Source organism: Erythrobacter sp. JB1-4 (genome assembly GCF_057365025.1).
Genome location: NZ_CP200292.1, coordinates 631,022 through 856,693 on the forward strand (window position 1 = coordinate 631,022; position 225,672 = coordinate 856,693).

The window sequence follows — 225,672 nt, forward strand, 5'->3', positions numbered from 1 at the left end:
TCCACTTCGTCGGTTTCAAATTTGCCCGCTTCAACTTTGCTGATGGGCATACCATTGGACACCGCAGCAATAGCTGACAAATCCGGTTCAAACTGATGGTTTAGCGCTGTCACTTCCCCAACCCCTTTCGATTGCCCCCTTTGCCGATGCAGCCCAGACGCGGACCACACCTCATCAAAGGCTTTACGGGGATAGACTTAAGACATGGTAAACGGGAAATTAACCAAGCGAGCTGGCGCAAGGTTGGGTCAAATCCGATCTGCCTGCGCCACTGCGTCATTGGCGCGAAGGGCTGATAGAATGCGGGCAAGGTGTGCAACGTCGTTCACTTCAGCATCAATTTCATAAGTGGCAAAGGGCAGGTCGAGATTGGTTTGAGTGAGCTTATTCACATTGACCTTATTTTGCGCAAACACCCCTGCCATTTCGGCAATGGCGCCGGGTCTATCGTAGATAGTGACTGAGAAACGGCCAACCGCGCCGTGCGAGCGCCTTCCCCAATTGAGGTCAAGCCAATCGCTGTCGACGCCGTTCGCTAGCTCAAGGCAATCAATTGTATGGACGATCACGCGCTCACCTTTGCGCCTTAACCCAACGATGCGGTCTCCCGGGACCGGGTGGCAGCATTCGGCAAGCTCGAAGGCGACACCGGGGGTCAGGCCACGGATCGAAATCTGGCGCTCGCGTTTTGCCCAGTCCTCGTCCTCTTCGAACTCAGAAGTACAACCAGGGACAAGCGCTTCCATGACTTCGCGGTCGCTGATCTTGCCTGCGCCAATGGCAAACATCAGATCATCCGGCTCATCCATATCGAGCCGCTCGATGGCTGCACGGATAGCCTTTTTGCCGATCTTGGCAGGCACCCGCGCGGCGATTTCATCGAACAGCTTTGCACCGATTTCGGCAACCTCATCGCGCTCTTTAAGGCGCACTGCACGCTTGATCGCGGCTCGCGCTTTGCCGGTGACGACAAATCCAAGCCAGGAGAGTTGCGGGCCCGCTTCCCCGCCTTTGATAATTTCCAGCACATCGCCATTGGCCAGCTGCGTGCGAAGCGGCATATGTCGGCCGTTGATCTTTACGCCAACAGTGGACAGGCCAAGGTCCGTGTGAACCGCAAAGGCAAAATCCACAGCTGTTGAACCCTTTGGCAGCTGAAAGAGCGCACCCTTTGGCGTAAAGGCAAAGATGCGGTCCTGATAGATCGCCATGCGCGTGTGTTCGAGCAGCTCTTCGGCATCATGGCTGGCATCGACAATTTCAATCAAATCGCGCAGCCACGCGACTTGCCCATCGGCCTTGTCGTCTTGTTTATAAGCCCAATGTGCCGCCAGGCCGAATTCATTGCGATCATGCATCTCACGGGTGCGGATCTGAACCTCCACCCGCATCGAGTTTTCATACATCAATGATGTGTGCAAACTGCGATAGCCATTGGTCTTTGGCGTTGAGATATAGTCTTTGAACTTGCCCGGTAAGAACTGCCACGTGGTGTGCAGGACGCCCATTGCAGCGTAACAATCCGCGATTGTATCGGTGATGACGCGGAAGGCCATGATATCGGTGACTTGCTCAAAGCTGACATGGCGCTCTGACATTTTTTGCCAGATCGAATAGGGGTGCTTTTCGCGGCCTGTGACTTCGACCGTGAGGCCCGCCTCGGCCAATGCCTGTTTGATGGTGAGCGCAATCGCATCAACCTCGCCGCTGTCTTGCCCGCGTAAAACTTCGAGCCGGTCGGTGATCGTCTTGAACGCCTCAGGTTCCAGCTGTTCAAACGCCAGCGCCTGCATCTCGCGCATGTACTCATACATGCCCACGCGTTCTGCCAAGGGCGCGTATATCTCCATGGTCTCGCGCGCGATGCGTTGGCGCTTTTCGGGTTTTTTGATGAAATGGAGCGTGCGCATATTGTGAAGTCGGTCGGCGAGCTTCACCAGAAGGACGCGAATATCCTCTGACATCGCGAGGAGAAATTTGCGCAGGTTTTCGGCGGCCCGCTCGTTTTCGGGCATGGTCTCGATTTTTGAGAGCTTGGTAACGCCATCCACCAGCCGCGCCACATCCGGCCCGAATTTCTCCTCAATATCTTCAATAGTCGCCAGCGTATCTTCGACCGTATCGTGGAGGAGCGCTGTCATGATCGTTTCTTGATCAAGCTGAAGATCGGTCATGAGCCCGGCAACTTCGACCGGGTGCGAGAAATAGGGGTCCCCGCTTGCGCGCTTTTGGCTGCCGTGTTTCTGGACCGTGTAGACATAGGCGCGGTTCAGCGCCGCCTCATCGGCGTCAGGGTCATAATCGAGGACCCGTTCCACAAGTTCATACTGGCGCAGCATTGACACCAATGTGCTTGCGCGCGGGTAAAGCTGCAAGCGTAAAAAGCGCCTCAGCCGATTATTGGGTCCTTTGCATCGGTGCGCAGAGGTGAGCCGCGTCCCACCGCCCCCATCGCCAGCCAAGTTGCCGCTGTGATCGTGCCCACCCGTCCAATGAACATAAGCGCGACAATCACAAGCTGGCCGTCGACTGGAAGATCGCCAGTGATCCCTCGGCTAAGGCCCACCGTCGCGAAAGCAGAGATCGTCTCAAACACAATATCCTCAAAGGCAAAGGCCGTCCTCGCCATAAGGTAGAACGAGGCAAGGACAATCGCACTCAAAGCAAACAATATGACGGTGACCGCTTGGCTTGCGAGGCGGTTGCTGATCTGGCGTCCTTCCATCTCTGCATCGCCGAGCCCGCGCACCTGATAGATCAGGATGACGAACAGGATGGTTATGGTGGTGATCTTGACCCCGCCCGCTGTCCCCGCGCTGCCTCCGCCAATAAACATAAGGATATAGTTGAAAAGCACCGTCTCATCGCGAAAGGCGGCCACATCGAGACTGTTAAAGCCGGCTGTGCGCGGCATGGCGGAATGGGTGAAGGCGTTGAGCAGCTTTGCGCCTATAGACATCGGGCCCAAAGTGTCAGGGTTGGTCATTTCAGCCAAAAGGACCGCAAGGAACCCACCGACCAGCAGAATAATCGTGCCGTACAATGTGATACGCGAATGCAAAGTCCAATTGTTGGTTCTGCGCCCGCATTGGATCATATCCTGGATCACCGGAAAGCCGAGCGAGCCGATGATCACCGCAAGCACAATCGGCATAAGAATCACGGCGTCGGTGTTAAAGCCCATCAAACTGTCCGAGAAGGTCGAAAAGCCCGCATTGTTAAACGCGCTCACCGCTTGAAAAAGGCCATACCAAAAGGCTGTGCCGAGCGGCATTTCATGGAGCGTGTGGAAGCGGTAAGTGAGGATTGCGGTCGTCACTGTCTCAACGATCAGTGTCACAATCAGGATCAACTTGATCGCAGAGCCTGCATCCGAAAGGCGCAGTTGCTCGCGCTCAATATCACGCTCAACCGTACGCCGGAACACAACATTGCGGCCCAGGATCAGCGCAAAGAACGTTGCCGCCGTTTTCGTGCCCAAACCTCCAATTTGAATAAGCAGCAGGATCGAACACTGCCCGAACATGCTCCAATAGGTCGGCGTGTCCTCAACGATCAGCCCGGTGACCGCGATGGCCGAGACTGCCGTGAAAAGCGCGGTCGACAAAGGCGCACCCGCCTCCCCGGATGTCGAAAGCGGCAGCCACAGCAGGATGGTGCCAAAGACAATGGCGATAAGATAAAGGAGCGGCACAAGCCGCACAGGATGACGCATCGCCCAAAGCATGTGTCTTTAAGCCGTTTACCCTTCGATTGTTCCAAAAATTCGCTTGGTGAGATGGGCCAAAAAAACCGGGCCGATCCATCACAGACCGACCCGGTTAGAACGAGCTTAAGCAGGGATAAACGCTTCAGCCCAGAGTTGGGCTCACAGAGATTCGTGTCCAACGCATGAGACGAATCGACAGAAGAGAGCCGACACCTCTGATATTGCGACTTATTCGCATTCGCAAGCTATATCGTGATTAATGGGCCTTTTTACCCAAAGCGCTCACTTTGTCGCAATCACGGCACAACTTCCTCCATTGGGCCACTTCTACAAACGCATAACAGATAATTGATTGATGCAATGCACTTCTGAGTGAATAGTAAAAATGCCTTCCGGAATGGCATTTCAAGTAATGGAGTGTATTCAATGAAAAAACTAAACAAACAAATCGCCGTCACGACTGCTGGTATGCTGGCGCTTTTTTCAGGAAGCGCGGCACATGCACAAGGCAATTCATACTCATACTATGAATGCAATAATGGTGTCTGCACTTTGATCACCTGTGTCATCGTGGAAAACGATGGGCCTCTTGGCACAACCAGCCAAGGGCCAGGCGGCGGTACAACCACCGAAATCTGCATGCCAGATGGGCTTGGCGGCGGTTTGACACCTTAACCCTGATGTGGGGCTGGCAGGCTCTAAAAGTCTGCTCGCCCCGCTTTAGCCAACACTAGCGATAAGCCGCTAGCTCTCCTCGGCTAGCTCCATTCAGCGCGGGGCGGCAGGCTCATCAAGATCGCATCGATGTTGCCGCCGGTCTTAAGCCCAAAGATCGTGCCCCGGTCATAGACGAGGTTAAACTCCGCATAACGCCCGCGATATTCGAGCTGCTGTGTGACTTGCGTCTCGGTGAACTCGCTCCCCATGCGTTTGCGCACAAGCTTGGGATAGATATCGAGAAACGCTTTCCCAACATCCTGTGTAAAGGCGAAATTGCGGTCAAAGCTCGCATCATCCTCGCACGTGAGGTGGTCGTAGAAGATCCCGCCCACGCCCCGGTGCACTTCGCGGTGAGGGATGTAGAAATAATCGTCCGCCCACTTTTTATACTTCTCATAATAGGTCGGGTTATGGGCCGCACAGGCCGCGCGCATGGAGGCGTGGAACTCCTCGGTGTCTTCCTCGTAAGGCAGAGGCGGATTGAGGTCAGCTCCCCCGCCAAACCAAGCCGCCTGCGTGGTCAAAAACCGCGTGTTCATATGGACGGCGGGCACATGCGGGTTGTGCATATGGGCAACCAGGCTGATGCCAGTTGCGGTAAACTCAGGGTGCTCAGCGCTCGCGCCATTCACTTGGTCGGCAAAGGCTTCCGAGAAACTTCCGCGCACTGTCGAAACATTGACGCCGACCTTCTCAAACACCTTCCCCTTCATCAGGCCCTGAACGCCGCCGCCGGGGTCAGCATTACCCTCTTCCTCACGCTCCCACGGCGTGTATTGAAAGCTTGCATCCGAACCGGCCTCACGCTCAATGCTTTCAAAAGCCGCGCAGATTTGGTCGCGCAGGCTCTCAAACCATTCCTTCGCACGCCCCGTGTGACCTGACCAATCGCTCATGTGTGTATCCCTGTCCTTTATCTAAATCGCATGTGCCCCATGACACCTTTTGTGTCCACCCGCTTTGACACTTGTCAAACTGGAGCATGAGGGTCAAAAGGGCGCATGGTTCCCGTTTCGTTCCAATCTGATTCTGCCTCGACCGCAGTCGGTGCTCCGCTAGAGTTTGCGGGCGAGGAAATGGTGCTCACCAAATCGGGCGCGCTCTATTGGCCGCGCGAACAGGCGCTGCTTGTCGCCGACCTCCACCTTGAAAAAGGCAGTTGGTACGCGAAATCGGGCCAGATGCTGCCGCCCTATGACAGCCGCGAGACGTTGGAGCGTTTGGCCGACACGTTGAAAGCCACGGGTGCACGCCGCGTGATCACTCTGGGTGACAACTTCCACGATGATGCAGGCACCAACCGGTTGGAGCCTTATGCAAGTGGTATGCTCGAAGGGCTGATCCGCTCGGTTGAATGGGTGTGGGTCACGGGCAACCACGATGAGCAGATGCACCGCACATTCGGAGCCGACAGCTTTAGTGAGCTTGAGGTTTCGGGCGTTATCCTGCGTCATGAGGCGCGCAGCGGTGAGACACGGCCGGAGCTATCGGGCCACTACCACCCCAAAATGCGAGTGCGGGTGCGGAACCGATACATCGCAAGGGCCTGCGCAGTGGTCAGCCGCTCCAAAAGCAGCGGCGACCGCATGATCGCGCCTGCCTTTGGGGCTTACACCGGCGGCATGGATGCAGGCTCGCCAGAGATCCTCGCCGCGCTTAGCCCAGCGTGCGAAATCAACGCGATTTTGCCTGCAAAGGGTAAATTGGTCACATTCCCGCTTTATCGAGAGGCGGCTTGACGCGAGCACCTAGAAATTTCAGGGCTCTGCGCCTATATTGAAGACTCGAAAATTGGCTACAACAGGAGAACCCACATAGCCCGTCCACCTCGGCGTCAGATGGCCCCGCCAACGAAAAGCGGCCCTCGTTATGATAATTTTATTCAAGTGCCCAAGGTCCGCGTCATCGATGATGAAGGCGAAAACCTTGGCTTGATGTTCACACGCGAAGCGATGGAACAGGCGAATGAGAAGGGCCTGAACCTCGTCGAAGTGTCCCCCAACGCGGACCCGCCCGTGTGCAAATTCCTCGATGTTGGCAAGTATCGTTATGAGGCCCAGAAAAAGGCCAACGCTGCGCGTAAGACCCAGAAAACGCAGGACATCAAAGAGATCAAAATGCGTCCCAACATCGATACGCACGATTATGATGTGAAGATGCGCAACCTGAACAAGTTCATCGACAATGGCGACAAGGTGAAAGTCACCCTTCGTTTTCGCGGCCGCGAAATGGCGCACCAGCATCTGGGCATGGATTTGCTCAAGCGCGTGCAGGAAGACGTCGAAGAGACCGCCAAGGTTGAGGCATTTCCTCGCCTCGAAGGCCGTCAGATGCTGATGGTTCTGGCGCCGAAGTAAAGCCTGAGGCTTGACGATCATGAGACAATTCAGGGCGGGAGCGTTAGGCGCTCTCGCCCTTTTGTTTGGCAACGCTGCCAAAGCTGACAAGCCGATCGAATGGGATGAAGACGCAACAGCGGTTTACACTGCCCGCGTCGTCGCAATGGAATTTGTCGGAAGCCCGCCTTGCCCGCCAGAACACATCTGCATGAATTCGTTTTTCGATCTAACGCTCGACCCAGTTCAGCCCCTTGGCGATTCTCCGAATATCGGCAGGCAGACGTTCAGAGTGATCCAACATGCACAATACATCAAAGACAGTGTCATCGTGGTGTCGGTTCAGCGCGACTTAGCCGGAAAATGGCATCTGGTAGACCGGACCCACATGGAACAGCGCGCGTGTTTTTACGATCCGAGAAAGGAATTGTGGGACAATTTCGAGGATCGCAATGGCGATTGGGATGCTGATTATGAAGAGGATACGGAGCAAACCTGCGTGACCAGCACCGTTAAACTGTAAAGGTCAGTCGGGTTCACGCACCATGGTCCAGAACTTTGGCCCCCTCTCGTTTTTGGGTCCCGGCACCTCCCACTCTTCCAAAATCTCAAAACCAAGCCGGGTGTAAATCGCGACGTTATCTGGCGTCGCGGTTTCCAGCAGCACGCCTGTGCCCTGCTCTGCCGCCCGCGCGATGCCAGCGCGCACTATCGCGCCGCCCCAACCCTTGCCCTGAGCCTCGGGCGCAACGCCGACATAGCGAAGATAAGAATATGGCTGCGGGCTTGGGTGGCGTTTGTACATTTCCTCAGCCACCTTAAGCCCGCGCGGTAAGTCGGACCGGAAACCTGCCAGCATCCGAAGATTGTCATAGAGGCCCGCAAACAGTCCTTCGCGCACCTTGCCCGGTGGATACCACAAGCTTGCAGCGCCCCCATCGGGCGAGGCCAAAATCTCGCCATAGCGGCGCGATTGCTCGGCCATTACTTTGAAGAAACCGGGGAGCATAGCGCGGCGCTTGACGGCATAGGGCACAACATAGCTGAGGCCCGGATCATCCTGAAACGCAGCCGCTAACGTCGCCACTAAGGGGGCAAGCGGGGCGGTCTTGGGCAATAGATCGATCGGGCGCTCTTCTCTCATCGCTTCAATCTAACCGCTTTTGTGCGCACATCAATCAATCGGTCCACAGCCACGCTGGCTAAGTGCTTGCGCTTGCGGGCAAAGCTGGCACTTTAGGCGAAACCCCTAAGGGCCTAGACAAAGCGAGGACGGCAAAGCTCAATATGACTGCCAGACAAATCGGCCTATTTCTGGGGCCAATCGCCCTCGCCATCACTGCCCTCGCTCCCGCCCCTGCCGGGATGGAGCCGCAAGGCTGGCTTGTGGCGGGGCTGGTTGTGTGGATGGCGGCATGGTGGATGACAGAGGCGGTGCCGCTGCCTGTGACTGCGCTGCTTCCCTTTGTGATCCTCCCTCTTGCCGGGGTGATGACCGCGCGTGAGACGGCGAGCGCATATTATGCGCCGATCCTGTTTCTGCTGCTCGGGGGTGCGTTTATTGCGCTGGCGATTGAACGCACTGGATTGCACCGACGGCTGAGCCTTGCGATTCTCAAGACGATTGGCTCGGGCGGTGGGCAAGTGCGGTTACTGTTCGCCTTTATGATCAGCGCGGCGATCCTCTCAGGGCTGATCTCCAACACCTCGACGACGCTTATCATGATGCCCATGGCGCTGGCCGTGCTGGCTGGTGGAGCCTCCTTGCAGAGCGCGGACGGCCCGATTGAAACAGACGGCATTTACGGAGCGCTGCCCATGGGCATCGCCTTTGGAGCGACCATTGGCGGGCTTGGAACTATTGTCGGCTCACCGACCAATGGGATCGCGGTGCAGCTGCTTGACGATATGATCGGTCTCCAGATTGGCTTTGCCGAATGGATGATGTTTGGCCTGCCGATTGTGCTGCTTGGAGTGCCGCTCGCCTGCCTGATCGTGGCGCGGGTGCAAAGGGTCGCGGATCACCCCTTTGATGTGTCCGCTGCGCGCGCGGCGATTGATGATCATTCAGCATGGAGCCCTGCTGAAAAGCGGCTTGTGCCGATTATCGCGATTACCTTCGCCCTTTGGATGACGCGGCGCTGGGTCGCCCCTTACCTACCGGAAGGAAGCTGGACCGATGGGACGATTGCGGTGATCGCGGCGCTTGCCCTGTTCCTCTTACCTGATGGAACCCGCGAGGACGGCAAGACCCGTCCTCTGTTGAGCTGGCGCGAAGCCGACCGCGCACCTTGGGGGTGATCCTCATGTTCGGCGGCGGCTTGGCATTGGCGGCAGGGATGCAAGCCAGCGGGCTTGCGGATTGGCTTGGACAATCGCTCCTACCGCTTGAAACGTTCCCGCTGGTTGTCGTGGCTCTAGCGGCGGTGGCGATGGTTGTTCTGGTCACGGAGTTTGCCAGCAACGTCGCCACAGCAAGCGCGATCATCCCCGTTGTCGCCAGCCTTGCAGCGGGACTAGGCCTAGGAGAGGCGGCGATCCTCATCGCTATGCCAGCAGCGCTTGCGGCAAGCTGGGGCTTTATCCTGCCTGCGGGCACTGGACCCAATGCGATTGCGTGGAGTACCGGGCGGCTTAGGATTGAGAAGCTCGTGCGCGCTGGTCTTGTGCTTGATATTGTGGGAATTTTTATGATCGTTGGCGTTGTTTGGGGCATCGCGGCGCTGGTCTAGAATGCGGCACCTAAAGGGCAGTTTTCCTTAACGCCTTTGCCTTAGGAACAGCCCCAATGCAGCAAAGCTCCAGTCCGCACATGCCCGTATCACGCTCGGGGATGACCCTGATGAATCCGGTTGCACATGAAACCGGTTCGAAATATACTCCAACGCGCACATGGCGGATGGGGAGAGGCGCTTCTGCGGAGGTTAGAAGCGGGCGCCCCTTAGGCCCTCAAATATGTGAAGTCCCTGCCTTCCTAGGGACGCGTACTTAGGAAGGAAATCAGCCTCGTGACTGATGCAATTGACGCAACCGACAAACCAACCCCGCGCCGCAATCCAAAGCCTGAGCGCACCGAAATCGGCGGGCGTCCATTGAAACCATCGACGCTGATGATGGGCCATGGCTATGATCCAACGCTGTCAGAAGGTTCGCTCAAAGCGCCGATTTTCCTAACATCCACCTTCGCCTTCCCGAGCGCCGCCGACGGTAAGCGGCATTTCGAAGGCATCACCGGCAAACGCGAAGGCGGCGCGGAGGGCCTTGTCTATTCGCGCTTCAATGGGCCCAATCAGGAAATCCTCGAGGACCGCCTAGCCATTTGGGACGGGGCAGAAGACGCGCTCACCTTCTCATCCGGTATGACCGCGATCTGCATCCTGATGATGGCTTATGTGAGCCAAGGTGATGTCATCGTGCACTCCGGGCCGCTTTATGCAGCGTCGGAAGGGTTTGTGGCCAAAGTCCTCTCCAAATTCGGCGTCACCTATGTCGATTTCCCTGCGGGCGCTTCGCCCGAGGAAATCGAAGAGGTTATCAGCAAAGCGAAATGTCAGGCCGGCGAAAACGGCGGCAAGGTCGCGATGATCTATCTCGAAAGCCCGGGCAATCCGACCAATGCTCTTGTGGATGTGCAGGCGGTGAAGGCGGCGCGCGACAAGGTGCTTGGCAAACCCTGCCCCATCGCCATCGACAACACGTTCCTCGGGCCACTGTGGCAGCGCCCGCTCGATCACGGTGCGGATATCGTTGCCTACTCGCTCACCAAATATGTCGGCGGGCACTCCGACTTGGTCGCAGGCTCTATTGCGGGGGCGAAGAAGTGGATGGACCCGGTGCGCGCTCTGAGAAACACCATGGGCGGCATTGTTGATCCCAACACGGCTTGGATGCTTCTGCGCTCGCTTGAAACGGTCGAACTGCGCATGGCACGCGCGGGCGAAAACGCGGCGAAGGTGTGCGCGTTTCTCAAAGACCACCCCAAGGTGACGGCGCTTGGCTATCTCGGTATGATCGAGGATGCGAGCCAACAAGATATCTACGATCGCCATTGCCTTGGCGCAGGCTCCACCTTCAGCGTATTTCTGCAAGGCGGCGAGGCAGAATGCTTCCGCTTCCTCGACAATCTGCAAATCGCGAAACTCGCGGTTAGCCTTGGCGGAACCGAGACACTGGCAAGCCACCCCGCCTCAATGACCCACCTGTCCGTGCCTGAAGAACGCCGCGCGGCGCTTGGCATTACGGACAGCCTTGTGCGGATCAGCATCGGGATCGAAGATGCGGATGATCTCATTGCGGACTTTGAGCAGGCGCTTGAGCATGTTTAAATAGCGCTATGGCGCGCATATTCGATATAACATTGGTGGCTGCGGGGCTCGTTTTCTCAAGCGCGTTTTTGAGCGCAACACCCGCAGCCGCACAGTTTGAGTTTGAATTTCCCGACACCCCTCCAGCCGAGGGCCAAACTCTGCTGGAGTGGGCCGATCCGCCGATCCTCAAGCACACTATCCCTGAAGATCAGCGCAGCGATACGGCCATGTGCGGTGTGAGCAGCCAGTATGACCTCGATCAGGCAGCGCTTACCTGCTGGCCGGTCCTGCGCGCGGCGCAAATGTTCTTGCTTGCTGACTACGCCTATCAGGAGCCAAGCGGTGACAGAGCCGAGAACCGGCGCAAGGCGATTGCGCTTGCTGATGAGGGCATCGCCGCCATCGGGACGCCTCAATGGCCGCTGGAAGAATACTTCCTGATCAAATCGCTTGAGCTCAAACTCAACGCGCAGCGTCATTTTGAAGATTGGGCAGGCGCCGCTGCAACAAGTGAGAAGCTCATCACCGTCATCAAGAGTGACCTGTATGAGTTCGACGAATTTCGCCTGTCCTTTGCCTATCACAATCGCGGGCAGGCGCTGATCAAATTGGGTGAATGGGATCAGGCTAAGGCCTTGCTCGAAGAGGCGCGGGAAAATCTGGGTGGCTTTGACGGCGAGAAAAACGCCATGCGTTTCAGCGATCAGAGCGAGGACATGATCGTTGCAGCCATAAATCGCGGCGAGCTTGAGTACGCCAAGGACACGGCAACGCGCTATCTCGATTATATTCGTCACGCGCCACGGGGATTTCGGTTTGGCTTTGACAGCCATATCGACCTGCTGATTTATCAGGCTGCAATTGATGAAGACGAGCAGGCGGCGCTTATTCTCATCCAGGAACGCTTCGCCGATCAGCGTGATTATGCCCGCTGCGATGATGGAATGCTCAATTTTCCGCGCGTGCTAGGCTCTTTGACCAAGAATGACGCGACTGCGGCTGCGCTGCTTGCCGGGGGATGCAGCGAAGAGCAGCTCAAAACGCGGCCCGGCGAACCCATCGATGGGCTGCGGGATTTGACCTTACCTCCCTTAGAGCGTCTGATGGCAAGAACGAGGCCCTAGACCACGTCTGATTTCCAGACTAACCTCTCTTGATACGAGTTGGGAGAGAGGCATGACGGATTGCACCTGCATGGTCCAAGCGGGCCAGATTAGTGCGGCGCAAGGCGAGCATTGGTTTGAACGGCATGAGGCGATGATGGCGGCTGAAAGGGTGTCAGCATGAGCGAGCCTAAAAAGGTCTGCCTTATCCTTGGCGCGGGCGCTGGGATTGGCGGCAATACCGCCAAACGCTTTGCCAATGGGGGCTATCACGCGGTCCTTGCGCGGCGCTCTGACCAAGAGGGCCTTGACCGCCTCGTCTCAGAAATTGAGGCCGAAGGCGGCAGCGCGACCGGGGTGCTGATTGACGCGACAAAGGACGGCACCATCGAAGAGCTCGTTGAAGCAACCGAGCGCGATATCGGACCTATCGAGGTATGCCTTTTCAACCTGGGCGCACAAATCGGCAATCGCCCATTCTTCGACACGCCTCACAAAGCCTTCGAGCTGGGCTGGCGCATGACGTCTTTCGCGCTCTTCCGTCTGGCTCAGGCGATGCTACCCGCGATGATCGAGAGAGGCCGCGGGGCGCTGCTTGTGACCTCAGCCACCTCGGCAATGCGGGGCAATGCAGGGCAACACAGTCACGCCGCCGCGATTGGTGGCAGGCGCATGCTGTGCCAGACGCTCAACGCCGAATTTGCGCCCCAAGGCATTCATATCAGCCACATTGTCGTCGATGGCCCGGTCGATGCGCCTGATACGCTGGGCCGCCTGCTTGGGGATAAATTTGAGGCCTACAAAGCCTCTAAGGGCGAGGATGGTATCCTCGACCCAGCCGCGCTGGCAGAGACTTATTGGCATCTTGCCCACCAACACCGCAGCTGCTGGAGTTTTGAGGTGGATGTGCGCCCTTGGACTGATACGCCGTGGTGGAACGACAATCCGCCGCCTTCAATCAACACAAGCTCAAAGAACCCCAAACGTGCAGCAAGCGAGGATTGAGTTGTGAACGCAGCTGCCAAAAAATTGGGAAAAATCAACCTAACGCGTTAACTATGAGTTGATCAGTTTTTACTAGGTGCAGGCAGTTAACGACCCTAGTTTCGAGCCTATCGTGTAAACGGTTGGGCTCTTAGCAGGGCCTATCTCATGTAGGGATACTGTAATGCGCTTTGACATTCTTATCGCGATAATCAGCTCAGGGCTTTACGCCCCTTTGGGCCTTATGGCGTTTGGTTTGCTGCTTGCGGTTGGCGGTGCAATATTCCTTTTACTGCGGCGCAAAAGCAGGGGAACGGGCAAGGCCGCACCCGCGGTTGCTATCGATGAGGCCGCAGACCTCCCTGTCGAAGTCGAAGAGCCCGCATCAAGTGCGAAAGCTCTCCATGAACCCGCTCCTCAGCCACGGGGACGCCGCCGTTCGCTTGTTGCCGGAGCAGAACGCGATGATGGGACGCCTTCAGGCAAACCCATGGGCGACGAGGACGATGACGAGGACGAGAACGAGGACGCCGAACCGGAGACACAACTGGACGAAAGCTTCGGGCAGTCTGAGGTTGAGGAAGCGGAATTTGAGGAATATCACGAGCTTGAAGGTGAAGATGAGCCCGATGAGGCCGAATTCGAACCCGTCGAGGATGATCTCGATCTTGTAGCCGATGCAGATGCTGAAGACACAGATGCTGTCGATGCAGACGCTGTTGATACAGACTCTGTTGATACAGACTCTGACAATTCTGGGCTCGCTCACGAAGAAGGCCTAACCGACGACGCGGCGGTCAATGCAGAAACCTTCGATGATGACTTTGACCTTGATGAAGACACCCACATCGAGAGCGCAAGCGACGCTACACCCTCAGACGCCCTAGCCGTCGCTGGTGCAGCGGGCGCAGCAGCGATGGGCGCTGTTACAGCCTCCCAGTTGATTGAAGAGAGCGCTGAGGATGACTACGAGGGCCATGAAGAGGGCCCGGATGATGGCCCAAATGACGGCCTCGAAAACGGAGGAGACGCCGAAGACGCAGCAGCCGCTCTCCCACCGCTTTGTACAGAAACAATCGCAGCGCAAAAGCATCCCATCGTGTTTCGCCAATTCATGCCGCAATCCCCTGGCAAAGATGGATTGTCCTTCTTTGGTGGGCAGCCGATTGGTCCAGAGGATTTTCAATGGCCGCGCGAACGCGCAGCTCAGGGCGGTGCCCCGCTGCAATTCGTAATGCAGTGGGACTGCGCGCAATTGTCAGAACAAGACGCAACCGGCCTTTTGCCGACCAACGGCGTGCTCTATTGCTTCATCAACTTCGACCGCGACCCCGATGATGACTTCCTAGCAAGCCATACATTCATGCATTTGCGCGGCCCCGTACAGGGTTGGAAACCAATCGAAGTCCCCAAAGATGCAGGCCCGGCACTTGGCACCAACAGCGCTCATGTGATGACCGGCTGCACCCCCAAAGTCGAGAATGCAGACGACTTTGCACCGCGCATGCTACCCCGGTTCCCATTCGAGCCAGTTGCGTTTGCCTACCCTTCCTCTGGCACTGAAACGGGAACGCACTCTGGACCTGAACTTAGCGCAAGCGACAATCAATTCTGGTCAGATGACGCGGTCAGCGAGGCGCTTCTCGATATTCAAAAAAGCGGCGTGGCTGTAAAAGAACCGCTCACTGACACGGTGAGCGTGTATCACAATATCGGCCGCCCCTTCCCTGCATTCCCTCATGACTTTGGCGCGATCCGGATTATCGCCAGCCGCATGATCGACGCGCTTGAGTCGCCCGATGATTTCCTCGCTGAAACGCTCTACCCCGGCCTCTCGTCTCAAGAGCGCGCAGATCAATTTGATGGTTGGGCGCAGGAAGCCAAAGAGATTTACATGCTCGGCACTCAGCGGTCATGTGGTACAAAGTTGGATCAGTCGATTGCCGATGATATCTGGCAATGGTTTGATGAACGCAAAGGCGTGCTCGATTCCGATTTATCAGCCATCGTCGAGGAAGCGGTCGATCTCAGCCTCAGCGTAAGCAGCGAGGCGCTAAGCAACATTCCTGCGCAGTGGATTGATGAGGCGATGCATGAGCATGCCCTTGCGACGGAATTGGCACAAGATGACCACACATTTGGCGCATCGCGTATCAGAGCAACAACACCAGCGCGCATTTTCGGCCCTGCAACCTACAGCGCCGAAGCCGACGGCGGGGAGCTGCATGATCATTTGCTCTTGTTGGAACTGCCCAGCGGCGCAGGACCGCAACACAACTTTGGCGGACGCGTGTTTCAATATTGGATCACCGCACACGATCTTGCATCTGGCAATTTTGACGAGGTGAAATCTCTTGTCGTTGAACCGGCCGAATAAATCTGGAGACTAGCTTTGGGTCTGGGCATCCAAAAGTTTCGAGACGAGTTTGCGCAGCTCAGCATCCAACGCCTCATCGACAAGCTTGCCTGCGTCTGTGTCAAACGTCTCACCAAAGCTTGGGACAGACAAATGCCCTATCACCTCTCCTCCAAATCGCGGCGCTGCATCGACGGCAAATTCAAGGACGCTCTTGCCGCCCCGGCCACCTGGTGACGTTGCAAGCAGCACCATAGGCTTTCCCTGCCACACTTCGCGCCCCACCCTGCTGCACCAGTCAAACAGGTTCTTGAACGCGGCTGTGTATGCGCTGTTGTGTTCAGCAAAGGAGATGATCAGCGCGTCCGCGCTTGCGATTTTGGCAAGGAAATCATGCGCCAATTGCGGGATGCCGCTCTCCTCTTCGCGGTCATGGCGATAAATTGGCATTTCATAATCATGAATGTCGAGAAATTCGATCTCAGCGCCCTTCGCAAAGGCAGGGGCGAGACTGGCGGCGTATTCGACCAATTGACGGTTGATAGAAACGCTGGAGTTGCTCGCAGCAAAGCTGAGAATACGCATTTAGACTAACCCTTCCATTCGCGGCGCTCTTCGGCCATTCGTAAGACATCATAGGCAAGCTGAAGCTTCTGAAACTCTTCTGCCGCCTCATCATCGCCCGGTTTCACATCGGGGTGAACCAGCTTGGCTTTGGCCCGGTAAGCCTTTTTGATCGCGGCAAAATCCGCGTCAGCCTCAAGTCCCAGCAACTCTAACGCGCGCATCTCATCGGCGCTGCGCGAGCCATCTCCAGAGCCAGTCCAGCCATAGTGCGAGCTTTCCGCGTAGCCTTCAGATTGCTGGCGTTCTTCCTTCGCGCGCGCGGCTTTTTCCGCCTTGTCGAGGCCTTCGAAATAGTCCCATTTGGAATTGTATTCCGCAGCATGGCGCTGGCAGAAATACCACTTATCGGGGCTGTTTGGGGCTTTGGGGGCTGGGCAATCGCCGGGCTCCTCGCAGCCGTGTCGATCGCATAGGCGCACATTGACCGCGTCGCGCGATTCCTCATACCCGCGCCACCTTGGGAAACCCCAATCATTGGATCGGCGCGCTTTAGGCATGATACGCCTCTAACATCACACAAATGTCATTCATCGGAAACATCACGCGCATCATCTAAGCGAGCTAGCTCGTAAATGAAAGGTAAGTAAGTCACTCAGGAACAAGTTGCGAAATGAAATGTTGCATTGCAATAGATCATTCATAGATATCCCATAGAGCGACATACGCTTCGTCACACACCAAAGAGCCTTTCGACCATGAGCCAGCAACTCCAAATCTCCAGCCTCTTCAGCGCCTTCGCGCTGGTTTGCCTGTGTTTGTTTGTGCGCGCTGGCGGTGAAAACGAGCTGCGCCTTGGCACCAGTGAAGGCCCGATTGTGCAGGTGCTCACTCAGGCCGAGTGACGGGCCAAAAAAGTAACGGGCCCAAAAGAAAACGCGCCCGCCCTTTATCAAGAGCGAGCGCGCCAAATTCTCAAATCAATCAGCCTTAATTGATAATGACACTGGCCGCGCGGCGGTTTTGTGCCCAAGCGTTGGCGTTTGACGCAAGCGCCACCGGGCGCTCTTTGCCATAGCTTACCGTGCGAATGCGGTTTGGACTGACACCAAGGCTCACCAGATAATTCTTTGCAGCGTTCGCGCGTCGTTCGCCCAAAGCAAGGTTGTATTCGCGCGTGCCGCGTTCATCGGTGTGGCCCTCTATGGTGAAGGTGATCTGGCTGAACTGAGCGAAATATTGCGCCTGCACCTGAAGTGCGGCGGCATCGGCGGCGTCAATGTTAAACCGGTCGGTGTCAAAATATACGGTTGTCGAAGAGCCAACAGCATTTTCAAAGTGTGCTTGAGAGCCAACGCGTGGACCTGTTTGCGTCGTCGGCGCGGCGGTCGCGGTGGCCGTTGGTGCAGGCGTTGCAGAAGGCACCGGAGGAAGCTCGGGCGGCGCCTTTTTGGAACAGGCCCCTAAAGCCAGAGCAGACGTCATCAGGACAATTGTAGCGGTCTTTGTTGCAGAGAAGGTCATCAATTTACTCTCCGATTTTGGACACTGCGATCATGCGCAGGCCAGTCTAGGGGGTCAACACCTAATGCAGCCCCCAGATTTACGAGGGATTTACACGCGGCTTACGGGGGCGTCCAGCCGCCTTAAGAACACTTAAGGACGAATAGGGCCCCAAGCGGGGTCAGAGGCATCCACCGGGGTGGGAAGTCGCCTTTCATTGCGGCCGGTCAAATCAACCTGCCACAGCGAAGAGCGACCAGAGCCGCGCGCCGTCCGGAAGAACTGGATGATGCGGCCATTAGGGGCCCAGGTGGGTGCCTCATCTTGCCATCCGTCCGTAAGCACCCGGAGGTTACCGCCGCCCGGTGTCATCACAGCAACATTAAAGTCACCAGCGATACGAGTGAACGCGATTTGATCACCGCGCGGGCTCCATTCAGGGGTCGCACAGCGCCCTCCAAAGAAGCTGATCCGGCGTTGGTTTGTGCCATCTGCATCCATCACATAGCATTGCTGCGTGCCGGAACGATCGCTTTCAAACACGATGCGGCGACCATCGGGTGAATAGGACCCGCCAATATCAATTCCCGGCGTGTCGGTCAGGCGCGTCGCTGTGCCGCCGTTGACGGACACCCGGTAAATGTCGGTGTTGCCAGCGACAGCCATGGAATAGAGGATAGAGCGCCCATCAGGTGCCCAACGCGGCGCAAGCGTCGGGTTCTGGTTCTCGGTCACCAGCGTTTGTTTGCCCGTCCCGATGTCATAGACATAGATGCGCGGGTTTCCATCGACATAGGACAGATACATGATCTTCGAATAATCGGGCGAATACCGGGGGTGAGCGCCGTTGCGCTGCCCAGTGTCAGGAACCGGTGGTTTGCGCCGTCCGAATCCATAACCGCCAATCGCTTGACCCGGTTATCCTTGGGACCTGTTTCAGCGATATAAGCGATGCGGCTGTCAAAGAAGGGGTCTTCACCCGTCAGCCGCGCATAGATGAGGTCAGAACACTTGTGCGCAGCGCGCCGCCAGTCGGCAGGGCGCACCACGTATCCTTCGCGGATGAGCTCTTCCTGGAGCGCGACGTCGAACAGATAGCACCCGACAACAAGCCTGCCATCATCGCGTGCCTGGACGTATCCTTGCACAAGCATCTCGCTATCGCGCCTTGTCCAATCGCCCCATCTGGGCGCTTTGATCTGCGCAAAAGATGGACGCGGCAGGCTATCGGGACCCGTCGGGCGGAAAAGGCCATTGTTGCGAAGGTTGGCTGTGATGACGCGGGAAAGCTCCATCCCCAATGCCCGTGTGCCGTTGGCATTGGCAGGCGTTGCAACATCGCGATCAGGCGCAAAGGCGGCAATGGCGATTTCAAGATCGTCTCCATCGAGCGATCCCACAACTGTTTCAGTGCCAACAACCGTATCGTCGTCGGCCTGATCTGTCGCGCCGGGTTCCACTGGATCATCCAAGAAGGCGGAGCCAACAGCGCTGTCAGTAGTGCCAGTCGCCGCCTCATCTTGAGCGTGTAAGCCCGGGGCAACGCCAAGCGCCGCAATTGCTGAAAGGGTAAGAAGAATTCGCATAGCCTGTCTTTTCAACCTATTTCTTCACAAATCTAAATTCACGTTTGCGCCACAAATTGTAGTGCTCTGGCGGGAGCCCTTGAAACGTTCCTACAAGACGCAGCGCTCGCACAGCGCATTCTTTAAACCGTCCGGTTTGCGCCGCATTACTGGCATTTTCGCCCCTTAGGCGCGGCTCACCGATATTGGTGATCTTGCCGCTGCGGTCCATGTTAAAGGGCACTGTGACGCTTAGTTTATCAATGTCCAGACCCGTCACGCGGCACCGGTTCCATTTGGGAGCCACTTGGCCTGCAATGCTGATCTTAATATCCGCCTCAACCGCCTCAGAACTGCCAGCGCCTTCGTCTTCGCCAAACGCATCATCAAAGCCGGTGTTGCGCGTACCGTCGCGTTGTCCTGTTTGCTGTCCACGAGAGCTTGGTTGGGGGGTGCTTTCAGGCCGCGTTGTTGGCCGTGGGTCTGGTCGGCGTGCTTGAGGGGCGGGCTCTTCTTGGGGCACCGGTTCATCTTCCACAGATGGCGTTTGGGCAACCGGTTCTTCGAGCGTATCGAGAGCGTCAGGTATCCCCAGCGCCGCCGAACTGCCCGCAGGCTCCGTTCCATCCTCAATCGTCACAGTGATCGCGCCGTCGCCCCCGAATGTCAGCGGCTTTGCGGTCTGAAATTGCATAACCAGGACCGCTGCCAAAACGGCATGCAAGACGATAGCAACACCAAACCCGATGCCGTCGTCTGTTTGAATGGTCCGCTTGCTCATGCTTCCTCTTGAATACGCCCCGCAGTTATGGCGCCCAAACCTATGGGGTCCAAAACTATCGTGCCCAAAAATATGGTGCCCAGAACTATGGGGCCACGTCTGAACCGTCGGTGACCAATGAAATCGATGTGAAGCCAGCTCGGTTGAGTTCACCCATGACCGCCATGACCCGTCCGTAATCAAGCGCTGTGTCGCCGCGAAGGACGATCACCGGTTGTTCGCCATCATTGCGGCGCACAGAGGCAAGCGCATCGGCAAAGCCGCCTGCGACCACGGGCTCGTTTTCGATATAAATCTGCCCGTCATTGCCAACCGAGATGTTGATCTGGTCGGGCAATTCCTCAACCGGGTTGGCGCGGCTTTCGGGAAGCTCAATCGGCACGCCTACTGCTGGCAGCGTCACGGTCACCATAAAGATGATAAGCAGCACGAGCATCACATCGACCAGCGGCGTGACGTTGATCTCTGCCATAGCCGCGCGGCGGGTGCGCTTGCCCCGCCTGCGACCGGAAGAGGCTACTCCCATCCCCATCACACTTTATCCAATTCGCGGCTCAGCCCTGCGTGCACCTTATCGGCAAAACGCCCAAGCTTGGCCTCGTATTGGTTCACTGAGCCGGAGAAGCGGTTGTAGAAAATCACCGCCGGGATCGCTGCAAACAGGCCGATTGCTGTTGCAAACAAAGCCTCTGCGATACCGGGAGCCACAACGCTCAACGACGCGGATTGCTGCGCGCCGATTTGGAAGAAGCTGTTCATGATGCCCCAAACGGTGCCGAACAGCCCTACGAAAGGCGCAACCGAACCGGTGGTTGCAAGGAAGGTGAGCTTGCCCGCCAAATCGTCGGCTTCTTCCGCGACCTGGCTTTCCATCGCCTGACCGATGCGTTCGCGCGCTGCCGCTTTATCGGGTGCACCGTTCTTGGTGGAACGCTTCCATTCATCAAGCCCAGCGCCCGCAACGCGCGCGGAGGGAATCTTTGATCGCTTACCCTTGGAAAGCATGCCTTCGCGATCATTGGTCGACCAGAAATCGCTTTCATATTCGCGGCTTGCCCCGTTCAATTTGCTCATACGCAGCACAAAGGAGACGATAATCGCCCAGCTCCAGATGCTGGCGATAATGAGCCCCGCCATCACCATCTGGACAATGATATCGGCGTCAAAAAACAGCTCCAGCGGGTCAAGCCGCGTAGGGCCTGCTGCCTGTGCTGCAACTGCGGTTAGAAAGGTCAAAGTCACTCGTTAGTGTCCTTCTGGTCCATGAAGTTCTTAAAGGCGGCGCGCCATGGGGCAGGCTGGCGCTTGGGGCGTCCGTCGAGGGAGATAAAGCCAACGCGCAAAGAGGCCTCGCACAGCACCTCATCGCCCCTTCTGGCAATCTGGTGCATCCGGCACGAGGCCGCACCAAGCTCGGTGCAGGTCGTCTCGATCACCACATCATCGTCAAGCCGCGCAGGGCGCAAGTATTTGAGGTTCACCTCGGAGAGCGCATATGCGCCCCCATCCCCGCCATTGGCCCCGCTTTCAATCGCGGCGCGTTGATCAATCTGAAGCAAGCGCAAAAGGTCCGAGCGCGCGCGCTCAAACCAGCGCAAGTAATTGGCGTGATAGGTTATTCCGGAAAGATCGGTGTCCTCATAATAAACGCGAACGGCGTAGAAATGACGCGGCCCATCAAGGATACCACCGGGAGGATTGGGTTTAACCATACTGATTGTGGGTTAGCGCGAGTGTGTGATCCATGCCAGCACGCAACTGCTCTCACCCACATGAATGACGACAGAATGAATCATCCATACGATGGATTGCGGAGAATTTAGGCGATCATCCGGCCTAGCGGCTGTCCGCCAAAGATATGCACGTGAAGGTGCGGGACTTCTTGCCCTCCATGCGCGCCGATATTGGCCATCAAGCGGTAACCGGGTTCGACCAGCCCTTTGCTGCGCGCAACCGTGCCCACCGCACGCACAAATCCGCCTATCTCAGCATCGGACGCTTTGGCGCTAAAATCGTCCCAGCTCACATATTCGCCTTTGGGGATCACAAGCGTGTGCACCTCGGCTTGAGGGTTGATGTCCTCAAAAGCGTAGGCCCATTCGTCCTCATAGACTTTGTTTGACGGAATTTCCCCGCGCAGGATCTTCGCAAAGATATTGTTCGTGTCATAGGGAAGCGTTGGATCAATGGGCATTCTATTCGCTCCTAGAGGCTTTTTCGTCGAGGCCTGAGAGCCCTTCGCGCGCGCTCAGTTCGGCCAGAACGTCGTCGAGGGTCACCCCTTGCGCTTGAAGCAGGACAAGGAGGTGGAAGATGAGGTCAGCGCTTTCACCAACCAGTTCCTCGTTCACCCCGGTCATCGCCGCGATCACGACCTCGGTCGCCTCTTCGCCGACCTTCTGCGCAATTTTTGCGGTTCCGCGCGAGTATAGCTTGGCGACGTAGGAGGTCTCAGGCGAGGCGGTCATGCGTGTCGCGATGGTGGCTTCAAGGCGCCTAAGAGTGTCTGTGCGTGTGTCCATGGGAGTTGTCCTTGCTCAAACCGAGCGAGCGGGCAAGCCTGCCTCGCGAAGCGCGGCGTGTGCCTCTGCGATGGAATGCGTGCCGAAGTGGAAGATCGACGCAGCAAGAACCGCGCTTGCCCCGCCCTTGGTCACGCCATCGACGAGGTGGTCGAGATTGCCAACACCGCCACTGGCGACAACGGGAATGGAGACTGCGTCTGCGATAGTGCGAGTCAGCTCAAGGTCATAGCCAGCCTTTGTCCCATCGCCGTCCATGGAGGTGACAAGCAATTCGCCTGCGCCAAGGTCCGCGACCTTCTTCGCGTACTCAACCGCGTCAATTCCGGTGGGCTTGCGCCCGCCATGGGTGAAGATTTCCCAATACCCTACTTCCGTTCGTGCTGAGCTTGTCGAAGCACGCTTGCCTTGGCTTGAGACCTGAGCGCGCCCTTCGACAGGCTCAGGGCGAACGGATGTTGGATCTGAGACCCGGCGCGCATCGACACTGGCAACCACGCATTGGCTGCCAAACCGAGCCGCAATCTCGCTCACCAGTTCTGGCCGGGCCACAGCGGCTGAATTGATTGCAACCTTGTCTGCGCCAGCGAGCAAGAGCGCGCGCGCATCTTCAACACTGCGCACCCCGCCGCCAACTGTCAGAGGCATAAAGCACACCTCAGCTGTGCGTTTGACGATATCAAGCAGAGTGCCCCGCCCTTCGTGGCTGGCGGAAATGTCGAGAAAGCACAGCTCATCCGCCCCCGCCGCATCATAAGCGCGCGCTTGCTCCACCGGATCGCCGGCGTCTTTCAGATCGACGAAGTTGACACCCTTCACCACGCGCCCATCGGCGACATCAAGGCAGGGGATGACGCGGATACGGACGGTCATTTTCTCAGTTCCTTGCGAATTTTTTCAACGCCTCCGTCTCGAGTTAGCTGCCGAAGTGCGCCAACACTGATGAAAAGTATCATTAGCCAACCTGGCACAATTTCCATCCAATTGCCGACTACCGCACCTCCGCAGACCAAAAGCAGCATAAAATCTTCGAGACGACGAGACTTCACTCCCGCGCTCCCATTTGGATAGCCGCTGCCAAGTCGAGCTTGCCCTCATAAAGTGCCCGCCCCGTAATCACGCCTTCAATGCCAAGATGCGCTTGGATCGAGAGGATGTGGATGTCGGAAATGCCCTTCACCCCGCCGCTGGCAATCACAGGAATGTCGACGCGCTGGGCAAGCTCCACGGTCGCATCAATGTTGACGCCTTTAAGGAGGCCATCGCGGCCAATGTCGGTGAAGAGCAGCGAGGCAACGCCTGCATCCTCAAACCGGCGCGCTAGGTCCACAACGGGCACGTCGGAGACCTCCGCCCAGCCCTCGGTCGCTACCATACCGTCTTTCGCGTCCACTGCGACAACAATTCCGCCTTCCCATTCGCGGGCCATTTCTTTGACGAATTCAGGGTCTTTAAGCGCCGCCGACCCCATCACAATGCGCGCAACGCCAAGGCTGAACCACGCTTCGACCGCGGCTGCATCGCGGATCCCTCCGCCAAGTTGGACGTATCCGGGGAATTGCTCGATGATGGACTTCACCGCTTCGACATTGCGCGCTTCGCCTGCGAAGCTGCCGTCGAGGTCCACCACGTGCAGGTGCTCGGCGCCGGCCTCTGCAAAGATCATCGCTTGGGCTGCCGGATCATCGCCATAGATGGTCGCGCGGTCCATATCGCCCTCGGCAAGCCGCACAACTTCGCCGCCTTTAAGGTCGATTGCGGGAAATACGATCATATCTGTGAGCTCCTGCGAAAGCAGGAGTCCATCATCACAGGCCTCGCCGATACGCATTCATAGGAGATGGATTCCTGCCTTTGCAGGAAATCACGGATGCTCTTCATGGCCGCCATTTCAAAAACCTCTCCAATGTTGCCAATCCAAAGGCTTGGCTCTTTTCAGGGTGATACTGCACCCCCAGAATATTGTCTTTAGCCACCGCTGCAACCAGAGGTGATCCGTGCGAAGTGAAGGCGGCTATCTCGCCTGCATCCTCAGCTGCAAAGTGATAGGAATGCAGGAAATACGCCTCGCCTGCTTCGACCACCGGATGCGCGGTCGAAACACTCACATCGTTCCAGCCCATATGCGGTACTTTGATCGTGGGCTCGCTCGGCTCAATCAAGCGCACCTCGCCGCCAATCCAGCCAAGCCCTTTGTGGGTGCCATGTTCAAGACCTCTGTCAGCAAGGAGCTGCATTCCCACACAAATGCCAAGGAAAGGCGCACCTGAACGCAAGACCCGCTCTTCCAAAGCCTCAACCATACCCGGAACAGCGCGCAGACCATCTGCACACGCCTTAAACGCGCCCACACCGGGTAGGACAATGCGATCAGCTTTGCGCACGACATCGGCATCGGCAGTGACAGTCACATCTGCGCCCACCGCTTTGAGGGCGTTGTGCACCGAGTGAAGATTGCCTGCCCCATAGTCGACGAGCGCAACCGAATTGGTCATTGTTTGTCTTTCGCACGCCCATCCGGGCGCGCGTCCTCGCTAGACGGGCAGGCAAGCTGCCCCCGCTGCGGGCGGCCGGTCGGCCTTGCGGTCGCTTTGCGACCGATCGGCTCTCTTTTACCCACCAAGTTGCCCTTTCGTGCTTGGGATTGCGCTGCCCTTCCTCGGGTCACGCTCAACCGCGATCCGCATGGCCCTCGCGAACCCCTTGTAGAGGCTTTCACAGATGTGGTGGTTGTTTGTGCCGTAAAGCAGCTCCAAATGGAGCGTGAGCCCAGCCGATTGCGCAACGCTTTCAAACCAGTGCTGGATCAACTCTGTGTCCCATTCGCCCAGCTTTTCTTGGCTAAACTTTGCATTCCACACACAGTATGGCCGCCCGGAAATGTCGAGCGCAACCCGGCTCAGCGTCTCATCCATAGGCGAATACGCGCTACCATAACGGCCAATCCCGGCCTTATCGCCCAGCGCCTCTGTGAGCGCCTGCCCCAAAGCAATCGCTGAATCCTCGGTGGTGTGATGCTGATCGACATGCAGATCGCCTTCGACCTTCATCGTCACATCAATGAGGGAGTGCTTCGAAAACTGCTCAACCATATGATCCAGAAAGCCAATCCCGGTGGAGACGTCATACGAGCCCGTCCCATCCAGATTGACCTCGATTAAAATCTTGGTCTCAGCGGTGTTCCGCTCAACTTTTCCTGTGCGCGCCGCTTGGTTTTGGGGAGTATTCATGGGGCAAAGCCTATAGCCGCGCGCCAAGCTTGTGCAAGCGCTCACACACCGCGTGATAGCCTCAATTACGGGATCGTGAACATGAAACTCGCACGAAACGCTTGACCGCGAGCGCCCACCTCGTCACCACTTGTCAATGAAATGACCGACGAAACACCCGATAGCCTCATCCCTTACGATGAGATCGTTCAAGAAGCGCTGCGCGCTGTGGTTGGGCGTGTGCTCGGTGAAATTGTGGCATCGGGAAGCGAGCTTCCGGGCAATCACCATTTCTACATCACGTTTAAAACGGGCGCAGCGGGCGTTTCCATCCCCGATCACCTGCGCGAACGCTTCCCCGATGAAATGACCATCGTGCTCCAGAACAAATTCTGGGAACTTGAAGTGCGCGATGATGGATTTGGTGTGGGACTGTCGTTCAACCAAATCCCGGCAAAGCTTGAGATACCCTTTGCCGCGATCACGGCGTTCGTGGACCCGGCTGTGGATTTTGGCCTCCAATTCCAGGCCTCTGGCGATGAGCTTGAGCCCGAAGAGCATGACCTTGCCGAAAACGATGGTGAAGGCGAAGGCGGCGCTAAAATGGGTGGGCCCCCGGCCGGTGATCCAGAAGATGATGGCTCCAACGTTGTGACCGTTGATTTTGGGCGCAAGAAATAAGGCACGTGACCTTGAGGAAGAAACGCGGTCAAAGGCAAAAGGGCTCTGGCGTCATCAGAAACCTCCCCCTGCCCCTTCGGCAGGCGCGGCGGTCAATCTGGCTATTGCCGAAGTGATTTTGCGCAGCGTTTCCAACCAGATGCGGGCAAAGATCGACACCGACATTTTTCGCAATGATTTGGAAAAGCGCAAAAGCGGCGCGCGCGATGTCGTCGACGGGCGCACTTTGATCACCTCTATCGGCCTTTACGGAGCCGCGCGATTGGCAGCACGCGGGCGTGGCGGGCTTGGGCTTGTCGCGGGCGGCCTGCTTGCAAAATCACTTTATGAGCGCGGAAAATCGGTACGCAAACGGCGAGCGCACACGAAGACTAAGTGACAGTAACCCTACACAGACACTTGATTTAAACGCGCAACCGTGTGCAACGCTCACCTATGAGCGACGCGCCCACCACCAAAGACACAAAAACCGACAAACTCGCCCGCCGCGGCCTTTTGTTTATCCTGTCGTCGCCCTCTGGCGCTGGCAAAACGACCCTCTCGCGCAAATTGCTGGAACGCGATGAGGATATTCAACTTTCGGTCTCTGCCACCACGAGGCCGCCGCGCCCCGGCGAAGTCGATGGCAAAGACTATTACTTTGTCTGCGACGCTGAATTTGATCGGATGGTGGACGAAGACGACTTCTATGAGTGGGCTCACGTTTTCGACAATCGCTATGGCACACCCAAGGGCGTCATTCGTAAAGGTCTGAAAGAGGGGCAGGATTACCTCTTCGATATCGATTGGCAGGGTACGCAGCAGCTCAAACAAAAGGATGACCAAGACGTCGTCACCGTCTTTGTTCTTCCCCCCAGCCTCAAAGAACTGCGCCGCCGTTTGGAAAGCCGGGGTCAGGACACAGCCGAGGTGATCGATGGCCGGATGGACCGCGCCAAGGATGAAATCAGCCACTGGGCAGAATATGACTATGTTGTCGTCAATGACGATATGGAAGCCTGCTTTGACGAGGTGTGCAAAATCCTTGATGCTGAACGCATGCGCAGGACGCGGCAGACCGGGCTGATCCCGTTTGTGCGCGAATTGATGGGGTAGACAGACGCGATGAAGTGGGCACTTCGCCTTGCATGTATCGGCGTTGTTGTGGCTCTCCTTGCAATTCTGGGTTTCAGCCACCTCGCAACCAGAGCGACCCCATCACAAGTTGGCCCATTGGCCGACACAGAAGAGCGTTTTACAATCTCGACCGATGACGGTGTTGAGATCGCCGCCAGTCTTACCTTTGCCAGCCAAGAGGATGCACCGGTCATTCTTTTGTTCCACGGCAATGGCGCATCGCGCGGGCAGTTTGACGGTCATCTCAACTGGCTGCCTGCCAATGGATTTCACGCGCTTGCGGTGGATTTTCGCGGACATGGGCAATCAGACGAAGAGCCTAAGAGCTTTGGTTACACCGAGGCGCGCGATGCCCAAGCGGCCCTAAAATGGGCACGCAGCGAATTTCCCAAGTCCAAAATAGGCGTCATCGGGATTTCCCTTGGGGGTGCTGCGGCTTTGGTTGGAGAAAACGGACCCTTGCCAGCCGATGCCTTGGTGCTTCAGGCGGTGTACCCCGATTTTGACCGGGCCGTGCGCAACAGGGTGCGTTTGTTTGCCGGTGACGTGGCAGCAAACATCCTCACCCCCTTGCTGACCTATCAAGCCTATCCTCGTTATGGAGTTAGCCATGATGAAATCTCGCCGGTGAACAGTGCCAGCGCTTTTAAAAATCCGGTTCTGGTCATTGCCAGCACTTCGGATGAGTACATCCCGGTTTCCGAAAGCGAAGAACTCACAAACGCTTTTGCCGGGAGGCATTGGCTTTGGTTGATCGATGGACTTTCTCACGCAGCGACCAGCGACCTTGATGATGAGGTGTACCGCGAGCGCGTCCTCACCTTTTTTCGCGAGGAATTGTGATGGACGCGCAAATCATCCTCGAAGGGCTCGAACTGCCGCTCGACCTTGGCACTTATGGCCCCGGTGACCTCGTGCCGGACACGCATCTGCTCGATATGACGCTCACCATCGATCCAGCCCTTGTGTTGATCGATGAGGATGCGATGGCGCGGATTTATGACTATGACCCGCTCATCGCAGCGATTGAAGCGCTTGCAAGCGAGCAGCATTACGAGACACAGGAATATCTCCTCACCCGCATTGCAACAGTGTGCGCGGGCGAAGCGGCAATCCAAGGCGCATGGCTAAAGCTATACAAACGCCCCGTTCGCAAAGCAGCCGATGGCAGCGTGTCAGGGACCCTTGGCGTAACTCTTTCGCTAACCCGCGATGAGTTGGACCGGTTGCTTTAACCTGTCCACATCAAGGCGAGATCGAAAGGACGAGAAAGACCTCGTCCCCGTTTGCTTCGCCAACAACCTCATTGCCTTTGATGCCATTTTCGGACCAAGCCAGCTGGATTTGGTTGATGTCGCGGATCAGGCGATTGTCGTTTTCCGGCCAAACGCTCGTGTAGAAACCAAGCGCATTGCTTGCACGTTCAAGATCATCGAACGCCTCAACGTGACTGACTTTCATGTCATTTCCCCCTTATTCAAACACGGACAGCGCAGACTTGGCGCGCTCCAAATCCTCAGAGACTTGTCTTGGATAAACGTAAGTGGCCGCCTCCTTGCAGGTCTCTTTTCGATTACATGCATCAACGATTGTGATGCCCACCTCGTCTAGCCCTGCTGCTTCCTCGAATTTTGCAATCAAAGATGGCAATTCGCCTTCGTCAGCGGCGTCAATTTTGGTTTTGAGCTCATCCAAAAGGCCGGTGGTCGAAATCGCTTGAAGGCTTCCAGCGGCAAATGCCCTTAAGCCCTCAGAGCCGAGCCCTGCGAGCCCGCGAACTTCAAGATCAGCTTCCGCCTGAGCGATAAGTATCCTCATGCAGCCTTCTGCCACGGTGCCATTCTCATCAGCGAAAACACTTGAAGGATCGCTCAAAAAGCCAAGGCAAAACATCAGCGGTTCGTTGATGAAGGAAAGCTTCGCCAACTGAACCACAGCCGCCGAGACACCAATCGCTCTGTCCTTATCCGCATTGGCCGCAGTCGATCCCTGAATGGTTTGACCTGCGGTCGTGCTTGCGGTGGCTGAGGAAATCAAATCCTTGGCGATTTGCGTAATGTTATCCATCGCCTTTTGCGCTTCGGCTTCTTTCGTTGCAGCGTTAGTCGCCTCCAACTTTAACGCCGTGCATTTGTCCGCATTGGCATCGGCATTGTCCGCATCAGTGGAGCATTCCTTGTCCTTTGCAGCCGCAACGGCCTTATCTGCCTCAACGCGTGCAGCCTTCGCCTTCTGAAGTCTCTCGTCGTAATCGCGCACCAACTTTGCAGCATCTCCGCCATTGATGACGCCTGCAGCTGTGCCGCCCGGAGAAATTATCGTTGAGCTTCCTTTAGCAATGCCAGTCAGTTGTTCGATTGCCAAAATGGTCACCATCGAACGCTGATCGCGCGCGGCCTGCACAACGAATTGTGGCCGCGTGATGGCCCCTGAAAGGTATCTTTCACACGTGCGATAAAACGATTCGCGCAGCATGTTGATCGTTTGCGTACGTTCAATCGTCGCTGCATTTTCAGCCGAACTGATCCCGAGTTGGCCCCCGCTTTTATTGCCTTCTGCAGCAAGGCTTGTCGCAAAAGCGCTGAAGACATCGGGAGCCGCTTCAGCGCACACTCTCATCTGTCCGCCGCCCACCCGCGACATGATAAGGTGACGCTGTTTTGCATCAACAGTAAAGACCTGACCGTCGCCATCTGAAGGAGCAGACTTCAATCGGCTGATGCTATTTATGTTGGCGCAACCTGAAAGAGCCAGACTTGTTGCTGCCACCAATGCGAATTTCGAGTGCCATCTCATGGGCCCATCCCCCCTGTTTCTAAGGCAGCGATCCGATACGGACTGGGCTGCTTTGATGGGGGCAGATATAAGGCGAAAAAACAGTGTGACGCGTGACGGGGATCACGCCCGCTGAGCGCAGTTCAAGCGCTCGTCAAACCGCCCGCTCTAGACTGCTGCGCTTTGCTCCAACCGCTCTAGCAATTCCTTCAATTGCTCTTCCAAAATCCCTGCGCTGTCGCCGCCACCGTAATTGAGTGCACCGCTGGAGAAGGTCGTGCCGAACGTGTCAGCGATGGACTTTGTCTGAAGCACGCCGCTTGCAAAATCGCGGGTGGTGAGGCTGTCGAGCGGGTGGAGGAAGACACCCCACACAAGGCCTTGTCCAATGGCATAGCGCGCATCTAAAGCTGTATCAAAATTGGCCTGCATCAGCCGCTCAAGCGCCTCTTGGGGAAGCGCGCCAGCCTCTGCAATCGGAGTGATAATCCGCATCCGTCCAGCATTTGCATCTGTCACCACGATCAGCATCCGCTCATCCACGGTGAATTGCCAATTGTTGCCATTGCGCTGCGCTTCACCATCAAGCGCCTCGATCACCTCAGCGATCCGTTCAAGCGCTGCCTCGTTTTCTGGGGAAACCTGGGCTGGAGCCTCGGGGACGGGAGCCTCTTCGCTAAAGTCCGGCGGCGCGAGAGCCTCTTGCGCGCTCGATACAGACGATGCCGCAGCAGCGATCCCTAAGACCGCAGGATACAGACTAAGGCGCAGACGACGGGGCTGGGGCAAAGTGCAAATTCCTATGATGGCAAAAGCTCTAGTCTTGCTTTCGATATTTCGGGCCAATTGGTTACACTTTTAAGGTCCTTCGCAAGGTGGACAGATGCGTCCAAGAAATTATGGTGCAGCGGTGTAAAAGCAAAATTGAGGGGCATTTTCATGGCATTGCAGCGGGCAAATCTAAGAGGGGCAGCATTTGCCAGAGGATTGTTGTGCGTTTGCGCTGCTGCGTTATGCACTGTGCTCACCCTTCTTCCTGTGCAGGCCTCAGCCCAAGAACAGGTGCCTTTGAGCGAATACGGAAAGCTGCCTGAGGTTGAACGCGCAGCGCTCTCCCCCTCTGGTCAGCGCGTCGCTTTGATCACGACCATCAAAGGCAGTCGCGTCCTTTTGGGAGTGCAACGCGGCAGCAACAAGCCGCTCAGCATTACCCGCGTTGATGATATGAAGATCCGAAGCATCTCGTGGATCGATGAAAACCGGATCCTGATGGTCTCAAGCTCGACAATCGACCTTCCCGCCAATTTTACAACGGACAAATACGAAACCAGCATCGGGCGCGTCATCCCCATGGATGGCGGTGAGGGCGGCGGCATCGTATTTGCCAATGACAAACGATATTATGACGGCATCATAGGACGCTATGGCATCCGCATGATCAATGGCGAAGCGCACGGCTTTTTCGGCGCTATCGAATATATCCGCAATCGAAACAACAGCGGGCCCAAGTGGGTTTTCAGCCACGGCCGCCCGCATTTAATGAAGGTCAATTTTAGCACCTATAAGGTTGAAAAGGTTGATCCAGCGGCGCGCTTTGGGGTTTCGAAAGATTGGCTGATCGATGCGTCAGGCAATCTTGCCTACACACTCCAAGTCAATGATGAGAGCGGCGAATGGAGGCTGCGCAATGCCCAAGAGAAGGTGATCTTCAAAGGGCGTCAACGCGCCGGCGGGATCAGCCTCATCGGCCTGAACTACGATGGTTCCAAAGCGATTTTTGTCGAGCGCGGAGAGGATCGCACCTATTGGTATGAGATCGGCCAGGATGGCAGCGAACCGACCCCTTTTCTTGCCTCTGTTGATTTTGAACGTCTGTTTTTTGACCCCCAAACGGGCCATTTGATGGGCTATACCGTGGGCTCTGACGAGAATGAGCGTCATGTCTTTGCAAACGAGGCCTATCAAAAGAAGGCTGAAGCTGTGCGCAAGGCTTTTTCGGCGTATGAAAGCTGGATGACGGGTTGGACTTCGGACCTCAACACCGTGATCGTGCGCACCAGTGGTAATGGCGATTCCGGTTCGTATTTTACGGTCGATCTCACAACCAACAGGGCCGCCGCGCTCGCCTATGAACGCGGCAGCATCACCGCTGCGCAAGTCGGGCCAATCTCGACCTTTGAATACACGGCGCGCGATGGTCTGAAGATGGATGGGATTTTGACTGTCCCGCCGGGCAATCTGAAGCCTGAGAACTTGCCCGTTGTCGTGCTGCCCCATGGCGGTCCCCACAGCGCCGACCGGCCCGTTTTTGACTGGTGGGCGCAAGCCTTTGCAAGCCGCGGTTATGCAGTGTTCCAGCCCAATTTCCGCGGATCGACCAATCGCGACCCTGCGTTTCGCCGTGCAGGTTATGGCGAATGGGGCCGCAAGATGCAGACTGACAAAACCGATGGTCTCATGGCCTTAGCCAAGGCTGGCATTGTCGATCCATCACGCGCTTGCATCGTTGGATCGTCCTATGGCGGTTATGCCGCGCTTGCGGGCGTGACGATTGAACAAGGCATCTACAAATGCGCTGTTGCGGTCTCACCGGTGAGCGATATTCGCGCGGTGTACCGTGAGGATTACAGAGCATCGGGCCGCGACCGCACAACCAAGGTGGCTTTGCGAGAGCAGCTTGGTGAGCCTGAGCTTTGGGATGATGTGTCACCGCGCCGCCTTGCTGAAAGGGCCGATGCGCCCGTCATGTTGATCCACGGGGTTGATGATACGGTTGTGCTTTATAACCACTCGACCAAGATGGCAGATAAGCTCAAAGATGCGGGCAAGCCCCATGAGCTGGTGACGTTGCCGGGCGAGGACCACTGGTTGTCGCTTTCCGAAACGCGTCAGCAGATGCTGGAAAACGCGGTGCGCTGGGTGGAGACGCATAATCCGGTGGATTAGGCTTCCGTTAAAGTTGGGAGCCTTTAGAGTTGGGGCGCTTAGGTTTGGGGCCCTCAGGTTTAGATCAGGCAAGATTTTCCTACTTTTGAACCAGCGTCTAGGCAGGTTGAAGCTCTTTGAATTTGTCGATCCATGTCAAAAGCGCTCAAGGACGAGCGAGGTCAAGGTGAAACCCGTTTGCTAAGGTGTCACTTTATTCCAACATAGAAAAAGCCCGGAAAACCGGGCTTTTTCGCATGTTTCGTGTAGGGAAAAGGTGACACATGTGTCACTTTATTCCGCTTTTACTTGCCGCCTGATGCGTCGCCAAACAGGTCCGGGATAGACGCGTTCACAACGCCGCCATCTACGGTCAGCGTCTCGCCTACGACATAGTCGCCAGCGCGGCTGCACAGGTAAATCGCGGCTGCTGCCATGTCTTCCGGGCCACCAATGCGCTTTGCCGGGATGTGCTTTGAGCTTTCATCAGGCGCAAGTTTCGCCGCCTTGTTCATCTCGCTTGCAAATGCGCCTGGCGCGATGGAAGTGACGATGATGTTGTCATGAATGAGCCGCGCAGCCATGCGGCGGGTGAGCTGGATGACGGCTGCTTTGGAGGCCTGATAAGGGTAGGTTTCCCACGGGTTGATCCGCTGCCCATCGATGGAGGACACGTGGATCACTTTGGCCGGGTGATCGCCCTTGCCAGCCGCGACCAGAAGATCGTGGAGCTTTTGCGTCAGGAAGAACGGTGTCTTGACGTTCAAATCCATCGTGCGGTCCCACCCGGCCTCGGTGAACTCGGTATAGGGTTGACCCCATGCAGCGCCCGCATTGTTAATGAGAATGTCGAGCTTCTCTTCCTTGGCTGAGATCGCATCGACCAGGGTTTGGATGCCGTCCATCTGGCTAAGGTCAGCGGGGATGCCTTCGACCTTGTCCGCACCGAACTCTTTGATGGTCTCCTCCATCTGCTCGACCTTGCGCGCCGAGATGTAGACCTTGGAGCAACCCGATTGGAGGAGCCCTTCAACAAACATCTTACCGATGCCGCGTGAGCCACCGGTGACGAGGGCCACTCGCCCGTCGAGGCGGAATACTGAACTGATATCCATGTGAATTCTCTCTTCTTTAGTAGCCGCTAAGCTCAGCCACGCGGTTTGCGTGGAAATACGCATCGCCCAGGAATTCGGCGAGCGCGCGGTCGCGTTTCATGTAAAGGCCGATGTCATACTCATCAGTCATCCCAATCCCGCCGTGCATCTGGACGCCTTCTTTCACGGCAAGACCGCAGGCCTTGGCGACCTTGGACTTGGCAACGCTCGTCATAAGGTCGGCTGATGGTGCGCCTTCGTCGAGCAATTGCTGGGCTTTGATCGTGGCGGCCCGGGCGATTTCGACCTCGGAATAGAGGTGGGCTGCACGGTGCTGGAGCGCTTGGAACTCACCGATCACACGTCCGAATTGCTTGCGCTGTTTGAGGTAGTCGACGGTCATGTCCATCGCGCCCGAAGCAACGCCAACGCCTTCGGCAGCAGCACCGACGCGGCCCGCGGCGAGCATGGCATTGAGGACCTCGCGCCCACCATCGACTTCGCCGATGACGGCATCACCATCGAGCTCCACACCGTCGAATTTGATGTGGCTCGCCATGGAGCTGTCGACCAAACGCACCGGGTTTTGGTGCATGTTCGCCGCATCCTTGGGAACGGCGAAGAGGGTGATGCCGTCCTCGTCATCATCCGACCCGCTGGTGCGCGCGGCGACCACGATCATATCCGAGCTTGCGCCTTGGATGACGAAGCTCTTGGAGCCAGTAAGCTTGAAGCCATTGCCCGACTTCTCAGCGCGGGCAGCGATGCGGCTGGGGCGGTGTTTGGCGGTTTCATCAATGGCGACGGCGAAAACGCTTTCGCCTTCGATAAGCCCCGGAAGGTAGCGGCCTTTGAGGTCGGACGACGCATGGCCAAGCGCGGTTGCGGCCAGAACGCTGGAGGTGAGAAATGGAGATGGCGTCAGATTGCGCCCGATCTCTTCGAGAACGATGCCTGCCTCAACACTGCCCATGCCAAGCCCGCCGTCGTCTTCGGCAACGAGCATCCCGGTAAAGCCCATCTCCGCCATTTGCTTCCACAAAGCATGGCCAAATCCATCGGGGCAATTGCGGTCACGCCAATGGCGCAGTTGTTTGCTGATATTGCCCTCTTCGGCCATAAAGCCAGAGGCACTGTCGGCGAGCATCGCCTGATCTTCGTCGTGAAACAGTGGCATTTCAGTAATCCTTAGTTCGTTGGTTCAGCCTGCCATTGCGGCGGCGCACCATTGGGATATTTTGGAAGGGTCAAGGTCGGCATCGAAGTGCAAATGCGCACCGCCAAATCCATCGCCCGCAAGCTTCAGCTCGAGAAAGGTCGAGGCATCGATCGAGGCCGCAGAAATCGAGCTTGCCTTGATGAAGTGCACAACAGACCGCTTGCTGAAGACACCGGCTTCATTGACGAGGATCAAGCGAAGGCTTGTGAACAATGCACCGCCGCTGTCTCCCTTGGTTGCGAAATCGATTGTTTCCCCTTCGAGAAGCAGCGATTGCAGCTGCTCAACGGTCTCTGCCCCCTTGGCTTCATTGCCGAGGAAAACCCCTTCGATGAAGTTGTTTGGCAAAGTGACTGCGAAAGACACGGCGCTCACCCGCCGGGAAGTTCAAGGATGCGCTTCGAAATGACGTTGAGCATCACTTCCGAAGTGCCGCCTTCAATGGAGTTCGCTTTGGTCCGAAGCCATTCGCGCGAAGGCTTGCCGCCGCGCGTTTCGTCGCTTTCCCATTCGAGACTGCGCGAACCGCCAGCGCTCATCATCAGCTCATGGCGGCGTTTGTTGATCTCGGTGCCTGCGTATTTCATCATATTGGGCTGAGCGGGGTGGCCCTTGCCAGCCTTCATTTCGTCCATGAACTTTTCAGCCATGGCGGTAAACGCCAGAGCATCCACATCGAAGAGCGCCATTTCGCTGCGCAAGATCGGGTCAAGCTCATCGCCCGTTTTGCCAGCGTGACGCTTCATTGCAGTGCCGATGGCCGTGGTGCGGTCGCCGCCACCCATGCCGGAGATCATCTCACGCTCATGGCCCAGCAGGTACTTGGCAACGTCCCAGCCGCGATTGATCTCGCCGACGTAGCCGGGGCAGTCTTCGCCGTAGGACTTGGGCACTTCGACATTGTCGAAGAAAGTCTCACAAAACGGGCTGTTGCCGCTGATGAGGAGGATCGGCTTAGTGGTCACACCCTCACCCGCCATATCGAACAGCATGAAGGTGATGCCTTTGTATTTGTCTTCCTTGTTGGTGCGCACAAGGCAGAAAATCCAGTCGGCCTGGTCGGCGTAGGAGGTCCAGATTTTCTGGCCGTTGACGACCCAGTGATCGCCTTTATCTTCGCCAAAGGTCTGCATTGAGACGAGGTCGGAGCCAGAACCGGGCTCGGAATACCCCTGACACCAGCGGATTTCACCGCGTGCGATTTCGTTCAGGAAACGTTTCTTCTGACCCTCAGTACCGAATTTGAGGAGCGCTGGGCCAAGCATCCAGATGCCGAAGCTTGAAAGCGGTGGACGCGCGCCGATGCGGGCCATTTCCTGACGCAGCACTTTGGCTTCAGGCGCTGAGAGGCCAGCGCCGCCATATTCCTTGGGCCAGCTCGGCACGGTGTAGCCCTTGTCGCGGCACACTTCGAACCATGCCTTTTGCGCATCGTTCTTGAAGGTGGCTTTGCGACCGCCCCAATACACATCGCTATCATCGCGAACGGGTTTGCGCATTTCTTCGGGGCAGTTTGCCTCAAGCCACGCGCGGGTTTCTTGGCGGAAGCTCTCCAGATCGGTCATTCGCCGACTCCTCTCATTGATCCCAAACTTGACGCTTACGTTATGGTCATTTGCACGGTGCCTGCAAGCACTCTTGGCAGCGAATTTTTCGCAATGCCGCTTGCCGTAACGTCATGCCGACGAGCGTTGACGCCCCCTGCCCATGCGTTACGTTGCAAAAGAAAATTTAAGAGAGGGATCAACTCAATGCGATTCTCAGGGAGAACCGTTGTCGTCACCGGAGCTGCATCCGGAATTGGCGCGGAAAGCGCGCGGCTCTTTGCCCGTGAAGGCGCTATCGTTTTTGCAAGCGATATCGATGAGGAAGGCGGCGCAAAGCTGGTTTCTGAAACCGAGGGCGACGTTCGGTTCGTGCACTGTGACGTGAGCGACCCGGCTTCGATTAAGGCGCTCATGGACCAAGCCGCGAGCGAAACGGGCGGCATCGATGTGGTCTTCAACAACGCGGCGGCAGGCGGGGCGCGGCCCGCAATCGATGAGATCGAACCTGACGAGTGGGACATGACGATGGACTTGGTCCTTCGCTCTGTCGCCATGGGTATCCGCTACGCCGTCCCGCATATGAAAGGGCGCAAAGGTGCCTCGATCGTCAATGTGTCGAGCGTTGCGGCGGTTGGCCCAGGCTATTCTCCAACCGCTTATGCCGTTGCAAAGGCTGGCGTCTTGCATCTCACCAAATGCGCCGCCGCTGACCTTGCTCAGCACAATATCCGGGTGAATGCCATCCAGCCCGGTTTCATCAACACCAATATCTTCACAAACTCCATCGAAGTTCCTGAAGAGATGAAAGAGATGGCCAAGGCGGTCATTGCGCAGCAGTCCGCCAACGCTCAGCCTGTTGCGCGCGGCGGCCAGCCCAGCGATATTGCCGAAGCGGTCGCGTATCTTGCAAGCGATGCAGCGAGCTTTGTGACAGGCACCTCGCTGGTTGTTGACGGCGGCATCACCATCGGCCCGCGCAGCGCCTGGGACCCAGCGGAAGGGACCATTTTTGCAGGTCTTGAAAAGATGGAAGAGGAAGCGAAGGCTGCCGCACAAGCAGCTGGGGCGACTGGCAACTAATGCAAACCGCGATCCAAGGCCCCATCCCCACAAAGTTCAAGCTCATCCATGGCTTTGGTGCCGTGGCCTTCGGTGTAAAAGACATCGGCTTTCAGTTCTTCCTGCTGTTCTATTACAGTCAGGTCATGGGCATGGACGCCGGGCTCGTCAGTCTCGCGCTGTTATGCGCGCTTTTGATCGATGCGGTGGTGGACCCCATCCTGGGCAATCTGTCCGATCGAACCTACACCAAATGGGGCAGGCGATTGCCTTGGCTTTATGCAGCGCCCATCCCGCTCGCCTTTGCGTGGGTCATGCTGTGGTCAGCGCCCGGCGGCAGCGTGCCCACCTTCTGGGAACTGCTCGGCATCGCCGTAGTGGTGCGCGTGCTGCTCTCCTGCTGCGAGGTGCCCTCAGCCTCGCTTATCCCAGAGATTACAGCGGATTATGACGAGCGCACAACGCTCTTTCGCTTTCGCTATATCGAGGGGTGGCTTGGCGGGGTGATGATGCTCGCGCTTGCTTACACCGTGTTCCTCGGTGGAGAGAACGGTCAGCTGAACCGCGAAGGGTACACCGATTTTGCCATCTTTGGCGGTATCCTGATGGTAATTTCGGTCATGGGTTCTGCGTTTGGACAGCACAAGGTGCTTGCGCGGCTGCCGGAGGTGAAGCCTGAACCCTTCACCCTAAAGGGATGTTTCGATGAGATTTTCGAGGCCTTCCGCGAGCGGGCCTTTCTCATTTTCGGAGCTGGCGCGCTCACCGCTTATGTCAATCAGGGGATCAGCTTCTCGCTCACCCCTTACGTAACCGCGTATGTTTGGCGGCTCGATACGGTAGCCATTCCCGGCCTTCCCGAAAACGTCACGGCGCTTAGCCTCTATCCAGTCATCTTGGCGCTATCCGCCTTTGCGATGTTCTTTGTCGTAGGGCCAATGCATGCGCGGTTTGGTAAGCCGGCAAGCGCGGCGATCGGTGCGATTGGAACAGCGGCCTTCACTCTGCTGCCCTATATGGCGCTCTATTTCGGCGCTTGGCCTGCGCTTGATACGTTGGCTTCGGCGGCGCTCCTTTATGCATTGTTACTCGTGGGCAATACGCTCTCCATCGTGACACTGATTTCAGCCACCAGCATGCTTGCCGAGATTGTCGAAGCCTATCTGGAGCGCACCGGGCGGCGGGCGGAAGGGGCGTTTTATTCGGGCAATTGGCTCATACAGAAATGCGCAACCGGGCTAGGCATTTTCCTAACAGGCCAAATTTTGAGCGGCATACAATTCGCAACCGATGCAAAGCCGGGCGAAGTGCCTGAGACCGTCATCAGCGATCTGGTGCTGATCTTTGCCCTTGGAACAGCCGCTCTGCTGGTGAACTCAGCCTATTGGCTCTGGCGCTTCCCGATTACCCGTGATGACCACGAGGCGCGGGTTCAGAGGCTCGCCGAGGGCTCAGCATGAAATTTTAGAAAAGACAACCTTGGCGCTTGGTCAAAGCCATGCCACGGTGACACGCAAATCAAACGGATCAAATCAGGACGAGAGGTAACCCAGCAATGGATTTTGAACCCACAGAACGCCAAGTGTACTGGCGCGACCGCGTAAAAGGCTTCATCGAAAAGCACGTGCGCCCTAACATGGACACTTACAAAGCGCAGGACGCAGAAGGCGACCGCTGGAAAGTCATCCAGATCATCGAAGACAAGAAGGCCCTCGCCAAAGAAGAGGGCATTTGGAACCTCTTCATGCCGCCGCGCAATGATGGCCACCACCACGTTGAAGAAACATTTGAGTTCGAAGGCCCCGGCCTCACCAACCTCGAATATGCTCTTTGCGCTGAAGAAATGGGCCGCATTGGCTGGGCATCGGAAGTGTTCAACTGCTCTGCGCCTGACACGGGCAATATGGAAGTGTTCCACCGCTACGGCACGCTGGAGCAAAAGGAGCAGTGGCTGCGCCCGATCATGAACGGCGAAATCCGCTCTGCTTTCCTTATGACAGAGCCGTTCACCGCTTCATCCGATGCAACCAACATCGAAACTCGCATCGAACGCGATGGCGATGAATATGTGATCAATGGCCGCAAATGGTGGTCTTCGGGTCTTGGCGATCCGCGCTGCAAGGTCTCCATTGTGATGGGTAAGACCGACCCGACCGCTGGTCGCCATGCTCAGCAATCCATGCTGCTCATGCCAAACGATGCGCCGGGCGTGAACATCATCCGTCACCTGCCTGTGTTCGGTTATGACGACGCACCGCACGGCCATATGGAAGTCGAGATGAAGGACGTTCGCGTTCCTGTCACCAACATGCTTCTTGGCGAAGGTCGCGGGTTTGAGATTGCGCAAGGGCGCCTTGGCCCGGGCCGTATCCACCACTGCATGCGCACCATTGGCGTTGCGGAAGAGGCGCTGGAGAAGATGTGTAAGCGTCTGCAAGAGCGCGAGGCTTTCGGCAAACCAATCTACAAGCATTCCGTCTGGGAAGAGCGTGTGGCGCGTGCCCGCATCGACATCGACATGACCCGTCTCCTGTGCCTCAAAGCCGCAGACATGATGGACAAGGTCGGCAACAAAGCGGCCAAGCAAGAAATCGCCATGATCAAGGTCCAGGCGCCAAACATGGCTCTCAAAATCATCGACGATGCAATCCAAGCCCACGGTGGCGGCGGTGTGTCGAATGACTATGGCCTTGCCAACGCATACGCGCACCAGCGCACTCTGCGTCTCGCGGATGGTCCTGATGAAGTGCACGCACGTTCCATCGCGCGCATGGAGTTTGGCAAGCACGTGCCCAATGAAGGCCCAACCGCGAACGCTCTTCGCGGCGCAAAGGCAGCTAATGACGCGGGCAACTTCAGCGCCGGTGACATGGGCGCGACGCGCTAATTGTGATGGCCGGGCGCCGCTAGAAATAGTGGCACCCGGCCAACAATTCTGACGGGATTTCGGGGACAATTGATGGCAATCGATTTCGACAAAGAGATGGTCGGCACTGTTGAGGTGTCTGAAAAAGACAAACTCGATATGGAGGCGCTCACCGCTTGGTTTGATGCCAATGTTGAAGGGTTTGAGGGCCCGATCAGCTACACCAAGTTCAAAGGTGGCCAATCAAACCCTACCTATAAGATCGAAACGCCGTCGACCAATTACGTCCTTCGTCGTCAGCCCTTTGGTAAGCTGCTTCCGTCTGCCCACGCTGTGGACCGGGAATATGCGGCGATGACAGGGCTTCACCCGACCGGTTTCCCCGTGCCCAAGACCTATGGCCTTTGCGAAGACCCCGAGGTGCTTGGCTCCAAGTTCTTTGTCATGAGCATGGCGGATGGGCGCTCGCTATGGAATGGTGCTCTTCCCGGCATGGAGCCAGAGGAACGCCGCGCGATTTACAACGCGCTGATCGACACTATGGCGGACCTTCACCTCAATAAGCCCGAGAAAATCGGCCTTGGGAACTATGGCAAGCCCACCGATTATTGCGCCCGCCAAATCGCGCGCTGGTCAAAGCAGTATAAGCTCTCCGAAACAGAAGATATGCCCAAGATGGAGCGGCTGATTGAGTGGCTCCCTCAGACGATCCCGCCTCAGCACGAAAGCTCGGTAGTCCACGGCGACTATCGCCTCGACAATGTGATCTATCATAAGGACGAGGCGCGCATTATCGCTGTGCTCGATTGGGAGCTTTCAACGCTCGGCGACCCGATTGCGGATTTCTCCTACCTGATGCTCAACTGGTTCCAGCCTGCTGAAGGGCGCGCGGGCCTTCTCGGCCTAAACCTTGAAGAGCTTGGCATTCCATCGGTGCAAGAAGCGGTCGAGCGCTACGTGGCGCGCACCGGCTATCCCGTGCCGCCGATGGAGTGGTACTTCTCCTACAACCTCTTCCGTCTCGCTGGCATTATGCAAGGCATCAAAAAACGCGTGATCGACGGCACCGCGTCATCCGCCCACGCCAAGTCGATGAGCGACCGCGTCTCGCCGCTGGTCGATGCAGCTTACAACTTTGCGCTTCAGGCGGGGATGCCAGAATAAGGCACCCTGCCCACCAGCACTAGAAATAAGAACTAAGCGAAATCAGCGCGCCCACGTCATTGGGCGCATCGCGGAAGTGACCGGGTTGATTGCGGTAGTATACGCTGGTCGAAACGGTCCCAATCGGCAAACGCCCGACCCATCCAAGCTCACCGATAAGCTCACGCCCAGATGGGGTCAGCGACAAGGATTGCCGTCCCAAAATCGGGCTTTCGGTGGCGTAGTCATAATCCACCGGCAAATCGAATTGGATTGCCCCACCGCTGACGCGCAAAGGCTGGCTAAAGCGAAGGCCCAGGCTGTCGCTGCCCGAAAACACGCCGTACCGGGTCAGATCAAGCGACCACCCTTGCGTGTTTATCTGCGACTGTGCGCCGATCAGCGCACCACCCTGAGGATGCGTAAAGCCAGCGCGGTAGCTTGCGCCCACTTGCCAGCGGCGATTGATAAAACGCGAGACCCTTCCATCGAGAAAGAGGCTTCGCGCGCCTTGCATTCCCAACACGGGGTTGAAATGCGCGCCAAGCAACGTGTCCTCTTCGAGGAGGATCGCGGCACCGGCGTTAAGGTCAAAACCTGCCCATTTGCGGTCAGCGGCGAACCCGACCCGAGTGGTGGGTCGGCGCTCTGTTCGACCGTTCAAAGCATCACCAGCATCGCGAAAATCCGAAAGCCACGCCCGGCCCCGCTCCGCCGAAACGGTAAAGCCCCATTCGCCAAACGTACGGCGCGAGGCAATCGCGATCTCGCTATCGCCAAGAAACCCGCTATCACCGCCTGCCTCAGGAGCAATCTGAAACGCGCCGCGCTGCGTGCCTTGAAGCTGTGCCACAAGGCCAGAGGCGCTTTGTGAAATGGCAAACCCAACCTGCATATCAGGTGCAATGCTCGCCGCGACCCGGCCAGCAAGAACGCGCGCGCCAAATGCCTCTTCGCTCGTCAATTGCAGGTTCTGCGCCCAGCCGACCCCCGCTGCTCGTTGACCTTCGCCAACGGTGACAGCCACAGAAAGCTGCTCGGTCCCACCTGCACGGGTCCGCACGCCTTGTCCGATCGCTCCTCTAAGCCTTTGGAGTTGAGGGGCGTTGCGAATGTTCTGACCAAGCTGCGCTGTGAAGGCGCGGTCATACCGGTCCGTCACAATTGTGGTGAGCGCGGCAGAATTCAAAGCATCGCCCATTGCAGCTGAGCCAATGGCAAAATTATCAGCCTGCGCCAGCACGTTCTCGGTCCCGGCAATTGTCGTTGCGCCCTGAGGCTGAAACGCGGCGGCGATATCAAGAATACCGGCCCCAAACACATTATCCGTGCCAACCGCTCCTGCTTCACGCGCAGTGTCGAAGAGAATCTCTGCAATCTCTTCGCCGGTTAAATTTGGAAAGGCCTGCGCAAGCAATGCCACCGCGCCTGCGACTTGCGGCGCTGCAAAGCTCGTGCCTGAAAACAAGGTGACGAAATCCGATCCGTCGATGGTCTCAACAAACAGTTCGCCATCGTCGTAAACGCAGCAAATCCGTTCACCGCGCGCGGAGATGTAGTTGCCTGCAAATTGCCCTGCGCGATTGCTGAAATCGGACATCTCGCCGTTGTCATTAACTGAACCGACGATGATCACATTATTGCCACCTGCCGCAATCAAAGTGCGTGAAAATTCATCAACTTCATCAGGGGATAGGCCATCGTTACCTGATGCAGCGACGATGAGGACCCCCGCGTTTGCCGCCCTCGTCACAGCGGCCTGCAATTCTGATGAGGCGGCGCTTCCCCCAAGGCTCAAATTGACGACAGCAGCGCCCGCGGCAACTGCGACGTCAATGCCGCGTGCAATATCGCTGTCCGCAAATACGCAACCAAGGCTTGCATCCTGAGGTGTGTCTTCCCCGCATGAACCGGGCCTATCTGCGCGCAAAGCAAGGACCTGGGCATCAAATGCAATGCCCAGAACACCTATGTCATCGCGGCCGCCCGCGGCAACAAGGGCCACGTTAGTGCCGTGGTCATCCTCTGGATCAACCGTCCTTGAGGCGCCAGTCACGTCTTGCGAATCCGGGTGAATGCGACCTGCGAATTCCGGGCTATCGGTGTCTAATCCGGTATCAATAACAGCAATGATTTCGCCGGCGCCTGTGCTCCCATCAAGCCAAGCAACCTCTGCTCCATGAAAGCCAGGCCCGTCTGAGCGCCGGAATTCCGCCGTATCAAAGGTCGTCGGAGGAGGTGGTGGCGGCGGGGGAGGAGGTGGCGGCGGGGGAGGAGGCGGTGGAGGTGGCGGCGGGGTTGGCGGCACAGAGGCAACACCTGGCCCCCCTGCTCCACCGCCCCCGCAAGCGGTAAGAGCAGCACAGGCAACGGCCGCTGCTGCAACTTTCCATGTCAGTGGCAAAGAATGGTTGCCATGGCTCGGTGACACCTTGCAGATGTTGACCGGAGCCTGACAATCATTGGCATCCAGCGCATTCGACGCGCCATTACGAGCCTCAGAGGTAACAGACATACTTGTTTTCCTTTGCCTTTAGCCCCCTAGGCTTAGGCTTTCATATGCCGATTAACTAACACCGATCAAGCCATTGTCCTTATTCAGTACATCCAAATGGGAGTAAGTATGAGTTGCGCCTTTGACTTGCCGCTCGAGGCTTCAATGGCTAGCAGCGGCCTCAACTTCGGGACGCAGCCTATTGAGAGCTGTCAACCGCCCTCAATTCTTGCGGAGTAGTTATGACTGAGAGCCTAAAAGCCGAGATTGAAAATGCGTGGGAAGCGCGCGACACGATCACGCCGCAAAGCGATGTACGAGGAGCAGTGGAGCAGGCCCTTGCCTTGCTCGACAGCGGAGAGGCGCGCGTGGCTGAACCCACTGATGATGGCGAATGGCACGTTAACCAGTGGCTCAAGAAAGCCGTACTTTTATCCTTCAGACTTAATGAAAACCGTATCATGGACGGTGGTTCGGCAGGCGCTCCTGCTTATGACAAAGTGCCGAGCAAGTTTGAAGGCTGGGACGAGGCGCGGTTCGCCAAAGCTGGCATTCGCGTAGTGCCCGGGGCAATCGCCCGCCACGCGTCTTACATCGCGCCCGGCTGCGTTTTGATGCCAAGTTTCGTCAATATCGGAGCTTATGTTGGTGAAGGCACGATGGTGGACACCTGGGGCTCTATCGGCTCTTGCGCGCAAATTGGCAAAAACTGCCACATCTCTGCGGGGACTGGGATCGGCGGTGTGCTTGAACCGATGCAGGCTAACCCCACGATCATCGGCGACAATTGCTTTATTGGCGCGCGTTCAGAGATCGTGGAAGGCGTGATCGTTGGCGAAGGATGCGTCGTTGCGATGGGCGTGTTCGTCACCCAATCGACCAAGATCGTTTACCGCGACACTGGCAAGATCATCAAGGGGCATATCCCGCCCTATTCGGTTGTAGTCCCTGGCACTCTTCCCGATCCCAATGGCGGACCCTCGCTTGCTTGCGCTGTCATTGTGAAGACAGTGGATGCGCAAACCCGCGCAAAAACAGGGATTAATGAGCTCCTGCGTGACTAAGTTGGAACCAATGTGCTACTGACCGATTGCCTAGGGTAGATACCGTTTACGAGGGATATATGGACGACAAAGACGACGCAATTCACATCGAAGATGATGATGCCCGTGCAGCGAGCACCCCAGGCGTTCTGCGCTATGTTTTGGCGATCAGCCTGCTTCTTGCAGTTGTCGCCATGAGCGTGATCTGGATTGTTCCAGCGCTTTACGGCTAATCCAAAGGTCTATTCATTTGAAGAGATCAGCGTCTCAATCGGGCGCTGATCCCTTACACTTGCAGCATGTTGCTCCGTTTGTCGTAGCACACGCAAAGCGTTGCGGTTGGCGATAAGTTCTAACTCAACCTGGCTGTAGCCCCGGCGCACCAGCTCTGCGAAAAGCTGCGGGTAGCCACTCACATCCTCAAAACCGACGGGCCCGTTGGGGATGCCGTCAAAATCCCCTCCGATACCGATGTATTCGACGCCGATGAGCGCACGGATGTGATCGATATGGTCCGCCATATGGGCAATCGTGGTCTCGGGCTCTGGATTGGCTTCGTCCCAGTTCGACATCGCCGCCTCCACCACATCGGGCTGTCCGCTGAACAACGACTTTTGCCGCGCCTCTTGCGCCACACGCTCAGCAAACCAAATGCGCCGCTCCTCGTTGAGGTAGCCGGGCACAGCATCCACCATCACGACCCCGCCATTGTCAGGCAGGCGAAGCAGCACGCTGTCAGGCACATTGCGCGAATGCCCGTTTACCGCCCGCGCGCCCGAGTGGCTGAATATAACCGGCGCGCGCGCCACATCAAGCGCGTCCATCATTGTCTCTTCGCTCACATGGCTAAGGTCCACGATCATGCCGAGCCGGTTCATCTCGCGCACCACATCCTTACCAAAATCGGAAAGCCCGCCATGCTCAGGATCGTCCGTTGCACTGTCCGCCCAAGGCGTATTCGAGAAGTGCGTGAGCGTCATATAGCGCGCGCCAAGATCATACATTTGCCTGAGCACCGCGAGGCTTGACCCGATGGAGTGTCCACCCTCCATCCCAATGATCGAGGCAAGCCTGCCGTCAGCCATCGCGTTTTCAATCCCGTCGGCGGTGTCCACATAAGCCATTTGATCAGGGTATTGCGCGATCAGCCGCTTGATCACATCGATTTGCTCGATCGTTTGGCGCACCGCTTCGGGTTCGGTTTGCATGACGGAGACAAAGACCGACCAAAACTGTGCACCGACACGGCCTTCCTGAAGGCGATTTAAATCGGTCTGCATCACACGGCCTTGAGGGTGGTTTGCCCCGGTGCCGGTAGTATCTTGAAAATCGAACCCGTCGATCTGGTTCTCATATCGGATACGCAGCTGATAGGGCACATCGTTGTGACCATCAAAAACAGGGGCAATTTCTAGCGCAATGAGCGCTTCTTCCAGTGCTGGATCAGGTGGAGGAGCGGGCGCAGGTTCAGGCACCTCAGGCTTTGCGGCCTCTGCGGCCTCTATTTCAACGCCCTCAACCGTCTCATCCAAAGGCGCTGCCTCACTGTTTTGCGCCATCGCAGGGTTAGCGGTGACAAACGCAATCGCAGCGACGGAGTAAAGAGCATGTTGCATCTGACCGATTTCTCCCGATAGGCTCACTCACGAATAGCGCGCCTAGAACAAACTCACAATCAAGCGATAGCGCCAATCCAGAGGTAGCAATGAACGCAAGGTATCAAAGGTGATCAAAGTTGGCCTTCGGATCCTTCTTGCCGGATTTTATGGCTTTGCAGGCTACATGCATCTCGCCCAGCCAGCACCGTTCCTATCTATTATGCCAGGCAGCATTCCTTACCCCGAAGCGATCGTGTTCTGGACAGGAATTGCTGAATTGCTCGGCGCTGTTGCAATTCTCCAACCGCTTAATCTGCGGCTTAGGCAAGCGGGCGGGATTGGACTTGCGCTTTATGCGCTCTTCGTTTGGCCTGCGAATATAAACCACTTCATTTTGGACATGGCGCGCGAAGATGGCGGGCTTGGCCTTGTGTACCACGTGCCGCGAATGTTCGCGCAGCCTGTCATCATCTGGCTCGCCCTTTGGGTTGGCGATGTTCCTTTGCGACGAAAGAAAGCGGGATGACACAGCCGGTAGATGATCCAGCCACAAACTGCGCGCACACGGTAATTCTCAACCTACTCATCCAAAGGGGAGTAGGAAAGACAATCTGCCCGAGCGAAGCGGCAAGAATTTTGGCAAGGGATGGTGGCGATTGGCGCGCGCAAATGGAAAAGGTCCACTTGCAAGTGGATGCCTTGGTTAAAGCAGGCGCGGTCACCTTATCTTGGAAAGGCAAAAAGCTAAGCCAGCGGCGCGGTGCTTATCGCATCGCGCGCCGCTGGCCTGCTGAATAGACGAAAAGTGTCTTAGCTAAGGTGCTTTGACACCGCAGCAGTCATCTTGAACATGGAAATCTGGTCTTTGCCGATCACCGCGCCAAGCTTGCCGTCTGGATTGATCTGACGCTTATCCTTGGCGTCTTGAAGGTCGTTGGCTTTGATGTACTCCCAAACCTTTGAAGTGACCTGAGCGCGGGTCATCGGACCTTTACCGATCACTGCCTCAAGATCACCCGAAAGCGTGACGGGTTTTTGGAGTGCGTTAGTCTTACCAGCCATGGATTATCTCCCTTGTAAATTTGGCATTGTAATTATGGCGTTTTAATCAAGATCGAAGTCATCATCGAAATCGGCATCCGCTGCCTCAACCCCGGTAAAGGGGGCGTAGAGAACAGCACAGCCGGTCACGAAACCTTTGATCGCTTTCTTGATTTCCTCTTTGCTTGCCCCTGGCATCACAGTCAGCGGCAAATCGGTGGCGAAAATCTGAAACAGGTAATGGCGCGTCTCGCCAATGGGCGGATCAGGCAAAAGCCATTCTGAATTGCCTTTGGCATTCTTACCAGCGCGCGGAGGCACTTCCCCTTCGAGAAGCTTGCCTTTTTGGCCCGGCAGCCCCCAGACCACCCATTGCGCCGCCGGATCATCGCCAGCGCTTGAGGCTTCCTCAACGATAATCACAACTTCTTGCGATCCGGGAGGCGGGGCGGTCCATTCCAATGGGGGCGCAACAGAGTCCTCTTCAACCGCGGTAAAGCACGGGTCGAGCTCTTCGCCGCTTTCAAAAGCGGGGCTCCACATCTTGAAACCCCCTTTGCCAAGGGTTTTTGCATCCCCAAGACTTGCAATCGCAAGGCCGGGATGGCGCGCCGCTTCAGGCAGCGCAGAGCTGAACCAATCGGGCAGGTCAGGCATGATTCTGTCTTTCCATTTCTTATGTGCTAGTCGCTCCTCAGAGGCTTCGCGAGGGAGGAGCCCACGATTTGCCCCGGTTTTCTGAGGAAAACTTGATAAATTTTAAGGGCGAATGCATCCAGAACCGATTAATGTAACAGTTTGAATGGGCCAATGTACAAGCTTGCCCTGCTCACATATCTATGCATGAATGCTTTGCAAGCTAGGGGCATTTAACAAAACCAATAAGCGGGAGCTGCACCCTTCTCATGACAATCGAATTCAAATTTGGCCACCTTAACCTGATGGGGCGCACGGCTCTTTCTGCAACGCTTGCTCTGGCGCTCGCTGCATGTGGCGGAGGGGGAGGCACCTCCGGACCTATCGCTGGCGGCGCTCCGTCGCCCACACCCACGCCTCCGCCCACAAGCGATGCGTGCTCGGTCGGCAACCAGATCAGCTTTGCCGATGACGTGCTCAATGATTGGTATTTGTTTCCCGACCTGCTCGACAACACGGTGAACCCTGCCAACTTTACTACGGTGCAGTCCTTCCTTGACGCACGGGTTGCCCCTGCCCGCGCCCAATCGCGCGATGTGGGCTTTACTTTTGCGACCTCCATCGCTGACGAAAATGCGCTTATCAATTCAGGCTCCAGTGCAGGTTTTGGCATTCGGTTGAGCTTTGATCAGACAAATGATCGCTTGTTTATCCTCGAAGCTTTCGAAAACGCCCCCGCGTTCCAATCGGGCATTGATCGGGGCACCGAAATCCTGGCGATCGGCACGGATACCTCCAATCTTCAGACTGTGAGCGACCTTCTTGCAAGTGGCGGCACAAACGCGGTGTTCGAAGCGCTTGGCCCATCGGACGCTGGTGTCACCCGCGTTATCCGGTTTGCGCAGGCCAATGGCACAGTGCTTGAACAAAGCATTTCCAAAGCAGATTTCTCGCTCGACCCTGTGTCTGACCGATACGGCGCACTTATCATCAACGATGGCGGTCGCAGCGTTGGCTATCTCAACCTTCGCACCTTCATTGTGAGCGATGCCGCTGACCAATTGCGCGATGCCTTCCAAGTGTTTGCCTCCAACAATGTTGACGAGCTCATTATGGACTTTCGCTACAATGGCGGCGGTCTGGTGAGCGTTGCAGAGACGCTGGGCGATCTGATGGGGCGTGATCAGATCAATGAAGTCTTTAGCCAAACGGTTCTTCGCCCCGAACGTTCTGACCGCAATGAAACGCGGCTTTTCCTGAATGAGCTCAACGCGCTTCAGCCCGAAGGCCTTGTTCTTATCGGCACCAGAAGCACAGCGTCTGCATCAGAGCTCGTGACCAACGCGATGCTCCCTTATGTTGCCTCGGGCCGCATTGCTCTGGTCGGTGATGACACATCGGGCAAACCGGTTGGCCAGTTTGCCTTCGACCTTGCCGAATGCGATCTTCGCATCCGCGCTGTCACCTTCCAAACGCTCAACGCCAATGACGAGGGCGAGTATTTTACAGGCCTTGCCAGCGTCATGCCCAACACATGCCGGGCAAGCGATGACTTCACCCGCCCGCTTGGCGACCCGCAAGAGGCCTCTGTTGCCACCGCGCTGGACTTTCTTGCAGGGCGCAGTTGTACTCCGATCAGCGGGGTTCAGGGCCAAAGCGTGCGCAGCGTTGGCGGACCGGAAATTGTGATGCCTGAAAAGCCAAGCGCCGCTCAGCTTCAAATCCCCGGCCTGTTCTAAGACACCTGTTCTAAGACGCCTGTTCTAAGACACCTGTTCTAAGACACCTGTTCTAAACGAAAACTTGAGGTCGTTCCTGCTTATGGAGCGACCTCAGGGTTCTCAATCGGCTCATCGCTGGTGTGCGCACATCCAAAGAGCGTCACCTCATCAAGTTGCAGCGTTGCGGTGTAGGGATATATGCTATCGCTCATCGCGTCGCTGCACCGGCCGGGGGTAAGCGTCAGGTTGACGGGCGCCCCGGCCCACTCACCTGAAAACCCAAGCCCATTGTTCCCGGCAAAGCGTGTGACGGTGAATGTCTCGCCGTCGGGCAGCTCGGGTGAGGAATAGCGGGCGCTGTATGCGTCACCCTGTGGCGCAATGCTAAGCCCCCAAAAAGGCTCTGTGCCGCCAACTTTAATGGTTGCGCTTGGGGAAATGCCGTCAAAAGGTGTGCTGTCACGGCTGATATCGCCGGGGGCGTCGTTGCATGCTGCAACTAAAAGAAGGGTGGGCAGCAGAAGCAGGCTTTGTTTCATGCCCGGCCCAATAGCATTGTCCGCAGGCCGTAGGAAACAGCCCGCGGACAATTCATCAATTTAGCCCGGCATAAGGACTGTATCGATCACGTGGATAAGGCCATTTGATGCCGCAACATCGGTCGCCGTAACAGTGGAAGTGCCACCTGCTGCATCGGTGAGCACAACTGCGCCATCAACCAGCGCCGCGGTCAAAGTGCCACCGCCAACAGTGGTCACGGTGTAGCCTTCTTCGCCTGCTTCCCCGATGGCTGCAATCAGCGTTTCTGCGTTAACCGAGCCTTCTACAACGTGATACGTCAGGATACCGGTAAGCGTCTCGGTGTCTTCGGTGGTCAGCTTCTCAACCGTGCCTTCGGGAAGCTTGGCAAATGCATCATTGGTTGGCGCAAACACGGTGAAAGGACCTTCGCCTGAAAGCGTCTCACCCAGCTCAGCAGCAGTGACAGCAGCAACGAGGGTCGAGAACGTCTCATCGCCTGATGCGACATCGACGATGGTGCCAGCTTGCGCAGGCGCTTCTTCAGCCATCATGCTGTCAGCTGCATCGTCGGATGGCGCCTCTGCGCCGCATGCAGCCAGCGCAAGAGCGCTTGCGGTGGCGAATGTTGCGAGGGTCGTTTTCTTCAGCATTTTCATAGTGGGATCCTTGTTTGGGGCAGTTGTTAGGAAACTGCCCACGGGAACTTAGCAAAGCCGCAAGGGTTAATCGGGCTTCACTCATACATACGCAAAGCTCCTCAAAAAGGATGCCTCTGGCCTTTCAGGATACCGCTCATGACTTTCGTCCCAACCCGTTCCGCAGGCCTTGCGCGCTTGGGAGAGTTCGCACCCTTGGCTGGCACGCATTATGCCCGTGGCCGCAACTTTGATGATGGCACGCCGGAAAGCGGGATGCGGGGCAATGTCTCGCAGCTTTCCCCATGGCTTCACGCCGGGCTGTTGAGCGAGGCGGAAGTGGTGGGCGCGAGCCTTTCGCAGCACAGTCCCACAGATGCTGAAAGCTTTGTCTCTGAGGTGTTTTGGCGGGTCTATTTCAAAGGTTACCTCGAACAACGGCCCAGCGTTTGGGCAAGCTATATCGAGGGGCGCGACGCGGCGCTCGCGGCTGTTGATGCAAACGCCGGGCTTGCAAAAGCCTACGCCGAGGCGACCGAGGGGCGCACCGGTATTGAGGCGTTTGATCATTGGGCACGCGAACTTGTTCAAACAGGGTATCTCCACAATCACGCTCGTATGTGGTTTGCGAGCATTTGGATCTTCACTCTCAAACTCAACTGGCAGCTTGGCGCTGATTTTTTCTTGCGCCACCTTATCGATGGCGATGCGGCCTCGAACACGCTTTCTTGGCGCTGGGTCGGCGGGCTTCACACACAAGGCAAAACCTATCTTGCAAGCGCCGACAACGTCGCCAGCTACACCAAGCGCCGCCCCGATGGCCCACTTGCGGCACACGGTTTGGCGAGCGAGGCTGTGCCTCTTACCGAACCCACCGAGCACACCCGCGCCATGCCCGATCTGCCTGACGCAAAGCTTCCCGATGGGCCGTACGCTCTCCTCCTCCACGATGAAGCAGCAAGCCATGTCCCGCTGGACCTACCCCGCGCGCCATCGCTTGTGATCGCCGCCGCAAGGCCGCAGGCTCGTTCGCCAATCGGGGCAAGCCCGCAAGTGGCCGACTTTGCCCAAAACGCCGTGGATGGCGGCGCCAAAACCGCTGCCGAGGCGTTCGGCTGCGCACTCGCTAAATGGAGCACCGCAGGCGAGCTTACCGCGATCCTTGCCAATGCTCAGATCGAGAATATCGCGGTGCCCTACCTTCCAACCGGGTGGACCAAAGACGCACTCTGGCCCGAACTTGCCACGCTAGAACAGCACGGCGAGCTCACCCAATTGGTCAGCGACCTTGACCGCGTCACCTGGCCCCATGCAAGAGCCGGGTTCTTCCGGGTCAAGAAAGCCATTCCCGGCATTCTTGCCGAACTTGGCATCACCGGCGGGTGATCACATCACCCCAGATCACATCGCATTGGAGTGATCACATCACCTTATCAGGCCGCGCGTCGTGCTTGTGGCGCTCTTCCTTGCCGAACAACCGCTCCAGCCGCTGAGCCAGAGTGTTGGCCGCACGCCTTGCAGCATCATCGACCTTATCCGCTTTACCGGTCACGCCAATCGGGCGGCCACCGCGTGGGCGCGCCTCAATCGTGCAGTGTTTGTCGTCCGCCCCGTGTTTGGAGCCATTGACATCGCTCACATGCACCTCGACCCGGGTTAGTCGCTCATCAAAGCGGGAAAGCTTCTCTCGCACCATCTCTTCAATCCGCTCTGCCACGTTTTCTGTACCCATGACTGAACTGTCGGAATTGAACTGAAACTGCATCACGCGCTTCTCCTTTTGCTTTGCTCTTATCTGTGCACTGTTGTGCACTATGAATGTGGCGATTGATGGGCGGTAATTGTAGTCTTGTATCCTCGTGATTGATCCTTAGGTCGAAGAGGGTGCACTTAAGAAAATAGCCAAAAAAACGCGCCAATCACAGCGGGCACCTAAACCGCGATAAAGTGACACATGTGTCACCTTTTCCCTACAAGCATTACCCGATAAACGGCAGAATTCTGGGATTTTCACCTGTTGGAAAAAGGTGACACATTGCAAAATGAAAACGGTTTTTCGGGGTAGAAAAATGGGGGAGGCCTTGGCGGCTTTCACCGGACTTAATACCCACCCTCGTCCCACCGCTCAGGTCCGCGCTCCACCCGCTTGACAAGCTCACTAAACTCGCTGCCCGTCCCATCTGCGCGATAGGCAAAGGCGGGGTGGGTTGATGGCATATAACTGGGGCGTCTTTTCTCTCTTAAGGAGAGCAGTGCGATGGTGAGCTTCTCGTCGAATTTTCGCGATGTGTGGATCAACTCACCTTTGTAAAAGTGAGGGACCTCAACCCCGTTTATCGCGCGCTCCAACGCGGTATCGGCAAGGGTGTCCATGGTGCACAAAAGCGCTGCATCCCAGGCCATATCAAAAGGCTGTCCTTTAAGCTTGGCGCGCAATCGATAGGCCGATTGGCGGGTCATGCCAACAACTCGCGCCGCTTTGGCGACGCAGTGACAACTGGCAAGCGCGCTTAGAAAAGCCGCCTGCTTGTCCGGTGTCCAATGCGGGCTTTTTGCCTCAACAATATCGTGGGCGGGCTTCGGCGCTTCCAAGGGAGGGGCAGAAAGGTCGGTCGATGGTTTTCGTGCGTGTTCCATCCACAAGATAAGCGCAGATTTGGCGCGTGTAGGAAAGTTTGGGCGATCTTATCCCTTCACCCCAAACGCCTCGTGATCGATCACATCAAGGCTCGCCAGCCGCTCTGCTGCGATGTTCACCATGGCCGACGGCTGCCCCTCTGCTTCCTGCGCAATTGCGCGCAGCGAAGTATCAAGCGCCTGCGACATCGGTGATGGAATACGCACGGTTCCAAGGATCGCATTGATCTCAGCGCCGCTGATGCTAGCGGCCTCATTGAGGGTTGCGCGCATCTCAATAAGAGGATTGATAAGGTCGCGCACCGGCTCTTCGGGATCAACACGGTGCGTGTCAAAATCCTTGCCAAACCTTGCGTTGATCTCCTTCAACGCGCCGCCAAGCTCGCCCACGAAATGCTGTTTGGCGCTCTGAACGTGGTAAAGGTCGCGCAAGTGCAATTCGGTCCAGCTTTTGTCTCGCGCCTTAGCCGAAGCGCGCGCATGGTCGATGATATCGGTCTCGGCGGTTGAAAGCCGCTCAATCTCGGCAACGCTCTGCATGAAGGTGACAACAGGCGGCGGGAGGTCTGCGGACAATGCGAGCTTGCGCGTGGGGACGGCTGGCACGTGTTTCTTATAATCGCTGATCTTGGGGTCGATCCCGCCGATGACGGTTGCCCCGCCTGCGCCCATCAGGATCGCGCCCCCGCCGGCAAGAAACGCGCCCACCACTGCTACAGCCACACCAACAGGCGCGCCGGTCATAGTGGCTGGCAAGCTGGCCACAACCGCCAATGCACCCACAATCGCCGCCACAATAACCACAATACCTGCAACCATAAGAGCTGTGCCGACCGCAATTTTGTTCCAGTCCACCCCCAGTGACCCGTCATCAGGGAGCGCGAAATCGGGCAGATTGGCTTTACCGCCCTCACCTGAGTCGCCATTATCCAAATTGCCGCGTCCATCGTTGTCAGCATCGCACGCAAGCCAGGGATTATCCGGGCCCGGTAAGCTTCCTAATGGGTCACCGCCAAGCGGTCCTCTCCAAGGCATGTTCGCTCCTTAAGCGTCTGGTGCAGCGCGTCTTTTTCAAAGAGGGGTGCGCGCATAAATTGTCTTTGGGAAGGGACCACCTTACCGGCCGTAGCAATCTTACCAGAGTGCAACCATGCCAAGACAAGGCGAGGTATCACAACGCTCACCAGTCATCCCGTTCCAAGTGGCGTTAAGATTTATTGTGCAACTGCGAACAATACTGTGCAGTTGGTCACACTATTGTGTGGCTGAACCTGACAATTGAAACCGTTTACGAGGCTTTACAACTAGCTTCACAAATAGGGCTCAACACGAGGTCGACGTTGGATTTCCCATGCACAAAGCGCGGTTGTAACGGTTCCAATTGTCGATATCGCGCGAACTGCTCCCAAACGGCGTAATCGGCGTTCGGCTCGACGGATTATAGGCATAGCCCTGCTGGCTGAGTTGATAGCGATGGGTGCGCCCGCGCGCAGTAGCAGCCGCCAGACGCTCTTGCATCTCGATCTCGCGCTCGCGCTTGGCTGCCACATAATCGAGCCGTCGCTTTATCCGCCGTGCATCCGGGCAGCTATCCGCAAGCCCGCGTTCACATGCGAATTTGTGAAACCTGTAAGCGCGGCCATAATCCCAATAGGCTTCTGAATATTCGGCAAAGACACGGCACGCAGAACCGGACATATACCGCTCACACAAGGCGCGTGAGAGGTCTCCCGTGACCTCGTTATAAAGCCCTTCTTTGTGACGAAAATGCGCAAGCGCTGTGTAGCACGTGTTGGGCTTTGCCCCCTGCAAACACACATCTGCCATCACCAAAGCGCGCGCGTTTTCATCCGTGGTCTCAAAATCATCCCACGGGCGGCACAGATCATGGATCCCGCCATAGCACGACGCACGTGCAAAACTGTGTGAGATGGGTCGTTCATCGCCTTCAAAGCTGGTGGTGCGAAACCGCCTGTATCCGATTTCACACCGGTCCGTGTCGCCTGCCATGCACGCTTTCATCCAGGTGATCGCGACATTGCGGTCGGTGCGCTCGAACAGGTCTTTGGCCATGGAGACCGCCCTGTCACAGGCCGCGCGGTTGGAGGTGTCACACGCCTCGACCTGGGCGTACCACTGCGTCCTGATATCGGTCACGGCATCCGCTTCGGCGACGTCTTGCGCAGCAGCCGGGACCGGCAAAACGAACCCAATTGCTGCGCCGATACCAATCGCCAAAACAACCGCTAGAAACCGCATTGCCTACCCCCCTACACTGGATCAGCTGTTTTCGTTTTCGCAGGCATCCATCGCAGTGTAGACCGCGCCTTTTCCGCTCCAAGTGAAGGGACCAAAGCTGTTCCCGTCCATGGCGATTGTAAAGGCGCTTGCCTCCTTCAATTGCGCATAGGTCGCATCAGATGCAGCGCCTGCGCCCCAACCACCCCAAACATATTCGCGAAAGCCCCCTGTGTCATATCCGCCAGAGCGCGAGGGTGCGCTGTTGCCGGTGTCGAACTTGACGGTCACAGAGTGGTTTTCATTGGCGTCACGCCCGCGAAATTCATTGATGAACCGCCCGCTGAGTTGCAGCGCCAGATTGCCATCGCGAAGCCTGCGCGAGAACTGCGCGCGGATTTCATCGCCGTTTTTGTCTGTGCCAAACACTGTGATCCGGCACACCCCGCTCCCATATTCAGCTGCCATGCCGCTCGCATCAGCCTTTGGCGGTTCGACCAGTGTGATACCCTGAAGAGATAGGGGCAGTGCCACCAGACTTGCAGCAGTTAGAAGAATGCTCATGATTTCGTTCCCCGTTGGATTGGTTGGGGGCAAGCATAAAGGCGCAGCCGGCCCCGGCTCAATTTACAAACACTGTTAGATTTCTAACGTGTGCGGATGGGAGACTTTGGCGCGCGTTCACGCTATCGATGGACCATGACATCCGCCCCCTCTCCCATCACCATATTGATCGACGCCGATGCATGCCCTGTAAAAGAGGAGATTTACCGCGTCGCCTCACGGTTCAAAGCGCAGGTGCGCGTGGTCAGCAATTCCCCTTTTCGCGTGCCCGACAATCCGCGCATAAAGCGCATTGTTGTCAGCGACAGCTTCGATGCAGCCGATGATTGGATCGCTGAGGCCGCAGACGCGCTCCCCAAAAATGGGTGCCTTGTGATCACAGGCGACATCCCCTTGGCCGACCGATGCCTCAAAGCAGGCGCGCGCGTTCTCAAACACAATGGCGATGAATTCACCAACGCTAGCATCGGCAGCGCATTGGCCACACGCGCGATTATGGAGGACTTGAGGGCGGGCATGGCCGGGATGGATGGTAGCATTGGGGGAGGCCCTCCCCCTTTAGCAAAGCCGATAGATCGCGCTTCCTCCAGTCAATGGACCGCGTGATGAACGCAATGGCGCGCGCGTAAAGCTATCGAAGGATACAACGCATGAAACACCCCATTCTCACAATCGCTCTCTTAGCCCTCACCAGCCTCACCAGCGCCTGTGCCGGATCGCCGGGACCAGTTGGCAACCTCGCTGTGCCAGAGCCTGCAAAGCCGGTGGAGCTTTCCGCCTACCTTGGCACATGGCACGAATACGCCCGCTATGAAGCGCCTTTCCAAAAGGGCTGCGAGGGGGTGACGGCGGTCTATTCCCTGCGCGAGACGTCCAACGCCTCCAACATCCGCGTGGTGAATGCCTGCTATAAAGACGGGCTTGATGGCGAATACAGCGAGGCGCAGGGCCGCGCCAGGATCGTCGAAGGGTCCAAGGGTGCAAAGCTCAAGGTCAGTTTCTTTGGCCCCTTCTTTGGCGATTATTGGGTGCTCGACCGGTCAGAGCCCGGCTCCGATGGCCAATACCAATGGTCCATCGTTGGCGAGCCAAGCGGGCGATACCTCTGGATGCTCACAAGGGAGCCGCGCCCTGATGAAGAGCTGCGCGCTCTTATGGAAACACGGGTCCGCGAGCTTGGCTATGACTGGGAACTGGTGCGCTTCACCCAGCAAAAATGAGCAGGCCTTAGCCCCCGCTCCTACGGTGCCGCGCTAGCTGGGATTAGAGGCGATGCACGCGATTTCGATTTTGCGCGCCAGCAGCAAGGTCCTTCACCGCCATGATTGATCTGGTGGGATAGAGATCGGGTTTGGGAGAACTCGGCGATAACCTGCTTGAAGGCCCCAAAGTCTCCCCAATCCGCTGCCTCAAAGACTTAATAGGCCCGCCGCGTTTCGGCCTCGATGCCGTTTGTTGGCTTGGTGTCGGTGGGGCGCGCAAGGCCGAGTTGTCCTGCGAGGTAGAGCGTGTCGCCGACCTGCACAGCCCGCGAGAACGGCGCAGAGGAGGCCGTGTTTGGGAGGAACTCGGGGGTGGTGGCTGGCAGGCTTTGCGGGAAAGTTGGCGTTGCGGCGAGCGCTAGGGTGAGGAGTGCGGTTAGGGTGGTGGTTGGGTGGGGCATATCAGTTATTCGCAGGCTCAGTGGCTCGTTAGCTGCCGAAGGAGAGCCTCGAATGCACTCAGGGTATCATCTTTAAGGACCGCTTTTATCGACTTAATCTTAGTCTTAGGAAGTAAGTTTAATGCTCTGAGAATCGCCAAGAACTCTTTTTTTGAAACTCTTGGGTTTGCTTCGCCGAGAGCTATCTCACTTAGAGCAGTTTTTTCCTCACTACTGAACATATCTTCAATCTCAGTATTTTTACCCGGCAAGTGTACGATGTGCTGATCGGTCAACCCAAGCGTCTTCTTGTATTTCTTCGCAGCCTCAACTCCGTCCTTGTCGTTATCCAAAAGGACTTTGAACCTCGTGTTCCATCCAGTGTTTAACGATATCAAGGTCGCTAGATCATGTGCCGAACTCCCCGGATAAATAGCGTGCGTCTTCTCTAAGTCTAACACCTCGTGTATCAACTCAAGTGCCAGCGCATCGGACGGTCCTTCCGTTATGATCGCCTCCTGCCAAGGCACATCAAAGTTATTGGGAACAATATCTAAACAGTCCTGCAAAGGTTGATAGTAACTTGTCTTGGCATTCTTACCTTTGATGTACTCACCCCACTTTCTGCACTGGACCAGCCCCTTGTCACGGCTGACAACATATGTGTTTTTTACGTTCCCCGGTGCGATCAGGTACCTGCTATGGGTTGTGTAAATTAGCGTTGTATCTTCGACGAGTGACGCAAAATCTGCGACCATTTTCTGCTGTGCAGTGGAATGAAGATTGGATGCAGGTTCATCGATCAAGTAGACTGGCTTTCCCGAACCCTCCCTTAGTTTCTTTCTTCGAAACTCGGTTTTCATGAGGAACGCTAAATACCATACCGCACCCTTGCTGCGCTCGTGGACAGAGAAGGTCGTGCCGTCGCTTTCTGATATCTTGATCTGGAAGCACTTCTTAGCGGGATCGTACGTTATCTCCGCATCATCGATTTCTCTGACTCCAGAGAGGTTTTCCCACTTCTCCGTAAATGTCCGCTGCAATGTCTTGTTAACACGTTTCAACACCGAACGTGCGTCATCTTCCCTAGGGTTCTTCTTATTGAAGTAACTCTCAAATTTCTTGATCGAGTATTTAGGATCGGTGTTATAGAATAGGCCGTCTACAATCTCATACCATGATGGATTGAATGCATGACTTCTTTTTGAAGTGTATACCTTGTCCGGGATTGAGTCTTGGAAATCCTCAAAATACAATATGAATGGACAACGGCTGACAATAGTTTGAGCAATGATCCTCTCAAGCTTTGGATCGCTCAAAGGGGCTTGACCCTCAATTCGATAGTAGCTTTGGCCGGGCGCACCGTTATTGAACGGGATAACCCTGCTAATCTGAACGACACGCGTTTCATTTAGACCAGCTAGAAATGCTTCGACTTCGCTTTTCACCGAAACATCAAATCCCGCAGCTTTCAGTGTTTTTCGAAATGTCGCGTAAGAAAGTGGTTCAGAAAAATTTATATCTGCAGTCAAAACGCAAGGAGTTGCACTCTCCACATCTTGCTTGTTCCTCATTGAGGTGAAATAGCGTTTAAGTTGAGTGTGATCGGGGTCGTTGTTGAAGTCGAACGACTCGATTGCCTTCAATATGCTCGTCTTCCCCGACTCATTAAGCCCGAGAAGAAGCAAAAGATCGTTCTTAGAGAAATCAAGGTTTACGTCTTTGAGTCCACGAAAGTCCCGTAAACGAAAACCCGCGTAAGAGAAAAAGTTCTCCGGCTCCTTTTCTTCGTCAAAAAATACGGGCAGTGGGTCACTGTAGTAGTCGAACCAAACTTCTAATATTGCTCTTAAGATCATTGAGGTCACCTTCCGAATAAGAAGGGTGCGCGCTCATAGCGGTTCCGTCAAGCAAACCGGGGATTAGTTCTATTTTGACCACTGTGAATAAGCAATCTACTCCACCATCTTCACATACAAATCCCCGCCATCGGGTATTTATCGCTGACCTCTTCAAGTTCGTTCAACCCCAGCCCCGTTCGTGCTGAGCTTGTCGAAGTACGATTGGCAAGCGCAGTGCGTGCCCTTCGACAGGCTCAGGGCGAACGGGTTCTTGCTCGCATGAACAGAGTGGATGGGTTGGTAGCGTCCCTTACTCCGCCGCATCCTCCGGCAAATACAGCTCGCGGCCTTTCTCGTCATAGAGCTTGGACATCTCCTCCATCCCCTTGATCGCGGCCTGTCTGCTGGCCTCGGCGGTTTCTGCGCCCAGTTTCTCGGCGGCAAGGAAGCTTTCGGGGCTTTCGTTTTGCTTGGCGGCGAAATCGCGGACCTCTTGGCTGATCTGCATCGAGCAGAACTTGGGACCGCACATGGAGCAGAAGTGGGCGGTCTTTGCGCCCTCGGCGGGGAGCGTTTGGTCGTGGAATTCCTCGGCCGTTTCGGGGTCGAGGGACAGGTTAAACTGGTCGCGCCAGCGGAACTCGAAGCGCGCTTTTGACAAGGCATCGTCGCGCACTTTTGCCGCCGGGTGGCCCTTGGCGATGTCGGCTGCGTGGGCGGCGAGTTTGTAGGTCACCACGCCCACTTTTACGTCGTCGCGGTCAGGTAGCCCTAAGTGCTCTTTGGGCGTCACGTAGCAAAGCATGGCGGTGCCGTACCAACCGATTTGGGCCGCGCCTATGCCGCTGGTGATGTGGTCATACCCGGGCGCAATGTCGGTGACGAGCGGGCCCAAGGTGTAGAAAGGCGCCTCACCGCAGACTTGCAGCTGCTTTTCCATATTCTCTTTGATCTTGTGCATGGGGACGTGGCCCGGCCCCTCGATCATGACCTGAACGTCCTGCTCCCACGCGCGGTGGGTGAGCTCTCCCAATGTGTAGAGTTCGGAGAATTGCGCCTCGTCATTGGCATCCGCGATGGAGCCCGGACGCAGGCCATCGCCCAGCGAATAGGCGATGTCATAGGCTTTCATGATTTCGGTGATGTCGTCGAAATGCTCGTAGAGGAAGCTCTCTTTGTGGTGCGCGAGGCACCATTTCGCCATGATCGATCCGCCGCGTGAGACGATGCCGGTAACGCGCTTTGCGGCCATGGGCACATAGGCGAGGCGCACGCCTGCGTGGATGGTGAAATAGTCGACGCCTTGCTCGGCCTGTTCGATGAGAGTGTCGCGGAAAATCTCCCAGGTGAGGTCTTCGGCAACCCCGCCCACTTTTTCTAGCGCTTGGTAAATCGGCACGGTTCCCACCGGCACGGCAGAGTTACGGATGATCCATTCGCGGGTGTCGTGGATGTTGCGACCGGTGGAGAGGTCCATAATAGTGTCCGCGCCCCAGCGGGTGGCCCAGACCATCTTGTCGACTTCGGTCGCGACGTCAGAGGCCACGGCGGAATTGCCGATATTGGCGTTGATCTTCACAAGGAAATTGCGCCCGATTGCCATGGGCTCTGATTCCGGGTGGTTGATGTTGTTGGGGATGATCGCGCGGCCACGTGCCACTTCGTCCCGCACAAATTCCGGCGTGATCACATCGGGGATCTCCGCGCCCCAGCTTTCGCCATCACGCTTAAAATCAGCGGCAAGTTCGCGGCCAAGGTTCTCGCGCTCGGCGACATATTCCATCTCCGGGGTGATGATGCCTTTGCGGGCGTAGTGCATTTGGCTGACGTTGTGGCCAGCTTTTGCTCTGAGAGGCCGCTTCACAACATTGGGGAATTGCGGGACGCCGCCTGAGCGGTCGGGGCCGAGCTGGCCGTTATCCTCTGGCTTTACCTCGCGCGCGTCATATTCCTCGACATCGCCGCGTGCGTTGATCCAATCGGAGCGAAGGCCCGGAAGCCCCGCGTTAATGTCGATATTGGCCTCTGTGTCGGTGTAGGGGCCGCTGGTGTCGTAGACGCGCACCGATGGCTCATCGCCCTCAAGGTCGATCTCACGCATAGCGACGCGAATGCCAGAGCCCGTGCGCGCACCGACATAGACCTTGCGGCTGCCACGAATGGGTCCGGTGGTTACGCCAATCTCTACGGGTGAATTGATGTCGGCCATGTTTGCTCGCTCCTAAAGGCGGAATGCGAGCGTGTGGTCCAAGCCAAGCCCGCTCCCTCCGCCTGTGTTAACAGGTTCAGGTTCAACGGGTCGGACGGTGCTTAATCGTCCCTCTCAGCGCAATAGCTACGCTCCCCGGGGATGGGGGAGGTGTTACGCCTCATGCAAGCGTTAGTCCATAGCGATCAGGTGCAGTTCTCGCCTTTGCTTGCACCTTTCCTCGAGGGATGAGCCACTGGCGGTTTGGCAAAACAAGAGGCCGTGCCCGGTATTGAAATGCCGCTTTGCGCCAACTTTTGATGGATGCAGATGGGCTAAAAACTCTCCGCGAATGGGATCGACGCGGACACCGTCACCAAAAAAACCGGGAAGGCGCAATTGCACCTCCCCGGCTTCCCAACGCACTCTATGAGAATGCGATTAGGGGGCTACGTTTTGGCTTACTGTCGCAACGTTATTGCTGCCCGTCTGGGTAACGCTGGACACATCGCCAAATCCGCCCTGAGTGACTGTTGCAAGGTTTGAAAGCCCGTCCTGGAACATCGTCGAGATGTTGTCTTCGCCCCCTTGCGTCAAAAACGCTGTGTTGGTGGTGCCCGATTGGGTGATCGTGGACTGACCGTTTAGCCCCTCTTGAACCACCGTCAGCGTGTTGCCCTCGCCGCCCGCCGTCTGCACGGTGATCGAGCTGTTTTCATTGCCGATCTGCGTGATGAACGCCATATCGTCATTGCCCGATTGAGTGGCATTTACCGAGTTGAAGTCACCGATCTGCTGGATATCGAGCGGCACGATGAAGAAACCTCCATCCGCAGCCGTTCCCGTAAGGTCGCCGGTTGAACCATCGCGCAGGAAGACCGCATCATTGTTGTTGCCGGTCTGCTGGATGAAGCCTGCATTCAGCGCTTCATTGTTCACCGTGGAGACGGCAAGACCTGTGTTGTTGTTACCGAACTGAAAAATCGCAGGTCCCGAATTTTCGCCAGCCTGGATGACTGTGGATTGGTTTTCGTCACCCACCTGAAGCACTGCCGTGGTGGGATCAATGCCGCCTTGCGACACGAACGAGCTGTTACCCACGCCCGCTTGATTGACGACAAGGGTTGGAGACGCCGCTGGAATGCGATTGCCGTTCAAGGACGTTGGCATGGAAAAGTCATCATGCGTGCCCGTTTGTTCAGCAATCGATACATTGTCCGCGCCTGTTTGGATGACATCGATACCGGCAAAGATTGCAGGATCGGTTGCGACTGTTGATTGCGTGATGGTCGATGAGTTGTTCGTCCCATCCTGATCGATAAAGACGATGCCCACCGTGCCTGACTGAGTGACGTCTGATGCGTTGCCTGTACCGATTTGCGTAACGGTCGCAGCGTTATCATCGCCCGTTTGCGTAACGGTGCTATCGTTGGATTGTGCCATCGCTGGCGCTGTGATCGACAAGGATACGATGCCTGCACTCAGTAGCATCGTGGAACGAAGTTTGATTGAACCGTAGGTCATGTATTGCCCCCATTTGTTGGTTGAGGAGGCCTTGGCTAATTTCGCTTGGTCGATCTGTCCTGATCGGGGTCTGATTAAAGTCTGATCTTTTTGTGACTTGAAAGAATGTCTCTTAAAATCAGTTTTCTATGCATCCGAAAATACGGAACGATGCACCGGCAACATAGCAGATTATCCGCGCATTCAAGGTGCCTCATAGGGCTTTATTGGAGATATCGGGAGGTTTTGCACATGCCCGCGTGCCCGGCGGACCTCGATCACGCTCTTTAGTCCGGGACGATTGAAAAAGGCATGGTAGCGAGGGTCTGCGCGCACTTTTTTAGGCCACAGCTTATCATCGGTATCAAGGATATACATCACCACGCCAGCAGTGGGCCTGTCGAAAGGGTACGTCTCAAGCCTTTCTAGCGCCAGTTCATAGTCCCCGCTCGCCGCTATGAAGGGAATGGCGTTCACATCGGTGGTGATATAAAGATCGTCCCACCCCTCGGGCAGTGTCCGCCGTTCTCGAACCGCTGCACGAACTGCCGAATATATGCCGCCGGGATCGGGAAACCCCATATCCTCACCGCGTTCGACCAGCAGCTTCCGGTCGACTTCATACATCGTATCGTTGGTCAGCCACATCAATCCACGGTCCCACCAGAACATTTCATAGGCGCAGCCCGAACAGCTCGACGCAAGCCGGCGAAGCTCAAAATAGTCACCTGTCGCAAGCAGGGAATGCGAGCGCATATTCTTGAATTCAAAATCAACCGGATCAATCCGCAAAGCTTGGCGGTAATGGGTCAAGGCATGCTCGTGCTCTCCCACTTCGGCGAGCATTGTGCCAAGCGTGTATTGGCCCAGAGCATAATCGGGATGGTCGCTAACGATTGCCTGCAACGCTTCGATAGAGGCCTCAACATCGCCGCCATAGCGCAAAGAGAGCGACTGTTTGGCAACCCGTGCGAGGAGATTATCAGGAGCAAGCTCAAGCGCACGCTTGGCCGAGTTTTCTGCGACGGTTTTTTGTTCAGCGAAGGACCCAGCAAGCAACCGATTGGACTGCGCCACAATCGCCAAGGCGGCATGGGCGGGCGCAAAATCAGGCTCAAGCCGGACAACCTGCGTCAACTCGAGATAGGCGTTTTGCCGATTATCAGCCATGCTCCTGCCAGCGAAATACTGCATTCCGCGTAAATACGCCTCGGAGGCTTCCGGATCGTCTATCCCCGCCCCTTCAAATGCGAGGCCGCCAATGCCGAACCTTGAGTTCAGAACCGCGGCCAGCTCGGATGAGAAGTTGTTGACCAGCAGATAGGTAAAGCGCCTTTTGCCGCGCCGCGTGCTGCTCCAGATTTTGCGCGAGGTGGCCGCTTCGACCAATGCCATGGTCATCACAACATCGTCGCCGCTGTAGCGCAAATTGCCTTCGACCACGTGCTTGATGTCCAACCGGTCTGCGATCTGAGAAGGGTCAAGTCCCATCTGGACGAGACTTGCAACCGAACGATCAGAAGCAAGGCCAAGACCGGAAAGACCGTTGAGATTGGCGTTCATAGTGGCCGCAATCCCGCCTCCCAACCGCTGACCATCCTCATCGGGGGCATCGATTACTTCAATTGGCAAGATAGCAAGACCGACGGCTTCGGCAGGCTTAGCTTGACTGCTTTGGAACAATGCCCCCGAGGACCACAGCAAAGCGCCAGCAATCACAATTGTGAGCGCGATGGCTCCGAGCAAAACCTTTGAGGGGAAACCTTTAAACGCGCTCGCCTCTTGTGCAGTGCCGCTATCAGTGTGCTGCTGATCTGTTGAATGGCCCGATTGATCCGGGCCCGATTTACCCGTGTCGCCCGCCTCATCCAAGATTGCATCCAACGCGTAGCCGACCTTGGGGACGGTCCGTATTGAAAAAATGTCTCTGCCTGCCTCCTTGGCAAGGTCCTTGGAGAGCTTTCTGAGCTGTGAGATTATGCGCGTGATCGCGTCATCACTGATGGCTGCACCGTCCCAACAGTGGAGGATCAATTCCTCTTTTGTGGCGACCTTGCCCTTCAATGAGTGGAGCAAAACCAAGACTTGCATCACACGAGGTTGGACCCGGAACGCGTGTTCCTTGTGCCGGATTTCACATCTGGCAGGACAAACAATCGCCTCACTAAGCGAGAAGTCTGCCGTCTCCGCAAGATTAACGCCAATATTGTTTTGGACTGACTGGTCCAAACCCCACCCCCTGCCAGTTACAGCAGCCTGAGTGTTAGACAGTGAAACGCACGAGCACCACTAGAATGTAACAAGAATGCGCGTGGCACCTTGTTATTTAAGCCGGCAACTATGCCCGGGCTTTCGGCTTTGCTGCCTGCACGTCAAATTCCCTGTGGATGCTGGGCTGAGCTTGGCTGGGCTGGGCGGCTGATGTCTGCTTTGGGAGGGCAAAGTTTCGCTTATCGCATATTGATACAGCGCCGGGTGCGGCTGTTTACCGCCTCAACTCTCATCCTTAGCCATCCCAAACAAGCACACCGCCAGTAGGATCGTCGCCAGCACGCCCGAACCACCTGCAAGCGGCAACTCGCCTGACCAATCGCGGCCCATGGCCATTGAGAGGATGTTGGTTACGAACGCGATCGCGCCAACAACAGCGGTCAGCCCTCCAATCGCCTTTGCACCTTGCGCCAATTTCGCCATGCCAAAGATGATCGCGGCAAACGCCAGCATCGCCTTGGCAGCGTTATAGACCATGAAGGAATAGGCGACGACCGATGCTGCGGCAGGCTCCATGCCTTCGACCGCGCCCGCTGCCTCGAAGAAGGGGCCGAATTGCGTGAGGCCTACGCCCACTTGGATGATGTTAAGGATCGCTGCAAATCCGATTGCGACAAAGCCAATGTGGTGGCTTTTTGCCTGAACCATGGCGGTGCCTGCGAACAACGCGGTCATCACGAAAAGCGCTGCCTCAGAGCCCCAGAGCAGCTGGCGCGGGACATCGGCCTCAGCCACATATAGCGCGGTGTAAACGGCCTGTGTGACCGCTGCGATAAGCAGCAGGATGGCCGTCAATTTGACGTTGCGATTGAATGTGAAGTCCATGGAATTTCGTCCCCTATTTGAAAGCTTTCTCCCTGCTTTTCGGTGCCCATGCAAGGTCGGTTACAAAGCTGGGCTAAGTTTCAGCTGATCTTTGTGGGATGACATCTTTGTGGGATGACATCTTTGTGGGATGACATCTTTGTGCGATGACAGGGCCCCCGCCTGCGTGCACACTGTGCCCCAAGACATAAGAGAGGACCCGTACACCATGGCAAGAACTCTAAGTTCAGGTAAGGCCCCCACCGACAAAGCCATCGCCCCCTTTGATGTGAGCGATGAGACGCGTTTTGTGGATGACAGTTGGCGCAACGTGTTCGCTCAGCTTCGCCGCGATATGCCGGTGAGCTACTGCCCGGAAAGCGTGTTTGGACCCTATTGGTCGGTGGTGACGCATGATCTGGTGAGCAAGGTGGAGTTGGATCACAAGACCTATTCCTCCTCACATGAGCTGGGCAATATCGTCATCGCTGACCCTGAGCCTGAGAACAATCTTCAGAACTTTATCGCAGCCGACCCGCCGACCCACACACAGCAGCGCAAGGTCATCGCGCCCGCCTTTAGCCCCAGCCAGATGAAAATCCGCGACGAGCAAGTGCGCGCGCGGTGCAAAGAGCTGCTTGATGAGCTTCCGATCGGGGAGACATTCGACTGGGTAGAGCGGGTCTCTATTCCGCAAGCCATTGGGATGCTCTGCATTATCTTTGATATGCCGATTTCGGATATGGAGGATTTGCGGCGCTGGTCGGACTATGCCAGCGGCGTTTCGGCGGAGAATATGAACGATGAATGGCGTCAGGCCTTTATGGTTCAAATGATGCAGATGCTCGGCCGGTTTGACGAACTGCTCGAAGCGCGCAGGGGCGAGGAGCCTGCCGATGACCTTATCAGCCGGATGGTCCATTCAGAGGCGATGGGCAATATGACCCCGATGGAGCGCCTGTCGAATATCGCTCTGTTGATCGTGGGCGGAAACGACACGACGCGCAATTCAATGAGCGGGCTGGTGCTCGCTTTGAATGAGTTTCCCGATCAGTTGGACGCTCTGCACGCAGACCCCTCGCTCATCCCCAATGCAGCCCAAGAGATTATCCGCTGGCAGTCCCCCGTGCTCCATATGCGCCGCACAACGACTTGCGATACCGAGCTTGGCGGGCAGCATATCGCCAAGGGGGAGAAGGTGGTCATGTGGTATATCTCGGCCAACCGTGATGAGGCGCTTTTTCCCGATGCGGACCGGTTCGATGTGGCGCGCGATAATGCGCGGCGGCACCTTGGCTTTGGCCACGGTATTCACCGATGCGTGGGCGCGCGGCTTGCTGAGATTCAGATCGGCACTCTGATAAGCGAGATTGTCGAGCGCGGCTGGCGCGTGGTGCCGCAAGAGGCTCCGACGCGGCTTTCAAGCCCGTTCCTTCGCGGTATTGCTCAGCTGCCGGTGAAGATCGAGAAACGCGGCTAACGTTTCAAAAGGCGGATTTCGCCCTCGACGCTCAGCGCTTTGACTTCGCCATTTTCGCCGCGTTCAAGTTCGAAATTGAGGCCTTGGCTCACGAACAAATGCTCAGGCGAGCGGGGGTAAATACGGGTGCGATCAAGGATCACTCCGTCGAGCCACAAGTCCCCACCTTCGTTCGAAATGGTGACGGCGGCATTTTGATCGCCTTCGCCAAAGACATATTCGCCAGCGATTGCGCCCAGCTCGCCCTTGCTCAAATCTGCAAGCGCCCGCTCTTCATAGGCGTCCTGCCTCCAGCCATAGACATGGCCTAGGCCGCTGAGCATTTCACGGATAAGCGCGCCGCCGCTGTCAGAATTGGTGAGGATCGCAACGCTCGCCCGGCCATCGGCATAATTGATCCAGCGCGCGCTGTAGCCGGGGTTGTGGCCGCTATGGACAAAGGCCACGCCGTCGCCCGCATTATTCAGGCCAAACCCAAGGCCGTGCGCCTCGGCGCTGTCTGGCACCAACTGGCGGGCTAGACCCTCTTCAAGGATAAAATTGCCCGACGCGCGCGCCTTTGCGACCAAGGAGCCCAGCTTCACAAGCTCGCTCGGCGTGGTCCACATGCCAGCGGCCGCGAGCTCTGGATAGGCGAGCATTGCGCCCTGCATCGAAGCCGCGTCATCGCCCCTATGGCCAATGGCGATATTGGGATCTTTGGCAGGGTAATCGAAATTGCTGCGCTTCATGCCGGAAGGGGTGAACAAGCGGCCCTCGACCACATCGGCAAAGGGTTGCCCGATGGCGTCCTCGATTGCGAGTTGCAGGATCGTGAAACCGCCACCCGAATAACGATAGGCCTCTCCGGGAAGCTTGCTCACCACCACGGCATCGGTGTTGGCGGGATCAGCGCCATCAAGGATTTGCGGCAGTGTTGGGACCGCCTCTCCGATCGCATAGCCCCTAAACCCATGCACATTGGTACCGGCACGGTGCGACATTAGGTGGCGCAGTGTCACCGGCTGCGCGCGGGTGAACTCGTTTTCGGGCACCTGCCAACTGGTAAGCTGCGCATTCACCGGCTCGTCCAGCGATAGGAGCCCATCTTGCACCAGCGCCAACCCTGCAAGGCTTGCGACCGGTTTGGAGAGCGAGGCGGCTTGGAACAGCGTCTGCGTATCAACACTGCGCTCGTCCGATTTATCCGCGACACCGTACGCCTTCGCCCACACAAGCTCGCCATCAATCGCCACTGCGATGCTCACGCCGGGCACATTGTGGTGCGCCATGCGCTCTTCGAGGGTCCATACTGTCTCAGCTTCCCCTTTGACCCCATATGTTGGGCGAAGTCCCTTTTCGAACAGTGCGATTTTTTCGCTGTGGTCTGACGCCTCTATCTCTGGCTCGGCGACCTGCGCTGCAACCGGGAAGCCTGCGAAAGCCGGGGCGAGCAGTGACAATAAAAGCGAGGGGAAAATGGGCCTGCGCATAATCAAGCGTTCCTGATGCAAGAAGGACTGCATCAGACATTGACTACAGATGTAGTCGACGTCAAGTGTCGTCTAATCTCGCCCTGCCTCAGGCAAAGCGCGCAGGGATCTCCGGATTGCTCGTATCGAGGAGCGGAATCTCGCCATCACCAAGCCCCGCGTACGCCTGCGCCCAATGCTGGACCCATTGGGGGTCGTCCACTTTGCTGGGGTGATAACCAGGGATAAGCGCCCGCAGCATTGCAGGCCCTGCGTTCCAGAAGAAACGCCCGACCATGGCGTAAAGCGTAAGTCTGCTGGAGAGTTTGCCCCAACGGCCATCACGCTCAAGCATACATTTATAAGCCTTTCGGCTCATCCAAGCGACATGCGAAGCGCCCACAATGAGCCCCCATTGCTGTGCAAAGTAATCTTTACCAAACAGGTGTTTGTAGAGGTCATAGGCGACATTCTTATGCTCGGTCTCTTCGACGAAATGCCACAGAACGAGGCTGGCGACATTGGCATCAGAGCCCGCAAACAACGCCTTTCGGTTCTCAATCAGCCACTCAGAGATACCGATGGTCATGGTCTCAAACCCGGCGGTGTAGGCAAGACGCCATTTGAGGCTGCGTTTCTGGAACTTGGCGTAGTCCTGAACCATCATCGCCTCGACCTCGGCGAGTTCAGGATAGTGCGCTTTCAAGATATCGTTGTAGCGGCGGTGATTGCGATAATGCGCGCCTTCCTGCCCCATAAACCCTTCGACTTCGGCCTTGAGCTTTGGATCATCGACAAGGGTAAGAGCCTCACGCACGGTCTTGATCAGGAACGGTTCGAGGTATGGCATGGTGAGCGATGCGCCGTTGACCATATGGCTCCATTCGGGCTTGTCAGAATTCCACACTGGATCAATGTCTTCGTCAAAGCGGAAAGGGATGCGGCGAACTAGGATTTGCGGATCACTCATGATGCGTTCCTAATGTGAGAATACTGCTGCCACGCGCCCCAAAGAAGCAGCGCAAAGCCGACATGCACGCCGATCATGGCGGGCCAGCCGGACACAAAGATAATGTTGTTGGTGAGGACATCGCCCGGAAACGGCCCTCCCCCAAATTCCAGCCCGCGTGTGCCTAACAACGCGTTCGCAATCGCCGGCAGTGTAAACATCCATCCGAACGCCAAGCACGACCAGAACAATACGCTTTGCGCCCTCTCGCCCAGCCGGATGTAAGCGCCCGCAGCCCCAATCGCGATGAGCATGGTGCCGTTGGTGATGCCTTCAAGGTGCGCCATATTCCACGCACGCCGGTCTCCGGGAATATCGGCCGGGACATCCTGCACAAACGGCCACAGATCAATCGCACCCAGCGTGTAGAAGAAATAGAGCCAACCCGAAAAGACCGCCGAAATCAGCAGCCCCACACCGTTGATCACCAAAAGCGACCGGCGGCGGTCGGTCAAGATATTCGTCCCATCCATCGCACTTCTCCCCGGTGCATGTTTGCACCCTTGTTGACCAGTTTTGCAGCTTAGGCAAACCTGAGCTGTCTGCACGCCCGGAGGGATAAGAATACTATGCCGTTTAAAATGACCGAGATGGTGGGATGTGAATTCCCGCTTTTCGCCTTTAGCCATTGCCGCGACGTTGTGGTGGCCGCGAGCCGGGCAGGCGGTTTTGGGGTGCTGGGTGCGGTGTCCTATACGCCCGAAGAGCTTGAGCAGGCGCTTTGCTGGATCGATGATCATGTCGATGGCAAGCCATACGGCATCGATGTTTTGATCCCCGAGGTGCAGGCGGTCGACAATTCGGTGAACATGGATGCAATTATGGCTCAGATCCCGAGCCAATATCACGATTTCACCGCTCAGATTATGGAAGAATGCGGGATTGGTGAGAAGGCGCAATCGCCATATGGGGGCACAAACAAGCCCAACACTTCGCTTGGCCAAGAACTGCTTGAGGTGAGCTTCAACCACCCGGTGCGCCTGATCGCCAATGCGCTTGGCACGGCTCCCCCTGAAATGATTGCGGCGGGCAAGAAACACGGCATCCCCGTGGCGGCTCTGGTTGGGGCGAAGGAACATGCGCTCAAGCAAGTCGATGCGGGCGTTGACATTATCGTTGCCCAAGGCGGCGAAGGCGGCGGGCATTGCGGCGATGTGTCGACCGTGGTGCTGATCCCGGAGGTTGTGCGCGCGATTGCCGACGTGGGCGCCGATATCCCCGTGCTGGCCGCTGGTGGCATCATGACCGGCGAACAGATGGCAGGCATGATGGCCATGGGGGCGGCTGGCGCATGGTGCGGGAGCGTGTGGCTCGCCTCGCCTGAGGCAGAGACGACGCAAGTTTTCAGGGAGAAAATGGTCGCGGCTGGCTCACGCGACACCATCCGCTCCAAACACCGCACCGGCAAATTCTCACGCCAATTAAAGAGCGAATGGCATGAGCGCTGGGAGGCAGCAGGCCTTCCCGCCCTCCCCATGCCGCTTATGAGTGTTTTGACAGAACCCGTCCTTCGCGCGCTCGATCAAGCAGCGGTAAGCGGGAACACAAAAGCGCAAGAGCTCTCCAGCTATTGGGTGGGCCAGGGTCTTGGCCTTGTCCAAGATCAACGCGGCGTTGGCACCATTGTGCAGGACTTTAAAGCAGGCTTTGCGCGCGGGTTTGAAGGACTTGCCCAAGCCGTGGAATAGCGTCACAAGCCAAGATCGGCAGAAAGGCGCACGATATGCTCTCATCGATCAGAATTCTCATCCTCGCAGCTCTTGCATTTTTGCATGGCGCTGTTCTTGCCCAAGACACAAATGATGAGGACGCGCACAAGGCGCTTGCCCTTGCGTTCTCGTCCGAGAAAATCGCGCTGCTTCGCTTTGAGCAGGACATGAAGGTCAGCTTCTCAAGCGGTATGAAGCAAGTGCCCGAAATGGCGCAGATGGAGCGTGAGTGCCCCGGCTATATTACCGGGCTTGGCAAAACCATGCGACCGATGATGCGCGAGGGGCATCTGGAGGACAATCTTTGGTATCGCGGCCAATTGATCAAACTGTTTCGCGCCCGTCTTCCTAAGGATGACGCCGCCAATGCAGCGCAATTCTATGGGTCAGAGCAGGGGCAAAACCTGCTAGCGCAAGCGATTTTGAGCCAGACCGGGGAAAACGCGCTTGCGGAGATATCGGAAAATTTCGGCGAAGACACTGCGCTTTCAGCAGAGGCCTATGCCGCAGACCAAAAGGCCACAACCGACCGTTTGGTGCAAAGGATGGGTCCCGAAGAGCTAGCGGCGCTCGGGACTGTACTTGCCAAAGCAGAATGGTTTCCAAAATTCATGGCATTAATGCCCGAAATTCAAAGCCTTGGGCTACAAATGTTCAACCGGGAATATTCGCCCCCGCTAACGGCCCAGATCAACACCGCTGTTGAGAGCTTTACGACGGCGCATTTGAAGGCTTGCGGGTTACCTGAATAATAAGCGCTAAAGGCCCCGCCTATTCGACAACCCGCCCCCGCACCATCACGAAACCGACATCCTCAAGCACGCTCACATCCTCAAGCGGATTGCCACTCACTGCGATGATATCGGCTGAGAAACCCGCCTTGATCTGACCGATTTCGTCTTCAAGGCCAAGCACGCCCGCGGCAACTGTCGTGGCGCTTGCCAAGGCCTGCCGGTTGGTGAGGCCACCCTTCACCATCAGAGCAAATTCGCCCGCATTCTCGCCGTGGGGAAAGACGCCTGCGTCGGTGCCAAAGGCAATTGGGACGCCATATTCAATCGCGCGTTCAACAATGGTGTCAGCATAGGCGGCGACGACGCGGATTTTCTCTTCGACAATCGGGGTGTAGACACCTTTACCAAGGCCCTTTTTGATGCCTTCAAACGCCATGAGAGTGGGAACCAGATAGGTCCCGCTATCCTTCATGGCTTGGGCTGCGTCTTCATCGATGTAAGTGCCATGCTCGATGGTTTGGACGCCTGCAGCAGCCGCCGCTTCAATCCCGCGTGCGCCGTGAGCGTGAGCGGCAACGTTAAGGCCAAGGCTCTTTGCGGTTTCAACGATTGCGACCATCTCAGGGTTGGTAAAATGCGCCTCAAGCCCGCGCCCTTGCTGAGACAGCACGCCGCCGGTGGCCGTGATCTTGATCAAGTCCGCGCCATATTGCGAGGCTTGGCGCACTTTTTCGGCGCATTGAACAGGTCCGGTGCACGCAAAGCCGCTGGCAAGCACATCGTTCACGTCCTTTGTGAAGCCGCTGATATCGCCATGCCCACCCACAATGGAGATGGTGCGCGCGGCCGTCACAACACGGGGGCCGGGCACAAGGCCCTCTGCGGTTGCTTGGCGAAGCGACTGGGTGACTTGATCGGTGCGGCTTCCCAGATCACGAATGGTGGTAAACCCTGCAAGCGCAGTGATGCGCGCGTTCTTGGCAGCGATCAGGGTCGAGTACTCAGGCGGCGTGGTGGCCGAGCGCCAGAATTCGCCGGAAGGATCGCCAGACAGGTGCGTGTGAAGGTCGATGAGGCCGGGAAGAACGGTTTTGTCGGAGAGGTCAATCTGCTCCGTGCCCCGCGCCTCCCATTCGGCGACGGGTGCCGCTTCGGGATCATAAATGGACTGGATTTTGCCATCCACCACCACGATCACTTTGGGACCCGTGGGCTCACTATCGGCATCGGTGATAACGCTGCCTGCATAGATCAGCGTATCTGCTGATGCGGGCGATGCGATAAGTCCAGCGGCGATTGCTGCCAGACAGATGCGCAAATGCTTTGCAAATTTCATGGATCAGAGCCCTCTCAATTGTCTTTGAGTGACCTGATGCAGCGGCGAACGCTGTCTGGCAAGAGCGACCGAACTTTAAAAGGTGTAGGCCACCCCTATACCGCCAAACAGCTGGTTTGCGCTGCCCCTCACGCTCGTAAATGGTGTGTCCGCCGCATCTCCAACAAGGCGCGAATAGCCTGCGATACCGTAGAGGCTAAAGCCGCCGTTGAGCGCGTTGCCATCCAGATCATAGGTCCCGATTGCGGTGAGCCCAACCGATTCAAGCCCGCCATCGGCTGTGAACTGCGCAAGACCCGTGGCCGCGCTTTGTGCAGGGGTGACCGAGTAATAATAGTCCGCGTAACTATCATCGACGATTGCAGCGCTGGCGCTGAGTTGCAGGCTGGCCGCGCGGCCAAGAGGCGTGAAATATCCAACGCTTGGGCTAAGGATCATCCCATCATGCGCGCCCAGAATATCCCAGCTGACCCCTGCAGAAAGGCTGAGCCGGTCGCGCGTTCTAAACACACTGGGAAAGCTCACACCGCCGCTGAGCCCAACCTCAAGCGCTGTATCGAGCGGCTCGGCCAATTCCACCACATCGTCTTGGATCTGGTTGGCGCGGTCATTGCGAAACCGGATTGAGGGGCCGAAAGAAAACGACGGCTTATTAGACACAGGCGGCGGGCCTGATGGGGGGCCAGAGGGAGGACCAGAACGGAGACTGGCAGGTGGTCCACCGCTTGGGCCGTCGGAAAGGAAATTGAGCGTGAAACCGGGCCCATTGGGGCTGATCCCGACACCAGCGACCCGGCCCACAACCAATGGCAATGGGAAAAACCGATAGTCGTCAGAGCCTGAATAGCTGGGCACAAGGCCTACGCCGATGCCAACTGTCGCCCATGTGTCGTCAAAAACGGGCTTTTCGAATGGAACATCGGGCGGCGGACCACCGGCGCCTTGAGGAGGTCTGCGGTTCTCTTGCTCTTCGCCGCCTTGTTCATTTTCAGAATTCGAAGGCTCACCTTCATTGGCCGCAAGCGGGCTCGCCAGTGCTCCCACAAAAGCAATTGCTGCAAATTTTCGATAGGTTTGACGTGATAGCATGAGGGGCACTTTCGTTTATGCCCTCACAACCTCTCGCCCCGCGCGCAGTTCCCCAAATGCGATAGGTGGTTGTTACTTAGCCCCCGCAGCCTGCCTAAGCCCCGCCAGCTCCCGCCGCCTGCCACTCAGCTATCGCGTCAATCGGGAAAAGCAGCATAATGACTGTCAGCGTCAGCCCATCGCGCACCACCCATGCCGCGAGCACTTCGAGCACAATCGCTCCCACTATCGTGACTTTCACCGGCAGACGCATGGCGAGGTAAAACCCAAAGGCCATCCAACCGATATCGGCAAAGGAATTGAGCACGCTGTCCCCCGAATAGCCCCAATTGGCAGTCACCGAACGGAACCGGTCAATCACCATCTGCGTATTCTCAAGCACTTCCCAAGCAGCCTCCAAAAGCACCGCAAGCGGGAGGCCCCAATGAACCGCGCGCTCCCCGCCGATCTTCCATTTGGCGAACAGCAGCCAGCCTAGCGCATAGAATATCGGCCCATGGATGATGTGGCTGGGCGTGTACCAATCGGCGATATGCTGAGAGTTGCCCATCGAATTGATGTCGCCATGCCACAGCTTCACATAGCCGCACTCGCAAATCGGCGGGCGGCCCATGGCGAGCAATATCCCGACGGTTGCGACGGTGATTGCCATAGAGACGATGATCGTCCGGCGGCTGGGTTTCAGGAGTGCCATGTGCAACTTTCTGAATCAAAGGCGCAAAAGACGCAAGTTTTGCGAGTAGGACGGCACTGTAACGTTGCTCCCACACTGCCACTGTCCTAGGGCTTTTACGCAGATGACCGACTCACAAGTGGATTGCGTAATTGTAGGCGGCGGCCTGGCAGGCGGATTGATTGCGCTTGCCCTTCAGCGTGCCCGGCCCGAATTTCGCATCCGAGTGATCGAGGCAGGTCGAACCATTGGCGGCAATCACCGTTGGAGCTGGTTTGACAGCGACCTCACCAAAGAAGGCCGCGCGCTGCTTTCCGCCTTTCGCCAAACCGATTGGGAGAGCGGCTACGAGGTCAAATTTCCCAAGTATCGCCGCAAGCTGAAGACCGCGTACCGCTCCATGGCTTCGCCCGATTTCCATGAAGGGATCGTGCGCGAACTGCCCGAAGGCTCCGTAATCCTTGGGCGCAAAGCGGTCAGCTTGGATGCGCGCGGGGTCGATTTGGCGGCGAGTGAGTACAATCGCGCTGAACGCATCAATGCGCGCAGCGTCATCGACTGCCGCAGTTTTAAACCGAGCAAGCATTTGAAAGGCGGCTGGCAGGTCTTTCTTGGTCGCCACATGCGCCTCGACAAACCGCACGGGGTTGAGCGCCCCGTCATAATGGACGCGACCGTCGATCAGCTCGCCCCGCACGGCAATGGCGGCTCTTACCGCTTCGTCTATGTGCTTCCCTTGGGCGTGCACGATGTCTTTATCGAAGACACCTATTACGCCGACGACCCACTGCTTGACCGCAATGCTCTGTCCGGCCGCATCGACCAATATGCTCGCGCGCAAGGGTGGACCGATGGGCTTCCCGTTCACCACGAGGCAGGTGTCCTGCCGGTGCTGACCGGAGGCGATTTTGCCGCCTATCAGGACGAGGTTCGCATTCCCGGCGTTGCGATTGCCGGTGCGCGCGGCGGCTTTACTCATCCTCTCACCAGCTACACCATGTGCGTGGCGGTGGAGAACGCTTTGGCCATCGCAGCCGAAGCAGACCTTTCAGGAGAACAGCTCGCGGCGTTTTTTGACGCCCGGGCGCGGCGGCATTGGGCAAAAGTGGGATATTACCGGCTGCTCGCACGTTTCCTGTTTTTCGCGGCCAAACCCGAGAGGCGCGTGAAAGTGTTTCAACGCTTTTACAAGCTTCGCGAGGGGTTAATTGAACGGTTCTATGCCGGGCGGTCCAGCCTCTTTGACAAGGTCCGCGTCCTATGGGGTGAGCCCCCCGTAGCTATACACTCGGCCATGGTGGCCATGTTTAAGTCTGGTCCAGCGCTGAAGTCGGACAAGTCTGAAACGGCAGCCGCGCAAGCCACGCTCGCAGACGAATTGCAAACGGAGAAATAGGCCATGAACGCCGATCCCACTCTCGATTTTACTCCAGCCGTGACAGGCGAACGCGGTATCAATCCGGTCATCGCTGAGAAATACGCTGGCAAAACCGCCTGCGTCATCGGCTCCGGCTTTGGCGGCATGGCTTTGGCGTTGCGCCTCCAATCGCACGGCATCGCCACCACCGTTGTCGAAGCGCGCGATAAGCCGGGTGGCCGTGCATATTTCTGGGAAAAAGACGGCTTTACCTTTGATGCTGGTCCCACTGTCATCACCGACCCGCCCTGCCTTAAAGAGCTGTGGGAGCTGACTGGCCACGACATCTCTGAAGATGTGGAGCTGATGAAGGTTCACCCCTTCTACCGCCTCAATTGGCCTGATGGTACGAACTTCGACTATTCCAACGATGACGAGGAACTCGCCGCCGAAATCGCCAAGCTGAACCCTGACGATGTGGTCGGTTACCAGCGCTTCCTTGAATACTCGGCCCGCGTCCATGATGAGGGCTATGTGAAGCTGGGCACAGTGCCCTTCCTCGACTTTAAATCCATGCTCAAAGCCGCGCCTGCTCTCGTCAAAGAGAAAGCATGGCGCAGCGTTTATGACATGGTTTCAAGCTACATCAAAGACGAGCGCCTGCGCGAAGCTTTCAGCTTCCACACGCTCCTGGTCGGTGGCTCGCCGATGAAAACATCTGCGATCTACGCGCTCATTCACAAGCTTGAGAAAGACGGCGGCGTCTGGTGGGCACGCGGCGGAACCAACCGTTTGATCGCAGGCATGGTGCGTCATTTTGAGCGCCTTGGCGGCACAATGCGCGTCGGCGACCCCGTGGTTCAGGTGCACACAGCGGGCACCAAAGCGACCGAGGTTGAGACCAAGTCGGGCTGGAAACAGCGCTTCGACGCGGTTTCGTCCAACGCCGATATCATGCACTCTTACAAAGACCTGCTTGGGGCATCCGACCGGGGTAAGAAGCAAGCGAAGGCACTTGCCCGCAAAAGCTATTCGCCATCGCTCTTTGTCGTCCACTTTGGCCTTGAGGGCACATGGCCGGGCATTGCGCACCACCAAATCCTGTTTGGCCCGCGCTACAAAGGTCTGGTTGATGACATCTACAAGCACGGCGTTCTGCCGCAGGATTTCTCGATCTACCTCCACCACCCAACCGTCACCGACCCATCGATGGCACCAAAGGGCATGAGCACATTCTACGCGCTCGTTCCCGTGGCTCATATGGGCAAAATGCCGATTGATTGGGACGTCGAAGGGCCCAAGTTTGAAAAGGCGATCCTCGACGAAGTGGGCCGCCGCCTGATCCCGGACATCCACGACCGGATCGTCACCAAATTCAGCTACGCGCCTAAGGATTTCCAAGCCGACCTCAACGCCCATATGGGCAGCGCGTTCAGCCTGGAGCCGGTCCTGTGGCAAAGCGCCTATATGCGCGGCCACAACCGCGACGATGTGATCGACAATTTCTACCTCGTCGGCGCAGGCACGCACCCCGGAGCTGGCATCCCCGGCGTTGTGGGAAGCGCAAAGGCAACGGCAGGGCTGATGCTTGAAGATTTGGCGGTTAAGTAAGTCCTCCCCGCTAACGGGGAGGGGGACCACGAAGTGGTGGAGGGGCACCCTCAATCAAGCGCAAGGGGCACCCGATGATCACAGGACCACAGCAGACGGTTAAACGGGCGAGAATGCTACGCCGCGAAATGACGCTGCCCGAAGTTCTGTTATGGCAAGCCCTTCGCAAACGCCCCGGACGCCACAAATTCCGACGCCAGCATCCCGCAGGCCGCTATGTGCTCGATTTCTTCTGCGCGAAGGCGAGGCTTGCAATCGAGGTCGATGGACGCGCGCATGATGGCGCAACAGCGGTTGCGAGGGATCGGGCGCGTTCTTATTTCCTCCGCTCGCGAGGAATTGCGACCACGCGCATTCCAGCCGAACTCGTGCTTGAAGATTTGGCGTCAGTGGTTAGGCGTATTGTCGTGATTTGTGATGATCGAGTTCGCGCCTTGACGAATGTGCCCCTCCACCAAGCTGTGCTTGGTCCCCCTCCCCATTCTGGGGAGGACCTATGAAACGCCTAGCTGTCTACTGCGGCTCCGCCACACCCGAAGACCCGCGCTATGTCGAGCTTGCCTATGACGTGGGCAAAACGCTTGGCGAGCGAGGCATTGGCACCGTCTACGGCGGAGGACGCCTTGGCCTTATGGGCGCTGTCGCGAAGGGTGCTCTCGAGGCTGGCGGCGAAGTTATCGGGGTCATCCCAGAGGCGCTCGCCAACTCCGAGGTTGCCAATCACGATTGCACGCAGCTCTACACGGTCTCGGGCATGCACGAGCGCAAACAACGCTTCACCGACCTCTCCGATGGCTTCGTCACCCTGCCCGGCGGCGTTGGCACTATGGATGAGCTTTGGGAGGCGATGAGCTGGGCACAGCTTGGCTATCACTCGGACCCTGTGGGACTCCTCAACGCCTTTGGCTTTTACGACGAACTGATCGCTTTCAATCAGAAAATGGCGGATGTAGGCTTTGTACGACCGGTGCACTCCGGCATCCTCGTCCACGCTGAGACTATCGGCGATCTCATCGACAAAATGGACAGCTACGTCCCGCACAAACCCATCTTCCAGATGAAAGCGGACGATCTATAAGGCTGCTGTGATGAGTGTCGACGCAGAAACCCGCAGCCAATTGGTCGCCCATGCCAGAGCCACGATCAAACACGGCTCGCAAAGCTTCTCTGCCGCCTCGCAGCTCTTCGACAGCGAGACCCGCGAGCGCGCGTGGTTGCTCTATGCCTGGTGCCGTCAATGCGATGACATCGCCGACAACCAAGTTCTCGGCGGCGAACTTGGCGACCAATCCGATTTGAACGAACGCTTGGCCCACATCCGCCGTCTCACGGCCCTAGCATTCGAGGGCAAACCCACCGGCGACCCGGCCTTCGACGCGCTGGGCGTGGTGGCCGAGGAATGCGGGCTTACCCCGGCTATGGCTGAGGACGTTATCGCCGGCTTCGCACTCGACGCCGATGATTGGAGACCGCGTTCAGAGGCCGATATGATGCGCTATTGCTACCACGTGGCGGGCGCCGTCGGCGTAATGATGGCGGTCGTCATGGGCGTTGACCCTAAGGACCAAGACACACTCGACCGCGCGAATGATTTGGGGCTCGCCTTCCAGCTCTCCAACATCGCCCGCGATATCGTTGAGGATGACGCCGCTGGCCGCTGCTACCTCCCCATCAACTGGCTGGTTGAGCAAGACATAGAGCCCGGCCAACACACCAAACCCCACCACCGCGAAGAGCTCGCCGAAATGGCCGCGCGCCTTGTGGCCCTTGTCGAAAAACACGAAGCCGCCGCGCGAGTGGGCGCAGAACGCCTACCTTTTCGCAGCCGCTGGGCCGTGCTCGCCGCCGCCCGCATTTACGGCGCGATTGGGCGCAAGGTGCGGACAAGGGGCACCGAGGCATGGAACAGCCGCACCTTCGTGCCCCGCTGGGAAAAAGCGGCTTACGGCATGCGCGCATTTCTCTCCGCTGCGATCAACCGCGAGAAGCACCCCGACGGTGAGATCACATGGGGCATCAAGGATTTTCGGCCTGCTTGATGAAGAAACGTCATCCCGGACTTGATCCGGGATAACGCTCAAGCCTTGGCGCACCGCGAAAGAGTTATCCTGAAACAAGTTCAGGATGACGAATGCGGCCGGTGGTTTCCATTGTAATAAAGTTGCGCTAGTCCTTTTCTCCATGAGAGGACTTCTGACATTCTTAGCCGCGCTCGTCGCCGCCACGCCCGCGTCTGCGCAAGCGACTGCTGAGCCCGCGCAAGGCGCTATTTCTGCTGTGCGCAGCTTCACCGATGCTTTCGATCGGGGTGACGAGGCAAGCATGACCTCTGTCATCACACCCGACGCGCAAGTCGTCCTTGTGCGCCCTCAAGAAGACGGCGATGTAGTCCGCAGCGTACCACTGGCCGACTTGGCCGCCCGCATTGCAGGTGCGCCTGCTGACCTCAAAGAGCCGATTGCGATTAAGAACGTCATGGTCGACGGGCCGGTTGCGATGGTCTGGGCCGATTTCTCGCTTTTTGTCGATGGAACACGCAGCCATTGCGGCGTCGACATCTTCACCCTCGTTCAAGCCGACGGCACATGGAAAATTTCCCACATCACATACAGCCACATCATTGAGCCTTGCGAAGAGGCCCCTGCGCTATGATCAAGAAACTTCTCATCGCCAACCGGGGCGAGATTGCCTGCCGGATTATGCGCACCGCGCGCGAAATGGGCATTGCGACCGTCGCGGTCTATTCCGATGCGGATGCGAAGGCTCTGCACACGCGCTCTGCCAATGAGGCGGTGCATATTGGCCCTTCGCCTGCGGCTGAAAGTTATCTTGTGGGCGAAAAGATCATCGCCGCTGCCAAGGAAACGGGCGCGGAGGCGATCCATCCGGGCTATGGCTTTCTTTCTGAGAACGCAGACTTCGCGCGTGCCGTGATTGAGGCGGGGCTCATCTGGGTGGGACCAAAGCCTGAGAGCATTGAGGCGATGGGCCTTAAGGATGCCGCCAAAGAGCGCATGATTGCCGCAGGCGTGCCTGTGACGCCGGGGTATCTTGGCGAAGACCAATCACTGGAGCGGCTCACCGCTGAGGCCGAGAGAATCGGCTATCCCGTGCTGATCAAGGCCGTTGCAGGCGGCGGCGGCAAGGGGATGCGCAAGGTTGATGACCCTGCTGATTTCGCGAGCGCGCTTGAAAGCTGCCAGCGCGAGGCCAAGGCGAGCTTTGGCAACACGCAAGTGCTGCTGGAGAAGTGGATCACTTCACCTCGCCATATCGAGGTGCAGGTCTTCGGCGATAGCCACGGCAATGTCGTCCACCTGTTCGAGCGCGATTGCTCGCTCCAGCGCCGCCACCAGAAGGTGATCGAAGAGGCCCCTGCGCCGGGCATGGACGAGGCCACCCGCGAGGAAATCTGCCAAGCCGCCGTGCGCGCTGCCAAAGCGGTAGACTATGAGGGCGCAGGGACAATCGAATTCATCGCTGATGCCAGCGAAGGGCTCCGGGCTGACCGCATCTTCTTTATGGAGATGAACACTAGGCTCCAGGTCGAACACCCCGTCACCGAAGAGATCACCGGCGTGGACTTGGTCGAATGGCAATTGCGCGTGGCCAGCGGCGAGCCGATCCCGATGAAGCAGGAAGAGCTCTCCATCAACGGTTGGGCGATTGAAGCACGGCTCTATGCCGAGGACCCGGCGAAAGGGTTTTTGCCGAGCACGGGGCGGTTGGAGCACTTGTCGTTTGATGCCAAATATTTCCGAGGAGGCGGCCAGCGCATCGAAACAGGCGTTGAAGAGGGCGACGAGGTCAGCCCGCACTACGACCCGATGATCGCAAAACTGGTAGTGCATGGAGAGGGCAGAAACGCCGCGATCGGTAGTCTTCTGAGCCTGATTTCATCGACCATAGTTTACCCGGTTTCGACGAATCTGGCATTTCTTTATCAATGCCTCGACTGCGCGCCGTTCCGAAATGCAGAGCTAGACACCGCTCTCATAGCCGATCTTGGTGATAGCCTGCTCGGCGAGCCGATCTCAGACGACTACATTGGGCACGCACTCTATTACATCATGGAGAGATTCAACGACTCTGATCCATATGAAAAGCATTGGGAGCTTCAAGAGGGCACCGTTGGCTTCAGAGCAAATTTGCCGAGAGCTGAACAAGCCTGCGTTTTCGTTGGAAACGAAGCAAAACTGGCAAGCCTTAATCTCGACACACCCCGTCCACATGTCGGCTTTTATCCAATCGATGATGCGCGGGTTCTAATTAATGACAGAGGTATGGTTGAGATTGTGGCTCTCACACCAGTAGATGGCTTCGCAGGAGCTGCCTCCGCAGCCGACGGCGCTATCCTCGCCCCCATGCCGGGCAAGGTCATCGCTGTGGACGTGGCCGAAGGCGACCACGTCACCGCTGGGCAACGGCTGATGGTCTTGGAGGCGATGAAGATGGAGCATGCGCTCACCGCACCCTTTGATGGGACGGTGACCGGGCTTGAGGCGTCCCAAGGCGGGCAGGTGCAGGTCGAAGCGGTGCTCTGTATTGTTGAACCGGCAGTGGTGGAGCCGCAAGAGAAGGCTTGACCCACCCCCAACCCCTCCCGCAAGCGGGAGGGGAGCGAGACTTGCCAAGCCGAAGGCGAGGCTTAGTCGCAGCGGGGTGGGATGTTTGTTCCACCAATCTTTATCTCGTCACCCCAGCGGAAGCTGGGGTCTCAGGCAGTCTCGCGCTATCCCGCTCTAGATCCCAGCTTTCGCTGGGATGACGGTTTGCCTATGGATGGTGCATGACCTGGGAAAAAGAACTCGAAGAACTGCGCCGCCGCGAAGCCCTCGCCGAAGAAATGGGCGGAGCGGACAAAGTCGCGCGCCAGCATTCGCGCGGCAAAATGGATGCGCGCGCGCGGCTTGATGCGATTTGCGACCCCGGTTCCTTCCGCGAGATCGGCAAGATAGCTGGCAAAGGCCACTATGACGAAAATGGCGACCTTAAAGGCGTCACCCCCGCCCCCTTCCTCTTCGGCAAAGCCACGATAAACGGCCGCCCCGTTGTCGCCACAGCAGACGACTTCACCATTCGAGGCGGCGCGGCGGATGCTGGGATCAAGCGCAAGATGGTGCAGGCCGAGCAGATGGCGCATGAGCTAAAGCTCCCCATTATCAAGATGATCGATGGCACCGGCGGCGGCGGCAGCGTCAAAACGCTTGAGCAGATCGGCGCGACTTACATTCCGGCGGTTCCGGGCTGGGGTGATACGGTCAAGAACCTCGATACCGTGCCCGTGGTGGCCTTGGCGCTTGGTCCAACGGCTGGCCTTGGCGCAGCGCGGATTGCGGCGAGCCATTATTCGATCATGGTGCGCGGGCTCTCGCAATTGTTCGCAGCGGGCCCTGCCGTGGTCGACGGCTTGGGCGAGGCGTACAAGAGCGCGCAGGACCACCAACTGGCCAAGGAAGAGCTTGGCGGCGTCGACATTCACACCCGCAATGGCGTGGTCGATGATGAAGTGGCTAGCGAGGAAGAGGCCTTTGCAAGGGCGCGCTATTTCCTCTCCTTTATGCCCGAGCACGTCGGACAACACGCCCGCCGCGCGGAACCCACTGACCCGGTGGACCGGCGGGAGGAAGCGCTACTTTCCTTAGTCCCACGTGATGACAAGCAAGTGTACTCCATGCGCCCCGCAATGGACTTGATCCTCGATAAAGGCACCGTGTTTGAGATCGGCAAAAACTGGGGCCGCGCCGCGATCACAGCGCTTGCTCGGCTCGATGGCTGGCCCGTGGCGGTTGTGGCCTCTGATCCCAGCTATCTTGGTGGATCATGGGAAGCGAAAACCAGCGAAAAGGTCGAGCGCTTCGTCAAACTCGCCGATCAGTTCCGCCTGCCGATTGTGCATCTTGTCGACAACCCCGGCTTTATGATCGGGCGCGAGGCGGAAGAGGCAGGCACGATCCGTTACGGCGTGGCTGCGATGAACGCGATTTATCGCGCCACCGTGCCGCTTGCGAGCGTCGTCATGCGCCGCGCCTACGGCATAGCGGGCAGCGCGATGAGCAATGCGGACCTCTACCAATATCGTTACTGCTGGCCCTCGGGCGATTGGGGCAGCCTACCCATCGCAGGCGGTTTGGAGGTCGCTTATAAGTCGGAAATCGCGGCGTCCGATGATCCAGAAGCCGAGCTTGAGAAGATCAAAGAGCGTTTGAACAAAGTCACATCACCGTTCCGCAGCGCCGAACTTTTCAACGTCGAGGATATCATCGACCCGCGCGATACACGGCCATTGCTGTGCGAATTTGCTGATCTGGCTTGGCGTAGGCTGAAAGCGGACGGATAAGAGGGCCCACCCCCAACCCCTCCCGCAAGCGGGAGGGGAGCGAGACTTAGCGAACCGTAGGTGAGCTTAGTCGCAGCGGGGTGGGCAATGGCGCTACCCTAGCTCCGCATCCCGCTCGGGTAGCGTTGCTGGGCTTGAGGGGGCGCGAAAAGTCGGCCCTTCTCGCTGAACAGCACAAGCAACAGACACGCAATCCCATTGATCAAAAGCGCCAAAGCCAAGGGTCGCGCTGTGCCATCAAAGGCGTAACCAATCGCCGCCCCCAACAACGCGGCCGTGGTCATGCGCACAAAACCGTGCACAGAGCTTGCCGCGCCCGCGATATGGAAAAATGGGTTCATCGCGATTGAGCCGAAATTGCTCCCGATAAAGCCAAGCAGCGCCATGTTAATCGCCATCAGGGCCACGAACTGCCACAAGGTTTCGTGCCCGCTAAAGGCCACAATCACTTGAATGCCGGCCACCGCAATAAACACGAAAAGCGCTGTGTGGCTTACTCGCCGCGCGCCGAAACGCTCGACAATGCGCGAGTTTGACCAGCTCGCAATTGCCATTGAGCCCGCGCAAATTCCGAACACGACCGGGAAGAGGTCAGGCGCGCCAAAGGCATCGCTGATCAGCTGCTGAGAGGAATTGATGAAGCCGAACAGCGCGCCAAAAACCAGTGTGCTGCCAATGACATAACCGATCACCGAACGATTGCTCAGCGCGCTCCACATATTGCGGGCGATCACGGGTGCGACAATCGGCTGACGGTTTTCAGGGTCGAGGCTTTCGGGCAGGCGGAAATACACCCAGCTGCCGATAATGACCCCTTGCACTGCCATCGCCGCAAAGATCAGGCGCCAATTGCCTACCATCAAGATAAGCTCACCGATGCTGGGCGCGATGGCAGGAACCATCAGGAAAATCACGAAGATGAGGCTCATCATCTTCGCCATTTTGTCGCCGCCCACCCGGTCGCGGATAATCGCTGGGGGTAGCGCCACAATGCCAGCTGCAAAGAACCCGGCGGCTGCGCGCACGGCAAGCAATTGCTCGTAGTTTTGCACCATGGCGCAGGCGAGCGCGAGGGTGATGTAAATCGCGATTGAGGTGAGCAGTATGGGTCGCCGCCCATACCGATCCGCTAATGCTCCCGGCACCAAAGCGCCGATACCAGCGGTGAGAAGGTAGATGCCGATGACAAACTGCCGGTCATTGCCTGCGACACCCAAATCCAGCGCCATGTCGTCCAACGCGGGCAACATTGCGTCGATCCCGAAGGCCTGTAGAGCCATCAGAAACGCCATCAGCCAGATAAGCTCGCGCTCACTGATGGGCTTGGTCGGGGCAGGAGTGGTCAACGGCGCTGACGGATTTTTGGCCATGGCAGGCTCATTGCCTACCTCGCTCGCGGATAGCCACTTTTCTTTTTGCATGGCCGTAGAATGGACAAGTGCGGCCCTTGTTCCAAAACCTAGGTTGTTCCGAAGAAGGGGAAAGCAGGTTAGAGAGGGCCGGTGATGAGCGCGCATGCATCAAATCCCGAACAAGATGCGGATGAGATACCGCAAGAGGCTGCCAATGAAGCTGCGGGCCTGCGCAAGATCATCCATGTCGATATGGACGCGTTTTTTGCGAGCGTTGAGCAGCGCGATGATCCGGAACTGCGCGGCAAGCCAGTGGCGGTCGGAGGCTCTGGCGGGCGTGGCGTAGTCGCAGCGGCAAGCTATGAGGCGCGGCGGTTCGGGGTACGCAGCGCCATGCCCTCGGTGACGGCCAAAAGGCTGTGCCCCGACCTCATTTTCGTGCGACACCGGTTTGATGCATACAAAGAAGCCAGCCGAACCATCCGCGCAATCTTTCACCATCACACGCCGCATGTCGAACCGCTGAGCTTGGACGAGGCATACTTGGATGTAACCGAAGATCGCCTTGGCATCGGTTCGGCTACGCGCATCGCACAACTTATCCGGCAAGAGATCCGCGCGAAGACCAAGCTTACGGCAAGCGCAGGCATCTCCTACAACAAATTCCTCGCCAAGATTGCGAGCGATCAGAATAAGCCCGATGGCATGTGCGTGATCCGCCCGGGACAAGGCGCGGACTTTGTCGCAGGGCTGCCAATCCGCCGCTTCCACGGTGTTGGGCCAAAGGCTGAGGAGAAGATGAAGCGGCTGGGGATTGAGACTGGCGCGGATTTGGCCACAAAAGACATCGCCTTTCTCCGGGCCAATTTTGGCAGCTTTGCAGACTACCTCTATCGTGCGGCGCGCGGGATCGACCTTAGGCCCGTTCGAGCGCACCGGGTGAGGAAATCTGTAGGCGGAGAGCGGACATTCAGCGAGGACATCTCAAGCGGTTCCCTGCTGCGCGAAACGCTTGAGAACACGATCGACTATGTCTGGGAGAGCATCGAGCGCAACAAAGCGCGCGGGCGTACGGTGACGCTCAAGGTGAAGTTCAACGATTTCAGGAATATGACCCGCTCGAAGTCGGTAACGCACTGGATTGAAACGAAGGAAGAATGGGCGAGCCTCGCCCGCGAGCTTTTGGAAGAGGCGCTCCCTTTGCCCATGCCGATCCGCTTGATGGGGCTCACCCTATCCAACCTCGATCACGGGAAAGAGGAAAGCCCCAAGGAAGACAGCGCTCAATTGTCCTTGTTGTAAGACACTTTCTCAGGCCTTCTTGGAGGCCTTCCACATAGCAAGGCGCTTTGGCACGTTTCGGGTGAGCAATTCGGGTAAAGCGTCAGAGGCAAAAAACCGCGCCTCCAAAATCTCGCGCCCGTCGGGTTTGGGAGTCTGCGAAACCTGAGCGGTGAAAACGTGGCTCGTGTGCGGCGAACCCGAGAGCGTCTCGTTCAAAACGCCCAGTTTCTTGAGCGCCTTCACCTCGAGGCCAACTTCTTCGCGAAGCTCGCGCCGGGCGCAGTCTTCCGGGTCCTCCCCCGCCGACATTCCGCCACCGGGCAATCCCCAGGCCTTGGGGCCATAGGAGTGCCGCAAAAGCATCACATCGCCCGCTGTATTGGTCACAATCACGCTGATCCCGGAAATGGGAACCTTGCGCCATTTGCGCCAGCGGTGGCGAACCTTGTGAGCGGCCTGCAAAGCGGAACGATGCAGCTTTGGCGGCAATACCGCTTGGGCTGTCTTCTCCATCAAGTGAAGCATGTGACCTCTTGGGTCGCAGCGCCCAAAAGCCTCGCAATAGGCAAGTCGTGTTCGCCTGCCATAGCGGCTTTGAACACGTCCAACTTATCATCACCCCGGATCACAAACATAACGCCAGCGCTGTTCAACAACGAAGGGATCGTCAAAGTAATCCGATCAAAGGGCGCTTCGGGTGGAAGTGGGTCTGGCGTGAGGCGGCGCATGGCCTTTGCGTCATCGACTTGCGGATCGGTGTTGGGAAAGAGCGAGGCGATATGTCCATCCCCGCCCATGCCCATCCAGCATAGCTCAAAATAGGGTGGCACAGCGTCTTCGCTAAGGGTCACGACCCTCGCGCCAACAGGCTCGAAGATCGCGCGGATTTTGCCAGTATTGGACGCTTCATGGTCCTCTGGCACAATGCGATCATCACCCGGCCAGACAGCAATACGCGACCAGTCGAGCGGCGCTTTCACCAACTCTTCAAAGATAGGAAATGGCGTCGAACCACCCGGCACGCTGATCGCGATTTCGTCGGCTGATGCCTCAAGCGCTGCGCCGAGTTTACCTGCAATCCACTGCGCAATCTCACCAGCGCTTTGGCCGTCTTTCAAGGTCACATTGTCCATGACCTCCACGCATAGCAAAAGGACCGCCCCCGGCTAGCCAAAATGCCAGCGGAAACGGCCCTTCGTCCTCGAAACGTGCAGGTTTTAAGCTAAGTTCCGACCCGGCTTACTCAGCCAAGCTGCGCGTTCAGGAACCAAACGCGTTCCTCTGCCTCATCGGTCCAATCATCGATCAAACCGTCGGTCGCGTTGTCGCCCGCAGCCTCTGCGACGTCTTTCATCGCTTTGAGGTTCACCACGAGGGTTTCGTTATCGTTCGCAAGCTCGCGCACCATGTCCTCTGCGCTCAGATTGGTGTTGGGTTGATCTTTGATACGAGCCTGCTCGGCAACCATACCGACCGAGGTGATGGTGTCGCCTTTGAGCTTACGCGAACGCTCACCGATCACATCGATCTGCGCGTGAATTTGTGCGGCCTGTTCGTCAAACAGCAAGTGCAGGTCGCGAAAGCGCGGACCTTTCACGTGCCAGTGAAAGTTCTTCGTTTTGATAAACAGCGCGAAGTGGTCCGCCAAGAGCTTGTTCAACTCGGCTACCATTTCAGCGCGTGCGTTGTCTTTTGAGTCGACCATGGGTGTACTCCTAATTCTCTTTGTGTGAGCGCCACATGCGTTGGTGGCCGCTCTTGCCATGACCAAGAGATAGGAAGTGCGCGAAAGAATTTCCCATTGAGTTACTCAATAGGCCTGATCGAAAAACTCCATCAGAAAAATTGGAACCGGGCGTTTAAACCAATCACCATGCCTGCGATCCCCATGCAGCCAGAAAAGACCAAACGAATGGTTCTGAGTGGAATTTTCTGCAAGGTCCTCGCACCAAGCGACCATCCCAAAATTACCGCTGCGCTGCCTGCAAGGGCCCCTCCGATAAGCGCCGTGGTGGGAAAAACGGCCCATGCCGCGAGCGCGAAGATGGCAAAGCGGGCTGCATCCTGCATCTGGCGAAATACCAGCACGGCGGCGATGGCGACATAAGAGCGAGTGGGCTCTTTCATGGGCTTCACTTTGACCGGCCATGCGAGTTCCACGGCCCCTGCAATAAGCGCGAAGGCGACCAACATCTCAGCCGCGCGCCGGGGCAAGATTTCCGCGATGGTGGAGCCCGCATAGGCCATTGCCGCTGCGGTTGCGACGGCGCAAGTGACACCGATAATGAGCAGCGGCACATTGCGGTCGAGCGCAGAGGAAAATTGCGCAATGATCAGCTGTTCGCGCCCACCAAGAGCGATGAGAAAGGTCAGGATCAAGGCAAGAAGAAACGCGTCCATGCGCGCCCTTTACCATCACATCGTTAAATTGCATCAAAGCGTGACTGGCGCACTTGCAAATTCCCGGTTAGCTTGGGCTTCAAGAGAGATTGGGAGAGAACATGAAATTGACAGGGGGAATGGCCGCGGTTGTGACCGGCGGCGCATCGGGGCTTGGCCGGGCGAGCGCTGCGGCGCTGGCGGACAAGGGCCTGAAAGTCGCAATTTTCGATATCAATGATGAGGACGGCGAGGCGCACGCCAAGGCGATTGGCGGAACCTTCCACCATGTCGACATCATGAGCGAGGAAAGCGTTGAGGCTGGTTTTGCGGCTGCGCGCGCTGCCAATGGGCAAGAGCGGGTAACGGTGCACTGCGCCATGGCATCAAAGCGCGGCAAGACCATCGGCTTTGACAAGAGCACGGGCGGCTTCAAACGGCTCTCAACCGAGGATTATGCCTTTGGCGCAGAGGGCATTCTGGTCGCAAGTTACCGCGTCGCGAGCATCTCTGCGCTTGGCATGGCGAACAGCGATCCGGTGAATGATGACGGTGAGCGCGGGTCGATCACTTTGACCGCCAGTGTTGCTGCGCAAGACGGGCAGATCGGTCAGGTGATTTACGGCTCGTGCAAGTCGGGTGTGAACGGCCTTGTCCTTCCCATGGCGCGCGATCTTATGGACTTGGGTATCAGAGTGAACTCGGTCATGCCGGGGATTTTTGCGACCCCGCTTATGCTGGGCATGAAGGATCGCAATCCGCAAATGTGGGATCAGCTGAACGCCAGCGTCCCCTTCCCCAAACGCTTGGGCGAGCCAGAGGAATTCGCCTCGCTGATCTGCGAGATTGCTGGGAACAGCTATATCAACGGCCACCAATTCCGTCTCGACGGTGCAATCAGGATGCCTCCAAAATGAACGTTGAGTTTTCACCCGAGCTCGAAGCCTTCCGCGCTGAAGTCGCTGAGTTCTTCGCAACTGCGCCGACCCCTGCGATCCGCGAGGCTGGGCGCAAGACCACAAGCGTCTTCGCCCCCTTCGATCAATGCATGGAATGGCACCAGATACTCGCCAAAAAGGGTTGGTCGGCGCCGCATTGGCCGGTTGAACATGGCGGCACGGGATGGAGCGTGGAGCAGCGTTTCATCTTTGCCGAGGAGTACCGCAAGGCTGATCTGCCCCCGCTTCTCCCGCAAAGTCTTGGCATGGTGGGGCCGCTGCTGATCGATATCGGGACCGAAGAGCAAAAGGCGAAATATCTCCCGCCAATCCTGGCTGGCTATGACTTTTGGGCGCAGGGGTATTCGGAGCCGGGGTCCGGCTCAGACCTTGCATCCCTTCAATGCCGGGCAGAGCCTGACGGCGATGATTACATCATCAACGGCTCCAAAATCTGGACCACTTACGCGCACCACGCCAACCGCATGTTTATGCTGGTGCGGACCGACAATTCGGGCAAGAAACAACAAGGCATCACCTTCCTTTTGCTTGACCGGGTTGACTATCCCGGCATGGAAATCCGCCCGATCTACGGGCTCGATGGGTTCCCTGAGCAATGCGAGGTTTTCTTTGAGGATTGTCGCGTGCCCCAATCGGGCCGTGTGGGCGCGGAGAATGACGGGTGGAGTGTTGCGAAACACCTGTTGAAGCACGAACGCGGCGGTTCTGCAGCCTCGCCAACGCTGGTGCATTACCTCGCCCGGGCAAAGGATGCAGCGGCGACAACCCCCTCCCCCTTTGGCGGAATGCTGTGCGACGATCCCGTTTTCCAGAGCGAGTTTGGCGAACTCCACGCCGATGTCGCCAGCCTTGGCCATATGGAGAAGCTTGCGATCAGCGGTCACGAAATCGCCAATGATCCGGCCTATCCATCGCTCAACAAAACGATCAATTCCGAGCTTCTACAACGCGCCTCAACCTTGATGAGCAAGGTGTCGGGCGTCGGCGGCCTTGCACGGCAATTGGAAGCTTTGCGGGTGGGCTCCAACGTTGAGCCGCAGGGGAGCGAGTTCGATCTCATCTCCATGCCGCTTTACCTCAACAGCCGCGCTGCTTCGATCTACGCGGGCTCCAACGAGGTCCAGCGCGATCTTATCTCGCGCAGCTTAGCTGCAGGAGCGTAAACCCATGGATTTCAGCTTCAGCCAAGAACAAGACATGCTGCGTGAGAGCGTCGCAAAACTCTTGGAGCGCAATTACGATTTCGACACACGCCAAGCGCTTGTGGCATCGGATGCGCCGTGGTCTTCGGACGTTTGGGCACAGTTTGCGGAACTGGGCCTCACCATGTTGCCCTTTAGCGAGGAGCATGGCGGGCTTGGCGGATCGGTTGCCGATTGCGTCGCTTTTGCCGGAACCTTCGGCGAGCATTTGGTGGTGGAGCCCTATGTCGCCTCAACCGTCCTTGCAGGCGGGGCGCTGGCCGCGAGCGGCACGCCATTGGCGCTTGAGTGGATTGAGAAACTCGCCAGCGGCGAGGCCACCCTTGCGTTTGCCTATGAAGAGGGCAATGGCACCGCGACGCCGGAACAGATCACAACGACCGCTGCATCCAATGGTGAAAGCGCGATGCTCACCGGCGAAAAGCGTCTTGTGATTGCAGGAGATGCGGCCGATGCTTTGGTCGTAGTCGCTAAGGCGACGGACACGGGCACACTCGGGCTCTACCTCGTCGAAAAGGACGCAAGCGGGCTTACCCCCGCCCTTACAAAACCATCGACGGACGCTCAGCGGCGACCATCGCATTCGACCAAGTGCCTGCCCAGGTGCTGCTCGAGGACGCAGGTGATGCGCTTGAGGCGATCCTCGCAAACGCCATCATCGTCGGGGCGGCAGAATGCCTTGGCGCGATGAAGGCGCTGCTCACCATCACCAGTGAGTATGCGATGACAAGGAAGCAATTCGGCCAACCCATCGGCATGTTCCAAGTGGTGGCGCACCGCCTTGCCGATATGAAAATCGCCTATACCAAGGCGCTTTCAACGCTCACCTACACCACTGCGCTTGCGAACTCAGGGGCGGCAAGCGCCCGCGATATCGCAACGCTCAAAGGGCAGATGGGCAAGCTTGGCCGCGAAATCGGAGAGGCGGCGATCCAAACCCATGGCGGGGTCGGCATGACCGACGAGCTTAACGTCAGCCACTACCACAAGCGCATTTTGGCGTTCGACGTGAGCTTTGGAAACTCAGCCTACCACCTACGCCGTGTGGGTCAGCTCGCCTAACATCTTAACGCCTTTCAAGGGCCGCCCCTTAGTTACTTTTGCTAGGAGCGCGCTTCAGACGATCTCAGCCGTAATCGCGATAAAAAGGCGATGGAAGGCAGTTTGTCAGAGCGCGTCCTCAACGCAAAGCCTATACCAAGGCCACGCAGAATTGGATGAGCGAGGCAATTGCCAAGACACTTTGGCATTTGGACCCTCTTTTCATGATCAAGTTCTTTGGTGACCTTAGCCTCGCGCAAAAGATCTGGATTGTCGCAAGCATTGGATTGCTGGTCTCGGTATTCTATGGCGGCACTCTGCTTTCGCGTGACCTTGCAAGGGCAAGTGAGATGTCCGAGACCCAGCAGCTTGTGGGCATGTCAGTCACTTTGGGCAACTTGGTCCACGAACAGCAAAAAGAACGCGGGGCCTCTTCTGTCTTTCTGGCAAGCCAAGGCCGGGAGTTTTCCAGGCAGTTGGATGAGCAACGCACGCTTACCGATACACGGCGCAAGGAGCTCAAGGCAGCTCTTGCAATTGTGCGAGAGAACGGAATTAGCCCTGGGCTCAATCAAAGCCTGACCAAACTGGAAACCAGCGTTGGCGGACTTGATGCCTTCCGAAATCAAGTCGATGCGCTTTCGGTAACCAGAGCGCAGCAAATCGATTTCTACACCCAAATTAACAAGCAAGCGATCTCAGTTTCAGGATTGATCGGCCAAGACGTCGCCGATGCAGAAATCGCCCGCGAACTTATGGTGTATTCGGCATTGCTCAGCGGCAAAGACCTTAACGGGATTATGCGCTCAATCGGTTCATCAGGCTTCGCCATCGGCAGCTTTGAAGGCGGGCTCGACACAAGATTGATCGAACTCGAAGCTGCGCAAGAGAGCCTCTTTGGTTACGTCTCCGAGTTCGGCTCATCACAAACGGCGGACACACTTGCGGCGATTGCCAGCTCGCCAGCTGCCGGACGCCTTGAGAATTGGCGCAAAGTGGCTTTGTCAGGCGATGAGGGACGCATTGCATCAATCTCGGCGGCCGACTGGTTCGATGCCAAAACGGAGAAAATTGGCGAACTGAAAGCTCTTGAGGATACGATGGCGCGGGCCATTCAGGCGAGCGCGAAAGCCAAGAGCGAGGCGGCACTTACCAACGCGTTTCTCGATGTTTCCGGTGTCGCCCTTGCATTGGCGATCGCCCTTGCAGCCTCGCGTTTCACCATTTCGCAAATTCGCGACAGCATCGAGCAGATCATCGAACCGCTCGACGATTTAGCCCGAGGTGAAATCGACACCCCAATCTCGCAGGTAAAATCGCTTGAGATCGGCAAAATCTCAAACGCCTTGGAGATAATGCGCAAAGCGGCCAGAGATCGACGAGAACGCGCAAAGCGCCACGAGGAAGAGATTGTTCACACGCTAGGTGAACGGCTCAATGCTATGGCGGAGGGTGATCTTGAGCGGCCGATTGAACAAAAGTTCTCTGAGCAATATGAGCCGCTGCGTAAGGACTTCAACAAAACGCAGGCCATTTTGCGCGATGTGATCAATTCAGTGGTGCGGGTTTCAAATGGAATTGGCACACAGGCCAATGAGGTGAACTCGGCTGCTGATGATCTGGCAGGACGCGCAACCCGCCAAGCATCGACGATTGAAGAGGCCGCCAAGGCTTTGCGCCAATCGGTGACTGACCTGGAAAGCAATGCCCAAAAGGCGCAATCGACAAACACAAATGTCGCAAAGGCGCGCACCACTGCGAGCGAAAACGGCAAAACGGTCGAATCTGCGGTTGAGGCGATGGGTTTGATCGAATCCTCCTTTGCCGAAATTGAGCAAATCACCCAGATGATCCAAGCCATCGCCTTCCAGACCAACATCCTTGCTTTGAACGCCGGGGTTGAGGCGACGCGAGCCGGGGAAGCGGGCAAAGGCTTTAACGTAGTGGCAACCGAGGTGCGCGCACTTGCGCAGCGTTCCTCAGAGGCTGTCACGCAAATCCAGGAACTGATGGGCAAAAGCGCAGAGCGGATTGCCGTGGGTTCTAGTCAGGTGACCGCTTCTGGCGATGCGCTTAAAGACATGATCAAAACTATCGATAGTGTCAGCGGTGATGTTGAAGAAATGGCCGAGGCGTACCTTAATCAGGCGCGCGGGCTCTCCGATATCTCAGCATCGGTTTCCGCGCTTGAGCAAGACACACAGCGCAACGCGGCAATGGCGGAGGAGTCCACTAGAGCGAGCAGCCTGTTGCATGGGCAGGTCGAACAGCTTGAGCAAGCAGCCGCCGTGTTCCAACGAAGCGGAGGCGTCATAGGCGCAGGCGAGAGTGAAGAGTTTGACCTGCGTATGTCGGCGTGATCATGATAAAGTCGGGCTAGTACCCGTTAAACCGGTGCCCCCCAAAGGCCCGAAGTAAATCCCCCTCGCTCATTCACGCAGCATACGGGAGGCGGCGAAAAAGAGGTCTTTGGCATCGGAAAAGTTCCAACCACCTGTCGAAAGCACATGGGCCAATATCGTGGCTTTTTCAGCCTTTTGGTCAGCGGGCATCGCCTTTGCTTTTGCCCTTAGTGCTTCCACTATCCGCGCTTGGTCCACCCGTGCATTGGTGTGGCCGGGGTCTTCTTTACGCGCTTTGGCAATGACCTTTGCTGCGTCAAGCAGTTCTCCTTGTCGCTCAAGCAGACTTGCAAGCAAAAGGCGGGCATCGGTCTGTTTGTCACCAAGCGCACCGGGTTCACGCAATGCGAGGCGCGCGAGCACTGTTGCGCCGGCAAGCTCATCCTGACCTGCAAGAGCATGCGCGTCGGCCAAAGCTTTACCGGGAGAGATTTCCAGCACTGACGCGTTCCCATTCTGCGCCTGCGATACCGTTGCTTCATCGTCGCCCGATAGCTGCGTTCTCACGGCATCAAGCATGGCCAGAGACCATGCAGGGTCGCTCTCCAAACGGGTAAGCACGAGCGGGAGAACGAGCTGCGCGGTCGCTATCGCTTCGGCATCGAGGGCCGACGTTGCAGAGTGGGGCGCGGATTGGGGCCCGGATTGGGGTGATGGTTGGGATTGCGGATTGGTCATATCTGCGTTCAATCGGTGTTAGTTGAATAGGCGAGCATCTCGGCCAAAAAGGCCTGAACATCGCGCTCTTCAGGAACGATGAATTCCGCCATACGGCCAGCGCTCCCGACAGTTTCAAAGTGCTTTTGCGCAACATGATAATGCGGGCGATCAAAGTAATCATCGAACAGCACCCTTGTCCCTGCTTTGGCAAAGGCCATTGAAGCAAGGAAGCAAGCAACGCGGAAACGACCATCGATCAAGACAAGATCGGGGCTGGTCAGGTTTTCGGCCTTAATCCGGGTCCAGACCGAACTGCAATATTGCGGCCAGAGCTCGACCTGGCTGCGATCGGTCGGGCGTCCCCATTCACCAGTTGGACCAATATCAACCGGATGGGCAACCAGCTTTGCCCCCTTGTTGACCTTGCGTGCCTGTACATTGGTCGCTTCGAGAAAATCCGCATCGGACTCCACCGAAATAATGGTTGAAAGCCCCAGGTTTGCTGCAAGGACCGTGCTGCCGCCTGCGCCATATTCAAGCAAGCATTGCGACGTTTCCAATCGCTCGATCAGCCTTTCAAGACCGGCGGTTTCCATATGCGGAAGCCGCTCAATCTCGGGAAACCGCTGTTGGATTTGCGCTTTGAGATCATCGCGTGGGCTCTCGCTTTGCGCTTTAGGGGCAGTGGTTTGAACTGCGGGCGCGGTGTGTGTTTGCGTGTCCACGAGATCATCCTTTTTCTCTGCAAGACTTTCCAAGGGCGGTGCACCAAATTCAACTTCGGAATTGCGGGTTGGAAGGCGCGATGGTTTTTCGCGTAAAGGTCCTGCTTGATTGTCAAAAATACGCTCGAAATCAGGTTGTTCGAGGTCAGCCATCATGGTGGGCACGCGCGGCGCGATGACCGTGCGGTTAAAACCCATGCGATCAAACTCTTCCGGCTTGCAATGCAAACCCGAGCGCCCAATCGGAAGGCCAAGATTGAACAGCGTCGCAATCCGGGCAGCGCCTTGTTTGAGCGTAGAGCACTGCTTGACGAAATCCTGGCTCGTTGCATCAGCGTTGAACCCTTTGCCCTCCAACCAGCTTTTGATTTGAGACGTGGGCCGCTCGCGATATCCGTAAGGGCGCAAGATCTCGAGATATTCATCGATCATAGGCTGGCGTTTGAACCAGAATTCGCGCGATAGGCCAAAGCCCCAATTGTGCGCCATGGGCGTGTATTGATTGAGACCGGCAAGCTGTTTTTCCGCACTCACGGTCACATTGGCAGGGTTGGCGGAAATCATGCCGACGCGCGGATCGCCTGCAAATTTATTCGCCATCATATCAATGACTTGGGCATAACCGGGAGCAAGCACCAAATCGTCTTCGCAAAACAGCACAAAGTCGAACGAACGCCGCACAAAAAGCTCGCGCTCGATAAAATCAAAGTGCAGCGCCACACCCAGGTTCTCTTCTTGCACAAACAGATTTTCGGCAGGCACAAACGCACTTGCTGCTTTGGTTAGCTGTGCATGACCCTCAGCATCGCTTTTGGCATCGCCAACGCAAAATCCATCCTGAAAAATGAATATCTCATAGGTCTCGTGCACAGGTTTGCCATCAACCACCTGATTGAGGATCGAGGGCACAACCGTTTCAAAATACTGGCTTCGATCATAGGCAACGATCGCAATCGCTTTACGCATAAAGGCCTCTCTGGCTCTGGTCTCTGAAGGCATCGAGAGTGTCGAGGCGGTCCAGCGTGAGGGCATCAGTCAAGCTTGTGAAAGCCGTTTTATCGCCGTGGCGGTGGAGGAAAAACCCGCGCACAAAATAGGTCGGCAAACCGCCATCTGGTTGGCGCAGCGCGGTGCAGGACACCTCATATTCGCGCGCAGTGTCGCTGGCAGGCAAATCGATCCAGACCCAGCGGCTTTCGTCAGGCGCAAGCACCCCTTCCTCGCTCTCGACCCCATCCTCGCCTTCACACGAGATGGTATAATCGCATCGGTTGCCCTCATCAGAGCGCAGCCTCAAAATCATTCGCAGACCTTCATGCGGTTCCTTGATTGCAAAGCGCAGGCCCCCGCTTTCATTGCGAACCCGGCAGCCGCGATCTTCGGGCCAAAACCAATCAAGGTTTGAGCGGTATTTCTCGCCCGAACTCATGCCCCGCCAGATGCGTGTGGAGGTGTTTCGGATGATCGGATGCCAAGAGCCGATATGCGCTTGGGGCGTTTCCAAACCGACAGGCGGCGCGGTTTTGGCATCTTCATCAGCGTCGATGAACGTTGCCAGCTCCTCAGTGATTTGGCCCGCAACATCGGCCCAGCGCCGCGGCGCATATTCGGCCTCAATGCGCGCCTCCATCGCCGCGCGGTGGCCTTCATCAAAGATCAACCGCTCTGCCTGAAGCGTAATTTCCTCAATCGATCCGCTGGTAAAGTAGCTCGCAAAATCTTCACCCGCCTCTGGGATCGATGCAGCATCGGACGCAAGCGGGACTTTGCCATAACACAGCGATTCCGTGACCGGCAGGCCCCACCCTTCATAGGTGCTGGGATAGACCGTGAAGCTGCACGTGCGATACAAAAGCGCAAGCTCTGCATCCGATAGTTTGGAGAGCATCACGACATGCTTTGCAAGCGCCTCATCGGTCTCAAGCCGCTCATAAATCTTGTCATTGAGCCAACCGCGATTGCCGACACAAACGAATTTCGGGACCCTTTGCGCCCCATGCTTTTCTATCAAGCGCGACCACGCCTCAAACGCCAAAAGGTGCCCTTTGCGCGATTCAATGGTGGAGACGAACAAGACAAATTCGCCCGCCTCAAGACCCCACGGCTCAAGCGCCTCTTCGTCCAGATCTTCAATCGCAGGCTTTCGAAAATCACAATTGAGCGGGATGACAGCGACGTCTTCTTCTCGAACCTCGCGGCCAAGTTCAGCGGCCACTTTGATCAGATCAGCGCGCGTCGCGTTAGAATTTGCAAAGAAGTAATCCGCATAATCGAAAACGCCAAGCACCCAGCTGATGAAATCTTGAGTGAGCTCGCGCGTGCAATGCTGCGGCGTCATGATCGGGATCATGTCATGCACAAACGGCACATAACGGATACCGTGTGTTTCCTTGGCGTGGCGCACATAGAGAAAGTAGTTTTGTATCCACCAACTCGTCCCAAGGTTCACCAGCATCGCGCCTTGAGGGAACACAAACGGGCGCGAAAGCACGAGGTGAAGGTGCAAGTCTGAGAGCGCACGCTGCCAAATGGGATCATCCATTTCACCATCGCTGGTCGCCAATTTGACAAGGCGCGCAAACACATCGAGCGGAACGCCGAGCCAATCATCACGGTTGTCGGTGAAGCAGCATAAGTGAACCGAACGGTCTGCCTCTTTCTCCAACTCTGCCGTGATCGCCTCAATTTGAACCCGCTGAATACCGGTGGGAAGGCGCGCATTGCGCCAAAATGATATGAGGTCAGAAATATCGAAGACGATTGCTGTATCCGCCTCGTTGGAGCCCACCCCTGTTTTGGGCTGGGTATTGCGCGAGACGATGGCGCGAAGCGTGGTAATGATGCCCGCTTCCTCTTCGCTTGGCGGCAGTTTGGCGATATGCGCCACGGCCTCTTCTGCATGGCCATATTCTTTCTTCGCAGCCGTATCGCGCAGCAGAGCCAACAGCTCATGCTCCTCACCAGCCGCCTTCTCACTCAGATACAACGCCGCTGCGAAATTGCGGATAGCAAGCCCCTGTTTGCCAAGCCGTTTGTAGACATGGGCCACATGTTGATAGCCATCCATATCGCTCGGATCGGTTTTGATCGCCGTCTCGTAAGCTTCGGCCGCCTCTTTCAGCTTGCCTTGCTCTTTCAACATATGGCCAAGCTGCACCCAAATCCCGGTCAGCGTTTCATCCTGATCCAACGCGTCGCAATAATGCAGTTGCGCCGTCGCCCAATCCTGACGATCACGCGCGTCGTCGGCCTTTTGGATAGCGCTTTGAATGGCAGAGGAGTGCTGTTTCCAAGGAGAAGACCCCTTGCCGAGGAGTAATTCAGTCAAATTGGCCATTTGAATGTTTCCTGTTTGCACCAGATGAAAGGAAGAGGCGAAAAACTAAAAAGCGATCAATCAGTTGTTGTTGCTCGTCGAGAGCGCGTTGGTGATACCGATGACTGAGAATGCCGCGCTTGAAATGGTTGAGACGAAACGCTGCAAATCGGAACCGGGCGCGGTTGAGACGTAAATCACGTCATCATCGTGAATGTCGAAATCCTGCATGGCAAAAAGGCTTGCAGGGTCAGACATATTGAGGCGGTAGATCACCGGCACACGGCCATCGGCAGTTGCGCGAACGCTTGCATCTAAGCCGTCGCCCAGCGCCTCGCGGTCTTCCAAGCGGAAAACAAAAACGCCTTTCACATCGGCTCTGCCATCATTGAGACCGCCAACCCGGCCAAGCGCCTCTGCCAGGGTTACGCCCGAGCCGTCAAAAGGCACCTCGGCGCTGGTGCGCACAGCTCCCAAAGCGACAAAGCTAAACGGTTGGTGAAGGACAGTGACCACATCGTCGGGAAAAAGCTGTACGTTTTGCGCAGGCTCGGCGACCACTTGCTGCAACGGCATAGCCACAACCTGCGTCCCGCGCGTGATTTGCACGATGGAGCGATCGACCGGATTGCGCGTCCCCCCCGCCGTTGCAACAGCATCAAGCAAACGTTCGCCGCGTGCGGTCAAAGGCATACGCGTGCTTTGCGTGACCTCTCCTAGAACCGTGACAGTTCGATTTTCGTTCTGGACAAGGCGTACGATTGCCTGCGGATTGTGGGCCCGGCCCCTCAGGCTGGCAACAATCTCCCGCTCGATTTCAGAGACCTTGCGCCCCACCACTTTGATAGCGCCCACAAAGGGAACACTAACTGTGCCATCATCGCTCACCATTTGTTGAGGGATGCCGGTGCGCGCAGCCAGCTCTGGTCCCGCAGCAAGGCTCAAATTGGCACCTGTCGTCCCGAAAAGCACCGCAGGCGGCGCTTCCCAGATCGCAATGTCGAGCACATCGCCATAGCCCACCAATTCGATGGAGGGCGCAGCTTGTGTAAACACTTCTGCAAATTCGGAAGCGCGGCCATATTGCTCAAGCCGGGATAGAGCGCTGCCGTCGAGTTCGACGATCTCAATCCCTTGCCCTTGATAGCTTTGCTCATCTGCCGCGCGCACATTGCCGCCAGTCGGGCCGCTTGCGCCAAGGGTGGAGCAACCTGCAAGGGTGATCGCAAGAAGTGCTGCGAGACACGCTTTCAATGTCGCGCCGCGAATGGGATCAGCGTGGGGCTGGGAGTTCATGGATTTGGTCCAGTTTTGAAAGTTCATGACAATACCCTCGCATAAAGATCATCGAGGCGTTTGCGGTAAGCGGCAGGGGAAAAGCGTTCTGCTTGGGCCTTGCCTTTTGTGACGAATTCCTGGCGAAGACCAGCATCGCCGTCCATCTGGCAAAACGCCTCTGCAATCGCTTTGGAATTGTATGGGTCCACTTGCAGCCCTGCCTCCCCGATAACCTCTGGCAATGACCCGGTGTTGGACCCAATCACGGGCGTCCCCAAAGTCATCGCCTCAAGAGCCGGCAAGCCAAACCCTTCATAAAGCGATGGGAAGAGCGCTGCTTTGGCGCCGCGGATGAGGTTGATCAAAGTGCCTTGCGGGCAATAGGAAAGCTGGATGATGCGCCGTTTTCCAGAACCTGCTTCCTCATTCACGAGGCGCAGTTCTTCTTCAGACTTCCAGGCCTGCGCGCCAACAATCACCAAAGGCGTCTCAACACCGCTGGCAAGATAGCCCTCAACCATACGGTGAATGTTCTTTTTGGGCTCAATCGATCCCCAAAAAAGGTAATAATCGCGGTATCCCACGCCAAAACCGCCTTCGACAATGCGAGCAACTTCTTCATCTGAGAATTTCATCGCATCATCGGGCAAGGCAACCGATTGATAGGTATTGGTGATCTTGTCTTCGCTGACGCCGAGCAGATCAATAATATCACGTTTGGAGCATTCGGAGACCGTCACAATGTGATCAGCACGCTCAGCGATCTGCTTCACCAGCTTCAAATAGGCCCGCTTATTATCGAGCGTCGTGTAGGGCAGACGCAGCGGCACTAAGTCATGCATCGTGTAGATGTTTCGCGCCCCCTTCACCTCGATCGGAAGGGGGTAAGTCCAATGTGCAATGTCCACCGAGCTTTTGTCAGAGGATTGGGGCATATGCACACGCGAAAACCCGCGGCCTATCGCAAAACCTGCATTGGCGCGGTGGAATAGGTCCTCGCCATTGTAAATGCGCTTGCACGTTGGCAAGGGCCCCGCAAAATTGTGCGGCACAACTTTGCCCGACAAATCCATTTCGCGCGGTGTCTGATCAAATGGACTACGCGCACCGCTTTTGACTGCCCTTAGAGCTTTGCGAAACTTTCCCTTGGGAAGCTCCACCGGATCGAAGAAAGCAATTTCGCGAAGAAGTGGATCGTCATCCTCTGCAATGCGCTGACCATAAAGGACAGAGACATCATGCCCCAAGCCTGAAACTTCTTCGCACAGGTTTCGGGCATAGGTCGCAATGCCAGTGCCCTTGGTCATCGCCAAATTGTAGCCATCGATCAGAACATTAGCCATCGCGCGCATTCCTTTGCTCGATAGCGGCCTGCGTCAAAGGCCAACCGGCAAATCCGTTGACTTCCATCAGCACAGGCCATGCATCCTGCGGCATGCTGATCCGGCGCGCCACGCTCATTGCATCTTCTGAGGCGCTGCTTGGCCGGGCCATAATGACGAGGTTCTTGACCCACACTTGGGGTTCGCCCCTTGTTTTTTGATCCAACGTCTTTTGGTCAAGCGTCTTTTGGCGTTCGCCGTCCTTACCGTGCAAGCTTGCCTCAAAGCGCGGGTCTTTGATCATACTCGCCAAAAGCGCATCACAGGTCTCGCCCGCTCGCACGAGGTCGAGCATTTCCTGATCGTCCAAATAGTCCGTTTGCCACACCGCTTTTGCAAACAGTTCCACATCGGGAATCCCAGCGGGCTGATCCTTGGCGGCGGTGCCTGTGTAATTGTGCAATGGGTAATCAAGCAAAGAGATGCGCAACTGCTTTGTGGTGTAAAGCAAGTGTGGTCTCACGTCCTGAAACGGCTCTCCCAATGCGCAGGCTGTGCGATAGGCGGCTTCGGCACGAAGAAAGGCGCCTGCTTCCTTCGCGCAGTGCCCCTTTTGCACCCAGTATGAGCGTTGATAAGGATAAAGCTGGAGCGCTTTTTCGTAGGTCGCCTCCGCCTCTTCCCACTGCTTTTGATCACGCTTCCAATCGGCATCTTGAATTAAGACCATGAAGGCATCATCGCGCACCGCCACAGAATGCGTGGTCTCAACCAGCTGCTTGCGATCTGCTGCAAGCTCTTGGCGCTTGGGCTGTTTCTTTTCACCAATCCCGATCTTCTCGCGAAAGTCGGAATAGGCCGTCTCAAAATCTGCAAATTCTTCAAGCCGGCCATCATTAAGCACCGCAAAGCGGGTGCAGTGGTCGCGCACATAGGAGGCGTCATGCGAAATGATGACCATCGCCCGGTCACCGCGATTGCCGAATAGCTCTTTATTGCAACGCTGATGGAAGCGCGCATCCCCAACCGCGCCGACCTCATCGATCAAAAAGCAATCAAACTCGATGATCATGGAAATGGCAAAGGCGAGCCTTGCGCGCATGCCCGAAGAATATGTCCGCACCTCCTCGCGCAGGTAAGGGCCAAGCTCGGCAAAATCTTCCACAAAGGCGAGGTTTTTATCGAAGTCCTGATTGTAGATGCGGCTGATGAAACGGACATTGTCAACGCCGGTAAGCGAGATCTTGAAACGCACCACCAAAGGCAAGCGGCCAAGAAACGCTCATGCTTGCATCAATGCGTCCCCTCGTCGGGAGCTCTGCGCCGCTTATCAAACGCACAAGCGTCGATTTGCCCGCGCCATTGCGGCCCAGCACACCCAGCTTCTCCCCGTGATCAAGGTCAAAGCTTATGTCATCAAGCACAAGCTTTTCGCCAAAGCGGGTCGGATAGACTTTGGATACGTTTTGGACCCTGATCATCCAGGCACCAAGCGTTTGGAGACATAGCGTGCCAGCATAAGCGCTGCGACGGCGAGAGCGAGGGTGAAGGGGATGACGTAGCCAAGATCGTATATGGCGCGCGCTTGAGAACCGAAATACCCATCGCGCACCATCTCAACGCCGTGGACCATAGGGATCCACAAGACCACCTCTTGTGCAAATGGCGGCAGAGCAGCGACAATGAAACCGGCACCAGAAAGCGGGAACAAAAGGTATGAGGCAGGGTGCCAGAATTTGTCCACCAGCTCATTGAGATAAGACAGCGAGCCAAGCGTGATCGCAAGTGATGCGCCAAAACATGAGATGATAAGCCAGCCGCCAACCACGGTAAGGAAATCCTCAGGCGGCTCCAGCCAATCAATGCTGATGAAGACCAGCGACAAAGTGAAAAACGAAATCGTCGCCCCGCCAAACTCAAGCAAGATCCGCGCAACATAGATGTCCAGCGCTTTGATATTGCGATGATACAGCAGGTTTGAATTGGCCATCAACGCGCCAATGCAACGTCCCGGCATGTTACGCCATAAGAGGACGCTGGAGTAACCGGTAAGCGCAAATGCAACAATAGGAAGCGCGCTACCGTGAACGGATTTGGTTGCGGTCCAAAGCGCGGTCACTCCAAGGGTGAAGATCATCGGCTCCACAAACAGCCACAAAAACCCGATATTATGCCGCCCATAGCGGGTCAGCGTCTCACGGATGAGCAGCGCACCGATCACTCGGCCTTGGACCCGCAAGCTTTCGCGCAAAGACGGTGTATCGATGGGTTTGGTCGCCATTAGTCGCGGTGTTCCCTCACACCAATCATCAGCATCGACAAAACGCCCCATGCCAAAAGGCCCATCACAAAGGTCGCTAAAATGCTGCGCAAACGCCGCGGTTGTTCGGGATAGTCAGGCAAGCTCGGGTTCGAAATGCGTTCAACATAGGCGCGCTTGCGCCGCGCTTCGGCCTGCGCTTCTTGCAGTGATGCCAAGGCAATCGCCAGTTGTTGCTCTGCAAATTCCGAATTGACGACAAGCTCCTGATAGGTTGCCATCGAGGCCGAAAGGGACCTTGATCCCCCGGTGAGCTCTTTGCGGGCCAATGCAATTTCTTGCTCAAGCGCGCGAACTTGTGTGCGCAAGAACGGGATTTGCGAGGCTTGCGGAGTGTAAGTCTGCAATTGGCGCAGCTGCGTTTTTGCAGCGATCAGTTCGTCTTGAAGCTTGCCAATCATCTGAAGTCCTGCAAGCGATTGCTGCTCAGGATCAACGATACCCTCAGACCCGCGAAATTGCGCCAATTCAAGCCGCGCTTTTCGAGCCAAATCGGTCGACACATCGACTTGCTCTTGTGCGACAGATAGCGAGATCCTCACGCGCTCGCTCTGACAGGCCATTCACCAGCTCTTCGGATTGAACAAGCAACCGCGAATTGATCTCTTTGGCCTCAAGCGGATCAAACGCGCTCACCCGCAAAGTCATGACTTGGCTGGAAAGGCCCTGAGCGATTGCGACTTTACCGATGAAATATTCAAACAGCTGTTCCTGACTGGTTCCGGTTAAACCGCCGAACCGATCAAAGATGAAAACACTCTCATCAGAATAGGACTTGGTCACGAACCCATCATGGTCCACCTCATCCAGAGCCCTTCGCGAGAGCACATATTGGCCAACCGAATCGTTGCCCTCAATGCCTCCACCCCCGCCAAGCCCAGCTTGCCCAAGAACCGCGCTTATCGGTGAGGCAGCCCCCTTGGATGGCTCACGCACGACAAATCGGCTCTCGGAGACATAAACATCGCTCGCGAATATCCCAAAGTACAAAATCGCAATCACCGTCGGGACAATGACCGTTACGATAAATAGGGGATTGATGAATTTCAGACGCTCTAACACTCGACTTGCATTCTCTCAGTTTGCACCTGGTTGACGCTCGGCAGGCGCTCTAACCACGGATCAATGATCGCAAAGTGGTTTTGCCAAGTGGGTGGGACAAAGCGCCCCATCATGTTGAGTTGACGATCACGTTCATGATCGGAGAAAGCGAAACGACCAATCGCCCGCTTCCACGCTTGCTCGTCTGCCACATCTAGCAGCATCGGTATGCCTTGCCCAATTTCTTGAAAACTTGGGATGTTGTTGGCGATAACCGGTGTGCCTTCTTGCAAAGCTTCAATCACCGGCAGGCCGTAGCCTTCGGCATGCGTGGGCATCAACAAAGCGCGCGCACCGCGCAGAAGACGCCCAACATGGGCATCCTTGGCAGCGGTTTCAAATCGTACCAATTCGGACAGATGCGGGCGCGCACGGAAAGCTTCAAAAATGCTGTCGCTTTGCGGGCCTTCTTGGCCAACGATGACAAGCCTTGGGCATCCGGTCCCAAACTCGCGGGCAAGATCATCCCATATCTTCAAAAGCATGCTGTAATTCTTGCGCCGTTCAATCGTACCGACACAAAGGAAATAGGGTAGCTCATCTGCCTTGGGCATTTCTGACAGATCAGGCTTGGCCAGGGCAGGTGCAGCTTTAGCACCAGACAAATCTGCCCCTGCAAGCGGAGCAATCGCGACAGGAGGGGTCTCAAACCCCCGCTTGTTTGCAAAACTCAAAAGCTCCGATTGGGTCGCCCGGGTATTCACAATTGCGCCAAAGCCATAACTCAAAAGCCCGCGAACCCGGCCAAGATGACGCTTTACCGCATGGGCGCTTGTCAAACGCGGGTGGGTTAGAGGGATGAGATCATGCAGGAAATAAACGCTGCGCAGATTGCTCTTGGCGACCCATTCGTGATGGGTGGAGAGATCAAAATCGGTGTGACTAGGGTTGATGTAGATCCGCCCGTCCCCCTTGATCCGAGAGGGCGAGCGCGCAATCGCAAGGGGCGCAAAGCGAAACAGCTTTGAGCGAAAGCGCTCCCCTGATTGGAGCAGCAGATCAAAAAGCGTATCAGAATCGCGCCTGCTAAAGACTTTCACCACACCGCGATGTTGCACCACAGCGCGCGCGCGTGTCCGAAAATGTGAGCAATAGGCCTCACACACGCGGTCAATCCCGGTGGAACGCCGTTTCGTCCAACTGCGCGATACCAGCCGCGTCACATCAAGGAGAATTTCGCCGCTCGTCATGCAGATACACCTGCATCTAATGGCCTGGCGAGAACCGCTCGATCCCAGGCGGCAAGATCATTGCCTAGCAAAGAAGGGTGTTCATCCAGAAGGCTCTCAGCCATGGCGTGGGCCTTGGGGTCATCGACATCCATCCACCAGGCGTCTTGGATATCGAAAGTCGCCGCGCGCCCGGCATTTGCAAGCCGCTGCATTCCGTCCGAAAGCGATCCAGCTTTGCCCGCATCGATCGCTTCTTGAATAGCAGCAGACAGGGCCGGAGTTGCAAGGAAAGCCCCGCAGTCGACCGCATCGTATTTGGCAATCCCTTTGCCAATGCGCGCAATTAAACCGTTATCGCCGGTCTCCACCCAAGTGGCATCGTCAGGATCAATAAGCGGGCTTTGCGTCTGCCTATCGATGGCAAGTGTCACGCCGCGGCCATCGACAGGCATTTGCGCAAGCCCGCGCAATATAGGCGTCGAAAGCAGGTGATCACACATCACAAGCAGGTAATTGCCAGGCAAAAGGCTTGCCCCTGCCATGACCGAATAACCGTTGGGCTTTTCCCAATCAGCGACCCTGGTGGTTACAATTTCAACATCGATCTCGCCGCCAATTCTTGCACGAAGATCGGCCAAGGCCTCCTCGATGAGAGCGGCCTGATAGCCTGTTACCACAACCACGCGGGTGACGCCCGCACTTGCAAGCTGGCGAACAGCGACCTCAAGCAAGGTCACACCGTTTACCAGCGCAAGCGGCTTTGAGGGGAAAAGGCTGCGCAGCCTACTTCCAAAGCCCGCAGCAAGAATGAGACCGTCCATCGTCGATCCTCTTGTGTTGCTTGTTTAGCGCAATGCGCGAGGGATCATTCAGCCGCTTCGGGGAGGCTGGTCTGATATTGGTCGAGCAGGCTGTTCGCCACGTCCTCTGGGATCTGTTCTGGCGGGTGCTTGCAATAATAAGCCGATGGCAGCGTCAACGCACCGCTCTCCCCGCGATCAAGGGCTTGCTTACAAAAACGGATGGCATCAACCACGCAGGCCGCAGCATTAGGGCTGTCTTCGACCGAAAGCCTCAGCTCAAGGTTCATCGGGACATCGCCCCACTGCGTGCCCTCGACGCGCAGGAAGCAGACTTTATTGTCCTTTTGCCAGGCCACATATTCCGAGGGACCAATGAGAATATTCTCATCTTCCAAGCGCTTAGCCAACGCGGCCTGTACGGCCATTGTTTTCGATTCTTTTTTGGCGCCAAGCCGCTCCCGGTCGAGCATATTCATGAAATCGGTATTGCCGCCAGTGTTGAGCTGATAGGTGCGCTCAATGGCTGCCCCGCGCGCTGCAAAGAGACTTGAAAGCGCGCGGTGGACGATAGTTGCGCCAACTTGCGCTTTGATATCATCGCCCACAATCGGCAGGCCCTTTGCTTTAAAGCGCGCCTCCCAGCTTTCGTCGCTGGCGATGAATACCGGGATGGAATTGACCACTGCGCAACCGGCCTCAAGCGCACATTCCATGTAAAACTCGGTCGCCTTTTGCGAGCCTACCGGCAAGAAATTGACCAAGACATCAGCGCGCGCATCGCGAAGAGCGGCGACGATTTCATCTTTGGAAAGAGGCGGAGCGCCATCAGTCAACATAAAGCCACGCTCGCCAGCGTTGACCATATGATCGGCAACACCATCCAGAGCGGGCCCACGCAAAACCTTCGCGTCGGTTGGCTCCATGTCAGGCTGAAAAACTGTGGTGTTATTGGGGGCGGCAAATATCGCCTCGGTCAGGTCTTTGCCAACCTTCCTGTCATCAACATCTATGCCGAGCACGAATTCGATATCGGAGACAGTATAGCCCCCGACGATCTCTCGTATCAGTCCATTTGTTGATTGGTTCTTGCTGTAAAACGCCACTCCTTGGATGAGGGAGCTGGCGCAATTTCCGACACCGACGACTGCGACTCTAATCGAATGCATTGTAATTCCTAGAACACCCTGTGATCGCGCCCGCTTTTGCGGACTCTTTCCATGCCCCCTCCCCTAGGTAGTTGCTGAAAAATACGGTCTGAACCCAAAACACCCTGTCAGACCGCAGCAAAAAGTTGGCATCCCCACGAGGCCAGGTCAGTTTGCAAGAACCAGTATTACCTGACTTGTGCGTCCCACATAATGTGCGCTTGCACAACCATAAAAACATCAATTTGGGTGAAACTCCCATAACCCTGATGCATTTTTAGCAACACTATACCTTGCGTTTAATTGCGCATAAGTGCAGCAAAACTGCGGAATTGCCCTATGTAGAGCGATGCCAAATGTCAGCATATTTGCTCATCAACCAATGAATTGGATTGCACCAAAGTGACAGTTGTTTGCATTGATTGCAGATATATTGGGAGCAAGCCCAGCGGAATTGGTGAGGTCACTTGGGGACTCGTCAGGCATTTACCTGCAATAGCGCCCGATCTAGACTTTCTATTCTTAAGGAGCGTTCATCGTACAGAAAGGTTGAGCGCGGCCGAAAACGTTTGCGAGGTAACAATATCCGCGCCTGCGAACAGCCCTCAAACCCTTTGGTGGCTGCCTCGGATAGTTGATCTGGGACCGGTCGATTTGTTCCATGCGCCCTTCAACATCCTGCCATCGGGCCTTTCTATGAAAACCGTCACCACGGTGCACGATATCATGTGGCTGACCAACCCTGAATGGTGCAATCCCGGCATTTATGGCCACATCGAAAGACGCTTTTACGCCAATGGCATCAACCGGGCGCTTAATCGCTCAGATGCAATCGCCACGGTCTCTGCTGCGACGAGGTCTGAGATCTTGCAAAGACATCCGGATGCTAGCGATCGCATTCACGTCACGCAGTCAGGCGTCTCGCCGGAGTTTTCCAGGGTTACCCGCGATGAAAAGCTGTTGGCGGCCGTCGGTTTGGCGCAGGGCCAAAAATTCATCCTCACCACCGGACAATTTGCGCCTTACAAAAACCATGAAGGGGCGCTCACTGGTTTTGCGAAGGCATTGGGACACCGCGATGACATCAGCCTTGTAATGGTTCAGCGCCGGAACTCGCAATCAGGCGATTTGCGCGCGCTTGCAAGGAAGCTGGGGATTGGGGATCGGGTGATTTTCACAGGGCCCGTTTCCTTTGCGACACTGCTCCAATTGTATTCAGCCGCGGCGGCTCTTCTCCACCCGTCCTTTTGCGAAGGTTTCGGCAACCCTGTCGCCGAGGCAATGGCCTGCGGATGCCCCGTAATCACCAGCAATGTAAGCGCTATGCCAGAGGTAGCAGGGGGTGCTGCCCTGCTCGTTGACCCGCACGACATTGACGATATCGCCGCAGCATTGGGGAGAATTGTCGCCGATGAGCCATTCGCGGAAACTCTTAGCCAAAAGGGACTGGCGCGGGCAAAGGAGCTGTCATGGGAGCAGTTCGCGCGCGATAATCTGGCGATCTATCGCAAGCTTTTGGCCTGATCCTGAATACGCTTTGTTGCTTTGCTTGCGGTGATGATCGAGACAAAAAGCACAATCGTCAGACCAATCGCTTCAAAGATAAAAAAGTACAACGGAGAGCCTGCCAGCATTGATATGCCGAGCGCGATGGTGCGGTAATTGGCGCTTAAAAGGTAGGTTGAGGCGAGGACGGGCTTGGTTTCTTGCCGGATTATGCCGCGCAAAGCCTCGTAATCATTGCCTGACGCTTCAACCAATCCATCGACCTCGCGCCCTCCCGGGGCCAGAAGCTTGGCCAAGTTCACATAATAGCTTTCAAAAAAACCGATAATGCCGGTTTGTTTTTCGCCAGCCTTCGCCGACACCCTCAGCCACCGCGTGCCATAAACCCAGTGCTGATACTGGCGTCGCTGAACTTCGTAATGGGCAGCCTGAACTATGCGTCCCATCCCTGCTGCCAAAGCGAATGCAAAAGCCGCAAGCGCCCCGATTTGCGCGGTGAGCATGAACGCCAAGGACACATATAAGATGATGTGCCCCACATAATCGCAAATGCCATCGACCACTTCGCCATAGGGGCTGGCACAATTGGTAAGCCGCGCAAGATCGCCATCCGCGCCGTCGAAGACATGCCAGCTCATATGCAGCCCAAGGCCCACCAGCAGCACCAACCAGCCTTCAGCAAAATTGTAAGCGAGAGCAGCCAATACGATCATCAAACCGCCAACTACAGAGACCATATTGGGCGTAATCGGCGTATGCACGAGGCCTTTGGCAAGGCGCATGGAAAGCGGGTGATAGACCCGGCCATTGAGCCAGTCTTCAAGCTCGCGCGGGCGACCTTGAGCGGTTACTCCCGCGTCGGCTGTGTCTTCTTCACATACGCCCATTGTTTACGCGATTGGTCCTTCTCGAAGGCTTGGCCTTATGTGCAGTCTTGTGTGCATTCTTGTTTCTGCTTAGGCCTGTCATACGCCTTCGAATTTACATCTCAACGTCAAGTCCCGAAAGCTCACTCGCAATGGCAAAAGCCGTTCTGCTATTCACCAGCAACGCGCACGCCAACCATTTGGTTGCTGGTATCCCGGCGGCGGTGCGGGCAGCGGTGATCGTACACAAAAGCGAAGAACTGGGAAGCAGCGATGTGGTCATCGTGGCGGTTCCGGGCGGATGGAAAGCTTCAACCTGGGCAAAATCCGAATTCGCAAGGCTTTTGCCTGATGTAAGGGTTGCGCTTGGCGACCCAAGCGAAGGCGATCTGCCAGCGCATAGCCCCATTCTGGACGGAATATCTGTGCTGTGCGGAGAGCCGGTGGTGCTGACCAATGAGGAGGCCATGGCGCATTGGCTTGATGACAAGAGAAAGGCCAGCGGCAATACCCGCCTGCTCAACAAAATCGGTTCGGACATCGTCAACGCCACCGGCAAACCATCTGATGGGCTGGTGTCGCGCTATCTCAACCGGCCCATCTCGCGCGCCATGTCTAAGGTCTTGTTGAAGATACCCGGCATCACGCCATTCCACGCGACTATCCTAGCCGCTCTTACAGGAGCGATCATGGCAATTTGCCTTTTGTTTGGAGGTGCCGCTGGTCTGATAGCGGGCGCAATCTTGTTCCATGCAGCGTCCGTGATTGACGGGGTCGACGGTGAAATTGCGCGGGCGACCAAGCGTTCATCGGAATTTGGTGCCAAGCTCGACACGATTGTCGATGGCATCACCAACCTTGCGTTCCTGTCGCTCGCCTCACTTAATCTGTGGTGGCAGGGCGAAGTGGATGCTGCGACCTATGGGGCAATTGGCCTTGGCCTGCTTTCGATAGGCCTGACAGCGTTAGGGCTAAGATCCATCGCCATGGGTGGGCCTTTCACTTTTGACGCGGTCAAAAACAATTTCAATTCAAAGCCTTCTAAGATCAAGAATACTCTTGCTGCCATCACTTCACGCGATGTCTATGCCGCCGTTTTCGCGCTCACCTTTGCGCTTGGGTTTGGCAAATGGATGCTCTTGATTTTCGCTCTTGCAGCAGGGATTTGGCTGGTCACGGTTTTGACCGTTCTGGGAACGACAAGCGCAAGACAATCCTAACTAAAACCGGCTAACACGCACGCCATGGCAGACACAAAGCGCATCCTCACCGTTTTCGGCACTCGGCCTGAGGCTATTAAGCTGTTCCCGCTGCTGCATGCGCTGGAAGGCGATGCGCGGTTTGATAGCCGCATATGTGTTTCAGCCCAGCACCGCTCAATGCTCGATTCCGTGCTTGAGATTGCAGGGATCACGCCGCATCACGATCTCGATCTGATGAAACCCAACCAAACGCTCGATGCACTTACCGCAGCAGCGCTCACCGGGCTTGGCAAGGTAATGGACGAAGAAAAGCCCGATTGGGTGATCGTACAGGGCGACACCACGACCGTGATGGCAGGGGCAATCGCGGCATATTACCGGCAAATCCCGGTTTGCCACGTCGAAGCGGGCCTTCGCAGCGGGGACATCTATCGCCCTTGGCCAGAGGAAGTGAACCGCAAGGTGGTGGGCAGCTTTGCCAAACTCCACTGCGCTCCGACCCAAACGGCTGCCAATGCGCTGCGCACCGAGAATGTCGATCCGGCAAGCATTCACGTCACAGGCAACACAGTGATTGATGCCCTTCATTGGGTAACCAATGAGGTCGCTGCAAAACCCCACCTTGCCGCGGGTCTCGCCGAAATCGAGGCGCGTTTTGCGGGCAAACGGATCATCGGGATGACCAGCCACAGGCGGGAGAATTTCGGTGACGGAATGGAACAGATCGCCAGAGCAGTGCGTGAAATCGCCAGCCGTGAGGACGTTGCGATCATCTTCCCCGTGCACCTCAATCCCAACGTGCGCAGTGTCATGAACGAGGCGCTCACAGGGCTCGATAATGTCGCCTTGATTGAGCCGCTTGATTACCCCCATTTCGCGCGCCTTCTCGATATCGCTCACATCATGCTGACCGACAGCGGCGGAGTGCAAGAAGAGGCGCCAGCGCTTGGCAAACCGGTTTTGGTAATGCGCGAGACAACCGAGAGGCCTGAAGGCGTGGAAGCGGGCACCGCCAAACTGGTGGGCACCGATGCCGCGGCGATTGTGCGCGAAGTGGGCACTTTGCTTGACGATTCCCATGCATACGATGCGATGGCGCGCGCGCATAACCCCTTTGGAGATGGCAAAGCCTCTCAGCGCATTTGCGACCTGTTGGCGGGCTAATTTCGGGGCGAAGCTTACCTTATATTATCTTCTGCAAGTTAACGCACATCCGACCGGGCCGGAAAACCCGCGAGTGACGGAGTGCAACTTTGCTTAAGAAAACAACCCTTAGTGCCAGTGTGATCGGCCTTGGTTACATTGGCCTGCCGACGTCCGCCGTGATGGCGCGCGCAGGATGCAAAGTCCAAGGTGTTGATGTGAGCGAGCTCGTCGTCGACACCATCAATCGCGGCGAAGTGCACATCGAAGAGGTGGACCTTGATGGCCTCGTTCAGGCGGTCGTTAACGATGGCCTTCTCACAGCGAGCCTTGAGGTTGAACCCGCCGAAGTTTTTGTCATCGCTGTCCCGACCCCATTCAGCAATGATGGCAAGCACACGCCAGATATCTCTTACATTCTTCAGGCCGCTGAAAAGGTCGCGCAGGTTCTCAAGAAAGGCGACTGCGTCATCCTTGAATCGACCTCGCCCGTGGGCACGACCGAGAAGATGCGCGATGTCTTTGCCGAGAGCCGCCCCGATCTTGCAATGCCGGGTCTGTGCGAGGGCACCCCTGATATCTCTATCGCTTACTGCCCAGAACGCGTTCTTCCGGGACGCATTCTTGAAGAATTGATCCACAACGACCGCTCTATTGGCGGGATCACGCCGCGCTGTGCACGTAAGGCGCTTTCGTTTTACAAGCGCTTTGTGAAAGGCGAATGTGTTGTCACCGATGCACGCTCGGCTGAAATGACAAAGCTCGTCGAAAACGCCTTTCGCGATGTGAATATCGCGTTTGCCAATGAGCTTTCGATGATCGCCGACAAGCAAGGGTTGGATGTGTGGGAGGTGATCCGTCTTGCCAATCGCCACCCACGTGTAAATGTTTTGCAGCCAGGTCCTGGCGTGGGCGGCCACTGTATCGCGGTCGATCCGTGGTTTATCGTCCATGGCGCACCCGATGAGGCGAAGATCATCCGCCAAGCGCGCGAGACCAACGACAACAAAATGCACCACGTTCTGGCCCGTGCAGAGGCGCTTGCGGACATGCACGCAGACGCGAAAATCGCCTGCCTTGGCCTCGCGTTCAAAGCCAATATTGACGACTTCCGCGAAAGCCCCGCCCTTGAGATCGCTGCAAGTCTTGCAAAAACCTATGGCGAACGCGTTCAGGTGGTAGAGCCTTATGCAACCGAACTGCCCCCTGTATTTGAAAACACAGGCGCGGCGCTGATCGATATCGATGAGGCGCTGGAGGAGTGCGACATTCTGCTCCTGCTTGTCGATCACGACGTGTTCAAAGCAATCCCGGCCGAAGAACGCGGCGATGCGGTGGTTTACGACACGCGCGGCGTTTGGAGCTAACGCGCTACTCAACCCAAATTGACATTACCAAACCCCTTGGCTAGCGCTCGCCCCAGATGGTGCGGGGCGTGCTTTTGCGCGTCACGCTAAGAGGGAAGCCGGTGCCCCTGTTAAAGGGTAATCCGGCGCTGTGCCCGCAACTGTAGGCTGGGAACCTTGAACCACAATGTCACTGGCAAAGCGCTTTGCGGCGCTTACTGGGAAGACGGTTCAGGCGTGATGATCAGCAAGCCAGGAGACCTGCCATCGCGTCGTTCGTCCGGGGCCGGGTCCAGCCCAGTGGGACAGGGAAGTGGCGGGATACGACCGTCGTAATTCCGAAGTAGCGGCAGCTCGGGGTGTCTCCGGTGTTGTGGTTTGATGGCCGCAACAGACCCTGTTGTCGACTGTGCCATTCGGGGCTCGGAGCCTCCGCTTGGGCAAGCTTTGGATACACACTTCATGAAATTGAGCACCTATCTCGCAGCCGCCTCCTCGCTCGCGCTGCTCCCCTCTTCGCTTCTTGCGCAAGACACGAACCGTCAAGACACTGATCGGCAGGGCGGCGCTGTCGCCGATAGCTCCACCATTGTTGTCACCGCCAACCGCACATCGCGCGATTTGGCGCAAGTGGGCTCGTCCGTCACCGTCGTCGCCGAAGAAGAAATCGTAAACCGCCAGACAAGCGATGTGATCGATATCCTGCGAACCGTTCCGGGCGTAACCTTCAACCGCAATGGCGGGATTGGCACAGCGGCCGGCGTCTCCATCAGAGGCGCGCAAAGCGACCAGACCTTGGTGCTTATCGATGGGATCAAATTGAATGACCCATCCTCCATCGGTGGCGGGTTTGATTTTGGCCCGCTTCTCACCGGCAATATTGCGCGCGTTGAGGTCGTGCGCGGCACGCAATCTGCGCTCTATGGCAGCCAAGCGATTGGCGGGGTTGTGAACCTGCTGACCCGAGAGCCGACCGAGGAATTGGGGCTGTTTGCTCGCGCGGAATATGGGTCGCGAGAGACCGCCGACCTTGTCGCCAATGTATCAGGCAAGTTCGGACCCGTCTCAGCAAGCCTTGGGGGCACCTACCTCACCACCGATGGTATCTCTGCATTTAACGAGACACGCGGCGGCGCGGAAGAGGACGGCTTTGAGAGCATTGGTTTAAACGGCAAAATCGGCGTAGCGTTATCAGACAATATCGCTCTCGACTTTCGCGCATTCTATGCCGATGGCGAGACCGACATCGACGGCTTTGCACCGCCCACTTTTGCTTTTGGCGACACCAACGAGGTCTCGAACCGCAAGGATTTTGTGGGCTATGCCGGGATCAATGTGGGGCTTTCCGAGGGACGTTTTCGCAATCGCCTCGGCTTTGCTTACACCGATATCGAGCGCATGAATGTCAACAATGACACAGATTTTGTGACCTTCGATGCCAGCGGCGAAAATCGCCGTTTTGAATATCAGGGCGTGTTTGATGCAAGCGATGCGGTGCAATTCGTCTTTGGTGCAGAACGCGAGGAATCGGATTTCTCCTCATCAAGCTTTGGCGCTGCGCCCACAATTGCCGATGCATGGATCAATTCGGTGTTTGCGCAGGCTAATGTAACGCCCGTTCAAGGCCTCTCACTAACCGGCGGTTTTCGTTTCGATGACACCGATACATTCGGCAGCGCGACCATCTTCTCGGCAAGCGGGGCCTACACACCTAACAAGGGCAGCACCATCGTGCGCGCGAGTTATGGCGAAGGGTTTAAAGCACCCTCCCTTTTCCAGCGTTTCAGCAATTTCGGCAATCCTGACCTTGTGGCTGAAACTTCGGAAAGTTGGGATGTGGGCGTCACACAATCACTGCTTAAGGGCCGCGCTCAGATCGGTTTCACCTATTTCAACCGCGATGGCACCAATGAAATCGGATTTGTCGGATGCAGCGCGGCTATCCCGATCTGCAATGATCCCAATAACCCGCGGCCCTTTGGCACTTACGCCAATGTCGCCAGCGTTTCTGCCGATGGCTGGGAATTTGGTGTTGCCTTGCAACCGGTGGATGGGTTTGATGTGGCGCTGAATTACTCGATCATCGATGCGTTCGACGACACCACTGGCAACCGTTTGGCCCGCCGGGCCGAGGAAACCGCAAGCCTTGTCGCTGACTATCGCATGAAAAACGGCTTTGGCATTGGCGCAACCGTTTTGATTGTGGGCGACAGCTTTGATGACACCTTCAACACGCGCCAGAATGATGGTTATGTCGTAGCAGACGTAAGAGTGAGCTATGGTATCACTGAAAACCTCGAAATCTTCGGCAGGATCGAGAATGTGACCAACGAGGAATACGAGACGATCTTTCAGTTCGGACAGCCGGGCCGCGCAGTCTTTGGCGGTGTGCGTTACCGGATGTAATGCATATGCGCTTGGCCTTTGCGGCTCTTTCGAGCCTCTTTCTCTTGGCTTGCTCTGCAGGCGAGGAGAAAGAGGCGTCTGAACCGCTTGGGACCCAAAGCCCAAAGCGCATCGTCAGCCTTGATTATTGCGCAGATCAATATGTGCTCGAGTTTGCACCGCGCAACAGCGTGCTTGCGCTGTCAATTGATGCGGACAAACGCTTTTCTTACCTGCGCGATGAAGCCAAGGGATTGCGCAAAGTGCGCCCGCGCGCTGCTGATGTTTTGGCATTGGAGCCTGATTTAATTGTGCGCTCTTACGGCGGCGGCCCCAATATTGGCCCCTTCATGGAGCGCGCCGGTGTCCCAGTGGTGCAGATCGGTTTCCCGCAGAACATCGAAGAGGTGCGCGCACAGGTTGTGCAGATTGGTGCGCAGCTTGGCGCGCCCCAAAAGGCAAGCAAAGTTGTCAAAGATATGGACCGCCGCCTTGCTGACCTTGCTCAGCAGTCCAAACAGAGACCCCAAGCACTCTACATGACCCCTGGAGGGGTCACAGCTGGTGAGGGGACGATGATCCACGAACTGATGACAGCAGCAGGACTTGCCAACTTCCAAAAGGAGGCTGGCTGGCACCCCATCCCCTTGGAACAATTGGCCTATGAGCGCCCCGAATTGGTTGTGGCTGCCTTCTTTGAGAGCGAGGCGGGCGACCTCAGGCAATGGAGCGCGGCGCGCCATCCTGTCGCTCAGGCCCAGCTCAGTGAGCGTCCGGTTGCCTCTATAGATGGAGCTTGGACAGCGTGCGGCGGCTGGTTCCTGATCGAGGCGGTCGAGGCCATGGCAAAGACTGCAGGCGTTGCTTCATGAGCCGGTTGGATGGCCTTTTGGGCGCAGGGCTTATCGCCGCAATCGTGCTCTCATTGCTTTTCGGTTCTGTGTCTGTACCGCTTGACCGTGTGCTTAGCGCCCTCGTCTTTCACGCAAGCCCCGCGGACCAATTGGTGGTCTGGGATATCCGCCTGCCACGCAGTCTGGCAGCCGCCTTAGTGGGAGCCGCCTTGGGTATGAGCGGAGCGGCCTTGCAGGGCCTTTTGCGAAACCCCTTGGCAGAGCCAGGCATCCTCGGCGTCTCAGCGAGCGCTGCATTGTTTGCAAGCTTTGTTCTGTACTACGGCCTCACCGCCAGCATGCCCTTTGTCTTGCCGATAGCTGCGGTCGTCGGTGCATTGGTTGCCACCGGGATCGTCGCAGCAGCCGCGCTTCGCAATCAGTCGGTTGTAACGCTCATTCTAATTGGTGTCGGGCTTTCCAGCTTTGCGGGCGCATTGATGGCGCTTTTGATGAACTTCGCGCCCAATCCATTCAACCTTGCCGACATGGTCAATTGGATGCTGGGCACGGTCGCCAATCGCAGTTTTGAAGATCTGTGGCTAAGCGCGCCTCTCGCAGCATTGGGCATGGCAATTTTGCTTGCATCAAGACGCGGGCTCGCAGCGCTTTGTCTTGGCGAAGAGACCGCGGCGGGGCTCGGCGTGGATCTCACAGGTCAACGGCTCGCGGTGATCATCGGCGCAGGGCTCTCAACAGGTGCCGCCGTCGCGCTTGCAGGAGCGATTGGCTTTGTCGGGATCGTTGCGCCCCATCTGGTCCGGCCACTTGTGCGCTATGATGCCTCGCGTCTGTTGGTGCCATCGGCCTTGCTGGGCGCGCTTCTTCTGGTTCTTGCCGACATTGGCGTGCGCGTTATCCCCACTGACTTTGAGCTTAAACTCGGCGTGGTCGCGGCGCTTATTGGAGCGCCGATATTCATCTGGATCGCGGCAAAGAGGAGGCTTGCATGAGCCTTTTGACGGCGAAGGGCCTTTCATATCGGGCAGACGGCAAAGCGCTGGTGAAAGATGCAAGTTTCGCCTTGGAACAAGGCACTCTCACCGCGTTGATTGGACCCAATGGTGCAGGCAAAACAACTCTTTTGCGGTTAGCCTTGGGTCTGATTAAGCCCGATACGGGCAGCGCCGAAATTGAAGGTCAGCCAATTGCGCAGCTAAGTCGCGTCGAGCGCGCGCGCAAGCTCGCCTATCTTGCGCAATCGCGCCCGCTCACCTGGCCCCAACCGGTGCGCGATGTGGTGGCTCTTGGCCGTTTTGCCTATGGAGCATCGCCGCAAAACCTTTCTGCGCATGACGATGCTGCCGTTGCGCAAGCTATCGCGGCTTGCGACCTTCAAGGCTTCGAGAACCGTGCCGCTGATACTTTGTCTGGCGGTGAGCTATCGCGCGTTCACGTCGCGCGTGCACTGGCATCGCAAACCCCCGTCGTGATTGCTGACGAACCCGTCGCAGCGCTCGATCCGCGTTATGCGCACGAGGTCTTACGCTTGTTCCGGCGTGCTGCGCAGGATGGCAGAGCTGTCCTGACCGTGCTCCATGACCTACAACTCGCCGCGCGCTATGCAGACAGACTGATCTGGATGAAAGACGGCCACGTTATCGCACAAGGAACGCCGCAAGAAACCTTGACCACCCAAAGGCTCAATGACGTCTTCGACATCGATTGTAAGGTGAGCTTTGACCCTGCGGGAAGACCCTCGGTCGAAATCATAGGCCCCGCCTAACATTGAGCTCTCAAAAGTGGCGCTGTTGGTCGAACACGAATGCAGCTGCGCTTTTTTGCCAGCCGCTCAAAGACAGATAAGCCCGGCCAAAACAATTGACCGGGCTCATACTGCCTAAAGAAGGGGGAGAGACCTTCTTCGAACAGGGGCTAGAATTTTGCCCGCAAAATCACAGTGTATCGGCGATCATTCCGGAAGAAATTGCGCGGCGCTTGAAGGCCGGCCTCATTCACCGTCTGGGTCGTCTCCGTCACATCATCGGAAAGGTTCACCGCCTGAACACCAACTGTGAAATTGTTGTTCAGCTCATAGAACAAGGACGCATCAAGCTGCCCTGTTGCGGGCTGATAGATCGATGCAAACGGGAAGATCACATCGCGCGGTGTCAGCTGGAATTCGCTGCGCCAATTGTATGCCAAGCGGAATTGCACCGGACCTTTTTCATAAAGGGCAATTGCGTTGATGTTATGCTTTGAAATTCGCGGGAAGACCCCGGCATCCACATCAAAGCGTGCAGTTGGCGGATCATCGCTTGGGATCGATGGATCGAGCTGGTTATCCACTCCTTCAGAGTCGATGTACGTGTAGGTGAACTGCGCACCCAATCCGCTCAAAATGCCCGGCAGGAAGTCGAAGAACTGCTGATAAGCAACCTCAAGACCCGTAACGCTCGCAGAATCGTCAGAATTGACCTCTGTGTTTCGCAGCAAGGGGTTGAGCAGTGGGTTTGCGAGGAATTCCGCAGGCGTTTCATCCTCAGGAATGCTCACTCCGACCGGGGCAAAGGCGATGAAATCATCGATTTCCTTGTGGAAGCCAGTGACGGTTAAAGAGCCCGCCCGGTTGAAGTACCACTCCCACGCGACATCAATGTTCCATGCGGTTTGCGGGGTGAGGTTCGCATTGCCCGTCGCGCTGCCGATAAAGCCGTCGAACGGATTGATCGTACCGCCAGCCCCATCGGAAATCGCCGGCCCGGCAAGCGTTTGAAGCACTACCCGTTCATTAAGCTGGTCCACTCCGGGCCGCGTCAGTGTCCTTGAAATGGCTAGGCGCAGCACATGGTCGCCGGGCACATCAAGCTTGAGATTGAGGCTCGGCAATAGCTCGTTGTAGGTCGTGTTCGCCGTTCGATTGAGATTAAAGCCATCACCCAAAGCGGCCTGTAACGAGGCGAGATCGAGAGTACAAAAATCGGGAATTTGGAAAGCCGGATCGGTCGATACAAAGCCTGCATCACACAGGTTTGCATTGGGGAAATACTGGCCAAAACTGTTAACCTGAAGCGAGGAATCTACGCTTCTTTCAGTGCGCACATAACGAAGACCAACATTACCCGATAAGACAACATCAGAGCCCGGGTCAGTTTCGAAATCAGCCCGTACATAAGCAGCAAAATTGTCGCGCTCGATGGAGCCGATTTCACTTGGCAAGAATGGGGTGCCTTCGATTACTCCACTGCGGCCTGTAAGGGGCGTCCAACCCGATGGGCTTCCGCCAATTGCACCAAGAATGCCATTAAAGGCGCTCTCAAAGCCTGCATAATCGAGAACCGATGGTCCGCTATAAGCAGGGACCGGGCCACCAAGCCCAGTGGGCAACCCGCGCTGATAATTGTCAAATGTTGTGGTGCTAAATAGCGGCGCAGTTAATGCATCAAGCGATGAGTCCGGATTGCCACTCACCAACAAGAGAGGCGCGCCCGCATTGAATGTACGGCCACTCCAAACCTCTGAGATATTGCCCCAGTTAAAGTCTGACTGACGCAGCTCAAAGTCTTCTTGGGAATAGCGAGCACCCGCTCGAACCGACTTCAGCCATCCGTCACCGGAAAAGTCATATTCCACATCACCACGAAACGCGATTGATTCGGCATCGTTTTGCGTGATGTGATCCATCGCAGAACGGATGAAATAGCTGCTTGGGTCATTGAAATAGTCAGCTGATTCTCCAGCTGGCACAAGCAGTTCAAAACTTGGCACCGAACCAGAGCGGCCGTCCACAAAGAGCGGAGCAAAGATCGACCGATGCACGGTGATATCGACAACGTCGGTGGATGAGTTGATATATTGCGCGTCAAAATTGAAACGCAGATCGTCGGTTGGCGAAAACTTCAGATTGAACCCAAAGTCCGTTGTGACATCGTTTTCAAAGCGGTTGCGATCAAGAGCAATTTGCTGACCACCGGTTCCACCAAGGAGAGCGGCGGCAGCGTTAGGGCCGCGCCACTGCGAATTGTCGGTGATCGTGCCGCTTGTGAAGACGCCATCTTCATCGAAGGTGAAGTCGCTTGAATCAAGATTTGAACGTGCACCTGCACTATCAGCACCGGTCTCAAAAACATTCTCGCCCCAAACCAGCTCTGAATCAGAGCGCAGGAATTGAGCCGTCGCAACCCAGCGCCCGTCATTGCTCTCATATTGCGCAGCGCCAGCGATCGTCAGACGCTCACGGTCAAATTCTTGCGTACGGATGCTGCCGCCTGATGGGACGAAGCCGTCTGCTGTTTCTACAAAATCGACAAGGCCGGTGCCATCAGCCCGCGAAAGAAGCTCGCTGTAGGCGATGTTGCCAAGGATACCGAAGGTCCCACCATTGGTGTCCCAAGTGTTTGAATAAAGGAGACTGCCCGACGGAGACCACTCTTCGCGAAGGTCGCCATAGTTTGCTTCAACAGACGCGGCGAGCACCTGCCCCGTTTGATCAAACGGCAAACGGGTGCGCAGGTCAATTGTGCCCGCCATACCGCCCTCGATGAGGTCAGCTGACGAGTTTTTGAACACAACAACGCTGCCAAGTAGCTCTGGCGACACGTCTTCAAAGCCAAGAACGCCGCTGCTGCTTGCAGCAATTGCATCGCGTCCGTTGAGCTCAGAGCGAACAAACGGGAGGCCGCGAACGTTTACCCCGCTGCCCTCAACAGCAAAATGGTCGGGATCGTTTGCGCCTGCAAAACGAAGGACGCTGACGCCGGGAACACGCTGGAGGACTTCGGAGACCGACCGGTCTGGAAGAGCGCCAATGTCGGAAGCCGTGACAACATCAACCACGGTATCCGCGTTGCGCTTTTGCGTTTGCGCGGATGCCAGCGACTCTCGAAGGCCGGTCACGATGATCACATCATCCTCATCGACCTGCTCAGTATCCGCATCGTCCGATTGATCTTGGGCCATCACAGGCGCTGCTGCGAGCAGGCCGATGGTTGAAACGCTTGATAGCAAAGACTTCGATACAAGTGCGTTAGCGACGCGAGCGCGAATTATATTCAATTGCTTTCCCCTCCAGGTGGTGCCCCAATTTCATGAGGTCACACAATCTCTTTCATCTTGATATGACGACAAATTGACACCGTTGTCAACGCTAATTGTCAGAACAGGGCTTCATGATGCTCTTTTTCAACACTCGATTTTCAATCCATTGATTTTGCTTTGCAATTTTCTTCGATGAACCGCTGATGAGACGGCATTTCGTTGGCCGCGTTATCAATTGTGCTGCCGATCTTACCGACAATCTGGTCGATTCTGTCCAACGGAACCTTCGCAATAAGGGGGTTCGTCGCCACCGGTTCGATTCCCTGACCATAGAGCACAGCCAGCCAACTGGCGGTCCCGAATATGTCATTTGGCTCCGAAAAAATGCGGCCACAATCGCGGAATTGTTCGATGCGGCTTTTCAGGCTGTCGGGTTGTTCAATGGCCTGACAGTGCCGCCAAAATGGCGCGTCATCGCGCCGTGTCGCGGTGTAATGCAAGACCAGAAAATCGCGGATCCGCTCATATTCTTTCGTCGTGCGTTGGTTGAACGCATCAATATCAGCGGATTTAAACCGCTTATCCGGAAAATGCGTCAACAGCCGGGCAAGGCTGGTTTGGATTAAGTGGATGCTGGTCGATTCCAGCGGCTCCATAAAGCCAGCAGCCAGCCCCAACGCCAGCACATTGCCGTTCCAGAATTTCTTGCGCCGTCCAGTAAAAAACCGCAGCCGATTGGCGTCTGCTAGAGGCTCTCCATCCAGATTGTCGCGCAGCACCTGCTCAGCGGTGTCATCGTCCATGAACTCAGAGCAGTAGACGTGGCCATTGCCGGTGCGATGTTGGAGCGGAATACGCCATTGCCAACCGGCGTCGCGCGCTGTCGCCCGGGTGTAAGGAATAGGGTCCGCTATCTTCTTACAAGGCATTGCCACCGCCCGGTCACACGGCAGCCACTCGCGCCAATCCTCATATCCCGTCTCAAGCGTTTGCTCGATCAAGAGGCCGCGAAAGCCAGAACAATCTACGAAGAAATCGCCGCCAATGGTTTGACCGTTGTCGAGGGTCAGGGTCTCAATATGCCCTGTCTCGGCATCTTGGGAGACGCCTTCGACGCGGCCCTCGACGCGAGTCACCCCCTTCCCTTCCGCAAAACGGCGCAAAAATGCGGCATAAAGCGAGGCATCGAATTGAAACGCGTAATTGATCCCCGCCAACGCCGATTGCGGGCGATTGGTGAGGGGGCGCATGAACTTCTCGCGCCGGCACGCCTCCACCATCAGTGAATAGGAGAACAAGTCATCCTTATGCCCGGCCAAATTGCGGTGAAGCCAATATTGGTAAAACGGGATCGCATCAAAATCACGCCCGAAGTCGCCGAAAGGGTGGATATAGCTGTGGCCCCGCTCGAGCCAGTCGACAAACTCGATGCCTAGCTTAAACGTCGCATTGGTTTCGCGGACAAATTCATCCTCATCAATGCCAAGCATCGTGTTGAAAGCGATGATCGGGGGAATGGTTGCCTCACCCACGCCCACAGTGCCGATCTGCTCAGATTCGATCAGGGTGACCTTGGTGGGAGAGCCGTCGAGCAGGTGCCCAAGCGTTGCCGCTGCCATCCAGCCAGCTGTGCCTCCGCCCACGATCACAACATGGTCTAACAGATACGGGTTCATGCGGCATCCGCCCGCAAGCTTTCGCCCGCCGCCTTGCAGAATTTGTCAATATAGGCCTGATGGCTGGGCATGGCGTCCACGGTTTTCGCATACACCCCGCGCATATTGGCTAGGCTTTGCTCGAGATTGACTTTGGACAAGCGATTGGCCGCCGGACTGTGCCCTTCGGGCCCCCAGCCCTGACCCTGAGCCACGGCAAGCCAGCTGGTCAGGTCAAACAGCTCCGCATCATATTTGAAGAAGCGTCCGCCTGAACGCAGAAGGTCCATTTTCTTCTGAAGCGTATCGGGAATACTCATGGTCCGCACATAGTCCCAGAACGGCGTATCAGCTCGGGCGGTGGCTTTGTAATGCAAGATCAAGAAGTCCCTCACATGGGTAAAATCATCGGTCATTAACCGGTTGTATTCAGCGCGTTCAACTGGGGCTTCGACCGAACCGGGGAACAGTGCGATCAGCTTTGCAATGCCCATTTGGATGAGGTGAATACTGGTTGATTCCAGTGGTTCTAAGAAGCCTGATGAGAGCCCAATCGCGATGCAATTGCCCGCCCAAAACTTGTCGCGGTGGCCGGTTTGGAAGCGCAAATGATTGGGGGAGGAAACAGGCGCACCGTCTAGGTTTGCCAGCAGTGTCTCTTCTGCCTTTTCAGCGGTCAGGAACTGGTCGCAATAGACATAACCATTGCCGGTGCGGTGTTGGAGCGGGATGCGCCATTGCCATCCGGCTTCGCGTGCGGTTGAGCGGGTGTAGGGAATGGGATCACCCTGCTTCTCACACGCGACTGCGACGGCCCTGTTGCAGGGCAGCCAATGGCTCCAATCGTGATACTGGCTAGCCATCGCCTGACCGATAAGGAGCCCGCGAAAGCCGGTGCAGTCGATGAACAGATCGCCTTCAATGGTGCGTCCTTGATCGAGCTTGAGCGCGGTGATGAGGCCACTTTCGCTATCCTGCTCAACCTTATCAATTCGCCCCTCAATCCGGGTCGCGCCGTGGCGCTCTGCAAAGGCGCGCAAGAACGCGGCGTAAAGCGATGCATCAAAGTGGAAAGCATAACCGAGCTGATTGATCACTTGCCCATGCGCGGGCTCTGGTCGGACAAATTTACCTGCATATGCTGCGAGCGTGTTGAGCGAATAGACACCCAGTCCAGCTTCATCACCTAGCCCTTTAAGCCGCGCCCAGAACTGGTGGAAATCGATACCCTCAAGGTCAAAGCCGATGCGGCCAAAGGGGTGGAAGTAGCTTTCACCAAGCCCGCCCCAGTCGTTAAACTCAATCCCCAGCTTGTAGGTCGCCTGCGTTGCACGCACGAAATCATGCTCATCGATGCCAAGCATGGTGTTGAACTTGATAATCGGCGGGATTGTCGCCTCGCCCACGCCCACGGTGCCGATTGCCTCGGATTCGACCAAGGTCACCATGACGCCCGCTGGCCCCATAATCTTGGACAAGGCCGCCGCCGCCATCCAACCGGCGGTGCCTCCCCCAGCGATTACGACGCGTTTGATTGATCCCTCACTCATACTGTCTCTCGTTTGCGGTTTAGGCCTTCGCATTGCCTTTGCAGGTCTGCGATCCAAGTCATCAATTGTGCCTGTGGGAGGCGGTTAGCCATCCGGTCATAACGGCGCGGGCGCAGGCCCCTACCCCAAAGCGCGGCAAGCCATTCGGGGGGAGTGTAGACCTCAAAATCCTGCGTGGGGATGCGGCCACAAGCTTCAAACAGCTCCACTTTACGGCGGAGCGTGGGGCGCGCGATTTCACGCGGGTCGGCAGCGCTCAGAAGCGCCTCCATATCCGCGATCCGCTCTGCCTCTTGGCGAGCAAGGCGCGTGTATTCGCGCGCCTCATTTGTGCAATTCGATAAGTCTGCCGACAAGGCCACAAATCGCCGCACCGTGTTGACGCTCACCTGCCATTCGAGACCCGGTAGAGCCTGCTCCTCAAGCAGGCCGAGCGATCCTTGCGCCCAAGAGGGAGCTGTAACGCCTGCACAATCGATGGTCAGGTCCGCCTTAGGCAATTCTTGGTCAGCCGTCTGAACAACGGCGCCCGCCGAGGCCGCCAAACCCAACATCGCGTGCACATATTGCGATGCCTGCAACTCCAACCCAAACGGCGGCGCGCGCTTTTGCAACGCTTCCAACGAGGGTTTGTCGTCTGACTGCTCCAAGGCGATTGCTGGCGAGAAGGCGAGCAGATCGGCTTGCGGCGCAGCGCTGTTTGCCCGCATCCAAAAATGCTGGAACTCAACGCCGCCCTGGGATTGGCCAATGGGCGCAAACGGCAAGTTGAGCGGGCCCGAGACGCTGGGATAGCTTGGAGCGAACACTGGCTTTGCCCCCGCCCCCTTGATCAAAGCGTCAAGCCCAAGCCCGATCTCCGCGTGAAACCGCATATGATCGGGGCGCGCAAGGATTGTCGCAGGAAGCGCATCAAGATTGTCCGGTGTAAGGAAAAGCTCGCGCTGATTGCTCAGCCAACGGCGAGCCAGAAACGCTCCGACAATGGCAACCCGCAAGGCCGGACCTTTAAGGAGGATGGTCTCCTCGCTCATGCTGCATCACTCATCTGGGCATAGCGGCGCAGGAAAGTGGCGTGGTCCTCCATCGATCCAGCAGCCTTGCTCATATGATCGCGAAGGCCGGCAAGATGCTGCTTCACATGTGCCTCTGGCGTGCCCGCAACTCTCGCGTCAAAGCCTTGGGGGATCACCCTTTGCCCGATCAACACAGCGATCCAGCTGGGCACGAGGAAGAGGCCATGTTCGTATGCGGATACATGGCCATGCGCGCGGAAAAGCGCGAGCCGCTCTTGCAGGCTATCGGGCACTTTCAAGTTACGCATATGGTTCCAAAAGTCGGAATCGTCACGCTGGGTCGCGTGGTAATGCAAGATCAGAAAGTCACGGATGCGCTCAAACTGGAGGTCCATCCAGTGGTTGTATTCGCGTGTCTCAACGCCGCAATCTTGGTCTTGCGGGAACAGTTCAACAAGCTTCGAGATGCCCTCTTGGATGAGGTAGATACTCGTCGATTCCAGCGGCTCCAGGAACCCGCCAGAAAGCCCGATAGCCACGACATTCTTGTTCCAAAGCTTGCGGCGCTTACCCGTGACGAACCGCAGGAAACGTGGATCAGAAAGACGCCCGCCTTCCAATCCACCAAGAAGCGTATCGCAGGCCGCATCATCGGATAGAAACTGGCTCGAATAGACATGCCCATTGCCGGTGCGGTGCTGCAACGGAATGCGCCAGCTCCACCCCGCTTCGTGAGCGGTGGCGCGCGTGTAGGGGAGCAAGGGCCCTGCTCTCTCACACGGCACAGCCACCGCTCGGTCAGCGGGCAGCCACTCGCTCCAGTCGTCATAGCCACTTTTCAGTTGTTTTTCGATCAGAAGTCCAAAGAACCCAGTGCAATCGATGAAGAGATCACCCTCGACACTCTGACCGCCCTCAAGCGTCAGCGAAGTGACACATCCGTCTTGCGCATCAACGCACACATCGACAACCTTGCCCTCAATCCGCGTAACGCCGCTCTTTTCAGCATGGGACCGCATAAAGGGCGCATATTGGAGCGTGTCGAATTGATAGGCATAGCGATAGGTCGAAAGCACCGAGCGCGGGTCTTCACTAGGCGGCTGAAACTTTCCCTTTCGGCACGCAACAACGGGCAGTGAATAGTCGTCAAGCGAGCCTGCTTGCTCTGCGAATTTGCGCCAGTAATGATGGAAGGCAACACCGTCATTGGGCAGGCCAAACTCACCAAAAGGATGGATGTAACTGTCGCCCTTGCGGCCCCAATCGACAAACTCAATGCCAAGCTTAAAGGTGGCAGAGGTCGCCGCCATAAATTCAGCTTCGTTGATGCCGATTGTGTCGTTGAACGCCTTGATGTGCGGCAGTGTCGCCTCGCCTACCCCCACCACACCGATGGCCTCGGACTCGATCAGCGTGACCTTCAACCCCGCTTGCCCCAGCGCGGAAGCCCCAAGCATATGGGCAAGCCCCGCAGCCGTCATCCAACCGGCGGTGCCTCCTCCCACGACAACGACGTGGTTGATCCTTTTGGCAGCCCCATCAGAGGCTTTACCACTCGTCACACGAAACTCCCTCTCTCCGCCGGACAAAATCGCATGAGGGGCGGCAAAGTCAATTGCAGCTCCCGACACCATTCGCCAGTCCCACTATCTGGTCTTTTTTCGAGTCACTCTTGACCTCTTGGGGCCGACAGTAATACAAATTGACAACGTAAGACAAGATGGCAATGCAAAAGGCCACAAGGTTTTGGGAGGGGCTTTGAGCCCCCACGGAAGGGGAAATGATGTCATCGCGATTGCGCATGGGCATGGTTGGCGGCGGTCAAGGCGCCTTTATTGGCGCGGTCCACCGAATGGCGGCGGCGCTTGATAGCGAGATTGATCTGGTATGCGGCGCATTCAGCCGTGATCTTGCCAATTGCACAGCGACTGGGCGTGCCCTCGGCCTTGCGGAGGATCGGTGTTACTCGGACCTTAGCGCGATGCTCTCATGCGAGGCGTCCCTTGGTGGCGGTGCGAACGGGGCAAACCGCGCGATGCAACTGCTCTCCATCGTCACGCCCAATAATTCCCACGTGGATTACGCTCAGCAAGCCGCCAAAGCTGGCGTGCATGTCATGTGCGATAAGCCAGCGGGCGTCTCGCTTGAAGAGGTCGAAGAGCTTGCCGTAATCTTGCAAACCACCGGGACGCATTATGGCCTCACCCATACCTATCTTGGCTATCCCATGGTGTGGCAGGCACGCCATATTGCGGCCTCTGAAGCCTTTGGCCCGATACGCAAGGTCCACGTCCGCTATGTCCAAGGGTGGCTGGCGAGTGCTGCGGAAGATGGAAACAAGCAAGCGGCATGGCGCGTCGACCCCGCGCTGGCAGGCCCCGGCGGCGCGCTTGGCGATATTGGGAGCCATGCACACAGTCTGGCGGAGTTTATCTGCAATTCGCGGATGAGTTCGCTTGTCGCGCATCTGCGCAGCCACCTGCCCGAACGCCTGCTTGATGATGATGGCGAGATCCTGTTTGAGCTTGAAAACGGGGTCACGGGATCGCTTATCTCAAGCCAGATTTGTGCAGGCGAAGAGAACGGCCTGTCGATCACGATCTCTGGCGAGAACGCCGGCCTCGAATGGCACCAAGAGCAGCCAAACTCTCTGATCGAACGCCGCGCAACCGGCGAAGTGATCACCCACCGCGCAGGCGTTGATAAACCGCTTTGCGATGAGGCTTTGTCACGTTGCCGCCTGCCTTCGGGCCATCCCGAAGGCTATGTTGAAGCCTTTGCCAATCTCTACCGCAATTACGCCCGCGCTCTACGCGATGGCGTCGCGCCGATCACCTATGGCGTGCCCGGCATTGCTGAGGCGTTAAGGGGCATGGCCTTCCTTGAAGCCGCCGTTGCCAGCAACGGCGCAGGGGGCGCGCGCACTGATATTAAGGCGCCAGCATTTGGCCCGGATAAGAAAGGCCTCTTGTCATGAAGGAACTGCGCGGTCCGGCCATATTCTTGGCGCAATTTATGGGCGACAAAGCCCCATTCGATAATCTCGACAACATTTGCGAATGGGTGGCCTCGCTCGGCTACAAAGGCGTCCAAATTCCATCGAATGACCCGCGCTGTATGAACCTTGATCTGGCCGCGGAAAGTCAGGATTATTGCGATGAGCTTACCGGGCGATGCGCTGAGCATGGTCTTGCGATCACAGAGCTTTCCACCCACCTACAAGGTCAGTTGGTGGCCGTTCACCCGGCCTATGACGACCTTTTCGACGCCTTTGCGCCAGAACAACTCCACCGCAAACCCAAAGAGCGCCAACAATGGGCGGTTGATCAGGTCAAAAAGGCCGCAATCGCCTCTCGCCGTTTGGGGCTGAAATCCCACGCGAGTTTCTCCGGCGCGCTGATGTGGCATCTGGTCTATCCCTGGCCGCAGCGCCCCGCTGGCCTCGTCGATGAAGGGTTTACTGAGCTTGCCAAGCGCTGGAAGCCTATCCTCAATGTGTTTGAGGATAATGGCGTTGATTGCGCCTATGAAATCCACCCGGGCGAAGACCTGCATGATGGCGCAACGTTTGAGATGTTCCTCGACAAAGTGGACAATCACCCGCGCGCCAACATCTTGTTCGACCCCAGCCACTTTGTTCTGCAACAGCTTGATTATCTCGGCTTTATAGACCGCTATCACGAGCGCATCCGCGCCTTTCACGTCAAAGACGCTGAGTTCCGCCCCGATGCGCGCACGGGCGTTTATGGCGGCTATCAGGATTGGCAGAACCGTGCGGGCCGTTTCCGTTCATTGGGCGATGGCCAAGTCGATTTTCGCCAGATTTTCAGCAAGCTCACCCAATATGATTTCGACGGTTGGGCCGTGCTCGAATGGGAATGCTGTTTGAAGCACCCTGAGCAAGGCGCTGCTGAAGGCGCGCCGTTCATTGCTGACCATCTGATCCGGCCGACCGAATATGCCTTTGATGATTTTGCAGGCGGGGAAGTTGATCAATCCAAGATCAACCGTGCGCTTGGCCTAGAGCGCTAAGCGCAAGAAAGAGGTACGGGTTATGGCAACCGCTTCCATGAGCGCTATCACAGCGCCGACAATTGACCGCAACCGGCTGTTTTGGCTGAGCTGCATTTCGCTCATCGTGACGGCCATGACGTTTGCAATCCGCGCAGGGATTTTGACGCAATTGTCCGAAGAGTTTGCGCTGAGCGACACGCAGCTTGGCTGGGTGAACTCGATGGCCTTCCTGGGCTTTCCGCTGGCGATGGTGGTGTTCGGCTTTCTCTACAATAAGCTGGGCCCGCGCCTCATTATGATCCTTGCGTTTGTGGGGCATTTGCTGGGCCTTGTGTTGACCATTTTTGCCGATGGCTTTTTGGGGCTTCTCATCTCCACCTTCTTTATCGGTTTTGCCAATGGTTCGGTCGAGGCAGCGTGCAATCCGCTGGTCGCCGATCTCTACAAAGATGAGAAGACCAAGTGGCTCAATCGCTTCCACGTATGGTTTCCAGGCGGGATCGTGATTGGAGCGGTCGTTTCGTACATCATGACCAATGCGGGCATCGGTTGGCAGCCCCAGATCGCTGTGATGCTCATCCCGACGGCGATCTATGGGTTTATGGTCTTCACCACGCACTTCCCCGATGTGCCGGAAAGCGAGCGGACGGTTGATCTGGATGCAAAGGGCGTCCTTTTGATGAGCGCCATTTTCGGGCTTCTGGTCCTCATCGGCACGCCGAATGACCTTGTCGCAGGGTTACCCGGAACATTTGTCCTTCCGCTGCTTGTGGCGCTGGGCTTCACCTTCTTGCTGATGCTGTTTCGCGCTGGGCGTACACGTGATGCGCTGCTCCTCATCCTGCTGATGGCGATCATGAGCGTCACTGCGACCTCAGAACTCGGCACACAGCAATGGGTGGACCGCATCCTCGGTGCGCAGCTTGGCAATCTGCCGGGACAGGCGATGATCGTGCTGGGCATGGTGACAGGCATTATGGCGGTGGGCCGCTATTTTGCAGGGCCTCTTATCCATGCGCTCAACCCGCTTGGTGTGCTTTTGATGAGCGCCGTGCTCACAACGCTTGGCCTCTTTCTGATGGCCTCTGCCAGCGGGGCGATGGTTTATGTCTCGGCGATCATCTTTGCGGTTGGCGTCTGCTATTTCTGGCCCACGATGATCGGCGTGACGGCGCAATATGTGCCGCGCTCTGGCGCTTTGGGGATGAGCCTTGTGGGAGCGGCGGGCATGTTCGCGCTGACCATTTGGAACCCCATTATCGGAGGCTGGATCGACAGCGCTCGGGCCAATGCACAGGCAAGCGGGCTTGAAGGCACCGCCGTTGAAGTCGCCGCCGGGCAAGGAGCATTGTCGCAGTTGGTCTATTTCCCGGTGGTTCTGATTGGCATCTTTGCGGTGCTGTATTTCGCCCGAAACGCGCTCGAAAACTCGGCGGAGGAGGCTTGAGGATGACCATGGACACACCCACAATGGCCAAGGAAATGGACCGCCGCTCGCTTCTACGCAGCACAGTCATGGTCGCAGGCGCTGCGGTGGCGTTGCCGAGCTTGGGCAGCCTTTCGGGTTGCTCTGCGCCCGCCTCAATCTCTGAGCAGATGTCGCTTATCTCAGCGGTGAGCGACCGGATCATTCCGGTGACCGACACCCCCGGCGCGGTGGCTGCGGGCGTGCCGGAGTATATCGCGGCGGTCTTCGGCAAGCATTTCACCGAGGAGCAACAGGGCGAATTCCTGTCGGGCCTAGAGGTAATCGGTGCGTCGGGTTTCGTCTCCGAAACACCCGAGCGTCAGGATGAAATTCTCAACCAGTTCGCATCTGCCTCTGACGGCGATACGGGCCGAGCCATTTTCCAGCAGCTCCACGATATGACGCTGTTTGGATACTACACCTCTGAAACCGCCACACAGGAACTCTCCTACGAGGAGATTCCGGGTCGATACGATCCTTGCGTACCCCTTTCCGAGGTCGGCCGCGCTTGGCTTGATCGCGGCGTTTAATCCCTTTTTCTCAGAACGGACTTTGCACATATGTCTGGTAGTGAAAATTTTGATGTCATCGTTGTCGGTTCCGGCATGTCCGGTGGCTGGGCAGCGAAGGAGTTTTGCGAAAAGGGTATGAAAACCCTTGTCGTTGAACGCGGCAAGCCGACGCAGCCCGGCACCGATTATATGGGCGAGAACAAAGAGCCCTGGGACATGGAGTTCCGCGACCGCGTCGACCCTAAGCTCGCCGACAGCGACTATGCGGTGCAATCACAATGCTATGCCTTTCGCGAGAGCACGCGCAACTTCTTCATCAACGACCGCGAAAACCCTTATTCGACCGAAGAGGGCGCGCCGTTCATGTGGCTGCGCGGGGATCAAGTGGGCGGCAAGTCGCTTATGTGGGCACGCCAAAGCTATCGCTGGAGCGACACCGATTTTGGCGCGAACAAAGCGGACGGCAACGGCAATGACTGGCCCATCCGATATGCTGATGTTGAGAAATGGTACTCCTACGTAGAGCGCTTTGTTGGGATCAGCGGCTCGTATGATGGCTTGCCGCAACTGCCGGACAGCGAATTTCAGCCGCCGATGGAAATGACCTGCGTTGAAAAGGCCGCAAAGGCCGGGATCAACGAAGCTTTCCCTGAACGACACCTCGTCATCGGACGCGCAGCTCACCTGACGGCTCCTACAGAGGAGCAACTCGCGCTTGGCCGGGGTAGCTGTCAGTTCCGCAATCAGTGCGAGCGCGGGTGTTCTTATGGGGCCTATTTCTCAAGCGTTTCAGCCACTTTGCCAGCCGCCGAACGCACCGGCAACATGACATTGAAGCCCAATGCGATTGTTGAGAGTATTCTTCACGATCCCGCGACCAACCGCGCAACAGGCATTCGCATTGTGAACCGCGAGACGGGTGAGCGCGAAGTGATCACGGCCAAAGTCATCTTCCTGTGCGCGTCTACCGCGGGCACGCTTCAGGTGATGCTCAATTCAACGTCCGAGGCGCATCCCAATGGCTTTGCGAACTCAAGCGGCGTGCTTGGCCATTACCTGATGGATCACCACCACCGCGTGGGCGCGCGGGGCCGGATGCCGGGGTATTCTGACAAATACTATGCAGGCCGCCGGCCAAACGGCACCTATCTTGTGCGCTACGCCAACCTCGACAACCGCACCGATGGTGAGTTCCTGCGGGGCTTTGCCTATCAGGGCAACAGCGGGCGCGCCTCATGGACACGCGCGCTTGGCGGCAACAAGTTTGGGGCATCACTCAAGGAAGAGCTGCGCCAACCATCAGATTGGTGGATCAATCTGCAAGGGTTTGGTGAGCATCTCCCGGTTAAAGCCAACAAGGCGACACTCCACCCTACAAAAACCGACCAATACGGCATCCCGCAAATGCATTTCGATGTGCGCTGGGGCGAGAATGAGCAGAAGATGCGCGTTGCTATGAAACGTGACGCCGCTGCCATGCTGGAAGCTGCCGGAGCGGTTGATATCGAGCCGTTTGAGAGCGAAACCACACCCGGCATCTGCATCCACGAAATGGGCGGCGCGCGCATGGGCAATGACCCCGCTGAGTCCGTGCTAAACAGCTTCAACCAATGCCACGACGTGCCCAACGTCTTCGCAACCGATGGTTCGGCCTTTGCCTCCATCGCCTGCCAAAACCCATCGCTTACATTTATGGCTCTAACCGCACGCGCCGTTGATTACGCTGCTGAGCGGATGAAAGAAGGAAACCTCGCATGATGATCCAGCCAAACCGCCGCGCGTTCCTTGCCGGCGCTTCGATGACTTCTCTTGGACTTCTGGCAGGTTGCTCTGAAGCGGCTCCTAGTGGTGATGCAGCAGCAAGTGACCTGCCTGGTTACACCGCCCTTCTCGGCGTGCAGCTTTACACGGTTCGCGACCTGTTTGAGGCCGATGCACGCGGCACTCTTGAGGCTTTGGCCAAGATCGGCATCAAGGACTGCGAGACAGCTGGGCTTTATGAGTATTCAGCCGCCGATATCCGTTCGATAATGGATGACAATGGCCTCGTCAGTCGATCGGGTCATGTGCGCCTTCCATGGCTGCGCGATGACGGCGTCTGGGCCTCCACGTTGGAAGACGCTGCGGCGTTGGGGCAAGACCGGCTCTATCTTGGCTGGATCCCGGAAGAAGAGCGGACTAACGACAAATACCGGTCGCTTGCGGAGCTTCTAAACAAGCGCGGTGAGGAAGCCAAAGCCGCTGGCATGATGGTGGGGTATCACAATCACGAGTTCGAATTCATCGAAGCGGAAGGCACCACCGGATACGACATTTTGCTGGGCGAAACGGACCCTGAGCTTGTCACCATGGAACTCGATTTCTTCTGGGTGGCTGATGCAGGTAAAGATCCGCTCGCGATCTTCGAAAGCGCGCAGGGCCGCTTCAGTTCCTGCCATATCAAAGACCGCTCAGAAGCAGGTGAGATGGTTTCGGTTGGCGATGGCACGATTGACTTTAAGACCCTCCTCCCTCTCGCCGAGGCGGCAGGGATCGAGCGGTTTTATCTCGAGCATGACAACCCGGAAGATCCGCTCGTATCGGTTGGGCGTGGGTACACTCACCTTAAAGGGTGAGGCACCCCTCTTGCCGTCTGCATTTACTCCCCTAGCGCTCACTCTTCGGTGAGCGCCTTCAGCATATCCTGATCCCAGCCCTTCTCATCCGTGTAGAGGGCAAAGGTGTTGCCATAGGCCCAAAGACACCACGGGATATCAGCCTCTTCCATCGCGACCTTGACCGCGCCTGCCCATTTGACGCGCTCTTTATTGCTCACCGGCGCGTTGACGCCAAATTCGCCTAGGAAAACAGGGCGTCCCGTTGCCTCCCGGAACGCCTTGGCCGTCTCGACTGCGGCAGCGAGTTCCGCTTTGTCTTCGCCCGAGCCCCATCCGCGTTTGCCCTTGGGCATATTATCGCCCAGCCACGTTGCGCCTTGGTGGGTGAAGTTGAACGGGTCGTAATAGTGGAAGGTGTAGACGATGTTGGGATCATCGGTTGAAAGATTGGTCGCAAGCGTGCGGATGCCCGACCATTCCTCGCCTCCCAGCATTACAATCCGGTCTGGGTTATCGCCGCGGATGATTTGCAACGCGAGCGCCTGAGCCTGACGCATTTGAGCGCCTTTTAGATTGTTGTGCGGCTCATTCAAAACCTCGAACCACACATTGTCTGGCAGTTTTGAATAGCGGAGTGAAATCTGGTCCCAGATCGCGCGATATCGCTCCATCTGGTTTGCGGGCTGCTCCATTATTTCTTCAAAGTGGTGGATGTTGAGGACGATATTGAGGTCGTTCTTAAGCGCCCAGCGGATGTTGTTGTCGACCACTTCGGCAAAATCGGGATGAATGCGATAGGTCGGCGCAGGCCCGGTGTAATCGCTCCACCGAACGGGAATGCGCACCGTGTCAAAGCCAGCCGCTGCAATGCGCGCGTAGTCTTCTTGCGTGTACAGCCGCCCCCAATTCTCACCATGGGCCGCCTCCAAGGCATTGCCCATATTCACACAGCGCTTCATCTGAAAATCTTGGGCAATTGGCGGCGCTGCCTCTTGGGCCATTAGCGAAGGCGATCCAGTCGAAAGCAAAGCAGCGCAAGCTGCGGCCCAAGTTGTCTTTCTAAACATGTGATCCCTTTCCTTTTGGAACTTTAATTGGTGTTTGGTGGAGCTGTTGTGTCGCGCAGCACGAACTCGTGATCGAGCACAATGCGCCGCGCCTCAGGTTTGCCGGTGCCGCTTAGCGAGGCGACCAACTCGCGCACGGCCCTTGCCCCCAGATCGCTCAAAGGTTGGCGAACTGTGGTGAGGAATGGGCGCATACATGTCGCGATGCTGGAATCATCGAAGCCGACCACAGAGAGGTCTTGAGGCACCTTAAGCCCGCGCTCTGTGTATGCAGCGACGAGCCCTGCTGCCATGTCATCGTTGGATGAGAAAACGGCGGTTGGCGGGTTGGCGTGGTCAAGGAAGAACTGCCCCGCCTCATAGCCCGCCTCAAAGTCAAACGCGCCGGGGCGCACAAGCTCTGGATCAACCGTTAGGCCGGCGGCTTCCATGGCCACCGAAAAGCCTGAGTAACGCACATGGGTCGCGCGCTGGTTTTCGCTTCCCCGGATAAAGCCAATCCGCTTGTGGCCCAGATCAGTGAGGTGCTGAACAACTTCAATCGCGGCTTGATAATCATCAATCTCGACGAGCAGGCCTTTGTTCTGAAGGTCAACGGGCCCCACACGCACGACGGGGATTCCCATCTCTTGCAGCACAAAACCGATCTTTTCATCGTTCGCATAAGGAGCGAGCAGCACGACGCCATCGGGGCGCCTGCGTTTCATCACGGTCTCAAACGCTGCGCGAATATCAGCCATCGCCATCTGGTCGAGATTTTCAACGAGACTGATCGACAATTGATACCCCAATTCCTGGCATGCGATGACGCCGCCGAACTGGATCGAGTTCACATAAACACTGCCCGCATTGTGGCACACAAGGTTGATGTCATACGACCGGCTGCCTCGCAAAGAACGCGCCGATTGACTGGGCACATAGTCCAGCTTTTCCGCCGCCTCGCGCACCTTTCGGCGCAGCTTGTCTTGAACGTGCGGCTCATTGTTGAGCACCCGCGAGACGGTCTTAATCGACACGCCTGCCAAGTCTGCCACATCCTTCATCTTGGCCGAGTTTTCGGATTTCGTTTTTACCATTTGCCCTCTCACCCCTGACATCACCCCTGCGACAGCTCATCAACGATGCGCGCATGAAGATCGCGGCTCAGTGGCATAAGAAAGAGGATTATAGAAGCAGCGACCAGCAAGACGACCGGGACAATGGCAATGTACTGGCCAAGTGAAAGCGCTGTTTCAGCGGTTTGAACGTCGCGTTCGGGCTCGTACCCAATGCCGGATAGGAGGTATCCCACGCCAAGTCCCGTCAGTGCGCCAGATGCTTTTTGTGCAAACAGGCTGGAGCCAAATACCGCGCCTTCGTCGCGGCGACCATAATTGTATTGGCCGTATTCAACCGTGTCGGGGATTAGCGCCCAGATGATGATGGCAAATGACGATCCGGCAAAGCCATACAAAATCAGCTGAACCGGGACTCCATTGGTGAGGTAGGGTCCCGATGCAAACAGCCATACCCCAGCAATGCCTGTGACAAGAGTGCCAAGATACCAGCACTTTTTCTTGCCAACAAACCGCGTGATGAGGGTCCAAATCGGCACGCCTGCAAGCGTTGCAAAGGCATAGGCGGAGAGGATCACTTCGGTATTGGCAAAATCGCTCGCATTGGCCTGGATGTAGAACGCCATGGGGATGCTGATGCTTGCACCAGCCGCCGAATTCAGCAGTAGAACCAGCAGCAACAGCCTCAATGCATCATTGCGCGAGAACGCCTCAAGAAACGACTTAAGGCTCCACCCGCTTGGCAGATCATCGCCTCCTAGCGGCGGCTTTTCCTTGGTGAAGAAAAAGCACGCTGACAAAGCGATGGTGGCGACGACCGCGCCTAACATGGCGGTGTAGAAAAACCCATCACCAGCGGTCTCTCCGCGTTCCTGGATTGCTCTACTGATCGGGAAGAAGAACGATGTGACGCACAGCATTCCGCAAAAGGCAAAGAACATGCGCACGCCTGACAATTCCGCGCGTTCAACCGAGCTGAAGGTGAGCCTTGCAGAAAGCGCTGAATAGGGAACCGCGACGATGGTGTAGGAGGTTCGAAATATAATGGCTGACACCAATAGCGCGCCGAACAGGAACCAGCCTTCGAGAGGCGGTGCCCAGAACAGCAGGCAAAACGAGGCTCCAAGGCCGAAGCTGCCAAACAGGATGAAGGGGCGATAAACACCGTGCTTGCTGCGATTGGCAGCAGCGATACTGGCGACAAGCGGGTCAGACACCGCGTCCCACAAAAGGCCAAGCGCATAGATCCACCCGGCCAACTTGGGGTCCAGCCCCACGACCTCAGCATACCAGAAGACGAGGATCAGCGAGAGGCTGTGCCAATAGATGTTGAGACCGAAATCACCCAAGCCATAGCCTGCAAGGCGGCGAAGTTTTTCACCCGCCATCACCGGCACTCCCGGTGCATCTTGGAAAGGCGCGGCGCTGGCCAAATCAGAACCGTCCCAGCCCGTAAACCTTGGTGCGCACGGCCACCAAGCGGTCGCCAGCGGTGATAAACAGCGTGCGGCCATCCTCGCCAAAGGCACAGTTTGCACTCGCCCGGCCAGTGAAGATACGGCCCAGACACGTGCCTTGCGGGGTGATGACCAGCACGCCGCCGGGCCCTGCTAACATGACATGTCCATCCCGCGTCACAGCCATCCCATCGGGAAGCCCGCCCACTTCGTGCATAAAGGGTTTTGCGTCGAACCACGTCGCCTCTCCAGCCTCGATCCGGCCATCGTCGCCCAGCTTGAAACGCCGGACCATAGGGGCTGCAGGATCAGATTGGCTGACATAGAGCCACCTCTCATCGGGCGACAACGCTGCACCATTGGGAAAGGTCATATCGTCCACAAGCCGTGTGACTGAACCGTCAGTGTCGAGGCGGTAGACGCCGTTCACGGTCAGCTCTTTGGCGGGCGATGCGTCGAGCCCGTCGAGCCCATAGGGCGGATCGGTGAAGTAAATCGTGCCGTCAGCAGCTTCGATCAAATCATTGGGACTGTTGAAGCGTTTACCCTCAAAATTTGTAGCAAGGACCCGCCTTTTGCCACTTGCAAAATCACGCGCTTCCACAGAGCGTTCGCCGTGATTGCAGATCAACAATTCGCCGGTGCGCGATAGGAGCAGCCCGTTCGCCCCTTGCACATCGCTTCCCTCAGCCAACTGTGTCTCAGCGCTTGAAGGCGACAGGAAAACCGCATCGCCCTTCTCTTGCGACCACGAATAAGCACGGTTGCGGGGCACGTCCGTGAAATAGAGCGTCTGCCTTTTCGCATCCCACGCGGGCCCTTCCGACCATTGATGTCCGGTCGAAAGCAATCGAGCGGTCGCCTTAGTGTCGACGATATTCTCAAAGGCAGGGTCGAACACCTCGAATTGCACGTCTGCACTCGACCCAGCTGACGCCGACAAGGAGCGCGGTGAACAGCCAGCCGCCACCACCCCGGCTGACAAAACCATCATATTTCGGCGCGACATAGGCACGGCGACTCATCTCCCTCAAACGCTTGATAATCCAATATTGACAACCTTGTCAAAAATCGCTCGTTTATAGGACAAGATGGATTCGTAAAGCGCCGCACAATCTGAAAAGCAAGGCGCGCGAGATGAGAGGATTACACTATGAGCGCTCGCTTTTTGGGGCGGACCGCCTTTATCGCCCTGATGCCGGCTCTTGCCGCTTGCACGCCAAGCTCTGCCACAAGCACCGCCGTGTCTGCATCTGCTGCGTCATCAGCTGTGGGGCCCGCTAGCACCGCGATAACCGAAGCAATACCTGATCAGGGCGAACAGGTTCAGCAAGCGCAGATCAGACCTGAAATTTGGCCTGAGGTCAGCGCAACGCCGCTCAATCCCGCAATCGAAGCGCAGATCGATGCGATCATGGCGAAGATGACGCTTGAGCAGAAAGTCGGCCAGACCATTCAAGCCGACAGCGCTTCTGTTACCCCGGAAGAGGTCAAGCAATACCGCCTCGGCTCCGTGCTGAGCGGCGGCAACTCGGCTCCGGGCCCGCTGCCTTATGCTGATGCCGGGACCTGGCTCACTGTGGCTGACCAATATTGGGAGGCATCGACTGACACAGACGGCGTCGAGGTTGCTATCCCGATCATCTGGGGCATAGATGCGGTCCACGGGCACACCAATCTTTTGGGCGCGACAGTCTTCCCTCACAATGTGGGATTGGGCGCAGCACGCGATCCAGACCTTATTGAGCGGATCATGCAGGTGACGGCAAAGGAACTCGTCGTCTCGGGCCATGACTGGACCTTTGCCCCCACCCTTGCCGTTCCACGCGATGACCGTTGGGGCCGGGGTTACGAGGGCTTCTCCGAAGAACCCGGCGTGGTCGTCTCTTACTCAGACCGCATTGTCGAAGGGCTGCAAGGCGCATTTGGTAGCGATGACTTCCTCGCATCAGGCCGCGTTTTGTCAGCTGCCAAACACTATGTTGGTGACGGCGCAACCGATGGTGGACGCGACCAAGGCGATGCCAGCATCACCGAAGAAGAGCTGCGCGATATTCACGCATTGGGCTATCTGCCCGCGCTCGAGGCGCAGGTGCAGACCGTCATGGTCTCCTTCTCAAGCTGGCAGGATATCAAGATGACGGGCAACCGCGCGCTTATCACCGATGTCCTCAAAGACCGCATGAATTTCAACGGTTTCGTTGTCAGTGATTGGAACGCGCATGGGCAAATTCCGGGATGCAGCAACACCGATTGCCCTGAGGCGTTCGATGCCGGGATCGACATGTTTATGGCGCCCGACAGCTGGCGCGGGCTTTACGAAACCCAGCTCGCCCACGCGCGCTCTGGCCGTATTTCGATGGAGCGGCTAGACGACGCGGTGCGGCGCATTTTGCGGGTTAAACTGCACTATGACCTGTTCAACCGAGGCGCGCCCAGCACACGGGCGGGGGCCGGTGATGCGAGCCTACTGGCGACCGCCGAGCACAAGGCAATCGCGCGTGAGGCGGTACGAAAGTCTCTGGTGCTCCTCAAAAACAACAATCAGGTCCTGCCACTTGCCGCCAAGCAAACCGTGCTGGTCGTAGGCGATGGCGCGGATAGCATCGCCAAGGCCTCAGGCGGGTGGACGCTCTCATGGCAGGGCGGCTCACACAGCAATGATGAGTTTCCTGGTGGGCAGTCGATCCTTGATGGCATCCGCGAGACGGTAGAAAGCGCTGGCGGGAGCGTGATCTTCGATGAAGACGGCAGCGGCAATCATGACGCGGATGTGGTGATCGCGGTCTATGGCGAGGAAAGCTATGCCGAATTCCAAGGCGACCGCCCTCATCTCGATTGGTCCGATGGCGCTTTCGATACGGGTCTTCTTGCAGGCTATCGCGAAAAGGGCATGCCGGTCGTCTCGGTGTTCCTCTCTGGCAGGCCCATGTGGGTGAACCCGGAGATCAATGCCTCTGACGCCTTTGTCGCGGCCTTCCTTCCGGGAAGCGAAGGCGGCGGGGTGAGCGATCTGCTGTTTCAGCGTGAGCCCGGCTTCGACTTCACCGGAAAGCTGTCCTTCTCATGGCCGCGCACCGCCGATCAAACCACACTCAATGTGGGCGATGAAGGGTACGATCCGCTTTTCGCGTTCGGCTATGGCTTGTCGCTGGCTGACCGCAAGCAGGTGGTTGAGCTTTCCGAGGTGTCCGGCATTGACCCCAATGCAAGTTCATCGGGCGACGTCCTATTCGCAAGCGGCCAAGCGCCCAATCCATGGTCGCTTTATGGCCTCGTCAACGGCACGCAAACACGCCTTAACTCAAGCAGTTGGGATGGCGGAGCGCTTGTGTTCTCTGGCTATGATCGCCTTGCACAAGAAGACTCGCTGCAAATCCAGTGGAATGAAACCAGCCCCCTCGTGCGGATCGCGAGCCATGCGCCTGTCGACTTCACCCGCCAAAGCAATGGCGACATGGAACTGGCGTTCTTCGTGCGCAAAACTGGCGATGCATCGACAACGCTGAGCGTAGCACTGGGCTGTGAGACATTGGCGGAATGCGGGGGCGGCTTGAGCGTGCCGGTCACAAGCGGTGAGTGGCAAGAAGTGCGCCTTAGCCTTGCCTGTTTTGAGGAGCGCGGCGCGAACCTTAGTGCGGTAAGCACAGGGCTGCTGCTGGCGTCTTCGGCGCGAGCGAGCATCGGCATTTCCAACATCCGCCTTGCGCCTGACATCGACGCGACCAAAACCTGCGGGGTGTAATGCTGTGACGGGCCAGATATTGGGGCGAACATTGGTCGTTGTGATGGGGCCAAGCGGCTGTGGCAAATCGCTGGTGGGTGCAGCCCTTGCCAAGGCACTGGATGCCCCATTCCTCGAAGGCGATTTCTTCCACACAAGCGACAATGTGGCGAAGATGACTGCGGGTGAGCCGCTGAGCGATACAGACCGCACCGCGTGGCTCGATGCGATTGAGGAGCGGGTGAGGAAAGAGCAATCGCCGCTTATCGTGCTCGCTTGCTCCGCGCTCACTGATTATGTGCAACAACGCCTGCGCTCCATGCCGGTGAGGCGGGCAAGGTTCGTCCTTTTGGAGACCACCAAGGAAGAACTCGCCAAGCGCGTGAAGGGCCGCGAGGGGCATTTTATGCCAGTATCGCTCTTGGACAGCCAACTGGTGGCCCTGCGCACCCCGCACGATGCCCTAATCCTCAATGCCAGCGAAACGCCCACCACCTTAGTAAGCCAAATCATCGCCACCTTAGAGGATTGCGCTCAGGAGCAGAGCGACTGCAAATCCCACGAGCCCAACTAAAGTCGAGGCGACTGTCCAGGTCTTGAATGTCTCACCCACATCAAGCCCGAAATAACGCGACACCAGCCAGAAGCCGGAATCGTTCACATGGCTCACCACGCTCGCGCCCGCCGCGATTGCAATTACCATCAAAGCCAAATCCCAAGAGCCAAGGCCCGATGCCAGAGCAAGCGGTGCACAAAGCCCAGCGGCGGTGAGCATAGCGACCGTGGCTGACCCTTGGGCGATGCGCACTATAGCTGCGAGAAGAAATCCGGCGATCAGAGGGCCAAGGCCAAAGCCCAGAAGGCCCTGTGCCAACATCTTTCCAGCGCCGGTATCGACCAACACCTGTTTGAACGCTCCGCCTGCCCCGGTTACAAGCAAGATGACAGCCGTCGGCTCAAAAGCGCGCGTTAGAGCGTCTTTCAAACGCCCCTGCCCTTGCTCATCGCGTGGACGAAGCACCCAAGCGGCAAGCGCGCAACCGATTGTAAGAGCGACAAAAGGATGGCCCAAGAAATTGAGCCATTGGTTGTCCACCCCCATAGCACCGGTAATCGCTGCAATAACAATCAGGGCAATAGGGATCAAGATTGCGACGAATGCTCTGGCAGCAAGGCTATTGTCAGTATCGCCTTCGCCGGGGTCCTCGATCTGTACGTCGACCAAGGGGAGCACGCCACGCTTTTGTGCAATGTGGGCGTAAACTGGTCCTGAAATAATCATAGCTGGGATACCCGCGACAAGCCCGCAAAGGATAACCAAACCGATATCGGCCCCCAAAATCTCTGCCACTGCCACAGGTCCAGGAGTTGGCGGAATAAAGGCATGCGCTGTCGCCAAACCTGCAAGCAGGGGGAGACCAAAGAACAGTGCAGGTCTTTTGGCTTTGGCAGCGAGCGCCCGAACCAGGGGGAAAAGCAAGATGAGCCCTACGTCGAAGAACACCGGAATTGCGATCACCAATCCGACAAACCCCATCGCCACCGATGCAGGACCCGCCTCTTTTTTGCCGATAATTGCCTTTGCAAGGGACGCTGCACCGCCGCTTGCTTCAAGGTACACGCCAAGCAATGCGCCTAGCCCAACTATGACAGCGATAAACCCGAGCACTCCGGCAAAGCCGTCGCGAACAGAACCAATCACTGCGTCGGGCGAAAGCCCTGCGGCAATGCCTGTCGCGAGGGTGGCCCCTAACAGCGCCGAAAAGGCGTTGATCCGGCGGACCAGAATGAAAAACAACAGTCCCGCAACTCCAAGCCCTGTTGCGAGCAAAGGGCGCAGCGCCTCTAACGCCTCGAGAAATTCACTCATCGTGGGCACCCTGAGGAGTTGATCGTGCGCCGATCAGCATTTCAAAATACATATCCGATGAAGCCCTCCCGACGATATATTGATAACGTTGTCAGACAAGATCGCAATAGCAATGCTTACAAAGAGCAATGAGCGCGTCGTCCTCACCCCCTTGAGCGGGGCACTTCCCAAAGCCCGCCCTGGGTTTGACAAGCCAAGAAAGCAAAGTGATACCTGAAAGGCTGGTCATGGGGGAAAAGATGCGGCGCAAAAGCAACCTGCAATCACGCTCAGTTCTGTTGGGCATTGGACTTTTCGCAGCGGTGTTTACCGCACCAACCACCGCTGCTGCGGCCGCGCCTGAGGTAACCCCAGCAGAGGCGGCATTGCTGCGCAAATGCGGCGATGATCCACTCAATGACCCGGCAATCTACGTTGATGAAGGTCCTCGCAGGTCCGTTCGTGAGTGGATCGCCGATGCGGCGCGGGCCGGTGATACATCAAAGGCGACCTGTCTTGCCAACGACTTGCTGATGCTCGTCGACAAAGAGAACGACGGGCTTCTCGTTCGCCTGACGCTCCTTTCACTCTTGCAAAAACACGGAAGAGAAGCGGGAAATCTGGTCCTCGCCAGTCGCTATCTCTCTGAGTATTTTGAGAGCGTTAGCACGTCGAATGACTATGATCGACTTGCGACCGCTCACGCAGAGATTTTGACTGAGCTTGGCGACCTTCGCCAAGCGCGCGTCCGGCTTGAACGGGTTCTACAAAAGCGACGCCCCAACGTGTCAGAAAAGCGGCTCTACCTTGCGGCTGCAAAACTGGCTGCAGCCGAAGGAAACGATCGAGCGGCTGCAGACAATTACTGGCGGGTCCATGAGCTTGACAAAAAGAACTTCAGCGGATCGGCAGGCTATCTGCTTACCGAATGGCTTGAATTGGCCGATGCCATGGAAAAGCACGGTGACGATCACTCTGCCGTTTTGGCTTACGCTTGGATAGCCAAGGTCTCCTCTATGACTGGGAGCTATCGTAGTGAAAACCGCGAAGACCGTCCCAACTATGCAGGGCGGATTGCGTTGGATCGAACTGCCAAAATCTACGCCAAGTTGGGTGATCGAAAGCAAGCAAGATTTTTCGCCATTCCCGCGCTTATCGATGCTTCATATGACCCGAAGAATAAGGACGACCGAGCCGCGGCGCGCGCGCTTGCCTATGAGATGGAGGAATTGGGGAGCGAATTATTCAATCGTGACGAAATTGAATATCAATGGGCTTGGCAACTCAGACTAGCATTCTTTGTCTATGACGGCGGATTTGAACCACCCAATGCATGGCTTCAATGCGGGGCGTATCCCTTAGGCGATCCCAAACCTTTGCCTGACACGCCTGCGTTACCTGAGGGAGCTTTTCCAGATTTACCCGCAGTTGCTGCACCATCTGCGCCGCCTGCACCGTCGTACCAAACCACGCTGGACGAGCAGATCGCCACCAATCGCCTCCCTTTCGCTGATGATATAATTCCTCAAGGCGACCGCGATGGACGATTGCTTTGGCCTTACAGCGATGTCCTTGCCTATTCCAATGTCTGTCTGAATGCAGGGCGCTCCGACATCGCGCGCTCAATTCTTGATACCCACGTTAATGCGATGATCGACGCTGGATACGGCGGGATTATGTATCAGGAAATGGCTGATCTCAGAGCATCCTTGGGTGCCCAGATCGACGATTTTGAGTTTGCCGAGCGTCAGTACCTAGCCGTGATCGAAGACCTGCTTTCTCGTCCTGAGGGCTTTAAGTTTGAGGATCTGCACGGGCCGTTCTTTGCGCTTTTGTCAGTCTATGAGCGGTATGGGCGCTGGGACCGGGCCGAAGCGCTTGCGCTGCGAATGATGAATATTGAGATCGGTGGAGGCGAAAATCCACAGCGTGTCGGCTTGTTGGGCCTCAAACTGTGGTTTGCGCCCAATTTCCACATGGTTCTGATCGAAATCTACCTGAAACAGGGCAAAGCCGAGCAGGCGCGCAATATCATTGCTGGCTCATATCCAAACGAGCGACCGCTCGAGCTCACCGCCTTGAGCAAGGAAGAAATCGCCGGGCTTAAGGACTACGAGATCACCAATACCTACGAAGACTGGCTGATTGGCGAGAGCTTCTATGCCGAAGCAGATTTGGCGGACGGAGACGCGGAACGAGCGATCATTCGCGCTGAAAACGCGCTGCGATATTCTGAAACTCAGGCCGACTACGCATTACGTGTATCAGAGCGTGATTTCCTAATGATGCCGTGGGAAGAGGAGGCCGTCGTTCGAGAGAAGCTTGGCCGGTTCTATCTCGCAGATGGGCGGTATGAAGACGCAGTTGATCTTGCCCGTCAATCAGCCATTCGCCGTATCTTCCGACAGATCGAGCGTGAGAACGCAGAAGAATCGGATAATGTCTATCGCTCACTTGGTTATCTGGCCGAGGCACTGGCAGGCAGCGGCGAATATGCATCGGCCGGAGTGGTCGTGCGCTTTGCCGATGCGATCTTCGATGTGCGCGAGGCAACAGGCGAGACCGACCGAAAGAAGGGTGAAAGCGAGCTGGCTGAGGCTGGCAATAAGTTCGTTCAAATGGTGACGCAAACTGTCCGTGTTCCCGAAGAATATGAGAGTGGGAATTACACCCACAACCTGCTGCGGACCATTGAACGAGCCCCGCAATTCAAAGACCGCTTTGGACCAACCTATGCCTCATTTCTTGTCAATGAAGAGGGCCGAAATACCAATCTCAATCGTTTGAGCCGCGAAACCACGACCTTACTCACCGGTGTACGCATGCAGCTTGCTGAAAATGGGATTATTGACGTGAGCGAGGGGCTTAGTGCAGGCGCTGACCTGATCTCGCGGCTTGATGCGCAATGGGCAATAAGTCAGGCGAGCTCATTTGACAGCCAATGGCAGCTTAGAAACCTTGTCAGTGCCCCGCAGCATTATCTTCGCCAAGCTAGCCTGTTGTGGCAAACGGAACGCGAAGGAGGCGCGCGTGCAGATCGCGAGGAAGTCTTCCGCCTTTTGCAACGTGGCAGCTACAATGTCGTCGATCTCACCTTAAACAGCGCCATCGCGCACGGCCTTTTTGAAGAAAAGAGCCCTGAACTCATCGCTCTTCTTGAACGCCGGGACGAGCAATTAACAAAATACCAATTGGCAATCAGCACACTTAGCGCGAACGAGTTTCGAGCGCTCGAAATGAACGTATCGCTCACCCCGTTGCTCGAAGAGATCGCGGCGATCGATGATCAGATCGCCTCTCAATACCCCGAATACCTAGAATTTATGAAAGCAGAGCCGATTTCGCTCGCTGATGCACGAGCCTTGCTTCAGCCAGGGGAAGCGCTGCTCATGTTGATCCCATCGAGTGCGGGTACTCATGGCTTTGCGATCACGCGCAATGAAACCAGCTGGCAGCTGCTGGACATCAAAGAAGTTGACGTCAATCAAGCGGTCAGACGGCTCTTGTGGTTTGCAGGCGGCGAAATAGAGCCAAATGACGACGAATACGAAGAATGGCCCAAGGGTACAGATGGCGGCCTTTCCGGTTTTGATCGTGACACCGCTTTTGCGCTTTATTCCAAAATGATCGCTCCTTTGATGGAAGAACTTGAAGGAAGCGAGCTGGTCTTTCTTGCGCCATCGGGGGCATTGGCGACTTTACCATTTGGCATGCTGGTCAGCGAAGAGCCGAAAGGTATGGATGATAATCCCGATGACCTGCGCGCCACCTCTTGGCTCGCAGACGCATTCCCATTGGTGCAAGTTCCCTCGTTCAATTCCTTTGCCTCACTGCGTTTGTACGGGTCAGAGCAAGCGGAGACAGGTGACGTTTTCCGGGGTTTTGGCGCGCCAATTCTGCGCGAGCCTGAAGGAGGATCGCAAGAAGAACCGGGCCGCCGTGGACGCAAGCGTGGGGGTCAAAAACTATCCGGCAACCTATTTAAGCGCGAGTTTGGTTCTTTGGCAGACGTAGAAGTCCTGCGCGCTATGGACAGTTTGGAATACACCGAGGGCGAACTTCGGCAAATGGCAAAGGCACTGGGCGCAGACGAAGAGCGGGCGTTGCTGATAGCCGACGAGTTTACAGAAGAGAGCATCCGAGGGATGGATCTATCCAAAACCCGTATCCTGGCTTTTGCAACACACGCGCTGGTTGCCGACGATAGCAGTGGCTTTGCCGAGCCCGGCCTGGTGTTAACTCCGCCCGAAACCGCCTCGCTTGCAAACGATGGTTATCTCAGTGCTAGCGAAATTGCGGGCCTAGATCTCAATGCACTGTGGGTCGTCTTGTCCGCCTGCAACACCGCCGCCGGTGATCCTTCAACAGGCGCGCCGGGCCTATCAGGGTTAGTGCGCGCCTTTTTCTATGCCGGGGCCAGCAATCTGCTCGCCTCGCACTGGGTGGTCGGGGATGAAATCGCTGCAAAAATCACTGTCCGCACAATTGAAATTGGCAATGCGGACCCATCGTTAAGCCGCGCGGCAGCCTTTCAACAGGCAGTGCGCGAAATACGCGAGAATTCCAGTTATGATGGCGTCAATCGCTATGGCTTTGAAGAAAGCTGGTCACACCCCAGCCAATGGGCTCCATTCAGCCTGATCGGAGCAGCTCGATAAAACGCTCATCTATTATGCAGAAGGAATAGAGCGCCTTAGTAATCGTCCAGATCATCCTCTTCAGAAGGTATCTCCCACAATATCCGCCTTGTGATCGTTCGCGTTTCTGGTCCGAAATAGGCTTCGGCAACCCGCTCGCCTGCATCCAATTTCTTAAGACCCTTGCAGGTTGCCTTATCGAGAGAAGTGTGGCCTGAACTGGTTAGGACAGTGCAGGAAGCTGGTCGTTCTTCGGGACCAATCGCAAGTTCGACCTCGGTGGTGCCTTCATGCCCCTTTTTAAGCGCATCGGATGGATATTCCAGATCAAGCGCTCCGGCCGAGTATTCGCCATCCTCCTCCCCTTCGAGGCTCCAATTCACTGTCGTTGAATAGCTTGCCTCAATCGGATTGCCGGCATCATCGAGTTCAACCTCAAAACGCGCATATCGCTCGATACCTCGGCAAGCACTGCGGTCTAGCCTGGAAAAGCCACTGGACCTGACAACGCGGCAATCAGTGGCACGCCCCATGGTGGTGACTTTTACAGCGATTTGGGTTCGGCCCGTTTGCTCAAGAAATACCGAGGCTGTCGGGTATGAGTAGCCGATGCGCCTTGCCCAGCGCTGCAAATTGCGCGGTGTGGCCTCGCGGGCGGGCAGCGTTTCTTCGCCGGGTTTGCGAAGAACAATCGAAGTGTCCGCACCGCCACTTTGCTGTTCTGCAACAGATGAACTGTGAGCCATGACCGCAGACTGCGATACCCCGCTCGTGATCACAAAAAATGCGCCCAACCGGATGAATTTGGTTAGCAAGAGCCCCTCCCTGATTGACCGGCGATCCTCTCGCGGTCACTGCATTGTAAGGCTATTACCGTAAGGCCAAATCTTGAGCAAACAGCGATGTGCGCCGCTAAAAATCAGCTTTTGCTTTACTTATGAGGTTTGCGTTTGGCGCCAAACTTCTTGTTTGGGTTCGGCTTGGGCTTGCCGGGCCGCTTACTTGTCGTTTCACGGCCCTCATCTGCGACTTTTCGATCTCTTTTTTGCGAGGAAAAATCGCCCTTTTTCCCTTTGCGAAAGGGTTTGGCTTTCACTTTACCAGGTGCCCCGCCGCGCTCATGCTTGCGGTTCTTGCGAGCCTCCATTCGTGGGCCGTCAACCGATAGCTCGATCAAAATTGCGTCTTGTTTATCGTCACTCTCAGCCGTGCGATCGATGGTAGCGGCAAATTTTTCCGCGATAGCACGCGGGATTTGAAACCAGCTTTCGTCCTGTGCAATTCGAATAGCGCCAATTTCATTGCGAGTGATATGTCCACGCCTGCAAATCAGAGGAAGGAGCCACCGAGTTTCCGCGTTTTGTCGGCGCCCGATGCCCATCTTGAACCAAACCACATCCTCAAAACCGGGGCGATGTCTTTCGGATTTGGCCTTCTCGCGCGCCTCAGGCGTGTTTGCGAGCAGCTCTTCAGGCGCTGGCATTTTGGCACGGTGCGCCTGAACAAGGGCGGCAGCTATGTCTTCAGCGGAAAGGCGTTCCAACAATTGTGCAGCAATGGCGCGGTCTGCATCATCATATTCAGCCGGCGCAGTAAGCTTTTCCATGAGCCGTGCGTGATCCTTCTCGCGGATAGCCTCAGGGGTAGGTGCCCCGTGCCATTTGGCCTCGATTTTTGCACCGCGCAGCATGCTCTCAACGCGCCTGCGCCTGTTATAGGGGACAAGGATCGCAGCAGTCCCCTTCTTACCAGCACGCCCCGTTCTGCCTGATCGGTGTTGCAGTGTCTCTGCATCGCGGGGCGTTTCCACATGGATGACGAGGCTCAGGGTTGGCAGGTCGATACCGCGCGCTGCGACATCAGTTGCAACGCAGACCCGCGCGCGCCCATCACGCATAGCCTGAAGCGCCTGATTACGCTCTGATTGGGAATGCTCACCGGAGAGAGCAACAACGCCAAAGCCGCGATTTTGCAAGGTCGCATGGAGCCGCCGCACACTGTCGCGAGTGGCGCAAAAACATATCGCCGATTCCGCTTCATGAAACCGAAGCAGATTGACCACCGCATTTTCGGTTTCAGAAGGTGCAATCGTAATGGCTTCATAGCTGATATCGCCGTGCCCGCGCTCTTGCCCTTTTAGCTGCAATTGCAGGGCATTAGACTGGTAACGCTCTGCGAGCCTTTTGATTGCACGCGGCATTGTGGCGGAAAACATGAGGGTCCGGCGCGTGTCCGGAGTTGCATCGAGGATCTCTTCCAGATCATCGCGAAAACCCATGTCGAGCATCTCATCCGCCTCATCAAGGACGAGACCGACAAGTGCAGACAAATCAAGCGACCCGCGCTCAATATGGTCGCGCAAACGGCCCGGCGTACCCACAACGATTGCGGGGCCCGATCGAAGCGCGCGCCGCTCTTTGCTCGCATCCATCCCGCCAACACAGGTCGCGATCCGCAAGCGCGCTTTGGAATAAAGCCAACCAAGCTCTCGGCTGACCTGCAAGGCGAGCTCGCGCGTGGGCGCAATGATCAAGGCACGCGGGGTATCGGCAAGACTGCCATCGTCAAGCGAGCTCAAGAGCTGCTCCGATAAAGCAATCCCGAAAGCAACGGTTTTGCCGGAACCCGTTTGGGCGGAGACAATGAGGTCGCGCCCGCTGGCTTCAGGTGCAATAACAGCGGCTTGAACCGAAGTTGGGGTATCATAGCCGCGTTCGGCAAGGGCTTCGCCCAGAACGGACGGAAGGTTTTCAAATAGCATCGGATTTCGCTTGGGTGGCGGCGCATATGCGTCCGCGAGTGTGTAAGAGGGCATGGAAACGAACGCCAATGTGGCGCAACGGGTTCATGCGGACAGCGATCCAGATCGATCGCTTCTGGCTGGCTCTATAACGAGGAAAGGGCGTTCTGGCTTGCGCTTTTTTTGCACTCGCAAACCTGCTCGATACCAAGTGATAATACGCGGGGTTCATGAATCGCTGGAAAAGTCGCGGCCCAACCTTTGCGCAAAGAGACAAGGTGCCTAGGCTTACAAGGTGAGCGCGCAAATCAACATAGGCAAGGGCCCCGGCGGGCAGAGCATCGATTTCGATCTCGAAGAGCTGATCGCGACACGCTTGCTCGTTCAAGGCAATTCCGGTTCGGGAAAATCGCACCTCTTGCGCCGTTTGCTCGAAGAATGCGCCGGGCTTGTCCAACAGGTCATCATCGATCCCGAAGGCGATTTTGTCTCTTTGGCCGATCACTTCGGCCATGTCGTCATCGATGGCGCAGCCTATTCTCAGCGCGAAATTGAAGCGCTTGCAGGGCGCGTGCGGCAACACCGTGCGTCAGTAGTGCTGGCGCTTGATGAACTCGAAGTGGAACAGCAAATTCGCTGCGCTGCGACGTTCCTGACGGCTCTTTTTGATGCACCGCGCGAATTCTGGTTCCCTGCGCTTGTTGTGGTGGATGAGGCGCAAATGTTTGCCCCTGCTGCAGCAGGTGAAATGGCCGATGACACGCGCCGTATGACCTTGTCTGCGATGACGAACTTGATGTGCCGTGGGCGCAAGCGTGGCCTTGCAGGCATCGTCGCAACACAGCGGCTTGCCAAGCTGGCAAAGAACGTCGCCGCTGAGGCCTCCAACTTCCTGATGGGGCGCACGTTCCTTGATATCGATATGCAGCGCGCGGCTGATCTTCTCGGTATGGATCGCCGCCAGGCTGACAAAATCCGCGATCTGCAACGCGGTCAGTTTCTGGGGCTCGGACCCGCGGTTAGCCGCAGGCCGGTTGCCGTGAATGTTGGCTCAGTCCGGACAGGAGGCAAAAATACTACTCAAGGGCTCATGCCTTTGCCCGATGCACCGGTCGATGAGATGGAAGCACTTTTGAATGACGGTCTTAGTGAGGCTCTGGCAGAGCAAACAGCGCCTCGTCCGGTTGCTGCTCCTCGGCCTGCTGCTGAGCTCGAACACGCGCTTTCAACTGCGGCCAAGTCGCTTACGCCGGTGTCGTCAGAGACATCCCTATTGGCTCGGGAAATATCTGACACATCAGATAACGCGCCTCCAATCGAGCGCGAAGACGATGAGGTGGCCTCACAATCAAAGACGCAGAGCTCCTCAGATGCAGAAACCGCCACTCAAAATGAACTGCGCGATGTCGAAAGTGTGATTCGAAAACTAGCAGCAAACGAAGGGGCTACGTTCCAGCCGGCGACCTCCCTTTTCCGCGAGTTTGCTATTGTGTGCCGCCAGAACAGCGTCGCGAGCGCACATATCGATATCGCCCGTTTCCGAAGATTGTTTGCGCTCGAAATTGCTGGGTTTTATAAGTTGTCGGATCCCGCAAAAGCTCTTGCAGAGCGGACGATCGAAGGCGTCGATGAAGACGTCCTTGCACCGTTCCTCGCCATGGTGGTTGCAACGGCTTTGGGTGAGATCATGCCCGACGAAGATCAACTCGCGCTGTTGTATGGCAGTTCCTCGCCAAGCCGTGTGCGGCGACTACTCGATCATCTTGAGAGGCAAGGCCTTATTGTTGTTCGTGAAGAATTTGGCGGTGACCGCAGCATTATCGTACCCGGCGTTGCCGATTTCATCGCTGAAAACGAACCTGCCTAATTTCTTGGCGCGCAAGGGCCGAACTTTTTGAGCACGCATCCCTATTTCTTAAGCTTGAACTTCTCACCTTCATAGCAGCGCACCTCATTGCCCCGCTCTAAACTTTGATTTTGTTGCCAGATATCGTTTTTGGAATGGGCATCATTTTCTTGCCTTTCAGCCTCAAACAGCATTGCGAGTTTCAGCAGCGCAATTTTCTTATTGGCGAATTGCGAACGCTGATCCTGCGAGACAACGGATTTCCCGCTGGGCTTATGCGTTGCTCTAACGGCGCTGTCAGTTTTGTTGACGTGCTGACCACCCGGTCCCGAGGCTCGAATGGCTTGGTATTCGATATCCTCTTGTCTCAGATCAGCTATCTCATCAGCAGTGGGGGCGACGCTGACCCCCACATACCAATTCTTGCGCTTATGTCGTGGGCGAAAAGGGCTGCTCCCGATCCACCGAATGGTGCCCAATCGCTCTGAAACAAAGCGCTCACACGCATCACCTGAGACCGACAAAAGCAAGGATGCCGCCACCTCGGCGCTTGGTTCAAGCAATTTGCATCGCAAGCCGCCACGCCGTGCCTCATTAGCAAAGATCCGCGCCAATTGAACGACCACCCACTGACATTCCTTGGGCCCTTTACCCGCTGAAATATGGAGAACAACCTCGGTCATTTGCGCCTCGTCTTGTAAGTTATGACGGGACGCAGCACAGCGATGACTGAGAGCAAATCCGCCTGTCCAAGGTCCCAAATAACGCTCTCAATATCCTTATAGGCTTGCGGTGCTTCCTCGAAGATCAGCTGATTGTCTTCACAAAGAACTCTGCCGCCAAGGCTTGTCCTTTCAAGCTCGCCCGCACCAATTTTGCGTCCCAACTTTGCCTTCGCACTGCTTCGCGGCCACTTACGGCCTGCCCCATGAGCAAGCGAATGCAGCGCCCGCTCAGCGTTTTCCAGCTTTGGCATAACCAGATAAGTCATGGCGCCTCGGGAACCGGGGATTACGATAGGCCCCCTGTCGGCAGGTGCCGCACCTTTGCGGTGCAACCAGCCGCCTTGATGCGGCGTCAAACTGTTGTGAAAAATGTCGAGCTTCAGTTCACCGTTCGCTCCAATTTTGTTCAAAAAACGCTCTGCAATGATATCCCGGTTGAGCTTTGCCCAGACCATCGCCTCATCGTGGCTTTTGAGGTAATCCACAAATGCTTGGCCCGGCACACTCAAACCTTGCGCATTAAACCGCCGAGTGTGTTCTTCTTGGATAGCATGGCCGAGCCCTCTCGAACCGCTATGAACAAGCAGGAAGAGGGAAGAGCGATCAAGGCCCATTTGGTTGAATGCCTGTTGATCGATAACGGTTTCAATGCGTTGGAATTCGGCAAAATGATTGCCACCGCCAATCGTGCCGAGCGCTTCGCCGACAAGATTGCGGGGTAAATCAACCCGTTCAAGCGCGGTGAACTGATCTCCAGCCCATGGCTCATCCAAGCCAGTGAGCTTTTTTACCGCCTTGTCCAGCTTGAACTTGGCTGCACTGATATCGGTTTGCCACAAGGCCATACCGCATCCGATATCATTGCCGATCAGATGCGGATGGACGTGCGTCTTGGACCAAAAGGCAGCGCCAATGGGTATCCCTCGTCCCGCATGCAGATCAGGTAAGCCAACAGCGCGCTCAATGCCCTCCAGCTGTGCGGTTCGGTGCAGTTGATCAATCGCAGTCTGCTCGATCCAGCTGCTGGATGAGGCGATGACTTGAACGTTATCGGTCATGCCACGCCTCCTTCCAAATTGCTCTGCAAATTGGAAAGCCCGTGTTGCTTTAATGCCTTGCGCGAAAGCTGAGTGAACCCCAACACAGCCCAGCGGCCATGCGTTTCCCAACGCTTTTCCAATATCTCGAACCGCAGCTGCGCCTCTGAGCAATCAGGATCACGATCAAGTTTGCAGCAGAACCAAAGACCGTTCCGCCTGATCAAACAGCAAGTTGCTGAAAGCTGACGGAAATCATCGAATGGTCCTTGGGGATAGATGCACAGATTTCGGACGAAAGAACGACGCCTTGGCAGGCCGAGCTTTTGGCGAAGGTCACTTGTCTCTTTTATAATACCATCAAAAGGATCGACATAAAGATCAGGCCACCATTGATCTATCGACCTGACACCGCCCCACCTTTGGCGGCCAAGCCAGGTTCCGTCTTTGCCAATTGAAATGCGTACAACAATGAACTCCTCAATGTGTTCGCGCACATGCATCTTGACGGTGCTGGCCGTGTCGAGATGTTCGCAGATTTCGCTAAAGACATCATTCCACGACCGGCCCCGCTGCTTTTGCAAATAGCGTTTGAGCGGGGCAAGATTCTCGTTGAGGCTTTTTGTGTACGGCGCCGCTTCAAGAGCGTGCCTTTTGTGACCTATGAGTTTGCGATCAAAGTTCGGATCCTTTTTGAGTTTTACAGCCGAAGCATGACGAGACGCCCAGCGAGGTCGCTCGACGATAACTTTAAACATATCTGTGCGCATGGGCGATCTCCCTGCTCTTGTGTGAGGGGAAAGCCAGCAGCAGATGAAAACGAGTAGAAAGTGCTGTCGGTGTATCCGTACAGCCAAAAACAGTTAGGTGAGCGCACCCAACTTGGATCGAATTGCCCATGACAATTGTTCCTGAATATCAATTTTTAGAGAAGTGATTGCATCGTGATGCTGTGTGTTTTGCATGGTGCATTCCCTTCTTTGATATTGAACAATTGCTGTTGGGCACGGCTGTTATGATACGGAAACCCGGAAATCAAGTATCAATTGAAACTTGTATGATCGAGCAATGCTGGAGGTTTTCGAGAAAATTGGCGGAGAGACAGTCCGCTTTGACTTTTAGGCAATCGATTGATTTAATTTGATTGTTTTCAAGTCGAGTGGGACTCCCCCACATATATCCCCACACCGGATGGCAGTCAGGGCATATTTTGCTCACTTAGCGTGATGGTACGACCTAGCACCAGCCCCTTCTATTTCCCCATTTGCGGGCAAGCCCTTCATTCACCAGCCGCGCGCCAAGCGAATATCCCGAACGCGACACAACCGCTATCGTTCGCCCGTACCGATCCGTCCCGCGCGTCTCCAACTGAAACGGGCCAGCGTTAAGCAATTGAGCGAACCGCGCTGTCGAGACCTCAGCACGTCTTTTTTCCGCCGCGCATCGCGGGCTGCTAACCTCTGGTGCGTCAATATCCGCCACCCGATACTTTACTCGATCTAGCCAAAACGTGTCACCATCCACAACGCAGGTAACGCGCCTGCCAGCCCCGCAAATTGGAAAATGCTTGCCAGTGACATCCCCGGCCATCGCCAAACTTGTTGCTATCGCTAATGTCAGCAAATTCGCCTCCTAATTGCGCCGCTCAGAGCGATAAGCGGGCGATGCGAGCCCATCGGCAAGCTCAGCACCCGGAAACGCTCGCACAAATGCCGTGGCGGCCTCAGCGTCTCGAAAATAGAAAGCCGCCGTGCTGCACGCAAATCCTGGTTGATTGTGGCAGGCATGATCTAAGGCCCCCACGTTCTCATTCAACCAAGAGTGCATATCGTCCAATAGCGCACCCAATCCCCCGGCTGGAACGCGCACCTTAACCCTTACCGGGAAAGCCAAATCATCTCGCTTTGCTTGTCGAATCGAATGTCTAGACACGGCTGGAACAATACAGGAACGAATGCGAACGGCAACAGCCTCGCGCACGCGCGCGGGCGAAAAACTGGATTAGCAATGAAACGAGAGATTGCCCCCGGTTTCCGGCCGCAAAGCCCTAGAGATTGCGCCACCCCTCCTCTAGCTTTCCACTGAGCCGCGCCATGGTGGCACTCATCTCAAGCGCGCAAAGCTCATCTAGGCGCAAGTATTCTTCAAAGTGCCTGTCATAGGTGCGCTGCCACATACCCGTTGGCTTTCTCGGAAAATTGCCCCAGCCCTGCTCGCACCCTAGTTTCTTTTGGAGCCGAAAGAGCTTTTCAAAGGGCCTATCTCGCGCCGCGTCTCTTTGTGATTGATAGCCCAGCCGCCAAGCCTTGCGAGAGGCGAACCGATCACCGCCGGGTGGCAGATAAAGCTTGCCCACGCGGACACCCCGATAAGGGCAAATCATCCACCAGCGCTTACCGCCATAGTTCGGCTGGGTGAAGGTCAATGCAATTGTCTGATTGACGTGCTCAGCATCATCGCCTTTGCCGCGTGTGTAAGTGAGTTTTAGCCGTTCACTTCCCGGCTCGTGCATCAAAGCATGATAGCCAATCGATCCGCTTGGGGAGCCATTGCAAGACCAGCTAAGCGTGCCAGCTTGCGAGGTTTCATCCTTTGCGAGACCCCGGCGCAACATCCACGCCAAATCGATCCGCAAGCAATGCTCAGCAATTGGCCTTCCACCGTATCGTCCAGAACCGTATCCGCCCATGCTTACAACCTAGGAATCGGCTGCAGTCAGCGCCAGATATTTTCCTAAATCATCAGCGGATTTGCGGATTTTGAAAGCTGGCGAACCAACTTCTGTTCGCCAGCACACAAATTAACCAAACTACGCCGCTGCAGCTTCGAGTTCCGCCAAATCCATTGTGAAATCGAAAACCACTTGGATCGGCTCTTCTAAATCTCGCGCGTCATTGTAACTATCGACGTCTGTCTTGAGCTGACGGCAATCTCCGACAATTCCCCTTCTCCGTTGCTGAAAAGACATTTGCATGTGCTTTCGAGGTGCAGTCCGAATATCGTCCCAAAGAACGAGCTGGCCACCATTTTGGGTGACTGTCGCCGGGTGCAACAACCGGACCCTACGCCCCTTAGGGTCAGTCATAAACTCTTCGCGCATCGCCGTCGCTAGGTCGTCCGCGCATCGCCTCACTACTGCTGACTCGGGCAACTCCCAACGTCCATTCACAATAGCCCATGTGGCTATGGCCCGCGTTGAGCTTGGCCAAGGCTCGCCAGACTCGCGATACTCGTCAACAATCTTCTGCATCTGCTTGTTGTAGGTAGCCATTATCTTATTCCTCGATTGAAAACTCCACGCCGTAACCATCAGTCAAAGCGGTATCGATCAGCATTTCTCGCACTCTTGATTGAAATTTCTTGAACTTCTTGGGGTCGTTTATCTTGTTTTGTAGCTGACCTGCTACAATCCCCGGATGACGCTTGAGAAGCTTGCTAAAACCTAGGAAATTCTGCGTGTAATACATTGGATGATGGCGAGCTACAAAACCTGCGAGCTTATCCTGTGGGACGCAAAACTCTGCGGCAGCAGCATTCGCAAGTATCTCGCATTGTTCTTCGCTTTCGGTCGAAAAATCGAAATCGTCAGCGATTGGCATTTCTTTGCCGTCCCCGTTTAAGACATGCTCGATTTCATGGCGCAAATTGAACCAAAACCTATCAATGTAGTCCCACTTCAAACTCAAGCCGATGACAGGTGACTTGTCCTCATCGATCCAGAAGCAAACGCCATGAATATCTGATCCAGGAATGGGTTCGACAATGATGAAACGAACGCCGCAATCTGCCAGAATCCTCGGCACATGGCGCACCCCTTCAGGTTCGAGCATCAAACTTTCCAAATCGGACAGAGCCGCCCTAAGTTTAGCCTCAGAGTATGCCTGAACCTGAAAAGCCTCCGCGAGCTGACAGACCCTAAAAATCCACGCCCACTGCAAAGTGGTGTAAATATCTTCAGGCAAACGACGTCGTGCAGCGTGGCGAAACTGAATATCATCATTGACTGCTTCAACGTCGAAAAATTGAAGAACATTGCGCTCGAGACTGTCAAAGTCCGAAGCACCCTCAACCCAGCCGCGCTTCACCATCTGTCTAACCGGAAAACGCCGCTTCAGTGCCGCTTCACGAGCAATCTTTTCGCCAACAGGCGGAACACGAGATAGCTGATATGCGCTCTCGAGATTCAACCAATATTGCGCGCTTGTATCCAACGCAGCCGCGAGTTCGCGCGATGTTTCAGGCGTCACCGACCTCTTTGCCAAAATAATCTCATTCACCACCCGCGCAGGGCGGCCGATGATTTCTGCAAACTCGGTTTGTGACCACCCACGAGCGTCAAGGGCGTCTCTCAAATACTCTCCCGGCGGAAAAACCTCTGCGGGGCTGATAGTGTCCATGTTCATTCCCTAGTGGTAGTCTTCAATAGCCTTGACCCGAACAAGCGGGTCGCAGATTTCAATCACAAGCCGCCATTGCTTGTTAAGTCGGATCGAATGCTCATGCTTTCGCGAACCTTTGAGTTTTTCCGTCCTCAAGCCGCCATTGTATAAATCGCGAGAATCCACAGCAGCGCGTATCGCGCCCATTGCCTTGCGAAATCCTTTGACAATATCTGGGGCAAAACCGGCAGTGAATTTTCGCTCGACTTCCAAGCGCTCCAGTTTTGAATCGTCGAACTCCACATTCACGCAACTCTTCCTCTATGTGCCGCCTTCGGTTAACATAAGCACGCTATACCGACAAGTGTAATAATAGCAATCACAATGAGAGATTTTGACTCCATCCGCACCGCTTACCGATAATCGCACCGCCTTCGCCAGACCGCGACAATCCCAACCGCAAGCCGGTTTCGCTCGTTCCTGCTTTCAGGAAATAGCGCACCACATTTGCCGCAGTCACGCGCGCGCGGTCTCCACTACTTTCCTCTACTTTAGTGAGCCGCCCGCCGATCACCGTCACCTTACTAACCCCAGCGCGGTAAGTGCCCCCAGCCGCCACTATCCAGCGCCGTGTGCGGTTTCTTAGGCTCATACCGGCTGGCAGGTGCATCAGGATATGGACGTGCTCGCCTTTGCCGCTCGCCCGCTCTCTCACCCAAATCACATAGGCATCGCCGCCCTCGCGCCGCGCTTGTTTCTTCACAAGGTCAATCAGCTTGCCAACAAATCGTGCCCCGTCCTTGGCTTCGATCCCTGCCAGCCCATAGTGAACCGTCCAATGGCGTTGGAATATGCGCCCGCTCTCAAAGGCATTGCGCGCCGCTCGCATCAGCTTTTCAACCTGTGCATCGCTCAAGTGATAGCTCACCCTATCGGCGCGGTTGCGGGCACCGCCCCATGTGCCTTTGGGAGCCTCATTCGGCTGGGCAAGGTCGCAACTAAGAGTAGGACTATAGTTTGCAACGCCCGTGCCAGTTTTGAGCGGTTGCCCGATTTCCGCCGTTATTAAACCGCTTTCAAGCGGACAAGGTGAGGCTGAATTGGCCATCGCGGTGAAGTTTCAAGATTGGCAAACGGGACGCGACAATCCGGCTGGATCGAAGCGCCCCGCTCGCTCTAGCTCTAAGAGCCGTTTTCAGGCCCTTGGAGAGCCTTTGCCTTGGCGTAGGCGGTAAGAGCGCTGGCAAGGCCCTCTACGGACTCCACGGGCAGCGTCACGCCCTTTGCCGTTGCTTTGTCGCCATGCTGGCCAGCCCAAAGGCGAAGCTCAAAGAACGTGCTCCCTTTGTATTCGCGTTCGCCAGCGACAAGCCGCCCATCATGCTTTTCCAATTCCCACACGGGGGAGAGGTGAAACCGGGAAGCTCGCTCATTGCGCGCCTCGCGTGTTTTCCGCCTGTATTATCAGGCAACCCGCCGTTGCGAGACGATAGCGCGCGTGGCGAAATTCACCTTCCCTTTCCGTAGTGATTGAAAGCCCATCATCACGCATTGCTTGGATCGTGCCAGCCAGCCGCGTGTGCCAAGGGTATGTGTCATATTGCGTTACCCCATTGGGCGCATTGGCTAGCATAGAGAGCACGCGGGCGCGCTTTCCACGATAAGCCCAGATATTGCCCTCTTGAGAGTGAAAGCGGACAATCGGCTTGCTAGAGCGAGCGTCATGGGCGATACGGGGATAGTCGAATGCTTCCACGCGTTTCGGCTGGCCTTTGGACGTTGCCGCGTCCGGGGCCTTTTTCTTGTCTGCCATCAGGCCGCCTCCCCTTCATAATTGGGGAGCGCTTCCGCCCATGCGATTGCATCAGCGCGCGCAATGCGTGTTGCCGATCCAAACTTGCGAATTTTCAAACGTCCGGCATTCACCTCCCGATAGAAAGAGGTTTTGCCGATAGAGAAGCGGTCGCAAAACTCCGAAACCCTAAGTAGTTCGGGAAAGTCCATCTAGATTGTTCCTTTGCAGCAATGCACGGAAATCCGCCGTGCCGGACCCGGCGAATGCCGTGGTGCCGCTAGGAATAAAGAGGGCGAAAACTCAAAAAACCGGGGGTTTTTAGTTTTTGTCCGCCTTCACATACAGGCCAGCAATTTTGTCCAGTGTCTCGCTATCCAATCCCGGTGCACTCATGCCCTCGATTAGCCATTCGGTAGTGCTCCAATGATATGAGCGTTTCCGATTGTTCCAGAGCGAACGACATTGCTTCCAATCGCACTCACCCCCTTGCCTCACAATTCTTTTGGCGACTTGTCGAAACGATAACTCACGATTTTGCTTTCCCTTATCTTGGACTAGCTGCACGCCGATAAGGGTATGAATCCACATCGTGCGTCGTTGTTCGTGCGTATTGGCTACTGGCCTTCCAGAACGCTCAATTGGTTTAATCCGTGGGTGATGCGCCGCCCCTTGGTGGTCTAGAAACATCTCAGACACTTCCTGCATTATCTGAGAAAATTCATCGCCCAATTCGAGAATCATCCGCCCCCCGGCCTTCCCTTCCGCGTACGTCGATTCCATAGCAAGCCACATAAAAAACGACTGCCATTTCGAACGCCATTCAGGCTCATCGGCGAGGTAGGCACGCATAGCCTCCTCTGCGTCTTTTTTAGTCAATCTGGGCATACTAACGCGAAATCGCTATCACGTTGTCAGTAGGGGCACCGTCCACAAAACAAGCCCAAGCCGCCATCAGCTCGCGCCTCTTTTCCAGCAAGGTTGTCCGCTTGTAAGCCGCGACCGTTTTCTCGCTCACCGTGTGCGCCAATGCCATCTCGGCAACCGCGTCTGGGAAATTCGTTTGCTCGGCAACCCAATCGCGAAATGTGCTTCTAAAGCCGTGTGGCGTTTCATCGCGCCCCATATCGCGCATCGCTTTGGTTAGCGTCATATCGCTGAGAGGCTTGCCCCGGCGCTGCCCCGGAAAGACTAAATCCGTATCACCGCGCTTGTGCTGCTTCATTCGCTCAAAAAGCGAAACCACTTCCGGCGATAGTGGCACCACATGCTCTCGCCCCGCCTTCATTCGCTCGGCTGGAATTGTCCATTGCGCGCCTTCTAGGTCTAGCTCGCTCCACTGCGCCAAGCGCACCTCCCCCGAACGCGCCGCCGTAAGGATAACCGCCTCAAGTGCCAGCCGCCCCAAGCTCTCTTTCTGGCGTAAATTACGCATAAATAGGGGAAGCTCAGCATAGGGCACCGCCTTATGGTGCTTTGGCTGGACCCGCTGCTTTGGAAGTGCCTTGTCGATCACTGGCAATGCCAAGCCGTTCTCGCGATAGCCCTTGGCAACCGCCCAATCGATCACCGTGTTTATGCGTTGCCTAAGCCGCCGCGCGGTTTCTGGCTTTTCCAGCCATATCGCCGCCAATGCGTCCCGAACGTCCGCTGCGTCCACACTGGAAACCGAACGATTGCCAAAAGCGGGAAAAGCGTAAGTCTCAAGCGTGTTTATCCATTGCTGGGCGTGCTTGGGATTCTTCCAGCTTGCCTTGTGCTCATCATGAACCTTTTTTGCGGCCTCCGAAAATACAGGAATGCCAGCCGCCTTTTGCCGTTCGGCAACGGGGTCAATTCCCGCTTCTATCTGAGAGCGTACTTCCGCCGCCCGCTCGCGCGCCAATTTGAGCGGAACCTTTTTTGCACTCCCAATCCCAATATCGCGCCGCCGCCCATCTTTTTGAACGCGAACAATCCAGCTTTTTCCGCCGCGTTTGCCGATAAGCAGGAAAAGACCATCGCCGTCGCTATAGCTTCCCGGCGTTTTCACTGCTTTCACTGATGTTGCTGTAAGCTTGCCCATTGGCAAATACCCCCACATTTCTCCCCACACTATAGGGCGGGCGCGCAGGAACCGCAAGGTCCGCGTCGGAACCGGTTAGGCCGCGCAACCCTTAGATTTCAGGGGTTTTCGTGAAAAGCAGCGAACGGCTGGAAAGGGGTGAGTGGCGGAGAGACAGGGATTCGAACCCTGGGTACTCGTGAGAGCACAACGGTTTTCGAGACCGCCCCGTTCGACCACTCCGGCATCTCTCCGCGTTCTTTGTGTCCCACGCTTTGCTGCTTGAGCGCCCTCGCGGTCAAAGGGCACGCTGCATGGTCACAACAGGCGGGCCGGTTACCCTAGCCTTTGCCGCTTGCCAAGAGTTCAGATGCAACAAAATGCGGGCATATCTGGCACAGCCCTATCCCAAGACCTTGTGTTGCGCGCACGAAGCTCCATATTCTCCACCACATGGAGCGCTCTAATTTCTTTTCGAACCAAGCGGGCCGGACCATCAACGCCCCGCGCCAGACCCGCAGCCGCTTTGGTATAGGAGAGGTGGTACGCCACCGCCTATTCGATTTCCGCGGTGTGGTCTTTGACGTCGATCCCGTCTTTGCCAACAGCGAGGAATGGTATGAGGCCATCCCCGAAGATATGCGCCCGCCGCGTGACCAGCCGTTCTACCACCTTCTCGCTGAGAATGAGGAATCGAGCTATGTCGCTTATGTGAGCCAAGGCAATCTGATCAGCGATGCAACTGGTGGTCCCGTGGATCACCCCACCGTTCCGCAGCTGTTTGAGCAATTCAAAGACGGTCGCTATCGCATGCGCCGCGCACTTACGCACTGATATCTAATCAGCTTTTCAAACGCCAACCTGAACGCAGAACCGCGTAGACCGCGGCTGCGATGACGGCATTGAGCAGAGCAATTGCGATTGCAGCAAAGAACACATCGTTGCTTGTCCCGATATCGCTTTTCCCAAGAAAGCCGTATCGGAAACCAGAAATTACATAGAAGAACGGATTGGCTCTGCTGACCGCCTGAAAAGCCGGCGCAAGATTGTCGATCACGTAAAATGTACCTGACAAAAGCGATAGCGGGGCGACAACAAAATTGCTTATTGCAGCGTTGTGATCAAATTTCTCAGCCCAGATTGAAGTTGCAAGGCCAATCAACCCAAGCAGCACCGCCCCCATCAGGCCAAACCAAATGACCGCCCAAGCGTGCTCAATGCCGATGGTTACACCCGGCCAAAGCAGCATAGCAATCGCAACCGCTCCGCCAACCATGATCGCGCGTGTGACAGCGGCACCTACGATGGCCGCCATAAGCTCTCCGGGAGAAAGCGGGGGCATAAGATAATCGATGATCGTGCCTTGGATCTTGCCACCAAGCAGAGAAAAAGAGGAGTTAGCAAATGCATTTTGCATCATGCCCATGACAATAAGTCCGGGGGCAACAAAACTTGCAAAGTCTACCCCCAACACCTCGCGCCCGCCTCGGCCCAAAGCAACGCTGAAAATCACCAGAAACAGCAGCGTAGTGACCGCAGGTGCCCAGATCGTCTGGGTCTGGACCTTGAGAAACCGTCGCACCTCCTTCATATAGAGGGCGAACATCCCAACACGGTTGATTCCGGCTATGATCGGTTCACCGCGAGGGGGAAACCGGGTGCTCCCGGCTGTATGGTCTTTTTGGGGAGCCGCTACGCTACCTTGTGTGGCTGAAAGGTCTCTTTCCATGGGATTTGCGCCTAAGGCCTCTGGTGTCTTGTGACAAGCTGCCTATTTAGGCTCTGACTGCTATAAGTGGATGAAATATGAGTTGGACTGACGAGCGGATCGAAACGCTCAAAAAGATGTGGGAAGGCGGTTCCACCGCAAGCCAGATTGCCGAAGAGCTGGGCGGAGTGAGCCGCAATGCCGTAATCGGCAAAGCGCACCGTCTTGGGCTGAAATCGCGGCCGTCCCCTGTTAAATCCGGCGATAAGAAGAAAAAGGCGGCTGCCAAGAAGCCCGCCTCCAAGGCAGCGCCGCCCAAGAAAGCAGCGCCAAAGCCAGCGGCAAAAGCGGCAAGCACGCCTGCCCCGGCACCTGCTCCAACAGCGCAGCAACCCAATGCGCCGATCAACAGTCAACCTGTGCCCAATCCGACACCTGATCTACCTAAGATTGTGTCAGTTGGCCCCGGCGGTTTCTTGCGCCAAGGCCCAGGCGACCAACAAGCGCCGATCCCGCCTGCCCCGCCGCGCCGCCTTGTGCCGGCAAAGCCTGATCCATCTATCAAAGACAAGACCAGTATCCTGGACCTGTCCGACAAGGTCTGCCGCTGGCCTATGGGCCATCCGGGTGAGCCGGATTTCCATTTCTGCGGTACGCCTGTGAACCCGGGCTTTCCATACTGTGTCGAACACTGCGGACGCGCCTATCAGGCACAGCTTCCGCGCGGTGCCCGCAGACCCCCGCCGCCCCTTCCATTTGGCGGGCCACGGGTACGTTAAGGGCGCATGCGCTAAAAATCGCGTACTGATAGACCTTTTAAAGGCCCGGTCGCTTTCACAGCAGCCGGGCCTTTCCATTTGATCCTGCGTTCTTTGCGCCAAATTTCTGGGAGGCATCCATGGCCCTTACTCTTCACGAAGCATTCGTACCCAATGCTGTCCAAATCCTTGGCGGCATGCGCACAATTATCGACAATGCGCAAAGCCATTGCCGCGATAATGGCATCGCTGACAGCGAACTTTACAAGGCGACCCTACACGAGACCATGTGGTCCCTGCCCTGGCATGTTCGCGCATGCTGGGTGCATTCAGCCTTTGCGATCAACCTCTACAAGGAGGGATACTTTTCACCCGACTTTACCGAAATTCCTGCCGATTGGGACGCGATGCGCGCCATGGTCGATGACGCTGTCGGCCAGCTTGGCGAGGTGACACCTGAGTATCTCGAAGACATCTCAGACAAGACCATCGGATTTGAACTCGGCGGAAAGCGTCTGCTTGAGATGACCGGGCAGAATTTCCTTCTCGGCTTCAACCAGCACCACTTCTTTTTCCACGCCACCACCTTTTACGACATTTTGCGCCACAAGGGCGTCGCCCTTGGTAAGCGGGACTTCACTGGTGTCCCCAGGGTCATCGGCTCATAATCGGCGCGTAAACAGGAGCTAATCTTGACAAAATCCCCCACCATTACCGCAAGCCTTGCGGCCCTTTTGCTCGCCTCAATGCCCACCGCCGCAATGGCCGAATTGCCAGAGCCTGTGCGCGCGATGATCGAGGCTGCGATTGCCACTGGCGATGAAGCCAAAGTGCGCACTGTCATCGATCTGGCGCGCACCACCAACCCTGATGATGGCGCACAGCTTGATACGATCCTAGCCGGTTTCGAGACAAAGCTTGCCTCCGCCAAGGCACAGGAAGCTGCTGCGAAAGAAGCGGAAATCCGCTCTGCTGGGATCTTTGACAACTGGACAGGCCAAGGGGAGCTTGGTGCATTTATGTCCTCGGGCAACGCCGACAACACCGGTCTGACCACAAGTCTCGCTCTGACTAAGGAAGGCATCAACTGGCGCCACAAACTTGCAGCGCGAGCGGATTATCAAGAGACAGAGGGTGTGACGACCCGCGAGCAGTTTCTTGCTGCCTATGAACTCAACTACAAAATCACCGACCGTCTATACGCATATGGCCTTGCCCAATATGAACGCGACCGCTTTCAGGGCTTTGCAGCACGCTACTCCGCATCAGGTGGCCTTGGCTATGACGTCCTCACAAACGGCCCGACTCTTTCTGTCAAAGCGGGCCCGGCATGGAGACGCACCGAGCTTATTGGTGGGACGAGCACAAGCAGCATAGCAGGCCTTGCCGCTGCCGACTTCGATTGGCAGCTGTCGGATAATATTGCTTTCACACAAGACGCCACAGCCTTTTTGCAAAGCGGGTCGAGCACCTTTGTGTCAGACACCGGCATTCAAGCGTCAATTTCCGACGCTGTATCTGTGCGCCTTTCATACACGGTCGAGCATGACACGGACCCGCCCGCTGGTGCCGTCAAGACCGACACGTTAAGCCGGATCACCGTGATCTACGGCTTCTAAACCTCCGCGGGAAAAGCAAACTTGAATTGGTCAGGCACCCTTGAGGATGTCTAACCTTTTCGTTTGGCACAGGCGTTAGGCGGCAATCGAGTGGCCCGATCATTGTGATCGATTTATTGCACTATATTGCAGTGCAACAAATCCTATCTGTCGTGCGTTCTTTATCCAAACCTCTCCAACTCCCAATCAAAAGGAACGACAATGGGAATTATCGGATCAACCGTTCAACCTTTCAAAGCGACCGCTTTTCAGGCTGGCAAAGACTTTTTCGACGTCACCGAGGCGGACATCGCTGGCAAGTGGGCCGTCTTCTTCTTCTACCCTGCCGACTGGACCTTCGTGTGTCCGACCGAGCTTGAGGACATGGGCGAGAAATACTCCATGCTCCAAGAGATGGGCGTCGAAGTCTACGCGGTATCCACCGACACGCATTTCAGCCACAAGGCATGGCACGACAGCTCCGAGAAAATCGGCAAACTGAACTTCCCATTCCTCGGCGACCAGCTCCACACGCTGTCCAAGCAGTTTGGCGTTCTTCGCGAAGAAATGGGCCTTGCTGACCGTGCGACCTTCGTTGTCGATCCAGACGGCGTCATCCAGATCATGGAAATCACCTGCGAAGGTGTGGGCCGCAACGCCAACGAACTGACCCGTAAGATCAAAGCGGCACAATATGTGCGCGCAAACCCCGGTCAGGTCTGCCCAGCGGCATGGGAAGAAGGTTCCGACACCCTTGCCCCATCGCTCGACCTCGTCGGCAAGATCTAAACACCTTTAGGGCATTTGCGCGCTACTCTCCCCTCCCTTGCAAGCCGCAATGCCCAACCCCGCCTGAGCAATTGCTTAGGTTAAATGGACTGGAAGTGCCTCGCCTCTCTCCCCCTCCCTTTGGCGAGGTGCTTCCAGCCCAACTTTGTTTTTCTTAACACTCCCAACGGACGGACGCCGCCATGCTCGACGCCAATATGCAAGCCCAGCTGAAGCAATATCTCACCAATTTGCGAGAGCCGATTGAGCTCGTCGCATCGCTTGATGAGAGCGAGAAGTCTGCGCAAACGCGCGAGCTTCTGACCGAGATTGCCGACTTGCATGACATGGTGAGCGCGAGCTTTGACGGCACGAATGAGCGCACACCAAGCTTCGTGATCCGCCGCGGAAGCGACGCGACCAAATGGGTGCGTTTTGCTGGCCTTCCGATGGGCCATGAGTTCACCTCGCTTGTCCTCGCGCTGCTGTGGGCAGGCGGTCACCCACCCAAGGTTGACGCCGACCTCATCGAGCAAGCCCGCGCGCTTGAGGGCGATTATGAGTTTGAGATGTTCTTCTCGCTCTCGTGCCACAACTGCCCTGACGTTGTGCAGGCGCTGACCCTGATGGCGCTTGAGAACCCGCATGTGACCGCGACCCTCATCGAAGGCGGCACTTTTCAGGACGAGGTCGAGGAGCGCGGCGTTCTGGCGGTGCCAGCGACCTTCCTCAACGGAGAGAGTTTCTACAACGGCAAGATGGAACTTGCTGAAGTGCTTTCCAAGCTCGACAGCGGCGCGGATGAAAAGGCGGCCGAGAAACTCTCTGCCAAAGACCCGTTTGAAGTCCTCGTCATCGGCGGCGGACCTGCTGGCGTCGCCTCGGCGATTTACACCGCACGCAAGGGCTTTCGCACTGGCATTGCGGCGGAGCGCTTCGGCGGACAGTTGCAAGACACCCTCGGCATCGAGAACCTTCCCGGCACCAGCTACACCGAAGGCCCCAAGCTCTCGGACAACCTCAAGGCCCAAGCGAACGAGAACGCCATCGACCTGATGGACTTGGCGCGCGCCACCGAGCTCAAGCCCGCCGCCGAAGCAGGCGGCATGCACGAGGTCACGCTCGCCAATGGCGCGGTCCTCAAATCGCGCTCGCTCATCCTTTCCACCGGCGCGCGCTGGCGTAACCTCGGCGTTCCGGGCGAAGCGGAATACCGCAACAAGGGCGTCGCCTACTGCCCGCACTGCGACGGCCCGCTGTTCAAAGGCAAGCGCATCGCGGTCATCGGCGGCGGCAACTCCGGCGTTGAGGCCGCGATCGACCTTGCAAAAATCGTGGGCCATGTGACCCTCATCGAATTTGACACCAGGCTTCGCGCTGATGAGGTGCTTCAAGCCAAGCTGCGCTCGCTGCCCAATGTCGAGATCGTCACCAATGGCGAGACGACGGAGATCACGGGTGACGGCTCGCGCTGCAATGGCCTCGTCGTCAAAGACCGGGCGACCGGCGAAGAACGCACCATCGAACTCGAAGGCGTCTTTGTTCAAATCGGCCTCGTGCCCAACACTGAATGGCTTGCAGGAACTGGTCTCAATCTCACCAAATATGGCGAGATCATCGTGGACGAACACGGCGCGACCAATCTCCCCGGCATCTACGCTGGCGGCGATGCTACGATCGTGCCCGACAAGCAGATTGTCGTAGCCATGGGTGAAGGCGCGAAAGCTGGCCTTGGCGCGTTTGACTACCTCATCCGCAATGAGCCGGTCGAAGAGATCGCAAACGCGGCCTAAGGGATCTGCGTCTAACCTGCGCGTTTCTTCCCGAACCAGATCACATGGTGCGCGCCCTTGTTATTCGGACGAGAGCGCACGCTGACTTCTTCAACGTCCAGCCGCGCTTCCTGCATGCGCCGCCTGAACCCGTGGTCAGGAGCCGCTGACCAAACTGAGATCACACCGCCGGGCATCAGGGCATCGCGCGCTTTGCCAAGGCCGGTGCGCGAGTAGATGCGGTTGTTGTCGGCCCTCACCATGCCATCAGGGCCATTGTCGACATCGAGCAGAATCGCATCGAACTTTGCACAAGTGCCGTCGTTTGCATCGTCAATAAGCGCGGCTACATCGCAGATTTTGAGATCAAGGCGCGGGTCCTTGAGGCAATCGCCGGTAAGCTCCACCATAGGGCCCTTAGCCCACTCCACGATCTTCTCGCTGATCTCTGCAACGACAACCTCAGCATTTTCAGGCAACCTCGCCAAAGCCGCGCGCATAGTGAAGCCCATGCCGTAACCGCCAATCAGGATGCGCGGGGCCGGCTTGTCCAAACGGTCAAGCGTCATTTCCGCCAGCTGCTCTTCAGAGAACCGCATGCGCGTACTCATCAGCTCATTGTAGCCAAGCACGATCATGAAATCGCGCCCGTGCTGGAAGAGCTCGAGCACTTCGCCATCGGGTATCTCGGCGGTGTCGATCAGTTCACGTTTGAGCACTTATGCGTAGTCCTTTTAAGTCCAACACTACATGTGTTTAGTTTCAATGCCTTAACCTAAGTTTGGCACACTTGGCACACTGTTCAGGGGCGAAAAACCTCTTGGTGCGAAACTCGCTTCGCTGGAGGGGCAATCTGGCAAGGTTTGGCGTTTCGATCATCGCACGGCCATAGACGATTTATCCAGAGTAGGAAATTGACGTCCACCCAAAACAAAACCCCGCCAAGATTGCTCTTAGCGGGGCTTCGTATGTCATTTGCGAGGGACGATTAATCCTTCAGGAAGTCTGGCATCGACGCTGGACCGTCATTGCCGCCCTTGTCGCCGCCGCCGCCATCACGGCGACCGCCACGGTCTCCGCCACGGCTGCGATTGCCACGTGGGCCACGGCGGTCACCGCCGCGACCACCGCCGCCTTCACGCTTCTCGCGTGGTGGGCGTGTGTCTTCCAGCTCTTCGCCGGTTTCCTGGTCAACGACGCGCATCGACAAACGGACTTTGCCGCGGTTGTCGATTTCAAGGACTTTGACCTTCACCTCTTGGCCTTCTGAGACCACGTCGGTTGGCTTTTCGACGCGCTCGTTCTTCATTTCGGAGACGTGGACGAGACCGTCCTTGCCACCCATGAAGTTCACAAAAGCGCCAAAGTCGACGATGTTGACGACCTTGCCGTTGTAGATTTTGCCGACTTCGGCTTCTTCCACGATGCCTTCGATCCACTTTTTCGCGGCTTCGATTTCATCAGCGTTCGAAGACGAGATTTTGATCGTGCCCTCATCGTCGATGTCGACCTTCGCGCCGGTTTCAGCGACGATCTCACGGATCACCTTGCCGCCTGTACCGATGACGTCGCGGATCTTCGATTTGTCGATCTGCATAGTTTCGATGCGCGGTGCGTGCTTGGAAACTTCGGTGCGAGAACCGGTGAGAGCTTTCGCCATTTCACCAAGGATGTGCGCGCGGCCAGCTTTCGCCTGCTCAAGCGCTTTTTCCATGATTTCTTTGGTGATGCCAGCAACCTTGATGTCCATCTGGAGCGAGGTGATGCCCTCTTCAGAACCGGCCACTTTGAAGTCCATATCGCCAAGGTGATCTTCGTCACCAAGGATGTCTGAGAGAACTGCAAAGTCATCGCCTTCAAGGATAAGGCCCATGGCAATACCCGATACCGGACGTGCCAGTGGAACACCTGCATCCATCATCGACAATGCGCCGCCGCAAACGGTGGCCATCGAAGACGAGCCGTTGGACTCGGTGATGTCTGACAGAACCCGGATGGTGTAAGGGAAGTCCTCAACCGTTGGCAGAACCGGGCGAAGCGCGCGGTATGCGAGCTTACCGTGGCCAACTTCGCGGCGACCGGTAAAGCCAAAGCGACCCACTTCGCCGACCGAATAGGGCGGGAAGTTATAGTGCAGCATGAAGTTGGTGTAGGAGAGGCCCTCGAGCCCGTCGATCATTTGCTCGGAATCTTTGGTGCCAAGCGTGGTGGTGCAGATCGCCTGCGTTTCACCGCGCGTGAACAGAGCCGAACCGTGGGTGCGTGGAAGCAGGCCAACCATCGCCTCAATCGGGCGAACCTGATCGAGGGTGCGACCATCGATACGGGTGCCGTCCTTGATGATTGAACCGCGAACGATCTCGCTCTCAAGCTTTTTAACAAGCTTAAGCGTGCCGAGATATTCCGCCGGGTCGCTTTCCGCGAGGTCAGCGAACGCTTCGCGCGCTTTTTCGCGGGCTGCGTTTACCGCATCCTGACGCTCAGACTTGTTGGTGAGCTTGTAAGCGGCTTCGAGATCAGCACCAATGGCAGCGCGCAGCTTGTCCATCTTGGCGGTTTTGTCTTCGACCGGATCGAGGTCCCATGGGTCCTTGGCGGCTTGTTCAGCCAGATCGATGATCGCGCCGATGACCTTGCGGCTTTCTTCGTGCGCGAACATCACAGCGCCGAGCATTACCTCTTCGCTGAGTTCTTTGGCTTCCGATTCCACCATCATCACAGCGTCTTGCGTAGCGGCCACGACGAGGTCGAGATTGCCATCTTCGCCAAGCGCTTCGTCAACCTTAGGGTTGAGGATGTATTCGCCATCATTGCTGTAACCAACGCGCGCGGCACCGATTGGGCCCATGAAAGGAACGCCCGAAATGGTGAGCGCGGCAGAGGCTGCGATCATGGCAACAATATCTGGCTCGGTTTCGCCGTCATATGACAGGACCTGACAGATTACGTTGATTTCGTTATAGAAGCCTTCTGGGAAGAGCGGGCGCACCGGACGGTCGATAAGACGGCTGGTGAGCGTCTCTTTATCCGTCGCGCGGCCTTCGCGCTTAAGGAAGCCACCCGGAATACGGCCAGCTGCAGAGAATTTTTCTTGGTAGTGTACGGTCAGCGGGAAGAAGTCTTGGCCTTCCTTGACTGACTTGGCGGCGGTCACGGCGCATAGCACCACGGTTTCGCCATAAGTGGCCAGAACGGCGCCGTCTGCTTGACGGGCAATACGGCCTGTTTCCAGAGTGAGGGTCTTTCCGCCCCACTCCAGCGATACGGTTTTCGTGTCGAACATTGATTTTCCTTTATGACCCGCGCCGCCTTATTGCGCGCACGGGGCCTACAGTTGCCGAGAAATTGCCGCTCGGCGCGGCGTATGGGGCTTTTGAAACATGTGCCCCAAGGCTAGGCTGCCGAATTGCGAACCTTTGCCCCTATCTGTTTCGTGATCTCCTGCGAAAGCAGGAACTCACGCTCAATAGCAAAACGGCCCCCGAGTGGGAGCCGCCTCACTAAAATTATTTCCGAAGACCCAGTTTTTGGATCAGCGCGTTGTAACGCTCCACATCTTTCTTCTTGAGGTAGGCAAGAAGATTGCGGCGCTTGTTCACCATCATCAGGAGACCACGACGTGAGTGGTTGTCCTTGTGGTTGGCTTTGAAGTGCTCGGTGAGGTTGCGGATACGCTCGGTCAGGATCGCGACTTGCACTTCTGGCGAACCGGTGTCGCCTTTGGCTTGCGCGTTGTCCTTGATGATTTCTGTTTTGCGTTCAGGTGCTACTGACATATTTATTCTTTCTACTCAGCGACATCGGGTAGGTTGAAACCCCTGACCACTTTCGCGGTCCCCTCCTTGATTTCCACTAGTGCGATGGGACGTGCATCCAGCATCGCACAGTGAAGCCCAGGTGGTTGGGGCAATCCAGACACGACCCGCCCTTGTTGGAGCGCCTGCGCGTTAGTCTGGGTGAGGGAAAGGGCCGGGATGTCGTCCAGCCCTGCCTCTAACGGCAGGAGTAGGTCATTTAGTTGCGCGCCATTAGCGATTTCGTTCAACTTGTCCAGTGAAATCGCGGCCGCTTCAAGAAACGGACCTGCTTTTATTCGACGCAAATAGGTGACGTGTCCGCAGGTTCCAAGAGCATGGGCAATATCGCGGGCGAGCGAACGGATGTAGGTGCCTTTGGAGACGTGGGCCGTTAGGGTCACATCCTCCCCGCCTTCGCCTCCCGAAATGGTGAGCGAATGGATGGTCACAGCGCGAGTCTTCAATTCCACCTTCTCCCCTGCCCGCGCCAGATCATAGGCCCGCTTCCCGTCCACTTTGAGCGCAGAATAGGCAGGCGGCACTTGTTCGATGGGTCCCGTGAACTGAGGCAGCACCGCTTCAATTGCAGCCAGACCAGGCCGCACATCAGAGCGTTCCACTACCTCACCCTCGGTATCGAGCGTCGCGGTTTCTTGCCCGAACTGCACCGTAAACTCATAAATCTTGCTTGCATCCAGCATCCGCCCTGCAAGCTTCGTCGCCTCACCCAAGGCGATTGGCAAAACCCCTTCGGCCAGAGGATCAAGCGTCCCCCCATGGCCGACCTTGGTCTTGGCATAGCCGCCTTGTCGCAAGTTCCGCTTCACCGCCGCAACAGCTTGTGTTGAGCCAAGCCCGCGCGGTTTGTCGAGGATTATCCAGCCGTGCGGTGGAGGCTTTAGCTCAGCCATCCCATTCATCCTTCAAGAGCCCAAACACCGCCGTATCGCGCCGATATCCGGTCCAAGTCACCATGTTGGCTCGCAGGGTTCCCTCATGTTTCGCGCCAAGCTTCGCGATGGCCGCCATGGAGCGTTTGTTGCGACTGTCTGCGCGAAGCTCCACTTTGTGAAACCCGCAGGCGAACGCGTGTTCGATCAGCAGCTTCTTCATCGTTCGATTGAAAGGCCCTCCGCGCATCTCGGGCGTGATGTAGGTCGCGCCAATCTCGACCACGCCAAATCCGGTCGGCCTGATATAACTCGTGGTCCCGACAAGCCTTTCTGTGCGTGTATCGAATACTGCAAAGTTCACCCAACCCGATGATCGCCACAACGCCAAGGCATCATCAAAACCATCTCCGCCAAGGTTGACCGGATAAATCCCCCAGATTTCCTGATCCAAGCGGCATGCCTCTCGCAGCGGCTCGATATGCTCATCGCCAAGCGGCAGCAGCCGAACGGGTGCTTGCTCAAGGATGGCCGATAGCTTGTGTGTACTCATTTGCCCTGCTCAACTGGCGCTAACCAAGCGCGGCCTGCTCACCGCGCAAGGCTGCGCTAAAATGCTTGCGGCACAGCGCAACATAACGGTCATTGCCGCCGATTTCGGTCTGCTCACCCTCGCGCACTGGATTGCCAGAGCCATCGACCCGCAGGTTCATCGAAGCCTTGCGCCCGCACCAGCACACCGCCTTCATCTCAACCAGCGCGTCCGCAATGCCCAAAAGCACAGCAGAACCAGGAAACAGCTCCCCCTGAAAGTCGGTGCGAAGGCCATAGCAAAGCACAGGAATGCCGTGTTCATCTGCAAGGGCGGCCAATTCCCAGACCTGGGCTTGCGTCAAAAACTGCGCCTCATCCACCATCACGCAATCGAGCGGGGTTTCACCATGGTGCTCAAGGATACGTGCCTTGAGGTCGGTCTCAGGCGTATAAAGATGCGCGTCTGCTTCAAGCCCGATACGGCTGCGCACCTGCCCTTGTGAGCGCGTATCCAGCTTTGCGGTCCACACCATGGTCGCCTGACCACGCTCGCGGTAATTGAAGTCGGCTTGTAGAAGCGAGGAACTCTTACCTGCGTTCATACTGGCATAATAGAAATAGAGCTTGGCCATGCAAAGACGCCTAATCCCAGCGCGCTGATCACGCTAGAGCCTGCCTGTTGATTAATCCCCCTGACAGCACGCATCAGCAATGCTAGCAGTTTGCCAAATCGGGTTAGAACCAAACAACGCAGGATCAGACATATGGCTTCGTCCGCCGACGCGACCAATCAACCACAGGGCATGACCGGTATTCTTGGCTGGGTGGAACGGTCTGGCAATAAACTGCCTGATCCGGTGTTCTTGTTCTTCTATTTGATCATCGCTCTGATGGCGATTTCTGTCATCGCCGATCTTTCAGGCCTTTCAGCCGTTCACCCCACCAAACTGGATGAAGCGGGCGATCCTAAAATTGAAACTGCAGTGAGCCTGCTCTCGCCTGAAAACATCCAGCGGCTCTGGGTCGAGATGCCCAAGACCTTCACGCACTTCCACCCGTTGGGATATGTCCTTGTAGTGATGCTGGGAGCTGGCGTAGCTGAACGTTCCGGCTTCTTTGCCGCTGGCATGTCAAGCGCGGTGCGAAGTGCGCCCAAAGCTTTGCTCACGCCGGTCGTGGCTCTGGTTGCGATGATCGGCAACCACGCAGCCGATGCCGGTTATGTTGTGCTGATCCCGCTGGCTGGCATTCTGTTTGCAGCAGCAGGCCGTCACCCGCTTGCCGGCATTGCCGCTGCGTTTGCCGGCGTTTCTGGCGGCTTCTCGGCCAATATATCCCCCGGACAACTCGATGCGCTGCTTTTCGGCATCACCGAGGAAGCTGTCGCTGCAAGCGGCCTTGACGCCAGCTGGAGCGCCAACCTTGCAGGCAATTGGTATTTTATCGCAGCAATGACATTCCTGTTCCTGCCGATCATTTGGTACGTGACAGACAAAATTATCGAACCCAAGCTTGGTCCATGGACTGGTGGTGCATCCCTCGGGGCAAGTGACACGGACAGCGCGCTTGAGGAGGTTTCGCCCGAGAACGCCGGACGCGGACTTCGTAACGCAGGGCTCGCAGCGCTAGGCGTCGTGGTTCTTTGGGCCATCATGGTATTTGCCCCCGGAACGCCTTTGATCAACGAAGCCGCCTGCTTGAATGAGGCAGGTCAGCGCATTCCAGATTGCTCGATCCATGGGGAACTACGCCCATTTTATCAGTCCTTGGTGGCGGCGTTTTTTGTTCTCTTCCTCGCTTGCGGCTGGGCTTACGGCCGGGCCGTTGGCACAATCAAAAATCACCGCGATTTGGTCGCGATGATGACAGAGGCAATGAAGGACATGGGTTACTACCTCGTCCTTGCCTTTGCCGCTGCGCACTTTGTCGCAATGTTCGCGTGGTCGAACCTTGGCCTTATCACAGCGGTCCACGGTGCAGATGCGATCAAGGCGACCGGTCTGCCCCTTCCGATTGTTCTTGGTCTCATGGTGATCTTTGCAGGGATCCTAAACCTGTTTGTAGGATCGGCGAGCGCCAAATGGGCTCTGCTCGCGCCCATCCTTGTGCCGATGCTTATGCTGCTTGGGATCAGCCCTGAAGGGGCAACGGCGGCTTATCGTGTGGGTGACAGTGCAACCAACATCATCACCCCGCTGATGGTGTACTTCCCGCTGATCCTGATCTTTGCACAGCGCTGGGTGCCCAGTTTTGGTCTGGGAAGCCTTACTGCAATTATGCTCCCTTATTCGGTCTGGCTGTTGATTTCAGGGACCGTGCTCATCGTCATCTGGTTCTACCTGGGCATACCGCTTGGACCGGATGCGCCCGTGGGATATTCGCTTCCCTTGGCAAGTGGATGAAACCTTTTTGGCGCTTTGGGGGTACTAAGGGGTAAGGAGAGCTTACAATGATCCCCCTTCTACGACGCTTAATGCTGCTTCCGCTGTTTGCTGCTTTTCTGGTGGCCAATGCGGATGCACCGGTCAATTACCGCATCGATCAGAGCAATTCGCTCCTGAGCGCCAAAGTCCCCTTTTTTGGCCTCTCCAGCAAAACCGCGACCTTCCCCAAGGTGCGCGGGACAGCGACGATTGTGGGCAATGATCCTGCCAAGACAGAGATTGACGTCACTTGGGATGCAACCGCAATTACTGCGCCGGACACGGTCACTTTAAACCGGTTGAAAGGCGAGAAATTCTTCTGGGTCGAGCAATACCCCTCGATCCGTTTCAAAGGCCGCGCGCTCAAAATGACAAGCGCTACCGAAGGCTCAATGACGGGCAGACTGACGGCGCGCGGTGTGACCCGCGATCAGACGTTGAAGGTCAAGTTTGACCGCAATCCTTTGACTGCAGGCGCCAACGCCCCGATCAATTTCACCGCGACGGCCAAGATTGACAGGCGCAATTACGGGATGAAAAGCTTCCAGCTGATCGTTGGCAATAAGGTCGATATCAGCCTGCGCGCGCGAATTGTGCCTCAGTAAGGTTTAGTCTGCGTCTTCCAGATCGTCGTCCAGATCGCGCGCGACTTTAGGATCGCGCAAAAGCATCTCAATCCGGTCCGCTTCGGCAAAGCTTTCATCTTTGCGAAACTTGAGTTTTGGCGCGAATTTGAGGCCCAAGCGTTTGGCAACCTCGCGTTGCAGGAAGGCAGTGTTCTGGCGCAGAGCCTTGACCACATCGTCCTCTGCATTGCCCAATAGCGGCTTCACATAAGCGGTAGCATTGCGAAGGTCCGGCGTCATCCGCACCTCGGTCACAGCGATGTTGGACGCGCTCACCACGTCATCGTGGACCTCTTGCCGGGCAAGAAGTTCTGACAGGATATGGCGCACGCGCTCGCCTACTTTGAGAACGCGGACCGATTGCTGCTCTGCGGTGAAGTCTTGTCGCTTAGCCATGCCCCCCCTTAGCGGCTCTATGCGCACGCTGCGAGCACTTCTTGTGCGTTCACCCCGCCCTACAATTTAGCCTACGCCGACCGGCCTATTGCGAATGCGTCGCACAATCTGAAATAGAGCGCAGCATAAAACAACTGGCAGGAAACCCCCGATGAAAACACTCACATCACTTATCGTTGCCGCCGCGCTCATTGCGCCTGCTGCTGCTACCGCTGGTCACCGGATCAATACACCGGGCACAGAAAGCCGTCATGAGGCGAACCTGTCTGCTCCAACCCTCAAAGTGAACAAAACGCCGATGGCTGAAATTCGTCAAACTGAGACGCAAGAGCCCAAAAAGCAGCGTCCGCGCGCCGCTCTTGCTGGCAAGGTCAACGTGGCCGCGCGCTCACGCAACTAAGCCCAAAGTACAAGGAGCATACGCCCCTCAATGCTCCATTGTGTGTGGGCGGGTGATAGGGATCATCATCCGCCCATTTTCTTGAGGATGTTGTTGAGGCTGTTCATATTGCGCGCGGTTCCCTTCACGCCCAACCGTCGTTCGAGCAGCTTGCCGGTGATGTCCGAATTGCTGACGCCGTAAACGTAGTTGAGGTAAAGGACCCGGTCGCCCAGAGCGAGGGTTTCATCGCCTTTGCTTTTGCGTTCCTCAAAAAAGTCTTCAAAGCGCCCCGGTTGTGGGTGATCGCTCAAGAAGATGGAGTGGACCATCTTGTCTGAACCCACGCCGTAAAAGGGATTGTCTTCGACCGCCTCTTGAACCTGCTGCTGTGTGCGCACCATGACGCAGGAGTTAAAGCCAAATCGGTCAGCGAGGATTTGCTCGAGCTGCATTTCGATGAGGTACGGCTCGCGCTCGTCTGTAAGGATCACATTGCCGCTGGCAGCAACGGTTTCGAGGTCCTTAAACCCCTCTTTTGTCAAAACGGCTTTCAAATCGACCATCTTCACCCGGTTGCCCCCGATATTGATCGAGCCAAGAAGGGCGAGGTAACGTGTCATTTAAGGTCCATGCCGGTACTTGTTGCGCTTGGTCTGGCTGAGGGGATGGCGGTCGAAGTCGCGCGCGCCATCAGCTTGCCGTCTTCAGAGAAAAGCTCACCTTCGAGGATGATAACCTTGCGGCCACCCTTCACCACGCGGCCTTTGCCGATGAGCGGGCCTTCTGGGATGAGGCGGATAAGGCTCATCGAAATCTCAAGGTTGAGCGGTGCCATTGCGCCATTGGTGGAGGCGACATAGGCATAGCCCATCACATCATCGAGATAGCCCGCGACAAGCCCGCCCTGCACGCCGCCGCGGTGGGTGATCATCTCGCGGCGCACGGTGAAATGCATGGTTGCTGTTTGGGTTTCCGCATCGAAATCAACGAATTGGGAGCCAAGGAGGGCGGTGTGCGGAGAGGTGTACGCGTCCTCTGGGTGGATGTACTTTTCGGTCATTCGTAACGCCTTACAAGAGCCACCAAGTCGGCACGCCGATCACCAAGATGATTGCAAAGAGATCAATCGTGCAGCCCGACAAACAGCCGTCGCGGGCACGCTTATACCAAGGCTTCTTGGCTTCCTCGCGTGCCCGGATTTGCTCATCGCTCATATAACGGCTGTCGTCGTCGGTCATTTAGGTCCCCTCATCCCCTCCCGCTTGCGGGAGGGGCAGTGAGACTTGGCAGCTTGTCTGCCTAGTCTCAGCGGGGTGGGCCTCGCGGCCCAGCGCTACGCGCCCCCACCCCCAACCCCTCCCGCAAGCGAGAGGGGAGAACTTACTTTCAGTCTTCGGCGTTCCGCCGCTCGAGAGCCTTAGCAATCCTCTCCAACGTGTCTGTTTGCCTGCGATTTTCGTAATACAAACCAATCAGGGCAAATCCAGCGAAGACGCCAACCAAGATTAACCAGCCAAGCATCTCTTACCCAACCTCCAGCGTCCGCTCGCGAAGCTCAACCTCGAAGACTTCAAGCTGGTCGCCCGGTTTGATGTCGTTCGTGTCTTCCAGAACCACGCCGCATTCAAGGCCTGAGCGGACCTCATCAACGTCGTCCTTAAAGCGCCGCAATGACGCAATGGTGGTCGCCGAGACGATAACATCTTCGCGGGTGAGACGCGCGAACAGGCCTTTGCGAATAACGCCCTCTTCGACGAGGAGACCTGCGGCCTTGTCTTTCTTGCCTGAGCGGAAGACCTCTTTGACCTGCGCCCGGCCAACAACGGTCTCGATCCGCTCTGGGCCAAGCTCGCCAGCCATTTCCTTCGCGACTTCTTCGGTGAGGTGATAGATCACATCGTAATACATCATCCGCACGCCGTCGCGTTTGATCAGCTCGCGCGCTTTTGCGTTCGGACGAACACCAAAGCCGACAATCGGCGCGTTGGATGCGGCGGCCAGTGTCACATCGCTTTCCGTGATCGCACCGACACCTGCGTGCAGAACGCGCGCTTTAATGTCGTCAGTGGAGATCGAGTGAAGCGAATTGACGATCGCTTCAACCGAGCCCTGTACGTCGGCTTTGACCAGAACCGGCCATTCGATGACGTTCGACGCCAGATTGTTGAACATCGTATCGAAGCTGGTTGGCGCAAGCGCGGTACGTTTCTCGGTCGCTTTCTCCTGACGATAAGACGCAACTTCGCGCGCACGCTGCTCATTCTCCACCACGGTCAGACGGTCGCCTGCCGATGGAACGCCGCCAAGGCCAAGGACCTCGACCGGCATGGAAGGCCCGGCCTCTTTGATCTGCTTGCCCTGGTCATTGACCACAGCGCGCACACGCCCGCTCTGCGTCCCAACAACAAAGGTGTCGCCGCGCTTCAACGTGCCGCGCGTGACAAGCACGGTCGCCACAGGACCACGGCCCTTATCAAGCTGCGCTTCGATGACGGTTGCATCGGCATCGCGGTCTGGGCGGGCTTTGAGTTCAAGCAATTCGGCCTGAACATTGATCGCCTCAAGAAGGTCATCAAGACCCGTTTTCTTGATCGCAGAGATTTCAACATCCTGCACATCGCCCGACATTTTCTCCACGATCACCTCGTGTTCGAGAAGACGGTTGCGCACATTGTCCGGGTTCGCCTCTGGCTTATCCATCTTGTTGATCGCAACGATCATCGGAACACCGGCGGCTTTGGTGTGCTTAATCGCCTCAATCGTTTGAGGCATGATGCCATCGTCAGCTGCCACCACCAGCACCACGATATCGGTCACATTCGCACCGCGCTGACGCATCTCGGTGAAGGCTGCGTGGCCCGGTGTATCAAGGAAAGTGATCTTCTGCTTGTCTTTAGTAGTGATCTGGTACGAGCCGATGTGCTGCGTAATGCCGCCCGCTTCGCCTTTGGTGACATTGGCACCGCGAAGAGCATCAAGCAGCGAGGTTTTCCCGTGGTCGACGTGGCCCATAATGGTCACAACCGGCGGACGCGGTTTCAGCGTCTCTTCTGGATCAACATCCTCTTCAACCTGAATATCGACATCGGCCTCTGAGACCTTCTCAATATTGTGGCCAAATTGTTCAACGAGCAGTTCGGCTGTGTCTTGGTCGATGGTCTGGTTGACGGTCACCATCATATCAAGATTGAACAGCTCTTTGACGAGGTCTGCGCCTTTTTCGCCCATCCGTTTGGCAAGTTCGCCAACGGTGATGGCTTCAGGCACGACGACATCGCGCACTTGTTTTTCACGCGGCTGATTTGAACCACCACCTTGCAGGCGGCGTTCTTTCTCCCTCGCGCGCTTGAGCGCGGCGAGGCTGCGTGCACGGCGGCCTTCGTCCTCGTTGAGAGCCTTGGTAACGGTCAGCTTGCCAGAACGACGTTTGTCTTTGCCGCCACCGGGCTGTTGCTGAGCCCCCTTATCGTCCTTCTTTTTCGTAGCCTTCTTCTCAGGACGCTTAGGCTCAGGACGCGCAACGGGTGTGAATTTGCGAGCAGCTGGCGTGGGTGTGCCTTTGGGCGCAGCTGGTGCTGCTTCAGGAGCCGCAGCGGCCTCTGCCTCGGCTTGAGCAGCAGCCTGCGCCTCTTGCTTGGCGCGCTCTTCGGCCTCTGCCTTAGCTTTGCGATTGTCCTCTTCGCGCTTCTTGGCCTCCTCAGCATTCTGCTTGGCGCGTTGATCGTCGCGTTTGCGGTTTTCTTCCGCCATGCGCAGACGCTCTTCCTCAGCCTCACGCTGAAGCCGCGCGACGCGCTCTTGCGGCGTTTCGTCCGAGGCCGCTGGCTTTTTGGGCGCAGGCGCTTTGGCTACGGGAGCAGGCGTTGGTGCAGGCGCAGGGGCCGGTGCGGGCGCAGGCTCTGGCGCAGGAGCGGGCGTCTCGCCGGGCTTTAGAAGCTTGCGGCGACGCTTCACCTCGACCGCCACCTTATTGGTGCGGCCGTGGCTAAAGGTCTGCTTGACCTCGCCAGCGTCCACCGCCTTTTTCAGGCCGAGTGGTTTGCGTGCTGGTTTTTTCTCTTCGTCGCTCATGCTTGCTACTTAAGTCCTTCAAAAATCTCATCATCTCGCGCGATATGCCACGCGCTGGTCGTGTCGGTCCTGCGACTAGCTCGGGGGATCATTCCCCAAAAACCGCGAAAGGCGTGTGACTGCTTGGCCAACCCTGCCAGAGGCAGTCTTGCTTGTTTGAGAGACCCCAGCCCGCGCCGAAACCCCCAAATGCACGACATTTTCGCGGCCCAATGCCACAGAGAGGGCATCGCGGTCCAGTGGCAACACTGTTCCGCGCACACCTGTTCCCTCTTGATCCGTGCCCACGCGCCACGCCTGATCGAGCTTTTTGCGCCCATCCTCACTGCTATCGCTGGCATGCAAAAGCAGTGCGATGCGGCCAGACCGTGCGTGTTCGGCAAGCTTGGCAGAGCCCATCACGATATTGCCACCGCGACGCTCAAGCCCGAGCCGATCCAAGAGGGTGCGCACAAGAGCATCCGCGATCTGTTGCGCGAGATTGTCGCTGTAGGAAAGCCTTGCGTCTGTAGGACCGCCCTTAAACGCGCGAAGAAGCGCCTTCTTCAAGTGGCCATCAGACATGGCGGTTTCAAGAGCGCCTCGGTCAGGCGCAATCCACGCGCCGCGTCCAGGAGCCTTGCCTTGCGGGTCGGGCAGCACCTCGCCGTCTGGCGAAATGGCAAGCCGGATGAGTTCGTCGCGCGGGAAAATCTCTCCCGATAGGACGCATTTGCGCTCAGGGCTTGATGGCGCACAGGACCGCTGGCTCCCGGAATTGCTCCCGGGAGTGCTCGTTTCAGTGGTGTCGGAGCTTACGCACTCATTGTGGGGAGTCCGCATCGGCGGCCTCCTGACTTGTGGCTTCGGCTACTGGTTCTTCATCTTCGAACCAGTGTGCGCGGGCAGCCATAATGATTTCGTTGCCCTGCTCTTCGGTGAGGCCATACTCACCCAAAACGCCGCCCTTGTCCTGTTCGCGCTGTGGCGGACGGCGCATGGGCGGGCCATCTGGGTTGTTGTTGCGGCGCTTGGGTGCTTCGCGTTTCTTCGCGATCAGTTCGTCGGTCGCAAGGTCTGCAACATCATCGAGCGTCTTGAGCCCTGCCTTACCAAGCGTGACCAGCATCGCTTCGCTGAGATGCGGCAGTTCAGCAATCGCATCTTCCACGCCTAGTTCACGGCGAGTGGCGCGGTGGGCTTCTTCAGCGCGTTGGATCGCTTCGAGCGCGCGGCTTTGAAGTTCCTCGGCGAGCTCCTCGTCAAACCCTTCGATGGACGCGAGTTCAGCAAGCTCAACGTAAGCGACTTCCTCAAGCTCGGCGAAGCCTTCGGCCACGAGAAGCTGTGAGAGGGTTTCATCAACATCGAGCTCTTCTTCGAACATTTTCGAACGTTCAGCGAACTCCTTGGAGCGCTTCTCGGAAGCCTCTTCCTCGGTCATGATGTCGATCTGCTGCGCGGTTAGCTGGCTCGCCAAACGCACGTTTTGACCACGGCGACCAATGGCAAGGCTGAGTTGATCGTCCGGAACAACCACTTCGATACGGCCATCGTCTTCATCCAGAACCACACGGGCAACCGTTGCAGGCTGGAGCGCATTCACAATGAAGGTCGCGGCGTCGTCGGACCATGGGATGATGTCGATCTTCTCGCCTTGGAGCTCTTGCACCACGGCTTGAACGCGCGAACCCTTCATACCCACACAGGCACCAACTGGGTCGATGGAGCTGTCGTGGCTGATCACGCCGATCTTCGCGCGTGAGCCCGGGTCACGGGCAGCGGCCTTGATCTCGATAATGCCGTCGTAAATCTCAGGCACTTCCTGCGCGAACAGCTTGCGCATGAAATCAGGCGCAGCGCGCGAAAGGAAGATTTGGGGCCCACGATTGTTACGTTCAACCTTAGTGATGAGTGCGCGAACACGCTCACCCACACGGGCTGCTTCACGCGGGATTTGCTGGTCGCGGCGGATCACACCTTCGGCGCGGCCAAGGTTGACGATCACATGGCCAAATTCGACCGACTTGATGACGCCAGTGATAACTTCGCCAGCGCGGTCTTTGAACTCTTCAAACTGACGCTCACGCTCTGCATCGCGGACCTTTTGGAAGATCACCTGCTTTGCAGATTGCGCATCGATACGGCCAAGATCAACCGGGGGCAGCGGGTCGACAATAAAGTCGCCAAGGTTTGCACCTTCTTGCAGCTTTTGACCCTGCTTCAGGTCCACCTGCTTGAAGTAGTCCTCGACCTCTTCAACAACCTCAACCACACGCCAAAGCGTCAGATCGCCAGTTACGGGATCAAGCTTTGCGCGGATATCATTCTCAGCACCATAGCGGTTACGCGCGCTCTTTTGGATCGCCTCTTCCATCGCTTCGATCACGATGGATTTGTCGATCATCTTTTCCGACGCAACGGAGTTCGCGATTGCGAGCAATTCTGCCTTATTGGCGGAAATAGCACTCATCAGTCGTCTGCCTTCTCTTTGGTTTCTTCTTCGATTTCGTCAGCGCCCGAGGCGTCGATCGGCTTTGTCGCAGCGATCAGCTTGTCAGTAAGGACCAGCTTTGCACTGTGAATTTCGTCTTGCGGGAGAGCGACCTCGCCCGTCTTGGAGTCGGTAAGCGCCACCATACCAGCATCAATGCCGTTTAGCTCACCTTTAAATACGCGTTTGCTTGTCGCTTCGCCAGACCGGCCCCCAGACCAATCTTTATTCATCACAATGCGCGCCTCATGACCTGCCCAATTGGTAAAGTCTTTTTCGCGGGTCAGCGGACGGTCGATACCGGGCGAAGACACCTCAAGATGATACGCGCCTTCGATCAAAAGCTCGCCAGCCTCCTCGCGCGCGTCCATCATATCGGACACACGGCGCGAGAGCGCTGCGCATTGCTCAATCACCAGCTGCCCCGTTGCAGGGTCCTCTGCCATAATTTGAAGTGCTTCGCCGCCGTCCCCTGCCTCAGATGGCATCATCGCCACGCGCACCAGCTCAAAACCCAAAGCTTGCGCTTCGGGTTCGATCAATGCGGAAAGGCGGGCGATATCGGTCATTGGGTCGGCGCGATACTCTTCGTTTGAGACAATATACTATTCGATTGAGACAAAGTCGTTTCGTGCCGGCCCCTTGCGGCGCCAGCCCTTGTTGTGTTCGACAATGTCGGGATGAGTGCGAGTTAGGCTTATTCTGGTGCTTTGGCAAGGGGCCTAATACAAATCCCTGCTTGCTCGAACAAAGCCTTATGCAAAGCCTTAAATGACGCCGTTGACCCAGTCCTTCACCTCAGCGCGAAGACCTTTAAGGTCGTCAGGCTGATAGGAATCGCCAAAAGTCCGCATATCGAGGACATCTTGATCTGCAAGCGGCGGGTCGAACAGCAGACCGTTGACGCCGCCGCTGGGCCCTTGGGCTGTGCGCACGACTTCGCAAAACAGCTCAAGGCCTGCGATCTGCAGGAAAGCTGTTTCGTTCATGTCGAGAGTTTTTTCCAATCCAACCTGAGCCCCGGTGCGTGACAGATCGATCAAAATGCAGCGATGGCTGCCATAAAGCGATACCAGCTTTGCCGGAAGCGATAGCCGCAACCGTGGTGAGCCGCGCCGTCCGATGGGAAAGGGGGTCTCTTGCTCTGGTACGCCAGAAACCTGGTTTAGCTGAGTTCTTAAAGTGCGTTGCCGAAGATCGCGCGCGCGCGAAGGTTCGTTGGAACCTCGCAAAGGGCTTGAAAACAAGGGACGTGCAGCGCTCATGGCTAATGAGTGTTAAAGCCGCGTGGTCAAATCTCGGGAAATACCAGACTAGGTATCAATACCTAAGTTGGGGGTGCAGGATCGCAGCTAGGAGTAATGCCAGAGTTGCGCCGCGCCAAATTCAATCGCAAATATTAGCCGTTCATTCCTGCCCACGCCTGCGCAGTGGCGCGCATCTCGGCAAGCTCTTTGACGGCAAAGTTTTTTTGATATTGGCGAACTTGAGCGACGAATGTGTCGGACACCGGAATTTCGAACACAGCAGCGTTAAGGCCAACGCCTCGCCGTTTGACAATCACGAAATGGTCGATGGGACCACATCTTAAAAACCCGGCACTTTCGGGTTTGACAGGCTCAAGGATCGCAAAAAGCACGCCTGTGCGAGAAAGATTGGTTACGATTATCCTTGGATTGCCGATGGTCGAAATAAATGTGCCCGGCAAACTAAGGGGGAGGCGCGGCGCGGCGCGTTTTGCCTTCTGGAAATCGCTTTCAAAGTCGTCCTCTACGAGGCTAGCCATGCCACACACTCCGCTGCACGCTCATACCCATTCACCGGCACCCTCTTTAATAGGCACCATCTTTACCGGCCATCACCTTTACCGGGCATCATCGCCCCAATCATTGCCGCCCGAACGATCATCGCGCGATCGGTATTGATCCTTGCGGTTGCCAGCGGTGCTATCTGCGCTGCCATATCCCCAGCCGTCTCGGGCAAGTTCTTGGTCGCGCTGCGCCTGACGCGCTTCTTCGAGTGCACGTTCGCCCAATTGCGATGCACGCTCTCCGTAATCTTCGGCAACTTTGGGTGCCACATAGGACGCACCAGCAGTGAGAATGAGAGTAAGAGCAAAGCCCACAAGAAGAACGCCGCCTATCGCAAACCGCACCAACCCTGTGAACCTGTCCACCATGTCGACAAGCAACTGCATATCCGCTTCCCTCAATCGAACCGGAGTTACCCGATAGTAACCCTATGAAGGGCCGGGTGTAGCTTAGAGTTGTAAATGACTTGTAAAGGCTAGCGGGCCTTTTGAGTGAAATTATAGCCTTAGGATCAAGCGCTTAAGGTCTGGATTTTGCGGACCGCTACTCTTGGCCTTCCATTAGACCGTGTTTTTTGATCGCATGGCGCAATTGGTCATAGCTTAGGCCCAGCGCCTTCGCTGTCTGGCGCTGGTTCCAGCGATGTTTGCCAAGGGCATGCTCAAGGATCGCGCGTTCATGCGCATCGACAGCCGCGCGTAGGTCATCAACCTTTTCCAGTTGGTCGCCAGTGCGCGCCCTTGGTCGCGGTCACTGTCCCGGCACCGGTGGCGACCGCCGCAGCGGCGCTATCGGAGCGGCGATGCGAGGGGCTTGCAGGTTTCCACGGGCTTTCAAAAGGGTCGAACTGTACGTGGGAAATTGCGCGTTCGGGGTCATCCCAGCGATAGACTGCGCGTTCCACTACATTGCGAAGTTCGCGGACATTGCCGGGCCACTCATAGTTCTCGAGCTGCTCCATCACATGGGGCGCAAATCCGGGCCAACCGTGCCAGTGCAGCTCACTCGACATGCGCCGTGCGAAATATTCAGCGAGCACCATCACATCCCCATCACGCACTCTCAAAGGTGGCAAGGTGATCACCTCAAAGCTCAAACGATCGAGCAAATCGGCACGGAACTCACCGCTTTTGGCAAGCGCTGGAAGGTCGTCATTGGTCGCTGCCACGATCCTCACATCCACCCGGACGGGGCGAGAAGAGCCAATGCGGGTGACTTCGCCATATTCCACCGCTCTCAGAAGCCTTTCCTGGGCACCCATCGAAAGCGTGCCGAGTTCATCCAGAAAAAGCGTGCCTTTGTCAGCTTCCTCGAAACGTCCCGCGCGCGCTTTGGTGGCGCCTGTAAAGGCCCCGGCCTCATGACCAAAGAGCTCCGCCTCAATAAGCGTTTCAGGAAGCGCTGCACAGTTCATGGTGACGAGCGGCTCATCCCAGCGGTTGGACAGGCGATGAAGACGTTCAGCGATGAGCTCTTTGCCCGTCCCGCGCTCTCCGATAACCAAAACCGGGCGCTGCATTGGAGCGGCCCTTGAAGCACGCTCAACCGCGTCGAGGAATGCGCCAGACTGGCCGATAAACTGGTTCTCGCGCTCCACTCTATTCCCTTACCAAATCAGCCATTCGGGCTTTACACCCAAGATATAGGAAATTTTCCCAATGCTTGGCAATAGTCGCCATATGTAAAATTGGGGGTTTAGGTGAAAGTGTCTATTTATCATATGCTTGTGCACTTTGGCACACGCCCTGCAATGCATTTGGCAACACTGAAACACACCTTCGGGGATCTAAAAAATGTACACCAAAGCTTTCTTCCAAACCAAACTTGGTCAAGCCTCTTTGGCTAGCATCGTTGCCACAACGGCGATGATCGCCCTCACCACTCAAATGAATATGGTTGCTCAGGATGCGAATTTTGCTCAGCCTGCTGGCACAGCCGCTGTTCTGGTTGAGATGGCGTAAGGCCGCTTGTTCGTGACCAAACGAGACGATCTTCTTCCCCAAGGGCCGGAGCACGCCAATAAGTCTGCCGGAAGGGCCGACAAAACGGCTTCTCCCCTAAAGCCTGCCCCAAGTCCGGTTGATGACGACATCCTTGATGCCGTATTCGACGACGTGCTTTCCCCGACACGTGACGAGACTTCAAGCAGCGCTTCGGCCCACCCCTCTATCGGCCCCTCTATCGGCCCCTCTATCGGAAAGAAGAATGCCTCTCGCCTTGATGCGGAAATCGAGGCCTTGCGCAGGAGCCCTACTCCGACGCAAAGTCTAACAAGACCGCATTACGAGAACGACTCGGAAGCGCAGAACAAAACAAACCCGTTTCTTGATGGAGTAGCCTTCATGGGCATTTTCAGCCGCACCAGAGATATTATCGCTGCAAACTTCACCGATATGCTCGACAAAGCGGACGACCCGCAAAAGATGATCCGCATGATCATCCTCGAGATGGAGGAGACGCTGGTCGAAGTGCGCGCCTCTGCTGCGCGGACGATTGCCGACCAAAAAGAGATGCACCGCCATGTGGTGAAGCTCGACCGGCTTCAGGCTGATTGGGCGGACAAAGCACAGCTCGCTTTGTCGAAAGACCGTGAAGATTTGGCGCGCGCGGCTCTGGTGGAGAAGAAGAAAGCGGTCGGCATGGCTGATCAGCTTAAAGAAGAGATCGCCGTGCTCGATGATGCCCTCAGGGCTTATGAACAGGATATTCAAAAGCTGCAGCATCGCCTTCGCGAGGCACGCAGCCGTCAAACGCAAATAGCGGCGCGCCTTGAGAGTGCTGAAAACCGCGTGAAGCTGCGCTCGCTGATGAGCACTGAGCGCACCGACGACGCGCTGAGCAAGTTTGATCAGATGGAACGCCGCGTCGATTATGCGGAAGGCCGCGCCGATGCGATTGCAATTGGCAATGAAGGGCCGCCTTCGCTGTCGGACGAAATTGCCGCGCTCGAAGGCCAAGACGCCATCGACGACGAGCTTGAAGAAATGAAGAAACTGCTCGGTAAACCCGGCGCAGATGATTGAATAATGGGCCCGCGTTAGGGTCACCTTAGACGGACAGGGAATTTTGAGAAATGCCGGACGAAATCATTGCCTTGATGATCGTGGGAATGCTGTTCATCGGCCTTCCATGGGTGATCCTCCACTACGTCACCAAATGGAAAACCGCCGCCACCATCACCTCTGATGATGAGGTGCTTTTGGAGGAGCTCTACAACCTCGCAAAGCGCCTCGATGAGCGCATGGACACCGTTGAGCGCCTTGTTGCGACCGACGACCCCGCATTTACTCCGGTCAAACGCCTTCAGGCGGACCAGGAAACCGACAACCAGCAATTGCGTGAGCTTGAACAGCTTATCGCAGAGAAAAAAGGAGCCCAATCATGAACAGCCGCACTTCGCTTTATCGCGATAAGCACAATGCCAAACTAATGGGCGTTTGCGCTGGGATTGCGGATTACACCGGGATCGATGCGTTCTGGATCCGCCTGGGCGTGGTCGCGCTTACGATCTTTGCACTGGGTCCACTGGCGCTTGTTGTCTACATTGCGATGGGTCTGATCCTTCAAAAGAAGCCGCCACACCTTTACCGCGATGATCAGGAAGAGGTCTATTGGCAGCGTGTTCGTCAAAGCCCGCAGCGCACGGCCCGCGAAATCCGCGCCCGTTTCCGCGACATCGACCGGCGTCTCGCCGATGTCGAGAGCTACTACGTCAGCAACAACCCGCGCCTGACTCAGGAAATCGAGCAGCTGCGCTAATCACACTCAAGAAGGGGGGCAACCCATGGATCCTATAATGATCCCAATTATGGGCATTGTCTTTGGCTGCACCATTCCGGTGGTCGCCATTTGGGCAAAGCACCAACAGAAGCTTGCCGTTATTCACAGCAAGAGCACTGCCGATGCGACCGCAGAAAAAGCCGCGCAATATGCAGCGCAGGTCTCAAAGTTGGAAGACCGCGTCCAAGTGCTCGAACGCATCGTGACCGACCGTGGCTATGATGTGGCGACACAGATTGAAGCGCTTCGCGACATTCGTGAGGTAGAGGCAGAGGATACCGGCACCCCCCTCAACATTGGAACCAAGGAGAAAGCGTGATGGATTGGGGCGGACCTGGATTTGTTCTCGCCATTATCGCTGTCAGCATGGGTGGCTGGCTCCTCAACAACTTGATCAGAGCCAAGCACGGCTATGATCTTGAAGATGAATGGGGCGGCAAAACGGCCAAGCGCGATAGCGAAGAGACAAAGCGCCTCAAGGCCGAAAATGCTGATCTCAATTCCAAGCTCGACCAAATGCAGGACCGGATGGTGGTGCTCGAAAAAATCGTGACCGACAAAGGCTATGGCCTTGCCGATGAGATCGAAGCCCTTCGCGATGCGCCTGCCAAGAGTGACAGCGGCATCCCCCTTAACCTGAATACGAAAGAGAAACAGTCATGAGCGTCGACGCAGCAGCGGTTATTGTACCTAACCTCCCCTGGATTATCGGCGGTGCTCTTGCGGTTGGAGGAGCCGGCGTGCTCGGGTGGATTTACACCACACGTCTTAGGATCCAGCACGGCTACCCTCTGGAAGGTGCATGGGGTCAATCGATTAAGCCTGTCACTGACCACGAAGCGAAACAGCGCGTCACCTTGCTCACCCAGGAAAACGCCGAACTTCGCGCAGAGATCGGCTCGGTCAAAGATCGGCTCGCCAATGTGGAGCGGATCGTGACCGATGGCAGCTATCAGCTCTCCTCGGAGATCGACAACCTGCGCTCGCTTGAGCACCAGAAGGATGCAGGAAACGCATAATGGACAGCGATCTTCTCATCATTTTCCCTGCGATCATCGTGATGCTTGCGATCATCGGTCTGTCGGTGAACGGGATCATTTCAAAGGCAACCGCCTATTATCTTGAAAAAGACGCGCGTGCCCGAGGTTCTGATACGAATAACGCGCATTCCAAACATATTGATGAGCGTACTCAGATGATCGAAGATCGCTTGGCTGTGCTTGAGAGACTGGCGACCGACAAGGGCACGCTGCTTTCCGATGAGATCGAGGCTTTGCGCCTTGACGTGTATGAACGCCGCCAGAAGGAAAGAGGCTGATGTTTGGACCTGACACCGCCTTGATGTTTGACGCCATTCAAATCTCGGTAATTGTGGCAGCGGTCACAGGTGGCGCTGTATATTGTGCCATGCGCTGGGCCCGCACTTCTAAGAACCGCCGCGCTGTGGATCAGGTATCTGGCTTCGATCTTGAGGAACGCGTCCAGGTGCTCGAGAGGATTGCAACGGACCGTTCAATTGACCTTGCCGAAGAGATTGAGGGCCTGCGCACGCAAACCCCGGTATCGATTAAGGAGACCCAAAGATGAGCGGATGGGCCATCGTTGCTGTTGTTGCCATTGTTGTTTGGGGCATTGTCCAGATGGCAAAGGCGAGGGCTGGAATCATCTCGGACGAAGACGGCAATGAGACCTTTATCGGGCGCGAGGACGCAGTTTCCAAAGTGGAAACCGAGGAAATTCGCGGAGAGATGAAGCAGTTGAAAGAACGCCTTCACGTCCTTGAACGCATTGCAACTGACAACAACACCATGGACGCGCGCGAACGTGCACGGGTCGCCGCTGAGATCGAGGCCCTTCGCGCGCCCGATGAGACAAAAGCAGACGCAGGCATTCCCCTCCCCTCTTCCCTCAATGAGAAGGAGCAGAGCAAATGATTATGGACCCCACTCTTGTTATCACCGCTGCCTGTCTTGTTGGGATATGCGTTGTCGCCTTCGCATTGCTTCGCGCTTGGCAAGGCTGGCTCGAACTCAAGCGCCAGGAACTTGACCGCACGGCTTCGCGAAAAAGCCTTGAGGCGCCGGAAATCGAAGGCGGAGCAGCAGCTGGCGCGGCCCGTATCGAGCTTGCCGATATGAAAGAGCGCATCAAAAAGCTTGAGGCGATCGCCAGCGGAGTTGAGCTTTAGGAAGCGGTTGGCTGAAAGCCCTTCCCCTAAGGGCGCTCGGCTCCTAAATGGCAACCCATGCGATCCCTTGAAGACATCCTAGAAGAGTACGAATTCCTCGAAGGCGATGAGCGCTACGCTTTGCTAATCGAACTTGGCCGAGAGCTGGAGGCGATGCCTGATGCTCTTAAGACCGATGCGACATTGGTGCGCGGGTGTTCGGCTGCGGTGTGGGTCTACCCTACCGAACAAACCGACACGCTTCACTTCCTTGCCGATAGCAATGCCGCAATTACAAAGGGCATTGTCGCTTTGGTTATCGCAGCTGTCCAGGATAAGCCTGCGCAGGCAGTGGCGAGCATGGATGTAATGGGCGCACTGGATCCCTTTAATTTAAAAAGCCAACTTTCGAGCAATCGTACGCAAGGCGTCCCCAATATGATCGCTCTTGTGAAAGAGCACGCCGCCCGGCTTGCTGCTGCAGGATAGGCCGCGTGCGAGGGTTCTACCTCGCTTGCGGGATCGCTTGCGTCATATTGGGCGCGGTTGGCGCAGTCCTTCCGCTCCTTCCAACCGTGCCTTTCCTCTTGCTTGCCACCTACTGTTTTGCGCGCAGCAATGAAGAATGGGAGCGCAAGATCATCGAGCACCCAAGGTGGGGCCCGCAAATCGTTGAATGGCGAGAACGCCGAGCCATCTCGCGAGACGCCAAGGTCGCTGCGATTTTGACGCTCATTGCAGGCGTCGCCTTCACCTATTTAACAATTGGTGAGCCATGGGTGTGGTTTTCGATTGGCGCGCTGGTCTTCATCGGCGGCTGGATCGCAACCCGCGCTGAATAGCGCCAAGGGTTAGTTCAACGTGGTGATCCGGTTAGCGCTATCCTCGCGCGCAGCGGCACTTTCGCGCACAACCGCAACGCCCGACTTTGCCTGTTCTTTGAGCTCCGCCTTCAGCTTTGCCGGGTCGCGGGCGATGACAAAGCCGAAGCTTACCCCGCCTTCTTTACCGATAGTCGCATGGTGCAGCTTGTGGGCTTGAACCAGCCGCTTGGCATACCCCTTTTTAGGAACCCATTTGAAGAAGCGTTGATGCACCAGGCCATCATGCACAATCGCATAGACAACGCCGTAAAGATTAACGCCCAGCGCAGCCCACCACAGCCACTCCCAATAAAGTGATCCAAAGATATACATGCACGCGTTGATGGTGCCAAAGACAGTGGCGTAAAGGTCGTTTTTCTCAAAGGTGTTGTCGTGCGGCTCATGATGGTCGCGGTGCCAGCCCCAGCCCCATCCATGCATCACATATTTGTGCGCCCACCAGGCAAAGAACTCCATAAAGATGAGCGCGCCAAGCGTGGTTGCAATTGCAGCTGTCCAGCTCATCGTGAGCTTGCCCCTTCTCTTACATCGTGTCCAACACCCGCACGCCGGGCCATCGGAAGCGCCCACCATGGCACATCAGGCCTGCGGTGATGTTCAAGGTGATAGCCGAAATGGAAGCAAGTTGCGAGGCTTAGCAGCGTCCCGAATGTGTCGCTGCGCGCATTATGGTCATCGGCAAACGACTTACCGTCGAGGTGGGCATGGGTGCGATAGGTGCCGAAGTAAAAGAGCTGGAGCGAGGAAAGCAGCGCTGGCGCTCCATAAAGGAGCACAATCTGGACCATAGGGATGCCGATCACGAGCCAATAAATCCCGACTACGGTGTGCACGAAAACAAGCGACTGCCAGCCAAAATAGCGCTTGAAGAATGTCCAATACCATTTGGCGAAATGGCTGGGATTGTTCTCGTCGAAATCCGGGTCACCTTTGTGTCCTGCAAGCCGGTGATGGGTGTGGTGAGCATCTCTTAAGGTCTTCCACCCAAACCCTGCATAGAGGAACAAGAGAACCGTCGCGATCCCGGCGCCAACCTTTGGGTTCGCCGGCACGAGCGTCCCATGCATCGCATCATGGCAAACGATAAACACGCCCACGGATAGCCAACACTGCACAACAGCCATTGCGACTGCGAAGGGCAGGTTTTGCCAGGAAAGCTCAAACACAAACATCGCATAGGCGTGAATGCCCAGCCAGCTGCCTGCGATAAGAGCGCCCAAGACCAGACCCACGGCTCCTTGCACGCCTCGTGAGGGCAAAGAAAAGGATGCTGGCGTCATGCCGATAGATACGCTTTGTTCGAGCACTTGGCTGCGTATAGGCGCTCGAAAGGGCCGCGCAAAGCGCAAGTTCGCTTAGTCTTCGGCGAAGAAGAACTCGCGCAGATGTTCGCCAATGCGTGCCGGGCGAAGGGTCTTGGCATCGATACAGCACCAGCTCGATTGCACTTCGGCAAGAACATCTTCGCCTCGGCTAATCACTGTGCGATAGAATGCACGCGCGCCATTATAGCGCTCAAGCACTGTTTGAGCGATCACATCATCCTCTAGGAACGCGGGCTTTCGGTAAGTGATTTCGTGCTTCAAAGCGACCCAAGCCTTTGCCGCCACCTCCTCTGCAGGGGCCACTTTCTGCCAATGGGCAAGAACTGCATCCTGAACCCAATTTAGATAACGGGCATTGTTCACATGTCCCATAAAATCGATGTCCTCGGGGACGACCGTAATCGGGAATTGGAAAGGCCTTGCTGACATAACTGTCAGTTAGCATGCTCAGGGAATTTTTCCAGCGCTAATCGCTGCGTGGTGACACCTAATCTTGCGCGCGCGGGCCTGTCCCGGCTATCGGCTGCACGAAGAGATTTGAGAGAATTACACAATGCCCAATTCACCCCGCACGCTTTATCAGAAAATCTGGGACGACCATGTGGTCGAGACCAGAGATGATGGCACAGCGATTATCTATATCGACCGCCACCTTGTGCATGAGGTGACCAGCCCGCAGGCCTTTGAAGCGTTGCGCATTGCTGGCCGTCCGGTGCGCCGTCCTGAGCTGACGTTGGCGGTGCCGGATCACAATCTGCCGACCACCGCGCGCCGCGATGCGTCAGGAGGCAAGATCGCGATTGAAGACCCGCAGAGTGCTGCGCAATTAGAAGCGCTTGAAAAGAACGCGCCCGAATTTGGCATCCGCTACATCGGCGATGCTGACGCGGAACAGGGGATCGTTCACGTTGTGGGCCCAGAACAGGGCTTCTCCCTTCCCGGCACCACAATCGTTTGCGGCGACTCGCACACAGCCAGCCACGGCGGGCTTGGCGCGCTCGCATTTGGCATTGGCACGAGCGAGGTCGAGCATGTGCTCGCCACCCAAACGCTGCTGCTCCAACAGTCGAAATCGATGGAAGTGCGCGTCGAGGGCGAACTTGGCGCGGGCGTCACCGCCAAGGACGTCATCATGCACGTAATAGGCGTGATTGGTGCAGCTGGCGGCACAGGCTATGTCATCGAATATCGCGGAAATGTGTTCGAGGCGATGACCATCGAGGAACGCCTGACGGTCTGCAATATGAGCATCGAAGGCGGCGCGCGCGCTGGCCTCATTGCACCTGATGAAACAACATATCGCTATCTCAAAGGCCGCCCCATGGCGCCCAAGGGTGGTGATTGGGACAATGCGCTTACCTATTGGAAAACTTTGCGCACCGATGAAGGCGCGGTGTTTGATAAATCGGTCGTCATTGATGCCGCCGATATCGCTCCCAGCGTCACATGGGGCACCAGCCCTGAGGACGTGCTCCCCATCACCGGCCTCGTCCCTGCCCCTGATAGCTTTGCGGATGAAAACAAGCAGGCAGCAGCGGCTAAGAGCCTCGAGTATATGGGGCTGACCCCCGGCACTCCTCTGACCGACATTCCGGTTGAGAACATCTTCATCGGAAGTTGCACCAACAGCCGTATCGAAGATTTGCGCGCCGCCGCTAAGGTTTTAAAAGGCAAGAGCAAAGCAGACAATGTGCGCTGGGCAATCGTGGTTCCGGGCTCTGGGTTAGTCAAGGCCATGGCCGAGGATGAAGGTCTAGACCGCATCTTCACAGACGCAGGCTTCGAATGGCGCGAGCCGGGATGCTCGGCGTGTCTGGGCATGAACCCTGATAAAGTGCCAGCAGGCGAACGCTGCGCCTCAACCAGCAACCGCAATTTCGTCGGTCGTCAGGGACCGGGAGCGCGCACTCACCTGGTCTCGCCGGCCATGGCCGCAGCGGCGGCGGTGAAAGGCAGGCTGGCGGACGTTAGGGAGCTTTGATCTCATGGGCCTCCTAAGCAAGTTGTTCGGGCGCGGTCGCGGTGAGGCCTCTCAAGGCGATACTAAGGAACCGGACTACGAGTTTAATGAGCCCGACGACCCACGTTATGCTGAATTCGCCGCAGCACGGCGCGCCATGTGGGAGAGCATTGGCCCGGTCGATGATGATGTAATCGCTCATCTGATCAGCCCCGAATTTCAAGGCGGTCCTGCATGGCCGACGACAAGGCAAGCATATCTGCGCGTCAGGCCGAACGGGCGGACAATTATCGCCTCAGACGGGCTAAGCGACCTCTTTTCTGGCACAACTATGCCCGACGCAGGCTTTGAATGCGAAGTCTACATCGAAAGCGACGAACTGACGCAAGCTGATTTCGACGAGCTCACGAAAAGCTGGCAATACTCCCTCATCGAAAACTTCGCTCAGAATGTGGCGAATTTCGGAGGCATAAACGACAATCTGGATCGGCTTGGGGTCATCTCGATGGAGCTGCCCGCTCCTGCGAACATGCCCGAAGGCTGGATCACACAAAACGGTAATGTAGGAGCGCTCATCAATCTGTCAGTGCCAGAACGCCCCGAATTCTGCGAGCTTTCTGAGGGCGTTCGCATTCGCATCATTGCGCTTACGATCCTTCTTCCAGACGAGATCGACTATTTGATTGAAGGCCGGGCAGAGGCGCGTGCTGATCTGGCCGCGCGGCTGCTCGCTTCACCAACCGGCTTTATTTCCTCAACTGAGCGGCCATCTGTGCTTGCTTAGCTCTCCCACAATACCCATGGGTACAAATATGACTGACGAAACACCCCCGGAAGAAAAGTCCTCCACCGGTCGCAAGGCCGCTATTGGCGCTGCTGCCACCATTGGCTCTGCCGCTGTCGCTGCAGCGCTGCTCTACGCGGGCAAGCGCTTTATGGCGAAGCCCAAGGACACCAGCCTTGGCGATGGACAGGCAGATACAGCGCCTTCCGGCGAGCCACCAGAAACCGACTAAGCGTTAGGACCCGTCAAATGCAGCCGCTCTCTAAGGTCGAAGGCCGCGCCATCCCGTTTGGCGCCAAGAATGTCGATACGGACATCATCATCCCCTCCAAATGGCTCAAAACCATCACCCGCGAAGGGCTTGGCGAAGGCGCTTTTGAAACCTTGCGCGAGGATCCCAACAACGTCTTTGATGCCCCTGAGAACAAGGGCGCACCGATTTTGATTGCTGGCGATAACTTTGGGTGCGGATCGAGCCGTGAGCACGCGGCTTGGGCGCTGGGCGACCTTGGCATTCGCGCGGTCATCGCGCCTTCTTATTCTGACATTTTCTCGAGCAATGCGGTGAAGAACGGGATCCTGCCCGTGGTCCTGCCACAAGAGGCCGTCGACCGCCTGATGGAAGTCGCGCGCGGCGGCGATCCGATTTACATCGACTTGGAAGCACAGACCGTCACGACCGAGTTCCAAGACCGGTTCACCTTCGACCTTGATCCTTTCCGCAAGCACTGCTTGCTTGGCGGGCTCGATGAGGTTTCACTAACGCTGGAAAGCAGCGCGCAAATCGGCACTTACGAAGACAAGCGCACCAACGCAAAAGGCTGGGTCATGGCCGGTACTGCCGTTTCTGGCACCAACGCCGCCTAATAACCCAGAGGGATAGGGAGAGAAAACACTATGAAAGCCATCCAGACCCATGAAGTGGGCGGGCCAGAGACGCTTGTCTTGGACGAGATTGACGCGCCGACCCCAAGCAAAGGCGAAGTGCTCGTCGATGTGAAGGCCTGCGCGATCAACTATCCCGATACGCTGATGATCCGCGACCTTTATCAGTTTAAGCCCGAGCGCCCCTATTCCCCCGGCGGCGAGATTGCTGGCGTGGTGGAAGCCGTTGGCGAAGGCGTCACCAGCTGCAAGCCGGGCGACCGTGTGATCGGTATGCTGGGCAATGGCGGCCTTCGCGAAAAAGCGATTGTCCCCGATGGCCGTTTCTTCCCGATCCCCGACGGCGTTCCTTTCGAGAAAGCCGCATCGCTTCTCATGACCTACGGCACCACGATCCACGGGTTCAAAGACCGTGGATTTATGAAGGAGGGCGACGTTGTTCTGATCCTTGGCGCTGCTGGCGGTGTGGGACTTTCGGCGGTTGAGCTTGCCAAAGCCTACGGCGCGAAAGTCGTCGCCGCTGTGTCGTCCGAGGCCAAGGCCGAAGTGGCGCGCAATGCGGGCGCTGACGATGTGGTGATTTACCCGCGCGAGGAAATGGACAAGGCGGCCTCCAAAGAGCTTGCCAATGCGTTCAAAGCGGCTTGCGGCCCTCATGGTGCAAACATCGTTTACGACATCGTGGGTGGCCAATATTCAGAGCCAGCGCTGCGCTCCATCGCGTGGGAAGGTAAGTTCCTTGTCGTTGGCTTCCCTGCTGGCATTCCAAAGCTTCCTTTGAACCTAACGCTGCTCAAATCTTGCGATGTTTGCGGCGTTTTCTGGGGCGCGTTCACAGCGCGTGAGCCTGCGAAGTTTGTCGAGCAAGTCAAAGAGCTCTTTGCCCTTATGAAAGAAGGCAAGATCGACCCGCTGGTCTCCGAAACCTTCCCGCTTGAGCGTGCTGGCGAGGCAATCGCTAAGCTTGAGGCTCGCGAGGCAGTGGGCAAGGTTGTTGTGACGATGGATTAAATTGGTTGGGAGCGCTTGCGACACGCCGCGCTCCGGCCTATTTGCCGCAATAACATTTCTTCCAAAGGGATCCCCCCAATGACCGATTTTAACGACCGCCAACGCGCCGAAGAAGCCAAGTTTGCGATGGACGAAGAAACCGCCTTCAAAATCGCTGCACGCCGCAACCGCCTGCTCGGCGAATGGGCCGCTGGTGAAATGAAACTGACGGAAGAAGAGACCGAGGCCTACAAGAAGGCTGTGGTCCAAGCCGACTTTGAAGAAGCAGGCGATGAAGACGTCATTCGCAAGCTTTTGGGCGATCTCACCGCTGCTGAAACCGACATCAGCGAAGCCGACATCCGCGCTAAGCTTGAAGAGATGGCGGTTGAGGCCAAGCGCCAGTTCATGAGCCAGAGCTAACCCTCATGCCCATGCCCGGCCACGAAATCGAAGCGGCGATTCTCGCTGCTCTTCCCGGCGCTATCGTCGAACTCACCGACCTGGCGGGCGATGATGACCACTGGGCGGCCAAGGTCACTGCGCCTCAGTTCGCTGGCAAATCCAGAGTGCAACAGCATAAGATGGTCTACGCCGCGTTCGGTGACAAAATGGGCGGCGAACTGCACGCCTTGCAAGTCACAACGGTTGTTCCCAAATAACAACCAAATGAAATTTTGAAGGTGCTTTGTAATGTCTGACACTGATACCCGTATCGCTAGCGTGGTTGGCGACAATGATGTGGTCCTCTTCATGAAGGGCACGCCTCTGTTCCCGCAATGCGGCTTTTCCAGCCGCGCGGTCGCGATCCTTGATCATTGCGGTGTGCAATATGAAAGCGTGGACGTGCTCCAAGACATGGAAATCCGTCAGGGCATCAAGACCTATTCCGAATGGCCCACCATCCCCCAGCTCTACGTCAAAGGCGAATTCGTCGGCGGAAGCGACATTATGATGGAAATGTTTGAAGCCGGTGAACTTCAACAAATGATGGACGAAAAGAACGTCGCAAAGGCCGAAGGGTAAGGGTTTTTGCTTTCCGCACCCGCAGCCGCGGGCGGTCGCCCTTGCGGTCCTGGTGGGGCCGTGCACCATAACATGATTGCAATGTAGTGCTGGGTCGGCGCCGCAGGCGTCGCAAGCCCGATCGCGTGGCCGCAGGTGCCCCGAACCCCAGACTTGATCCGGGGGTAGGCAATAGCGCCGTGGACATGCTCGCGGATGCGAGCGCAAAAAAACAAACACAAACCCCAAAATACAAAAAACCGCCTCGCACCGGGTAAATGCGAGACGGCTTTTGAAACGGGGAGGTAATGCCCAGAGACCAGGAAGGGCTCACCTCATTTTGAAGACCACTTACTTCACATGTAACAATGCATCCCCCATGCCAAAAATGCTATTCCCAGCTTTCCCGCGCGAGACGATGGTTACCACGGCATTAACCCAACGCTAGCTGTAAAGTTTTTCGACAGAAATACGACAACCGTAGCACTGCCCTGTGACAAGCCCCTCTTGGCAAGCGCCGTAAGACCCTCCATCATCGCGGCCGATGACAGACGACTCTTCAGATACAGCGCCCCCGCCACAGGGAATTCCTGCGGCCACGATTATCATTTTCCGCAACTGCCCGGATGGCGGTGCGCCTCAGGTGCTCATGACGGTGCGCTCGCGCAATATGACTTTTGCAAGCGGGATGGCTGTGTTCCCCGGTGGCCGCGTGGATGATGCCGACTTTGCTCTGGGAGAACAGGTCGCGCAAAGCACTGGTGGATCGATTTCAAGCGACGAGGCAGGCCACCAAATAGCAGCAGTGCGCGAAACACTGGAGGAAACCGGGCTAGCCCTTGGTCTCAAAGGCGACATTGACGCCAAAGCCGCCAAAGCTGCGCGCGAAATGCTTGATGAAAAGAAGGCTCTGGCCCCAGTGCTGGATGCCTTTGGGTGGACACTTGACCTTAATCAGATTGTGCCTTTCGCGCGCTGGTTTCCCAAGAACGAGAATATTCCGCGCGTTTACGACACCCGCTTCTATCTTGCGAATGTGGGCACAGGCGATGTGGAGGTCTCCACCGATCACGCGGAAAACACGCGTCTATTCTGGGTGAGCGCACAAGGCGCTATCGATATGGCGGCGAATGAAGAGATCAAATTGATCTTCCCAACAAGGCGCAACCTAGAACGGCTTGCCCTCTTTGCAAACTTCGACGAGGCACGTGCTCAGGCCGAGGCCATCCCAGTTAAGACGATCATCCCGCAAGTGGACACATCGGGTCCTGAGCCGATGCTCACCATCATGCAGGATGCCGGTTACCCGGTGACAGCCGAGCTATTGGAGACGGTCGCGCGAGGATAGGCACGGTTATGCTGACACAAGATCACCTCGATGACTTCCAAACGCGCGGCTATATCGTGCTTGAGAACTTCAAGAGCGCACGCGAACTTGAAGAACTGCGGGCCGCAGCATCAGCCATCATCGATGAATTTGATGCCGAAGAACAAAGGTCGATCTTTACAACCAAAGAGGAAACGCGCCCACGCGATGATTACTTCCTGACGTCGGGTGACAAAATCCGGTGTTTCTTCGAAGAAGAGGCCTTCGATGAAAAGGGCAGTCTTGCCCAAGAAAAGCACCTTTCGATCAACAAGATTGGCCATGCCATGCATGATCTTGACCCTGTGTTCGAAAATTTCTCTCGCGATCCCAAGTGCGAAACAGTGGCAAAGGTGCTGGGACAAGCAGACCCGCAAATCTGGCAGTCGATGTATATTTTCAAGCAGCCGCGCATCGGGGGCGAGGTGCATTGGCATCAGGATGCAACATTTTTCTACACCGCCCCCATTTCTGTTCTCACCTTCTGGTTCGCTATCGATGATGCGACGCTTGAAAACGGTTGTCTTTGGGTCAGCGATGAAGGTGTGGACACGCCTTTGCGGCAAAGGTTTTGCTTAAAAGACGGCGCAACGCATATGAAGACGCTTTCGGACTTGCCATGGCCAAGCGATGCGAGTGCGAAACCATTGGAGGTAAAGGCTGGCACGCTCGTGCTCTTCCACGGTCTTCTTCCCCACTACAGCCCGCCCAATCGCTCCGATAAGCCGCGTCATGCTTACACTTTGCATGTAACGGACGGAGCGTGCGAATATTCGGACCTCAACTGGATACAGCGCGGCGCGGATTTGCCCGTGAGAGGATTTAATCCTTCTTCGCAAAGCCAATCGTGATCAGCAGGTTCTGGCAATCTGAGCCAATTACTTGGCCAATCGTGGCTTGGACCTTTGTGGCTGTCATTGGGCTTGCTGCGCCCGTGAGCGCATTAATCTATCTCGCCAGCTCCCCCTTCGAAGGTGCGTTAAGTTCAGCCAGCGCCCCTCTATTGGCCATCGCTCTTATGGGAGCAGGGATGATTGGCGGGGCAGCTGCGGGTCGTTTCGGAACCGGCCTTGCCCTCGCCTTTGGGGTTGGCGTGGCTCTCATCCTTGTGGCCGGTATCTTGGGGCTGGCACTGGTTGGCACAGCTTTAGTGATCGGCCTTGCATTGCTTTTGTCCAGTGTCAGCTTTGCCGCGCGAGGGGCTCTGTTTGCGCGTAGCAACCCATCGAAAGGCTGGTGGATTGCGGTGGCGGTCCTCGCAGGCGAAGCGGCGATTGTGGCGACTGCCGCGATGGAACCGGGCGCAATTCCCAGCTGGCTGCTTGCCCTTCTTCCGGCGCAATGGGCCATCATTGCCATTGGCGCTGCTCTTGTGGGTACAGGCTCTCCCGAGGCAAACGCTGCACTGATCGCTCTGGGGGCAACAGCTCTCGCCACACTGCTCGTCGCCGGTTTATGGCCGCGCCGGTGGCCCTATCTTGTCATGTTCACCACTTGGATCGCTATGTCAGCGCTGGTTTATCACAGCGCCGATGCAACACTGGATACATCAGGGTCGCTCCCGATTGCGCACATGAGTGTGCCGCGTTAGTGACACCTATGCGCGGCCCGTAACGGAGACACAATGACAGCGAAGCCAGATGACTTAAGGGATTTACCCAAGACCTCGAAACGATTGAATCTGGCGATCGTCGATGATCACGAGTTGCTTTTGGGCGGATTGGCAGGCGCCCTTGCCGAAAAACCCGAATTCGATGAGGTCGCAAAATATCAACATCCGGCAAAATTGCTCAAAGACTTAGAAGCGGGCCGCCGATTTGATATTGTGGTGAGCGATCTTTTGATGGGCGACACCAACGGACTTGCCCTTGCTCAAGACCTAAAGCGCCGGTTTCAAACACCGGTCCTGCTTATGACAGGCGTCGATACACCGCCTTCCCCCGACGAACTGGCACAGTACGCAATAGAAGGATTTGTCCATAAATCCGCCCCGGTTGAGGTGCTTCATACAGCGATCATATCGGTCATTTCGGGCCAACCGTATTTTCATGTGCCCGATCACTGGAACACAGAAAATAAAGCCCCGAAGTTTGGCAGGCAACCGAGGGATGGAGCCGAGTGGACAGGCGAAATCCCACTGAGCGAACGGCAAATCGAAGTGCTCAAATTGGTCGCGGCAGGGGCCGCGAACAAAGAGATCGCCAGCAGCCTCGAAATCAGCGAGAACACTGTGAAAACGCATATGAAGCACATCTTCAATGCGCTGGGCGTGACGAAGCGCACCGCCTGTGTTCAGGCGGCCAAACTGCACGGACTGGTGGAGTAGGCTTGCGCCCCTGGGCTGTCTTACTGGGCTGTCTTACTGTGTTGTCTAATTGGTTGCTCCAAAAAGCTGTTCCTGCATCGCAAGCCACACAGCTTTGGGATCAATCGGCTTTGACAAGGTTAAGATACCGGATTGGTCACGACCAACCGCTGCATCCTTGTGAAAATCGCCGATGACAATGGCCGGTATCTGGGCGTTGAACTCATCGCGGACCTGGCCAATCGTATCGGCCCCATGCCCATCATCCAGTCTTTGGTCGATGATCATGAGCACTGGCATAGTATCCGATGCCTCTAGCGCTGAGAGCGCCTCGGTTTGCGTGGTCGCAGCCATCACATTGCAATCCCACCCACGCAATGCAGCCGCAATTGCTTCGAGCGATGCGCTGTCCCGATCAGCCACCATAACGAGGGGCTTTTGTTCAAAGGGGTGCACATCGCCAATGTCGATTGTCTTCGCAGCGTCCTCTGAAATCTCTGAGGGAACCGAAAGGATAAAGGAGGTCCCCACCCCCTCTTGCGATTGGACCTCTATGCCAACCTCAAGCGTCTCGCAAAGCCGTTTCACAATCGACAAGCCAAGCCCCAATCCCTTTTCGGACTGAACGCCTGCTGCGCTTTGCGTGAACTCGGTGAAAATGCGCTCTTGATCCCTCTCAGCGATTCCGGGTCCGGTGTCTTTAATCTCAATGATTGCGCCGTGCTCCGCTGGCTTAAGCGATACCTCAATGCGTCCATCTTGAGGGGTGAACTTCGCCGCGTTGGAGATCAAATTGCGTAAGATGCGGCTAAATAAGGCCGGGTCTGTCGTGACCTCGATCGCCGCTAAATCGGTCTGAATTGTGGCCGTGCCGGCGTTTGCAACCTGATGAACTGCGCTTTCACAAATTGTGTCGAGGCCAACAACATCGAGGTGAAGTTCGGTATTGCCGTGCTCTAGCCGGGATATCTCCGTTAGCCCGCGTAGCATCGAACGCTGTGACTGTAGGCATTCATCAATCCGGTCGAGAAGTTTAAGCTGTTCGGGATCGCGCAAGGTGGAGCGCAGTCCTGCGACAAAGAAGCCTTGCGCATTTAAAGGTTGTCCCAAATCGTGGGCGACCCCGCTCATAAAGCGCATCTTATCGGCATTGGCGTCCTTATAGACCTTGTTGCGCGCCAAGATCATCTCGTTCAACTGGTGAGCGTTCTTAGCAGCGATGGTCTCGCGCATATCGATTTCGACCTTGGCGCTAACCACCATGAGAAAGAGGAAATAGAACAAAAGCCCAACCCCGATCAGCGAGAGCGCTCCGGGAGCAGTGACCAAAACATAGAGCGCAAGCGGAGGCAGCGCGGTGCTCGCCAAGGCGACATAGGTCGGGCGGTAAGCCGAACGCGGCACCACACCGCCAAGCGTTATGCTGCAAACGTTGAAACAGGCAAAGAACAGCGTGAACAGCTGATCATAATCCACGTTCCAAATCGCAAACCCGCTCCACACAAGGCCTGTGGCCGCAGACACGAAACAGTGCCCAATAAGAAACCTTTGCGTGTTCTCGCTTGAAATGTCCCCGCGAACACCAAAGCGGGCATACAAATACACCACCAAGACCATCGCGCTGCCCAAAGCGGCCCATAACAAGCCAATCCAAAGCGCTTGAACAAACGCGATGATCGCTGTGGTGTAGCCCACGATAAACAGCACGATCATGCATGATCCAAGAACGCGCTCTTTAAGCAGTTTGGCTTGCTCGACCCGCAGAAGTCGCAAATCATTGACCGATTGCAGCTCGCCGGGTTCAGCCATCAATGACCTCTCGCATTCCAAATCGGGTTTCCCCTTTTAGCGTCGCAAGCGCGCAAAGCTTTAGGACAATCGGAATGCCACCGAAAAAGAGGAGGAATAGCCACAAGTTTTGATTATCATGATTTGTAGTAACCTCGAAATTCAGCCAGCCCAAAACGGGAAAGGCAATGGCTAATGGAGCAACGAAGGAGAGTTTGGATGAGGCGTTCTTGACCGCTAGGAAAATCCCAGCCTGACGCCGGTTGCCCGCCACCTCTTGCTCGTGCGTAATGTCCGCGAGCATGGATGTAGGCAGGATCGCATCCCCTCCAAATGTGCCGCCTATGATCACGAAGATTATCGCTGGGAGAACACTATCTCCAGGCGACACAAAAGGTGTCAACGCTAAGGCTAGGCAGCTGATAGTGATCGCAATTTTCCATGCGAAAAGCTTTCCGTATCGCCTCGCCAAATGCTGCCAGGCGGGCAAGAAAACCGCCGTCGCCACAAACATTGATGCGATAAGAACACCGACCATATCAGGCTGAGCGAGAAAGTTTGAAATGAACAGCACGGCAAGTGCTGTGAAAAAGGCGTTGCCCAATTGAACCACCGCAAACACCCCGATCAATCGCCGGCATGCTGCGTGATCGATCAAAGCGCGCAGGCTGTCTGAAATCGATGCGCGCGGCACGCCGAGTGCGTTTTGTGGAACGGGGATAAGAAGAGCGAACGCCGCTGTGCCGATCAAAGCCAGCACGCAAACCACTATTCCGATGACTGGCAACGCCTCTGACACACTCGTGCCCAGCAAAAGCGGCATTGACCCTGCCAGAAGAGCTCCTGCAACCTGAAACGCGGCCTTCGCGCTGGCAAGCCGGGTTCGCTCTGTCACTGAGCCAGAAAGCTCCAGCCCTAGCGCGCAGTAAGGCACATCAAGCATGGTCAGGCAGATGAAGTAACCGCCCCCGATTATGATGAGATATAACGGACCGACCTCCACCGGAGGAGACACCAGCAACCAGAAAAAGACGACAAATCCCACCACGCCTGCGGCCATCCAAGGTTTGCGCGGGCCAAAGGCCGAGCGGGTTTGATCGCTCCAATGGCCGATGAGGGGATCGGTAAAAACGTCCCCAATCCGCCCTGCGGCAAACACGAACCCAACCAGGGTTAAACCCAACCCTAGATCAACAGCGTAGAATGTGGGCGCAAACGCGAGCAAGGCCATGCCCGCCATTGCAACAGGCATCGTCAGAAGACCGTAGCTTAAGAGCTGCGCAAAAGAGAGCCTATCGGTTTGGCGCATACGATCCTGTTTTTTGGGCCTGTTTTTTTGGCCTGTTTTTTGGCCTGTTACTTAGGTTTTGGCTGAAATACCCAACAAGCAAGAATTCTAATGCCGGTTCGTTCAATTGAGCGATAACTGTGCAATTGGAATACTCCCTAACATGTCTTTGCCTCGTCTTTGATCACCCTTTTGGGCGATAGAAGGGTGGTTAAACAAGTGATAACCATTAAAACGGTTAGGAGCGCCAGGAAATCACTTGGTCTATTGGGGGAAATCAAGAAGTGAAAAAGTCCGCACTGCTCGGTGTGAGCATTCTCGCATTGTCGACTGCTGCGCCTGTATTGGCACAAAACCAAAGCACGGTGACACAGACCGGCAACAATGGCACCATTGACGTTGTTCAGGCGGGCACCGGCGGCGGCAACGAATCCACCGTCACGCAAAGCGGCGATGACAGCGCGGTAGACGTCGATCAGTCCGGCGCCTTTGGCGTCAACACCTCAGACATTGATCAAAGCGCCAACACGAGCACCGCGACCGTTGTGCAGGTCGGTGAGGCTGCGGTTTTCTTTGTACCCGAAGGCAACACCAGCACGATTACACAGGCCGGTGATGATCAGACCATCCTCGTCGAACAAAACGGTGAGTTTAACGTTTCGTCCGTCGATCAAAGCGGGATTGGGCAAAACGCAACCGTAAGCCAAGTTATAAATCCACTAGGCGCTCCTCTTGCAGCCTTCGGCAACTCCTCGACTATCTCGCAAAGCGGCGACGGAAACACCGCGAGCGTTGGACAAGACGGCAATGAAAACTCTTCAGGCGTTACGCAAACCGATGTGGCCTCAACCGCAACCGTGTCCCAGCAGGGGGAATTCCACGCAAGCACTGTCACTCAGGAAGACGAAAATGGCGTCGCCAATGTAACTCAGGAAGCGCAGGCGAACACCTCCTTCGTCACGCAGCGCGCATCAGATGCGATCGCGAATGTGACACAGACAGGTAACGGCAACTTCTCGACCTTGCTTCAGGGCGATATCTCCGATGATCAAACCGCTACGATTGTGCAAAGCGGCGACATCAACACAGCCGACATTCAGCAGGGCACCGATGGCGGCGGGGTTCTCGACAATGATAATATCGTGACGCTCACCCAATCGGGCGAGGCCAACACCGCATTTGTGCGCCAGAGCAGCGAGCTCAACACCGCTGATATCCTGCAATCGGGCAACAATAACGAAGCGCGCCTTGAAGATCAGGGCGATGGTCTTGGCAGCACGTCCAATCAGGACAACGATGCTTTCTTCGTGCAGAGCGGCGATAACAACTTTGCATCCGTAGACCAGCCCGGCCAGGACGGCACAGCCACGATCAATCAGCTCGGCTTTGGCAACACGTCAACCACGGCGCAGGATGGTTCGGACAACACAGCCACCATCAATCAGAACGGTGATTTTGATAGCTCGGCCATCACTCAAACAGGTGATTTTGGGACCGCGACAGTCACTCAAGAAGGCATCGACCTTGATGGGAGCCTTTCTGCGAACGGCAGCACCGTCACCCAATCGGGTTTGTTTAACACAGCCAACGTTAATCAGCTTGGCGATGAAAACAGCTCAACGGTTACGCAAACCGGCTCCTTTACAGGTGCGACCGTTATTTCGGGGGGCGTGGGCAATACAAGTTCGGTAGATCAGTCAGGCTCCACGCTCAACACGCAGGTTTTGCAGGATGGCGACGGCAACTCGTCAACCGCGACGCAGGCCGGAACCAACACGCTTATCGACGTGGACCAATTGAGCGACAACAGCAGCTCGGCTGCTGACCAAACCGCTACAAGCGTCGCTTCTGTCGCTGACATCAATCAAAACGGCGAGTTCGACACATCCAGCGTTACGCAAGGCTCCACAAGCAGCACGGTAAACGTCACGCAAGAAGGCTTTGACCTTGATGGCAACCTTGCTGCGAACTCCAGCACAGTCCTGCAAGAAGGCAGCACCCAGCTCGCCAATGTTACCCAGGTGGGCGACAACAACAGCTCGTTCGTTGGCCAAGACGGCGTATCGGTGCGCGCGACCTTGGTCACTGGCGGTGTCGGCAACTCCTCTGGTATAACTCAAGATGCAACGGATGTGACCGCAGTCGTCAATCAAGACGGCGATGCCAACTCCTCAACCATCACCCAAACGGGCAGTTTGAGCGATGTGACCGTCGTGCAATTTGGCGATGAGGACACCTCGATCGTTGCGCAAACCGGCACCGATCAACAGGCGCAAGTCGATCAGGCGGGGCTGAATTCGCGTTCAGAGGTTACGCAGAACAACGACAGCAACTTTGCTGACGTGGTCCAACGCGGCGTTGAGAACACAAGCTTCATCACGCAAAACGGCACCAATGGCGAAGTCGACCTTGATCAGACGGGTGAAAACAACTTCTCCAACGTTGTGCAAGTCGACTCAGAGCAGGATGCGTTCGTTAGTCAAAGCGGTGATCACAACAGCTCAATCATCAGCCAGTCAGATGTTCTTGGCACCGGAACAGGCAGCCGCAGCGCGACTGCGAACCAGTCTGGCGATGACAACACCTCCGAGATTGTGCAGCTTTCCAATCAGGACTGGGCGATTGCTGATCAAAGCGGTGATGGAAACACATCCTTCATCACTCAGACCGGTGTCGAGGTTGGAGGCTTTGTTTTCCAAACGGGTGATTTTTCAAGTTCGACCATCACGCAAACTGCATCAAACAGTGTGGCAGATGTCCAGCAAGAGGGGATTGACCTTGATGGATCTGGGACAACCAACACCAGCGTGGCCACGCAAAGCGGCGTTGGCCAGACCTCCAATTTGCGGCAAATCGGTGATGAGAACAGCTCTGACATCAATCAGTCGAACTCTGGCAACTTTGTAAATGCTCTATCGGCTGGCGTCGGCAACAGCACCACAATCACGCAGAGCGGTACCACCGCCAATGCGCTGCTTGACCAACAAGGCGATGGCAACACTTCGCTGATCACGCAAAGCGGCGCAAATGCTGTGGCGGAAGTAAGCCAGCAGACCGACAACAGCTTCTCTGACGTCACCCAAGGCAATAGCGCCAATATGGCAAACGTCTTCCAAGGCGGCGCAACCAACACATCCTTCGTTACGCAAAACGGCACCGATGGCGAAGTCGACCTTGATCAGACGGGTGAAACCAACTTCTCCAGCGCTTCGCAATTGGGCGCTGAGCAAGATGCGACTGTTTTGCAAAGCGGCGATGGCAACAGCTCAATCGTCAATCAGCAGGATATTGCAGGCACGGGCACCGGGATCGGCAACGCAAGCGTGACCCAGTTTGGCGACAACAACACTTCCGAAGTGTTACAGTTGTCGAACCAGAACATCGCGACCATTGCTCAAGGGCCAGCCGTCGGTTTTTCAACGACTGGCAGTGGCAACACATCGTTTGTAACGCAAACCGGTGTTGACGAAGAGGCGGATGTTGAACAGTTGGGCGACAACGGCGGATCGACGGTCACGCAGACCGGCAGCGGTAACTTTGCAGAGCTTATCCAGCAAGGCGATGCCAACAATTCGCTTATCACTCAGAACGGGACGAATGCGCAGGCGTTGATTGAGCAGGGTTCTGCCGGAAGCCTCTCGGAAGTCACGCAAAATGGTGATGGCAACCTTGCTGATGTCACGCAGATCCAAACGGCGCAAACCTCAACCATCACCCAAAATGGCAATGATGGGCGGTCGACGGTCCTTCAGTCTGGTGCTGACAACTCGTCTGTGATCCTTCAGTCTGGTGACAGCCAGATTGCCGGTGTGACGCAGACCAGCGGCGCGAACAACAGCTCGAGTGTGACGCAAACTGCCTCTGCTGAGCGTGCGCAGGCACTCATTGGCCAGTCAGGCGACGGGCACTCCTCAACCGTCAATCAGTTTGCGACCAATACAAATGCAGCGGTTACTTCTGGAGTTACTGTCAGCCAGTCCGGCAGCAACAACACCGCTGAGATTGACCAAGGTGGGGACTACCTCAGGTGGGCCTTTGGTCCTACCCGAGGGATCACGCAAAGTGTTGGGCCAGCGGCTTTCTTGACCCAGCAGGCGTCGGGTAACTTTGCTGATATCGACCAGAATGGAACATCGACGCTATCGGTCAACGACCAATTTGGCAGTGACAACGATCTGCTTGTCAGCCAGACCGGCGATAACAATTATGCGGTTACGAACCAGGGTGGCGATCGCGGCTCTATCACAATTGACCAGTCCGCTTCGACGCCAGCCGGAGATTTGGCGTTTGCCGATGTGTTACAGTCCGGCGATGATAACCAGGCCATCGTAACGCAAGATGGCACAGGCAATCCGACCGGTGGCAACTTCATTCCGCTCGCTGACATCAATCAGTTTGGCGACAACAACGTCTCGACCACGACGCAGTCAGGTCAGGAAGACAGTGTGTTTGTTGATCAGATTGGGTCTGGCAATATGTCCACGACGACACAGCTTGCTGGCGGTCTCACCAATGCAGGCGATATCAACCAGAGCGGCGACAACGGCGTGTCGGAGCTCACTCAGTCGGGTGATAGCCAGTTTGCTGAGCTGTTCCAGAACGGTGATCTCAACACCAGCCTCATCACGCAAAGCGGTGCGACCAACACCACAACCGTGACCCAGAACACAGACGCGAACTTCTCCTCTGTTACCCAAGGCGGCGCTAACAGCACCGTCACCGTGACCCAGTAAGGGCATTTAACCCATCAATGGGGGGCCGAAGGCATTCAGCCTTCTGATCGGGCGCTGGTTCGTAAGGACCGGCGCCCGATTATTTTGTGGTTGGGACACATGCATTAAGCTTGGAGCGAAGGCGGCCTTTTGGAGCGGCCTGGTCGTGTCGACCTCACATGCAGGCCATTAAGTGGAGAGCGTGTGAAACGCTTCGAGTTTCGAGCCGCGTTCGCAAGCAGAAGCCGCGTCCAGCCCCAGCAAAACCAGCATACTAAGCAACCTTAGATAAAGGGGTCCTGCTTCCCGGCCTCGCAGGACCCTCGTTCAACTTGTGATTGAATTTGCCCACTGGCGTGGCCGGGTGGTGACGTGTCAGCTTATGCGTGCCGGATCAGCGCCAAACATCCGCCAGGCCTATCAAACGGTGTAATAATCATTCCAAGCGGCAGTCAGGTTTGCTTGAACCGCCGGAGATGCAGGTGCGCCTGCAAAGACACCGGTATTGCCATAGTAGTAACTCGAAGCGGGCGGTCCATCGGTCCCCATGTGATCGTTGTTTGGATTGGCCACGTTCCTGCTGAAGTGGATTCCCGGAAAATTGGGATTGGTATAGTAGACCCAAGTGTTCCCATTGTTGGGGTCGACGTAATTTGCGATTACCCAGTCGGCCATTGTCATGTCAAAATTCCCTTGATCAGCGCCATGCGCATGATTTTTCTTGAGTGTTGAAACGCGTCACAAGGTTTCCCGCGCCATTGCTTCACGGCGCGGGAAACTCCTTGTTCAAGGGCAGTCAAATGCCCTCGGTTTTGATAAGTTTAGGCTGTAAGAGCCCAGCCTTGTTAGGCGGTTTGTGAGGCGACTTCGGCCTCAATGCTCTGCTTGAGCTCATCCATTGCCTTCTTGATGTCTTTCAGGCTTTCATTTTGCGCCAGATTGCCGCTGGTCGCTGCCTGAAGGAGCACGTCATCATAGGCGTCATGAAGCTTGTGCAATGTGCTCAAGTCTTTCTGAAGACCCGCTGCACGTGTCATTGCCGGGTTCGGATTAACAGCCGCCACCATATAGGTTATCGCGATCACCTTGATGTTCTTGCTACCCCACGCATTTTGGGCATCGACCATCGTGGAATTGTGACCAATGTAAACGGCAAAGGTATAATCGCCGACCACGATATAGCTGAAGCTCACTTCGAGGTTCTGCTCTGTCGATGAACTTGTCGCCGCCAGACCCAACACACTTTTGACAAGGCCGCCGACATCCTTAGTCGTCTTTTGCAAGAGAGCAGGATCAGTGCCTTCAGTCATGTAGTTTTGCATCAAGTCGGTGGCTGTATCGACGATGCCATCGACAATCCCGTTGAGGGCATTCAAGCTGAATTCTTCGGAAAATTTTGAATAATAGAGTGAGTCAGATTTGATATCTTGAACGATGCCTTTTGTATGACCGTTGATGTATCCTTCTGCCTGCTTCTCTCCATTGTTTAGTGAGGCCATCGCTTGCTTTGATGCAGCTTCCACAGCTGCCACGGCCGCCGCGTTGTCGGCCAGCGCTGTGTCGATATTTGGACTACCCATTATTCTTCCCCTTAGTTTGAGAGTTTTTCACGCAGTCTGAATTGACTACGTGCTTCTCACAGCAGGAAGCGTGCCATTCCTCACTTTCATTATATTTCAATGCCTTAGAAATGCACCTAGAGCGCAGGCTAGACCGCCAACCGTGTCCGACACGTTTTGCGACACGTCGGACATAGGTGGAAACACTTAGCCAGCGGCATCAGATGGCCTAGGCCGGGACGTCTCCTCCAGAGCCAGCCGTGCTTTCAGGGTCAAACCGAAACAGACGGGAGCGGGTTTTGCGTTTTCCATCACCATCAAGCGTCTCAATCAGCACCGAAAGATAGCCGGACATCTCCCATTGGCCATCGCCTTTGACGACTTTCAGCCTCTCGCGCGAGCTGATCGTTATATTGGTGAGGCCATTCGCATCTGCGACCTGCGGCAAGTCCCACTCACCAATCCTGTTGCAGGCACTCGACGCGTTGAACGGGGAAAGAATTGTATCATAGGGGCGAAAACGTGGGACGGAAACGAGTGTGAAGTCCGTTATAATGAAACGCATCTCCTCTTCGCTTTGTGCGCTTCCAATCACGTTCACAGTCACGTTAGCTTGCGAAGGGAAATGGAACGTCCCGGCACAGCGGCCATCCTCTTGAAAGATTGACCCCCTGGGGCCTATGAATTCATAGTTGAGTGCGTTCGTCACCTGATCCACGTTAAAGCGCAGATTGAGTTTTAGTTTTTCTTTTGCCACGTTCACATTCTCCTACTGATAATATCGTGATATCTTGGGTCTTGTCTGAGCTCGTCTAGGTAGGGATCATTGGCGATTTCGTTCACAGGATAACCTGCATCCAGTGCGTCAAGCATGCTGCTCAAGGCGGCATCACGATCACCCAAAAGCTCGTGTGTCACCGTCAAACGAAAGTAAGTGGTGGTCTCTTGTTGAGGACCCGACATCACATTTGCCAGAGCCGCTTTAGCCTTCTGGCGATCACCCGCTTTTGCTGCATAAAGAGCAAGACGACTGTCGAATTCTTCGCCGTGAGATCGTTTAGCGTCATTGGCTTCGAGCAAGTGAATGGCACGGCGATATGAAGTTTCGGATGCGCCCACCTTATGGGGGACAAAGCGCTGCGCATCTCCAAGGTTTGCCCAAGCTATGTAGTTATGGGTGTTGCCCGCCAACTCGATTGTTCGTTCAAAAGCATCGGCGGACTGTTCATAGCGCCCTTGGAAAAACAGATACGTCCCTAGATTGTTGTATAGCCTTGAGGTCTGCCCGATCTTCAGCCCGTCTTGTACCGAGCGGATGGCTTGTGTGGTTTTTCCTTGCATATGAAGGAAGTGGGAGAGGTTTGCGTAACCTTGGAGGTTGTCGGGAGCGACTGTTAAACCATCGCGCGCTGCGCGCTCTGCTTCAGCAAATCTCCCCTGTCGCCCAAGCAAATCTGAATAGTCATCATAGAAAACGCGGTGCTCTGGATGAGCGGCGATCGCGGATTTGAGCAGCCTCTCGGCGGCTGTAAAGTCACCTTGCTTCTTAAGCATCCGCCCTCGCCCCTCCAAAGCCAGAGCGTTATCCGGATCGAGCAAATCCGCCATGTCATAATGCTCTTGTGCACGATCAAGATCGCCCGAGAATTCCGCCGACCAAGCAGCAGCTATATTCGCAAGCGCAAGTTGAGGGTCACGCTCCAATGCCGATCCCGCCATCGCCCTTGCGCGTCGCAAGATGGCCGGATCAGTTTCTTGGCTGGTGTATTCACGGATAAGTGCCAAAGCCATGCCAGCCTCTGCCCCGGCGTGCTCGGGATTATTGTCGAGTATCTTTGAGAATATGGCTTGGGACTCTTGCACCGCCCCTGCCGCCCCAAATCTTTGCACAAGGTCAATCCCATCGGCCATCTGCTCGCTGATGGGGGGGCATCGAAGGCAAAGCTTGTCATCCCGGCCACAGCTATCACAGCCACACTTATTGCAGCGATAGCAGCCGGAACCGCAGCCGCGCTGCGCTGCGCCACTGATGACGCGAACTTTGCAAGCCGGCCTTTAAGCGCAAGCTGGTTGGCCTGAAAATCGTGGCCCTCCAAAGCGGCTTGCACATGAGACATCGAACTTGGTCGCGACCGCGGATCTTTCTCTAACATCTTCGCGATCAAATCTGACAGCCATTGCGGCACGTCAGGTTGCAACGCGCGAATTGAAGGGGGCTGTCTCTCAAGACACTGTTGAGCACCGCTCCTTGGCTGGTGCCGTCAAAGGCACGCCGAGCGGTGAGTATCTCAAAGAACAGCGCCCCAAGCGAGAAAATATCCGACCTGTGATCTGCGTCTTTGCCCAGAAGTTTCTCCGGTGCCATGTAAGGCAGGGTGCCATCGAGTGAAGGACGCTGGTCGGTATTTGACGCAGCGATTGTCTCTAAAGCATCATCTGCGTGCCAAAACTTTGCTAAGCCAAAGTCTACGAGAAACGGCCTATCGTCGCCATCAAGCATGATGTTGGAGGGCTTAATATCACCGTGGACTATTCCCACCTCATGCGCGGATTTGAGAGCATCGGTGATTTGTTCAAACAGGTTGAGCGCATCAGACCACGCAAACCCGTCTTCGCCCAATCGCCGGGACAAAGGCTGGCCATCGATATGTTGCATCACAAGCGCCAGCTGGTCTTCATGCTCAATTAGGTCATACAGTGTGACAATGTTGGGATGCGAAAGCCGAGCAAGCGTTTTGGCTTCTTTAAGAAGCACCTGCCGATCGGTTTCGCTTATCGCTGCAAAATTGACCGATTTGAGGGCAACTTGACGCCCAAGTTTGGGATCGAGCGCGATGTAGACCGTGCCTTGTGATCCTGAGCCGGCAATCGATGTGACCGAATACTTGCCGATACGCATTGCGTCCACTCCCCCGAAATCTGCAATGCCATCCAAAATGAGGCCTGCACCTCCATCTGGATTTTCGGCCTATCAGACTTGGATATGGGCGCTATGATACAACTAATCTCAAACCATGAAAGCGGTGAATGATTGGCCGAACATGATTACAAATCAGCAGACTTAGCAGATACGCTGCGCTTCAACGATGCTGCCTCCAGCAATGCTCTTTTGTCACAGACCACATTGCCGTGCCTAGCCATTGTTTGGCACACCGATCTGACCCGTGTTGGACAAACTGCTCCGCTCAGTTTTGACGACAACGAGACAGCATTCGTTTCAAGATTGCTCCCGGAATTCTTCGCCAACCGCAACGCCGATGGGCTCCCTTTGTTGGATCAGCATCTTTCCAGGTCGCCGTTACAGGTGCAGCGCATAAATGATCGCGAATTCTTGTTCATTCCCCCAGAAAAACGAGTGTCCATAACGATCAACGGGCGAATGCTGGACAAGCCTTCGGTCTTTAACATGGATGAATTGGGGGAGGACATAATCATCGTCCTGGCTGATTGTGTTGTTTTGTCGCTCTTCAACACCTCGGCGCAATTCCTCTATCCTGAGACGACGGACAGCTTTGGTCTATTGGGCGTAAGCAAGGGCGCTGCTGCGACACGCAATGCAATTGAGCGGCTTTCCAAAGGCAATCTTGCCGTGTTGATAAGAGGGGAAACGGGCACCGGTAAGGAATTGGTTGCGCAAGGACTGCATCGCGCAGGCGAACGCCATAGCGAACAAATGATCTGCGTAAACATGGCGACGATGACCCCCTCGCTTGCAGCAGCAGAGCTGTTTGGAGTGAAGAAAGGTGCCTTTACCGGAGCGGGGTCTGACAAAGCCGGATTGTTCGAGCAAGCTGACAATGGAATCTTGTTTCTCGATGAGATTGGCGATGCCCCGCACGAGGTGCAACCCATGTTGCTGCGCATCCTCGAAAGCGGAGAATTGCGACGCATCGGAGATGATCGGACGCGCAAGACCAACGTAAGGGTCATTGCTGCGACAGACCGAGATCTTGGGGCTGATGAACCCGGATTAGCATTTAATCAGCCATTGCTGAGGCGGCTGGAAACAATAGTGATCGAAGTCCCGCCTCTGCGAAATAGACGATCTGACTTGGGCATTCTTCTGCTCAGCTTTCTAACGCAAGACGGCGAGGCGATACCCGGTTTTGAGGCCTCTGAGCTGGCTGCATCAGATGTCGCAAAACTGTGTCTTTTCAATTGGCCCGGCAATGTGCGTGAGTTGCGCAATGTGGCTTTGCGTTTGCGCTTTGGACAAGAAATTTCGATCGAGGCGATCACCGCTGGGAAAACACAAGGCGTTCAAGCAGATGGAAAAGGCCAAAAAAGCGCCTACGCCGACGCTCATGCGATCGATGATCAAGCCCTCCTTGATGCGCTCAACGCCAATGATTGGGTCATAAAATCGACGGCACAGCATTTGAATGTCTCTCGAACGGCGCTGTATGAGCGGATGAGAAGGTGCTCCCAAATAAAGCAGATCGGGGATATTTCGGACGCGCAATTGCGTTCAACGATGATCAAGGTTCCGGGATCTTACAGTGATTGGGCAAAAGCCCTGAATGTGGGCCGTGAGGCGTTGCGAAAGAGGGTGCAAAGCTTGGGGGAATAGTCGGCTTTCCCCGTCAGTTTGCAAGGCACACCGCTGGAGCCAGGACCTCATTGCGAATACAAGTAATCGATTGAACTTGATGCAATCATTGCCTTGCGTATTGTAATAGACATGACAATTCGCCCGATTATGTCGATTTTGACAGTAAAGCTTTGCGCGCCTGCATTTCTATTGTTGAGCGCGGGACTGACCCATGCACAAGATCATCAGCCAGCTCGGGCAGAAAACACAGAACCCTCACCTGCTAAAGCTGCCGAACACTCAGGCACAATCCCGCCGTTGATCGCAACAGAAGCGTTCGCAGGGCGGCCCGGTTTTTGGCGTCCGGAACTATCGCCTGATGGCAAATTTATCAGCCTGTTCCAGCTCCGCGATGAACAGCTGCAGATGACCATTTTCGATATTGCTCAAAACAAAGCAGTCAGCGCGATCGGTTTTGGCAAGGGGAGCAGTGTTGGCTGGACCCGGTGGGTCGATAACGATCGTATGCTCATGAACGTCACGACCGTCTCCTTCGGGCTTGGAATGTGGCTTCCGGTCAATCGCATTTTCATCGTCCACCCCAAAGAAGGGCGCGCTGAACCATTGATCGAAAACCAGAAGAGCTTTGATGGCGGCGACCTTTTGTATGTTGCACCCGAGGGCGAATATGCCCTGATTGCGCATGGTCCACCGGTCAGGCGTAATGTGGGAGACCGCGGATTTTTTCGTACCTTTTTCAACTATGAACCCGGTGTCTATCGCTATGAATTAAAGTCAGGCGGCGAAATGACGACTGTGCTTGAACCCAAAAAGGGTGTCGACACATGGGAAGTCGATACTGCGGGCGTGGTCCGTCTTGGGGTGGGTTGGCGGCGCAAGCGCTTTTCTATGTTTTACCGCGAAACGGGCGATGAAGAGTTCACCCGCATTGCAAGGCTGAAGAAGAACGACACCGACAAATTCTTCGAGGCGATCCAAATCATTACCGGGTCAAGCAAGGGATACGTCCTCGACGAGAATGACGAGGGACGCGTTGGCTTACGCGTCTTCGACTACAAAACGCGTGAGATTGTCGACACCTTCTACGAGCACCCCGACTGGGACCTCGAAAAGGTCTGGCTTAACGACGACGGCGAACCCTTGGCTGTGTTCTATACCGACGACAGACAGCGGGTTGTGTGGTTCGATGATGAATACAAATCAGTCTACGATGACCTTGGAGAGGCGCTTGGCGAGGGGAATTTGGCTGTCATCTCATGGTCGGATGACAATCGAAAAATGCTCGTATCATCAAGCAGTGAGGCCGATCCGGGGGTGGTTTACACCTATGACGCGGACGCGCGGCGCCTGGATGTATTTGCGCCCTATCGCGCAGAGATTGATCACCGGCTTTTGGCGAAACCCAAAGCCATCACCTACACCGCGCGCGACGGCACAACGATCCGCGGCTATCTAACACTTCCCAAAGGCAGAGCGCCTGAAAACCTGCCCTTGATCATCAATCCCCATGGCGGCCCTTACGGCGTACGCGACGAATTGCAGTATAATGATGAGGTCCAATTCCTCGCCAACCGAGGCTACGCTGTCCTGCAACCCAACTACCGTGGGAGTGGTGGTTATGGGACCGAGTTTTTTGAGCTTGGCACAGGGCAAATTGGGCTCAAAATGCAAGATGATCTTGATGATGCAATGGATTGGGCGGTCGCCGAGGGGATCGCTGACCCTGCCCGTGTTTGCATCGTCGGCGCCTCTTATGGAGGGTTTGCTGCGATCTGGGGCGTGGTACGCAATCCGGAACGCTATCGCTGCGCAGCAAGTTGGGCCGGTGTCACCGACTGGAACCGCATTTTGAAGGATGACCGCAGGCAAATGAGCCGCGAGGCCGGCAAACGCTGGGCAGCACGGCTTCAAGGGGATGACGAGGAGTTGGACCTCAAAGAGGTCTCGCCCGCCCGGATGGAGCGCCTGGGAATGTCACTGACACGCCCGCTTTTGCTTGCCCACGGCACACGTGACAGCATTGTACCGTTTGACCAGTATAAACGCATGGAGAAGGCCGCGCGCAAAGCTTCCGTGCCCCCGACCACTATGGTGATCGAGGGCGAAGGGCACGGGTTTTCAAAGGCTGAGAACGAGCAGAAATGGTACGACGCGCTCGATGCGTTTCTGGCCGAGCACAACCCTGCTGATCCCATTCCCGAGTAGGCAATTGGCGCTAGAGCACGGGTCTGGCGTGCTTTGCAGCAACACCAGACCAATGGCCCTACTCACTAGGTATCACGCATAAAAGTGCAGATACTCAGGCGTATCGGAACGTAGGCGATCGGTCTCTGCTGAGCCGACAGCGCCAAAGCTGTTCATCTCCTGGCGGATCATCATCAGCCTGCGGGAAAGCTCTGCCTCAGGGTTAACAAGCGCCTCCATCGCACTCGATGCCATGACCATACGCTGACCAGCGGCGGCTATATCTACGTTCGAGGTGTCGGGCTCATTTGCATCCCACCTTTCATCGCCATGCGATTGAAGCGTATTGCTGAGCTCGAAGAACAGATTTCGCGCAGGCTCTTCGATAATCGAGGCAAGCGTTACGCGTTCGTGGGGCCGTGTTTGCAACGTCTTCTGGTCCGCTATTGGATCAAGTCCGAAGCGAGAGGCATCGCTTGCCGTATTGATGTCCTGCTCAGGCTCCGCGAAACGATCAAACAGGCTGCTCGAAGGCTGACCAAAGTCATTGCGCAGCTCATCGAAGATCGCATCGAGCGAGGCTAGCGGCTGATCGGTGACTTGCGGCGCAGCGCCTCTCCTCAGGAAGAAATCGGCCGCTTGGTCAAACTGAGGAATGCCCAGATTGCTATAGCTGAGGCCTCCGGTCGCAAAGCTGAATGCCGAGGATGGCGCGGCGCCTTCCGCTGGACGATAGGTAAGCGATACATCCGCCACCGTGCTTGTCGTGCCATCGGCTCGGGTGAAGCTGGAGGTTGCTGTCACGGCATTTCGATCAAGCTTGACCCGGTCCTCAACACCTGTGGCGGCAAGTGAGATCGAGACAATCCCGGCCTCTTCGAGCGTTATCAGCTCGCCTGCATCCGTGCGGCCATTGCCATTGCGGTCCTGCCACACACGAAGCTCACCAAAGCGGGCGTCGTCTACGTCCACTACGCCGTCGCGGTTGCTGTCCATATTGGCGAGGCCCTGGAGTCCGGTGCGCGCAGCATCATTTTCAGAGGCCAGCGTCAGCTCGGACGCCTCAGTGATCAGCCCGTCATTGTTGCGGTCGATTACAAGGAAGCCATCGTCACCTGAGAGCCAGCCGGTGCCGTCTGCTCTGCCATCGCCTGCATAATCGAAACTGGCGGTGGAGCGCTTCATCCGCACCATTTCGATACCATCGCCGTCGAGGTCGAGCACCACTGGCGCAAAGCGGCCATAGTCGCCCTTCTTAGTGGTGATCACCGTGTTCGCGCCCAGCTGTCCTGCAAGGCTGCTGACGTCAGAGCGACGACGTTTGCGGTCCACCGCAGCAACGCCGCCTGAGATATGGATACGGTACTTCTTTGCCTTACGGTCGAAGGCGTAGCTGGTCGTATCAAGCTCTGGCAGGTTGCCCGCAGCTGAGAAGTAGGTGAGCGCTGCATCAGCAAACTCGCGGGTCTGACCGTTGATGAGCGTGAAACTGCCGGTGTTGGCAACAGCCACTTCGCCAAACTCAATTGCGCCCTCAACCGGGGTTCCATCAAGATTGATCGAAGCAATGCCCACTTCGCGCAATGTGGCGGTTTCGCCCTCGTCAACCGCGCCATCGCCATCGGCATCGTTCCAGACGCCGAATTCCTCATAGCGCTCGTCATCTGCATTGAGGACGCCATCGCCATTGCTGTCAAAAGCGCGCAGACCATCAAGGTCGGTGGCCGCATCCTCGACATCATCGATGAAGCTGATTTCCTCAATGCCAGAGACAAGGCCGTTGCCGTCACGGTCTAGGAAGAGGAAGGCGTCGTTTGCGCCAATCCAGCTGGTGTTGTCGGCAAGCCCGTCGCTATCAAGGTCGAACAGAGCATTGCTGTCATCTGCGCTGACCGTCTGGACGCCGTCGCCTGCAAGATCGAGGATGATGGGCGAGG

Annotated in this window: 221 protein-coding genes, 1 tRNA gene, 4 pseudogenes and 2 riboswitches (2 of these 228 only partly in view); of the genes and pseudogenes, 100 read left to right on the forward strand and 126 right to left on the reverse strand. The window is 56.5% G+C overall.

Annotated features, from left to right (window positions below; genetic code table 11):
• The 3 genes from AC0V61_RS02830 to AC0V61_RS02840 form a co-directional block, all read right to left on the reverse strand.
• Positions 1-113: the 5' portion of a methyl-accepting chemotaxis protein gene (locus tag AC0V61_RS02830; RefSeq protein WP_486155764.1), read on the reverse strand. 1,750 nt of this gene lie to the left of the window's left edge; the window shows 113 of its 1,863 coding nt (coding positions 1-113); the start codon lies at positions 111-113; its stop codon lies off the left edge, out of view.
• 135 nt (positions 114-248) lie between these two features.
• Entirely contained in the window at positions 249-2,339 is a 2,091-nt protein-coding gene (locus tag AC0V61_RS02835) for a RelA/SpoT family protein (protein WP_486155765.1), read from the reverse strand.
• Between the two features lie 50 nt (positions 2,340-2,389).
• Positions 2,390-3,715 (reverse strand): TrkH family potassium uptake protein, encoded by a 1,326-nt coding sequence (locus AC0V61_RS02840; RefSeq protein ID WP_486155766.1) that lies wholly within the window; start codon positions 3,713-3,715, stop codon positions 2,390-2,392.
• A gap of 420 nt (positions 3,716-4,135) precedes the next feature.
• Between AC0V61_RS02840 and AC0V61_RS02845 the strand changes: the two genes are divergently transcribed.
• Positions 4,136-4,384, forward strand: coding sequence for a hypothetical protein (locus tag AC0V61_RS02845; RefSeq protein ID WP_486155767.1), 249 nt, complete (start codon positions 4,136-4,138; stop codon positions 4,382-4,384).
• Between the two features lie 83 nt (positions 4,385-4,467).
• Here the strand turns inward: AC0V61_RS02845 and hemF are convergent, their stop codons facing one another.
• On the reverse strand, positions 4,468-5,325 hold the full coding sequence (hemF, locus tag AC0V61_RS02850; protein WP_486155768.1) for an oxygen-dependent coproporphyrinogen oxidase: 858 nt from the start codon (positions 5,323-5,325) through the stop codon (positions 4,468-4,470).
• A gap of 105 nt (positions 5,326-5,430) precedes the next feature.
• Here hemF and pdeM point away from each other — a divergent pair, with 105 nt between their 5' ends.
• The 3 genes from pdeM to AC0V61_RS02865 all read left to right on the forward strand — a co-directional run bounded on the left by pdeM (position 5,431) and on the right by AC0V61_RS02865 (position 7,288).
• Positions 5,431-6,168: a ligase-associated DNA damage response endonuclease PdeM gene (pdeM, locus tag AC0V61_RS02855; RefSeq protein WP_486155769.1), complete on the forward strand. Its 738-nt coding sequence runs from the start codon at positions 5,431-5,433 to the stop codon at positions 6,166-6,168.
• A gap of 99 nt (positions 6,169-6,267) precedes the next feature.
• Positions 6,268-6,786 carry a translation initiation factor IF-3 gene (infC, locus tag AC0V61_RS02860; protein ID WP_486155770.1) on the forward strand — a complete coding sequence of 173 codons (519 nt, stop codon included), beginning with the start codon at positions 6,268-6,270 and terminating at the stop codon, positions 6,784-6,786.
• A 19-nt stretch (positions 6,787-6,805) separates the two neighbouring features.
• Positions 6,806-7,288 (forward strand): hypothetical protein, encoded by a 483-nt coding sequence (locus AC0V61_RS02865; RefSeq protein ID WP_486155771.1) that lies wholly within the window; start codon positions 6,806-6,808, stop codon positions 7,286-7,288.
• 3 nt (positions 7,289-7,291) lie between these two features.
• Here the strand turns inward: AC0V61_RS02865 and AC0V61_RS02870 are convergent, their stop codons facing one another.
• Positions 7,292-7,909 (reverse strand): GNAT family N-acetyltransferase, encoded by a 618-nt coding sequence (locus tag AC0V61_RS02870; RefSeq protein WP_486155772.1) that lies wholly within the window; start codon positions 7,907-7,909, stop codon positions 7,292-7,294.
• Between the two features lie 221 nt (positions 7,910-8,130).
• Between AC0V61_RS02870 and AC0V61_RS02875 the strand changes: the two are divergent.
• The 5 genes and pseudogenes from AC0V61_RS02875 (at position 8,131) to AC0V61_RS02895 (ending at position 15,536) form a co-directional block, all read left to right on the forward strand.
• Positions 8,131-9,497 (forward strand): annotated as a pseudogene (locus AC0V61_RS02875) (SLC13 family permease).
• A gap of 276 nt (positions 9,498-9,773) precedes the next feature.
• Positions 9,774-11,090, forward strand: coding sequence for a cystathionine gamma-synthase family protein (locus AC0V61_RS02880; RefSeq protein ID WP_486155773.1), 1,317 nt, complete (start codon positions 9,774-9,776; stop codon positions 11,088-11,090).
• 68 nt (positions 11,091-11,158) lie between these two features.
• Positions 11,159-12,196 carry a hypothetical protein gene (locus AC0V61_RS02885; RefSeq protein WP_486155774.1) on the forward strand — a complete coding sequence of 346 codons (1,038 nt, stop codon included), beginning with the start codon at positions 11,159-11,161 and terminating at the stop codon, positions 12,194-12,196.
• Between the two features lie 159 nt (positions 12,197-12,355).
• Complete coding sequence (locus tag AC0V61_RS02890) at positions 12,356-13,180, forward strand: SDR family NAD(P)-dependent oxidoreductase (RefSeq protein WP_486155775.1); 825 nt, start codon at positions 12,356-12,358, stop codon at positions 13,178-13,180.
• Positions 13,181-13,343: 163 nt separating this feature from the next.
• The gene (locus AC0V61_RS02895) at positions 13,344-15,536 is read left to right on the forward strand and encodes a DUF1963 domain-containing protein (RefSeq protein WP_486155776.1); all 2,193 of its coding nucleotides are present in this window, start codon (positions 13,344-13,346) and stop codon (positions 15,534-15,536) included.
• A 9-nt stretch (positions 15,537-15,545) separates the two neighbouring features.
• On the opposite strand, the gene AC0V61_RS02900 is transcribed toward AC0V61_RS02895, so the two are convergent.
• Together AC0V61_RS02900 and AC0V61_RS02905 are read right to left on the reverse strand one after the other, a co-directional pair.
• The gene (locus AC0V61_RS02900; RefSeq protein WP_486155777.1) at positions 15,546-16,100 is read right to left on the reverse strand and encodes an NADPH-dependent FMN reductase; all 555 of its coding nucleotides are present in this window, start codon (positions 16,098-16,100) and stop codon (positions 15,546-15,548) included.
• 5 nt (positions 16,101-16,105) lie between these two features.
• Positions 16,106-16,639 (reverse strand): J domain-containing protein, encoded by a 534-nt coding sequence (locus AC0V61_RS02905; RefSeq protein ID WP_486155778.1) that lies wholly within the window; start codon positions 16,637-16,639, stop codon positions 16,106-16,108.
• Between the two features lie 198 nt (positions 16,640-16,837).
• On the opposite strand from AC0V61_RS02905, the gene AC0V61_RS02910 reads away from it, so the two are divergent.
• On the forward strand, positions 16,838-16,984 hold the full coding sequence (locus AC0V61_RS02910) for a hypothetical protein (protein WP_486155779.1): 147 nt from the start codon (positions 16,838-16,840) through the stop codon (positions 16,982-16,984).
• Between the two features lie 85 nt (positions 16,985-17,069).
• Here the strand turns inward: AC0V61_RS02910 and pal are convergent, their stop codons facing one another.
• The 12 genes and pseudogenes from pal to hisB form a co-directional block, all read right to left on the reverse strand.
• The gene (gene pal / locus AC0V61_RS02915) at positions 17,070-17,603 is read right to left on the reverse strand and encodes a peptidoglycan-associated lipoprotein Pal (RefSeq protein ID WP_486155780.1); all 534 of its coding nucleotides are present in this window, start codon (positions 17,601-17,603) and stop codon (positions 17,070-17,072) included.
• A gap of 132 nt (positions 17,604-17,735) precedes the next feature.
• Positions 17,736-19,168 (reverse strand): annotated as a pseudogene (gene tolB / locus AC0V61_RS02920) (Tol-Pal system beta propeller repeat protein TolB).
• A 16-nt stretch (positions 19,169-19,184) separates the two neighbouring features.
• Complete coding sequence (locus AC0V61_RS02925) at positions 19,185-19,928, reverse strand: hypothetical protein (RefSeq protein WP_486155781.1); 744 nt, start codon at positions 19,926-19,928, stop codon at positions 19,185-19,187.
• A gap of 85 nt (positions 19,929-20,013) precedes the next feature.
• Positions 20,014-20,460 carry an ExbD/TolR family protein gene (locus tag AC0V61_RS02930; RefSeq protein WP_486155782.1) on the reverse strand — a complete coding sequence of 149 codons (447 nt, stop codon included), beginning with the start codon at positions 20,458-20,460 and terminating at the stop codon, positions 20,014-20,016.
• Positions 20,460-21,164 carry a protein TolQ gene (tolQ, locus tag AC0V61_RS02935; protein WP_486159435.1) on the reverse strand — a complete coding sequence of 235 codons (705 nt, stop codon included), beginning with the start codon at positions 21,162-21,164 and terminating at the stop codon, positions 20,460-20,462. The genes AC0V61_RS02930 and tolQ overlap by 1 nt, the downstream gene beginning before the upstream one ends.
• Before the next feature lie 2 nt (positions 21,165-21,166).
• Positions 21,167-21,640: a YbgC/FadM family acyl-CoA thioesterase gene (locus tag AC0V61_RS02940; protein ID WP_486155783.1), complete on the reverse strand. Its 474-nt coding sequence runs from the start codon at positions 21,638-21,640 to the stop codon at positions 21,167-21,169.
• A 107-nt stretch (positions 21,641-21,747) separates the two neighbouring features.
• Positions 21,748-22,122: a histidine triad nucleotide-binding protein gene (locus tag AC0V61_RS02945; protein WP_486155784.1), complete on the reverse strand. Its 375-nt coding sequence runs from the start codon at positions 22,120-22,122 to the stop codon at positions 21,748-21,750.
• A gap of 1 nt (position 22,123) precedes the next feature.
• Positions 22,124-22,450 (reverse strand): phosphoribosyl-ATP diphosphatase, encoded by a 327-nt coding sequence (locus AC0V61_RS02950; RefSeq protein ID WP_486155785.1) that lies wholly within the window; start codon positions 22,448-22,450, stop codon positions 22,124-22,126.
• 15 nt (positions 22,451-22,465) lie between these two features.
• Positions 22,466-23,323 (reverse strand): imidazole glycerol phosphate synthase subunit HisF, encoded by an 858-nt coding sequence (hisF, locus tag AC0V61_RS02955; RefSeq protein ID WP_486155786.1) that lies wholly within the window; start codon positions 23,321-23,323, stop codon positions 22,466-22,468.
• A 172-nt stretch (positions 23,324-23,495) separates the two neighbouring features.
• A complete protein-coding gene (gene hisA, locus AC0V61_RS02960) occupies positions 23,496-24,224 on the reverse strand; it encodes a 1-(5-phosphoribosyl)-5-[(5-phosphoribosylamino)methylideneamino]imidazole-4-carboxamide isomerase (protein ID WP_486155787.1) in 729 nt (242 codons plus the stop codon).
• 103 nt (positions 24,225-24,327) lie between these two features.
• Positions 24,328-24,945 (reverse strand): imidazole glycerol phosphate synthase subunit HisH, encoded by a 618-nt coding sequence (gene hisH / locus AC0V61_RS02965; protein WP_486155788.1) that lies wholly within the window; start codon positions 24,943-24,945, stop codon positions 24,328-24,330.
• 117 nt (positions 24,946-25,062) lie between these two features.
• On the reverse strand, positions 25,063-25,680 hold the full coding sequence (hisB, locus tag AC0V61_RS02970) for an imidazoleglycerol-phosphate dehydratase HisB (protein ID WP_486155789.1): 618 nt from the start codon (positions 25,678-25,680) through the stop codon (positions 25,063-25,065).
• A gap of 141 nt (positions 25,681-25,821) precedes the next feature.
• Between hisB and AC0V61_RS02975 the strand changes: the two genes are divergently transcribed.
• From AC0V61_RS02975 to AC0V61_RS02995, 5 genes are read left to right on the forward strand one after another with little or no spacing between them, the layout of a single operon-like run.
• Positions 25,822-26,340: an SspB family protein gene (locus AC0V61_RS02975; RefSeq protein WP_486155790.1), complete on the forward strand. Its 519-nt coding sequence runs from the start codon at positions 25,822-25,824 to the stop codon at positions 26,338-26,340.
• Positions 26,324-26,719 carry a hypothetical protein gene (locus AC0V61_RS02980; RefSeq protein ID WP_486155791.1) on the forward strand — a complete coding sequence of 132 codons (396 nt, stop codon included), beginning with the start codon at positions 26,324-26,326 and terminating at the stop codon, positions 26,717-26,719. The genes AC0V61_RS02975 and AC0V61_RS02980 overlap by 17 nt, the downstream gene beginning before the upstream one ends.
• Positions 26,720-26,775: 56 nt before the next feature.
• Positions 26,776-27,435: a guanylate kinase gene (gmk, locus tag AC0V61_RS02985; RefSeq protein WP_486155792.1), complete on the forward strand. Its 660-nt coding sequence runs from the start codon at positions 26,776-26,778 to the stop codon at positions 27,433-27,435.
• A 9-nt stretch (positions 27,436-27,444) separates the two neighbouring features.
• On the forward strand, positions 27,445-28,299 hold the full coding sequence (locus tag AC0V61_RS02990) for an alpha/beta hydrolase (RefSeq protein WP_486155793.1): 855 nt from the start codon (positions 27,445-27,447) through the stop codon (positions 28,297-28,299).
• Positions 28,299-28,691 (forward strand): dihydroneopterin aldolase, encoded by a 393-nt coding sequence (locus tag AC0V61_RS02995; protein ID WP_486155794.1) that lies wholly within the window; start codon positions 28,299-28,301, stop codon positions 28,689-28,691. Before AC0V61_RS02990 ends, AC0V61_RS02995 begins: the two co-directional genes overlap by 1 nt.
• Before the next feature lie 10 nt (positions 28,692-28,701).
• Here the strand turns inward: AC0V61_RS02995 and AC0V61_RS03000 are convergent, their stop codons facing one another.
• From AC0V61_RS03000 to AC0V61_RS03010, 3 genes are all read right to left on the reverse strand, one after another.
• Positions 28,702-28,917, reverse strand: a complete 216-nt coding sequence (locus tag AC0V61_RS03000; RefSeq protein ID WP_486155795.1) for a hypothetical protein — start codon at positions 28,915-28,917, stop codon at positions 28,702-28,704.
• Between the two features lie 12 nt (positions 28,918-28,929).
• Positions 28,930-30,168 (reverse strand): hypothetical protein, encoded by a 1,239-nt coding sequence (locus AC0V61_RS03005; protein ID WP_486155796.1) that lies wholly within the window; start codon positions 30,166-30,168, stop codon positions 28,930-28,932.
• Between the two features lie 231 nt (positions 30,169-30,399).
• A complete protein-coding gene (locus tag AC0V61_RS03010) occupies positions 30,400-31,020 on the reverse strand; it encodes a hypothetical protein (protein ID WP_486155797.1) in 621 nt (206 codons plus the stop codon).
• A 150-nt stretch (positions 31,021-31,170) separates the two neighbouring features.
• On the opposite strand from AC0V61_RS03010, the gene AC0V61_RS03015 reads away from it, so the two are divergent.
• Positions 31,171-33,177: an alpha/beta hydrolase family protein gene (locus AC0V61_RS03015; RefSeq protein ID WP_486155798.1), complete on the forward strand. Its 2,007-nt coding sequence runs from the start codon at positions 31,171-31,173 to the stop codon at positions 33,175-33,177.
• 284 nt (positions 33,178-33,461) lie between these two features.
• Here AC0V61_RS03015 and AC0V61_RS03020 read toward each other — a convergent pair whose 3' ends face one another.
• The 4 genes from AC0V61_RS03020 to AC0V61_RS03035 are packed head-to-tail and all read right to left on the reverse strand — an operon-like array spanning position 33,462 to position 37,034.
• Complete coding sequence (locus AC0V61_RS03020; RefSeq protein WP_486155799.1) at positions 33,462-34,271, reverse strand: SDR family oxidoreductase; 810 nt, start codon at positions 34,269-34,271, stop codon at positions 33,462-33,464.
• 16 nt (positions 34,272-34,287) lie between these two features.
• Positions 34,288-35,427, reverse strand: coding sequence for an acyl-CoA dehydrogenase family protein (locus AC0V61_RS03025; protein WP_486155800.1), 1,140 nt, complete (start codon positions 35,425-35,427; stop codon positions 34,288-34,290).
• Positions 35,428-35,451: 24 nt separating this feature from the next.
• Positions 35,452-35,835 carry a PH domain-containing protein gene (locus AC0V61_RS03030; protein ID WP_486155801.1) on the reverse strand — a complete coding sequence of 128 codons (384 nt, stop codon included), beginning with the start codon at positions 35,833-35,835 and terminating at the stop codon, positions 35,452-35,454.
• Positions 35,836-35,840: 5 nt separating this feature from the next.
• Entirely contained in the window at positions 35,841-37,034 is a 1,194-nt protein-coding gene (locus tag AC0V61_RS03035) for an acyl-CoA dehydrogenase family protein (protein ID WP_486155802.1), read from the reverse strand.
• Between the two features lie 186 nt (positions 37,035-37,220).
• On the opposite strand from AC0V61_RS03035, the gene AC0V61_RS03040 reads away from it, so the two are divergent.
• From AC0V61_RS03040 to AC0V61_RS03055, 4 genes are all read left to right on the forward strand, one after another.
• Positions 37,221-38,096, forward strand: a complete 876-nt coding sequence (locus tag AC0V61_RS03040; RefSeq protein ID WP_486155803.1) for an SDR family NAD(P)-dependent oxidoreductase — start codon at positions 37,221-37,223, stop codon at positions 38,094-38,096.
• Complete coding sequence (locus AC0V61_RS03045) at positions 38,096-39,535, forward strand: MFS transporter (RefSeq protein ID WP_486155804.1); 1,440 nt, start codon at positions 38,096-38,098, stop codon at positions 39,533-39,535. The genes AC0V61_RS03040 and AC0V61_RS03045 overlap by 1 nt, the downstream gene beginning before the upstream one ends.
• Positions 39,536-39,630: 95 nt before the next feature.
• The gene (locus tag AC0V61_RS03050) at positions 39,631-40,962 is read left to right on the forward strand and encodes an acyl-CoA dehydrogenase family protein (protein ID WP_486155805.1); all 1,332 of its coding nucleotides are present in this window, start codon (positions 39,631-39,633) and stop codon (positions 40,960-40,962) included.
• A 72-nt stretch (positions 40,963-41,034) separates the two neighbouring features.
• A complete protein-coding gene (locus tag AC0V61_RS03055; protein WP_486155806.1) occupies positions 41,035-42,105 on the forward strand; it encodes a phosphotransferase family protein in 1,071 nt (356 codons plus the stop codon).
• Positions 42,106-42,124: 19 nt separating this feature from the next.
• On the opposite strand, the gene AC0V61_RS03060 is transcribed toward AC0V61_RS03055, so the two are convergent.
• Complete coding sequence (locus AC0V61_RS03060; RefSeq protein WP_486155807.1) at positions 42,125-44,599, reverse strand: S8 family peptidase; 2,475 nt, start codon at positions 44,597-44,599, stop codon at positions 42,125-42,127.
• A 221-nt stretch (positions 44,600-44,820) separates the two neighbouring features.
• Here AC0V61_RS03060 and dapD point away from each other — a divergent pair, with 221 nt between their 5' ends.
• Both dapD and AC0V61_RS03070 read left to right on the forward strand, forming a co-directional pair.
• A complete protein-coding gene (dapD, locus tag AC0V61_RS03065) occupies positions 44,821-45,642 on the forward strand; it encodes a 2,3,4,5-tetrahydropyridine-2,6-dicarboxylate N-succinyltransferase (RefSeq protein ID WP_486155808.1) in 822 nt (273 codons plus the stop codon).
• Positions 45,643-45,701: 59 nt separating this feature from the next.
• Positions 45,702-45,854, forward strand: coding sequence for a hypothetical protein (locus AC0V61_RS03070; protein ID WP_486155809.1), 153 nt, complete (start codon positions 45,702-45,704; stop codon positions 45,852-45,854).
• 9 nt (positions 45,855-45,863) lie between these two features.
• On the opposite strand, the gene AC0V61_RS03075 is transcribed toward AC0V61_RS03070, so the two are convergent.
• On the reverse strand, positions 45,864-47,264 hold the full coding sequence (locus AC0V61_RS03075; RefSeq protein WP_486155810.1) for a dipeptidase: 1,401 nt from the start codon (positions 47,262-47,264) through the stop codon (positions 45,864-45,866).
• A gap of 82 nt (positions 47,265-47,346) precedes the next feature.
• Between AC0V61_RS03075 and AC0V61_RS03080 the strand changes: the two genes are divergently transcribed.
• Together AC0V61_RS03080 and AC0V61_RS03085 are read left to right on the forward strand one after the other, a co-directional pair.
• Positions 47,347-47,745: a DoxX family protein gene (locus tag AC0V61_RS03080; RefSeq protein ID WP_486155811.1), complete on the forward strand. Its 399-nt coding sequence runs from the start codon at positions 47,347-47,349 to the stop codon at positions 47,743-47,745.
• Entirely contained in the window at positions 47,742-48,017 is a 276-nt protein-coding gene (locus tag AC0V61_RS03085) for a DUF3253 domain-containing protein (protein ID WP_486155812.1), read from the forward strand. Before AC0V61_RS03080 ends, AC0V61_RS03085 begins: the two co-directional genes overlap by 4 nt.
• A 12-nt stretch (positions 48,018-48,029) precedes the next feature.
• On the opposite strand, the gene AC0V61_RS03090 is transcribed toward AC0V61_RS03085, so the two are convergent.
• Together AC0V61_RS03090 and AC0V61_RS03095 are read right to left on the reverse strand one after the other, a co-directional pair.
• Positions 48,030-48,281, reverse strand: a complete 252-nt coding sequence (locus AC0V61_RS03090; protein WP_486155813.1) for an SWIB/MDM2 domain-containing protein — start codon at positions 48,279-48,281, stop codon at positions 48,030-48,032.
• Between the two features lie 42 nt (positions 48,282-48,323).
• Positions 48,324-48,917 (reverse strand): YbhB/YbcL family Raf kinase inhibitor-like protein, encoded by a 594-nt coding sequence (locus AC0V61_RS03095; protein WP_486155814.1) that lies wholly within the window; start codon positions 48,915-48,917, stop codon positions 48,324-48,326.
• A gap of 248 nt (positions 48,918-49,165) precedes the next feature.
• Here AC0V61_RS03095 and AC0V61_RS03100 point away from each other — a divergent pair, with 248 nt between their 5' ends.
• Positions 49,166-50,635, forward strand: coding sequence for a S41 family peptidase (locus tag AC0V61_RS03100; protein ID WP_486155815.1), 1,470 nt, complete (start codon positions 49,166-49,168; stop codon positions 50,633-50,635).
• 80 nt (positions 50,636-50,715) lie between these two features.
• On the opposite strand, the gene AC0V61_RS03105 is transcribed toward AC0V61_RS03100, so the two are convergent.
• Both AC0V61_RS03105 and AC0V61_RS03110 read right to left on the reverse strand, forming a co-directional pair.
• Positions 50,716-51,156: a COG3650 family protein gene (locus tag AC0V61_RS03105; RefSeq protein ID WP_486155816.1), complete on the reverse strand. Its 441-nt coding sequence runs from the start codon at positions 51,154-51,156 to the stop codon at positions 50,716-50,718.
• Positions 51,157-51,216: 60 nt separating this feature from the next.
• Complete coding sequence (locus AC0V61_RS03110) at positions 51,217-51,795, reverse strand: fasciclin domain-containing protein (RefSeq protein ID WP_486155817.1); 579 nt, start codon at positions 51,793-51,795, stop codon at positions 51,217-51,219.
• 138 nt (positions 51,796-51,933) lie between these two features.
• Here AC0V61_RS03110 and AC0V61_RS03115 point away from each other — a divergent pair, with 138 nt between their 5' ends.
• Positions 51,934-53,160: an FAD-binding domain-containing protein gene (locus tag AC0V61_RS03115; protein WP_486155818.1), complete on the forward strand. Its 1,227-nt coding sequence runs from the start codon at positions 51,934-51,936 to the stop codon at positions 53,158-53,160.
• A 34-nt stretch (positions 53,161-53,194) separates the two neighbouring features.
• Here the strand turns inward: AC0V61_RS03115 and AC0V61_RS03120 are convergent, their stop codons facing one another.
• The 5 genes from AC0V61_RS03120 to AC0V61_RS03140 all read right to left on the reverse strand — a co-directional run bounded on the left by AC0V61_RS03120 (position 53,195) and on the right by AC0V61_RS03140 (position 57,213).
• Complete coding sequence (locus tag AC0V61_RS03120; RefSeq protein ID WP_486155819.1) at positions 53,195-53,539, reverse strand: HPF/RaiA family ribosome-associated protein; 345 nt, start codon at positions 53,537-53,539, stop codon at positions 53,195-53,197.
• Positions 53,540-53,874: 335 nt separating this feature from the next.
• Positions 53,875-54,411, reverse strand: coding sequence for a hypothetical protein (locus AC0V61_RS03125; RefSeq protein ID WP_486155820.1), 537 nt, complete (start codon positions 54,409-54,411; stop codon positions 53,875-53,877).
• A gap of 48 nt (positions 54,412-54,459) precedes the next feature.
• The gene (locus AC0V61_RS03130; RefSeq protein ID WP_486155821.1) at positions 54,460-55,446 is read right to left on the reverse strand and encodes a hypothetical protein; all 987 of its coding nucleotides are present in this window, start codon (positions 55,444-55,446) and stop codon (positions 54,460-54,462) included.
• Positions 55,447-55,734: 288 nt separating this feature from the next.
• Positions 55,735-56,670 carry a hypothetical protein gene (locus AC0V61_RS03135; protein WP_486155822.1) on the reverse strand — a complete coding sequence of 312 codons (936 nt, stop codon included), beginning with the start codon at positions 56,668-56,670 and terminating at the stop codon, positions 55,735-55,737.
• A gap of 21 nt (positions 56,671-56,691) precedes the next feature.
• Positions 56,692-57,213 carry a hypothetical protein gene (locus AC0V61_RS03140; RefSeq protein ID WP_486155823.1) on the reverse strand — a complete coding sequence of 174 codons (522 nt, stop codon included), beginning with the start codon at positions 57,211-57,213 and terminating at the stop codon, positions 56,692-56,694.
• A gap of 135 nt (positions 57,214-57,348) precedes the next feature.
• On the opposite strand from AC0V61_RS03140, the pseudogene AC0V61_RS03145 reads away from it, so the two are divergent.
• Positions 57,349-57,842, forward strand: a pseudogene (locus AC0V61_RS03145) (YaiI/YqxD family protein).
• Between the two features lie 21 nt (positions 57,843-57,863).
• A complete protein-coding gene (locus AC0V61_RS03150) occupies positions 57,864-58,433 on the forward strand; it encodes a lipocalin family protein (RefSeq protein WP_486155824.1) in 570 nt (189 codons plus the stop codon).
• A 197-nt stretch (positions 58,434-58,630) separates the two neighbouring features.
• On the opposite strand, the gene AC0V61_RS03155 is transcribed toward AC0V61_RS03150, so the two are convergent.
• From AC0V61_RS03155 to AC0V61_RS03180, 6 genes are all read right to left on the reverse strand, one after another.
• Positions 58,631-58,876, reverse strand: a complete 246-nt coding sequence (locus AC0V61_RS03155) for a RidA family protein (RefSeq protein WP_486155825.1) — start codon at positions 58,874-58,876, stop codon at positions 58,631-58,633.
• A 17-nt stretch (positions 58,877-58,893) separates the two neighbouring features.
• The gene (locus AC0V61_RS03160; protein ID WP_486155826.1) at positions 58,894-60,714 is read right to left on the reverse strand and encodes an AAA family ATPase; all 1,821 of its coding nucleotides are present in this window, start codon (positions 60,712-60,714) and stop codon (positions 58,894-58,896) included.
• 292 nt (positions 60,715-61,006) lie between these two features.
• Positions 61,007-62,905, reverse strand: coding sequence for a phosphomethylpyrimidine synthase ThiC (gene thiC, locus AC0V61_RS03165; RefSeq protein ID WP_486155827.1), 1,899 nt, complete (start codon positions 62,903-62,905; stop codon positions 61,007-61,009).
• Between the two features lie 36 nt (positions 62,906-62,941).
• Positions 62,942-63,053, reverse strand: a riboswitch (TPP riboswitch).
• 272 nt (positions 63,054-63,325) lie between these two features.
• Positions 63,326-64,408: a hypothetical protein gene (locus tag AC0V61_RS03170; RefSeq protein ID WP_486155828.1), complete on the reverse strand. Its 1,083-nt coding sequence runs from the start codon at positions 64,406-64,408 to the stop codon at positions 63,326-63,328.
• Positions 64,409-64,591: 183 nt separating this feature from the next.
• A complete protein-coding gene (locus AC0V61_RS03175) occupies positions 64,592-66,616 on the reverse strand; it encodes a winged helix-turn-helix domain-containing protein (protein WP_486155829.1) in 2,025 nt (674 codons plus the stop codon).
• A 264-nt stretch (positions 66,617-66,880) separates the two neighbouring features.
• On the reverse strand, positions 66,881-67,483 hold the full coding sequence (locus AC0V61_RS03180; RefSeq protein ID WP_486155830.1) for a thiamine biosynthesis protein ThiC: 603 nt from the start codon (positions 67,481-67,483) through the stop codon (positions 66,881-66,883).
• A gap of 208 nt (positions 67,484-67,691) precedes the next feature.
• On the opposite strand from AC0V61_RS03180, the gene AC0V61_RS03185 reads away from it, so the two are divergent.
• Positions 67,692-68,942: a cytochrome P450 gene (locus AC0V61_RS03185; RefSeq protein WP_486155831.1), complete on the forward strand. Its 1,251-nt coding sequence runs from the start codon at positions 67,692-67,694 to the stop codon at positions 68,940-68,942.
• Here AC0V61_RS03185 and AC0V61_RS03190 read toward each other — a convergent pair.
• From AC0V61_RS03190 to AC0V61_RS03200, 3 genes are all read right to left on the reverse strand, one after another.
• The gene (locus AC0V61_RS03190; RefSeq protein WP_486155832.1) at positions 68,939-70,414 is read right to left on the reverse strand and encodes a serine hydrolase domain-containing protein; all 1,476 of its coding nucleotides are present in this window, start codon (positions 70,412-70,414) and stop codon (positions 68,939-68,941) included. The two genes, AC0V61_RS03185 and AC0V61_RS03190, sit on opposite strands and share 4 nt — an antisense overlap.
• 88 nt (positions 70,415-70,502) lie before the next feature.
• Positions 70,503-71,363, reverse strand: coding sequence for a metal-dependent hydrolase (locus AC0V61_RS03195; RefSeq protein ID WP_486155833.1), 861 nt, complete (start codon positions 71,361-71,363; stop codon positions 70,503-70,505).
• Positions 71,360-71,875, reverse strand: a complete 516-nt coding sequence (locus tag AC0V61_RS03200; RefSeq protein ID WP_486155834.1) for a styrene oxide isomerase — start codon at positions 71,873-71,875, stop codon at positions 71,360-71,362. Before AC0V61_RS03200 ends, AC0V61_RS03195 begins: the two co-directional genes overlap by 4 nt.
• Before the next feature lie 108 nt (positions 71,876-71,983).
• Here AC0V61_RS03200 and AC0V61_RS03205 point away from each other — a divergent pair, with 108 nt between their 5' ends.
• Both AC0V61_RS03205 and AC0V61_RS03210 read left to right on the forward strand, forming a co-directional pair.
• On the forward strand, positions 71,984-73,090 hold the full coding sequence (locus AC0V61_RS03205; protein ID WP_486155835.1) for an NAD(P)H-dependent flavin oxidoreductase: 1,107 nt from the start codon (positions 71,984-71,986) through the stop codon (positions 73,088-73,090).
• Between the two features lie 35 nt (positions 73,091-73,125).
• Positions 73,126-73,863 carry a hypothetical protein gene (locus AC0V61_RS03210; protein ID WP_486155836.1) on the forward strand — a complete coding sequence of 246 codons (738 nt, stop codon included), beginning with the start codon at positions 73,126-73,128 and terminating at the stop codon, positions 73,861-73,863.
• A 19-nt stretch (positions 73,864-73,882) separates the two neighbouring features.
• Here AC0V61_RS03210 and AC0V61_RS03215 read toward each other — a convergent pair whose 3' ends face one another.
• The 3 genes from AC0V61_RS03215 to AC0V61_RS03225 all read right to left on the reverse strand — a co-directional run bounded on the left by AC0V61_RS03215 (position 73,883) and on the right by AC0V61_RS03225 (position 76,964).
• Complete coding sequence (locus AC0V61_RS03215; RefSeq protein ID WP_486155837.1) at positions 73,883-75,181, reverse strand: metal-dependent hydrolase family protein; 1,299 nt, start codon at positions 75,179-75,181, stop codon at positions 73,883-73,885.
• 75 nt (positions 75,182-75,256) lie between these two features.
• Positions 75,257-76,270 carry a MipA/OmpV family protein gene (locus tag AC0V61_RS03220; protein ID WP_486155838.1) on the reverse strand — a complete coding sequence of 338 codons (1,014 nt, stop codon included), beginning with the start codon at positions 76,268-76,270 and terminating at the stop codon, positions 75,257-75,259.
• Positions 76,271-76,364: 94 nt separating this feature from the next.
• On the reverse strand, positions 76,365-76,964 hold the full coding sequence (locus tag AC0V61_RS03225) for a DUF2585 family protein (protein ID WP_486155839.1): 600 nt from the start codon (positions 76,962-76,964) through the stop codon (positions 76,365-76,367).
• A gap of 103 nt (positions 76,965-77,067) precedes the next feature.
• Here AC0V61_RS03225 and crtY point away from each other — a divergent pair, with 103 nt between their 5' ends.
• The 8 genes from crtY (at position 77,068) to AC0V61_RS03265 (ending at position 86,251) form a co-directional block, all read left to right on the forward strand.
• Entirely contained in the window at positions 77,068-78,339 is a 1,272-nt protein-coding gene (gene crtY / locus AC0V61_RS03230; RefSeq protein WP_486155840.1) for a lycopene beta-cyclase CrtY, read from the forward strand.
• Positions 78,340-78,342: 3 nt separating this feature from the next.
• Positions 78,343-79,911, forward strand: a complete 1,569-nt coding sequence (locus AC0V61_RS03235) for a phytoene desaturase (protein ID WP_486155841.1) — start codon at positions 78,343-78,345, stop codon at positions 79,909-79,911.
• A 74-nt stretch (positions 79,912-79,985) separates the two neighbouring features.
• A complete protein-coding gene (locus tag AC0V61_RS03240; RefSeq protein ID WP_486155842.1) occupies positions 79,986-80,411 on the forward strand; it encodes an endonuclease domain-containing protein in 426 nt (141 codons plus the stop codon).
• On the forward strand, positions 80,408-80,989 hold the full coding sequence (locus AC0V61_RS03245) for an LOG family protein (protein ID WP_486155843.1): 582 nt from the start codon (positions 80,408-80,410) through the stop codon (positions 80,987-80,989). Before AC0V61_RS03240 ends, AC0V61_RS03245 begins: the two co-directional genes overlap by 4 nt.
• Before the next feature lie 10 nt (positions 80,990-80,999).
• Positions 81,000-81,950, forward strand: coding sequence for a phytoene/squalene synthase family protein (locus AC0V61_RS03250; RefSeq protein WP_486155844.1), 951 nt, complete (start codon positions 81,000-81,002; stop codon positions 81,948-81,950).
• Between the two features lie 142 nt (positions 81,951-82,092).
• Positions 82,093-82,563: a nuclear transport factor 2 family protein gene (locus AC0V61_RS03255; protein WP_486155845.1), complete on the forward strand. Its 471-nt coding sequence runs from the start codon at positions 82,093-82,095 to the stop codon at positions 82,561-82,563.
• Positions 82,560-84,497, forward strand: coding sequence for an acetyl/propionyl/methylcrotonyl-CoA carboxylase subunit alpha (locus AC0V61_RS03260; protein ID WP_486155846.1), 1,938 nt, complete (start codon positions 82,560-82,562; stop codon positions 84,495-84,497). Before AC0V61_RS03255 ends, AC0V61_RS03260 begins: the two co-directional genes overlap by 4 nt.
• Before the next feature lie 203 nt (positions 84,498-84,700).
• Positions 84,701-86,251: an acyl-CoA carboxylase subunit beta gene (locus tag AC0V61_RS03265; RefSeq protein WP_486155847.1), complete on the forward strand. Its 1,551-nt coding sequence runs from the start codon at positions 84,701-84,703 to the stop codon at positions 86,249-86,251.
• 98 nt (positions 86,252-86,349) lie between these two features.
• On the opposite strand, the gene AC0V61_RS03270 is transcribed toward AC0V61_RS03265, so the two are convergent.
• Positions 86,350-87,621: a multidrug effflux MFS transporter gene (locus AC0V61_RS03270; protein WP_486155848.1), complete on the reverse strand. Its 1,272-nt coding sequence runs from the start codon at positions 87,619-87,621 to the stop codon at positions 86,350-86,352.
• 135 nt (positions 87,622-87,756) lie between these two features.
• Between AC0V61_RS03270 and dinB the strand changes: the two genes are divergently transcribed.
• Positions 87,757-88,905, forward strand: coding sequence for a DNA polymerase IV (dinB, locus tag AC0V61_RS03275; protein ID WP_486155849.1), 1,149 nt, complete (start codon positions 87,757-87,759; stop codon positions 88,903-88,905).
• 9 nt (positions 88,906-88,914) lie between these two features.
• Here dinB and AC0V61_RS03280 read toward each other — a convergent pair whose 3' ends face one another.
• The 4 genes from AC0V61_RS03280 to AC0V61_RS03295 form a co-directional block, all read right to left on the reverse strand.
• Positions 88,915-89,412, reverse strand: coding sequence for an NUDIX hydrolase (locus AC0V61_RS03280; protein WP_486155850.1), 498 nt, complete (start codon positions 89,410-89,412; stop codon positions 88,915-88,917).
• Positions 89,400-90,020 carry a 6-phosphogluconolactonase gene (locus tag AC0V61_RS03285; RefSeq protein WP_486155851.1) on the reverse strand — a complete coding sequence of 207 codons (621 nt, stop codon included), beginning with the start codon at positions 90,018-90,020 and terminating at the stop codon, positions 89,400-89,402. Before AC0V61_RS03285 ends, AC0V61_RS03280 begins: the two co-directional genes overlap by 13 nt.
• Positions 90,021-90,130: 110 nt before the next feature.
• Positions 90,131-90,592 carry a Dps family protein gene (locus AC0V61_RS03290; RefSeq protein ID WP_486155852.1) on the reverse strand — a complete coding sequence of 154 codons (462 nt, stop codon included), beginning with the start codon at positions 90,590-90,592 and terminating at the stop codon, positions 90,131-90,133.
• Positions 90,593-90,723: 131 nt separating this feature from the next.
• Positions 90,724-91,287 (reverse strand): TMEM165/GDT1 family protein, encoded by a 564-nt coding sequence (locus AC0V61_RS03295; protein WP_486155853.1) that lies wholly within the window; start codon positions 91,285-91,287, stop codon positions 90,724-90,726.
• Between the two features lie 101 nt (positions 91,288-91,388).
• On the opposite strand from AC0V61_RS03295, the gene AC0V61_RS03300 reads away from it, so the two are divergent.
• From AC0V61_RS03300 to AC0V61_RS03320, 5 genes are all read left to right on the forward strand, one after another.
• Positions 91,389-92,183, forward strand: coding sequence for an SDR family oxidoreductase (locus AC0V61_RS03300; RefSeq protein ID WP_486155854.1), 795 nt, complete (start codon positions 91,389-91,391; stop codon positions 92,181-92,183).
• Positions 92,180-93,388: an acyl-CoA dehydrogenase family protein gene (locus AC0V61_RS03305; RefSeq protein ID WP_486155855.1), complete on the forward strand. Its 1,209-nt coding sequence runs from the start codon at positions 92,180-92,182 to the stop codon at positions 93,386-93,388. Before AC0V61_RS03300 ends, AC0V61_RS03305 begins: the two co-directional genes overlap by 4 nt.
• A gap of 4 nt (positions 93,389-93,392) precedes the next feature.
• Complete coding sequence (locus AC0V61_RS03310; protein ID WP_486155856.1) at positions 93,393-94,118, forward strand: acyl-CoA dehydrogenase family protein; 726 nt, start codon at positions 93,393-93,395, stop codon at positions 94,116-94,118.
• Positions 94,115-94,489, forward strand: coding sequence for an acyl-CoA dehydrogenase family protein (locus tag AC0V61_RS03315; RefSeq protein ID WP_486155857.1), 375 nt, complete (start codon positions 94,115-94,117; stop codon positions 94,487-94,489). The genes AC0V61_RS03310 and AC0V61_RS03315 overlap by 4 nt, the downstream gene beginning before the upstream one ends.
• A gap of 155 nt (positions 94,490-94,644) precedes the next feature.
• Positions 94,645-96,828, forward strand: coding sequence for a methyl-accepting chemotaxis protein (locus AC0V61_RS03320; RefSeq protein WP_486155858.1), 2,184 nt, complete (start codon positions 94,645-94,647; stop codon positions 96,826-96,828).
• A 69-nt stretch (positions 96,829-96,897) separates the two neighbouring features.
• Here AC0V61_RS03320 and AC0V61_RS03325 read toward each other — a convergent pair whose 3' ends face one another.
• Genes AC0V61_RS03325 through AC0V61_RS03385 form a run of 13 tightly spaced genes read right to left on the reverse strand, consistent with a single transcriptional unit; the run spans position 96,898 to position 110,733 of the window.
• On the reverse strand, positions 96,898-97,548 hold the full coding sequence (locus AC0V61_RS03325; RefSeq protein ID WP_486155859.1) for a hypothetical protein: 651 nt from the start codon (positions 97,546-97,548) through the stop codon (positions 96,898-96,900).
• A gap of 8 nt (positions 97,549-97,556) precedes the next feature.
• Positions 97,557-99,221 carry a hypothetical protein gene (locus tag AC0V61_RS03330; RefSeq protein WP_486155860.1) on the reverse strand — a complete coding sequence of 555 codons (1,665 nt, stop codon included), beginning with the start codon at positions 99,219-99,221 and terminating at the stop codon, positions 97,557-97,559.
• Complete coding sequence (locus AC0V61_RS03335; RefSeq protein ID WP_486155861.1) at positions 99,214-101,592, reverse strand: glycosyltransferase family 4 protein; 2,379 nt, start codon at positions 101,590-101,592, stop codon at positions 99,214-99,216. Before AC0V61_RS03335 ends, AC0V61_RS03330 begins: the two co-directional genes overlap by 8 nt.
• Positions 101,593-101,652: 60 nt before the next feature.
• Complete coding sequence (locus tag AC0V61_RS03340; RefSeq protein WP_486155862.1) at positions 101,653-102,894, reverse strand: polysaccharide biosynthesis/export family protein; 1,242 nt, start codon at positions 102,892-102,894, stop codon at positions 101,653-101,655.
• Complete coding sequence (locus AC0V61_RS03345; protein WP_486155863.1) at positions 102,891-104,192, reverse strand: glycosyltransferase family 4 protein; 1,302 nt, start codon at positions 104,190-104,192, stop codon at positions 102,891-102,893. The genes AC0V61_RS03340 and AC0V61_RS03345 overlap by 4 nt, the downstream gene beginning before the upstream one ends.
• The gene (locus tag AC0V61_RS03350; RefSeq protein ID WP_486155864.1) at positions 104,185-105,426 is read right to left on the reverse strand and encodes an ABC transporter ATP-binding protein; all 1,242 of its coding nucleotides are present in this window, start codon (positions 105,424-105,426) and stop codon (positions 104,185-104,187) included. The genes AC0V61_RS03345 and AC0V61_RS03350 overlap by 8 nt, the downstream gene beginning before the upstream one ends.
• On the reverse strand, positions 105,395-105,652 hold the full coding sequence (locus tag AC0V61_RS03355) for an ATP-binding cassette domain-containing protein (RefSeq protein WP_486155865.1): 258 nt from the start codon (positions 105,650-105,652) through the stop codon (positions 105,395-105,397). Before AC0V61_RS03355 ends, AC0V61_RS03350 begins: the two co-directional genes overlap by 32 nt.
• Entirely contained in the window at positions 105,649-106,452 is an 804-nt protein-coding gene (locus AC0V61_RS03360; RefSeq protein ID WP_486155866.1) for an ABC transporter permease, read from the reverse strand. Before AC0V61_RS03360 ends, AC0V61_RS03355 begins: the two co-directional genes overlap by 4 nt.
• Complete coding sequence (locus AC0V61_RS03365) at positions 106,452-106,994, reverse strand: KpsE/RkpR family capsule polysaccharide export protein (protein ID WP_486155867.1); 543 nt, start codon at positions 106,992-106,994, stop codon at positions 106,452-106,454. The genes AC0V61_RS03360 and AC0V61_RS03365 overlap by 1 nt, the downstream gene beginning before the upstream one ends.
• A complete protein-coding gene (locus tag AC0V61_RS03370) occupies positions 106,960-107,553 on the reverse strand; it encodes a hypothetical protein (RefSeq protein ID WP_486155868.1) in 594 nt (197 codons plus the stop codon). Before AC0V61_RS03370 ends, AC0V61_RS03365 begins: the two co-directional genes overlap by 35 nt.
• Complete coding sequence (locus AC0V61_RS03375) at positions 107,547-108,782, reverse strand: glycosyltransferase (RefSeq protein ID WP_486155869.1); 1,236 nt, start codon at positions 108,780-108,782, stop codon at positions 107,547-107,549. The genes AC0V61_RS03370 and AC0V61_RS03375 overlap by 7 nt, the downstream gene beginning before the upstream one ends.
• Positions 108,779-109,585, reverse strand: coding sequence for an NTP transferase domain-containing protein (locus AC0V61_RS03380; RefSeq protein WP_486155870.1), 807 nt, complete (start codon positions 109,583-109,585; stop codon positions 108,779-108,781). Before AC0V61_RS03380 ends, AC0V61_RS03375 begins: the two co-directional genes overlap by 4 nt.
• 44 nt (positions 109,586-109,629) lie before the next feature.
• Positions 109,630-110,733: an inositol-3-phosphate synthase gene (locus tag AC0V61_RS03385; RefSeq protein ID WP_486155871.1), complete on the reverse strand. Its 1,104-nt coding sequence runs from the start codon at positions 110,731-110,733 to the stop codon at positions 109,630-109,632.
• 381 nt (positions 110,734-111,114) lie between these two features.
• Here AC0V61_RS03385 and AC0V61_RS03390 point away from each other — a divergent pair, with 381 nt between their 5' ends.
• Complete coding sequence (locus tag AC0V61_RS03390) at positions 111,115-112,236, forward strand: glycosyltransferase family 4 protein (protein WP_486155872.1); 1,122 nt, start codon at positions 111,115-111,117, stop codon at positions 112,234-112,236.
• Here AC0V61_RS03390 and AC0V61_RS03395 read toward each other — a convergent pair.
• On the reverse strand, positions 112,215-113,105 hold the full coding sequence (locus AC0V61_RS03395) for a CDP-alcohol phosphatidyltransferase family protein (protein ID WP_486155873.1): 891 nt from the start codon (positions 113,103-113,105) through the stop codon (positions 112,215-112,217). The two genes, AC0V61_RS03390 and AC0V61_RS03395, sit on opposite strands and share 22 nt — an antisense overlap.
• Positions 113,106-113,236: 131 nt before the next feature.
• On the opposite strand from AC0V61_RS03395, the gene AC0V61_RS03400 reads away from it, so the two are divergent.
• The 7 genes from AC0V61_RS03400 (at position 113,237) to AC0V61_RS03430 (ending at position 121,779) form a co-directional block, all read left to right on the forward strand.
• Positions 113,237-114,304: a CDP-alcohol phosphatidyltransferase family protein gene (locus AC0V61_RS03400; RefSeq protein ID WP_486155874.1), complete on the forward strand. Its 1,068-nt coding sequence runs from the start codon at positions 113,237-113,239 to the stop codon at positions 114,302-114,304.
• A gap of 24 nt (positions 114,305-114,328) precedes the next feature.
• Positions 114,329-115,450, forward strand: a complete 1,122-nt coding sequence (gene wecB, locus AC0V61_RS03405; RefSeq protein WP_486155875.1) for a non-hydrolyzing UDP-N-acetylglucosamine 2-epimerase — start codon at positions 114,329-114,331, stop codon at positions 115,448-115,450.
• An 89-nt stretch (positions 115,451-115,539) separates the two neighbouring features.
• Positions 115,540-116,796 (forward strand): UDP-N-acetyl-D-mannosamine dehydrogenase, encoded by a 1,257-nt coding sequence (wecC, locus tag AC0V61_RS03410; RefSeq protein ID WP_486155876.1) that lies wholly within the window; start codon positions 115,540-115,542, stop codon positions 116,794-116,796.
• A 40-nt stretch (positions 116,797-116,836) separates the two neighbouring features.
• A riboswitch (cobalamin riboswitch) is annotated at positions 116,837-117,057 on the forward strand.
• A 180-nt stretch (positions 117,058-117,237) separates the two neighbouring features.
• The gene (locus AC0V61_RS03415) at positions 117,238-119,181 is read left to right on the forward strand and encodes a TonB-dependent receptor plug domain-containing protein (protein ID WP_486155877.1); all 1,944 of its coding nucleotides are present in this window, start codon (positions 117,238-117,240) and stop codon (positions 119,179-119,181) included.
• Positions 119,181-120,032, forward strand: a complete 852-nt coding sequence (locus AC0V61_RS03420) for an ABC transporter substrate-binding protein (protein WP_486155878.1) — start codon at positions 119,181-119,183, stop codon at positions 120,030-120,032. Before AC0V61_RS03415 ends, AC0V61_RS03420 begins: the two co-directional genes overlap by 1 nt.
• On the forward strand, positions 120,029-121,006 hold the full coding sequence (locus AC0V61_RS03425) for a FecCD family ABC transporter permease (RefSeq protein WP_486155879.1): 978 nt from the start codon (positions 120,029-120,031) through the stop codon (positions 121,004-121,006). The genes AC0V61_RS03420 and AC0V61_RS03425 overlap by 4 nt, the downstream gene beginning before the upstream one ends.
• The gene (locus AC0V61_RS03430; protein ID WP_486155880.1) at positions 121,003-121,779 is read left to right on the forward strand and encodes an ABC transporter ATP-binding protein; all 777 of its coding nucleotides are present in this window, start codon (positions 121,003-121,005) and stop codon (positions 121,777-121,779) included. The genes AC0V61_RS03425 and AC0V61_RS03430 overlap by 4 nt, the downstream gene beginning before the upstream one ends.
• 149 nt (positions 121,780-121,928) lie before the next feature.
• Here AC0V61_RS03430 and AC0V61_RS03435 read toward each other — a convergent pair whose 3' ends face one another.
• The 5 genes from AC0V61_RS03435 to AC0V61_RS03455 all read right to left on the reverse strand — a co-directional run bounded on the left by AC0V61_RS03435 (position 121,929) and on the right by AC0V61_RS03455 (position 130,813).
• Positions 121,929-125,048, reverse strand: a complete 3,120-nt coding sequence (locus AC0V61_RS03435; RefSeq protein WP_486155881.1) for a TonB-dependent receptor — start codon at positions 125,046-125,048, stop codon at positions 121,929-121,931.
• 140 nt (positions 125,049-125,188) lie between these two features.
• The gene (locus AC0V61_RS03440; protein ID WP_486155882.1) at positions 125,189-126,706 is read right to left on the reverse strand and encodes a tryptophan halogenase family protein; all 1,518 of its coding nucleotides are present in this window, start codon (positions 126,704-126,706) and stop codon (positions 125,189-125,191) included.
• Complete coding sequence (locus AC0V61_RS03445; protein WP_486155883.1) at positions 126,703-128,235, reverse strand: tryptophan halogenase family protein; 1,533 nt, start codon at positions 128,233-128,235, stop codon at positions 126,703-126,705. The genes AC0V61_RS03440 and AC0V61_RS03445 overlap by 4 nt, the downstream gene beginning before the upstream one ends.
• Complete coding sequence (locus tag AC0V61_RS03450) at positions 128,232-129,269, reverse strand: tryptophan 7-halogenase (RefSeq protein WP_486155884.1); 1,038 nt, start codon at positions 129,267-129,269, stop codon at positions 128,232-128,234. Before AC0V61_RS03450 ends, AC0V61_RS03445 begins: the two co-directional genes overlap by 4 nt.
• A complete protein-coding gene (locus AC0V61_RS03455) occupies positions 129,266-130,813 on the reverse strand; it encodes a tryptophan halogenase family protein (RefSeq protein ID WP_486155885.1) in 1,548 nt (515 codons plus the stop codon). The genes AC0V61_RS03450 and AC0V61_RS03455 overlap by 4 nt, the downstream gene beginning before the upstream one ends.
• 218 nt (positions 130,814-131,031) lie before the next feature.
• On the opposite strand from AC0V61_RS03455, the gene AC0V61_RS03460 reads away from it, so the two are divergent.
• From AC0V61_RS03460 to AC0V61_RS03485, 6 genes are read left to right on the forward strand one after another with little or no spacing between them, the layout of a single operon-like run.
• Entirely contained in the window at positions 131,032-132,228 is a 1,197-nt protein-coding gene (locus AC0V61_RS03460) for a Gfo/Idh/MocA family protein (protein ID WP_486155886.1), read from the forward strand.
• Positions 132,225-133,283 carry a sugar phosphate isomerase/epimerase family protein gene (locus AC0V61_RS03465; protein ID WP_486155887.1) on the forward strand — a complete coding sequence of 353 codons (1,059 nt, stop codon included), beginning with the start codon at positions 132,225-132,227 and terminating at the stop codon, positions 133,281-133,283. Before AC0V61_RS03460 ends, AC0V61_RS03465 begins: the two co-directional genes overlap by 4 nt.
• 22 nt (positions 133,284-133,305) lie before the next feature.
• Positions 133,306-134,712 carry an MFS transporter gene (locus AC0V61_RS03470; protein ID WP_486155888.1) on the forward strand — a complete coding sequence of 469 codons (1,407 nt, stop codon included), beginning with the start codon at positions 133,306-133,308 and terminating at the stop codon, positions 134,710-134,712.
• A gap of 2 nt (positions 134,713-134,714) precedes the next feature.
• Positions 134,715-135,263 (forward strand): gluconate 2-dehydrogenase subunit 3 family protein, encoded by a 549-nt coding sequence (locus AC0V61_RS03475; RefSeq protein ID WP_486155889.1) that lies wholly within the window; start codon positions 134,715-134,717, stop codon positions 135,261-135,263.
• Positions 135,264-135,293: 30 nt separating this feature from the next.
• Entirely contained in the window at positions 135,294-137,003 is a 1,710-nt protein-coding gene (locus AC0V61_RS03480; protein ID WP_486155890.1) for a GMC oxidoreductase, read from the forward strand.
• A complete protein-coding gene (locus tag AC0V61_RS03485; RefSeq protein WP_486155891.1) occupies positions 137,000-137,860 on the forward strand; it encodes a sugar phosphate isomerase/epimerase family protein in 861 nt (286 codons plus the stop codon). The genes AC0V61_RS03480 and AC0V61_RS03485 overlap by 4 nt, the downstream gene beginning before the upstream one ends.
• 38 nt (positions 137,861-137,898) lie before the next feature.
• Here the strand turns inward: AC0V61_RS03485 and AC0V61_RS03490 are convergent, their stop codons facing one another.
• The 4 genes from AC0V61_RS03490 to AC0V61_RS03505 are packed head-to-tail and all read right to left on the reverse strand — an operon-like array spanning position 137,899 to position 142,430.
• The gene (locus tag AC0V61_RS03490; RefSeq protein ID WP_486155892.1) at positions 137,899-138,909 is read right to left on the reverse strand and encodes a glycoside hydrolase family 5 protein; all 1,011 of its coding nucleotides are present in this window, start codon (positions 138,907-138,909) and stop codon (positions 137,899-137,901) included.
• A gap of 23 nt (positions 138,910-138,932) precedes the next feature.
• Complete coding sequence (locus AC0V61_RS03495) at positions 138,933-139,985, reverse strand: LacI family DNA-binding transcriptional regulator (RefSeq protein ID WP_486155893.1); 1,053 nt, start codon at positions 139,983-139,985, stop codon at positions 138,933-138,935.
• A gap of 20 nt (positions 139,986-140,005) precedes the next feature.
• Positions 140,006-141,352 carry an MFS transporter gene (locus AC0V61_RS03500; protein WP_486155894.1) on the reverse strand — a complete coding sequence of 449 codons (1,347 nt, stop codon included), beginning with the start codon at positions 141,350-141,352 and terminating at the stop codon, positions 140,006-140,008.
• A 46-nt stretch (positions 141,353-141,398) separates the two neighbouring features.
• Complete coding sequence (locus tag AC0V61_RS03505) at positions 141,399-142,430, reverse strand: SMP-30/gluconolactonase/LRE family protein (protein WP_486159437.1); 1,032 nt, start codon at positions 142,428-142,430, stop codon at positions 141,399-141,401.
• Between the two features lie 144 nt (positions 142,431-142,574).
• On the opposite strand from AC0V61_RS03505, the gene AC0V61_RS03510 reads away from it, so the two are divergent.
• Positions 142,575-145,166, forward strand: coding sequence for a glycoside hydrolase family 3 protein (locus tag AC0V61_RS03510; RefSeq protein ID WP_486155895.1), 2,592 nt, complete (start codon positions 142,575-142,577; stop codon positions 145,164-145,166).
• 4 nt (positions 145,167-145,170) lie between these two features.
• Entirely contained in the window at positions 145,171-145,719 is a 549-nt protein-coding gene (locus tag AC0V61_RS03515) for a gluconokinase (RefSeq protein ID WP_486155896.1), read from the forward strand.
• Here AC0V61_RS03515 and AC0V61_RS03520 read toward each other — a convergent pair.
• Complete coding sequence (locus AC0V61_RS03520) at positions 145,666-147,015, reverse strand: GntP family permease (protein ID WP_486155897.1); 1,350 nt, start codon at positions 147,013-147,015, stop codon at positions 145,666-145,668. The genes AC0V61_RS03515 and AC0V61_RS03520 overlap by 54 nt on opposite strands.
• A 239-nt stretch (positions 147,016-147,254) precedes the next feature.
• Here AC0V61_RS03520 and AC0V61_RS03525 point away from each other — a divergent pair, with 239 nt between their 5' ends.
• The gene (locus AC0V61_RS03525; protein WP_486155898.1) at positions 147,255-151,652 is read left to right on the forward strand and encodes a CHAT domain-containing protein; all 4,398 of its coding nucleotides are present in this window, start codon (positions 147,255-147,257) and stop codon (positions 151,650-151,652) included.
• Between the two features lie 35 nt (positions 151,653-151,687).
• On the opposite strand, the gene AC0V61_RS03530 is transcribed toward AC0V61_RS03525, so the two are convergent.
• Both AC0V61_RS03530 and AC0V61_RS03535 read right to left on the reverse strand, forming a co-directional pair.
• Positions 151,688-152,446 (reverse strand): TonB family protein, encoded by a 759-nt coding sequence (locus AC0V61_RS03530; protein WP_486155899.1) that lies wholly within the window; start codon positions 152,444-152,446, stop codon positions 151,688-151,690.
• 116 nt (positions 152,447-152,562) lie between these two features.
• Positions 152,563-154,392 carry a DEAD/DEAH box helicase gene (locus AC0V61_RS03535; RefSeq protein ID WP_486159439.1) on the reverse strand — a complete coding sequence of 610 codons (1,830 nt, stop codon included), beginning with the start codon at positions 154,390-154,392 and terminating at the stop codon, positions 152,563-152,565.
• Between the two features lie 274 nt (positions 154,393-154,666).
• On the opposite strand from AC0V61_RS03535, the gene AC0V61_RS03540 reads away from it, so the two are divergent.
• Positions 154,667-156,238 carry a helicase HerA domain-containing protein gene (locus AC0V61_RS03540; RefSeq protein ID WP_486155900.1) on the forward strand — a complete coding sequence of 524 codons (1,572 nt, stop codon included), beginning with the start codon at positions 154,667-154,669 and terminating at the stop codon, positions 156,236-156,238.
• 41 nt (positions 156,239-156,279) lie between these two features.
• Here AC0V61_RS03540 and prfH read toward each other — a convergent pair whose 3' ends face one another.
• The 15 genes from prfH to AC0V61_RS03615 form a co-directional block, all read right to left on the reverse strand.
• Complete coding sequence (prfH, locus tag AC0V61_RS03545; RefSeq protein WP_486155901.1) at positions 156,280-156,900, reverse strand: peptide chain release factor H; 621 nt, start codon at positions 156,898-156,900, stop codon at positions 156,280-156,282.
• On the reverse strand, positions 156,897-158,000 hold the full coding sequence (locus AC0V61_RS03550; RefSeq protein WP_486155902.1) for an RNA ligase RtcB family protein: 1,104 nt from the start codon (positions 157,998-158,000) through the stop codon (positions 156,897-156,899). The genes prfH and AC0V61_RS03550 overlap by 4 nt, the downstream gene beginning before the upstream one ends.
• Complete coding sequence (locus AC0V61_RS03555) at positions 157,997-158,749, reverse strand: hypothetical protein (protein ID WP_486155903.1); 753 nt, start codon at positions 158,747-158,749, stop codon at positions 157,997-157,999. The genes AC0V61_RS03550 and AC0V61_RS03555 overlap by 4 nt, the downstream gene beginning before the upstream one ends.
• A gap of 466 nt (positions 158,750-159,215) precedes the next feature.
• Positions 159,216-159,569, reverse strand: coding sequence for a thermonuclease family protein (locus tag AC0V61_RS03560; protein ID WP_486155904.1), 354 nt, complete (start codon positions 159,567-159,569; stop codon positions 159,216-159,218).
• 457 nt (positions 159,570-160,026) lie between these two features.
• Complete coding sequence (locus AC0V61_RS03565) at positions 160,027-160,668, reverse strand: hypothetical protein (protein WP_486155905.1); 642 nt, start codon at positions 160,666-160,668, stop codon at positions 160,027-160,029.
• Between the two features lie 120 nt (positions 160,669-160,788).
• Positions 160,789-161,250 (reverse strand): hypothetical protein, encoded by a 462-nt coding sequence (locus tag AC0V61_RS03570; protein WP_486155906.1) that lies wholly within the window; start codon positions 161,248-161,250, stop codon positions 160,789-160,791.
• A 4-nt stretch (positions 161,251-161,254) separates the two neighbouring features.
• Positions 161,255-162,376: an XRE family transcriptional regulator gene (locus AC0V61_RS03575; RefSeq protein ID WP_486155907.1), complete on the reverse strand. Its 1,122-nt coding sequence runs from the start codon at positions 162,374-162,376 to the stop codon at positions 161,255-161,257.
• A gap of 9 nt (positions 162,377-162,385) precedes the next feature.
• Positions 162,386-162,661, reverse strand: coding sequence for a type II toxin-antitoxin system RelE/ParE family toxin (locus tag AC0V61_RS03580; protein WP_486155908.1), 276 nt, complete (start codon positions 162,659-162,661; stop codon positions 162,386-162,388).
• Positions 162,662-162,737: 76 nt separating this feature from the next.
• Complete coding sequence (locus AC0V61_RS03585) at positions 162,738-163,466, reverse strand: hypothetical protein (RefSeq protein ID WP_486155909.1); 729 nt, start codon at positions 163,464-163,466, stop codon at positions 162,738-162,740.
• Between the two features lie 74 nt (positions 163,467-163,540).
• A complete protein-coding gene (locus AC0V61_RS03590) occupies positions 163,541-163,750 on the reverse strand; it encodes a PC4/YdbC family ssDNA-binding protein (RefSeq protein WP_486155910.1) in 210 nt (69 codons plus the stop codon).
• A gap of 37 nt (positions 163,751-163,787) precedes the next feature.
• Entirely contained in the window at positions 163,788-164,171 is a 384-nt protein-coding gene (locus tag AC0V61_RS03595) for a hypothetical protein (RefSeq protein WP_486155911.1), read from the reverse strand.
• Entirely contained in the window at positions 164,171-164,362 is a 192-nt protein-coding gene (locus tag AC0V61_RS03600; protein ID WP_486155912.1) for a helix-turn-helix domain-containing protein, read from the reverse strand. The genes AC0V61_RS03595 and AC0V61_RS03600 overlap by 1 nt, the downstream gene beginning before the upstream one ends.
• Positions 164,363-164,471: 109 nt before the next feature.
• Complete coding sequence (locus AC0V61_RS03605) at positions 164,472-165,002, reverse strand: hypothetical protein (protein ID WP_486155913.1); 531 nt, start codon at positions 165,000-165,002, stop codon at positions 164,472-164,474.
• Between the two features lie 37 nt (positions 165,003-165,039).
• Positions 165,040-166,215, reverse strand: a complete 1,176-nt coding sequence (locus tag AC0V61_RS03610; protein WP_486155914.1) for a tyrosine-type recombinase/integrase — start codon at positions 166,213-166,215, stop codon at positions 165,040-165,042.
• A gap of 143 nt (positions 166,216-166,358) precedes the next feature.
• Positions 166,359-166,448, reverse strand: a tRNA-Ser gene (locus tag AC0V61_RS03615).
• Between the two features lie 199 nt (positions 166,449-166,647).
• On the opposite strand from AC0V61_RS03615, the gene hspQ reads away from it, so the two are divergent.
• The gene (gene hspQ, locus AC0V61_RS03620) at positions 166,648-167,028 is read left to right on the forward strand and encodes a heat shock protein HspQ (RefSeq protein WP_486155915.1); all 381 of its coding nucleotides are present in this window, start codon (positions 166,648-166,650) and stop codon (positions 167,026-167,028) included.
• Between the two features lie 7 nt (positions 167,029-167,035).
• On the opposite strand, the gene AC0V61_RS03625 is transcribed toward hspQ, so the two are convergent.
• A complete protein-coding gene (locus AC0V61_RS03625; protein WP_486155916.1) occupies positions 167,036-167,923 on the reverse strand; it encodes an ABC transporter permease in 888 nt (295 codons plus the stop codon).
• 77 nt (positions 167,924-168,000) lie between these two features.
• On the opposite strand from AC0V61_RS03625, the gene AC0V61_RS03630 reads away from it, so the two are divergent.
• The 5 genes from AC0V61_RS03630 (at position 168,001) to ahpF (ending at position 172,819) form a co-directional block, all read left to right on the forward strand.
• Positions 168,001-168,681: a GcrA family cell cycle regulator gene (locus AC0V61_RS03630; RefSeq protein WP_486155917.1), complete on the forward strand. Its 681-nt coding sequence runs from the start codon at positions 168,001-168,003 to the stop codon at positions 168,679-168,681.
• Positions 168,682-168,800: 119 nt separating this feature from the next.
• Positions 168,801-169,328, forward strand: coding sequence for a DUF1993 family protein (locus AC0V61_RS03635; RefSeq protein WP_486155918.1), 528 nt, complete (start codon positions 168,801-168,803; stop codon positions 169,326-169,328).
• A 24-nt stretch (positions 169,329-169,352) separates the two neighbouring features.
• Complete coding sequence (locus AC0V61_RS03640) at positions 169,353-170,279, forward strand: DUF481 domain-containing protein (protein WP_486155919.1); 927 nt, start codon at positions 169,353-169,355, stop codon at positions 170,277-170,279.
• Between the two features lie 201 nt (positions 170,280-170,480).
• Complete coding sequence (gene ahpC, locus AC0V61_RS03645; RefSeq protein WP_486155920.1) at positions 170,481-171,047, forward strand: alkyl hydroperoxide reductase subunit C; 567 nt, start codon at positions 170,481-170,483, stop codon at positions 171,045-171,047.
• A gap of 182 nt (positions 171,048-171,229) precedes the next feature.
• A complete protein-coding gene (ahpF, locus tag AC0V61_RS03650) occupies positions 171,230-172,819 on the forward strand; it encodes an alkyl hydroperoxide reductase subunit F (RefSeq protein ID WP_486155921.1) in 1,590 nt (529 codons plus the stop codon).
• 11 nt (positions 172,820-172,830) lie between these two features.
• On the opposite strand, the gene AC0V61_RS03655 is transcribed toward ahpF, so the two are convergent.
• The 6 genes from AC0V61_RS03655 to AC0V61_RS03680 all read right to left on the reverse strand — a co-directional run bounded on the left by AC0V61_RS03655 (position 172,831) and on the right by AC0V61_RS03680 (position 178,651).
• Positions 172,831-173,517, reverse strand: coding sequence for a spermine/spermidine synthase domain-containing protein (locus tag AC0V61_RS03655; RefSeq protein ID WP_486155922.1), 687 nt, complete (start codon positions 173,515-173,517; stop codon positions 172,831-172,833).
• A gap of 269 nt (positions 173,518-173,786) precedes the next feature.
• Positions 173,787-176,081, reverse strand: a complete 2,295-nt coding sequence (gene pnp / locus AC0V61_RS03660; protein WP_486155923.1) for a polyribonucleotide nucleotidyltransferase — start codon at positions 176,079-176,081, stop codon at positions 173,787-173,789.
• Between the two features lie 223 nt (positions 176,082-176,304).
• Entirely contained in the window at positions 176,305-176,574 is a 270-nt protein-coding gene (rpsO, locus tag AC0V61_RS03665) for a 30S ribosomal protein S15 (protein WP_298308532.1), read from the reverse strand.
• 11 nt (positions 176,575-176,585) lie between these two features.
• Positions 176,586-177,506, reverse strand: a complete 921-nt coding sequence (truB, locus tag AC0V61_RS03670; protein ID WP_486155924.1) for a tRNA pseudouridine(55) synthase TruB — start codon at positions 177,504-177,506, stop codon at positions 176,586-176,588.
• Entirely contained in the window at positions 177,499-178,038 is a 540-nt protein-coding gene (locus AC0V61_RS03675; protein ID WP_486155925.1) for a GNAT family N-acetyltransferase, read from the reverse strand. The genes truB and AC0V61_RS03675 overlap by 8 nt, the downstream gene beginning before the upstream one ends.
• A 19-nt stretch (positions 178,039-178,057) precedes the next feature.
• Entirely contained in the window at positions 178,058-178,651 is a 594-nt protein-coding gene (locus tag AC0V61_RS03680; RefSeq protein ID WP_486155926.1) for a thymidine kinase, read from the reverse strand.
• A 132-nt stretch (positions 178,652-178,783) separates the two neighbouring features.
• On the opposite strand from AC0V61_RS03680, the gene AC0V61_RS03685 reads away from it, so the two are divergent.
• On the forward strand, positions 178,784-180,421 hold the full coding sequence (locus AC0V61_RS03685) for an AbgT family transporter (RefSeq protein WP_486155927.1): 1,638 nt from the start codon (positions 178,784-178,786) through the stop codon (positions 180,419-180,421).
• Positions 180,422-180,468: 47 nt separating this feature from the next.
• On the forward strand, positions 180,469-181,047 hold the full coding sequence (locus tag AC0V61_RS03690; protein ID WP_486155928.1) for a YceI family protein: 579 nt from the start codon (positions 180,469-180,471) through the stop codon (positions 181,045-181,047).
• 3 nt (positions 181,048-181,050) lie between these two features.
• On the opposite strand, the gene rbfA is transcribed toward AC0V61_RS03690, so the two are convergent.
• On the reverse strand, positions 181,051-181,464 hold the full coding sequence (gene rbfA, locus AC0V61_RS03695) for a 30S ribosome-binding factor RbfA (protein ID WP_486155929.1): 414 nt from the start codon (positions 181,462-181,464) through the stop codon (positions 181,051-181,053).
• 151 nt (positions 181,465-181,615) lie between these two features.
• Here rbfA and AC0V61_RS03700 point away from each other — a divergent pair, with 151 nt between their 5' ends.
• Positions 181,616-181,864, forward strand: coding sequence for a hypothetical protein (locus tag AC0V61_RS03700; protein WP_486155930.1), 249 nt, complete (start codon positions 181,616-181,618; stop codon positions 181,862-181,864).
• Between the two features lie 65 nt (positions 181,865-181,929).
• Here AC0V61_RS03700 and AC0V61_RS03705 read toward each other — a convergent pair whose 3' ends face one another.
• From AC0V61_RS03705 to AC0V61_RS03760, 12 genes and pseudogenes are all read right to left on the reverse strand, one after another.
• Positions 181,930-182,466: a DUF1697 domain-containing protein gene (locus tag AC0V61_RS03705; RefSeq protein ID WP_486155931.1), complete on the reverse strand. Its 537-nt coding sequence runs from the start codon at positions 182,464-182,466 to the stop codon at positions 181,930-181,932.
• Positions 182,463-182,906, reverse strand: coding sequence for a PaaI family thioesterase (locus AC0V61_RS03710; protein ID WP_486155932.1), 444 nt, complete (start codon positions 182,904-182,906; stop codon positions 182,463-182,465). The genes AC0V61_RS03705 and AC0V61_RS03710 overlap by 4 nt, the downstream gene beginning before the upstream one ends.
• 10 nt (positions 182,907-182,916) lie before the next feature.
• On the reverse strand, positions 182,917-183,084 hold the full coding sequence (locus AC0V61_RS03715) for a hypothetical protein (RefSeq protein ID WP_486155933.1): 168 nt from the start codon (positions 183,082-183,084) through the stop codon (positions 182,917-182,919).
• 286 nt (positions 183,085-183,370) lie between these two features.
• Positions 183,371-185,917, reverse strand: a complete 2,547-nt coding sequence (gene infB / locus AC0V61_RS03720; protein WP_486155934.1) for a translation initiation factor IF-2 — start codon at positions 185,915-185,917, stop codon at positions 183,371-183,373.
• Between the two features lie 75 nt (positions 185,918-185,992).
• Positions 185,993-186,739, reverse strand: a complete 747-nt coding sequence (locus AC0V61_RS03725; protein ID WP_486155935.1) for a DUF448 domain-containing protein — start codon at positions 186,737-186,739, stop codon at positions 185,993-185,995.
• A complete protein-coding gene (gene nusA, locus AC0V61_RS03730) occupies positions 186,720-188,372 on the reverse strand; it encodes a transcription termination factor NusA (RefSeq protein ID WP_486159441.1) in 1,653 nt (550 codons plus the stop codon). The genes AC0V61_RS03725 and nusA overlap by 20 nt, the downstream gene beginning before the upstream one ends.
• Positions 188,369-188,959, reverse strand: a complete 591-nt coding sequence (gene rimP / locus AC0V61_RS03735) for a ribosome maturation protein RimP (protein WP_486155936.1) — start codon at positions 188,957-188,959, stop codon at positions 188,369-188,371. The genes nusA and rimP overlap by 4 nt, the downstream gene beginning before the upstream one ends.
• A gap of 198 nt (positions 188,960-189,157) precedes the next feature.
• Positions 189,158-189,655, reverse strand: a complete 498-nt coding sequence (locus AC0V61_RS03740; protein ID WP_486155937.1) for a PilZ domain-containing protein — start codon at positions 189,653-189,655, stop codon at positions 189,158-189,160.
• A gap of 134 nt (positions 189,656-189,789) precedes the next feature.
• Positions 189,790-190,176: a hypothetical protein gene (locus AC0V61_RS03745; protein WP_486155938.1), complete on the reverse strand. Its 387-nt coding sequence runs from the start codon at positions 190,174-190,176 to the stop codon at positions 189,790-189,792.
• A 78-nt stretch (positions 190,177-190,254) separates the two neighbouring features.
• Positions 190,255-190,587, reverse strand: a complete 333-nt coding sequence (locus AC0V61_RS03750) for a hypothetical protein (protein ID WP_486155939.1) — start codon at positions 190,585-190,587, stop codon at positions 190,255-190,257.
• A gap of 157 nt (positions 190,588-190,744) precedes the next feature.
• Positions 190,745-190,912 (reverse strand): annotated as a pseudogene (locus AC0V61_RS03755) (helix-turn-helix domain-containing protein); the annotation flags it as partial.
• Complete coding sequence (locus tag AC0V61_RS03760; protein WP_486155940.1) at positions 190,908-191,798, reverse strand: sigma 54-interacting transcriptional regulator; 891 nt, start codon at positions 191,796-191,798, stop codon at positions 190,908-190,910. The gene AC0V61_RS03760 and the pseudogene AC0V61_RS03755, both read right to left, overlap by 5 nt.
• 196 nt (positions 191,799-191,994) lie before the next feature.
• Between AC0V61_RS03760 and AC0V61_RS03765 the strand changes: the two genes are divergently transcribed.
• The 13 genes from AC0V61_RS03765 to AC0V61_RS03825 all read left to right on the forward strand — a co-directional run bounded on the left by AC0V61_RS03765 (position 191,995) and on the right by AC0V61_RS03825 (position 196,990).
• Positions 191,995-192,162 (forward strand): hypothetical protein, encoded by a 168-nt coding sequence (locus tag AC0V61_RS03765; protein ID WP_486155941.1) that lies wholly within the window; start codon positions 191,995-191,997, stop codon positions 192,160-192,162.
• 231 nt (positions 192,163-192,393) lie between these two features.
• On the forward strand, positions 192,394-193,224 hold the full coding sequence (gene pspA, locus AC0V61_RS03770) for a phage shock protein PspA (protein WP_486159443.1): 831 nt from the start codon (positions 192,394-192,396) through the stop codon (positions 193,222-193,224).
• A gap of 50 nt (positions 193,225-193,274) precedes the next feature.
• The gene (pspB, locus tag AC0V61_RS03775; protein ID WP_486155942.1) at positions 193,275-193,586 is read left to right on the forward strand and encodes an envelope stress response membrane protein PspB; all 312 of its coding nucleotides are present in this window, start codon (positions 193,275-193,277) and stop codon (positions 193,584-193,586) included.
• Entirely contained in the window at positions 193,583-193,960 is a 378-nt protein-coding gene (gene pspC / locus AC0V61_RS03780; RefSeq protein WP_486155943.1) for an envelope stress response membrane protein PspC, read from the forward strand. The genes pspB and pspC overlap by 4 nt, the downstream gene beginning before the upstream one ends.
• 37 nt (positions 193,961-193,997) lie before the next feature.
• Positions 193,998-194,300, forward strand: coding sequence for a hypothetical protein (locus AC0V61_RS03785; protein ID WP_486155944.1), 303 nt, complete (start codon positions 193,998-194,000; stop codon positions 194,298-194,300).
• Positions 194,300-194,644 carry a hypothetical protein gene (locus tag AC0V61_RS03790; RefSeq protein ID WP_486155945.1) on the forward strand — a complete coding sequence of 115 codons (345 nt, stop codon included), beginning with the start codon at positions 194,300-194,302 and terminating at the stop codon, positions 194,642-194,644. The genes AC0V61_RS03785 and AC0V61_RS03790 overlap by 1 nt, the downstream gene beginning before the upstream one ends.
• Positions 194,641-195,000, forward strand: coding sequence for a hypothetical protein (locus AC0V61_RS03795; RefSeq protein WP_486155946.1), 360 nt, complete (start codon positions 194,641-194,643; stop codon positions 194,998-195,000). The genes AC0V61_RS03790 and AC0V61_RS03795 overlap by 4 nt, the downstream gene beginning before the upstream one ends.
• Positions 195,000-195,299 (forward strand): hypothetical protein, encoded by a 300-nt coding sequence (locus tag AC0V61_RS03800; protein WP_486155947.1) that lies wholly within the window; start codon positions 195,000-195,002, stop codon positions 195,297-195,299. The genes AC0V61_RS03795 and AC0V61_RS03800 overlap by 1 nt, the downstream gene beginning before the upstream one ends.
• Positions 195,299-195,568: a hypothetical protein gene (locus AC0V61_RS03805; RefSeq protein ID WP_486155948.1), complete on the forward strand. Its 270-nt coding sequence runs from the start codon at positions 195,299-195,301 to the stop codon at positions 195,566-195,568. The genes AC0V61_RS03800 and AC0V61_RS03805 overlap by 1 nt, the downstream gene beginning before the upstream one ends.
• Positions 195,565-195,915, forward strand: a complete 351-nt coding sequence (locus tag AC0V61_RS03810; protein ID WP_486155949.1) for a hypothetical protein — start codon at positions 195,565-195,567, stop codon at positions 195,913-195,915. The genes AC0V61_RS03805 and AC0V61_RS03810 overlap by 4 nt, the downstream gene beginning before the upstream one ends.
• Complete coding sequence (locus tag AC0V61_RS03815) at positions 195,915-196,169, forward strand: hypothetical protein (RefSeq protein WP_486159445.1); 255 nt, start codon at positions 195,915-195,917, stop codon at positions 196,167-196,169. The genes AC0V61_RS03810 and AC0V61_RS03815 overlap by 1 nt, the downstream gene beginning before the upstream one ends.
• 57 nt (positions 196,170-196,226) lie before the next feature.
• A complete protein-coding gene (locus AC0V61_RS03820; RefSeq protein WP_486155950.1) occupies positions 196,227-196,637 on the forward strand; it encodes a SufE family protein in 411 nt (136 codons plus the stop codon).
• 5 nt (positions 196,638-196,642) lie between these two features.
• Positions 196,643-196,990: a YbaN family protein gene (locus AC0V61_RS03825; RefSeq protein ID WP_486155951.1), complete on the forward strand. Its 348-nt coding sequence runs from the start codon at positions 196,643-196,645 to the stop codon at positions 196,988-196,990.
• Positions 196,991-196,999: 9 nt separating this feature from the next.
• Here AC0V61_RS03825 and AC0V61_RS03830 read toward each other — a convergent pair whose 3' ends face one another.
• The 3 genes from AC0V61_RS03830 to AC0V61_RS03840 all read right to left on the reverse strand — a co-directional run bounded on the left by AC0V61_RS03830 (position 197,000) and on the right by AC0V61_RS03840 (position 198,786).
• The gene (locus AC0V61_RS03830) at positions 197,000-197,536 is read right to left on the reverse strand and encodes a sterol desaturase family protein (RefSeq protein ID WP_486155952.1); all 537 of its coding nucleotides are present in this window, start codon (positions 197,534-197,536) and stop codon (positions 197,000-197,002) included.
• Positions 197,533-198,312, reverse strand: a complete 780-nt coding sequence (locus AC0V61_RS03835; RefSeq protein ID WP_486155953.1) for a fatty acid desaturase — start codon at positions 198,310-198,312, stop codon at positions 197,533-197,535. The genes AC0V61_RS03830 and AC0V61_RS03835 overlap by 4 nt, the downstream gene beginning before the upstream one ends.
• 75 nt (positions 198,313-198,387) lie before the next feature.
• Positions 198,388-198,786, reverse strand: coding sequence for an acyl-CoA thioesterase (locus tag AC0V61_RS03840; RefSeq protein ID WP_486155954.1), 399 nt, complete (start codon positions 198,784-198,786; stop codon positions 198,388-198,390).
• A gap of 124 nt (positions 198,787-198,910) precedes the next feature.
• On the opposite strand from AC0V61_RS03840, the gene leuC reads away from it, so the two are divergent.
• The 12 genes from leuC to AC0V61_RS03900 all read left to right on the forward strand — a co-directional run bounded on the left by leuC (position 198,911) and on the right by AC0V61_RS03900 (position 207,673).
• Positions 198,911-200,338: a 3-isopropylmalate dehydratase large subunit gene (gene leuC / locus AC0V61_RS03845; RefSeq protein ID WP_486155955.1), complete on the forward strand. Its 1,428-nt coding sequence runs from the start codon at positions 198,911-198,913 to the stop codon at positions 200,336-200,338.
• Between the two features lie 4 nt (positions 200,339-200,342).
• Positions 200,343-201,101 (forward strand): hypothetical protein, encoded by a 759-nt coding sequence (locus AC0V61_RS03850; protein ID WP_486155956.1) that lies wholly within the window; start codon positions 200,343-200,345, stop codon positions 201,099-201,101.
• 28 nt (positions 201,102-201,129) lie between these two features.
• Positions 201,130-201,333 carry an isopropylmalate isomerase gene (locus tag AC0V61_RS03855; protein WP_486155957.1) on the forward strand — a complete coding sequence of 68 codons (204 nt, stop codon included), beginning with the start codon at positions 201,130-201,132 and terminating at the stop codon, positions 201,331-201,333.
• Positions 201,334-201,350: 17 nt separating this feature from the next.
• Positions 201,351-201,968: a 3-isopropylmalate dehydratase small subunit gene (leuD, locus tag AC0V61_RS03860; RefSeq protein ID WP_486155958.1), complete on the forward strand. Its 618-nt coding sequence runs from the start codon at positions 201,351-201,353 to the stop codon at positions 201,966-201,968.
• 30 nt (positions 201,969-201,998) lie between these two features.
• Positions 201,999-202,997 (forward strand): NADPH:quinone oxidoreductase family protein, encoded by a 999-nt coding sequence (locus tag AC0V61_RS03865; RefSeq protein WP_486155959.1) that lies wholly within the window; start codon positions 201,999-202,001, stop codon positions 202,995-202,997.
• A 78-nt stretch (positions 202,998-203,075) separates the two neighbouring features.
• Positions 203,076-203,399: a DUF1476 domain-containing protein gene (locus tag AC0V61_RS03870; protein ID WP_486155960.1), complete on the forward strand. Its 324-nt coding sequence runs from the start codon at positions 203,076-203,078 to the stop codon at positions 203,397-203,399.
• Positions 203,400-203,404: 5 nt separating this feature from the next.
• Positions 203,405-203,638, forward strand: a complete 234-nt coding sequence (locus AC0V61_RS03875) for a BolA/IbaG family iron-sulfur metabolism protein (protein WP_486155961.1) — start codon at positions 203,405-203,407, stop codon at positions 203,636-203,638.
• 31 nt (positions 203,639-203,669) lie between these two features.
• A complete protein-coding gene (gene grxD, locus AC0V61_RS03880; RefSeq protein ID WP_486155962.1) occupies positions 203,670-204,002 on the forward strand; it encodes a Grx4 family monothiol glutaredoxin in 333 nt (110 codons plus the stop codon).
• A gap of 523 nt (positions 204,003-204,525) precedes the next feature.
• A complete protein-coding gene (locus AC0V61_RS03885) occupies positions 204,526-205,329 on the forward strand; it encodes an NUDIX hydrolase (RefSeq protein WP_486155963.1) in 804 nt (267 codons plus the stop codon).
• 8 nt (positions 205,330-205,337) lie between these two features.
• Positions 205,338-206,198, forward strand: coding sequence for a phytanoyl-CoA dioxygenase family protein (locus AC0V61_RS03890; RefSeq protein ID WP_486155964.1), 861 nt, complete (start codon positions 205,338-205,340; stop codon positions 206,196-206,198).
• 83 nt (positions 206,199-206,281) lie between these two features.
• The gene (locus tag AC0V61_RS03895) at positions 206,282-206,938 is read left to right on the forward strand and encodes a hypothetical protein (RefSeq protein ID WP_486155965.1); all 657 of its coding nucleotides are present in this window, start codon (positions 206,282-206,284) and stop codon (positions 206,936-206,938) included.
• Positions 206,939-206,971: 33 nt separating this feature from the next.
• A complete protein-coding gene (locus AC0V61_RS03900; RefSeq protein ID WP_486155966.1) occupies positions 206,972-207,673 on the forward strand; it encodes a response regulator transcription factor in 702 nt (233 codons plus the stop codon).
• Positions 207,674-207,718: 45 nt separating this feature from the next.
• Here AC0V61_RS03900 and AC0V61_RS03905 read toward each other — a convergent pair whose 3' ends face one another.
• A complete protein-coding gene (locus AC0V61_RS03905; protein WP_486155967.1) occupies positions 207,719-209,461 on the reverse strand; it encodes a sensor histidine kinase in 1,743 nt (580 codons plus the stop codon).
• On the reverse strand, positions 209,454-210,749 hold the full coding sequence (locus AC0V61_RS03910; RefSeq protein WP_486155968.1) for an MFS transporter: 1,296 nt from the start codon (positions 210,747-210,749) through the stop codon (positions 209,454-209,456). The genes AC0V61_RS03905 and AC0V61_RS03910 overlap by 8 nt, the downstream gene beginning before the upstream one ends.
• Positions 210,750-211,012: 263 nt before the next feature.
• On the opposite strand from AC0V61_RS03910, the gene AC0V61_RS03915 reads away from it, so the two are divergent.
• The gene (locus AC0V61_RS03915; RefSeq protein ID WP_486155969.1) at positions 211,013-215,461 is read left to right on the forward strand and encodes a beta strand repeat-containing protein; all 4,449 of its coding nucleotides are present in this window, start codon (positions 211,013-211,015) and stop codon (positions 215,459-215,461) included.
• Positions 215,462-215,860: 399 nt separating this feature from the next.
• On the opposite strand, the gene AC0V61_RS03920 is transcribed toward AC0V61_RS03915, so the two are convergent.
• The 5 genes from AC0V61_RS03920 to AC0V61_RS03940 all read right to left on the reverse strand — a co-directional run bounded on the left by AC0V61_RS03920 (position 215,861) and on the right by AC0V61_RS03940 (position 219,898).
• Positions 215,861-216,121 carry a hypothetical protein gene (locus tag AC0V61_RS03920; protein ID WP_486155970.1) on the reverse strand — a complete coding sequence of 87 codons (261 nt, stop codon included), beginning with the start codon at positions 216,119-216,121 and terminating at the stop codon, positions 215,861-215,863.
• 164 nt (positions 216,122-216,285) lie between these two features.
• Positions 216,286-217,020, reverse strand: a complete 735-nt coding sequence (locus AC0V61_RS03925) for a hypothetical protein (RefSeq protein ID WP_486155971.1) — start codon at positions 217,018-217,020, stop codon at positions 216,286-216,288.
• Between the two features lie 208 nt (positions 217,021-217,228).
• Positions 217,229-217,756 (reverse strand): hypothetical protein, encoded by a 528-nt coding sequence (locus AC0V61_RS03930; RefSeq protein ID WP_486155972.1) that lies wholly within the window; start codon positions 217,754-217,756, stop codon positions 217,229-217,231.
• 2 nt (positions 217,757-217,758) lie between these two features.
• Positions 217,759-218,889: a tetratricopeptide repeat protein gene (locus AC0V61_RS03935; RefSeq protein ID WP_486155973.1), complete on the reverse strand. Its 1,131-nt coding sequence runs from the start codon at positions 218,887-218,889 to the stop codon at positions 217,759-217,761.
• A 271-nt stretch (positions 218,890-219,160) separates the two neighbouring features.
• Positions 219,161-219,898, reverse strand: coding sequence for a serine/threonine protein kinase (locus tag AC0V61_RS03940; protein ID WP_486155974.1), 738 nt, complete (start codon positions 219,896-219,898; stop codon positions 219,161-219,163).
• Between the two features lie 132 nt (positions 219,899-220,030).
• Here AC0V61_RS03940 and AC0V61_RS03945 point away from each other — a divergent pair, with 132 nt between their 5' ends.
• Both AC0V61_RS03945 and AC0V61_RS03950 read left to right on the forward strand, forming a co-directional pair.
• Positions 220,031-221,569, forward strand: a complete 1,539-nt coding sequence (locus AC0V61_RS03945) for a sigma 54-interacting transcriptional regulator (RefSeq protein WP_486155975.1) — start codon at positions 220,031-220,033, stop codon at positions 221,567-221,569.
• A gap of 111 nt (positions 221,570-221,680) precedes the next feature.
• Entirely contained in the window at positions 221,681-223,756 is a 2,076-nt protein-coding gene (locus AC0V61_RS03950; protein ID WP_486155976.1) for an alpha/beta hydrolase family protein, read from the forward strand.
• A 72-nt stretch (positions 223,757-223,828) separates the two neighbouring features.
• On the opposite strand, the gene AC0V61_RS03955 is transcribed toward AC0V61_RS03950, so the two are convergent.
• Positions 223,829-225,672 carry the final stretch of a tandem-95 repeat protein gene (locus tag AC0V61_RS03955; protein ID WP_486155977.1) on the reverse strand. The gene runs 12,166 nt beyond the window's last position, so only the last 1,844 of its 14,010 coding nucleotides appear in the window; its start codon lies off the right edge, out of view — the gene reads right to left on this strand; its stop codon occupies positions 223,829-223,831.

What these genes read in the sequence shown, in the direction of transcription:
- rpsO (WP_298308532.1), bottom strand. Translation starts at nt 176,574, where the DNA reads ATGTCAGTAGCACCTGAACGCAAAACAGAAATCATCAAGGACAACGCG.
- AC0V61_RS03185 (WP_486155831.1), top strand. Translation starts at nt 67,692, where the DNA reads ATGGCAAGAACTCTAAGTTCAGGTAAGGCCCCCACCGACAAAGCCATC.
- AC0V61_RS03400 (WP_486155874.1), top strand. Translation starts at nt 113,237, where the DNA reads ATGGCAAAAGCCGTTCTGCTATTCACCAGCAACGCGCACGCCAACCAT.
- AC0V61_RS03265 (WP_486155847.1), top strand. Translation starts at nt 84,701, where the DNA reads ATGACCTGGGAAAAAGAACTCGAAGAACTGCGCCGCCGCGAAGCCCTC.
- AC0V61_RS03100 (WP_486155815.1), top strand. Translation starts at nt 49,166, where the DNA reads ATGACAATCGAATTCAAATTTGGCCACCTTAACCTGATGGGGCGCACG.
- AC0V61_RS03495 (WP_486155893.1), bottom strand. Translation starts at nt 139,985, where the DNA reads ATGGTAAAAACGAAATCCGAAAACTCGGCCAAGATGAAGGATGTGGCA.
- AC0V61_RS03000 (WP_486155795.1), bottom strand. Translation starts at nt 28,917, where the DNA reads ATGAAAGTCAGTCACGTTGAGGCGTTCGATGATCTTGAACGTGCAAGC.
- AC0V61_RS03630 (WP_486155917.1), top strand. Translation starts at nt 168,001, where the DNA reads ATGAGTTGGACTGACGAGCGGATCGAAACGCTCAAAAAGATGTGGGAA.
- AC0V61_RS03070 (WP_486155809.1), top strand. Translation starts at nt 45,702, where the DNA reads ATGGACGACAAAGACGACGCAATTCACATCGAAGATGATGATGCCCGT.
- hemF (WP_486155768.1), bottom strand. Translation starts at nt 5,325, where the DNA reads ATGAGCGATTGGTCAGGTCACACGGGGCGTGCGAAGGAATGGTTTGAG.
- pnp (WP_486155923.1), bottom strand. Translation starts at nt 176,081, where the DNA reads ATGTTCGACACGAAAACCGTATCGCTGGAGTGGGGCGGAAAGACCCTC.
- AC0V61_RS03600 (WP_486155912.1), bottom strand. Translation starts at nt 164,362, where the DNA reads ATGGACTTTCCCGAACTACTTAGGGTTTCGGAGTTTTGCGACCGCTTC.
- AC0V61_RS03430 (WP_486155880.1), top strand. Translation starts at nt 121,003, where the DNA reads ATGAGCCTTTTGACGGCGAAGGGCCTTTCATATCGGGCAGACGGCAAA.
- AC0V61_RS03125 (WP_486155820.1), bottom strand. Translation starts at nt 54,411, where the DNA reads ATGGAACACGCACGAAAACCATCGACCGACCTTTCTGCCCCTCCCTTG.
- AC0V61_RS02865 (WP_486155771.1), top strand. Translation starts at nt 6,806, where the DNA reads ATGAGACAATTCAGGGCGGGAGCGTTAGGCGCTCTCGCCCTTTTGTTT.
- AC0V61_RS03510 (WP_486155895.1), top strand. Translation starts at nt 142,575, where the DNA reads ATGAGCGCTCGCTTTTTGGGGCGGACCGCCTTTATCGCCCTGATGCCG.
- AC0V61_RS03220 (WP_486155838.1), bottom strand. Translation starts at nt 76,270, where the DNA reads ATGCTATCACGTCAAACCTATCGAAAATTTGCAGCAATTGCTTTTGTG.
- AC0V61_RS03835 (WP_486155953.1), bottom strand. Translation starts at nt 198,312, where the DNA reads ATGACGCCAGCATCCTTTTCTTTGCCCTCACGAGGCGTGCAAGGAGCC.
- AC0V61_RS03345 (WP_486155863.1), bottom strand. Translation starts at nt 104,192, where the DNA reads ATGGCTAATGTTCTGATCGATGGCTACAATTTGGCGATGACCAAGGGC.
- AC0V61_RS03115 (WP_486155818.1), top strand. Translation starts at nt 51,934, where the DNA reads ATGACTTTCGTCCCAACCCGTTCCGCAGGCCTTGCGCGCTTGGGAGAG.
- AC0V61_RS03790 (WP_486155945.1), top strand. Translation starts at nt 194,300, where the DNA reads ATGGATTGGGGCGGACCTGGATTTGTTCTCGCCATTATCGCTGTCAGC.
- AC0V61_RS03520 (WP_486155897.1), bottom strand. Translation starts at nt 147,015, where the DNA reads ATGAGTGAATTTCTCGAGGCGTTAGAGGCGCTGCGCCCTTTGCTCGCA.
- AC0V61_RS02835 (WP_486155765.1), bottom strand. Translation starts at nt 2,339, where the DNA reads ATGCTGCGCCAGTATGAACTTGTGGAACGGGTCCTCGATTATGACCCT.
- AC0V61_RS03470 (WP_486155888.1), top strand. Translation starts at nt 133,306, where the DNA reads ATGGCAACCGCTTCCATGAGCGCTATCACAGCGCCGACAATTGACCGC.
- AC0V61_RS03890 (WP_486155964.1), top strand. Translation starts at nt 205,338, where the DNA reads ATGCTGACACAAGATCACCTCGATGACTTCCAAACGCGCGGCTATATC.
- AC0V61_RS03905 (WP_486155967.1), bottom strand. Translation starts at nt 209,461, where the DNA reads ATGGCTGAACCCGGCGAGCTGCAATCGGTCAATGATTTGCGACTTCTG.
- AC0V61_RS03120 (WP_486155819.1), bottom strand. Translation starts at nt 53,539, where the DNA reads ATGCAGTTTCAGTTCAATTCCGACAGTTCAGTCATGGGTACAGAAAAC.
- AC0V61_RS03500 (WP_486155894.1), bottom strand. Translation starts at nt 141,352, where the DNA reads ATGGCGGGTGAAAAACTTCGCCGCCTTGCAGGCTATGGCTTGGGTGAT.
- AC0V61_RS03445 (WP_486155883.1), bottom strand. Translation starts at nt 128,235, where the DNA reads ATGAGTGAGGGATCAATCAAACGCGTCGTAATCGCTGGGGGAGGCACC.
- AC0V61_RS03745 (WP_486155938.1), bottom strand. Translation starts at nt 190,176, where the DNA reads ATGGCTAGCCTCGTAGAGGACGACTTTGAAAGCGATTTCCAGAAGGCA.
- prfH (WP_486155901.1), bottom strand. Translation starts at nt 156,900, where the DNA reads ATGACCGAGGTTGTTCTCCATATTTCAGCGGGTAAAGGGCCCAAGGAA.
- AC0V61_RS02905 (WP_486155778.1), bottom strand. Translation starts at nt 16,639, where the DNA reads ATGCCTAAAGCGCGCCGATCCAATGATTGGGGTTTCCCAAGGTGGCGC.
- AC0V61_RS03420 (WP_486155878.1), top strand. Translation starts at nt 119,181, where the DNA reads ATGCATATGCGCTTGGCCTTTGCGGCTCTTTCGAGCCTCTTTCTCTTG.
- AC0V61_RS03885 (WP_486155963.1), top strand. Translation starts at nt 204,526, where the DNA reads ATGACAGACGACTCTTCAGATACAGCGCCCCCGCCACAGGGAATTCCT.
- AC0V61_RS03605 (WP_486155913.1), bottom strand. Translation starts at nt 165,002, where the DNA reads ATGCGTGCCTACCTCGCCGATGAGCCTGAATGGCGTTCGAAATGGCAG.
- AC0V61_RS03315 (WP_486155857.1), top strand. Translation starts at nt 94,115, where the DNA reads ATGAAGGCGCTGCTCACCATCACCAGTGAGTATGCGATGACAAGGAAG.
- AC0V61_RS02910 (WP_486155779.1), top strand. Translation starts at nt 16,838, where the DNA reads ATGAGCCAGCAACTCCAAATCTCCAGCCTCTTCAGCGCCTTCGCGCTG.
- pdeM (WP_486155769.1), top strand. Translation starts at nt 5,431, where the DNA reads ATGGTTCCCGTTTCGTTCCAATCTGATTCTGCCTCGACCGCAGTCGGT.
- AC0V61_RS03280 (WP_486155850.1), bottom strand. Translation starts at nt 89,412, where the DNA reads ATGCTTCACTTGATGGAGAAGACAGCCCAAGCGGTATTGCCGCCAAAG.
- AC0V61_RS03375 (WP_486155869.1), bottom strand. Translation starts at nt 108,782, where the DNA reads ATGACGAGCGGCGAAATTCTCCTTGATGTGACGCGGCTGGTATCGCGC.
- AC0V61_RS03740 (WP_486155937.1), bottom strand. Translation starts at nt 189,655, where the DNA reads ATGAGCGCTGCACGTCCCTTGTTTTCAAGCCCTTTGCGAGGTTCCAAC.
- AC0V61_RS03195 (WP_486155833.1), bottom strand. Translation starts at nt 71,363, where the DNA reads ATGAGTGATCCGCAAATCCTAGTTCGCCGCATCCCTTTCCGCTTTGAC.
- AC0V61_RS03480 (WP_486155890.1), top strand. Translation starts at nt 135,294, where the DNA reads ATGTCTGGTAGTGAAAATTTTGATGTCATCGTTGTCGGTTCCGGCATG.
- AC0V61_RS03830 (WP_486155952.1), bottom strand. Translation starts at nt 197,536, where the DNA reads ATGAGCTGGACAGCTGCAATTGCAACCACGCTTGGCGCGCTCATCTTT.
- truB (WP_486155924.1), bottom strand. Translation starts at nt 177,506, where the DNA reads ATGGCTGAGCTAAAGCCTCCACCGCACGGCTGGATAATCCTCGACAAA.
- AC0V61_RS03260 (WP_486155846.1), top strand. Translation starts at nt 82,560, where the DNA reads ATGATCAAGAAACTTCTCATCGCCAACCGGGGCGAGATTGCCTGCCGG.
- AC0V61_RS03575 (WP_486155907.1), bottom strand. Translation starts at nt 162,376, where the DNA reads ATGGACACTATCAGCCCCGCAGAGGTTTTTCCGCCGGGAGAGTATTTG.
- AC0V61_RS03685 (WP_486155927.1), top strand. Translation starts at nt 178,784, where the DNA reads ATGGCTTCGTCCGCCGACGCGACCAATCAACCACAGGGCATGACCGGT.
- AC0V61_RS03920 (WP_486155970.1), bottom strand. Translation starts at nt 216,121, where the DNA reads ATGACAATGGCCGACTGGGTAATCGCAAATTACGTCGACCCCAACAAT.
- AC0V61_RS03325 (WP_486155859.1), bottom strand. Translation starts at nt 97,548, where the DNA reads ATGACCAATCCGCAATCCCAACCATCACCCCAATCCGGGCCCCAATCC.
- rimP (WP_486155936.1), bottom strand. Translation starts at nt 188,959, where the DNA reads ATGACCGATATCGCCCGCCTTTCCGCATTGATCGAACCCGAAGCGCAA.
- AC0V61_RS03785 (WP_486155944.1), top strand. Translation starts at nt 193,998, where the DNA reads ATGATCCCAATTATGGGCATTGTCTTTGGCTGCACCATTCCGGTGGTC.
- AC0V61_RS03940 (WP_486155974.1), bottom strand. Translation starts at nt 219,898, where the DNA reads ATGCGTATCGGCAAGTATTCGGTCACATCGATTGCCGGCTCAGGATCA.
- AC0V61_RS03900 (WP_486155966.1), top strand. Translation starts at nt 206,972, where the DNA reads ATGACAGCGAAGCCAGATGACTTAAGGGATTTACCCAAGACCTCGAAA.
- AC0V61_RS02890 (WP_486155775.1), top strand. Translation starts at nt 12,356, where the DNA reads ATGAGCGAGCCTAAAAAGGTCTGCCTTATCCTTGGCGCGGGCGCTGGG.
- AC0V61_RS03380 (WP_486155870.1), bottom strand. Translation starts at nt 109,585, where the DNA reads ATGGACGGTCTCATTCTTGCTGCGGGCTTTGGAAGTAGGCTGCGCAGC.
- AC0V61_RS03395 (WP_486155873.1), bottom strand. Translation starts at nt 113,105, where the DNA reads ATGGGCGTATGTGAAGAAGACACAGCCGACGCGGGAGTAACCGCTCAA.
- AC0V61_RS03950 (WP_486155976.1), top strand. Translation starts at nt 221,681, where the DNA reads ATGACAATTCGCCCGATTATGTCGATTTTGACAGTAAAGCTTTGCGCG.
- AC0V61_RS03085 (WP_486155812.1), top strand. Translation starts at nt 47,742, where the DNA reads ATGACACAGCCGGTAGATGATCCAGCCACAAACTGCGCGCACACGGTA.
- AC0V61_RS03190 (WP_486155832.1), bottom strand. Translation starts at nt 70,414, where the DNA reads ATGCGCAGGCCCATTTTCCCCTCGCTTTTATTGTCACTGCTCGCCCCG.
- AC0V61_RS03025 (WP_486155800.1), bottom strand. Translation starts at nt 35,427, where the DNA reads ATGCCACTGTTTCACGACGAAGATCAGGCGATGCTCGCCGACAGTGCC.
- AC0V61_RS03610 (WP_486155914.1), bottom strand. Translation starts at nt 166,215, where the DNA reads ATGGGCAAGCTTACAGCAACATCAGTGAAAGCAGTGAAAACGCCGGGA.
- AC0V61_RS03475 (WP_486155889.1), top strand. Translation starts at nt 134,715, where the DNA reads ATGACCATGGACACACCCACAATGGCCAAGGAAATGGACCGCCGCTCG.
- gmk (WP_486155792.1), top strand. Translation starts at nt 26,776, where the DNA reads ATGAGCGACGCGCCCACCACCAAAGACACAAAAACCGACAAACTCGCC.
- AC0V61_RS03250 (WP_486155844.1), top strand. Translation starts at nt 81,000, where the DNA reads ATGAGTGTCGACGCAGAAACCCGCAGCCAATTGGTCGCCCATGCCAGA.
- AC0V61_RS03020 (WP_486155799.1), bottom strand. Translation starts at nt 34,271, where the DNA reads ATGGATATCAGTTCAGTATTCCGCCTCGACGGGCGAGTGGCCCTCGTC.
- AC0V61_RS03335 (WP_486155861.1), bottom strand. Translation starts at nt 101,592, where the DNA reads ATGGCCAATTTGACTGAATTACTCCTCGGCAAGGGGTCTTCTCCTTGG.
- AC0V61_RS03585 (WP_486155909.1), bottom strand. Translation starts at nt 163,466, where the DNA reads ATGGCCAATTCAGCCTCACCTTGTCCGCTTGAAAGCGGTTTAATAACG.
- AC0V61_RS03440 (WP_486155882.1), bottom strand. Translation starts at nt 126,706, where the DNA reads ATGAACCCGTATCTGTTAGACCATGTTGTGATCGTGGGCGGAGGCACA.
- AC0V61_RS03460 (WP_486155886.1), top strand. Translation starts at nt 131,032, where the DNA reads ATGATGTCATCGCGATTGCGCATGGGCATGGTTGGCGGCGGTCAAGGC.
- infC (WP_486155770.1), top strand. Translation starts at nt 6,268, where the DNA reads ATGGCCCCGCCAACGAAAAGCGGCCCTCGTTATGATAATTTTATTCAA.
- AC0V61_RS03675 (WP_486155925.1), bottom strand. Translation starts at nt 178,038, where the DNA reads ATGAGTACACACAAGCTATCGGCCATCCTTGAGCAAGCACCCGTTCGG.
- AC0V61_RS03255 (WP_486155845.1), top strand. Translation starts at nt 82,093, where the DNA reads ATGAGAGGACTTCTGACATTCTTAGCCGCGCTCGTCGCCGCCACGCCC.
- AC0V61_RS03210 (WP_486155836.1), top strand. Translation starts at nt 73,126, where the DNA reads ATGCTCTCATCGATCAGAATTCTCATCCTCGCAGCTCTTGCATTTTTG.
- AC0V61_RS03690 (WP_486155928.1), top strand. Translation starts at nt 180,469, where the DNA reads ATGATCCCCCTTCTACGACGCTTAATGCTGCTTCCGCTGTTTGCTGCT.
- AC0V61_RS03840 (WP_486155954.1), bottom strand. Translation starts at nt 198,786, where the DNA reads ATGTCAGCAAGGCCTTTCCAATTCCCGATTACGGTCGTCCCCGAGGAC.
- rbfA (WP_486155929.1), bottom strand. Translation starts at nt 181,464, where the DNA reads ATGGCTAAGCGACAAGACTTCACCGCAGAGCAGCAATCGGTCCGCGTT.
- AC0V61_RS03415 (WP_486155877.1), top strand. Translation starts at nt 117,238, where the DNA reads ATGAAATTGAGCACCTATCTCGCAGCCGCCTCCTCGCTCGCGCTGCTC.
- AC0V61_RS03340 (WP_486155862.1), bottom strand. Translation starts at nt 102,894, where the DNA reads ATGAACTTTCAAAACTGGACCAAATCCATGAACTCCCAGCCCCACGCT.
- AC0V61_RS02975 (WP_486155790.1), top strand. Translation starts at nt 25,822, where the DNA reads ATGACCGACGAAACACCCGATAGCCTCATCCCTTACGATGAGATCGTT.
- AC0V61_RS03550 (WP_486155902.1), bottom strand. Translation starts at nt 158,000, where the DNA reads ATGACCGATAACGTTCAAGTCATCGCCTCATCCAGCAGCTGGATCGAG.
- AC0V61_RS02900 (WP_486155777.1), bottom strand. Translation starts at nt 16,100, where the DNA reads ATGCGTATTCTCAGCTTTGCTGCGAGCAACTCCAGCGTTTCTATCAAC.
- AC0V61_RS02870 (WP_486155772.1), bottom strand. Translation starts at nt 7,909, where the DNA reads ATGAGAGAAGAGCGCCCGATCGATCTATTGCCCAAGACCGCCCCGCTT.
- AC0V61_RS03245 (WP_486155843.1), top strand. Translation starts at nt 80,408, where the DNA reads ATGAAACGCCTAGCTGTCTACTGCGGCTCCGCCACACCCGAAGACCCG.
- AC0V61_RS03385 (WP_486155871.1), bottom strand. Translation starts at nt 110,733, where the DNA reads ATGCATTCGATTAGAGTCGCAGTCGTCGGTGTCGGAAATTGCGCCAGC.
- hisH (WP_486155788.1), bottom strand. Translation starts at nt 24,945, where the DNA reads ATGACCAATTCGGTTGCGCTCGTCGACTATGGGGCAGGCAATCTTCAC.
- AC0V61_RS03555 (WP_486155903.1), bottom strand. Translation starts at nt 158,749, where the DNA reads ATGCGCACAGATATGTTTAAAGTTATCGTCGAGCGACCTCGCTGGGCG.
- AC0V61_RS03625 (WP_486155916.1), bottom strand. Translation starts at nt 167,923, where the DNA reads ATGGAAAGAGACCTTTCAGCCACACAAGGTAGCGTAGCGGCTCCCCAA.
- wecB (WP_486155875.1), top strand. Translation starts at nt 114,329, where the DNA reads ATGGCAGACACAAAGCGCATCCTCACCGTTTTCGGCACTCGGCCTGAG.
- AC0V61_RS03135 (WP_486155822.1), bottom strand. Translation starts at nt 56,670, where the DNA reads ATGCGGTTTCTAGCGGTTGTTTTGGCGATTGGTATCGGCGCAGCAATT.
- AC0V61_RS03205 (WP_486155835.1), top strand. Translation starts at nt 71,984, where the DNA reads ATGACCGAGATGGTGGGATGTGAATTCCCGCTTTTCGCCTTTAGCCAT.
- AC0V61_RS03850 (WP_486155956.1), top strand. Translation starts at nt 200,343, where the DNA reads ATGGGCCTCCTAAGCAAGTTGTTCGGGCGCGGTCGCGGTGAGGCCTCT.
- AC0V61_RS03425 (WP_486155879.1), top strand. Translation starts at nt 120,029, where the DNA reads ATGAGCCGGTTGGATGGCCTTTTGGGCGCAGGGCTTATCGCCGCAATC.
- AC0V61_RS03055 (WP_486155806.1), top strand. Translation starts at nt 41,035, where the DNA reads ATGGCAATCGATTTCGACAAAGAGATGGTCGGCACTGTTGAGGTGTCT.
- dinB (WP_486155849.1), top strand. Translation starts at nt 87,757, where the DNA reads ATGAGCGCGCATGCATCAAATCCCGAACAAGATGCGGATGAGATACCG.
- grxD (WP_486155962.1), top strand. Translation starts at nt 203,670, where the DNA reads ATGTCTGACACTGATACCCGTATCGCTAGCGTGGTTGGCGACAATGAT.
- AC0V61_RS03050 (WP_486155805.1), top strand. Translation starts at nt 39,631, where the DNA reads ATGGATTTTGAACCCACAGAACGCCAAGTGTACTGGCGCGACCGCGTA.
- AC0V61_RS03700 (WP_486155930.1), top strand. Translation starts at nt 181,616, where the DNA reads ATGAAAACACTCACATCACTTATCGTTGCCGCCGCGCTCATTGCGCCT.
- AC0V61_RS03565 (WP_486155905.1), bottom strand. Translation starts at nt 160,668, where the DNA reads ATGGGCGGATACGGTTCTGGACGATACGGTGGAAGGCCAATTGCTGAG.
- AC0V61_RS03820 (WP_486155950.1), top strand. Translation starts at nt 196,227, where the DNA reads ATGCGATCCCTTGAAGACATCCTAGAAGAGTACGAATTCCTCGAAGGC.
- AC0V61_RS03705 (WP_486155931.1), bottom strand. Translation starts at nt 182,466, where the DNA reads ATGACACGTTACCTCGCCCTTCTTGGCTCGATCAATATCGGGGGCAAC.
- AC0V61_RS03570 (WP_486155906.1), bottom strand. Translation starts at nt 161,250, where the DNA reads ATGGCTACCTACAACAAGCAGATGCAGAAGATTGTTGACGAGTATCGC.
- AC0V61_RS03235 (WP_486155841.1), top strand. Translation starts at nt 78,343, where the DNA reads ATGAACGCCGATCCCACTCTCGATTTTACTCCAGCCGTGACAGGCGAA.
- AC0V61_RS02925 (WP_486155781.1), bottom strand. Translation starts at nt 19,928, where the DNA reads ATGAGCAAGCGGACCATTCAAACAGACGACGGCATCGGGTTTGGTGTT.
- AC0V61_RS03800 (WP_486155947.1), top strand. Translation starts at nt 195,000, where the DNA reads ATGGACAGCGATCTTCTCATCATTTTCCCTGCGATCATCGTGATGCTT.
- AC0V61_RS03330 (WP_486155860.1), bottom strand. Translation starts at nt 99,221, where the DNA reads ATGCGTAAAGCGATTGCGATCGTTGCCTATGATCGAAGCCAGTATTTT.
- pspC (WP_486155943.1), top strand. Translation starts at nt 193,583, where the DNA reads ATGAACAGCCGCACTTCGCTTTATCGCGATAAGCACAATGCCAAACTA.
- AC0V61_RS03200 (WP_486155834.1), bottom strand. Translation starts at nt 71,875, where the DNA reads ATGGATGGGACGAATATCTTGACCGACCGCCGCCGGTCGCTTTTGGTG.
- AC0V61_RS03925 (WP_486155971.1), bottom strand. Translation starts at nt 217,020, where the DNA reads ATGGGTAGTCCAAATATCGACACAGCGCTGGCCGACAACGCGGCGGCC.
- AC0V61_RS03105 (WP_486155816.1), bottom strand. Translation starts at nt 51,156, where the DNA reads ATGAAACAAAGCCTGCTTCTGCTGCCCACCCTTCTTTTAGTTGCAGCA.
- AC0V61_RS03295 (WP_486155853.1), bottom strand. Translation starts at nt 91,287, where the DNA reads ATGGACGCGTTTCTTCTTGCCTTGATCCTGACCTTTCTCATCGCTCTT.
- AC0V61_RS03130 (WP_486155821.1), bottom strand. Translation starts at nt 55,446, where the DNA reads ATGCCTTGGAGAGGACCGCTTGGCGGTGACCCATTAGGAAGCTTACCG.
- AC0V61_RS03805 (WP_486155948.1), top strand. Translation starts at nt 195,299, where the DNA reads ATGTTTGGACCTGACACCGCCTTGATGTTTGACGCCATTCAAATCTCG.
- leuC (WP_486155955.1), top strand. Translation starts at nt 198,911, where the DNA reads ATGCCCAATTCACCCCGCACGCTTTATCAGAAAATCTGGGACGACCAT.
- crtY (WP_486155840.1), top strand. Translation starts at nt 77,068, where the DNA reads ATGACCGACTCACAAGTGGATTGCGTAATTGTAGGCGGCGGCCTGGCA.
- AC0V61_RS03095 (WP_486155814.1), bottom strand. Translation starts at nt 48,917, where the DNA reads ATGCCTGACCTGCCCGATTGGTTCAGCTCTGCGCTGCCTGAAGCGGCG.
- AC0V61_RS03225 (WP_486155839.1), bottom strand. Translation starts at nt 76,964, where the DNA reads ATGGCACTCCTGAAACCCAGCCGCCGGACGATCATCGTCTCTATGGCA.
- AC0V61_RS02940 (WP_486155783.1), bottom strand. Translation starts at nt 21,640, where the DNA reads ATGGTTAAACCCAATCCTCCCGGTGGTATCCTTGATGGGCCGCGTCAT.
- AC0V61_RS02995 (WP_486155794.1), top strand. Translation starts at nt 28,299, where the DNA reads ATGGACGCGCAAATCATCCTCGAAGGGCTCGAACTGCCGCTCGACCTT.
- AC0V61_RS03040 (WP_486155803.1), top strand. Translation starts at nt 37,221, where the DNA reads ATGCGATTCTCAGGGAGAACCGTTGTCGTCACCGGAGCTGCATCCGGA.
- infB (WP_486155934.1), bottom strand. Translation starts at nt 185,917, where the DNA reads ATGAGCGACGAAGAGAAAAAACCAGCACGCAAACCACTCGGCCTGAAA.
- AC0V61_RS03750 (WP_486155939.1), bottom strand. Translation starts at nt 190,587, where the DNA reads ATGCAGTTGCTTGTCGACATGGTGGACAGGTTCACAGGGTTGGTGCGG.
- pspB (WP_486155942.1), top strand. Translation starts at nt 193,275, where the DNA reads ATGCCGGACGAAATCATTGCCTTGATGATCGTGGGAATGCTGTTCATC.
- AC0V61_RS03270 (WP_486155848.1), bottom strand. Translation starts at nt 87,621, where the DNA reads ATGGCCAAAAATCCGTCAGCGCCGTTGACCACTCCTGCCCCGACCAAG.
- AC0V61_RS03450 (WP_486155884.1), bottom strand. Translation starts at nt 129,269, where the DNA reads ATGAGCGAGGAGACCATCCTCCTTAAAGGTCCGGCCTTGCGGGTTGCC.
- ahpC (WP_486155920.1), top strand. Translation starts at nt 170,481, where the DNA reads ATGGGAATTATCGGATCAACCGTTCAACCTTTCAAAGCGACCGCTTTT.
- AC0V61_RS02990 (WP_486155793.1), top strand. Translation starts at nt 27,445, where the DNA reads ATGAAGTGGGCACTTCGCCTTGCATGTATCGGCGTTGTTGTGGCTCTC.
- AC0V61_RS03035 (WP_486155802.1), bottom strand. Translation starts at nt 37,034, where the DNA reads ATGACCGATCTGGAGAGCTTCCGCCAAGAAACCCGCGCGTGGCTTGAG.
- AC0V61_RS03045 (WP_486155804.1), top strand. Translation starts at nt 38,096, where the DNA reads ATGCAAACCGCGATCCAAGGCCCCATCCCCACAAAGTTCAAGCTCATC.
- AC0V61_RS02930 (WP_486155782.1), bottom strand. Translation starts at nt 20,460, where the DNA reads ATGGGGATGGGAGTAGCCTCTTCCGGTCGCAGGCGGGGCAAGCGCACC.
- AC0V61_RS03635 (WP_486155918.1), top strand. Translation starts at nt 168,801, where the DNA reads ATGGCCCTTACTCTTCACGAAGCATTCGTACCCAATGCTGTCCAAATC.
- AC0V61_RS03870 (WP_486155960.1), top strand. Translation starts at nt 203,076, where the DNA reads ATGACCGATTTTAACGACCGCCAACGCGCCGAAGAAGCCAAGTTTGCG.
- AC0V61_RS03715 (WP_486155933.1), bottom strand. Translation starts at nt 183,084, where the DNA reads ATGACCGACGACGACAGCCGTTATATGAGCGATGAGCAAATCCGGGCA.
- AC0V61_RS03490 (WP_486155892.1), bottom strand. Translation starts at nt 138,909, where the DNA reads ATGTTTAGAAAGACAACTTGGGCCGCAGCTTGCGCTGCTTTGCTTTCG.
- AC0V61_RS03150 (WP_486155824.1), top strand. Translation starts at nt 57,864, where the DNA reads ATGAAACACCCCATTCTCACAATCGCTCTCTTAGCCCTCACCAGCCTC.
- AC0V61_RS03795 (WP_486155946.1), top strand. Translation starts at nt 194,641, where the DNA reads ATGAGCGTCGACGCAGCAGCGGTTATTGTACCTAACCTCCCCTGGATT.
- AC0V61_RS03355 (WP_486155865.1), bottom strand. Translation starts at nt 105,652, where the DNA reads ATGATCAGGGTCCAAAACGTATCCAAAGTCTATCCGACCCGCTTTGGC.
- AC0V61_RS03310 (WP_486155856.1), top strand. Translation starts at nt 93,393, where the DNA reads ATGGATTTCAGCTTCAGCCAAGAACAAGACATGCTGCGTGAGAGCGTC.
- AC0V61_RS03240 (WP_486155842.1), top strand. Translation starts at nt 79,986, where the DNA reads ATGATCACAGGACCACAGCAGACGGTTAAACGGGCGAGAATGCTACGC.
- AC0V61_RS03305 (WP_486155855.1), top strand. Translation starts at nt 92,180, where the DNA reads ATGAACGTTGAGTTTTCACCCGAGCTCGAAGCCTTCCGCGCTGAAGTC.
- AC0V61_RS02950 (WP_486155785.1), bottom strand. Translation starts at nt 22,450, where the DNA reads ATGGACACACGCACAGACACTCTTAGGCGCCTTGAAGCCACCATCGCG.
- AC0V61_RS03110 (WP_486155817.1), bottom strand. Translation starts at nt 51,795, where the DNA reads ATGAAAATGCTGAAGAAAACGACCCTCGCAACATTCGCCACCGCAAGC.
- thiC (WP_486155827.1), bottom strand. Translation starts at nt 62,905, where the DNA reads ATGGCCGACATCAATTCACCCGTAGAGATTGGCGTAACCACCGGACCC.
- AC0V61_RS03360 (WP_486155866.1), bottom strand. Translation starts at nt 106,452, where the DNA reads ATGGCGACCAAACCCATCGATACACCGTCTTTGCGCGAAAGCTTGCGG.
- AC0V61_RS02895 (WP_486155776.1), top strand. Translation starts at nt 13,344, where the DNA reads ATGCGCTTTGACATTCTTATCGCGATAATCAGCTCAGGGCTTTACGCC.
- hisF (WP_486155786.1), bottom strand. Translation starts at nt 23,323, where the DNA reads ATGACCGTCCGTATCCGCGTCATCCCCTGCCTTGATGTCGCCGATGGG.
- AC0V61_RS03505 (WP_486159437.1), bottom strand. Translation starts at nt 142,430, where the DNA reads ATGTCGCGCCGAAATATGATGGTTTTGTCAGCCGGGGTGGTGGCGGCT.
- ahpF (WP_486155921.1), top strand. Translation starts at nt 171,230, where the DNA reads ATGCTCGACGCCAATATGCAAGCCCAGCTGAAGCAATATCTCACCAAT.
- AC0V61_RS03595 (WP_486155911.1), bottom strand. Translation starts at nt 164,171, where the DNA reads ATGGCAGACAAGAAAAAGGCCCCGGACGCGGCAACGTCCAAAGGCCAG.
- AC0V61_RS03180 (WP_486155830.1), bottom strand. Translation starts at nt 67,483, where the DNA reads ATGGACTTCACATTCAATCGCAACGTCAAATTGACGGCCATCCTGCTG.
- AC0V61_RS03865 (WP_486155959.1), top strand. Translation starts at nt 201,999, where the DNA reads ATGAAAGCCATCCAGACCCATGAAGTGGGCGGGCCAGAGACGCTTGTC.
- AC0V61_RS03525 (WP_486155898.1), top strand. Translation starts at nt 147,255, where the DNA reads ATGCGGCGCAAAAGCAACCTGCAATCACGCTCAGTTCTGTTGGGCATT.
- AC0V61_RS03215 (WP_486155837.1), bottom strand. Translation starts at nt 75,181, where the DNA reads ATGAAATTTGCAAAGCATTTGCGCATCTGTCTGGCAGCAATCGCCGCT.
- AC0V61_RS02840 (WP_486155766.1), bottom strand. Translation starts at nt 3,715, where the DNA reads ATGCGTCATCCTGTGCGGCTTGTGCCGCTCCTTTATCTTATCGCCATT.
- AC0V61_RS02945 (WP_486155784.1), bottom strand. Translation starts at nt 22,122, where the DNA reads ATGCCCATTGATCCAACGCTTCCCTATGACACGAACAATATCTTTGCG.
- hspQ (WP_486155915.1), top strand. Translation starts at nt 166,648, where the DNA reads ATGGAGCGCTCTAATTTCTTTTCGAACCAAGCGGGCCGGACCATCAAC.
- AC0V61_RS03015 (WP_486155798.1), top strand. Translation starts at nt 31,171, where the DNA reads ATGGCATTGCAGCGGGCAAATCTAAGAGGGGCAGCATTTGCCAGAGGA.
- AC0V61_RS03285 (WP_486155851.1), bottom strand. Translation starts at nt 90,020, where the DNA reads ATGGACAATGTGACCTTGAAAGACGGCCAAAGCGCTGGTGAGATTGCG.
- AC0V61_RS03910 (WP_486155968.1), bottom strand. Translation starts at nt 210,749, where the DNA reads ATGCGCCAAACCGATAGGCTCTCTTTTGCGCAGCTCTTAAGCTACGGT.
- AC0V61_RS03290 (WP_486155852.1), bottom strand. Translation starts at nt 90,592, where the DNA reads ATGGTCGACTCAAAAGACAACGCACGCGCTGAAATGGTAGCCGAGTTG.
- AC0V61_RS02845 (WP_486155767.1), top strand. Translation starts at nt 4,136, where the DNA reads ATGAAAAAACTAAACAAACAAATCGCCGTCACGACTGCTGGTATGCTG.
- AC0V61_RS03855 (WP_486155957.1), top strand. Translation starts at nt 201,130, where the DNA reads ATGACTGACGAAACACCCCCGGAAGAAAAGTCCTCCACCGGTCGCAAG.
- AC0V61_RS03710 (WP_486155932.1), bottom strand. Translation starts at nt 182,906, where the DNA reads ATGACCGAAAAGTACATCCACCCAGAGGACGCGTACACCTCTCCGCAC.
- AC0V61_RS03680 (WP_486155926.1), bottom strand. Translation starts at nt 178,651, where the DNA reads ATGGCCAAGCTCTATTTCTATTATGCCAGTATGAACGCAGGTAAGAGT.
- AC0V61_RS03140 (WP_486155823.1), bottom strand. Translation starts at nt 57,213, where the DNA reads ATGAGCATTCTTCTAACTGCTGCAAGTCTGGTGGCACTGCCCCTATCT.
- AC0V61_RS03535 (WP_486159439.1), bottom strand. Translation starts at nt 154,392, where the DNA reads ATGCTATTTGAAAACCTTCCGTCCGTTCTGGGCGAAGCCCTTGCCGAA.
- hisB (WP_486155789.1), bottom strand. Translation starts at nt 25,680, where the DNA reads ATGAATACTCCCCAAAACCAAGCGGCGCGCACAGGAAAAGTTGAGCGG.
- leuD (WP_486155958.1), top strand. Translation starts at nt 201,351, where the DNA reads ATGCAGCCGCTCTCTAAGGTCGAAGGCCGCGCCATCCCGTTTGGCGCC.
- pal (WP_486155780.1), bottom strand. Translation starts at nt 17,603, where the DNA reads ATGACCTTCTCTGCAACAAAGACCGCTACAATTGTCCTGATGACGTCT.
- AC0V61_RS03300 (WP_486155854.1), top strand. Translation starts at nt 91,389, where the DNA reads ATGAAATTGACAGGGGGAATGGCCGCGGTTGTGACCGGCGGCGCATCG.
- AC0V61_RS03090 (WP_486155813.1), bottom strand. Translation starts at nt 48,281, where the DNA reads ATGGCTGGTAAGACTAACGCACTCCAAAAACCCGTCACGCTTTCGGGT.
- AC0V61_RS03060 (WP_486155807.1), bottom strand. Translation starts at nt 44,599, where the DNA reads ATGTCTGTTACCTCTGAGGCTCGTAATGGCGCGTCGAATGCGCTGGAT.
- AC0V61_RS03155 (WP_486155825.1), bottom strand. Translation starts at nt 58,876, where the DNA reads ATGCCCCACCCAACCACCACCCTAACCGCACTCCTCACCCTAGCGCTC.
- AC0V61_RS03465 (WP_486155887.1), top strand. Translation starts at nt 132,225, where the DNA reads ATGAAGGAACTGCGCGGTCCGGCCATATTCTTGGCGCAATTTATGGGC.
- dapD (WP_486155808.1), top strand. Translation starts at nt 44,821, where the DNA reads ATGACTGAGAGCCTAAAAGCCGAGATTGAAAATGCGTGGGAAGCGCGC.
- AC0V61_RS03160 (WP_486155826.1), bottom strand. Translation starts at nt 60,714, where the DNA reads ATGATCTTAAGAGCAATATTAGAAGTTTGGTTCGACTACTACAGTGAC.
- AC0V61_RS03725 (WP_486155935.1), bottom strand. Translation starts at nt 186,739, where the DNA reads ATGCGGACTCCCCACAATGAGTGCGTAAGCTCCGACACCACTGAAACG.
- AC0V61_RS03485 (WP_486155891.1), top strand. Translation starts at nt 137,000, where the DNA reads ATGATGATCCAGCCAAACCGCCGCGCGTTCCTTGCCGGCGCTTCGATG.
- AC0V61_RS03875 (WP_486155961.1), top strand. Translation starts at nt 203,405, where the DNA reads ATGCCCATGCCCGGCCACGAAATCGAAGCGGCGATTCTCGCTGCTCTT.
- AC0V61_RS03765 (WP_486155941.1), top strand. Translation starts at nt 191,995, where the DNA reads ATGTACACCAAAGCTTTCTTCCAAACCAAACTTGGTCAAGCCTCTTTG.
- hisA (WP_486155787.1), bottom strand. Translation starts at nt 24,224, where the DNA reads ATGATCGTATTTCCCGCAATCGACCTTAAAGGCGGCGAAGTTGTGCGG.
- AC0V61_RS03170 (WP_486155828.1), bottom strand. Translation starts at nt 64,408, where the DNA reads ATGACCTACGGTTCAATCAAACTTCGTTCCACGATGCTACTGAGTGCA.
- AC0V61_RS03810 (WP_486155949.1), top strand. Translation starts at nt 195,565, where the DNA reads ATGAGCGGATGGGCCATCGTTGCTGTTGTTGCCATTGTTGTTTGGGGC.
- AC0V61_RS03560 (WP_486155904.1), bottom strand. Translation starts at nt 159,569, where the DNA reads ATGGCCGGGGATGTCACTGGCAAGCATTTTCCAATTTGCGGGGCTGGC.
- AC0V61_RS03320 (WP_486155858.1), top strand. Translation starts at nt 94,645, where the DNA reads ATGAGCGAGGCAATTGCCAAGACACTTTGGCATTTGGACCCTCTTTTC.